Below are 230,686 nucleotides of genomic sequence, written 5' to 3'. Positions count from 1 at the left end.
ATGACTCACATTTTCAGGAAGAAATGGCCAGGATTCAAAATGCGCACGATTTACAGCATAAACCTTCTATTACATATAACAAAGATGGTGTAAAAGTTGTCTTTCCTACTACGTTCGAAAGTAATAAAATAAAAGGAAATATTTTATTGTATCGTCCTTCTAACAAGAAGTTTGATTTTAATACTCCAATAGCATTGACCAACTCAGTTTTAGTAATTCCTAAAGACAAATTGGTTAAAGGTCGTTGGGATGTTAATATAGAATGGCAATATAACGGAACAAAGTATTTAACTAAAGAGGTTATTTACGTAAATTAATTGCATATGTTGTATTCTGCTTTTATATTAGGTCTTATAAGTAGTTTGCATTGCATCGGAATGTGCGGTCCAATTGCTATGATGTTGCCGGTAGATCATCAGAATGAGGCTAAAAAGGTTACTCAAATTATTACTTATCACATAGGGCGATTAACAGCTTATGCCACAATAGGATTAATTTTTGGATTATTAGGAAGAGGTTTTTTCCTCGCTGGACTACAACAAAAAATGTCAATTTTTATTGGTGTAGCTATGATAATAACAGTTTTGATCCCGGAGAAAATGTTTGCGAAATACAATTTTTCAAAACCTGTTTACAAAATCATTTCAAAAACTAAATCACGTTTAGGTAGCCAATTTAAAAATAGAAGTTATAAATCCCTTTTTACAATTGGATTATTAAACGGATTTTTGCCATGCGGAATGGTTTATGTTGCTTTATTTGGGGCAATCGCGACGCAGAGCGCTGGTTTTGGTGTTTTGTATATGTTATTGTTCGGATTGGGGAATATGCCATTAATGACGATCGTTGTTTATATTCACTCTTTAATAAAGCTACCCTTTCGAAATAGAATTCAAAAAGCTATCCCTTACGTTGCCATCATTATTGGAGTTCTGTTTATTCTTAGAGGCCTTGGTTTAGGAATTCCTTATGTTTCTCCTTCTAATATGAGTTTGTTTGTGCAGGGAACTCCTAATTGCCGTTAAACAGTCATCGAGAACAAATTCGTTTCCGGTGATTTTCTTTTTAGATGTAAATCAAAAGCCATACAAATATTTCGAACAAATGGTCTTCCGGCTTCTGTAATTCTAATTTTATTTTCTTCGATTACAATTAATTGATCTTTTTCGATTTCCTTTAAATCTTTTAAGACACTAGGAAGTTCTTCAAAATAGAGCATTTCATTATCCCACGATGTTTCAAATTCACAGGTTAAATTCAAAATATGTTTTCTTATGATTAAATCTTCATCAGTTAAAATATGACCTTTTACAATAGGTAATTTGTCCCATTCTAACAGTTGGTAATAATCCTCCAGGTTTTTTGTGTTTTGAGCAAAACTGTACCAGCTATCACTTATAGACGATACACCTAAACCAATCATAAGCTGTGTTTTTGAAGCACTATATCCCATGAAATTTCTATGTAATTCTTTGTTTTCTGTTGCTTTATATAAACTATCTGATTGTAAAGCAAAATGATCCATTCCAATTTCGTGGTAACCATTTTTAGAAAGTAATTGTTTTCCGGTTTCGTATAATTTTCGTTTTTCAGCATCTTTTGGGAGATTCTCTTCATTGAATCCACGTTGTCCATTTCCTTTTATCCAGGGCACGTGCGCATAGCTGTAAAAGGCTAACCGGTCTGGTTTTAATGAATTTGTTTTTTCAACTGTGTCTATTACATCATCAATTGTTTGAAAAGGTAAACCAAAAATGATATCATGACCAATAGAGGTATATCCAATTTCTTTAGCCCAAAAAGTTACTTTTGCCACATTATGAAATGGTTGAATTCTGTGAATCGCTTTTTGCACTTTTTCGGCGTAATCCTGAACGCCAAAACTTACTCGGCGAAAGCCTAAACCATATAACTTTTGAAGTTGTTCGTAAGTTGTATTATTTGGATGTCCTTCAAAACTAAATTCATATTTATCAGCTTTATTGGCAAAAGTAAAAATACCATTGATAAGATGTTCTAAGTTATTTTTTGAGAAAAATGTTGGAGTCCCGCCACCTAAATGAATTTCTTTGATAAAAGGTTTTTCAGGTAATAATCTACAATACAAACTCCATTCTTTTAGGAGTGCTTTTATATAAATTTCTTCAACTGAATGATTTTTTGTTATTCGTTTATTACAACCACAAAAAGTGCACATACTTTCGCAAAATGGCAGATGAATATATAAACTAATTCCGTTTTGAGAATTACTTTCTGAGAAGGCTTTTTGAAATGATTCGACCCATTCTTCTTGTGAAAATCCAGCTTCATTCCAGTATGGAACTGTTGGGTAACTGGTATACCTTGGACCTGGAACATTGTATTTCTGAATCAATGAGATTTTCATAAAAAAGTATTTTGGATTTATCAAAAGTACTTCTTCATACTAAGGCATAAAATGATAAATGTCATGCTTAAAACATAAAAAAAGAGACTCATTATGAGCCTCTTCCCTGAATTAAATAACTAACACTAAATAGAATCCTGAATGATTTTAAGCCATTTTTTTGCAAACATATGATCTTGGTAAGCACTAATTTGTTTGATGCGGTCATCATCAAAATCATAGAATGGAATTCTATTTTTTTTAGAAGTTGCTCTATCCTGGAATTCAAAATCAATTTTTAGAATGGTGTCTGAATTTCCATCAGTGGTCAAAATTAATTTACAGGATGAAACGGTTTTTAAATCGACAAATGCTGCTTCTTGTTGATTTGGATTGAAATTCATCAAAATGAATTTTCTATATTTTTGGTCAATGGTAAACGTTTTATTGTTTTGAGATTCAGTTAAATCAAAATCTTCCGGATGAGTTGGATTGAATTTCTTTTTAATGTTTAGAATTTTTGATTTGTTTGCAGCGCTCGTTCGTGCAGAAAAATATATTGGAATGGCTACTATGATTGCAATCACAATGCCAATAATGGTTACACTTGTTTCCATGTTTTTGAATTTGATAAATAATTATGAAATTATAAACCGTTTTTCAGAAAGAAAACGGTTCAATTGTTTATGAAGAAATAAATTCTTCGGACTAAAATTTCATTTATTTAACTACCAAAAAAAATGGAAAGGATAGAGCATTAGTAAGATTTTCTTGCTCTGAGTCGAGAATTGATTTGCAAAGTTTGAGGTTGCTTTAGCAACCTGATGTTGCGGAATAACAATTAACAAAGAATCAAACCATTTAATTATGCCAGGATGATTTGTTTTGATGTTTGCAGCAAATTGATAACTTGCCTGAGGCTGTATAAAAGCCAGGGAATCTGTATAATCTTTAGAGAAATTGGTTTCCGTCTTTTGGCTTTCATTTTTTTGCATAGCAACATCACTTTCTTGAGATGCAAAAAAGGCAAGGATCAAAAGTGATACAAAAATAACGGTTTTACGAATCCAATTCATGGTTGCGAATTTAATTCATAAAAAACAATTAAAGAAATTTAGAATGCTAATTACTTCTTAAAAGTGGTTTTATTATTTTATCCTCAACTTTTAGTGAGTTAGTTGAGGATGAAAATATATATTATTGCTGCATTTTGAAGTAATAATCAGCGGAGTGTTTGCCTCCTCCATAAAATAAAAAGAAGATACAAAGTAACAATACAATTATAGCTAAAATTAAACTTTCAGAATGCATGTGTCCCATAAAATTTACAAGTATAGCACCAAAAAGAATAGGTAATTGGGCTGCAATTGCCCAGCGGGTGAGTAGCCCAAAAACAATCATAATTCCTCCAATCATGTGGGCTGGAGCGATATAATGTAAAAGAAACATTCCGCCACCATATTGATCAATGGGAGAAATTAAATCATGCAAATATTGAGCATTAGTTACAAATGAAACTCCTTTCATAAATAAAAAAACACCCAATACAATACGTACTAAATCTACTGGTAAATAAGTGTGCGAATTTGCCCATTTATTCAAACTTTTTACATTTTCCATGATATTACGTGATTAAAAATAATATACTAAGTTACTAATTTTTAATGATATATTTATTTTTAAGTAGCTGGAAATAAGTTTTTTACTTTTTATTTAACGTATTCTAAGAATTCTATAAATGAATTAAACCTGTATAACACCTAAATTAAATGTTTTTTGGATTGGAGCATGGTTAGCAGCTTCAATTCCCATAGAAATCCAGGTACGGGTATCTAAAGGATCAATAATTGCATCTGTCCATAATCTTGAAGCAGCGTAGTAAGGTGACGTCTGTTCGTCGTAACGAGCTTTTATCTTGTTGAATAGCTCCGTTTCCTTTGCTTCATCTATGATTTCTCCTTTTGCTTTAAGTGACGACGCTTCAATTTGTGCCAATACTTTTGCAGCCTGTGTTCCGCCCATAACGGCAAGTTCCGCACTCGGCCATGCAAAAATCAATCTTGGGTCATAGGCTTTTCCGCACATCGCATAATTTCCTGCGCCATATGAGTTACCAACTATAACAGTAAATTTTGGTACAACTGAATTACTAACCGCATTTACCATTTTAGCCCCATCTTTTATGATTCCGCCATGTTCAGATTTTGACCCCACCATAAAACCGGTAACATCTTGCAAAAAGACTAAAGGAATTTTTTTTTGATTGCAATTTGCAATAAAACGTGTTGCTTTATCGGCACTATCTGAGTAAATAACGCCTCCGAATTGCATTTCGCCTTTCTTTGTTTTTACTACTTTTCTTTGATTGGCCACGATTCCAACTGCCCAGCCATCAATTCTGGCATATCCCGTAATTATGGTTTGACCATAACCATCTTTATAAGCTTCAAATTCAGAATTATCAACCAACCGATTGATGATTTCCATCATGTCGTATTGTTCGTTTCTGGCTTTTGGCAAGATTCCGTAAATATCTTTTGGTTCTAAAGCTGGTTTTTCAGCTTTGATTCTGCTATAGCCAGCTTTATCATATTCGCCTATTTTGTCGACTATGTTTTTTATTTTATCTAAAGCATCTTTGTCATCTTTTGCTTTATAATCGGTCACGCCTGAAATTTCGCAATGTGTTGTGGCTCCACCTAAAGTTTCATTATCTATAGTTTCTCCAATTGCAGCTTTGACCAAATAACTTCCCGCAAGGAAAATACTTCCGGTTTTATCTACAATCAAAGCTTCGTCGCTCATTATTGGTAAATAAGCTCCTCCTGCAACACAACTTCCCATAACAGCAGCAATTTGAGTAATTCCCATGCTGCTCATTTGCGCATTGTTTCTGAAGATTCTGCCAAAATGTTCCTTGTCCGGAAAAATTTCATCCTGAAGTGGTAAATAAACACCGGCACTGTCTACCAAATAGATAATAGGAAGTCTGTTTTCCATGGCAATTTCTTGTGCGCGAAGGTTTTTCTTTCCAGTAATAGGAAACCATGCACCTGCTTTAACAGTAGCATCATTAGCAACAACAATACATTGTTTACCTCTTATATATCCTATTTTTATCACAACTCCTCCGGAAGGACATCCACCGTGCTCGGCATACATTCCTTCACCAACAAAACCACCAATTTCTATGCTTTTAGAATTTTCATCTAATAAATAAGCAATACGTTCACGCGCCGTCATTTTGCCTTCAGCATGTAGTTTTTCAATGCGTTTTTCGCCACCGCCTAGTTTTACTTTGGCAAATTTTTGTTTTAATTCTGAAAGTAAGAGTTTATTGTGATCTTCGTTTTTATTGAAGTTTAAATCCATAAGATATTGATGTTTTTACAAAATACTGTTGGCTAATTTACAAAATCAATTGAAAATAAACATGATTCGTTATTTTATAAATTAAAACTTTTCGCATGATTGTAATAGGAGCAATCTAAAAAATCGAAATTGCTATAAGTCATTTTTTTTATCTTAATTTGTAGTTTCATACTAATTAGTATTTTTTATGTCAAAAGCAGCAAATACAAGGCTCACAATTCTTCAAAAAGCATTTGAGTTGATTTATACAAAAGGATATCAAACCACAAGTATTGATGATATTATTGCGACAACTCAAGTTACGAAAGGTGCTTTTTATTATCATTTTAAAACTAAAGATGAAATGGGAGTTGCTATTATTGAGGAGATTTTGAAACCCACAATGTTGGAAAGCTTTATAAAACCAATTGAAAATTCACAAAATCCAGTTACCGATTTATACAATATGATTTCTTATTTATTGCTTGAAGATCCTTTTTTACACGTAAAATATGGTTGCCCTGTTGGGAATTTGACTCAGGAAATGACGCCTTGGAACAATCAGTTCAGTCAGGCTTTATCTCAACTTGTGGATCAATGGATGACCACAATTGAAAAGGCAATTTTAAACGGTCAGACTTCTGGCCTAATCAGAAAAGATATAAACGGCAAACAAGTTGGTTTTTTTATTATGTCTGGATATTGGGGAATACGAAATTTCGGAAAACTTCAGAATGATAAATCCTGTTATGTTGCTTATTTAAAAGAGTTTAAAAACTACTTAAACAGTTTGAGATAAATTCGTATTTCAAAAACATACTAATTAGTATGTTTTTGAATATATTTGCATTGTCTTAATCAAAAAACAATGTATCAATCACTTTTATTCAGCCATTCTATTTTGCGGTGGTTTGTGTTAGCAAGCTTATTTTACTCCTTGTATAAAGCTTACAAAGGATATTCATCAAAACTTCCTTTTACCAAAACAGACAATGCTGTTCGGCATTGGACAGCAACAATTGCACATATTCAGCTCATTTTTGGAATTCTTATTTATGTACAAAGTCCGATAGTGAAATACTTTTGGAAAAATTTTAAAGCAGGAATTGAAAATCCGGAAATTGCCTTTTTCGGAATACTCCATATTCTCTTAATGTTGATTGCCATTGTTTTAATCACTATTGGCTCGGCTTTAGCCAAAAGAAAACTTAATGACAGCGATAAATTTAAAACGATGTTATTATGGTTTTCTCTTGCCTTAATTATCATTTTTATTGCCATTCCGTGGCCTTTTTCACCTTTAGCAAACAGACCTTATTTTAGATAATATTCTTATGAAAAACTTACTACAAACGAATACCGGAAGATTACGAATCATAGGATTTTTAGAAGGAACCTCTTTATTAGTATTGTTATTTATTGCCATGCCATTAAAATATATTTTTGGAATGCCATTTTTAACAAGACCAGTAGGAACACTTCATGGCGCTTTATTTTTACTTTTTATTTTTAATACTTTAAGTGTAGGAGTAGAGCAAAACTGGAAATTTAAAGACACGACATGGAAAGTGCTTTTAGCATGTGTAATTCCTTTCGGAACCTTTTATATTGATACCAGAATTTTAAGTAAAATAAAGGCATAGTCTCAAATATTAAATCAATTCAAAAAGAAATCAAAAATGGTTTTAGTGTTTAAAACAAATGTGGATTCTCTTTCAAAAGTAAAGCGAATTACTCCAAAATTGAACAGTTTATTTCCGAAAGCAAAGTGGAATTTTGATCTTGAAGATTGTGATCGTATTTTACGTTTTGAATCTGATAATGATGTTATGAAGGAAATCCTTCTTCTGATGAAAGTGTTAGGCTTTAAATGTGAAGCTTTATAATAGCCTTTGTAATTGTTGGGAGATGAGCATAAAAAAACCAGAAGTTAACTTCTGGTTTTTTTATAAATATGTTTTTCGATTATTTTTTAGAATCACAAACCATTCGTTTTAAAATGGCCCATTGTTTTAAAGCATCTCGTGCTTCAACTGCAGGATAACCTAACATTGTTTTCCCGGCAGGAACATCTCCTGTTACACCTGAACCAGCTCCAATAACAGCACCATCTCCAATAGAGGTATGATCTTTTATAGAAGCACTTCCGCCAATGATTACGCCATTTCCTAAAGTTACAGAACCAGCCAAACCACTATTTCCGGCCATAATACAAAATTTACCTAATTTACTATTATGTCCAATTTGAACTAAATTATCAATTTTGCACCCATCTCCAAGAATAGTTGAGCTGAATTTTCCACGGTCAACACAAGTATTTGCTCCAATTTCAACTCCGTTTCCAATAATTACGTTTCCGATTTGTGGAATTTTTACTAGTCCTTTTTCTTTGCAAGGACGAAATCCAAAACCATCTGCTCCAATTGTTGCATTTGGATGAATAATACAATCACTACCAATATGACAACGCTCACGAACAACTGTTCCTGACCAGATAATTGTATTTTTTCCGATAGTGCATTCATCTAAAATAGTCACATTTGGATATAATGTAGTATTGGCACCAATTTCAACATTTGGACCAATATAACAACCTGCACCAATTCTGGCTCCTTCACCAATTATTGCGGTTTCATCGATTGTGGCAGTTCTATGAATATTTGTATGAAAGATTGGAGTAGGCGGGGCAAAAAGCGCTAAAATTTGAGACATCGCTAAATCGGCATTTTTTACTTTAATAAAGGCGCGATTTTCTCCAGGCTCTATAGAAATATCTTCGTTAACAACTGCAATAGATGCATTTGAAGTCGACCAATATTTTTCATATTTTTTGTTCCCTATAAATGAAATTTCTGAAGTAGTGGCTTTTTCTAGTTGCTCTGTTGCGGTTACGCTTTGCGAAGTAGTGCCGTAAATTACGCCATTTATAACTTCATTGATTTCGTGAATTGAATAGGATTTCATTGAATAAATTTAATTGACTTGGGGGTTTATTTTTGCCAAATAAAATCAATTACATTTGAATTACCTAATCTTATTTTGAAGTTTTTTATGTACTGTTTAAAATAATAGTTTAAATATTACAATTTTAACATTAAATCTATTAAAAATTTAACAGTTTTTGAATTTACAATGGATTGTTCTTTTTTTAATAACAACGAATTTAAAGCCATAAGATTCTGATTTTCAGGAAATAAATATTCTAAAAATAGCGTCTATTAAATATGGAAATAGCACTTTTTATTCTAAGGAAACGAATATAAAGGTCTGAAATCGAAATTATAACTATGGATATCTTAAAAAAACAACTCGAACGTGTTGGAAAAATGATGCTACATAATTGTGAAATTTTGCAGATTGAAATTTTTATATATTGGCAATCAGGTAGTTTTGTGTGAAATTATCAGGCTAATTTTGAAATTGGATAGTATTAGTAAGATAATATTTAAAATTAGAAATATTCAGCTCTGAAAATAATCAGTTAATTTGCTTTAAATTAATGAATTAAGTAAAAAAGCGATTCGCTTTTAATTAAAAGGAATCGCTTTTTTAAAATAAATAAAATTAATTTATTCTTTTATTTTAGATAATGAAATAGCATTAATACAATATCGCAAACCACTTGGCTCCGGGCCATCAGGGAAGACATGCCCGAGATGCGCATCACAGGTATTACAAACTACTTCAACACGAATCATTCCGTATGATTTGTCAGCATTATAAGCAATTGCATTTTCTTTGATTGGTTGCGTAAAAGAAGGCCAGCCAGTTCCTGATTCAAATTTTTCAGAAGCATCAAAAAGCAATGTGCCACAGCATTTACATTCGTAAATTCCCGGATCAAATAAACTACATAACTCAGAACTAAAAGATCTTTCAGTACCTTTTAAACGTGTTACCTGATATTCTTCCGGAGTTAAGATCTGTTTCCATTCTTCTTCCGTTTTCTCCACTTTTTTTTCTGGAGTTGGATTTCCTTTATTTGTATATCGAATAATATCTGCCCATTTTATCATAACTTCTTTATTTAGTTTTCAGTCGCAGTCTCAGTTTTCAGTCTCTATAAAACTGAGACTGCGACTGAAAACTGCGACTAAAAAAATTATTCTTCTTCCTTCTGTCCCATCATCATTAAAAATGCTTTTAAGAATGGATCAATATTTCCGTTCATTACGCCATCAACATCGCTGGTTTCGTAACCGGTACGAACATCTTTAACCAATTTATAAGGCTGCATTACATAATTACGTATTTGCGATCCCCATTCGATTTTCATTTTTCCGGCTTCGATATCGGCACGTTGTGCTTGTTGTTTCTTCAATTCAATTTCATACAATTGAGAACGTAACATTTGCATGGCACGTTGTCTGTTGTCCTGTTGAGATCTTGTTTCGGAACACTGAATCTGAATTCCGGTTGGTTTGTGTACCAGTTGTACTTTGGTCTCCACTTTATTTACGTTTTGTCCTCCGGCACCACTAGAGCGGGAAGTTGTAATTTCGATATCGGCAGGATTAATGTCAATTTCAATACTGTCATCAACAAGCGGATACACATAAACTGATACAAACGAAGTATGACGTTTTGCATTACTGTCAAAAGGCGAAATTCGGACTAAACGATGTACGCCATTTTCTCCTTTTAAATAACCAAAAGAATAATCTCCTTCAAACTCTAACGTTACGGTTTTAATACCGGCAACCTCACCTTCCTGAAAGTTCAGTTCTTTTATTTTATAGCCATAGCTTTCGCCCCACATCATGTACATGCGCATTAGCATTCCGGCCCAGTCGCAACTTTCAGTTCCACCTGCTCCGGCAGTAATTTGAACAACGGCACTTAAACTGTCTCCTTCATCAGAAAGCATGTTTTTGAACTCGATGTTTTCAATATGCTCCTGAGTTGTTTTGTAATGCATGTCTAATTCTTCTGCAGAAAGCTCTCCTTCTTTATAAAAGTCATAAGCAAGCTGTAGTTCATCAGTAAGTTCGATGGCTTTGTTGTAATCTTCGATCCATTTTTTCTTGTTTCTAAGATTTTTTACAATGACTTCGGCTTCTTTTGCATTGTTCCAAAAGTCGGGTGCGAAGGTTTTTTCTTCTTCGTTGGCAATTTCGATTAGTTTGGCATCAACGTCAAAGATACCTCCTCAACGCACCAAGGCGCTCCACAATACCTTTTATTTGTTCGGTAGTTGTCATAAATTAATAGTAGTTTTATATGTTTTTTATAAATATTACGTTAATTTGGTTGTATGATAATTTGCTAGTTAAAATTTACTAAAACTTGCCGAGAATAACAAACAGTAATACGTAATTTTGTTGCACAAAAATAAGATATAGTTTTTAGAATATGGAAATAAATTTAATTAGCGATACCATTACCAAGCCAACACACGAAATGTTGCAGTATATGTTTAATGCTCAGGTTGGAGATGACGTATACAAGCAAGATCCGACAGTTATTGAGTTGGAGACTAGAGTAGCTGAATTTTTTGGTATGGAAGCCGGACTTTTTTTTCCATCTGGAACTATGGCAAACCAAACCGCAATTAAATTACATACACAGCCTGGAGAGCAATTGATTGCTGATAAATATGCACATGTTTATCATTATGAAGGAGGAGGCGTTTCTTTTAATAGCGGCGTATCTTGTTGTTTGTTGGATGGAGACAGAGGAATGATAAATGCGGCTCAGGTCGCTGCAGCAATTAATGATCCTGAATTTTATCATAGTCCGCTTACAAGTTTGGTTTGTGTAGAAAACACAACTAATAAAGGTGGTGGCGCCTGTTATGAATTAGAAGATTTAAGAGAAATAAAAAAAATTTGTGACACTCATAATTTGAAATTCCATTTGGATGGTGCCAGAATTTGGAATGCCTTAGTGGCTAAAAGACAAAATCCGAAGGAATTTGGAGCTATTTTCGATACCATTTCCGTTTGCTTATCAAAAGGATTGGGCGCTCCAATTGGTTCTATTTTATTGGGGAGCAAAGCTGATATTCACAGAGCGTTGAGAATCAGGAAGATATTGGGAGGAGGAATGCGTCAGGTTGGTTATTTGGCGGCAGCAGGATTGTATGCTTTAGCACATAATATTGAAAGGTTAGCCGAGGACCACAGAAGGGCTAAAGAAATTGCAGTAGTTTTAAGTACAAAACCATGGATCGCAGCAATTGAGCCTGTAGAAACTAATATTTTGATTTTTTCATTAGCCGAAGGTTACAGCGACCAACTTTTAATCGAAAAATTAAAACAGAAAAATATTTTAATTAGCGCACTTGGACACAACAAACTTCGAATTGTAACGCATTTAGATTACAAAGAAGTAATGCATACGTATGTGATAGAAACGCTTCAAAAGTTTTAGAAGAGGTGCAAAGAAGCAAAGGTTCAAAGGGAGAAAGATTTTTATTCGCATTAGAAAAACCTTTGTCCCTTTGAGCCTTTTTTTAAACCTTTGAACCTTACTTAAAAAGATTATCCATTCCCGGAATCATAGGCATATCCATTTTGGCAACGGCATCCAGTTCTCTTTCGTTTACGTTTGTTGCTTTTTCAATAGCTTTATTTAAGGTTACAATTAAGTAGTCTTCCAGTTGTTCTTTGTCTTCTAATAAAGAATCATCAATAGAGATTGATGTAACTTTTCTATTAGCAGTTAATGTCACTTTCAATAATCCGTCAGCGCTTTGTTCATCGATTAAAACAGTATCTAAACGCTTTTTTGTATCTTCAATTTTTTGTTGGGTTTCTTTAAGTTTACCCATCATTCCCATTAAATCCATTTTGTTGATTTTTAAATTATTTCAGACAAAATTAGTATATTGCTGTATTAAATCAATATAATATTTTATGAAAATATTAATTCTGTTCTGTTGTGTTTATAGTATTTTTGCCTCGTCTTATATAAAAATTAATGCTTAATCAATGCAAAACGATATAACGGCTCCACAGGCCAAAGTAATTCCAAAATCCTTAAAAAAACATAAAGAAACCCGAATCGATAATTATTTTTGGCTCAACGACAGAGAAAACCCCGAAGTTATTGATTATCTAAATCAGGAGAATGCTTATTATGAAAACATGACTTCGCATACAAAAGAGCTACAGGCATCTTTGTACGAAGAAATGAAGGGCAGAATCAAAGAAGATGATTCATCTGTGCCTTATTTTTATAATGGCTACTATTATATTACCCGATTTGAAACTGGACAGGATTATCCGATTTTTTCAAGAAAAAAAGGAAGCCTTTCTACTGATGAGGAAATTATGTTCAACTGCAATGAAATGGCAGAAGGACATGCTTACTTTAAATTAGGAGGTTTAAGTATTAGTCCGGACAACAAATTTGCAAGTTTTGGACTTGATCTTGTTGGGAGAAGAATTTATACCATTCAGATTAAAAATTTAGAAACAAACGAAATTCTGTCCGATAAAATTGAAAATGCAACCGGAGGATCTGTTTGGGCAAATGACAATAAAACTATTTTTTATGTCAGACAAGATGAAGTTACTCTGCGATCTGATAAAGTTTTCAGACATAAAATAAATAGCGATTCTGCAACTGATGTTTTGGTTTTTGATGAAACCGACGATACTTTTAATGTTTCTATCAGTAAAGAAAAATCAAGAAAATATATTGTAATTGGTTCAGGAAGCACTTTAACAACCGAATACAGAATTTTGAATTCAGATAACCCGGATGGAGAATTCGAAGTATTCCAGAAGCGTGTACGTGGTTTAGAATACAGTATCTCTCATTTTGAAGATTCGTTTTATATTTTAACGAATAAAGATAAGGCAACCAATTTTAAGTTGATGAAAACGCCTGAAAACAAAACTGCAAAAAAATATTGGACAGATCTTATTCCGCATCGTGAAGATGTTTTGCTGGAAGATATCGAAATCTTTAAAAATTATTTAGTTGTAGAGGAGCGTTCCAACGGATTGAATCATATTCGAATCATGCCCTGGAATGGCGAACCTGATTATTATTTACCTTTCGGGAGCGAAACTTACAACGCTTATACCACAACTAATATTGATTTTGACACTGATGTTTTGCGTTACAGCTACCAATCGCTTGCAACGCCTTCATCTGTTATTGATTTTAATATGAAAACTAAAACCAAGGAAATTTTAAAAGAACAACAGGTTTTAGGAGGAAAATTTGATAAAGAAAATTACGTTGAAGAACGTGTTTGGGCAACCGCAAGAGATGGAGTTAAGGTGCCAATTTCGATGATTTATAGAAAAGGATTAGAGAAAAATGGAAAGAATCCGTTGTTGCTTTATGCATATGGTTCGTACGGAATCACAATGGATACTTATTTTTCGTCGACAAGACTTTCGTTGTTAGACCGCGGATTTGTTTACGCCATCGCGCATATTAGAGGAGGAGAAGACTTAGGAAGACAATGGTATGAAGACGGAAAACTGTTAAAAAAGAAAAATACCTTTACAGATTTCATCGATTGCTCTAAATTTGTAATTAACGAAAAATTTACTTCTTCTGAACATTTATATGCAGAAGGAGGTTCTGCAGGAGGACTTTTGATGGGAGTTATCATAAATGAAGCCCCTCAATTGTATAACGGAGTGATCGCTCAGGTACCTTTTGTAGATGTAATAACAACAATGCTTGACGATAGTATTCCGTTGACAACCGGAGAATATGATGAATGGGGAAACCCAAACAATAAGAAATATTATGATTACATGTTATCATATTCACCATATGATAATGTAAAAGCACAAAAATATCCTAACATGTATGTTTCCACCGGATTACATGATTCACAAGTACAGTATTGGGAACCTGCAAAATGGGTTGCCAAGTTGAGAAATATGAAAACAAATGACAACCTTTTGTTTTTAGATACCAATATGGATGCTGGACATGGTGGTGCTTCAGGAAGATTTGAAGCTTTAAAAGACTTAGCAAAAGAATTTAGTTTTTTATTAGATTTAGAGAAAATTAAAAGCTAATTAGAAATTTTTTGTTAAATTTGCAACCTATCAGGGGTTATTTTGAAATGCCTTTGATTAACTATTTTTTTATGAAAGAAGAAATAAATGCTTATAATAATGTTTTAGAATTAATAGGTAACACCCCACTTATTAAGCTAAATAAAATCACCGAAGAGTTAGAAGGAAATTTCTACGCAAAGGTAGAAGCTTTTAATCCGGGACATTCCTCAAAAGATAGAATAGCGTTATATATTATTGAAGAAGCCGAGAAAAAAGGAATTCTTTCTCCAGGAGACACCATCATCGAAACTACATCTGGTAATACTGGTTTTAGTTTGGCAATGGTAAGCATTATTAAGGGCTACAACTGTATTTTGGCAGTAAGCTCTAAATCATCAAAAGACAAAATTGACATGTTGAGAAGTTTAGGTGCAAAAGTTTATGTTTGCCCGGCTCACGTTTCTGCTGATGATGAGAGGTCTTATTACAATGTAGCGAAACGTTTACACGAAGAAACTAAAGGTTCTGTTTATATCAATCAATATTTTAATCAGTTGAATATTGATGCACATTATAACTCTACAGGTCCTGAAATTTGGGAACAGACAAAAGGACAAATTACACATCTTATAGCATGCAGCGGAACAGGGGGAACTATCTCAGGAACTGCCAAATTCTTAAAAGAACAAAATCCAAATATTAGAATTTTAGGTGTTGATGCTTTTGGATCCGTATTAAAAAAATACCATGAAACAAGAGAATTTGACAACAAAGAGATTTATCCTTATCGTATTGAAGGTTTAGGGAAAAACTTAATTCCATCTGCTACGGATTTTGATATTATTGATAAATTCATGAAAGTAACCGACGAAGAGAGTGCACATTCTGCTAGAGAAATCACTCGTAAAGAAGGTTTATTTGTGGGATATACTTCAGGAGCAGTAATGCAGGCTATTAAACAATATGCTGAAGAAGGTGAGTTTACGAAGGATAGTAATATAGTTGCTATTTTTCCTGACCATGGATCTCGTTATATGAGTAAAGTGTTTAGCGATGACTGGATGAATGAACAAGGATTCTTTGATAGTATTAATGAAGAAGAAGTTCAAAAAATTGAATTTGTAAAATAAAAAGAATTATTCTTATAAATATAAAACTCCGGATATTCAATTATCCGGAGTTTTTTTTGATATAAGAATTAGGGAAATGTCTGATATTTACAAAGGGGGTATTTTGAAAATACCGTATTTATACGTAAGAAATTTTTATTTTTATTGCAGTAAATCTATTATTTTAATAGTATGTCTGAGAGTAAAATAAATATTATTAAGAGTTTGAATTAGTAGTTTTGGTTATTTCAACGGTTTTTTAGGTTCGTTGTCGGAAAAATTTCTGCTCAAATTCATTATAATATAGATTAGCAGTATTAAAAGGACGCATGTTTTTTTAATCCTAAATCTACTATTATGAAAAAGGTATTACTCGCAATGCTGTTTGTAAGTTTTTTGAATATTAATGCTCAAAATCCCATTCAGGAATTTACTTTTAACGGAACTTTAATTAATACAATGAATACAACTTCATTCTTGGGAGCAAATAATTTTGTTGCAGATAGAAACGGAGTTGCAAATAGTGCGCAGCGATTAGTTAATAAAGGTATGGAAGCGGTTCTACCAGACCTTCCTCAGGATAATAAAGCCAGAACTGTTACAATCTGGGTAAAACTGAATGATATTGCAAAAGCAAACTACATTTGGGGCTACGGAACAGCTTTTAATGCTCAATATTGTGGTTTATTACAGCAAGGTACTGCCTCTTCTGATTCTGATTTAAGTTTAGCAGGCTGGGGTGCTTCTAATGATGTTATTGTTTCTACCTCTTTATTGAAAAATACATGGTATCAATATAGTATTACTTTTGATGGTACAGTTTCTAAAATTTACCGGGATGGACAATTATTAAAATCAGTGAGTGGAATTAATCGTTCTACAAAAGGGACTATTTTTAGATTGGGTGAAATTAATACAACAGTAGGGATTAATGCTGATATCGACGATTTAAAGATCTATAATATTGCTATGACTGAGGAGCAAATTTTAGAAGATTACAACAGTTCTAAGACGGCAATTCTTACTGCAGAATCAGTAGCCTCAAAACCTGAAAAAAGTACAGAAAAGATAAAAGTTGCTTTAAAAACACCAGCTAATACAATTATTGCAGCAAGTGATATAAATGGAGTGACTAAAAATGTTGAGGTATATTCTCAAGGACAAAAGGTAGTGGGAGGCAATGCAACGAGTATTGGTGATCTGCCGGAAGGGACTTATTTATTGAAAATAACAAATAAGCCTTCAAATAAAATTACTTCAAAATAGAAACAAGAATTCGGTAGATAAAAATAGTTAGTTTTTTGTATTAGTAGAATTAATTTTGAATTAGTGAAGAAAGCCTTTTAACGTTAGATTTAAAAGGCTTTTTTTGTTTTTACTAGTGTTTTTTCTGTTGTCCAGGTGCGTAGGCTTTAGCACTTTTACTTCCTGACATTTTTTTTGCTTGTCCCGGTGGAACTTTGCCCGGTCCACTGCTATGTGTATGAACACTGCAGCTTACTACACTAATTACTACAAACAGAATAACCATAATTATTACTGCAACTTTTGTGTATTTTGATGTTTTCATGTTTTTTTTATTTTTTTTGAGGTGCTGCAAATATAATAGGAAATATGAGTTTTAAGAAGCTTTCTATTAGTTTAAAATCATTACAAACAAAGTGTGTTACAAGTATTTTTTTAGGATTTACCTTGTGGAGTTAAATTAATCAAACAATTGTTTTTTTTGTAAAAATGCTTTTACAAATGTATAGACACGGATATTATAAAAGTGTTAATATTATTATTTGAATAGGAATGCTGTAATAAAGTATTGTAATTGTTTGTCAAATTGAATTAAATTTATAGTTTTAACAAAATTTATAAAAGTATAAATAAATCTAATGGAAGGTTTTAAGTCATCAATTTTGATTATTTAAAATTTGATATAATCGAATGTTATTTATTCTTTTTTTAAACGCCTCAAAAATCCATAAAATATGAAGAGATTATTACTCGCTTTAATGTTTGTAAGTTTTTTAAATACAAATGCCCAAAATCCGGTTCAGGAATTCAATTTCAATGGGACTTTGAGTAATACCGCTAATACGATTTCCCTATTAGGTACACCGAACTTTGTACATGACAGAATGGGAATTGTTAAAGGAGCTCAAAGACTTACGAACAAAGTTTTGCAAGGAGTAATAGGAGATCTTCCACAAGATAATAAACCAAGATCAATATCTGTCTGGATAAAATTTAATACTACTGGTTCGATAAATTATATTTTAGGCTATGGCAGTACGGTTAATACGCAGTATTTTGGCTTATTACAGCAAGCTGCAGCTGCAGGAAATTCCGACGTAAGTTTACTGGGTTGGGGAGATGCTAATAATGTTGTAGTTTCAGCTCCTCTTCAAAAAGAAGTTTGGTATCAGTATAGTATTACTTATGACGGTACTGGTTCAAAAATATACCGTAATGGTGAATTATTAAAATCAGCTGACGGAATTCCACGCGCCACTAAAGGCTATATCCTGCGACTGGGACAATTAAATAATGCAATTGGCATCAATGCTGACATTGACGATCTAAAGATATATAACGTTGCCATGACGGGCGAGCAGGTTATGGAATCTTACAACAGTTCGAAACCAACCGGTGTAGCTGTAACTGAAACTGCTCAGGCTTCTGGGGCAGTAAAAAAAGTATCTGCGACACCAATTACAAAGGGTGCAGTTACGGCAAAAACTTCTACTTCTGCAACTGTACCAACAAATAATACACATGTTATTAAAACTGTTGAGGTTTTCTCGCAAGGGAGACAAATAATGGGAAGTAACGCTTCTAATATTGGCGATTTGCCAGAAGGAACTTATTTGATTAAAGTAACAAATAAGAAATAGTTTCAAATTTGGATAAGAATTTCTGTTGAAAACCGATGGATTAAAAAAGTTTAGAAATAAATCTAAGTTGTTCCCAACCTTTCTAAGCAAAACATACTCTATATAAGTAGTAATCATTTTGAATGATTTTAACTTAAAAAGATATAGTATGAAAAAGAAATTCACCTTAGAAATAGCTAATCCTTGTACTGAAAATTTTGATGAAATGATTCCTAATGCTAAAGGCTCGTTTTGTGATTCTTGTGCTAAAAATGTAATAGATTTTAGTAATAAAACGAATTCAGAAATAGCAAGAATCATACTAGAAAGCAAAGGAAAAAATATCTGTGCACGTCTAAAAACAACACAGTTGGAAGAAGAATTCGAATACAATGAATCTTCTAAAATCAATAACTTTAAATATGCTGCAATTGCTGCGTCGGTTTTATTAACCTCCACTGTGATAGGACAGGAAAAAACGCCAGTTGAAACTGAAATTAGTGTGCCAAAACTTGCCAATCATATTGTTGGTAAGATTGCCTTTAATGCAGAGCCTGAAGAAAAAATTTCGATTACGGTAAAAGGGAAAATATTAGATTCAAAAACAAATAGACCTTTAAATAATAAAACATATCCCAACTTAATGTTAACTATTAATGATTCTGCAACTCTATTTAAAGTAAATGCAAAAACAGGTAAATTTTCTGTTCCAATATTTGTTTTGAAAAGCACCAAATCTCTAATTATTGCTATTAAAAGCAATGATTATTATTTATCCAAAACAATCCCTTTCGATGTGAAATTAGTGAGAGAAAATGTTTTTTTGCAAGATATAAGTGTTGATACAGAGCAGGGCACTAAAGTTTATATGTTAGGCGGATTAGGAATTAATTATATCGATAGAAAAGGCATTAAAGAAATTTGATAAAAACAAAAAAAGCCCTGAAATTCCAGGGCTTTAGATATTAAAAAAAATATTACTCTTCTTTCATCGTATGATAAACGTTCATAACGTCATCATCTTCTTCAATTTTCTCGATTAATTTTTCAACGTCAGCGATTTGAGCTTCTGTTAATTCTTTGGTGATTTGTGGAATACGCTCAAAACCAGAAGATAAAATTTCTAAACCTCTGTTTTCTAGTTCTTTTTGTAAAGCTCCAAAGCTTCCAAAAGGAGCGTAGATTAAGATTCCGTCTTCGTCTTCGAAAACTTCTTCAGCACCAAAATCAATAAGTTCTAATTCTAATTCTTCCGGATCAAGATTACCTTTTGCAATTCTGAAGTTACAGGTATGGTCAAACATAAATTCAACAGAACCCTGAGTTCCCATTGTTCCGTTGCATTTGTTGAAATAACTACGGATATTTGCTACTGTTCTGTTATTATTGTCAGATGCTGTTTCAATCAAAATCGCAATTCCGTGAGGAGCATATCCTTCAAACAAAATTTCCTTATAGTTGGCAGTATCTTTATTACTTGCATTTTTTATCGCGCGCTCCACATTGTCCTTTGGCATGTTGGCGGCTTTTGCATTTTGTATTACAGCTCTTAATCTAGAATTGGCATCTGGGTTAGGTCCGCCTTCTTTAACAGCCATAACGATGTCTTTACCAATTCTGGTAAATGTTTTGGCCATTGCTGACCAACGTTTCATTTTTCTTCCTTTTCTAAATTCGAACGCTCTTCCCATTTCTAATTTTTAGTTTTGTGATGCAAAAATACGGTTATTCCTTATTTTTCCAAAATCAATCGTATTCTTTTTTAAATTATGTTCTTATGAAAATTTAACTGTGAATTTTAAAGACATCAGGCTGAATTTAACCGCAAGGTTCGCAAGGTTTTTACGCAAAGTCCGCAAAGGTCTGACTTGATAATTAATTGTGGAGCTCACAATATACTTTTTTAAAGTTGAAAACTTTGAAAAAGTATAAAATCTAAAATCTAAAATCTAAAATCTAAAATCTAAAATCTAAAATCTAAAATCTAAAATCTAAAATCTAAAATCTAAAATCTAAAATCTAAAATCTATTTAGAAGCATTAAACTCCGTAATAATATTCACGGCTTCATTCAGGTATGGATTTGTTTTAAGATTATTGATCTGGTACTGATTTATTGTTTTTTCAGTGGGGTAAACGCCTAGTAAAAATTGATTTACAGTAGAATTATAAACGTCCAGTGGATTGTTTTCATCATTAAAGGTGTTAATCTCCTTCCAAAGCGAATTCACTATTTTTTTCTGATTAAAAACGGCATCGATTGTCATCGGAATTTCTGATTTTGGAGTGTTTACCAATTGATCAATTTTTAGATTTATTTTTTTTACGTCGTTAAAAAAATAGTTATCAGCCAAACGAGCCGTACTATTTTCAGCAAGTTTATCAATTAAAGGACGTTTTACAAAAGGTTTGTATTTTAAAAAAGGCTGGATACTGTCGTTTTTAATAGCAGTCGGAAAATCACTTTCTTTTTGGTAAACACCCTCATAAAATTCAGGTACTATAACATCTGGAATAACTCCCACGTATTGATGACTTTTTCCCGTTACCCGATAAAATTTATTAATGGTGATTTTCAGGAAATCAGTATTTTTTTCTTCGTCAAGCGAAAGAATAGTTTGCATTGTGGCTTTACCAAGCGTAGTACTGCCCAATATTAAAGCGCGATTATAATCTTGTAATATTGAAGAAAAAAACTCGCTTGCCGAAGCTGTATTACTATTCACCAGCACTACGATTGGTCCCTTATAAATCATTCCTCTGTAAGGATCATTAATGACAGATGTACCTTGTTTATTGTCGACCACAATCGAAAGTGGCCCATAATCAACAAACATTCCGGCCAATTTAATGGCTTCTTCCATAGATCCGCCGCCATTATCAATTAAATCAATTACAAGACCTTTTATATTGTCGCGATCTAGTTTTATCACTTCTCGTGCAACATCATCGGCACAACCTTTTCGGCTGTTGCCATCCAGATCCGCATAAAAACTCGGAATTTTGATATAGCCAATTTTGCTCTCCTTGCCAACAATAAAACTAAAAACAGAGTTTTCTTCATCTTTCATGACTTGTTTTTCAATATAAACATCGAAACTTTTGCCCGAATTCCTTTTTAGCGTAAGGGTAATACTCTTATTTGATTCCGATAAAATCATGGTCGAAATAGATTCTAAAGAGGAGCAAGAGACTTGTAATGTATCTTTATGGTTGGAGATCGAAACAATCTGATCGCCTTTTTTTATTTGTCCTGTTTTAAAAGCCGGCCCGTTCGGATCTATTTCATCAATTATAATTTCGTTTTTCTCGTTCAAATTAACCGTCATTCCAAGTGATAAATGTTCCTTTGATAATGAAGCTACGAAGCTCGATTTAGAATCATTGCTAAAATAGGCCGTATGCGGGTCAAAATAGGTGCAAAATAAGTTGTATACTTTCTCCTCCAGATTTGTATTCGTCTCTAAAAGAGTATTGAACCGACAAATTTCATTGCTTAAAATAGTGGTTCTGGAAGCCAGTTCAATCGATTTGAAATTAGCTTTAATAGAATCCAAATTATCACTCCTTTCAGCCATATCATCTAAAATCTGATAGCGTAATTTCTTAAGCCAGACTTTTTCCAAATCTTCTTTTTTAAGATAAAAAGGAAATGATTTTTTATAAAACCGGATTGTATCTTTTTTTGTATAATCAATAGTTTCGGCCTGAATTTTTTCTAAAACGGCTTTAGTTCTGCGTAGTCCGTCTTTGTATTTATTAGAAATATCATCTGTAAAATTACAATCACCTTCCATAATCATATCATCTAAACTCACACGATATTTTTTGGATAATTCATCGTATTCCGTCTTAAAAAAAATATTTCTTGAAGGATCAAGTTCATTAATCAGATTATCAAATACAAAAATAGATAAGCTGTCATCAACTGGTTTTGGTCTAATATGTTCAGTTTGAATAAGTCGATTTATTTTGCTTAGAATTTCGCATGTGTTTGCGCTATTTTGACTAAATAGTGCGTTTGTAGTCATCAAAAAAAATAATAGTATTTTTTTCATAAATCGAAGATCTTCGTTTTAGTTTAAAATTACGCTTATTATTTTGATTAAAAGTTATATTTTTTCTAAAATCTCTTACATTTAAACGATTTGTTTTCGATGAAATGCACAATGAATTGTAACAAAAAATGCATCACTTTTCAGTAATGCATTTTCTTAATTATTAGGTCTTTAAAACTATTTCTTGTAAAAAGGCAATTTTACCACTTTCGCAGGAACATCATTTTTTCTGATTCTTATAAAAATAGCACTATCAACAGCGCTATTGCTTACCGTAACATATCCTAAACCAATACCTTTATTCATAGAAGGAGACATGGTTCCAGACGTTACAACACCAATTACAGCGCCAGAAGCATCAACAATTTCATAGTCATGTCTTGGTACTGCACGTTCCTGCATTTCAAAAGCAACTAATTTTTTAGTAACACCTTCTTCTTTTTGTTTTTTCAGATTTTCAGAATTCGTGAAATCTTTATTGAATTTTGTAATCCATCCTAAACCAGCTTCAAGAGGTGAAGTCGTATCATTAATATCATTTCCATACAAACAGAACCCCATTTCTAAACGTAAAGTATCACGAGCTGCAAGTCCAATTGGCTTAATTCCAAATGCTGCACCAGCTTCAAAAACTTTGTTCCAAATTTGCTCAACTTCACTGTTTTTACAATATATTTCAAATCCCCCAGAACCAGTATATCCTGTAGCTGAAATAATTACATGTTCAATTCCTGCAAAATCAGCTACTTCAAAATGATAATAAGCAATTGCTGATAAATCTATTGAAGATAGAGATTGCATGGCTTCAACCGCTTTTGGTCCCTGAATCGCCAGTAAAGAATAATCATCAGAAAGGTTTTTCATTTCAACACCCAAATCATTGTGCGATGAAATCCAGTTCCAGTCTTTTTCAATATTCGAGGCATTTACAACAAGCAAATATTGCTCTTCTTTCATTTTATACACAATCAAATCATCAACGATTCCGCCGTCATTGTTTGGCAAACACGAATATTGCGCTCTTCCAATAGTCAAAGTCGAAGCATCATTCGAAGTCACTTTCTGAATTAAAGCCAAAGCATTTGGTCCTGTCAGTAAAAATTCTCCCATATGCGAAACGTCAAAAACGCCCACGCTGTTACGAACTGTTTCGTGTTCAGCATTTATACCTTCATAAGTAATAGGCATATTATAACCGGCAAAAGGCAGCATTTTCGCTCCCAAACTCTCATGTATGTGCGTAAGCGCAGTATTTTTCATTGTGTAGTTTTATAAAAGTGAGTCGCAAATTTATTCAAAAAATATCGGAAATTAATAGTCTAAATTATAAATTTCGCAATATTTAGGAGCTATTCCAGCTTTCCATTAACATCCCGATAGCTATCGGGACATAAAAAAAGCAAAGTTTCTAATGTTCTAAAAAGAGCTTCTCCCGAAGCTTCGGGAGTCGCTTTTTTAAAACAAGAAACTTTTGCTTTTTTTACTCTGGGCTTTTCACTATAATCTGGGCTAGGGGACTCAGGTAATAAGAAAGGACTTTGTTCTTCAAAATTTTATGTAACTTTAAATAATAAAGGGAAACAATTTGATAGTATACGATTCTTTATTTTCACAGGCAGCTAATGTGTTTTAAAAAAAGTGAAATGCCTTTCTGCGAAAAGTAAAGCTATGATTCTATGTGTTTAAAAATAATTACCCTAACTAAGACTGTCACATGAAAACGCCATTTTTAATCACAAAAGAAGAAATTCTAAAATGCTATAAACCTGTAAATCCTCATACCCATAAAGGACTTCAAGGCCACGCTGTGATTATTGCCGGAAGTTATGGCAAAATAGGAGCAGCAGTTTTAGCCTCAAAATCCTGCCTAAAATCAGGTTGCGGACTCGTAACGACTTTTACACCAAAATGCGGTTATCCAATTCTGCAAATCTCCATTCCTGAAGTTATGGTTGTCACTGATGAAAATTCGAATTTTATCACCAATATTCATCTTCCATTAATTCCACAAGCAATCGGAATTGGCCCGGGAATCGGGCAGGAGCTGGCAACTCAAAAAGCATTATTTGAGTTTTTAAGAAGCAATAAAGTTCCTTTAGTTTTAGATGCAGATGCTCTAAATATTTTGGCAGAAAACCAATCCTGGCTGGAACTAGTTCCAGAAAATACCATCCTGACACCTCATCCAAAAGAATTAGAACGTTTGATTGGCAAGTGGAATTCGGAATCAGAAAAATTTCAAAAAACAATCGCTTTCTCAGAAAAGCATAAAGTGATTATCGTAATGAAAGGCGCACCAACGTACATCATCAACAAACAAGAAATCTACGAAAACACAACCGGAAACGCCGCCCTCGCCACCGCAGGAAGTGGCGATACCCTAACCGGAATCATCACAAGTTTTCTGGCGCAAGGCTACGAACCCAAACATGCCGCAAAACTTGGCGTCTTCCTTCATGGCCTAACTGCTGATATTGCTTTACCAGAAACGGCTTATCAATCTTTTATAGCCTCTGATATTATTGAAAATCTTGGGCGAGCTTTTTTGGAATTAGATAATTAGAAAATGTGCCAATTAGATAATTAGATAATTTTCATGATCACGAGAAGTCTTTTTTCTTTATTCTAGCTTCTTTTTTCTAAAATCTAAAAATCTAAGAAGTCTAAAGATCTAACAATCTAAATTAGTAAGTTTGTATATATGAAAAACAATTTCGATCTCAGAACGGTAAATGTCACTCGTTACATCACGCCTTTGCGCGAAGGCGGTTCTTTACCCGCTTTGGCAGAAGCCGATGACGATTTTAAATACGTCCTAAAATTCAAAGGAGCCGGTCACGGTGTAAAAGCTTTGATTGCCGAGTTACTTGGCGGACAAATTGCAAAAGCCTTAAAAATGCAGCTTCCGGAATTGGTTTTTGCCAATCTCGATGAAGCATTTGGAAGATCCGAAGGCGACGAAGAAATTCAGGATTTACTACAAGGAAGTCAGGGATTGAATTTAGCACTTCATTTTTTGTCAGGTTCGATCACTTTTGATCCTGTTGTAACGACTGTAGATGATAAATTAGCTTCACAAATTGTTTGGCTGGACGCATATATCACTAATGTAGACAGAACGTTTAGAAATACCAATATGTTGATTTGGCATAAAGAATTATGGCTGATCGACCACGGTGCCTGTTTGTATTTTCATCATTCCTGGAACAATTGGGAACAGCATGCCACAAGTCCGTTTGCTTTGATCAAAGATCACGTTTTACTGCCACAGGCTTCACTTTTGAAAGAAGTTGATGCCGAGTTCAAAACGCTTTTAACAAACGAAAAATTAGAAGAAATTGTCAATACAATTCCAGAAGAATGGCTGATTTGGGAGGATACCGATGAAACCCCGGAAGCGTTGCGAAATGTATACTTACAGTTTTTGCAAACCCGATTAAATAATTCCGAAATCTTTGTAAATCAAGCTCAAAATGCAAGATAGTCACTTATATGAGTATGCCGTAATTCGCGTGGTACCCAGAGTGGAGCGCGAAGAATTCCTGAATATCGGAATCATTTTGTTTTGCAAAAAAGCCAAATTTATAAAAGTATTATCCCATATTAATGATGCCAAAATTGAAGCACTGTCCAATGATTTTGATATAGAGCAATTGCATTGTAATATAACCGCCCTTAAAAAAATAGCAGCCGGAGATAAAGATGGAGGCCCAATTGGACAAATGGATATTCCCGAGCGTTTTCGATGGCTAACCGCAATCCGAAGCTCAGCCATTCAAACGTCAAGACCACATTCGGGACTATGTGAAGATTTGGAGAAAACAATTCAGAGATTATTTGAAGAACTTGTGCTTTAAAAAGGTTTAAAGGGGCAAAGAAACAAAGGTTCAAAGGTTTTTCTGTAGAGGCGCACAGTAGTGCGTCTAACATCTGATTTAAATAACCTTAGCGGATCTCTGTGCAAAACCTCTGTGAATTTCTGTGGTAATTAATACAAAATAAAAAGTCAACCCCTGTAAGGATTTACACTTGCAGGGGTTGACAAAACTAAAACTAACTAACTCAGATTTTTAAAACCATAGTTTCAAACAATGAATTCGAAACTATGGAATTCTAAAAAAGAGGTTTAATTAAAATGATCCACAGATATTTCCGCCTAAAGTTGGACCTGCATTAGCAGAAACATCAGCTTTAACGGCAGTTTTATCAAGTTTTACAATGGTGTACGGAGGCGTAAAGGCAGTATTGCTTCCTGCCTGGTTTCCTGAGGTATTCGTAAAAACGTTGTCAACTGCAGTAACAGCTGTAAAACCAGTCATTAAATCGATAGGTGTTTTTACTCCTTCAAAAACGTTTGTTTCTACGCGAATATCAGCTTCAAAACCAGCAGCGATACATTTATTGCTCACAGTGCTGTTAAAGAAACTATTTACGATATGTACCTTTCCAAAACGAACTCTCGGCATTCTTTCTTTACATCCAGGAGCCCACCAGCAACGAGCAAATGTAATTCTTAGTTTTCCACGATCAGCAGTTGCACCATCGCTTGAACCAATTAAGTTTGAATATCTGTGATCGTCTGATCCTCCGGAACCTCCTGCTTTTGGTGGTTTTAGATAATGGAATTTAGAATAAGTAACCGAAATATAATCTGATTTGTTTTTGATATCAAAGTTTCCGTCAACACCGTCTCTAAACTCGCAGTGATCCACCCATACATTTTGGCAGTCGTCTAAAATAGCATTGTCCCAACCATCAGTATCGTAAGCACCAGGCCCTTCAAAAATTAAGTTTCTAATGATTAAATTCTTACATCTTTTAATGTTGATAATTCCAGACCCATCTTTAGTTTGATTCGTCGAAACCAATTTTGCACCACTTGCTCCATAAATGGTTTTACCGGTTTGATCCTGAAATGACAGTCTTGTCGTAATGGTAATTGTACCCGTAACCTTTACTACTTTAACAGCAGTGTTTTCAAGAGCTGATTTCAGCTGTGCGTAAGTCGTAACAACTGTTTCTGCGGCAGATCCTCCACCGGTTGTTCCTCCGTTTTGTGATGCCCATCCCGGGACCTGAGCGCAGTTTCCAACCTTTGCAGTTAAATTACTTGCTTTCGTTGTGGTTGTTTCAATAGCAGCATTCTCGTCACCTTGAGGAGAAGTAATTTCTTCAGTATTACACGCTGTAAAACCGAAAACCAGTGTTAAAAGAAACACTGAAAATGTTGATTTAAATTTCATAATAATTAAGTTTGGTTAAATAGTTAAGACTGCAAATCTGCTTATTATTTGTATGAAAAAAGTTGAACAAGTTCAATGTTTTGAAAATAAATTACTATTAATTATACTTTAACAGCAATTACATTACAAAAAAGTATATTTTTGCGTAATCGATTACATTATTTTTCATTCATTCACCTACTTACGCCCCTGAGTAAGAATAAAAATAAAGTCACATGTATAAAAACCTACGATTAAGCATTGAACGCAAAATTTCCCTAACAGATGATGAATGGAATTTTGTAGTTGAAAAAACAGAATTTATTAAACTTAAGAAGAATGAATTTCTTCAAATTCAAAATTCAAACAGTTCCTATGAATGCTTTATTTTAAAAGGAGCTTTTAAAACCTATATTTTGAATGATAATGGAAATGAAACTGTTATTTTCTTCTCTTTCGAAAACGAGTGGATGTGCGATCTGGAAAATTTTTACCATCAAAAGCCAACAACTTACAACATCAAGGCACTAGAAGACAGTGAAATTTTGGTCATTAGCAAAGCCAATAAAACGCTCTTATTTGAGCAGGTTCCAAAACTGATCCAGTTTCATATTATAATGGTTGAAAAAGCCAATATCGCCATTCAACAAAGACTTTTAGATGTTTTAAACAAAAATTCCAAACAACGTTATCTGGAATTTATAGAACGATATCCGAACAAGTTTAAAGTGATAAGCAATAAAAACTTATCCTCCTATCTTGGCGTTTCCCATGAATTTTTGTCGAAGATTAAGAGAAGGGTTTAAGGATTGTTGTTCCGTATGAGAGAAGGTTCAAAGGGGCAAAGCAACAAAGGGTCAAAGGTTTAAAAAAAATAATCTCGCAAAGTCGCAGAGCCGCAAAGTTTTCTCTTTTATATTTCTTTGCGACTCTGCGACTTTGCGAGATTAAAAAAACTTCGTGTCTTAGCGCCTTCGTGGCAAAATATGATTAAAAATCCAATACTCCAAAGAGGCATTCATTAGAAAAATGAAGCATTATATTTTCCTTTTTTATATTTTCAATCACTAATACATCATAAGGTTTGAGATGGTATGGATTCTCATTAATTTTAATAACTGTTGTATGTAAAGAAAATAAAATCATTATTTGAGCATTACAATTCTGATTATTATTTGTTATTTTCAGTTTGTGATGACGTATTTTTTCAGAAACCATCCAGTTAAAATCAATACCTTTTGAATAAGAAGTCACCTCATCATTTGAATTAAATTCCATGATTTCATATTTCTCATATACTTTTTTTTCTTTGTTTACCACAATATGCAAGCCGTTATTTAGCATAACCAAATACCGATAATAGCCCTTAAATTTGGTAAATTCAGAAGGCTCTTGCTCTATTGTAGCACTGCTTATTCTGAATACAAAATCTCTGTCGGCATAGCTTGCTGTTTCCGGATATATCATATATTCATATGTCAATCCACCACTCCAAATAGAGGCTTTATTATCTTCTTTAGGTAAAAGATGTATGTTCATTTTTTATTATTTAAAAAAGGTTCAAAGTTGCAAAGTTACAAAGAGGCATAGGTTTTTTTGTAGAGACGCACAGCAGTGCGTCTAACGTAAGAATTGAAAATCTCTCAATCCCGATAGCTATCGGGAACGAAGTAGTAAAGAAATATGAAAAAAGAAAACTTTGCGACTCTGCTCCCGATAGCTATCAGGATTGCGAGATTAAAAAAACTTCGTGCCTTAGCGCCTTCGTGGCAAGAGAAACTTAAATCCTTTTCTCCAAATAAATAAACTCCAAAGGCACCTCAGAAACCGTGATATGAATTCCGCTCTCAGGAAAAGCTTCCCTTTCGCCTGTATCAACATAACCGTGGCGTTTATACCACGCAATAAGCTCTTCACGTACCGAAATAACGGTCATAATAATACTCGACAAACCCAAAGATTTAGCGTGATTTTCGGCTTCAGCCAATAGCTTTTTCCCGATTCCGCTGTTTTGTAATTCTGGCGAAACGGTTAACATTCCCAAATACAATTGATGTTCTTTTTCGACCAATAAAACAGAACCAATAATTTTATCGTTCTCCGTGTATTTCAAAATCGTATTCTTCGGATTCAGAATCGTTTCCATTAATTCTTCTTCATTTGTTCTTTTTCCTTCTAATAAATTGGCTTCGGTAGTCCAGCCTTTTTTAGAAGTTTCGCCTCTGTAAGCAGAGTTAATTAAAATGTTTAATGCGGGAATATCTTGTAAGGTTGCTTTTGTAATCATGATACTATTTATGCGGGTAATAATTTTTTAAATTTTTGAATTGCCTCCAGCTTTAGCTGGAAGAACAAAATTACAATATTGAAGAATGGCTTTAGCCCAATTTGTTATTTAAGTTTTTTTGATTTCTTATTTAATAAAAAGTAATAGGTAAAATGAGTTAATAAAACTATTGAAATTCCAATATTCCAATATTCTTTGAAATAGGCAAAAGGGTTATAGCATTCACAACAGCTTTGAAACTTAGTTTCTGGTAAACGAAAATAAATCGGAAGCAATATTAAAAAAAGGAATAGGAAAATTGACAAAATTATGAAACGACCATATTTGATTTTAAAATGATCAACTAAGCCATAACATAGCATTTGAATAATCAATAGTATTAGAAATGACTTTTCCATAATTCTATTTTCAATTATTTGTTTTTAAAGAATTCATTAAGTCCAATCGATTCTTAATTCGTTTAATAATGTCTAGATCATTGTCCCCATGAATATCTCTAATATTATAATTTGGATTTCTGGGATCGGTAGTTTTCTGAAATTCATTAATATTAAGATTGAAAAGTGCCTGGCCAAATCTCTGACTTGGATTCTTTTCTAGATAAGATTCTAATAACTCAAGTATGAGTTTATGTTCTTGTTTCATCTGAACTATTTTTACTTAAGTTTTCTAAATATTTTACAGGATCGCTTAAGAAAGTATATGCATTTGAAACTTTTATACTTTCAATAAGAGTTTCTATTATTGGTTTTAAAATATTTCCTTTTAAATCCATCAATAGAAGGTTATTTTTTTCGCACAGGCTCAAAATCGATTGAAAGACATTAGTAATATTTGAGGCTTTTCTTAAATCAATTCTAAAATGAAACTCTTCAATTTTAGTTTTATCATCATTTAAGCAAATACAAGCATCATTATCTTCTTCCTTTTTTTCATTTCCTTTCCAATTTAAACAAGTTTCATCGCCCCAACCAGCTTTTGGAATAATATTATCAAGTTCAGAAATAATTGAAGAAATATTTCCATCAAAATTTTTCCAAAAAGAATCTGTGTCAGGTAAAAAATCTGATTTATTATTTTTGAAAATACATTCGTAGTTATCGTTAATAGAATTTTCAGGTACTACGATCAAAAGATATTGCCAAATTGCCATTTTAATTAATTTTTAACTACTAGTCGAAGTTCCTTTTTTTGAACGTGTTTACAAATGCGATTAAGAAAAGACATATCAAACATAATATTAATACTTATGAAAAGCTAGTCAAATTATACATAAAAAAGCCACAAATCACACTTCTATTAAATTGGTGTAATCCGTGGCTTCAAAATTTATTAAAGAGATAAAAATTATTACCCCAAAAACGCCTTCAATCCCTCATAAGTCTTAATCTTCACACTCACTTTATCTTCATTCATAACACTTTCAATCTGCTCTGGAATTGGAAGTGTAATGCTTAAAGCAGGTTCAACCACATCCAAAAATTTAATAGGATGTGCGGTTTCTAAGAAAACACCAATCGCGTTATCGTGTTTTTGTAATTCTTTTTTCAAACCTAAATAACCCACAGCGCCGTGTGGTTCTGCGATATAACCGTTGGTATTGTAAATTTGTTTTAGGGCTGCGAGTGTTTCTTCATCGGTATAACTGTACGATGAGAAATCTTTTTCGAAAGCTTTTAAATCATTGTTGTACAATTCCTGAATTCTAATAAAGTTACTTGGGTTTCCAACGTCCATAGCGTTCGAAATAGTTGCTTTAGAAGGTTTTGGATCGTATTTTCCGCTTTCCAGGAATCTAGGTACGGTATCGTTGACGTTGGTAGACGCTACAAAATGCTCAATTGGCAAACCTAATTTCTTTGCCATAATTCCGGCGCAGATATTCCCAAAATTGCCACTTGGGCAAGAGAAAATCAACGGTTTGTTTTGGCTTTTCAATGCTTTGTAAGCAAAGAAGAAATAGAACATTTGTGGCAGCCATCGCGCAATATTAATAGAATTCGCCGAAGTCAGGTTTTTATGCGCTAAAGTTTCATCTAAAAACGCTTTTTTAACCATATCCTGGCAATCATCAAAAACGCCATCTACTTCAAGTGCTTTAATGTTTTTTCCTAAAGTGGTCAATTGTTTTTCCTGAATGTCGCTCACTTTTCCTGAAGGATATAAAATCACAACATCAACGCCGTCAACACCCAAAAATCCGCTCGCAACCGCACCGCCCGTATCTCCGGAAGTCGCTACTAAAACGGTATTTTTACTGTCTTTTTTATCTTTATTAAAATACGCCAGACAACGTGACATAAATCGCGCTCCAACGTCTTTAAAAGCCATTGTTGGCCCGTGAAATAATTCTAACGAATAAATCCCGTTCTCCACTTCCACAACCGGAAAATCAAAAGATAAGGTATCCTTAATAATTTCTCTTAAATTTTCCTCGGGAATGTCATCGCCCACAAACTGCTGAATCACATCAAAAGCAATGTCGTTATGGCTTAAATTTTCGATTACATTAAAAAACGCAGGATTTAAAGGCGTAATGATCTGCGGAAAATACAATCCTTTATCACTCGCTAATCCTTGTATTACAGCTTCCTTAAACGAAACTTCTGGTGCATTATGGTTTAAACTATAGTATTTCATGGTTTAATTTTAGATTTTAGATTTTAGATTTTAGAAAAAGAGAATAGAGTATAGAGTATAGAAAATAGACTTTCTTTCTGTCAAATTCCAATTTTTAAAATTCCAAATCCCAATATTTATATTATTTAAGTCTCGTTTTGTCATTTCGAGGAACGAGAAATCACATCCAGAGAGCAACGTACTGTGTGGTTACGTTATGTGATTTCTCGTTCCTCGAAATGACAAACTGTGTGTTATTCTTTGTGTGCTATACTTTTTGTTTCATACTTTGCGGACTTTGACTCCGCTCAGTCTGACAAACGTCCACAAATTTTTAATTCTAATTTTTTTTAATTCTTTTAAAGAATCCTCACGCCATCAGGATTAATTTTTGATACGTGAATTTCATAAGGCAAATTCATGTTTTCGTAAACATCGCTCATGGCTTTGGCGATTTGGTCGGCGGTATTTTTTCCTCTGCTTAGAGCAAAAATCGACGGGCCGGAACCTGAAATTCCGGAACCTAAAGCACCGTTTTCTAGAGCCGTTTGTTTGATTAAATCAAAACCCGGAATCAAAACGCTTCTTAAAGGCTCAACGATTTCGTCATGAAGCGATCTTCCAATCAAATCATAATCTTTGGTGTATAAACCGGCAATTAATCCGCCCACATTTCCCCATTGCATGATCGCACTTTTAAGGGAAACCGTTTGTTTCAATACCGAACGAGCATCTGAAGTTTTCAATTCAATTTGAGGATGAACAACCGTTGCGTACAATTCCTCTGGACTGTCAATTCGGATAATATCAAGTGGAGCATAACTTCTTACTAAAGTAAATCCGCCTAAAAGGGCAGGAGCAACGTTGTCTGCATGCGCGTTTCCGCTGGCTAATTTTTCGCCCTGCATCGCAAACTGCACCAAATCTTTACGGGAATATGGTCTTCCTAATAATTCATTAATCCCAAAAACCGCTCCGGCAGAACTTGCAGCACTGCTTCCAATTCCGCTTCCGGCTTTAATGTTTTTGTAGATTTCGATTTCAAAACCAAAATCTATAGAATTAAAATGGCCTTCATAAGCTTCTAACATTGCCAAAGCTGCAACACCTGAAACGTTTTTCTCGGTTTCCAATGGTAAATCAGCACCTACAATTTTAGTAATACGAACGCCTTTCTGATCTGTTTTTCGAACAATCATTTCGTCACCCGCAGTGTCTAAGCAAAGTCCAAGTACGTCAAATCCACACGAAAGATTCGCGATAGTTGCCGGGCAAAATAGTTTAATTTCTTCCATGTTAATAGGTTCAAAGTGGCAAAGGTTCAAAGGAACAAAGGCTTGCCTCTAGATTTTTATATTTAGGTTCAAAGGTTCAGAGAGGCAAAGCGACAAAGTAAAAACCTTTGAACCTTTGCACCTCTGTGCCTTTGTACCTTACTAAACGTTTCCAATGCGAATTACATCTGCAAAAATCCCTGATGCCGTAACCGCAGCTCCGGCTCCGGCGCCTTTGATCAATAACGGCTGATCTACGTAACGATCTGTGTAGAACAATACGATATTGTCTTTTCCTTCTAAATTATAGAAAGGATGATCTTTTGTGATGAATTGCAGACCAACGCTTGCTTTTCCGTTTTCGAATTGCGCTACGTATTTCAATCTTGAATCTTTTGCTAATGCTTCTTCGTATATTTTTTCAAAATGTGGAGCGTGTTTTATTAGCGATGCAAAAAAATCATTGTTATTTGTTGTTTCCAAACATTCGGCTGGCAGGAATGATTCGTTTGCGATGGCGTCAATATCCATTTCGTAACCGCTTTCGCGAATTAAAATCAGAATTTTACGAGCAACGTCGATTCCGCTTAAGTCTATTTTTGGATCTGGTTCTGTGAAACCCTGAACTCCGGCCTCTTTTACAACATCATGAAAAGAGTTATTCTTGTCAAAATTGTTGAAAATGAAATTCAGACTTCCGGATAAAACCGCCTGAATTTTATGCACTTTATCGCCAGAAGCAATTAAGTTTTTTACGGTGTCAATAATTGGCAATCCCGCACCCACATTCGTTTCAAACAAAAATGGAGCGTTGTATTGGCGAGATAAACTTTTTAATTTTTTATAATTGTCATACGCAGAGGAACAGGCAATTTTATTGCAGGTTACAACGGCAATACTTTCTTTTAAGAATTTCTCATACATTTCAGAAACGCTTGCATTTGCTGTAATATCCACAAAAATACTGTTACGTAAATTCATTTCTTTGGCACGTGCGATAAATTCTGTTGGAATAGCATGTTCGCCTTTGTCTAAAGTCGATTTCCAGTCTTTTAATGAAATTCCGTCTTCGTCAAAAACCATTTTTCTTGAATTTGATAAAGCGATAACGCGAACGTTGATTTTTAAATTATCTTTTAAGAATTTCTTTTGAGAGTGAATCTGCTCAATGAATTTTTCACCCACATTTCCAACACCCATTACGAATAAATTCAGCTGTTTGGTGTTTTCTTCAAAGAAATTTTCGTGCAAAGTATTCAACGCTTTTTTAACGTCTCTTTCGTTGATCACAGTCGAAATATTACGTTCAGAAGCACCTTGCGCAATCGCACGGATATTTACGTTGTTTTTTCCTAAGGTACTGAACATTCTACCGCTCAAACCCTGGTGGTTTTTCATGTTTTCTCCAACCAAAGCAATGATGCAAAGGTCTTTTTCTACAATTGCAGGATCGATTTTGTTCTGCAAAATCTCTACTTCAAAAGCTCTGTTGATCGCAGCTTCTGCATTTTCAGCATCCGAATTCAAAATTCCGATACAAATGGAATGTTCAGAAGAAGCCTGAGTAATGAAAATAACATTGATTTTTTCCTGAGATAATACTTCGAACAAACGTCTTGATGAACCTGAAACTCCAATCATTCCCGGACCTTCAAGTGTTACAAGCGAAATATTATCGATATGGCTGATTCCTTTTACAACCGAATCTTTAGACGAAACCTGATCAGAAATCAAAGTTCCCACCGCTTCCGGTTCAAAAGTATTTTTAATTAAAATTGGAATATTTTTTCTTAAAACAGGCTGAATTGTTGGCGGATACAACACTTTGGCTCCAAAATGCGACAATTCCATCGCTTCCTGATATGAAATGTTGGCAATTGGCTGTGCCTGTTTTACGATTTTCGGATTGGCAGTAAACATTCCGTTCACGTCTGTCCAAATTTCTAATTGTGATGCATCAAGTGCTCCGGCAATAATAGCAGCAGTATAATCAGAACCACCACGGCCTAAAGTTGTAGTGATTCCGTCAAGAGTCAAAGCGATAAATCCCGGTAAAATATTGATTTGCGATTTATTTTCTGCAAAATATTCCTGAATCAATTGGTTTGAAATCTCAAAATTCACAACTGCTTTTCCGAAGTCAGCATTTGTTTTGATTATTTCGCGGCTGTCTTTATAAACCACATTTTTATCAATTTGCTGATACGCCTGCGCAATGATATAAGACGAAAGTAATTCTCCGAAACTTAAAATAGTATCAGCCGTTCTTGGAGATAATTCGCCTAATAAGAAACATCCATCCAATAAAGTTTCTAAATGGTTGATGATTCTTTTGATATGACTCAACAAGCTGCTTTGTTCGCTAACCGGAATAAGTTCTTTTAAAGTATCAAGGTGTTTTTTCTCGATTTCAGCAACAATTTCTCTAAAGCTTTCGTCATTAGCTGCCGCTTTTGCTGCTGCCAATTGCAATAAATCGGTCACTTTGCTTAAAGCTGAAACCACAATAACTAATTGATCTTGCTTTGATTTTTGGTTAACAATTTCGAGAACGAGTTTTATATTTTGAGCATTGGCAACCGAAGTTCCGCCAAATTTTAATACTTTCATTTTGATGATTTTTTTCTTTTTATGCAAATATTTTTATGTATCCAATGACTTTCTTCTTTCACGAAAAAAGTATAGATAACCAGGATTATATGTAAAATGTATACCCCTAAGGGGTAGTAGTTGTTGTAGAAATTGTTGTAGCAGCAATTGCAACTCCAGTTTGAGTTGTCATTGTAGATTGATATTTTGCGCTGTTACTTTTCATTTTTGATGTTTCAAAAGTACAGATTTTTATAAAAGCTAAAAACCTTTATTTTCTTTTTGCGAATATTTTAATAATTCAAATCTCATTCATTTAATATTGAGGTTTTGTTAAGATTGAATATCATAAATTGATGTATTCGTATATTTGAAGCTGTATTTGTTGGGAATACATGAGGTTAAAAGGTTGGTTTTAATCAAAATATTGGATAAAAACAGTCATTAGTCTATAAATTAAGTAGGAAATTAATTTTTATAATTAAGTTTTTGCGTTTGATTTTGCAGAAGAAAATAAAGCCTTGATTTTGTATGATTAGTAATGTGAAATAGATAAATACATAGAATTTGTTCGGTTCAATTTTTAATTATTATGAACAAATGTTGCTTTTTAATATTGATTTGTTGAATTTTGATGCCTTAAATTAAAAATGACATGAGAGAAGTCCATTATATAAGTACTGAAACGGTAAGTTTAGAAGATCTGCAAGAGATTATTGTGAATCAGAAAATGCTTGAATTATCTGAAGAAGCAAAAGTAAACGTTCAGAAGTGCCGTGATTATTTAGATAAAAAAATGGCATCGCATTCAGAACCTATTTACGGAATCAACACCGGTTTTGGGTCACTTTGTAATGTGAAAATCTCGAATGAAAATTTATCAAAACTTCAGGAAAACCTGGTAAAGTCGCACGCTTGCGGTACCGGAGAAGAAGTCCCTGCGGAAATTGTAAAATTGATGCTGTTACTTAAAATTCAATCTTTAAGTTATGGGCATTCAGGGATTCAATTGCAAACGGTAAGTCGCTTGGTTGATTTCTATAATAATGATATTCTTCCTATTATATATACACAAGGTTCACTTGGTGCATCAGGAGATTTGGCACCATTGGCGCATTTATCTTTGCCTTTATTAGGAGAAGGCGAAGTGCTTTTTGAAGGAAAGAAAGTGGCTTCCGCAGAAGTTTTAAAACATTTTAATTGGGAGCCAATTGTTTTGCAGTCAAAAGAAGGTTTGGCTTTGCTTAACGGAACTCAGTTTATGAGTGCTTATGGAGCCTATATTTTATTAAAAGCCTATAAATATTCGTATTTGGCTGATTTAATCGGAACTATTTCTTTGGAAGGTTTTGATGGAAGAAGCGAACCTTTTAACGAATTGATTCATTTTATTCGTCCTCACAAAGGTCAAATTGTAACGGCTCGAAGAATAAATGAGTTTTTAGAAGGAAGCGAAATTATTGCTCAGGAGAAAAAGCACGTTCAGGATCCGTATTCTTTCCGCTGTATGCCTCAGGTTCATGGAGCTTCAAAAGATGCGATCGATTATGTTCGAAAAGTATTCAAAACCGAAATCAATTCGGTTACCGATAATCCAAATATATTTATTGAAGCCGATCAGATTATCTCTGGAGGAAATTTCCACGGACAGCCTTTAGCTTTAGCCTTAGATTTTATGGCAATCGCTTTAGCTGAATTAGGAAGTATTTCTGAAAGAAGAACGTATCAGTTGATTTCGGGTTTAAGAAATCTTCCGGCATTTTTGGTTGATAATCCGGGATTAAATTCAGGATTTATGATTCCACAATATACTGCAGCAAGTATCGCAAGTCAGAACAAACAATTGGCAACTCCTTCAAGTGTTGACAGTATTGTTTCGAGCAACGGACAGGAAGATCACGTGAGCATGGGAGCAAACGGAGCAACAAAGGCGTTGCGCGTTATGGATAATCTAGAACGTATTTTGGCGATTGAATTAATGAATGCTTCTCAGGCAATTGCTTATAGAGAGCCTTTAAAATCAAGTGATTTCATCGAAATGTTCTTAAGCAGTTACAGAGAAGTTGTGCCTTTGGTGAAAGAAGATCGAATCTTGCATTATGATATTGAAAAGACAGTTGCATTCCTGAATAGTTTCCAAATTGAAAACGATTTGTTAACAATGGCTTAACATTATAGAACATTAATGAAGTAATTTTGCACTATCAAAAATATAAAAATGTCAATAAACAGTATTTTCCAATTTTTAGTGCCGAAAGACAAGAAATTCTTTCCACTTTTTGAAGAGGCTTCAAGCAATTTAATTGAATTAGCTTCTAACTTACACGAAGCTGTAAACCTTCCATTAAAAGAAAGAGAAGTTCTTTTTCAAAAAATTGATGAATTAGAGCAAAAAGGAGAAGACATTACACGTCAAACCAATCTTGAATTGAGCAGAAACTTTATTACTCCATTTGATAGAGAGGATATTCACACCTTAATTACTTCTATTGATAACGTTGCAGATTACCTTCATGGTGCCGCAAGCAGAATGAGATTGTATCAGGTTGATAAGATCACAAAATCAATCAGAAAAATGACAGAAATCAATCTTGAAGCTTGTCAGAACATTGATAGTGCCGTAAAAGAATTGAGAAATTTAAAGAATTTCAAAGTCATAAAAGATGCTTGTGCCAGAATTAATAAATTGGAAAACAAGTCGGATAACGTTTATAACAAAGCAGTTTTTGAAATTTTTGAAAACGAAACAGACGCTAAAAATATCATTAAATATAAAGAGGTGTTATCTGTTTTAGAATCAGCAACAGATAAATGTAAGAGTGTTGCAAACATACTGGAATCTATTTCTGTAAAACATTCTTAAATTCAATTTATTTCATTCTGAAGTTATAATTTTATGACGCTACTTATAATTATTATAGTATTAGCTTTAATTTTTGATTACATCAATGGTTTTCATGATGCGGCAAATGCTATAGCTACCGTTGTTGCTACAAAGGTACTAACGCCTTTTCAGGCCGTTCTTTGGGCAGCATTTTTTAACTTTTTAGCCTATTGGGTTTTCGGATTTGGTGTTGCAGATACTGTTGCCAAAACAGCGCACACCATGGAGATTAACCTGGTTGTAATTCTGGCCGGTGTTATTGCAGCGATTTGCTGGAATTTATTAACCTGGTGGCTGGGAATTCCTTCAAGTTCATCACATACTTTAATTGGTGGTTTCGCCGGAGCAGCAATAGCTCATGCGATCGCTGTACACGGTTTTTCAGGTTACGCCGGAGAAGATGGAAGTACTCATTATTGGTACGAAATCGTAAGCTGGTACAAAGCTGGAAAAGATGGCGGAATGCCTTCGGGAGTCCTTATCATTATTGCATTTATTGTTTTAGCACCATTGTTAGGAGCATTAGCTTCGTATTTAATTTCAATTTGGTTGTTAAACGCTTCTCGTAAAAGTATTTTTCCTAAAATATTCACCGTAGGTTTAATGATTGCCACAGTTTGGATTGTGAGTAATTTAATGGTTCCTTATGAAGAGATTCTTAAGAATGGCAAACCTCGTTTTGATTCTCATTTTTGGAGCGTAGCTTTTGATCCGCATAATATTAAATGGTTTTTAGTTGCTTTCATTGTCTTAACAGTAAGTGCTTTTTGTTTAATATTCAGTAGTTTGAATCTTCATCAGGCAGATGCTGCTTTGAAAAAAATGCAACTACTATCTTCTGCTGCTTTTAGTTTAGGACACGGAGGAAATGATTCTCAAAAAGTAATGGGTATTATTGCTGCAGCTGTAGCGGTATATATCAATACAAATCCCGGAGTTCATATGGCATCCTGGTTAGACGTTGTTTTGCCAAATGATGATTTAGGAATAAAAGGAGTAATGCCGGGCTGGATTCCATTAGCGTGTTATTCTGCTATTGCTGCGGGAACTTTGAGTGGTGGATGGAAAATTGTGAAAACAATGGGTTCTAAAATTACAAAAGTAACATCATTCGAAGGTGTTGCAGCTGAAACTGCCGGAGCTTTAACATTGTATTTTACAGAACACTTAAAAATTCCGGTAAGTACAACGCATACTATTACAGGTTCTATCATCGGGGTTGGATTAACAAAACGTGTATCTGCGGTTCGTTGGGGTGTCACTGTAAGTTTGATTTGGGCTTGGATATTAACGATTCCTATTTCGGCTATTTTAGCAGGATTGGTTTACTTTGTATTGAGCGTATTTATTTCTTAGTAAAATGATTTTTGTAAAATGTGAGAAGTTTTGATCGCATTTTATCGACATAAAAAAAACTGGTTTCATGATTTGAAACCAGTTTTTTTTATATAGAAATTCCAATAATTTAAAATTCCAAATTCCAATGTTTGATCTGATTTCAAATTTGGAATTTGGAATTTTTATTTATAATTTTTTTATTGGAGTTTTTCTTTTCTTAATTGGAATTTGGAATTTGCTGTTTGGAATTTTTTAAATCTTATTTCCTAAAATTCTTATGATTGTGTTTTCTTTTGTAATGTGTCTGTTTGAGATGTTTTTGATCTTCAGAAATCACACTGATTGTACCATCAATTTCTAACATACAAAGCTTTACATCGGTAAAATGCTCTAAACCATGCTCACGCATCGCTTCTTTTAATTCGTCGTTAGAAATGTCTAATTTGCTTAACGCTTTAAAATCAAGTTTTCCGTCGTGAATTAAGATTTCCGGTTTATCCAAAAGAAAATCATTCAGTATTTTGTATTTGTGTGTTAGTTTTTTAATGATAAAATTAATCACAAACAAGGCTAAAGCCGCAACTAAACCTCCCCATAGGCTGGTGTCAGGACCAACCATGGCATTTTGAACTGAATTACTGATCAATAAAATCAGAATAATATCAGCGGTATTTAATTGCGAAAGCTCTTTTTTGCCGAAAATCCGCAATGCAATCGTCATAAAAAAATAAACGGCAAGACTTCTTAAAATAATATCTAAATACGAGTATAGCATCATTTTTTAGGATTTAAATTTAAAAAAAGCTTTGTCAAAGTTTTAAACTTTGACAAAGCTGCTAAAATAAATATTGAATATTAAGTTAGGGTGAACTAACTAATTATTTTAAAGTTTTTCTCAATTGCTTTAATCATTTCTCCGGCAACATCTTTGTTCGTTGCGCCTTCAATTCCTTCAAGTCCTGGCGAAGAGTTTACTTCCAATAATAATGGACCTTTTGAAGAACGAATAATATCGACACCTGCCACTTTTAAATCCATTGCTTTTGCGGCTTTTATAGCGATCTTTTTCTCTTCGGCCGTAACTTTTATTACTGATGCGGTTCCGCCAAGGTGAATGTTTGCTCTGAATTCTCCAGGCATCGCTTCACGCTGAATTGCTGCAACCACTTTTCCGTCAATTACAAAACAGCGAATGTCTTTTCCATTAGCTTCCTTGATAAATTCCTGAACCAGGATGTTTGCGTTTAAACTTTTAAAAGCATTGATTACACTTTCCGCCGCTTTTTTTGTTTCTGCTAAAACAACACCTTTTCCTTGTGTTCCTTCTAATAATTTTACGATTAAAGGCGAACCTCCAACCATCTTAATTAAATTGTCTGTATCCAGAGGAGAATTGGCAAAACCGGTTGTCGGAATATCAATTCCGCTGTTTAAAAGCAATTGCAATGAATATAATTTATCACGTGATTGTGTGATGGCTGTAGCTGAATTTAAAACGAAAACCTTTAAAGCTTCAAATTGACGCGTCAGAGCACAACCGTAAAAAGTGATGCTAGGTCGGATTCTCGGAATAATAGCATCAAACTGATTTAATATTTTTCCGCCTCTATAATGAATCTCAGGTGTTTTTGCATCCAGCTTCATATAACATTCTTTGATGTTCAAAAAATGCATTTCATGACCGCGCATTTCGCCGGCTTCCATGATTCTTTTGTTGCTGTATAATTCGGGATTACTTGCCAATAGTCCAATTCGTAAACCAGAAGTTGCTTTCTCTGAATTTTGATAAAGTTCTTTTAATGCTTCGGTTGTAGGTTGTCCTAATAGATATTTTTCTTCCGGATCAACTAACACACGTCCGCTCATAGCTTCACGACCTAAAAGCATTCGGAAACCCATGGAGTCACGATTGGTCAAGGTCATTTCGATAGGCCATTTTACTTCACCTATTTTCAGATTGGTTTGAATTACATATCGATGTTCCCTGAAACCGCTTGAGCTTTTTACAATTCTTTTGTCAACTAACGGAGCTTCACAATGAATGATGGTTTTAATATTATTCTGAATTGGATTAATATCAAATTTCACCCAATTGGCATCATTTTTTATAAAAGGAGCGATGTTGATGGCGTGCATTGCCGAAGTTTTGGCACCAGAATCAACACGAGCCTTGATTGTCGGGATTCCAAGTTCTGGAAATGAGCACCATTCTTCACTGCCTAAAATGACTTTGTTTTGAAGCATACGTTGTATTTTATTAATAGAATTTTAAATTCAAAAGTAGCTATTTGCTTTTATTAAAGATAGCAAATTATCTAAAAAAAATACCCGTTATGTTATGAAAACGTAACGGGTATTTTATTTTTGTTATAAAATTAAACTAATTTATTGATTAGTCGGCTCTTCTGCTTTGTGTATTTCTACTGAAAGTTCTTGAGAGTCATCTTTCAAATCCATTAGAATTTCATCTCCTGAATGTATTTTTGAAGTAATGATTTCCTCGGCCAACAAATCTTCAACATATTTCTGAATTGCTCTTTTTAGTGGTCTTGCACCAAATTGTCTGTCAAAACCTTTCTCAGCGATAAAGGCTTTTGCTTTATCAGTCAAGCTTAAAGTGTATCCTAATTCAGCAATACGAGAATATAGTTTTTTAAGTTCAATTTCGATGATCAAATCGATATCGGCTTTTTCTAAAGCATTGAATACAATTACATCATCAATTCTGTTTAAGAATTCAGGAGCAAAGGTTTTTTTCAATGCATTTTCGATAATGCTTTTTGAGTTTTCATCGGCCTGAGCGACTTTCGCAGCAGTTCCGAAACCAACACCTTGTCCAAAATCTTTCAATTGTCGTGCTCCAACATTAGAAGTCATAATGATAATAGTATTTTTAAAGTCGATTTTGCGACCTAAACTATCTGTCAAATAACCGTCATCTAGAACCTGAAGCATCATATTAAACACATCTGGGTGTGCTTTTTCGATTTCATCCAAAAGAACAACACAATATGGTTTTCTACGAACTTTTTCAGTCAATTGACCACCTTCTTCGTATCCTACGTATCCCGGAGGCGCTCCTACTAAACGAGAGATAGCAAATTTTTCCATGTATTCACTCATGTCGATACGAACCAATGCATCTTCAGAATCGAATAATTCTTTTGCTAAAACTTTTGCTAATTGCGTTTTACCAACTCCGGTCTGACCTAAGAAAATGAACGAACCAATCGGTTTGTTTGGATCTTTAAGTCCGGCTCTGTTACGTTGAATAGAACGGGCAATTTTCAATACAGCTTCATTTTGGCCAATTACTTTATTCTGAATCAATTCAGGTAATTTAGCTAATTTGTTGCTTTCTGTTTGTGCAATTCGGTTCACTGGAATTCCGGTCATCATCGAAACAACATCAGCTACATTATCTTCTGTAACTTCAATTCTGTTGTTTTTAGAATCTTCTTCCCATTGCTCTTGTGCAACAGCCAGATCTTTTTCAATACGTTTTTCATCATCACGAAGTTTGGCAGCCTCTTCATATTTTTGTTTTTTGACTACCATGTTTTTGTTTTCACGCACTTCTTCCAATTGACGTTCTAAATCAAGAATTTGTTTAGGAACATCAATATTGGTAATGTGTACGCGAGAACCAGCTTCGTCAAGAGCATCAATCGCTTTGTCCGGTAAAAAACGCTCAGACATATATCTGTTTGTTAATTTAACGCAAGCTTCGATTGCTTCCTGAGTATAGGTGACATTGTGGTGATCTTCGTATTTGTCTTTTACATTATTCAAAATCGCAATCGTTTCTTCAACAGAAGTTGGCTCCACAATTACTTTTTGGAAACGTCTTTCTAATGCACCATCTTTTTCAATATATTGTCTGTACTCATCAAGAGTGGTAGCACCAATACATTGGATTTCGCCTCTTGCTAAAGCAGGTTTGAACATGTTTGAAGCATCAAGTGAACCTGTTGCTCCGCCAGCACCTACAATAGTATGAATCTCATCAATAAAAAGAATGATATCATCATTTTTCTCCAGCTCGTTCATTACGGCTTTCATTCTTTCCTCAAACTGACCGCGGTATTTTGTTCCGGCTACTAAACTAGCCAAATCAAGCGTTACTACACGTTTGTGGAAAAGAATACGGGATACTTTCTTTTGGATGATACGCAAAGCAAGTCCTTCTGCAATAGCAGACTTACCAACTCCTGGTTCTCCAATAAGAAGCGGGTTGTTCTTTTTTCTACGGCTTAAAATTTGAGAAACACGTTCAATTTCTTTTTCGCGTCCCACTACCGGATCTAGTTTTCCTTCTTCCGCCATTTCTGTTAAATCTCTCCCAAAATTATCTAAAACCGGAGTTTTGGATTTTTTGTTTGACTTATTGGCCGGATTGTTAAAACTACTTTCTTTAAGACTGTCATCTTGTCCTGAATCGTCATTGTACGATTCGTTTCTTGGCAAGTTTTCTAAGAATTCTTCTTCGTTTGGCGTCATGTTTAAATATTGTTCTTTAGCTATGTCATAATCTATTTTTAGTTTATTCAACAGCTTGGTTGTTGGATCGTTTTCGTTTCGTAAGATGCATAAAAGCAAGTGTGCCGTGCTAATCGACGAGCTTTGAAATACTTTAGCTTCAAGAAAGGTTGTCTTCAGGGCTCTTTCTGCCTGTCGGGTAAGGTGAAGATTTTTCTTTTCAGCATTTACTTCAACGCTCTGGTTGGCTGGACTCAGTATTTCTACCTTCCTGCGTAAATGGTCTAAATCGACTGCTAGGTTATTAAGTATATGAATAGCTTTTCCGTTACCATCTCTTAAAATGCCTAGCATTAGATGTTCAGTACCAATAAAGTCGTGTCCTAAACGAAGGGCTTCTTCCTTACTGTATGTAATAACATCTTTTACTCTTGGTGAAAAATTATCATCCATAATATATAATTGGTATTGTAAATTTAGTGAATTACAGTTTGAAAAACAAAAACCATACCCTTCAAGAACTACTGTCAGCTAATTGACAAAAAAAATAACAATAAAAGCGTTAAAAAACGCTTAATTTATTAACTAAAAGTAGAAATAAAGTTGTTAATAAATCATTGAAATAAGTGTAAGTAAATAGCTGAAAAAATTCCAAAAAACCGTATCTTGGCACGCTTTGAAACTAATATAATTATTTAATATAACAACTTATGTCTGAAGGAGAAAAGTTAATTCCTATTAACATAGAAGATGAAATGAAATCAGCTTACATCGATTATTCGATGTCAGTAATCGTATCTAGAGCACTTCCTGATGTTAGAGATGGCTTGAAACCAGTGCATCGAAGAGTTCTTTACGGAATGTATGACTTAGGAGTAACATCAAGATCTGCCCACAAAAAATCTGCGAGAATCGTAGGAGAGGTTCTGGGTAAGTACCACCCGCACGGAGATACCTCTGTTTATGATGCGATGGTGCGTATGGCTCAGGAATGGAGTATGCGATATTTATTAGTAGATGGTCAGGGTAACTTTGGATCTGTTGATGGTGACAGTCCGGCAGCAATGCGTTATACTGAGGCCAGAATGCGCAAAATCTCTGAAGATATTATGGCAGATATCGAAAAAGAAACAGTTGACTTTCAATTGAACTTTGACGATACTTTATATGAGCCAAAAGTAATGCCAACAAGAGTTCCTACTTTATTAGTAAACGGAGCAACAGGTATTGCAGTTGGTATGGCTACTAATATGCCTCCACACAATTTAACTGAAGTGATCAATGGTACATTAGCGTATCTTGATAATAATGATATTGAAATAGACGAGTTAATGACTCATATTAAAGCTCCGGATTTTCCTACCGGGGGTGTAATATATGGTTATGAAGGCGTTCGTGAAGCTTTTAAAACAGGTAGAGGGCGTATTGTTATGCGTGCCAAAGTTGGTTTTGAAGAAGTTGACGGAAGAGAATGTATTATTGTTACTGAAATTCCATATCAGGTTAACAAGGCCGAAATGATCAAACGTACGGCTGATTTGGTTAACGATAAAAAAATTGAAGGTATTGCGAATATTCGTGACGAGTCGGATAGAAATGGTATGCGTATCGTTTATATCCTGAAACGTGACGCTACGCCAAACGTAGTTTTGAATACCTTATATAAGTTTACCTCATTACAATCTTCTTTTAGTGTAAATAATATTGCATTAGTAAAAGGGCGCCCACAAATGTTGAATCTAAAAGATATGATTCATTATTTTATTGAACACCGTCATGATGTAGTAGTTCGTAGAACGCAGTTTGAATTGCGTAAAGCAGAGGAAAGAGCGCATATATTAGAAGGTTTAATTATTGCATCTGATAATATTGATGAAGTAATTGCTATCATCAGAGGTTCTAAGAATACAGAAGAAGCTCGTGAGAAGTTAATCGAAAGATTCAGTTTGTCAGATATTCAGGCCCGTGCTATTGTTGAGATGCGTTTACGTCAGTTAACAGGTCTGGAACAAGACAAGTTAAGAGCGGAGTTTGAAGAATTGATGAAATTAATCGAACACTTAAAAGCATTATTAGCTGATGTTAATTTAAGAACGAATTTAATTAAGGAAGAGCTTGAAGAAATTCGTGAGAAATACGGCGATGAGCGTCGTTCTGTAATTGAATATTCTGGTGGAGATGTGAGTATTGAAGATTTAATTGCAGATGAGAATGTAGTAATAACCATTTCTCATGCAGGTTACATCAAACGAACAAACCTTACAGAATACAAAACTCAAAATAGAGGTGGAGTTGGACAAAAAAGCGCCGGAACAAGAGATCAGGATTTCCTTGAACATATGTTCGTTGCAACCAATCACCAATATATGATGTTTTTTACACAAAAAGGAAAATGTTTCTGGATGCGTGTTTATGAAATTCCGGAAGGAAGTAAAACAGCAAAAGGTAGAGCAATTCAAAACTTGGTAAACATTGAAAGTGATGATAAAGTGAAAGCTTTCATTTGTACGCAAGATCTAAAAGATAAAGATTACATCAACAGTCATAATCTTGTAATGGTTACTAAAAAAGGTCAGGTTAAGAAAACTTCTTTAGAGAAATATTCTAAACCAAGAGTAAATGGTGTTGCTGCTATTACAATTAAAGAAGGTGATGAATTAATGGGGGCACAATTAACTAACGGAGAAAGCCAAATTATCTTAGCCGTTAAGTCTGGTAAATTGGTTCGTTTTGAAGAAACCAAAACACGTCCGATGGGAAGAACGGCTTCGGGAGTTCGTGGAATTACTTTAAAAGATGATACGGATGAAGTAATTGGTATGGTTACTGTTGATAAAAATGATATTAATGATTCACAAATTTTAGTTGTAACTGAAAATGGATACGGAAAACGTACCAAGTTAGTTGACGAAGATGGTGAAGATGTTTATAGAATCACGAATCGTGGAGGTAAAGGTGTTAAAACGCTTAATATCACAGAGAAAACAGGAAAACTGATTTCGATTAATGCTGTAACAGATGCTGATGATTTAATGATTATCAATAAATCCGGATTAACTATCAGAATGGCTATTGAAGATTTACGAGTTATGGGTCGTGCTACTCAAGGTGTGCGATTAATTAACCTAAAAGGAAAAGATTCTATTGCTGCTGTAACGAAAGTTATGAAAGACGATGTCGAAGAAGTTATTGTTGATGAAGAAGGAAATGTAGTAGGGCCAGTTATTGAAAGGGTGAAGCCAGATTTAGAGGTTCTTGAAGATGATGGAACAGCAGAAGATGACGATGATGACGATTCTGATGAAGAAATAGTAGACGAGGATGATTCTGAGGAAGAAGAGTCAGAGGAATAATAAAAACCACGTAAATTAAAATTAAATACACAAATTGAATATTATGAAAAGTAAATATGTAATACTTGCATCAGCATTATTGATTTCAGTAGCTACTTTTGCTCAAAAAGATCAGATTAAAAGTGCTGAAAAAGCATTAAAAAGCGGAGATGCTCAGGGAGCAATTGCGATATTAAAAGATGCAGAAAATTTGGTGGTTAACGCCAAAGATGTAGAACAAGCACAATACTACTCTGTACAAGGAAATGCTTATTTAGATTTAGCAAATAAAAAAGTAGAAGAGAGTAAAAACTTATCACTTGCTGCTGAAAGCTATAAAAAATTAATTGATATTGAAAAAGCGTCAGGAAAATTAAAATATTCAACTCAGGCTGCAACTTCAATCACTGAAATTAAAGGAAAATTGATTAATTCTGCTATTGCAGATAGTCAGGCAAACAAAAATACTGAGGGGGCAAAAAAATTGTATGATGCTTATTTGTTAGATAAAAAAGATACAATCAATTTATACTATGCAGCTTCTACAGCGGTAAATGCTCAGGATTATAAAGCTGCTTTGCCAATGTATGAAGAATTGAAAAAATTAAATTATTCTGGTAAAGGAACTAGTTATACTGCTTTAAATAAAGCTTCTGGTAACGAAGATGGTTTTAATACTGCTAATGAAAGAGATTTAGCTGTAAAATTAGGAACTCATGAAAAGCCTAAAACTGAAGCTATCCCTTCTAAAAGAGGAGAAATCTACAAAAACTTAGCTTTAATTATGGTTCAGGAAGGCCGTACTGAAGATGCTAAAAAAGCAATCTCTGATGCAAGAAAAACGAATCCTGACGATTCTTCTTTGATTCTTACAGAAGCTAATTTATATCTTGAAACGAAAGATTTTGATACTTACAAAAAATTAGTTGGTGAGGCTTTGCAAAAAGATCCAAACAATGCTGATTTAATTTTCAATTTAGGAGTTATCAGTGGTAACGCTGGTAACAAAGCTGATGCTGAAAAATATTATTTGAAAGCGATTGAAATCAATCCAAGTTATACTAATGCCTATCTTAATCTTGCAGCTTTAAAGTTAGAAGCTGAGAAACCAATTATCGATGAAATGAATAAATTGGGTACTTCTGATAAAGATACAAAACGTTATAATGTTTTAAAAGCACAAAGAGAAGATGTTTTTAAAGGTGTTATTCCTTACCTTAAAAAAGCACATGAATTAGATCCTAAAAACGAAGATGTATCTAAAACATTATTAGGTGTTTACAAAGCGTTAGAAATGACTGCTGAAGCAAAAGCATTAAAAGCTACAATGAACTAATAATTCATTTGGTTTTATTATAAAAAAATCCCGTTTTAAACGGGATTTTTTATGCTTAAATTTTTTTCATTGTCTAAACTAAAGTTGCAGATAATGTAATTGTTGTATTTAAAAGTTTAGAAATCGGGCAGATTTCTTTTGCTTTTGCAGCTGTTTTTTCAAATTCTTCAGCAGAAATCGAAGGCACTTTTCCTTTTAAGTCTAAATGAATTAGCGTAATGGTTCCGTCTTCAAAAGTTACTGTCGCTTCTGTAGATAAGTCATCTGCAGTAAAACCTCCTTCATTCAGTAAAAAACTTAATTGCATTGTAAAACAGCCTGAATGTGCCGCTGCAACAAGTTCTTCCGGATTTGTACCAATGCCATCTGCAAATCTTGTTTTAAAGGATAATTGTGCATTATTTAATGTTGTACTTTGAGTACTGATTGTTCCGGTTCCTTCCATGCCTGTTCCTTTCCAGTTGGCATTTGCTTTTCTAGTAAATTTCATTTTATAAAATATTAAGGTTTATAATCTTTTGATACTCAAATATAATCAATATTTTACAGAATAGTTTTATCAAATTGTATTGCAATGTTAAGTTTGGTTGGGATGAAAGTTTAAACGCAAAGAGCGCAAAGGTTTACGCAAAGTTCGCAAAGCTAATCTTAGTGTGCTTTTTGGTAAAATTATTTAGTATAAAAAAAAGGTGCAATGATTACTTTCATTACACCTCATTTATTTTTGATATTTAAATCTTATTCCTGACCTAAATTACGTAATTGTTTCAATTTATCTTTCCAAACATCTAAACTCTCTTTATGGATAGCAATGTTTTTTCGAACTTCAAGAACAATTGAATTTTCTTTTTTCGCGTTTTTAGTATTCGTGAAAAATTGAATATTGTTCTCTAATTGAAAGATTTCATTTTGAACTTCTTCAATTTTACGCATTAAGAATATTTTTTCGTTATCTAATTTGCGAATATCATTACTTTCAGATAAAGAATCAATTCTGTTAGAAAAACGCATCATCTCCGTTTCTTTTTTACTCAAACTTAGTTTTTCAAAAAGGGCATCTAAAATTTTATTGAATTTCCCTTCAATGTGGCGTCTTGAAAAAGGTACTTTTCCAAATCCTTTCCAGGTTTCAATATGTAATTTTATAGCATCCAGATCTGTTTTATGATCTCCGGTTAACTGATAAGCTCTTAAGGTATCCAAATACGCTTTTTTGTTATCAAAAGCAGCTACTTCATCACCATTTTCTTCAGATTTGTGCTCTTTTAACTTGTTGAAATAATGATTACAGGCATCTTTAAATTCTTTCCAGATTTTATCTGAATATTTTTTAGGAACGTGACCAATTTGTTTCCACTCTTCCTGAATTTGTTTCATTATTGGAGTTGTAGCAGCAAAATCAACACTTTCCTGTAGTTCTTTTGCTTTGGCAACAAGAGCCATTTTTTTATTTAAATTATCGTTTTGATCTTTTTTAATGTCTTTATAAAATGAATTTTTAAAAGAATTAAAGTTTCTAACGGCAGTTTTAAAAGCAGCCCAGGTTTCTTCGTTTACGTCAGACGGAACTTTTCCGGCAGCAAAGAATTCATTTCTTAGCGCTTCTACTTTTTGTATTTGTACCAGCCATTGCGAATGAGATCCCACTTTTTCAGTGGCTAAAACCTCTATCGTCGCAATAATACCTTTTTTAACTTCAAGATTCTGTTGTTCGTTTGCTCTTTGGCTTTCAAATAAAAGTTCTCTTTTATCGTGAATTTTTTTAGTTAGTTCACTGAACTTATTCCAGATTGTATCACGGTGTTCTTTAGAAACAGGTCCGATATCTTCTTTCCAGATTCTGTGTAAATCCTGCAATTCACGAAATGCTTTGCTGATATCAGTTTCATTTACCAATTCTTCAACACGGGCAATTATTTTTTGCTTTTGATCAAGGTTGTATTTGAAATCTAAATCCCTGGCTTCACGATCTAAATGTAGATAGTCATAGAAATTTTCTACATGAAAATGGTAATTATTCCAGACGTGATTGTATTTATCTTTAGGGATTGCTCCGGCATTTTTCCATCTTTCTCTTAAATCATTAAAATGCTTAAGAGTGTCTTTAATATTTTCCTGTGGATTTATAAGTTCTTTTAGTTCTTCAACAATGGCAAGTCGATTCTCTAAATTTGATTTTAAATTGGTTTGCAAATGTTTAAAATGGGCATTCCTTTTTTCTCTGAAAACATTATAATATTCATCAAATTTAGATTTTAGTGGAGAATGATATTCGAATTCTTCGTTGGGATCTTGTTTAGAGGCATTAAATTCCTCTTTTTTCTCCTCTATAAGATGATTGTATTGTAATAAAAATGATTTTTTGATTTCTTCAATATGATCTTTTACAGACATTACCTTATCTGTATTGACAAGCTTTTTTAATTCATCAACAAGGGCATCTAATGAAAAAGTATCGTAATCCTGCATAGGAATATCATGACGCTCTTTTAGCGTCTCATCTTCGCTTTCTTCAGCATTAGAATTTGTTATAGCGTCAAGTGCTGTTTGATGATTGGTTTCTGTAACCTCAGCAGCATTTTCAGTTTCATTTTCGGTTATCGAAGTTTCATTTTCTGTTGTTGCTTCAGAATCCAATGTTTCAATTGCATCATTTTGTATAGAATCGCTAGTTTCGATTCCTAATTTTCCATCTGCTTCTTGCAGGTTATCATTCTTTTCTTCTAACATTTTAAATGTAATAAGGTTTTTATTTTAAACATTGCGAAAGATAGTAAAGGTGTTTCTAAATACAAAATAAATCGTTTGTTTATACGCTATTTTACGATTAAATTCCTATTTATTAAACTAAATTACAATTGCGTTGCAGTTTTTTTATTGATTTTTTTAAAGTTAATTTAAATTAAAAATAAATACTGTTTTAAGAAAAAGAATTGGAAATCTATATTTTAAGAATAGAGTAGTTGCTTTTTCCTAAATATTGAGAAATTATTATATAATACAACCTTTTGGTTGATCTAATAGAAAATCAAAACAAAATCAGCATGCCAACTTCAATACCGAAATTATACGTTTTATGATTTCCAAAAGCTCCACTTGGATGAATATAGGCCATGTCATTTTTTGTTATTCTTCTTCCAAACTCTACAAATGCATTATTAGGAAAACCTTTATTTGTAGCATTATATCGGAACGCAGCATCTGCGGCAATCCAGTTTTTTCCTAAGATATACATGAAGTAATTTTCGAATGCGGTTACATTTACATCACTTCGATTATCAGAACCTGCAAAACTAATTTGATTTTCTAAAGAAGTAATCCACAGGAGTTTCTCTTTTTTTAAATATTTACCATAAAAAACCGCCGGAGAGAAGACCCATTTACCAGATCCAAGTGCCGGATCAACAGCTGAATTTGATATTACTCTGGCACGAAAAGCAATTCCACCATTTTTTCTTCTAAATAAGGGATATAACTAATACCCGCGCCAATATCTCCAACTCCCGTTTTGTTTATAGAGTTTGTATTGGTTGATATTAACGGAAGATCAATCCTAAGATTCCAGGCTTTATTAACGATAGGATATAAAAAACGAAGTTGAGTAGTATTAAATGAACCTGAGTCAGTATCTAAATATTCATTAAAAAGTAGAATCGTTTTTAAATAGTAATGATATCGTGCTTCTGTATAAGGATCTTTTGCATGTACAATGGTATCCTGCCCTGCAACAGAAAAAGTATATAAAAAACTTAACAGGAGAAAAAGTAAAGTTTTATCCATAACCATCTATTAATGAATAGACTAAGTTACAAAAATTACGTTAAGATTTAATTTCTCCGGATTTTTTATTTATTCCATATTTTCCAGGCTTTCTCCGCTTGAAAAATAAGCATATCATAACCATTTTTAGTAATCGCTCCGTATTTTTTTGCGTTTTTCATAAACTGAGTTTCTGCCGGATTATATATTAAATCGTATGCAATATGTTTATCAGTAAAGAATTCGTACGGCAAATCTGGACAAGCCTCAATATTTGGACTTGTTCCAACAGGTGTGCAATTGATTATGATTTGGAAATTGTCAAAAGTTGTGGCATTAATTAAGTCATAATCAATGATATTTTCTTTTGCCTCTCTCGATACAAAAGTATAAGGAATATCAAGTTCATCAAGGGCAAACGCAACGCCTTTTGATGCTCCGCCAGTCCCTAAAATAAGTGCCTTTTTATGATGTGGTTGTAATAATGGTTTTAATGATTTTTTAAAGCCATAATAATCTGTATTATAACCTTTCAGTTTTCCGTTTTTGGTAAACTTAATGGTATTAACAGCACCTATTAATTTTGCTTTTGTTGATAGCTTATCTAAATAAGGAATTATTTGTTCTTTGTACGGAATTGTAACATTAAGACCTTTTAAATCCGGGTTGTTTTTTAATAATCCAGTGAAATGATTAATTTCAGAAATATCGAAATTTTCATAGCTATTGCCGGCAAAAACTTCATCACTAAATTTTTCTGTAAAATATCCCTTTGAAAATGAGTAACTAATATTACGCCCTAATAAGCCAAAACGTCTTTTTAAAATATCAATCATTATTGTTTTCTATGTTTTTCAATGTAATTTTTAACCATTTTTTTTGTCCAAACCACAGGAAATAAATCTTCGATCAAAATATAATTGTCAAAGTTTAAACGTAATCCGTTGCTTAAATGAAATTTCGCTTTTGTGTTATCCTGAACCATGAAATACAATCCTGCTAAACGATATTCGATTTCGTTTTCTTCAGGAAAATATTCTGAAGCTTGCAATAAGGTTTGAATTGCACTTTCGAATTCACCTAAAAACTGCAAAATGTCAACCCAGAATAACCAGGTATCTAAAGCGTAATCACCAAATTCAACCGCTTTTCTGTATCCAAATTCAGCTTCCTCAAAAAAGTTCATTTGTTTGTTAATTGTTGCATAACGTTTCCAATACAAACGATTTTGATTGTCAATTGCCAAGGCTTTATTCACAAAAAATAATGCTTTTTGAAAGTTTTTCTGGCGAACATAAAAGTCAGTAATCGCAATCCATCCTTTGTCTAAAAGAGGATCTTCATGAACGGTTTGGTTATAATATTGAAGCGCTTTTACGGCATTCCCCAATTTTTCATAACATTTTCCGATACGTAATAAGGCATATGAAGTTGCATCATCCAATTCGATGGTTCTGTTATAACTTTCAATCGCTTCATGGTATTTTTTCAAACGCTCATGCGCTTTTGCTTTTTCCATGAAAGCACCTAAAAATTCGTCATCAATTAAAGTTGCATAATCAAATGCACGAATGGCATTTTCATATTCTTTTACACCATAATGCAAACGTCCAAGCTGGTGCCAGGCGATTTCACTATATGGATTTTTGTTGATATAATCGTTCAGATAAACGATAGCTTCCTGGTTTTGATCTAAAAATTCAAAACAATAAACCACATTATACAAAGCAGATTGATCTTCTAAATCTTCTTCAAGACATTTGATAAAGCTGTCTTTTGCCATTTCAAGGTTATCCATAAAAAGATATTCCATTCCAATTAAGTTGTACACGTCAGCGTAGTCGTCAGTATATTGCAAGGCAATTTTAAGCAATTCTACTGCTTTTTCGTGTTGATCTCTTTTAGAACAGATATTGGCTTTCTGGATGTAAATTTCCTCGTTGTTAGGTTCGATTGCATACAACTCATTCAAGAGCTTTTCGGCGATCTCGAGTTTGTCGTCGTAAACCAACATTTCTACTTGTACTAATTTTAAGCCCGTAGATTTTGGGTGTTGGTCTAATGCAAGTTTTAAGGCCTTTTTTGCTAAATTAGCCTTACCTATGTCTAAATAATGAAGAATAATTTCTTCAAACTCTTCAGAATCAAAAAAGAGTACCTTGTTAGTTTTTAACATTGACTCAAATTTGGATAGGGATAGGTTATAATCTTCTTCTTCGTTGCTTAATTGCATACTGTCTTTATTTGAAATTAGCCTGTTATAAATTTAGGCAACCATATTATTGTTGTGGGGAAAGGGAATTAATTGTTTTGAACAATTTAATTAACAATATGGACAGAATTTTTATTCTGTTTTTAGTCATAATCTTCTGATATATAAAAGATTATTTTGTTATTATTCTAATTTTATTTTTAATGGAAACTTGTTCCAATAGCTTTAAATTAAGCTTTTACTCTTTTTCATGATTTCATCCATAACTTTTAATAGTATGGCACAACCTTCTTTTATTTCTTCTTCAGAAATGGTTAATGGCGGTGTTATTCGTATAGCGCATCCTTCAAACAACAGCCAGAACAAAATCAAACCTTTATCCTGACAATTTAAAATAACCTGATTGGTTATCTCAGCTGTTTCAGTCATCGCGGCAAGCATTAATCCTTTTCCTCTAACTTCCTTTATCAAAGGATGTACCAAAAGCGATCTAAAGAGTTTTTCTTTCTCCAAGGCCTCTTGCATTAAATTAGTCTCAGTTAATTCCTGCAAAGTCGCTAAACAAGCTGACGCAATGACAGGGTGACCTCCAAAAGTAGTGATATGCCCTAACTTCGGATTTTCTGTCAAAAGATCCATTTTTTCTGCAGAAGCTGTAAAAGCCCCAACTGGCATTCCGCCTCCCATTCCTTTTCCCATGACCACAATATCCGGAACGACATCATAGTTTTGAAAGCCGAAAAGTTTTCCGGTTCTGCCAAAACCTGGCTGAATTTCATCTACAATCATCAAAGCGCCAACTTCATCACAACGTTTACGGACTTTCTGCAAAAAGTTGTTTTCAGGCTGAATAAATCCGGCACCGCCCTGAATGGTTTCCAACAGAATTGCTGCGGTTCGGGTTGTTATTTTCTTTAAATCTTCTTCATTGTTGAAGGTAATAAAATCTACATCCGGAAGTAATGGGCGAAAAGCTTGTTTGCGTTCTTCAAATCCCATAACACTCATTGAGCCCATCGTGTTTCCGTGATATGCATTATGACACGAAATAAGCTGACTACGGCCAGTTGTTCGTTTGGCCAATTTAAGCGCTCCTTCAATTGCTTCTGTCCCTGAATTGACTAAATAGGTTTTATTTAGAGATTCGGGCAGGAGAGAAGCTAATAATTTACAATATTGAACTGCCGGACTTTGTGAATATTCACCATAAACCATTACATGTGAATATTTGTCCAACTGATCTTTTATGGCCTGATTAATTCTTGGATGTTGATGCCCAAGTGTACACGCAGAAACGCCGGCAACAAAATCTAAATATTTTTTATCATTTGTGTCGTAAATATAGGAACCAATGGCATGCGAAACCTCCATTCCGAGTGGATATGGAGAGGTTTGTGCCTGGTATTTTATAAAATCTGAATTCATTTTTTTAAGGTTCTAAGTTGCTAAGCTACTAAGATTCTAAGTTTTTATTTAGGTTTGGATTAAAAAACAGGACGTGAAACTTTGACTGATTTTTAACCGCAAAGATTCGCAAAGTTTTGTACACTATAACTTAAGCTTGGTTTTTAGTAAGTTCGCAAAGCTGTACGCTGAAAACTGTGACTGTGACTGAAAACTACTTCGTGGCCTTAGTTACTGTTTTTGTTGTATCCTTCTTGGCAGTACTTGTTTTTACTACAGGTTTCTTTTTGTCGTAGTCACGGGTTTCTTTCCTGACTTTCATCGGGACGTCTTTGTCTTTTGCTTCCTGATCTTTTCCTTCCTGAATTAATTTGTCGTTCATTTCATTATCCTCGGCGGTAAAAATATCATCTTTCGATTTTATTCTTTCATCACCGCGCCAGACAAAGCCTCGTAATTTTCGGGCATTTTCAGGTAAATCGGTTTCGGGATAAATATCGCCGTCAACATTCTTAAAAAAAGTAATGGTTTCAATAGCATTATTTTCTAAAATAAGATTGATTTTACTACTTACGCTTTTGTTAATTCCGACAAGTTCATTGGCGTCATTTCGCGAATAATATATAACTTCGGTATTTTTGATAACATCAACATCATGGAGTTTTCCGTCCCTGAATTTTCCAAATAAATTGAGTCCTTTTACCTGATTAAATCCTGCTCCAAGTGTGTCCTTCGAGATCAGAAAAGTGTTATTGAGGACTTTTAAGGAATCTAATTTTTTAGTGGTATTGTCTCCAATTAAATGCATGACATCACCGGTAATCTGATTATCACCATTCCATAGAATTGGATTTCCTATCAATTTTGTTAAGGCAGTTTTAGAATTAGAATGTATTGAATCACATTTACCACTCATGTCTACTTTAAAGAAACGAACATTATTATAAGCTCTTAAAATTCGTTCGCCTTCTTTTCCTGTAACCATTAATTTTTTTCCGTGAATATAAACCGAATCATTTTCTACAAAATTAATAGCCACTGCTCTTTTGGTTACAAACATGGAATCTTTTAGCTTGTAAACCTCAGCATAATGTCCTTTTACGACTCCGCGATTAATAGAATCTGTAATTTTTACATTTCGTGTCGCCGATGCAAATTCCGTATTCCGATTGTAATATAAACTGTCGCCTTCAATAAGTCGGTCATCATATTTTATATAAGATTTTCTGAGGAAATGCGCCAGGTTTTTCTTGGTGTCGTAAAAGCCTTTCTCAGTATAAATATAATTAGCTTTACTGGTAATAGTTGACGGGCCAAGTAAATAGGTGTGCCCTGAATTACTGTAATAATCTAAATGATTGGATTTTACAACGTATTTAGGATTCGTTAGTGTTACTTCTGTCAAAAACTGAAACTTTTTTTCGGCTACATAATATCTCCCAGACTTACTAACCAGAGTGTTATCCTTATTAATAATGGTACCTTTTGTGTTATAAAAAACCTCCTGAACATTTCGGTCAAAATTGATGGTATCGGTTGCTAAAGTTGCGTCTGGAGAGGTCATAACGGCATTTCCGGTAGCAAATGCTTTTTTTAGATTTCCGTTATATTCGGCATATTTACTGTTTAGATATAAAGTATCACCCTGAACCAATTGTACATTACCAAAGGCTTTCAGATAATTTTCTTTCTGAAAAAAATAAGCTTTATTACAAGTTAGTACAACACCGTCATGATTTACCTTTACATTTCCTGTAAGTAAAAGTGCGTCGGGCATTAATTCCTGATTGACATCAGAAAAATCGGCATTTTCTACAATAATTTTTTTAGGTGCCTGTGCAAAAATGCTCTGAACACTTAAAAGAAGTAAACAATAAGATATGAAAAACAGTGATTTCTTCAATTGATTAATTTTTTGTCAAATTTATGAAAAAGGATACAACCTTAATGGATATTAGGATTAATTTATAATTGTTTCTTTTTAGGTGGAAAGGTTCATAGTAGCAAAGGTTCAAAGGTTTTTTTAGTTTAAACATTTTAAAGGATCTTTGAATCTGTGTGGCTTTGCCACTTTGTATCTTTTTTAAATTTATCAACAAAAGACAGAACTCTCACGTTGTAGTACGTCTTTTCTAAATCATTTTGAACCAAATTGAATTGAATTTCATTTGAACTTTAAAAATTAAACTAAATTTAGAAAATGGTTTTAGAGGAAATAATTTAATTACGAAGCCTCAAAAAAGGTCAGATTATAAAAAAAATATGATAAATAAACGATTTATAGTTGCAGGAATGGCTGCAACCATGCTGTTTTCGGCATGTAAAACAAAAGATTTAAAAATGAATACGGCTAAAGAAGAAAGTACTGCAGAAAAGAAAATTGTAGTGTATCAGGTTTTTACACGCTTATTTGGAAATAAAAATACAACAAACAAACCGTGGGGAACTATTGAAGAGAACGGAGTCGGAAAATTTAATGATTTTACAGATACAGCGCTTCGTGAAATTAAAGATTTGGGAATAACCTATATTTGGTATACTGGTATTCCTCATCATGCTTTAGTTCGGGATTATACAGCTTACGGAATTTCAAATGATGATCCTGAAGTAGTAAAAGGCCGTGCCGGATCTCCGTATGCAGTTAAGGATTATTATAATGTAAATCCTGATTTGGCTGTAAATCCAGCCAATAGATTACAAGAATTTGAAGCACTGATTGCTCGGACGCATAAAGCTGGTTTAAAGTTGATTATTGATATTGTGCCAAACCATATTGCCCGAAAATATGAAGGGAAGAATAATCCGGAAGGTGTAAGAGATTTTGGTGCAGATGATGATGTAAATGCGGAGTATAAAAGAGATAATAATTTCTATTATATCCCTAAAAATCATTTTGAAATCCCAGATGGTGATATTCCATTAAATGGAGAAAAAAATCCAATGATTGATGGTGTATTTGATGAAAACCCTGCAAAATGGACAGGTAATGGTTCCAGAAAGGTGAAGCCTGATCAAAACGATTGGTACGAAACAGTTAAAGTTAATTACGGAATTCGCCCGGATGGTTCTAAAGATTTTCCTGAACTTCCGGCTGGATTTGATCAAAAGTCTTATGAGGAACATTTTGCTTTTTGGCAGGATAAGGACGTTCCGGATTCATGGAAGAAATTCAAGTCTATTGCTTTATACTGGACGGCAAAAGGTGTTGACGGTTTCCGTTATGATATGGCCGAAATGGTTCCGTACGAATTTTGGAGCTATATGAACTCGGCAATTAAAATGAAAAATGCAAAAGCTTTTTTATTGGCAGAAGTTTACAATCCGAATGAATACCGCAATTATATTCGTTTAGGAAAAATGGATTACCTATATGATAAAGTAGAAACTTACGATAAGTTGAAAGATGTAATTAGAGGTAAATCAACCCCAGATGGTTTATCAGATATTCAAAAAGGAATGTCGGATATCGAAGATCATATGCTTCATTTCTTGGATAATCATGATGAACAACGTTTGGCAAGTCCTGAATTCGCAGGAACGCCCGAGCGTGGCAAACCTTTGATGGTTGTTTCTGCTACAATAAGCACATCGCCAACAATGATTTATTTTGGGCAGGAAGTAGGAGAGGCCGGGAATGAAAATGCGGGTTTCGGAACGCGTTCCAGAACTTCTATTTTTGATTATATAGGCGTTCCAAATCATCAACGCTGGATGAATGAGGGTAAATTTGATGGAGGAAAACTTTCTGAATCTGAAAAAAACCTTCGCGATTTTTATAAAAGATTATTGAATTTTTCCATTAATAGTTCAGCCTTGATGGGAAGTTATCAGGAAATTCAATCTGTCAATCGTCAGAATAACGCTGGTTATGATGAATTACTTTATTCTTATGTTCGTTGGTCTGAAAATCAAAAATTAATAGTCGTCGCCAATTTTTCTTCTGAAAAAACAAGTGAGTTTGATTTGAAAATTCCATCTGATGTTATTTCAAAATGGAATTTAAAAGATGGGGAATATCAATTAACAGATCAGTTATATGAGAAGAATTCAGTTCAATTAATAGTAAATAAAGGAGAAGGAATAGCCAAAGTAAAAATTGCTCCTTCAGAATCGTTTATTTTTGAGTTAAAATAAAAAGGAATAAAAAAAAAGCTGATACACATCGTATCAGCTTTTTGGGTTTATACTTTTTTGACTTTCTTCAAAGCCTCTTTATAATTTTCGTTTACTTTTTCCCAATTAATATGTTTGTAAAAAGCATCAATATAAGTTCCTTTTCTGTTTTGATAATCTAAATAATAAGCATGCTCCCATAAATCAATTCCCATTATTGGAGTTCCCGGAATTAAGGCATTTTTCATTAATGGATTATCCTGGTCTCCTGTAAGGGTTACTTGAAGCTTTCCATATCTGTCAACAACTAACCAAACCCATCCCGAACCGAATTGTTTGGTGGCCATAGCTTTAAATTGGTTCGTTAAATTATTAAAAGAACCAAATTCTTTATTTATAGAACCAGCTAAAGTATCTTTAGGAGTTTGCTCTTTTGGTGTCAAAAGATTAAAATACATGGTATGATTGTAATATCCTCCTGCATTTTGACGAAGTTTAGCATTACTAAGATCCATTTTTTTTAGGATATCTTCAATAGGCATGTTTTCAAATTCTGTCGAAACAATTTCTTTATTTAAATTATTCGTATAGGATAAATAATGTTTTGAATAATGTGTTTCTAAAGTAAGAGAACGTATATCAGGCGCTAATCCATCATAAGTAAATGTCAATTTGGTAAGTTCAAACGAACCGGGATCAGCTTTTACTTCATCAGGTGAACCAATCGTTATTTTTTCTTCTTTTGTTGGTAGAGGAACTTCAACAACTTCGGTTAGTTTATTACTGTCATTACAAGAAAATAATACGAAGAATGAAGTTAAAATACCAAAACGAATAAAGTTTTTCTTCATAATGTAATTTATTTTGATGTTAGAGAATCTATAATTTCGATGTAATTTTCTTTTGCCTCGTCAATTGATATATGACTAATTTGCATCCAAGCATTTGTTTTAAATGCATCGCGTAAATCAAAATTCTCAGATTGATTGTATACAGCCGTTCCAAAAGTAGCCTGTTTGTAATAAGCATACAGTCTTAGCTGCACATCTTGTGGCAGTGAGGACTGAGTCATTTTTAAAGCGATTTCTACAGCCTCTGAAAAACGAGTATCTAAATCTTTTTTGGTCATTTAAGCTTTTGTAGCAATGATGGTTTTTCCGCCAATTGCTTTTTGATTCAACTCTACGTTAATTTCGGTACCTAAAGGTAAAAATAAATCTACTCTTGAACCAAATTTTATGAAACCTGCATCGGTACCCTGAACAACCTGCATTCCTTCTTGTGCATAGTTGACAATTCTGCGAGCTAAGGCACCGGCAATTTGTCTGTATAATATCTGACCAAAGGTCTCGTTTTCAATGACAACAGTAGTTCTTTCGTTTTCTTCACTCGCTTTTGGATGCCAGGCTACTAAAAACTTGCCAGGATGATATTTACTGAATTTGATAATTCCGTCCATCGCATAACGAGTTACGTGTACGTTTATCGGTGACATAAAAATAGAAACCTGTAAACGTTTGTCTTTAAAAAATTCACCTTCGTAAACTTCTTCGATAACCACAACTTTTCCGTCAACCGGAGCAAGAATGTGATCGCTGTTTCTGATTGCAATTCTTTTTGGATTTCTGAAAAATTGCAGAATTATAATCAAAATTACTACACCAGCAATTTGTACCAGAATTCTTAACCAACTAATATCAATGAATTTGTCAGCAATTAAAAGCACAGCAACTGCAAAAACAGTACCTAATAAAATGGATGGGCCTCCCTCTTTATGAAACATAATATAAAATTTGATAAAATAAAAATATAATTGGTGCTACAAATATAACACTATCTAATCGATCTAGAATGCCTCCGTGACCAGGCATTATGGAACCACTGTCTTTTACGCCGGCAATTCTTTTAAATTTGGATTCTATTAAATCTCCAATGGTTCCAAAAACACTAACAATCAAAGCGATTATTGTCCAAATCAGGATAGATTTACCGCTGAATTCTGGTTTTGGCTGAATGTATAATTTTGAAATTAAAAATCCGGCAAAAGCAGCAAAAACAACCCCGCCAAGAAATCCTTCAATAGTTTTTTTAGGAGAAACACGTTCAAATAATTTGTGTTTTCCTATTGATTTTCCAACCAAATAGGCAAAAGTATCATTGGTCCAAATTAAGATGAATAATCCAAGAATAATTTTTGGATTGTAATCATTGGTCCCAAAAGAAATTTTAACAATAAATATAAATGGAAGAGTGATATATCCCAATAAGTATAAGTATTTTGAGGATGTACTGACACTTTGAACTTTGTCATAGAACAAAAATAAAATACATTTAATAGAAATAACGATTGTTACAGCAAGTAATACAATATCCAGTTGCTGAATGTTGGTCGTTAAATTTAAGTTTAAATTAAATTGCTCATTCAAAAACAGAATAGTCTGTTTGTTGTAATGACTAATTAACAAAATAGTGCTATACAACAGGGTTCCAAAAAGAATGGAAAATACTTTGTTAAGGTTAACTAAATTGCAAAATTCGTAAATTGTAATTATTAAGAAAAGACCAAAAAGGATAATAAAGCTTTCAGTAGAAAACAGAATAGCAGTTAATAATAAAGCGATATAAACAGCACCAGAAATGGTTCTCTTGAGTGTTTCGTTCATCTTAAAGGTCTTCTAAAAGCAATAAATAGAGATTTTTTGCAACGCTTCCGTATTGTGTAAAATCTTCCTCTTTTGCTTTTTCGAAATATTTTATAGTGGTAATGTTAGTTGGATAGTCTCTTTCGTATTTTCGTTTAATAGCGCTCAAACCATCACTTTTCATTGGTAGAATCTGACTCGTTGTAGCTATTATAACAATATTTGCAGGTAACTCGTTTGGTTTGTCTTGTCTGATTTGTTTTGAGGAAAATAAAATAGAACCTTCATCAGCAATAAGGTTTTCGCAGGAAGCTAATAAAAATTTAGGAGCTTTTGGTGCAATATAAATAAGTTTGTTTTCTTCTAATAAATGAAAAAGACCTGGTTCATAGCATAAAACTTCATTTTCAAACCAGTCGTTTTCTTCTAAAATATTTTCAAATTGTTCTGCAACTTCTTGCTTGTTCTCACAATACAAAAATTTACCGCCATTTTTCTTAAAATTGAAAATGAATTGTTCGTCAAGAGATAAATGACTATTCGGAATTGGATTTCCTCCTCCATATTCGCTTTCATGTTCTTCGTCAGATGCGGCGTCGCTAGAACCAAATATTTTTTTGAAAAAATTCATTTTATATGAAATACTTTACATGTTAATTGAAAACGTTCAAAGATAAAAAAATCTTAATTCAAAAGCCTGTTTTGAATTAAGATTTTAAAAAATATTACATATTTCTGAATAATTTACGAAACTACTTCTTCCAGATTTTTGTCAAAAGTACGTTTTCCGAAAATTGTTTCTAAGTCATCTTTAAAAATAACTTCTTTTTCTATCAATATATCAGCAAGCTGATTAAGTTTGTCTTTGTTCTCTTGCAAGATTTGAATAGCTCTTTGATATTGTCCTTCAATTAATTCTGAAATTTCTTTATCAATAACTTTTGCAGTCTCATCAGAATATGGTTTAGAAAAGTTGTATTCGCTTTGTCCTGTTGAATCGTAATAAGTAACGTTTCCGATTTTTTCATTCAAACCGTAAATTGTTACCATAGCACGAGCCTGACGCGTTACTTTTTCTAAATCGCTTAATGCACCAGTCGAAATTCTGTCAAAAGTTACTTTTTCAGCAGCTCTTCCACCCATAGTGGCACACATTTCGTCTAACATTTGATCTGTTCTAACGATTTGTCTTTCTTCTGGCAGGTACCAGGCAGCTCCTAAACTTTGTCCACGAGGAACAATTGTTACTTTAATAAGTGGTGCGGCATGTTCTAACATCCAGCTTACAGTTGCGTGTCCGGCTTCGTGAATTGCAATTGCTCTTTTCTCTTCCGGAGTAATGATTTTGTTTTTCTTTTCAAGACCTCCAATGATTCTGTCAACGGCATCAAGAAAATCTTGTCTGTCAACTGCCGTTTTATTGTTACGGGCAGCAATTAGTGCAGCTTCGTTACAAACGTTTGCAATATCAGCACCAGAGAATCCCGGAGTTTGTTTTGCCAAGAAATCTAAATCAAGACCTTCGATTTTTTTGATAGGAGCTAAGTGAACTTTAAAGATTTCAGCTCTTTCGCGAATGTCCGGTAAGTCAACAAAAATTTGTCTGTCAAAACGCCCGGCACGCATTAAAGCTTTGTCAAGAACATCAGCTCTGTTTGTTGCAGCCAAAACAATTACGTTTGAGTTAGTGCCAAAACCATCCATTTCGGTCAATAATTGGTTCAAAGTATTTTCTCTCTCGTCGTTTCCGCCTGACATATTGCTTTTTCCTCTTGCTCTACCAACAGCATCAATCTCATCGATGAAAATGATAGCAGGAGATTTTTCTTTAGCTTGTTTGAATAAATCACGTACACGTGAAGCACCAACTCCAACGAACATCTCCACAAAATCAGAACCTGATAATGAGAAGAAAGGTACTTGGGCTTCGCCGGCAACAGCTTTAGCTAATAAAGTTTTACCGGTTCCCGGGGGTCCTACAAGTAAAGCTCCTTTTGGGATTTTACCTCCAAGATTGGTGTATTTTTCAGGGTTTTTCAGGAATTCTACAATTTCTTGTATTTCTTCTTTTGCACCTTCTAAACCAGCAACATCTTTAAATGTTGTTTTGATATCTGTTTTTTCATCAAACAATTTAGCTTTCGATTTTCCGATGTTGAAAATTTGTCCGCCACCGCCACCAGCGCCGCCTGACATTTTACGCATAATGAAAATCCATACACCAATAATGATGATGATTGGAAGCAGACTGATTAAAATGTCGCTCCAATTGTTTTTCTGTAAGAAATTAAAATCTTTCAGTTTGCCTTCGCCAACTGCTTTTTCTAATTTAGTTTGAAAAATTTGATCGTTACCAATTTCTAAAGTATAGTGAGGACCTTTGTTTGCTCTGTCAAAAATATCTTTAGCTACTTTTTTATTGGCAGCATCTTTAAGGGCTGCAGCAGTTAAATAAACTTCAGCTTCAGCTTTATTATAAACGATTACCTTTTCAATTTGTCCTTTTTCTAATAAAACATTGAATTTAGAAGAAGTTAATTGAGCTGGTTCGCTTAAGTTAGATCCTCCGGTTGCAAAACTTATAAATAAAAAAACTAAAAGTATTGCAGTATATATTAACCAGGGACTTATTTTAAATTTACTCGGATTTGGATTATTATCTTTAGCCATTAGAAAAAATTTTCTTTAGTATTTGTTTTCGATTGTAGTTATTTTGGCGTCACCCCAAAGGCTTTCGATATTATAGTATTCACGAATGTGTTTTTGGAAAACATGTACCACGATGTGCACATAATCCATAAGAACCCATTCCGCGTTATCGGTTCCTTCTACGTGCCATGGTTTATCTTTTAAATCTTTTGATACTGTTTTTTGGATTGAGTTCACAATGGCGTTAACTTGGGTGTTAGAACTTCCGTTGCAAATAACAAAATAGTCACAAACAGCCGTGTCTATTTCTCTTAAGTCAAGAATATCAATATCATTTCCTTTTACTTCTTCAATTCCCTTTATTATGTTCGCCAGTAGAACATCATTATTAATAGTCTTTTTCGCCATGAATTATTTTATATGAATTTGTAAAGTTATCAAAATTTGTGATTATTTTTGAACCTTAACAAAATATTAAATTAAGTTATTTAAATTACTTGAATGAAACTAATCAAACTCGATGCCATAGATTCGACAAACGACTTTCTTAAGGCATTATCAAGTCAGGATGAACTTGATAATTTTACTGTGGTAACAGCTGAAAATCAGACAAAAGGCAAGGGGCAAATGGGGGCGAAGTGGGAATCAGAATCGGGTAAAAACTTAATTATGAGTGCCTTGGTAAAGGATTTTCTATATGATAATGAACAAGTTTTTAATTTGAGCTTAATCGTTTCCTTGTCTGTAATTGAGGCTTTAAAATCGTTAAATATTCCTGATTTAAGTATAAAATGGCCAAACGACATTATGTCATACAATAAAAAGATTGGTGGCATACTAATCGAAAATACCATCAAAAGCGATGGCAGAATCATGTCAGTAGTCGGTTTAGGATTAAATGTCAATCAAACAAATTTTGAAGAATTGCCAAATGCTTCTTCTCTGGCAATCATTTCAGGTCAAACTTTTGATAAAGAGTTTTTACCAGCTTTAATTATCAAAAAAATACAACAAAAAATAGTAGCATGGGAATCAAACTCGGCTATTTTCTGGAAAGAATATTTTAATACCTTATTCCGTAAAGGAGTTCCAATGCCTTTTAAAAACCTTAATCCCGGAGCGTTTGGACAAAACTTCATGGGAATAATTCAAGGCGTTTCTTCAGTCGGAAAAATTCAAATTATGCTTGAAGACGATTCTGTTTCGGAGTTTGATATTAAGGAAGTTCAGATGCTTTATTGAAAAAGGTGCTGAGATTCTGAGGTACTAAGGTTCTGAGGTTTTGCTTTATAGTCGCTAATAAAAAGAATAAATTTTGTGCGTTAGCGCCTTTGTGGCAGTTTACGCTTTTACTAAATTTTCTTTTTTCGGTACTATTTTTCTGTTCCAATAAACAATATAAATTGTTCCTAAAATAGAAGGCATCATCCAGGAAATTATATTACCTATTCCTATTCCGGCAACTATAAAAGCTGTAATTGAAGCTATTAATGCGCCAACCATTTTTCCGATATGCTTGGAAAGCCACTTCTTATTAAATTCTGAAGCATTCTTGTAAAAAATAAAATCTTTTGTGGTCATAAAGAGGCCAAATCCGCCGAAAAAGGTAAATAAAATGCCATTTTCAATTGCGTTTAACTGGCAATATAGTCCGATAGAAATCATTACTACAGAAAAGAACAACATACTTCCGGAAATTAATTTATCTATAAAATCAGCTTTCGATTTGTATTTGAAGGATGAAGCCCTGTTTCCGGAAATCACAAGATAGATGGTAAATAATCCGATCAAAAATAAAAAGATATTCTGATGATTAGGTAACCAACAAATTGGCAAAGAAATAAGACAGCTGGTCAACATGCCAATGGTGAATAATTTTCCCATTTTTTTATGTAATGAACTTCCTTTCTTTACTAAAACGCTTCCTATTCCCGTCATTAAACCGACTCCTCCAAAAAAAGCATGAATGTAAATTAAAATCTTAATCGTTGTTTCCATTTTAGTTTGTGTTAGTTTTATGGATCAAACTTCGATTAATTATTTTTTCTGCTATAATTTATAATTCCCAACTGTTGTTTTTTGAGGATGGAGTGTGGGTTTTGCCGCAAAGTCGCTAAGCCACAAAGAAAATTAAACTTTGCTCCCGAAGCCTCGGGATCGAGACTCTACGAGATTATTCTAAATAAAAACTTTGTGTCTTAGTGTCTTCGTGGCTATAAAAAAGCCCAATCATAAGATCAGGCTTTTAAAATTTTATGTAAATCGTGAATTAACAATTAACAATTTATAATTCACAATTATAATTTAGTCATATTGTTGGCTAAAGTTTCAATGAATTTACTGATTGGTCCTTTGATCATCATCGCCATCATAGCATTGAATTCTCCTTCAAAGAATAATTGTACAGCACTTTCTGAATCAGAAATACTATCAATATTAGAAGTCAAAGTAAAAGGAAGTTTATCACTTGCAGCTCCTAAGACAATTTGACTTGGTGCTGTTTTTTCCTTCATTTTTAGTTTTATTTCCGGCATACCTTTCAATCCAAAAATGAAAGCATCTTCGCCAATTACTTCAAATTTAGCGATATTATCCGGCATTAATTTTTCAAAATTCTTTACATCAGATAATTGATCAAACAGATCTTGAGCTGATTTCTGAACAGTAACTTTTGGACTTTCTAAGTTCATATTTTATTTTTTATTTTTTTTACCGCAAAGTGCGCAAAGGTTTTTTTTATATTGTAACTAAAATAAATTCCAATTTTTAAATTCCAAATTCCAATTCTTTTTGAAAGTCAATCTAAAATCTACAATCAAAAATCTAAAATTACTCCTGTCCCCAGGTTGATGGAATTGCGTTCCATTCCTGCAAAGTAGACTGTTGCTCTTCTGTAATATATTGTTTCTGAACCGCTAATTCCAATAAATTTTCGTAGTTGCTCAACGTATATAAATCAATGTTTGCGTTTTTGAAATTTTCTTCGGCAACACCAAAACCGTAGGTAAAAATCGCTGCCATTCCTTTAATATTGGCACCTTCATTACGTAAAGCTTCAACAGCCATCAAACTGCTGTTTCCGGTACTAATTAAATCTTCAACAACAACCACATTCTGGCCTTTTTGTAAAAAACCTTCAACCTGATTTTGTCTTCCGTGTTTTTTAGCTTCCGGGCGCACATATACAAATGGCAATCCAAGGCTTTCAGCAACCAGAATTCCAATTCCAATAGCTCCAGTGGCCACTCCGGCAATTACATCTGGTTTCCCAAATTGTTTTTCAATGTTTTTCGCAAATTCATCACGAACATAATTTCGGATGATCGGAAATGAAAGAATTAACCTATTATCACAATAAATAGGCGATTTCCATCCAGAAGCCCATGTAAAAGGATTTTCTGGATTCAATTTAATTGCATTTATTTGCAAAAGCAATTCGGCTGTTTTTTCGGCAGTATCTTTATTAAAAATCATAATACAAATGTATAAAGTTTTTGTGAACGACAAACCACTTTTTTTGACAAATGAAATCTCGAGAGAGACTAATTTTCAATTGTTTCTGTTGGAGAGTATTGATATTGAGCAGCTTATAGTGAAAATATTTCAAAATAAAATTCAAAAGGCTTATTTATATCATCCCGACGAAAGAGAGATTATGAAGACTCTAAAAGCTAAAATACCAGTTAGTAAAGCGGGAGGAGGCTTTGTGTACAATAAAAAAGGCGAAGTTTTATTCATTTTTAGAAACGGAAAATGGGATTTACCAAAAGGCGGAATCGAAAAAGGTGAAGAAATTGAAAACACGGCAATGCGCGAAGTCGAAGAAGAAACCGGCGTAGGCAAACTCCGAATCGTAAATAAACTCCAAAAAACATATCACGTTTTTAAACGAAACGGTAAATACAAACTCAAAATTACCCATTGGTTCGAAATGTTTTCTGATTTCGAAGGAACTCCACAAGGTCAAATCGAAGAAGGAATTGAAAAAGTAGCCTGGCTAAATCCCGATCAAATCAAAGAAGCTTTGAAAAACTCCTACGAAAACATTAAACTGCTTTTTGAAGAAGAGAGTAAGATTTCTATTGAAGAGTAGTGTAGAAATTAGAGGCAAGAAACAAGAAATAAGAGGCAAGATAAACTTTGTTTCGATACTTTGTGGTTGATATTAGTTGGTTATATGATCTAAAAATTTAATTTGTACTTTCGTGTATTAGAGTAATCACCTAAATAGATTGTTATGTCATTTCAAGGATATTTAAAAACAATTAAAGAAAAGACGGGAAATGGTCCGGCCGAATTTAGAGCTTTAGCAGAACAAAAAAGTTTCACACAAGACCGAAAACTCAAACCAGAAGTAAAAGCAGGAGACATTGTTAACTGGCTTAAAGAAGAATTTGATTTAGGCCAAGGACATGCAATGGCAATTTATGCACTGCTTAAAGGTATAAAAGACGAGAATAGCCAGTGATTAATTGAGTTAATTATTACCTGAAAGTACAAGATAATTTGTGCCTGCCACCACTTAAAAAAAGCCATAATCAACTTTACATTCATTAGGCCTTTTTTTAAATGCTGTCGGGCTATCCGCTCCGCCGTGGCGGATTGCTTCTATCTCTCATGCGGAGCTACACTTTATTGTTACTTACTGTTTTAAGTTCGTGAGAATTTCTCACAGTTAGAGTTTACTTTCGCAATAAATACATCGACATCATCGACGAATAATAATAACATTTTTGGATTTTTTACGATTCCAAAAGGTAAACTAACTGATATACTGTTTTTACATTCAATAGCGACATTATGAGGTTCTAATTTGCCTAATAGTGCAAACTTTACAAGAGTTCATTACTTTTCTCATAATCTCCTTCAAATTTGCTTATTTTTTTCTATGGAGCTAATAGGAATTTCTAACGAATTGAAAAGACCGTACCTGATTAAAATTTTATCTGATGAAATAAGATGTCTTCTAAAAATTATTGCTTTTAAATGTCCTGTTAAATTAATTAATAGATAAATATGTAATATCAAAAATACATCGGCAATTGAAGCGAGCATTAATCCAATATAAACGGCACTGACACCACTATTTTTATATCCTGAATATTGATTCTCAGAAGTTTTATTGCCTGACCATTTAATAAAACAGTAATAGAAAGAACATATCTCGAAAGCGATTATTGTATTTAACTTTTTAAACTTAAATGATTCTTGCAAAGAATTAATGATGACAGAATAATCATCCTGATTTTCAATATCGATATGTTTTATATTTCTTTTAAAGTTCATTATTAAATGAACAACAGTCCAGATTAGAAACAAGAGAAACGCAATGTTGAAATAAATTTTCCAGTCAAAAATTATCTTGAAAAAGTTTCCATTCATCGGAAACAAGTAAGGCGTCGTTTTGAATGCCAGATAAAAAACAAACCAAAACGTAAATTCTGTTTGTTCTCTTGTACTCAAAAAATAATATATGATGGAGCTACAATAAAGAAGAGAGCTGTTAAAATTGAAAAAATGAAAGAGGGCTGTTTTTTGGTGTAAAACAGAAGTCTATTACTAACAGCATAGTTTCTATCATTCCAAAAATAAGAAGAGAGTTGTATTTTTTTACCATATTTTAATTTAACGATTTGACTGTTTTGCTATTTAAATTGTACAAGAGTTTCATCGATCAAATGTTCGATTGTAAGAAAGTTATTCGCCAGTTCTAAAATGTCCTTTTTAATATTTTCTAAATCCAGTTTTATCCAGCCTTCCATTAAAGTTAATGGACCGTGATTTACACTCACATTTGACCAATCATTCTGATAAACTTTAAAACCTGTTCTAAAAGTTTCAGCAAATTTTCTGCTTTGTATGGAGTAACCTTTTAAATTTCGCAATTTCAAAGCGTGGGTATTGTACATTATTTTTTGTTTCTGTATCGTGCTGTCGTTAATCCAAACCGAAAAAAAGATTCTTGATTCGGCTGTTAAAGGATTTTTAATATCATTTGTCCACGATTTTTTGTACAATTTTAAGCAAGCAGAATCCAGAAAAATGTCAACCGAAACTTTAATTTGTTTTTCATCTAAAAGCTTTAGATCAAGTTGATCTGCTACTTTTTGAAAATGGTTTAGAAAGAAAGAAATATCCATTTTGTTTTAGCTTTTTTATATTTACCACCTAATTAGATTTCCTATCAAATATAAAGTATTGTAATTGAATATTTTTATGGGAAGACATACTTAAGTGATTTTTTGAAATTAATTTTCCGATACAGATTTGGGCGTGCCACCATCCCGATAAGAGGGCAAATTACCATGCGCGTATACGCCCTCTTATCGGGATGCTGTCGGGCTATGCGCGCTACTTCGGTAGCCAGCTTCTATCCCTCACGCGATTGTCGCTTTCAAAATTTCGTTTTGGTTTTTACATTACTTTTCATTATCCACTTATTCAAAGCTAATGAAGATAAAAATCCACATAAAGCGAGCAGAATTAAAAATAAACTTCTTAAAGGTCTGACATCAAATGCTTGCAAGGGAAAAGTACTAGTTAGAATTAAAAGAGAAAATGCGATCCAATAAATATTTCTTTTGAAAAATTCCAGATAAAAATTAAACGAAAGAATAGAGAATATAAAAACAATTCCAGTGCAAAAAATGGTCAATCCAAATCCAACTGATCTATGTTGTATTGGATAAAAATGATTAAAACTATAGTGAATAATTGCTAATCCAATAATTTGAATTATTGAAATCAGTAATGCTCTTAGAATCTTTTTAATCATTTTCTTTATCTTTCATCATTTTTTTTAAACTATTCAAATGTTTAATATAGTTATCAAGTAAACTTTGGATTTGTTGACTTGCAACAGGATTTGCTGAATGAACATTGAATTTTAGATTTTGTAAATCGAGCCCAGACTTGTAAACTAACCATTTTGCTGCGGCATAACCATCTTCTGCAACAATATCATTCTCATCAAGCCAGCCCTAAATCATTATCAAAACTAATCAATTCCGGAAGCCCATTTTTAAGTATAACTTTTTTAAAATCATGAAAATTCCGAACAATAACAAAATCTTCATCTGTTAGGTTTTTGTAAACCATTTTTACATCTCTAATGTCATCAAGAAAAAGTTTATATGTCATTATTTATTGGTTTGTTTAAAAAAAAGCATTTTTTTTAATTTCATTTATCTTTCAAATTCAAAACTTTGACAAAGATTACACGAACAGCTTTGTGATCTTAACATTTTCTCAACACTTTCAAAGTAATAAAATCTTTGCGCCAATTGCGGTAAAAAAAAATCTACAACACACGATAAACAGGATACTGCATATGAGCCTTTTCATAATAAACAGAATGCTTGTAAATCCAATCCAATTGCGCTTCGGAGTTTTTAGCAAATGCTGTATCAGATTGTTTTTTGGTTTCGAATTCGGCTTTTAAAGCTGGATTATCTTTTAGTAATTTTGCCGCAGTATCTTCAAAAATATATTCTGAGTAATGCTCCTTTTGCTGTAAAATTGGATCAAAGAAATTCCAGTTAAAGAACGAATCAACACCTTCCGGTTCAAAAGCTTCTATTAAGTATTTTACTCCTTTTTGTTTTGTAGAAATGAGATAATCGCCTTTGTCGAAAGCCATTTTCACCATTTTAGAAGTTACGTTCGTATTGTAGTGCATATAATGACCTTCATAGGCATTTGAAAATGTTTTAAAATCCGCAATTTTATAACTTTCGACTTCTATAATGGTATCGTTTTTAAGTTGTGTAAATGAGATATTGTTGTTCTTCAAAAGATCAATTATATTCCAATAACCACGCGGAATGATATAAGCAGACGGTACAACAACGTCTTTTAGTGATTTGAATTCTTTTATATAAGGCACGTCTTTTTTGTACGGTTTACTACGATCGTAATACAAACGATCTCCTGTTGTAGCGTCACTTTTTTTGTATCCGGCTTCATATCCTAAAAACGAAAAAGTAGTGGCTTTTGTGCTATCAAGTTCCCATTTTAAAGTATACGATTTTTTAGGTTGATATTGTTCCAGATTTTTGACACGCAATTCCTTGATTTTTTGATAATTGGCATCAGTAAAATCCATAGTTGATTTCATGTATTCGTAAGTCATTTTTACGCGCTCTGCATACTTTTTTAGCATATGAGTTTCAACCACAAATCCAATCGTGTTGAACAAAGAAGTATAACCCGTTGTATATCGCGGACTATCAACAAACTGTCCAAAACCTTTGTCTGGTGTATCTTTAAAAGAATCTACATAAGGTGTTGTTTCAATTTTCTTTTGTTGTAAATCTTTTACCAAAGCAGGCATCATTACATCATTCATGTAATCACCCAAAACAGTTCCTAATTTATTATGTTGTGTCATAATATAAGTTAGTTTGTATTGATAATCTGAGCCATTGCTGACATGATTATCAATAAAAACATCAGCATTTATTTTCTGAAAAACGGCTACAAAACTCTTCGTATTTCGCGTATCCGATTTCATTAAATCACGGTTTAAATCATAGTTTCTTGCATTTCCTCTAAAGCCATAAATTTCCGGACCATCCTGATTCGCTCTTGTAGTTGAATTGCGGTTTAAAGCCCCTCCAATATTATAAACCGGAATACAAACCAAAACGGTGTTCTTTGGTGCTTTCATTTTGCCAATTGCTAAATCTCTGTAGAATTGCATAGTCGCATCGATTCCGTCAGGTTCGCCGGCATGGATCCCGTTATTGATAAAAAGAACGGCTTTAGTTTTCTGAATTTTATCAAAATCAAATTTCTTATCCGGATTAAAAGTCACCATATGCAAAGGTTCTCCAGAATCCGTCAAACCCATTTCTTTAATCTGAATCGTCGGAAAATCATTGGCTAAAAGTTTAAAATAAGCAATAGTTTCCTGATAAGATGCCGATTGATTTCCATTTCCTTTTTCAAAAAAAGTATCATATTTTTTATTGTTTTGAGCGAAAGTCGTTATGGTGAAAAGTAAAATGGAAAATGTGAAAAGTTTCATGAATTTGGGTTTTTAATAGGAATCAAATATAAAGAAATTAGTTTAAGGTTTTCTTTGTTTCAGGTTTCAAGTTTTTCAAACTTTGTCTATAATTTTACCGCAAAGTTCACAATCCCGAAGCCTCGGGATACGCAAAGTTCACAAAGCTATTCCTATTTAATCTCGCAAGCCACAAGGTCGCAAAGTTGTATTCACAAAGCTTTGCGATCTTAATAAAGCCAATTATTAACGCTCCGGAAAAAAACTTTGCGAACTTTGCGGTAAAATGTCAAAGTGGCTCTATCCTTATTTCAACTTGAAACCTGAAACAAAGAAAACCTGAAACAACTTTTTTTACCTACTTTTGCAAAATGAATAAAAAACACCATTCCAACAACATACTTTCGAATTTAGGAATTGAGAGCCTAAACGAAATGCAAGAAGTTGCTCAAGACGCAATTTTAAACGATAACAATGTTTTACTGCTTTCTCCAACAGGATCCGGAAAAACATTGGCTTTTTTGCTTCCGGTTTTAGAATTATTACAGCCTGAAATTCTTTCGGTTCAATGTTTAATTTTAGTGCCTTCGCGTGAATTAGGGTTACAAATTGAGCAGGTTTGGAAAAAAATGGGAACGCAATACAAAGTCAATATCTGCTACGGTGGACATTCAATTGATACTGAAATCAAGAATTTAAGTAATCCGCCGGCAGTTTTAATTGGAACTCCAGGTAGAATTGCAGATCATATTGACAGAGATACTTTTCGCACCGATAAAATCCAGACTTTAATTTTAGATGAATTTGACAAATCATTGCAATTGGGTTTTCATGAACAAATGTCATATATCATTGGAAAATTAACGAAACTGAATAAACGAGTTTTGGTTTCGGCTACTTCAGATATTGAAATTCCGAGATATACCAGGGTGGTCAATCCAACGGTTTTAGATTTTATTCCGGAAGAAGAAGAAAAAGCAAATCTATCGATGAAAATGGTAGTTTCGCCAGCAAAAGATAAATTAGAAAGTTTGTTCAATTTGATTTGTTCACTGAAATCACAATCGGCTATTATATTTTGTAACCATCGTGATGCAGCAGAACGTATTAGTGATACTTTAAACGAAAAAGGAATCTACGCAACGTATTATCATGGCGGAATGGATCAGGACGAGCGTGAGCGCGCTTTGATTCAGTTCAGAAATGGAAGCATGAGTTATTTAATTACTACCGATTTAGCGGCCCGCGGCTTAGATATTCCTGAAATGAAACACGTAATTCATTATCATTTGCCTTTGAAAGAAGATGAATTCACACACCGTAATGGTCGAACCGCACGTATGCAGGCTTCTGGAACGGCATACATTATCATCCACGAAAGTGAAAAAAAACTGGATTATATCGACTACGGAATGGATGTTTTGAAAGTAGAAAACACTACAACATTGCCAAAACCACCAGAATACCAAACCATTTATATTAGTGGCGGAAAAAAGACAAAACTAAATAAAATTGATATTGTTGGATTCTTTTCTCAAAAGGGAAAATTGGAAAAAAGTGACTTGGGATTGATTGAAGTGAAAGATTTTATTTCATTTGCAGCAGTACGATACAATAAAGTAAATGACTTGCTGAAAAACATTAAGGATGAAAAAATGAAAGGCAAGAAATTTAAAATTGAAGTTGCCAGAAAGGTAGTGAAGAAGGAAGAAGAAAGATAGTTTTTTGTTTCAAGTATCCGTTTTCAGGCTTTTTTGAAGTTAATTTGATATAAATTTCAGAACCTAATCACCCATTTTTAGTGATTTTTGTAGTAAAATTTTTTCTTTTTTTTAACTTTTCGATGCCTTTAAAATCAAGATTTTAAAGAGTTTTCTTTGCTCTTTTAGACGATTGTGTGTGCGTTAGTTTGTTGATTTTCAATATTTTAATTTGTTATTGTACTCGTGTTAAACCAATTTCAAACAACAATCTTAATCTTTTGTTAATAAATTAACCGGTAACGCTTTATTTTATCATAATTTCTGCGTTTATTGTGCTAGTAAATAATAAACCCCAAATTAATTATGAAAAGAATTATTACGATTGCCGTTTTATTGTTGAGTGTTGTCTCTTTTGCACAAATTAAAGTTCTTGAAACTGTTCCGGTTGAGAAGTTAGGAAAAGTAAATAACAACTACATTCAGAAAATTGGAGATGAATACACAGTATATTACACGAGTATTCAAAACGATGATGAAGAAGGTTCAACTTTGAGAAAATTTACGTTTAAAAACGTTAATAACGATTACGCAAGTCTTTACAGTATTATCATGAATGGTTTTGGTGCAAATCCATTATACGATATCAAATTAGAATTGCCAAACAATTATATTTGGTTGCATTACACAGGAAGTGTTATTCCTGAAAAAGCTACAGTTCAGTTTATGGTTTCAAGCAAAGAAGCTTCTTCAGCAACAAGTAGTGTTTCTGAGCCGTTCGTAAAAGATCAGATTAGTAAATTATTTCAAAAATAATTTCCCTTAAGCATAAAAAAAGCTGTTCGATCGAACAGCTTTTTTTATGCTTAAAAAGTTATGGGTTAAGGGCAAAAAGTTATGAGGCAAAACCTTTGAACCTTTGTTGCTCTGTACCTTTGAATCTTCAAAGATTAAATTTTCTTCACGTACTGTGTGATAATCACAATTTGCTGACCATCTACTTTTCCTTCGATGTATTCGGCATTTTCATGGTCTAAGCGGATGTTTCTAACAGCTGTTCCCTGTTTGGCAACCATACTTGAACCTTTTACTTTCAAATCTTTAATTAAAACTACAGAATCTCCATGTTCTAAAATGACTCCGTTGCTGTCACGGTGAATCAGTTTGTTTTCATCGTCTTCACCTTCTCCTGTTGCTTGCGCCCACGCCAACGTATCTTCGTCTAAATACATCATGTCTAATAGTTCCTGAGGCCATCCTGCAGCGCACATACGGTTTAACATTCTCCACGCAACCACTTGCACGGCAATATTCTCGTTCCACATACTATCGTTTAGACATCTCCAGTGATTTAGATCTACATTATCCGGATTTTCAATCTGGTCAATACAAGTATTACAAGCTAATATACTTTCGTCAAGTCCGCCTTTTTTAGTTGGCAATACCTGATATACTTTTAAGTTTTCTTCTGCTCCACAAAGTTCACATTTAGATCCGCTTCGTTTGTTCAATTCTCTTTCGATACTCATTATATTTTATTTTTTTGCCGAAAGTACCGTTAAATACTACCTTTTGCAAATTATACCCTGATGATTAAGTTTATTTGTCTCGTTTTACTTCAAAAATTTTCTTTTCATTATAAAGATTTAGCATGTTTTTTCTGGAAATGCTATATGTTTTTTTATAATTTTCGGCTAAATCAATCTTATAGACATCTGTTTTTAAATCTATTTCCATTTCATTTAAGAAAATAATCAGACTATCTTTTGAAACTTTATCAATTTTTATAGTTGTGTAATGTCCTTCAGCGACTGAATTTAGAAAATAGATATCTCCGACTTTTGGATCTTTAATAAAAGTTGCTGTATCTAAGTCAGTTTGGTGTGAACTGTAGAAAGCCATTCCAATAATAGCAGCAATTACAAACAATCCTGAAAACATCCAGATAGGTGTCTTCGCTTTGTTTTTTTCTTTTTCTCTTTCTAATTTTTGCTGAATTAGTGATGGCAATTCTACTTGTTCGAATGTTTTTTTGCAAGACTTACATTCAGCAAAAGTTAATTTTTTGATTGGAAAAAAAGGTATCAAATACAGGTGTGCATATTTTCCAAATACACTGTAAATCATTGACACATTTGTGTTGCAATTTGGACAATCTACATTAATTATTTGTCCATTTTTTAGATTGGTAGCTTTGGTTCCGTAATAAAATATCATATTTAGTTTTTTGGTTAGTTATGCAAAAATAGAGATATAGGTTACTTTTCCAAATTTATGTTATTAAATTACTTCTTCACTCGAACCGCATCAGGAACCAGCATTTCATATTCACCGCCATTACGTAATACATCACGAACAATACTTGAACTTATATAAGAAGTTTTTGCTGCAGTTAATAAAAAAACTGTTTCAATTTTAGAAAGGCGTCTGTTGGTGTGGGCGATGGCTTTTTCGAATTCGAAATCAGCTGGGTTGCGCAAACCTCTTAATATGAAATGCGCTTTTTCCTTGTGTGCCAAATCTATTGTCAATCCTTCGTAAGTGATAACCGAAATTTTCGGCTCATCTTTGAAAGTTTCTTCGATAAAACGTTTTCTTTCTTCAAGTGAAAACATGTATTTTTTTTCAGCATTGACACCAATGGCAATTACAATTTCGTCAAAAAGAGAAATTCCTCTTTTGATAATATCTTCATGACCGAGTGTAATAGGGTCAAATGATCCCGGGAATATGGCTTTTCGCATTTTTTTTCTTTTAAGGTTCAAAGCTACAAAGGTGCAAAGGCACAAAGGCTTTTATTTTGTTATTGGAATTTGGATTTTTTTTTATGTTATTCTCAATGTTTTTATAGCCGGAACCCATTCGTCTTTTTGACAAACTTTGCATTTTGCAGTTCCTTCTTTTTGTTCTTCGGTATGACCGCAAAAAGTGCAGGCATGAATACCATCAGTTATGATTTGTTTGCTTTTGTCGTTAAATAAGGCAGGTAAAATAGGTAAGCCGTACTTTACATCTTTATCTTCGTAAAAAAATACGCTAACTTCTCCGCTTGTTTCCAGAAACGCATGTTTTACCTGACCCAAATGTTCAATTGATCTTATTCGAAGTTCTGAGAAAAATTCGTCTTGTGCTAAACTTTCTTTTTTAAAAGTCGCTATAGAAAATTTACCATCCTGAATAAGACATTCGGTTTTACCTTCAATAAATTCTTCAAATTTTTTGCTTTTTCCTGTCAACCAGGTTACAGAACGATAAAGAATAATTATTACTAAAAATACAATTGCTGCAGGTAAAATACCCACATCTTCATAAAACATAGGATCTCCGGCCGCAGAGCCTAAAGCTATGATAATCACAGTTTCAAAAATGGATAATTGTTTTACACCTCTTTTCCCTGCTAATTTTAATGTCAGCAATAAAATGATGAACATGACAGTGGAACGAAATACAACTTCTAAGGCAAAATTTGCCGGTAAGTCATTGTAAAATAATCTATTCCATTCGAAGATTTGTTTCATTTTTTTGAGGTGCTAAGGTTCTGAGATACTAAGATTCTAAGGTTTTTTCCATTTCAAGGAAGGAAATATCTGTCGGTTACTCACTTTGCGAGACTTCGACTTCGCTCAGTCTGACAATACTTTTGTACTTAAAAAATTAAGGTTCTGAAGTCTTAGAACCTCAGAACCTTAGTGTCTTAGTAGCTTATAAAAGTGCTAGCTCTATTGCATTGGTGAATAAATCTTCAAGTGAAATTCCGGCTGCTTTTGCTTGTTGTGGAATCAAACTTTCGGTGGTTAAACCAGGAATTGTATTCATTTCAAGCATGTAGGGTTCGTTGTTTACGATGATGAATTCGCTTCTTGAGAAACCTTTCATTTTTAAGACTTCATAGGCACGTTTTGCAGTTTCCCCCACTTTTTGTGTCAATTCGTCCGAAATTCTGGCTGGTGTAATTTCCTGTGACTTTCCTTCGTATTTCGCTTCATAATCGAAGAAATCATTATCAGAAACAATTTCGGTAATTGGCAATACTTTAATTTCTCCTTTGTAATTAATTACGCCGACAGAAACTTCTGTTCCGTCAAGAAAACTTTCGATAATGATTTCGTTATCTTCTTTATAGGCAACTTCAATGGCGATTGGCAATTCGGCTTCTGATTTTACTTTTGAAATTCCGAAACTTGAACCGGCTTTATTTGGTTTTACGAAGCATGGCAAACCTACTTTTTTAACGATTTCTGCCGTATTGATTGCGTCACCTTTGTTTAAATAATATGAAATTGCCGTTTTGATTCCGTATGGTTTTAAAACCGATAATAAATCACGTTTATTGAAAGTTAATGCCGATTGGTAATAATCGCAGGAAGATTGTGGAATTCCTAATAATTCGAAATAAGCCTGCATTAATCCGTCTTCGCCCGGAGTTCCGTGAATGGCGTTGAAAACACAGTCAAAAGTGATTTTTTGATCGTTTACAGTAACAGAAAAATCATTTTTATCAATAGCGTATTCGGCGTTGTTTTCATCTACATAAACCCATTTTTCTTTAAAAATATGAATACGGAATCCGTTGTATTTTGTTTTGTCAAGATATTGATGAACGACGTTTCCTGAGATTAGAGAAATTTTATATTCGCTTGAATACCCGCCCATGATAATGGCAATATTTTTCATGTTTTACTGTTTATTTGTTTAATCGAAATGTTGTTTTTATTGTTTAATTGTTTAGTCGGGATCTTCTTTTGAAAGAGAGTGCCCTAGCCCCGATAGAGGCGGTATCCTTTTTTGAGGCGATTTTTCATCGCCGATAAAAAGATATAGCCGAAAGCGAGAAATAGCTCCTAATAATTGAAATTCCAATTTTTGAAATTCCAAATTCCAAAAATCTACATTTTCAATAGGGATGCCAATTTGATACTTTCTTGTCTAAAACAAAATTATCATTTTTTTTGAAACGAAATAGCTTTATCTTTGCGACTAATAAAAATAAATTTATGAGTTTACGTCAGTATTTAACAAGCCGGGTTTTTTTCGTGCAAATTTTAATAGCGTTTGCTATTATTGCTGTTTTAGGTTATTTGTTTATGCATTGGTTGACTTTTACGACTGATCACGGACATGAAATTGAGGTACCGAATTTAGCAAAATTGACTGAAGAACAAGTTGAAGAGAAATTGGACGAATTAGATTTAGATTACGTGCTTTTGGATAGTGTTGATTATAGAAGTCAATTCCCAAAATACAGTGTTGTTGAGCAAGATCCATTGCCGGGAACGAAAGTAAAAGTGGGAAGAAAAATATATATTAAAATTAATTCTTCAGGATTTTCATCTGTTAAAATCCCTGATTTAATTGAGAAAACGTATCGTGAAGCGGTTCCGACTTTGAAAGCACTAGGGCTTGAAGCAGGAACAATTACTTATATTCCGAACCTTGGAAAAGACATGGTTCTGGAGATGCGTTATAAAGGAAGAAACTTAAAAGTAGGAGACCGTGTGCTGAAAGCTTCTAAAATCGACTTGGTTTTAGGAGACGGAAAAGCAACGTATGTAGATGACAGTCAGGCAACAGATAGTTTAGCAGTGCCGGCGACAGAAACCCCAAAAGATGAATAATACTATTGAAAATTTAGATCTGGAAGACGAATTATTCGAACATTTTAGATTTGAAGTCCCTAAAGGTCAGGCGTTTTTGCGTATTGACAAATATTTAATGAATTTGATTCAGAATGCGACACGAAATAAGATTCAGAACGCCGCAACTGAAGGAAACATTTTTGTAAATGATATTCCGGTAAAATCAAATTATAAAGTAAAACCGTTTGATGTTGTAACTGTTATGTTATCGCATCCGCCGTTTGAAAACCATATTCTTCCGGAAGATCTTCCGTTGAATATTGTTTATGAAGATGATGCTTTGTTGTTGATTAACAAAGAGCCGGGAATGGTGGTGCATCCGGGTCATGGAAATTATACCGGAACTTTGGTAAATGCTTTGGCGCATCATTTTGATAATTTGCCAATGAACAGCAGTGAACGTCCGGGATTGGTACACCGAATTGACAAAGATACATCCGGACTTTTGGTTGTTGCCAAAACGGAAGCGGCCATGACCCATTTGGCTAAACAATTTGAAGCTAAAACATCTGAACGTGAATATATTGCCCTTGTTTGGGGGAATGTAGCCGAAGAGGAAGGAACGATTGAAGGAAATCTTGCGAGGCACTTAAAAGACCGTATGCAAATGGCTGTTTTTGCTGATCCTGAAATAGGGAAACCTGCGATTACACATTATAAAGTTTTGGAGCGTTTTGGTTACGTAACTTTGATTTCGTGCAGATTAGAAACCGGAAGAACACACCAGATTCGTGCACACATGAAACATATTGGACATCCGTTGTTTAATGACGAACGTTACGGAGGTCATTTGATTTTGAAAGGAACTACGTTTACCAAATACAAACAGTTTATTGAAAATTGTTTCAAAGCGTTGCCACGTCAGGCTTTGCATGCAAAAACACTTGGTTTTGTACACCCGAATACAGGCGAAATGATGCGTTTTGATACAGAGTTACCTCAGGATTTTCAGGATTGTATTGAGAAATGGCGTAATTATGGAAAGACACATAGTATTGAAGACGAGGAAAATTAATTAGATAATTTGTCAATTAGAAAATTAGATAATTTCTTAAACACAAATTCCACTAATTTACACGAAATTAATCTGTGTAAATTAGTGGAATTTGTGTTTTACTTATTATTTATTCAATCGTTTTAATGGTCAAATCTATTATTTTGGCTTCGCCGTTGGTTAAGAAACCTAGTTTTCCTTGTTGGCTCAGCTTGCTTTTTTCGATGGAACATTCTAAGAAAGTTTCATTATTAACTGAAAAATACAGTTGCTTATTGGCGACTCTAATTTTAACCGAATACCATTTGTTATTTTCTAACTTCATTGGTTTTTTGAATAAAGTCGGGCCGCCGCGTTTGCCATATTCATCACTGTTTTTATTGTAAGACCCTTTTCCTATCACGATATTTTGATCGATTTTATAGAGATACGTTCTGATGTATTGCTCTTTATCAATGTTTAGCATTATCTCAAACAAAGATTCTTTGGTCATGTTGACTTTAAAATCGATTTCATAATTTTCAGGAAGCTCCTTTTTACTTTCTATAACGCCCCAATGCATTGATCCTCCTGTTCCGATTAAGGTATCCTTTTGCAACAACCACTCTTTTGGATTAAAATCCCAATCTGATTTGAATTTAGAAATTTTGGAGATTTTGTATGCTTTATTTGCTGTCGAAATTGTCGTAGAACACGAAATAGTTAATAATACTATTATTAATATAGCTATTGATTTAATTTTCATCGTTTTTAGTTCAATTCCGAATGATATTTTATTTTACCAATCGATCCTGTTTCCATTGGTAATAATTCAAAAACAGAAGTAGGAGCGAGGCCGGATTCGATTCGGTGCGACACATATAAAATACTCACGTTTGTTTCTTGTTTTATTGTATTGATCAACTGGATTACCATATCTACATTTTCGTCGTCCAGACCTTCTACAGGTTCATCCAGAATCAATAAAGGCGGATGTTTTAAAACGGCACGAACAATTAATCCGACTCTTTGCTGACCGATAGAAAGATCAATGAAACGTTTTTTTCTTAAATGCGTCATTTCGATTACCTCAAGCCATTGCGAAACAATTTGTTTTTGATGCGTGGTTGGCTCAATATAAAGTCCGATGGAGTCGAAGAAACCGGAAAGAATCATTTCTTCTAAAGTGTGGCCTTTCTGGAATAAATCGGTCATTGAAGTGGTGAAGATTCCGATTTGTTTTTTGATGTCCCAAACGCTTTCTCCGGTTCCTTTTTTTCTTCCGAATAAAAATAAATTCTGACCAAATCCTTTTGGATTATCTCCGGTAATTAAAGATAAAATCGTGCTTTTTCCAGAACCATTTGGACCAATTAACTGCCAGAACTCACCTTGTTTTATCGTCCATGAAATGTTGTCTACAATTTTTCTGTCATCGTAACTTACAGAGACATTTTCCATTTTGATTAATACGCTTTCATGGAAAGAATGCGGTTCAATCGCTTTTGGAATCGCAGCTGTATTTAAGGTTTTAAAATGATGGTCTTCTACTTTTGGAATGGGATGTAATTCAAATGAATTGTCTATAATTTGTGCTTTATTAGGAACAAATTGAAGCACATCAACAACACGATTTACAATTTGAATGATCGCAATTATGTTAGCTAAATCCTTTAAAGATTCGGCTAAAACAACTCGTGAAGCCTGATCTAAATGATCAAAAGGATTATCAAAAATGATAAAACCAGGTTTTTGGTTGATGCAGTATTTTAAAAATTCTTTTTTTCGTTCTCCCGATGAAAAAGTTCGGAGTTGTCTGTGTGATTCCGGAGAAGCTTCTACCGAATCATATTGATATTCTTTTTCAATGAATTTTTCAATGGCAATGTCTGAAAACAGAATTCCTTTTTGGTTGTTAAAAACGGCTAATTCTCCTTTGGCATTGCCGGAAAGTAATTGATCTATAAACGCTTTTTTATTTACTAAGTTTGATAAAAGGATATCCCAATGTTGCATTTTTGTATTTTAAAAATAATTATTCTTTTTCTCGTGTAAACATTTCGCGATCGTTTCGCGACCACTCGCTCCAGGATCCCACATAAAGTTTCGGAATTTCAATTCCGGCATAATCCATTGCTAATAAGGTATGACAGGCTGTAACACCCGAACCGCAATGTACAATTACATTCTCAGGTTTTGTATCGCCTAAAAGGGCAGTGTATTTTTTATTTAAATCTTCATTTGATTTATAAAATCCATCTTCCTTTAGATTTTCACTAAACGGAACATTGATTGCGCCCGGAATATGTCCGGCAATCAAATCCAGCGGTTCTGTGAGACCATCAAAACGATTTTTATCCCTAACATCAATTACTATGTTTTTGCTGTTATTTCGGGCCTTTTCAACCTCTTCAATATCAGCTACAGCCAATTTCCACTCTGAAACTTTATAGTCAGTTGGAGTGAAATCTTCTAGTTCTGAGCTTAAAGGAAAACCAGCATTTATCGCTTCCTGCAAACCGCCATTTAAAACCTGAACTTTTTCATGTCCGATTGCTCTCAACATCCACCAAAATCGTGCTGCAGCGTTTGAGCCGTTTTTATCATCATAAATGACAACGTGACTTTTGGGAGAAATTCCGAGATTAGAAAGGACCTCAGAGAATTTTTCTAAAGAAGGAAGTGGATGCCTGCCACCATTTGAAGGATTATCAACAGTTGCTAAATCACGATTTAAATCTACATAACGAGCATCTTTTAAATGTTCTTTTTTATAGTTTTCTTTGGCAGTGGCTCCGGCTCTGGCATCAATTAATACAATTTCAGATGAATGCTGTAATTGTGTTAATTCTTCGGGATTTAGTATAGGAGAAAGTTTATCTGACATTTTTTGAATAATTTATTTTTTTGAATTTCCGAACAATTGCAATGCATTCAGAATTAATTTGTTTTGATTCTCATTTTGAAAAGTATATGAAAGCGTTTTATTCGTTCCGTGTTCGTAGTCAATATCATTATGTCCCATGTTGACGTAGAGCATTTTATATTTCTTATTGGTCCAAACAACAGGATAATAGCCACTATGCCAAATTTCGTGCGCTTTTGGCCCGGTGCCGAGCGGAAAACTGCTTTCATCAATCGCTAATAGAATTTTGATATCCGGATTTTTCATCAAATCGTTGCTCCATCGGTACCATTCGTTAGGTTGTGATGAAAAAGTTTTAGGAAGTCCTTTTGTTATCGGATCTTGATTTTCAACTCTTAAAATTGCCGATGTTGGTCGCCAGGTATTGCTTCCGTATTCGCCTGAACCAAGAAAAGTGTTGTGATACCAATCCCAGTTTTGAGGATAAGAAGAATCGTTTAAGGCAAAAGCAGAAAAGTGAAAGCCGATGAAAGCACCGCCGTTTTCCATATATTTCTGAAAAGTTTCTCTTTGACTTGGTGTTTCCGGTCTTGTGTCTAAAAATAAAATGACTTTATATTGGGACAAAAACTTAGCATTCAGATTGTCCCAATTGCTGGTTGAATCGTATTCAAAATGATTTTCTTCAGCGATCTTTGGAAACCACGTATTAGCTTCGTGAACAAAGCTGATGTGTGCCTGATCATTTTTTGCTGTGTAAAAAGCAATCACCTTAAATTTTGGATTCCCTTTTTTAGACTGTGAGAATCCTAAAAAGCAGATCGAAAAAAGAACAATCAGAATATATTTTTTAGACATAAGATCTATTTTTGTCAGACTAGCCTGGAATTTTTTCGATTAATATTTCATTTCCTGCCAGATCAAAATAAGTACAAGTCATTTCGATAATATCAACTCTCCATTTTGCAATTCCGCATTGTCCGCAATGATTGCAAAAAGTCATATAATCGGTTTCGCCATGTTGGTGTTTTACTAATAATTCAATAAATAACTCTTTATTTACATTGGTTGAAATTCCTATTATAGCATACTTTTCTTCAGAGGCAACGGTATAATTATTAACACCATAATATTCTGTATGTCCATCAGTTACAAAGGTGTCGTAACCTTTCACGCCCAGAATAATCAGATCCTGTATATAATTTGGAAAATCGGCTCCACTTTTTACTTTAGCATGTGCTTCTTTTATTTGTTCTATTGTAAACATATTATTTTAGTTTTAGATTAGTAAAGTTTTCGCCACGAATTCACAAATTTTATTACTAATCTAATTCAATATAATTCGTGAATTCGTGGCGAAAAAAAATAAATTATTGTTTCAAAAATACAATTAATGGTTTTATAAATTGATCGAAAGATTCAATATGAGGTAAATGTCCTGTGTTTGGTACTTCGACTAATTTTGAATTCGGAATCGCTTTTTGTGTTTTCTTACCTAATTCGGCATAGTTTCCCATTGTTTTTTTGACTTCTTCAGAAACTAGATTTTTGCCTAAAGCCGTTTTATCTCTTGTTCCGATGATTAAAAGTGTCGGGCTTTTTATGTTTTTAAATTCGTATACAACAGGCTGTGTAAAAATCATATCATATAAGAGTGCCGAATTCCATGCAACGCGATTATAATCCGGAGCTGAAGTCCAACCGGCGCTAAGCTCGGCCCACTTTTGGAAATCGGCATTCCATTTGCCATCATAATAGTTTTCCATTTGGTATTTTTTGATAGCCTGATAATTTTGTTTTAATTCTGATTCATACCACCAGTCGACAGGTTTGTAAGGTACAACCAATTTCCAGTCTTCTAAACCAATTGGGTTTTCCAAAACTAATTTTTCAGTAGTTTCAGGATACATCAAAGCAAATCTAGATGCGAGCATTCCGCCCATCGAATGCCCAAGAATAGTTGTTTTTTCAACTCCTAAATGATCTAATAATTTCTTGGTATTCTCGGCTAATTGCTGAAAAGTATATTGAAAATTATCTGGTTTGGTTGATTTCCCAAAACCAATCTGATCCGGAACAATAACACGGAAACCTTCTTTAGTTAAGGCTCTAATAGTAGTTTCCCAATAAGCTCCGTTGAAGTTTTTGCCGTGAAGCAAAACAATATTTTTCTTATTATATTTTTCAGGAATTATATCCATATAGGCCATTTTTAAAGATTGGCGTTGATTGCTTATTTCTATAAATTTTACCGGAAACGGATATTCATAATTCGTTAAGTTGATATCTAATGACTTAATATTTCCTTCTTGAGAAAAACAGAAAACAGGAAAAAACAATAAAAGAAGTTTTATAATTTTCATTTTTCAGACTGATTTAGGATTAAGAACTATAAAATTACCGTTAACCATTTTGAAATGCAAAAATTAAAGTCTTAAAGTTATCAGAAAATTACATGAAAAATGATTCTATAGTTTGACTATTTATTTGGAATTTTAATTGAATGTAAGAAGTTGATTGCTAAAATATTACACTTAATCGAGTAATGTGGTAATTTGCAGAACTTCTTTTATTAACAAGAAAAATAGATGTAAATTAGAGTAAGAATGTTTGTCAGCTAAATTTGGTATTATGAAAAAAACAATACTATTACTCTTGCTTACAGTCCCCACATTTGCCCAGGAAATCAACACATTTGATTTCGCCGTTATAAACTCTACATTAATATCTGCAAACATCGACCTCGATAAAGGCCGGAGCGTTGTTGCGGCCAATGAAAATCAATATTCAGCCTATTTTCAGTATGCATTTAATATGTGTGATGACGATATTATTTTTGGTGCCGGAATCGATAAATCGGAAATTGACCGAACCTATATTGGTTATATTGGGAAAATTTGCGGCAAGTTCAGAGCTACGATTGGTATTGGTTATCTCGAATCGAGAAGCGGTTATGACGGAACTTTTACCGGTTTTAGTGTTTCCTGGCATTTTTCTGAAAACACTTATATTGGAGGAAATTTGGAGAACCTGCATTCGACAAGTGTCGATTATGAAACGGATGAAAGCTTTGATTACTATAAAAAACTAGTGCCGAAGGTTTTTGGAAGTTATGAAGTTATCCCCAACGTTATTGTTTTTGGACAGTTAAGCAGCAGGGTAAATGATATTGCTTTAAAATATCAGGTTCATCGTTTTTCAGCTGGTGGATTTTATTCCGGACATGGGGTAGAAGGCATTTTTGGTACTGTTAACCTGGGGCGTTTTGCGATTTCCTGCAGTACGACTTTTGATAAAGTAAATTTTGGATTGAAGTTTCAGTAATCTAAATGGCACACGGATTTAACAGATTAAACGGATTGACACAGATTTTTTAATGGCGAAATATTTTAGAGATACCTAAATGTATTGAGTAATTCTTTTTATCTAATTTGTTAAATAAAATGTAAGAAAATGGTTGATTCATTGATTTTAATTTTCTGAAGCAGATAAACATTTTTGTTTTATTCCGAAATATATAATGTATTGATATTTAGGTCTCTGAATGCAGGATAGGGCAGGACAGAGTCTCGTTTTCATATAAGTAAATTGGTTATAACCAATCTATAACCTCGTTTATTATGAAAAAAAGTACTTTGACATTTAACCATGTGTTTAAAATTTTTATGATTTGTTGCTTATTTGCCCATCTTGGTAATTTAAATGCACAAACATTAGCGTTTCCGGAAGCAACCGGTTTTGGACGATACACTACAGGCGCAAGAGGCTCCACAAATCCTCAAATTTATTTAGTTACCAATTTAAATGACAGTGGCCCGGGTTCCTTTCGGGATGCCGTTAGTCAGGAAGGAAGATTTGTAATATTTCGGGTAGGAGGTATTGTTAATTTACTTTCCCAAGTTGCTGTAGCAAGTAATACTACTATTGCCGGACAAACGGCAACCGGAGAAGGAATCGTATTTCTAGGGCCACGAGTAACATTTACAGGATCAAACAATACTATAGCGCGATATCTCCGCATTCGTTATGGTGGTACGGTTCAAAATCAGGATGCATCCGGACTTGCCAATGGAGCCAATATGATTTTTGATCACATGACTTTTACCTGGGGTACAGATGAAGTTTTTTCCATTAACTGGGATAGTAAAGGAATAAGTCCCGATAATATAACCATTCAGAATTCTATTATTGGTCAGGGTATGCATCGTCATAATCATTCTGCCGGCGGGTTAATTCAGCCTTCGGGTGGGAAGATTAGTTTAATTGGAAATTTATATATCTGTAATAAAACGCGTAATAATAAGATAAAAGGTATTAATGAGTTTGTAAACAATGTTGTTTATAATTGGGGGAATTATGGTAATACGTATGGACATACTGAATCTGGAGATGCTTATATTATGGGTGGAGATTCTGCCGGAAGTTCTGATGTAAATATTATCAATAATTATTTTATTGGAGGCCCAAATACAAGCACTTCAATTACGACACCTTTTAATAGAGGAAACGATAATTTTTCTCTTTATGGCGCTGGGAATTATTTTGATAATAATAAAGATGGAATATTAAATGGTACTTTAGTTCCTGCTGATTTAACCGGATACCCTACCGGAGATGCAGCAACAATTCTGTCAACTCCGTATGATTACCCAATGAAAACTCCAACTTTATCTGCTCAAAACGCCTTTGATGAAATCGTTTCCAGCGTTGGGGCTTCTTATCCAAGAAGAGATCAGGTAGATAATTTAATGATTTCAGACCTGAAGTCTAAAGGAACAACAGCCACATATGTTTATGTTCAAACCGATTTAACGACACAGTTTGGTTTTATTAATGGAGGTGCGGGACATGTTTACGGTGCTCCGGCTCCATTAGATACAGATAGTGATGGTATGCCAGATAGCTGGGAAGATGCCAATGGCTTAAATAAAAATAGTGCCGATGCTTTAACATTTAGTACATCGCATGCACCATATCTAAACATTGAAGTATATATTAATGGATTAACAAATGAACCCCCGCCAAATTTCATTATTCCACCATCAAATATAAATTTTACTAATGTAGCTTCAATAGAGACTCCGCCATCCAGCTCTTTAACAATTAACTGGATTGATAGCGCAACAAATGAAAACAACTATATAATTGAGCGTTCTGCAAATGGTACAGATTTTACGGTAATTAGTACACAGGCAGCCAATACTACAAGTTATAATGATACAGGTTTACTTGCAAATACGCTTTATTATTATCGTATTAAAGCAATAAATAGTACAGGGTCTTCGGTATATGAAACGGCAACGATAACTACGCCACCTATTCCATTGCCACCTACGAAAGCGGGTAGTCCGGTTCCGGCTTCAGGATTTAATAATGCAGAACTGACAAGTGGTAACTTAACTTTAAAATGGAGTGGGAGTTCAAATACGGTAACTTATGCTGTATATTTTGGTACATCTTCTTCAAACTTAACCAAATTAGGAGATGTTACTTACTCAGCAAGCCCAACTTATCAGGTTACTGGTTTAAATCCGGAAATAAATTACTACTGGCGAATTGATGCTGTAAATGATAAAGGGACAGCAACGGGCGATGTATGGGCTTTTCGTGCCTTGACACCGGCTCTTGTAGGTCATTGGCCATTTAAAGAAGCTCCACTAGCAGGAGAACAAATTACTGATTTAACAAGTTATGCAAATCATGGCGTATTAGATCCGGCTTTTGACAATGCCACTGTAAGAGTTACCGGAAAGGCTAACAAAGCAATAGATTTTTCAACTTCACCCAATAATACACCGATGGTTAGTATTCCAAATCAGGATCATTTATTATTTGACAGAAACTCGTTTACAGTATCGTTCTGGATGAAAGCCGCACCTGAATTATTGCCAAGCTCTTCTTCGACGAGTATTTATGTTTTATGTAAAGGCTCGTTTACAAAAAATACGACAACAGGTGCAACTGGTAAAAGATACAACATAGAGATCAAAGGTGGTCTTTTGCGTTTTGCCATAGATGATGATATCACTAAAAAAGAAGTAACCACCGCAGCAGCCAAATATTTTACAGGAGAATGGGTAAATGTTGTGATTATGAGAGATATAATTGCTCATAAAATGAGAATATATACAAATGGTGTTTTTTCAGCAGAACTTGATGAAACTGCTGTTACAGGTATCGCCGAAACAAGTGATTTAATAATTGGAAATATTGGAGAAATTGAATTGTCTTCCGGTACAGCACCTGCAGCTTATAAGGGGCAATTTGATGAACTTCAGATCTTTAATTACCCATTAAATGCTACTGAAGTTGCAGCATTATTTACTCAGGAGTTTTTGGATACGGATAAATTCAGCCAAAATAAAAGTACTACGGTTATATATCCAAATCCTGTAAAAGATCAAATATTTATTCAAATTCAGGATTATAATTTATATGATGTGACAGCGACTTTGGTAGACATAAGTGGGAAAATCATCCTAAAAGAAAAAATTGTTTCAAATGGAAATGGAATTTTTGCAGTAAGTGTTGCAAATAAAAATATATCGGGAGTTTATATTTTAAATGTTTCTGGAGAAAATTTAAACAGCAATTTTAAGATTGTAGCAGAATAATATCTTTAATCTATGTAAAAAGCAAAGCAGCTAAAAAAGTATTTAGCTGCTTTTGGTTTTTTATGAAACAAATGAGATTCAATTTTAAAGTCCGACAAAGTCATCACTTTTTGGGAAAATGCTTAAAGCCTCAATAGCAATTTCCGGAGTTGGAGAAGCTAATTTACGAAGCTTGGTATCCATCCAGGCGCCATCAACCGTAATGACAGCACAAAGCGTATCATCTTCTCTTCTGAATTCGTGAATGATTGACCAGCGAGAGGCATCAGCTTTCATTTTTGATGTTTTGGTATGAACGAATATTTTGTCTGAAAGTTTTAATTCTTTTCTGAAAACGCATTCTTCTCTAAATAAAACTGGTCCAAAACCTTGTGTTTGCATCACTCTTAAAGTTAAACCCAGTTCTTCCAGGATTTCGATACGGTGTTGTGCGCCAAAATCGTAATAAGCACTGTGACGAACGTGAAAATTAGGGTCAAGATCTGACCAGCGAAAAGAAATCTCTTTTATAAATGAAGCCATTTTATTGGAATTTAATTTTTATTGTGACTGTTTTTCAGAGCTTAGCCTTTAAAGTACCAGTCATTTTTTAGAAAATCGAAATTACAAATAAAAAATAAAAGAAATTATAAAACTGTAATAATATGAGTGCATATAAAATTAGCTTCTAAAAAAACAGCGTTATTTAATCAAACTAATATTTTTAAGTATAGTTGTCTTATCAGCCGGAGAATTAGTGATTTTTAGCGCTTTTTCGAAATTTTGAATGGCTTTTGTATTGTCAATATCGGTATAAAGATTTCCTAATAAAGAATAATAAAAAGGATTTTCAGTAAGATTTAGTTTTTCAGCTTCTATAATAGCTGCCTGTTTGCCATTTGTTTTGGCTAAAGCAAAAGTTCTGTTTAAAGCAGCAATAGGCGAATATTCTAAAATGAGCAAATGATTGTAAAGTTGCAGAATATTTTGCCATTTTTCAGGAGTATCTTCTTTCTGCGTGTGCCAATAGGCTATACTGGCTTCAAGATGGTATTTTGAAAGTTTGTTTCCGGTTGATGCCTGTACTAAATAAAATTGTCCTTTTTCAATTAATTCCTGATTCCATAATGATTCATCCTGATCCTGATATAAGATCGTTTCGCCATTTTCGTTTGTTCTGGCATCAAATCTGGAACTATGAAAACACATTAAGGAAAGTAATGCGTTTACGGCCGGAAGATTAGTTGTTGGATTTTCGATTAATAAAAAAGTCAATCTCATGGCTTCGGCACAAAGATCTTTACGGAGAATGGTATTTTGCGAAGTCGAATAATAACCTTCAGAAAACAATAAATATAAAGTTGTTAAAACAGTTTCTAATCTATTGTTAATTTCAGAAATGGTGGGCTGTTCAATTTTTATATTGGCTTCTTTGAGTTTTTCTTTGGCTCTATTGATTCTTTTGTAAATGACTTCTTTATTGGTTAAAAAAGCATCTGATATTTCCTGAATTCCAAATCCGCACAATAAATTTAAAGCGAGTGCAATTTGGGCTTCGCCTGAATTTACAGGATTACAAACGGTAAATATCATAGCCAATTGACTATCATTAATATTTTTGTTTGATAAATCAATATCAATTTCTTCTGATTTATTTGCTGTATGTTTTATCTCAACAGAAAGCTTTTGTTCGAAAAGAGCATTTCGTTTCAGGTAATTTTTGGTTTTGTTTTTAGCCACTGTATAGAGCCAGGCCGTTGGGTTTTCGGGAATTCCTTTTATGCTCCATGTTTCGGTTGCCGCCAGAAAGGTATCACTTGTAATGTCTTCGGCAATCTCGATATTTTCGATTCCAAATAAATAACAGAGCACCGAAACTATTTTTCGATACTCTGTTCTGAATAAATTGGGTAAAAGCTGACTTTGCTCCATAATTTTAGTAAAGTGCGATCAGTAATAAAAGTTGATTTAAAAATTAGTGCGTTCCTGTAACAGCCATACGTATTTCGACATTACCGCCTAAATCTAATATTGGGCACCCGTTTGCAATAGCTACAGCTTCATCATAATCTGCTGCTTTTATCATAATTAATCCGCCAATTGACTCTTTGATCTCGGCATAAGGGCCATTGATGACGCTTTTATTTGTAGTTACAATTTTCCCTGCTCCATCCCAGCGTTGCAAAGGTTTTGCCAGTTTGTCCTGCGCTGCAATTCCGCCCAGCCAGTCCTGCCACAATTTTAATGAATCTTGCAATTCCTGTGGTGAAGGTTGCGTTTCTTTGGTGCTAAAATCTCTGCGAAATATTAATACAAATTCGTTCATGATGTTGTTTTTTGATGTTATAAAACTTTGTTTTAATTTTTACTACAGATTTCCCAAATTGAGAATTTATCAACTGAAAAATCTGTAATAAACTATTTTAATTAACCAAATTGACCTACTTTGTAAGTTCCGGGTTCGTTAGGAAAAGCAAGATTAATGCGGTTCCAGGTATTAATGCTTGCGATTGCTAAAGTTAAATCAATTAATTCTTGTTCTGAAAATTCTTTTGCTGCTTCGTTATACACTGAATCTGTCACATCACATTTTGTTAAAGCTTCTGCCCATGCAAATGCAGCTCTTTCGCGATTGGTGTAATAAGAAGTTTCTCTCCAGGCACTTAAACCGTATAATCTTTGTTCTGTCTCGCCTTTGTGTCGTGCATCTTTATAATGCATGTCAAGGCAGTAAGCGCATTTATTGATTTGTGAAACTCTAAAAAGAACTAATTCGATAAGTGATTGCTCTAGTGGAGATTTTTTTAAATACCCGTTAATTGGGTATAGTGTTTTGATTGCTTCTTGTCCTTTTTCGTGAATGTTAATTCGATTTTCCATTTTGTTTAAATTTAATGTTTATAAATGTTGTTATAATGGAATAACAATCGAACTTTCAGAATTGGACAAATTATTTTATTTTTTTTAAAAAATTATTTTTCTTCCTCTTTTATATTTAATTTTTTGACAATCCACGGAAGTGAAAGTCCTTGTCCTACAATGGTTAAAAGCACAACAGCAACAGAAATAAATACTATTGCATTTCGTTCCGGAAAAGGGGTTCCGTCCGGAAGTAATTTTGGCAAACCTAAAGCAATCGCCAAAGAAACGATGCCGCGCATTCCGGACCAGCTGATAATAAAGCTATTTTTGGAATCAAGTAAAGCATGTTCACTGACTTTTCGTTTCTTTTTATCATTCTTTTGAAAAGCTTTTTGCAGGTTTACTTTTTGAAAAAACACCCTTACCATTCTCGTTAATAACGCTACAATAGTAATAATAGCGGCATAACCAATATATGGCAGAATCATATTGTCGTCAATGTCTTTTAAAATGTATCGAAAATTAAGTCCGATGAGAATAAAAATTAATCCGTTTAGAATAAAAATAATGACGTCCCAAAGGTTTTTAGAATTGTTCTTTAAGCTTTCTGGAAAGATTTTATTACTGAAACGTGATATAGCCAAACCTAAGCAGACCACTGCAATTACTCCGGAAACATGTAGATGTTCTGCAATTAAGTAAGTAACAAAAGGCATGAGAAGCATAAAACTAACTGTAACATTTATGTTTTTGCGAACTTTGGTAAGGATGAAAGCCAGAATTTTAGCCATTATAAAACCAACCAGGAATCCACCGCCTAATAAGAGCACAAATTCCAATGTTGCTTTCCAGATTATAAAAGCAGAACCCATAGCGGTTGCTACTGCAAAACGATAAGCAACTAATGCTGAAGCATCATTAATTAAACTTTCGCCTTCTAGTATTGTGATCGTTTTTTCGGGTATAGCGAGGCCTTTTGTTACGTTCACGGCGGCCACGGCATCAGTAGCAGAAAGTATGGCTCCTAGTACAAAGGATAACGGCCAGGTCATACCGGGAATCATATAATGGGAAACTACGGCAATCCAAAAAGTCGTTAGAAAAACGAGCGGTATTGCCAATGTACTTATCGTACTAAGATTAGTTTTAAAATGTTTTGGAGAAATATTAAATGAAGCATCATACAATAAAGGAGGCAGAAATATTAGAAAGATAATCTCCGGATTGATTTCGATTTCGGCCATTGTTGGAATAAAACCAATTCCGATTCCGACAATAACCAACAGAATGGGATAAGGGATTTTTGATTTGTCAGCAAAAGCAGAAAGTCCGATTACAATGGCCAGAATAAAAATGATGATGGTGTAGTTTTCCATTTTTTTTTATCGAATGATATTATAGTTAGTCAAAGTCATACCATCTAGGGAGTTCTTCGTCTTCTGGATCATCTGTTGGAAATATTTTACTAAGTCTGTAAATCATTTCTACTTTAACAATAGGATCTTCTGAGTTTTCAGCTAAATCTTTTATTGCTTCTATAGCTTCTTCAGTTCCAATGCTTTTTAATGCATGTCCGCATTGATTTATAAATTGCCCTGTTCCGGTGCTGTAAGCTTCCAGAAAAGGATATTTCTGCTGAATTGCGATTTTAATTGTAGGCACGCTGGATGGGTGCTGTCTCCATTGTAGGTTATGAATAATATCATCGTATTTTCTATGCCAAGGTTCTAATAGTATTTCGTGAAGCAGATCTATACAGTCATCATCTTCGTCTACTACCCAAAGTAATAAAAGACAAAACTCCATGTCATCGCTATTTTTAGAAGCGATAATTTCTTTTATAATTTTTCTCCCAATTTCATTTTTGGATTCTATTGGAAAAGGGAGGCTTTCTACTATTTCTAATTTTGAGCGTCTGCTTTTTTTTAGGTGTTCTGCGAAATCTTGTCTTAATTTTTCTATCATGGCATATAAGTATGAATTTTGTTTGGCTAAATATAATTATTTTAATATTATTCATACATAAATCTCTAATGAAAATAGGTGCCCCAGCCCCGATAGAGGCGGTATCCTTTTTTGAGGCAATTTTTCTTTGCCTTAAAAAAGATATAGCCGAAAGCGGGAAATAGCTCCTTAAAAAATAAGAAGAACTCCTGATAATGACACCTAACATACTGATATGCCACTCCTGTCAGGTTTTAAAAATGTCATGTTGTCAGATGATTTTTAGTGTGCCGACATGAAAACTGACAATTTACTTTGGTTTTTTATATTGGCACAAAGATTGACTTATGCCACCTGAGTTATAAAATGTATATCAAAATTAAATATATAAAAAATGGGTAAAATAATCGGAATTGACTTAGGTACGACGAACTCTTGTGTTTCTGTAATGGAAGGTAACGAAGCAGTTGTTATTCCTAACGCAGAAGGAAAAAGAACAACTCCATCTATCATCGCTTTTGTTGAAGGTGGCGAAATTAAAGTAGGTGATCCTGCAAAAAGACAAGCAGTAACTAATCCAACAAAGACTATTGCTTCTATCAAACGTTTTATGGGACATTCTTTTGCTGAAATCACTGAGGAAGCAAAAAGAGTTCCTTATTCAGTAGTAAAAGGGGATAACAATACACCACGTGTGGATATTGACGGTCGTTTGTACACTGCACAAGAATTGTCTGCAATGACTCTTCAAAAAATGAAAAAAACTGCTGAAGACTATTTAGGTCAAACAGTTACTGAAGCGGTTATCACTGTTCCTGCTTACTTTAACGATGCACAACGTCAGGCTACTAAAGAAGCTGGTGAAATTGCTGGTCTTAAAGTTATGCGTATCATCAACGAGCCAACTGCTGCTGCACTTGCTTACGGATTAGATAAAAAAGGAACGGATCAAAAAATTGCTGTTTACGATTTAGGTGGAGGTACTTTTGATATTTCTGTTCTTGAATTAGGAGACGGAGTTTTCGAAGTATTGTCTACTGATGGAGACACTCACTTAGGAGGAGATGATTTTGACCATACAATTATTGACTGGTTAGCTGACGAATTTAAAGCTGAAGAAGGTATCGATTTGCGTCTTGATCCAATGTCATTGCAACGTATAAAAGAAGCTGCTGAGAAAGCTAAAATTGAATTGTCATCTTCTGCAGAAACTGAAATCAACTTACCTTATGTAACTGCTACAGCTTCTGGACCAAAACACTTAGTTAAAAAATTAACTAGAGCTCAATTTGAAAAATTAACTGATTCATTAGTAAAACGTTCTATGGCACCAGTTGCTAAAGCGTTGAAAAATGCAGGTTTATCTGTTTCTGATATTGACGAAGTTATCTTGGTTGGTGGTTCTACCCGTATCCCAAGAATTGTTGAAGAAGTTGAAAAATTCTTTGGTAAAAAAGCGTCTAAAGGAGTTAACCCTGATGAAGTTGTTGCAATTGGAGCAGCTATTCAAGGTGGAGTTCTTTCTGGAGATGTAAAAGATGTATTGTTGCTTGACGTTACGCCTTTATCTTTAGGTATCGAAACTATGGGTGGTGTTATGACTATATTAATTGAGGCTAACACAACTATCCCAACTAAAAAATCTCAAGTTTTCTCTACTGCTTCTGATTCTCAACCATCTGTTGAACTACACGTTCTTCAAGGTGCCAGAGCTATGGCTGTAGATAATAAAACTATCGGTCGCTTCCACTTAGACGGTATTCCGCCAGCACCAAGAGGGGTTCCTCAAATCGAAGTTGCTTTTGATATCGATGCTAATGGTATCATCAAAGTAACTGCTACTGATAAAGGAACTGGTAAATCTCACGATATTCGTATCGAAGCTTCTTCTGGATTAACTTCTGAAGAAATCGAAAGAATGAAACAAGATGCTGAAGCTAACGCTGAGTCTGATAAAGTTTTAAGAGCTAAAGCTGAAAAAATAAATGAAGCTGACAGTACTATCTTCCAAACTGAAACTCAGTTGAAAGAGTTAGGGGATAAGCTTACTGACGATCACAAAACTGCTATCGAGTTTGCTTTGACTGAATTAAGATTTGCTCACCAATCTCAAGATCTTGAGGCTATCCAAAAAGGATTAGACAATGTGAACGCTGCATGGAAAACTGCAACTGAAGCTATGTATGCTCAAGGTGATCAAGGTCAACAAGCAGCTCCACAACAAGAGCAATCGCAAGGTGACAATGTTGAAGACGTTGAATTCGAAGAAGTAAAATAATTCTTCTTTTAACAATAATGAAAAACCGGACTAGAAATAGTCCGGTTTTTTTATGCAAAATAATGACCCAGACTATCTCGTAAAGTGTTAGTTAGAATTATTTACAAGGAATGAGGTTTTCCGTACCTTTTTTACAAGTTTTAGTGTTTAATTTGGAAAAAAACAAACTAAAACTTAACCTAAAAACTATGAAGAAAATTCTTGGAGGATTATTGTTATTATCTATTTTGTTTACAAGCTGCAGTAGTGATGAAAACGATGAAAATAGCTCGGTTTCAGCAACTATAAATGAAGTAGAATGGAAGCCAACTAAAATTAATAGTGTTACCTTAATTAAAGTGAAAAGTGCAAAAGCGCAACGTTTTGATATTAGTATTCAGGATAACTCTCAAATGTTGTCTTTAGCATGCGGAAGCGACTTAACCACGGCTGATGCCATGCCATTAAAAGACTATATTCTTGATGAGGAAAATGACGATATTGACGCGTTATTTGTAAACACTTATTTAATTGATGGAAATACTTATACAGAGCATTTTGCCCAAAGCGGAAAATTAACAATTACAGCCATGGATCCTGTGAAAAAAACGGTTTCCGGAACTTTTAGTTTTATAGCAAAAAAAGAAGGAGTGTTACAAACTAAAATAGTTACTCCTGATGTTTTTGACGTAAAAAATGGAGTTTTTACCAATTTATCTTATACTGTATTGTCTGAATAAAACTTTGTATTATATAATTGATGAAACCGGACTAGAAAATAGTTCGGTTTTTTTATGGATTTATGTTTGAACCCGACAGGTTTTTAAAACCTGTCGGGTTTTCTGTGCGGTTAAAAAGGTTTATTTATAAATTAAGAAACTCTTCCAGCGAATCGAAATTTTCATTTTTAGTATGGAAAGTTTTTAATTCTTCAATATTTTTAAATAAGGAAATAACTTTTTCACGTTTTAATTTAGTTGGTTTTTCAGAAAGACAAGTTAGATAAGAACTCCATGGGTATTCTATAGGGTGTTCACAAAAGCCATGATTTACTGGATTATAATGGATGTATTTTATGACAGATTGTAAATAAGTGTTATTGTCAATTAATTTTCTTTTAAAAGGTCGTTCAAATAAGGCACCATGTCTATTATATCCTTTATTTATTGCTTTTGTGTAAGCATTAAATAAATTACCAAAGGATTGATGAACTGGGACTGTTTTATTGACTTCGCCCCCTTTTTGATTTTGAGTAATCTCGTCAAAAGTTTTAATCCTAACCAATAAATGAAAATGCTTTTTAAGCAAACACCACGCGAGCATATCTGCAATTGGATCAATATATTTAGTATATAGAGTTAAGAAATATTCATGGTTTCTGTTCTCCTTAAAAATATTTTCACTGTTAATGCCTCTATTGTAAATATGATAGTATTTTCCAAATTCAAGTGGTTCAATTATTTGCATGTTCTTATTATCGTTATCCAACCCGACAGGTTTTAAAAACCTGTCGGGTTTATTTTTAATAAGTAGTAAAAATATTACAAATAAAAGCAATTCTTTTAAAATTTATCTCTATCAAAATGACATTTGTCATTTCGGGTTCAAAATCTTTTTTGTAATATTACTATATAAATCATTTTGAATGAGAAAGATAAAATACAAAAAAGGACGTAAACTGCAACATACTAGTTTAGAGTATACTGGGATTCATAAAGATCATGAATCAGAAATGCAGCTTTTTGTATATGATGATGCTGATGTTATCGAATATGAAAAATTTACCGTTTTTGCCTTAAATACCTGCATTGATTACACTAAAAATAATTGGCTGAATATTCACGGCTTAAATAATATCGACTTAATTAAGACAATTGGGGAACATTTTAAGTTGGATGACTTTTTATTGGCCGATATTTTAAACACTACCAAAAGAACGAAATTAGAAGAACAACGGGATGTTTTATTTTTTAATATAAAATCACTTTTGCCGTCTGAGTATTCTGATGGCCTTAAAGTAGAGCAGTTGAGCTTTATTTTAAAAGACGGAATTCTGATTTCATTTCAGGAGAAAAGAAGTGATTTTTTTACTCATATACGTGAGCGTCTGCGCATGCATGCCGGAATTGTAAGAACTAAAAAAGTGGACTATTTGCTCTATTTATTATTGGATGCAGTAATGGAAAATTTTTACATTACAATTGAAGACGAAGAAGAGAATATTGAGGAACTGATTGATTTAACCAAAAAGGGAGCAGATCCTGTTATTTTGGAAAAAATTGAGAATCACCGAGATAATTTTAATTTTTTAAAACGTTCTATTATACCGCTTCGCGATTCATTGTATTATCTGAAAACTATTAAGGATGACGATACAAATGAGCTGATTCAAAAAGAAACGTTTAATTTCTTTATCAGACTGCATCAAAAAAGTTTAGAGCTTCTGGAGCAAATTGATTCGGATATGAGTTCATTAGAAAGCGCTTCTAACTTTTATTTTTCGGAACAAAGCCGAAAAATGAACGAAATAATGAAAACGCTAACGATTATATCGGCCATTTTTATTCCGCTTACTTTTATAGTGGGAGTATATGGTATGAATTTCGAGTATATGCCGGAACTTAAGGAAAGAAATGGCTATTTTATGGTCATGGGAGCGATGTTTTTATTGGTAATAGCCTTGATTATCTATTTCAAGAAAAGACGCTGGTTTTAGTGCTTTCCTGGTTAAAAATTACAATTACAGGATTAGTTTCAAAATAATAAATTATGAGTAAAGCAATATATATAGCAACAAGTGATCAGAATAGCGGAAAATCGATTGTTACACTCGGTTTGATGAGTATTTTGATTGGCAAAACAGCTAAAGTGGGTTATTTTAGACCTATTGTAGAAGATTTTGTAGACGGAGAATTAGACAATCATATTGAGACGGTACTCTCTCATTTTAATTTGGATATAAAGTTTGAAGAGGCGTACGCCATTACCAAAAGCAAATTAATCAAGAAAAAAAATAAGGGTAAAATAGGCGAAGTTTTAGATTTAATTATCGAAAAATATAAAAAGCTTGAAGAACGTTTTGATTTTGTTTTAGTTGAAGGTACAAGTTTTACAGGCGAAGGAACTTCTATCGAATTAGATACAAATGTTTTAATTGCAAAAAACCTCGGAATTCCAACTATAATCATTGGTTCCGGTGTTGGTAAAACCTTAGATGAATTAGTTGATAGTTTATACCTTGTTTATGATTCTTTCAAAGTAAAAGAAGTTGAGGTATTGTCGGTTTTTGCGAATAAGGTTCAGCCTGAAAATATCGAATTGGTAACAAAAGGGTTACAGAAAAGTTTGCCTGCCAATGTTTTGGTAAACACAATTCCGTTAATTTCAAGTCTGAATAATCCAACAATGCAGGAAATTGTCAATGAACTTGACGCCAAAGTAATGTTTGGTGAAAATTACCTAAACAACGAAATTGGGCATTTTAGTGTTGGTGCTATGCAGTTGCACAATTATTTAGTTCATTTACATGATAACGCTTTGGTAATTACACCGGGAGATCGTTCTGATATTATTCTGGGCGCCTTACAAGCCAATGAATCAATTAATTATCCAACTATTTCCGGAATTATCTTGACGGGAAATATTATTCCCGAGCGAAGTATTTTAAAGCTAATTGAAGGACTTTCTTCTATTGTTCCGATTATTGCAGTTGAGGGAGGAACATATAATGTGACCAATAAAATAGGTTCAATAAAATCAAAAATCTACGCGAATAACACCCATAAAATAGAAACCTCAATAAATACATTTGAAAAATACGTAGAAATTGAAGCGCTATCCGAGAGATTGATCACTTTTGAAGCGGAAGGAATGACGCCAAAAATGTTTCAATACAATATGGTGAAACGGGCTAAACAACACCGCAAACATATCGTTTTGCCTGAAGGAAATGATGAACGAATTCTTATTGCGGCTTCAAGATTATTAGCAATGGATGTGGTTGATATTTCGATTATTGGCGATAAAAAACAAATAGAGGGTAAAATTACAGAACTCGGAATTGCCTTTGATTTCTCGAAAATAAATATCATCAATCCAAAAGAATCTGATCTTTATGAAGATTATGCCAATACGTATTATGAGCTTCGAAAAGCCAAAAATGTAAGTATAACAATGGCAAGAGATTTAATGGAAGATGTTTCGTATTTTGGAACTATGATGGTCTATAAAGGCCATGCTGACGGAATGGTTTCAGGAGCGGCACATACGACGCAACATACCATTTTACCGGCACTGCAATTCATCAAAACCAAACCAAACTCCTCTGTAGTTTCTTCTGTGTTTTTTATGTGTTTAGAAGACAGGGTTTCGGTTTTTGGAGATTGTGCCATTAATCCAAATCCAACTGCAGAGCAATTGGCAGAAATCGCGATTTCATCAGCAGATTCAAGTTCTGCTTTCGGAATTGAACCTAAAATTGCTATGCTTTCCTATTCTTCCGGTACTTCCGGAAAAGGAGATGAAGTAGAGAAAGTGAGAACTGCAACAGAAATAGTAAAGCAAAAACGCCCGGATTTAAAAATAGAAGGGCCAATTCAGTATGATGCGGCAGTGGATCGCGCCGTAGGAAAAAGCAAAATGCCGGATTCTGAAGTAGCAGGGCAGGCAAGTGTACTAATTTTCCCCGATTTAAATACAGGAAATAATACGTATAAAGCCGTTCAGCGAGAAACCGGAGCATTAGCAATCGGGCCAATGTTACAAGGCTTAAACAAACCCGTAAACGATCTGAGCCGTGGCTGTACCGTAGATGATATTATTAATACAGTAGTAATTACAGCGATTCAGGCACAAGGACTTTAATTAATTATTAATTACTAATTGTGAATTATAAATTATTAACCTTTTGAGTTGTATTTAAAAAATCCGTTTTTATCCGCGTTTTTGCTTTAGCAAATCTGTTTCATCCGCGTTCAAATTCGCATTCCAATAAATAAATTAAAAAGCTTAAGACTTATAGTAAAAGCCTCAGCAACTTAGGGTCTTAGTATCTTAGAAACTAAAAAAAAATGAAAATACTAATAATAAACTCAGGAAGTTCATCAATAAAATATCAATTAATGGTTATGCCGGAAAACGAAGTAATTTGTTCCGGTATGATTGACAGAATTGGTTTAGAAACTTCAAATATTACCTTTAAAACAGCATCTGATTCGACAGAAGAAACATCGCCAATTTCCAATCATAAAGTAGGTTTGCAAAAAGTTGCCAATATGCTTTTGGATGTTGAAAAAGGAGTTATTAAATCAACTTCTGAAATTGCGGCAGTAGGTCATCGCGTAGTGCATGGAGGTAGTGACTTTAGCGATACGGTAAAAATTGATGAAAAGGTAAAAGCAAAAATCAAACAGCTTTTTGAACTGGCTCCCTTGCATAATCCTGCCAATTTAGAAGGAATTAATGTTGCCGAAGAAATCTTTAGTTCAGCGGAGCAAATTGCGGTTTTCGATACTGCCTTTCATCAAACAATGCCAGAAGTGGCGTATAAATATGCGATTCCAAATTATCTTTTGACAGAAAATAAAGTTCGAGTATATGGTTTTCATGGAACGAGTCATAAATATGTTTCTGAAAAAGCAATTGAGTATTTAGAGAACAATTCTAAGATCATTACCATTCATTTAGGAAATGGCTGTAGTATGGCCGCTGTTAAAAACGGAAAATGTATCGACACTACAATGGGTTTTTCTCCTTCAAATGGTCTGATAATGGGGACACGTTCAGGCGACATTGACCAGTCGATCGTTTTTTATATGATTAAAAATCTTGGTTATACACCAGATGAAGTAAATGCAGTTTTACTGAAGCAAAGTGGTATGCTTGGACTTACAGGCTACAGTGATTTACGTGATATTGAAGCCGAGGCTGAAAAAGGAAATAAAGAATGCCAATTGGCTTTGCTGATGAATGCTTACCGTATTAAAAAGTTTATTGGTGCATATGCTGCAGCATTAAACGGGTTAGATGCCATTGTCTTTACAGCTGGAATTGGCGAAAACTCTTCCCATATGCGTAAATTAGTTTGTACGGATATGAATTATTTTGGAATTGAATTAGACGATGAAAAGAATCAAATTCGTTCAAAAGCTATTAGAGAAATCAACAAAACAAGTTCAAAAGCTAAAGTTTTGGTAATACCAACAGATGAAGAATATGAGATTGCGAATCAGGTTTATCATTTGCTTCAAAATTAAATAACATACGAACTGTAATAAAAAAAGCTTCTCAATTGAGAGGCTTTTTAACTTATTAAATATTTGTCAGTATCTTTGACTATAAAACTGAATATTTTGAAATCGATACTTCTAAAATCACTTTTCTTCTTTTTCATCGCTTCTCAAATTCACGCACAAGAATTACTTCCTTTCGTTGAAAATTATAATAAATCAAATTATCAGGGCGACAACCAAATTTGGAATGTTGTTCAGGGAAAAGATAATACGATGTATTTTGCTAATAATCATTATTTATTGAGATACGATGGCGTAAAGTGGGAAAAATACACACTGCCCAATAAAACTATTATTCGTTCGATTCTGATTGAAGGTGATAAAATTTACTCTGGTTCTTATAAAGAGTTTGGTTACTGGTACAGAAAGGAAGGTAAAATGCATTATGTTTCAGTGACTAAAAATCTCCGCTTGTTCGATGAAAAGGATAATGAGGAAATCTGGAAAATTTTTAGATTCAATGGTTCCTTATATTTCCAGTCATTCAATGATGTTTTTATTTATAACGGAAAACACATTCAGAAAATTAAATTTCCATTTTTAATTTCCTATTGTTTTGTTGTCGATCAAAATCTTTATGTTGCTTCTGTAGCGAAGGGCACTTTTAAAATGAACGGATCACGAATTGCAAATCCAAAAGGATGGAATGTCCTTAAAAACTGTGTCGTTCACGCGATTGAAAAATACAAAAACAAGACTTATATATTTACGCAAAAAAAAGGAATTTTCACGGTAGGAAAAGAAGGTTTAAGATCTTGGAATAATCCATTAAATGAAGTTTTAAAAAGTTCTACTATTAATGTAGGTAAGTTCACTAAAAATAATAAACTTATTGTAGGTACTGGAAACAAAGGTGTTTTTATTTATGATTTTAAATCAGATACCTATAAAAATATTGATAGAAAAAACGTTTTAATGAATAACTCGATTTTGAGTATTGGGTTTGACAAAGAAAATGATTTGTGGCTTGGTTTAGATAATGGAATTGCACATGTTGAAATCAATTCTCCGATTTCAATTTTTTATGATAATTCGGGTATTTTAGGTTCAGTTTACTCGGTTGCTACAACAAATAAAGGTTATTTAATTGCCACAAACCACGGTGTTTTTGAATTTGATTCAGGTAAGTTCAAAATGATGCCCAATACACAGGGTCAGGCATGGAATATTACCGAAATCAATAACAAATATATTATTGGCCATAACGATGGAACATTTTCCTATGAGAATGGTTCTCTTTCTAAAATAAATAATATTAGTGGTGGTTGGAATTTATCTAAAAGCAGTATTAATAATACTTATTTTCAATCGACTTATAGTGGAGTTGTAGTCTATGATAATCTTTCAGATTTCACTCAAAAGAAAGTTATTAATGAGCTTTCTAAACCTATAAAATATGTAGCCCAGAACAAAAAGAATGAAATTTGGGCAGCCGATAATTATCGCGGTTTATATCGTGTTGTATATGATGACAATTTTAAAACCAGGAAAGTTGAAAATATCACACAACAAAGCAAGATTAAAAACGATTTTGGGGTTAAGATATTTGAATTTAGAAATGAAATCCTATTTCTAATCAATAACTCCTGGTACACTTACAATTCGATAACTAACAAACTGGAGGAAAATGAACTATTTAATCAGAATTTCAAAAAAGTTTCTGATGTAATAAGCATAGATGAAGATCATTTTATGGTACTTCAGGATGGAATTTTGTATCATATTAAAGCGACCGGAAATAAATTTCTCTGGAATATTATTCAGGCGAAATATTATAAAGGAAAATTAATCAATGATAATTTAAGAATTTTTAAACATGCCAATCATTATTTGCTAAATCTTGATGATGGCTTTATTTCATTGCAATTGAAATATGAGAACAAACAAAATTCTGCTGTTAAGATCGAATCTTTTAATGAAGAAAATTTAATGCCAAATGATTCTAAAATTAAATATAATACTGAATTACAAATAAATGTCATCTCTGGAATTTATGGAGCCAGTAAACCTAATTTGTTTTATAAAATTGATAATGGCAAGGAATTTATTTCAGTTGCAAACGGATTGATTGTTTTAAATAACTTAAGCAGTGGAGACCATTCTGTAAATGTTTTTAAACATGATGGCGCAAATTATGATAATGTTGCAAGTTTTGAATTTAGTGTTGCAAAACCCTGGTATTTTTCATTTTGGATGATTTTATTATACTTACTAATAATAGGGGCAGTACTATTTTTCTATTATAAATGGAATAAACTTCGCTATATGCAAAAATTAAGATTGCAGGCAGAAGAATTAAAACATCAGAGAGAGATTCTTGAAATGGAATTAAAAGCAGAAAATGAATTGAATATGCAGGAATACCAAAAACATATTTTGGAACTCGAATTGCAAACGAAATCATCTGAAGTAGCCGGAAAATCATTGTCAATTGCCAAACAAAGCGAAATGATTGAAAACATTCAGAACATTCTGGATTCTGAAAAAGACTTTAACAAACTTAAAAGCGAAATCAAAAAGGCAATTAAGATAAATGAAGTGAATAAACACGAATGGGAAATCTTTGAAACCAATCTGAATCAGATTCACAACGAGTTTATTATAAACCTTTCAAAAAAATATCCTAATCTTACTCCTAAGGATATAAAACTTTGCGTCTATCTTAAAATGAATCTTTCTTCGAAGGAAATTGCACCCATGATGAATATATCATTTAGAGGTGTAGAATTACACAGATATCGCCTTCGAAAAAAATTAAATCTCTCTCAGGAAGAAAATCTGTCCAAGTTTTTATTAAGTGTGTAAGATTCATATTTATATTTTGCATATTTTATATTTTTTAGCACTGTTTTTTATATAATTCTAATACATCATTACTACATCATAACGTAGTGTTAATGAAATTTATTTAACATTTATAATCTTGATTTTCAGTGGCATATATTTGTTTTTTAACATAATGATGTAGCTATGTAGTAGTGCTGTTTGATGTACTACAACGTTGTAATTGTTTAATTTGGCTCTACTAACTTAAACGATTACGAACTGTATGAAAAATTTTATTTTTAGCTTTTTAGCGCTCTTATTGCTTCCGGCATATATGTCTGGACAGGCAATCAAAGGAAAAGTTGTAGACGGCAGTGGAATGGGAATTCCCGGAGCAGTCATTAGTGCTCCACAATCCCGAACATCTGCTGATGCTGATTTCGATGGGAATTTTACAATTAATGCAAAAGCGGGTGAACTTATAAAAGTTTCAATGCTTGGGTTTGATGCGGTTTCTGTGCCAGCTACTGCAACTCCAATGACAATAACTTTAAAAGAATCAGGTGATACTGCATTAAAAGAAGTAGTGGTTATAGGGTATGGTACAAGAAAAAGAATCGACAATACAACTGCAATTTCTTCTATAAAAGCAGAAGACATTACAAGAGCCAAAGTATTGAATGCTTCTCAGGCTATTCAGGGTAAAGCGGCCGGTGTACAAGTAACTTCTTCAGATTTGCCGGGAAGTACACCTTCTGTAGTCATTAGAGGTTTAGGTACTGCATTAGGAGGCAGAACACCGTTGTATATTGTCGATGGTATGGCAACTGAAAATATTAATAATATCAATACTAATGATATTGTGACTTATGATATTTTAAAGGACGCCTCTGCATTAGCAATTTATGGAACAAGGGCTGCAAATGGGGTAATTATCATTACAACTAAAAAAGGAAAAGGAGATAAAGTATCTGTTGAAATTGAAAGCTTTGGAGGGATAAGAACACCTCTTAAAAAAGTGAAAATGGCAGGTAGTAATAAATATGCTTATTATACTAATACAGCTTTACAATCAACTACATATTCTCAGGATCAACCTGTTAATACAGATTGGTTTGATGAAATTACCAGAACAGGGTCTTATACTCAAAACAATATCTCAGTTTCAGGAGCTAATGAAAACATAAAATACTTTTTTAGTTTAGGAAACTATGAAGAAAAAGCTGTTTTAAATGGTTTGGATTATGGTCGAACAACTTTTAGAAATAACAATGAATATAAAATTTCTAAAAAATTAACTCTAACTCAAAATTTTAGTTTAACCTCTACAAAATCAACTCCAAAGCCATTGTCAGCTTTTACAAATGCATATAAGCAGTCTCCTGTAGTACCTGTGTATTTTCCAGATGGCAAATATGGTGTTGCTCGTGTTGGAGACAATGGTTTTGCAAGCGAAACCGGAAATTCAATTAATAATGGTGGAAACCCAGTTGCACAATTAGATTTCTTTGACGAACAACAGCGTAGTATCAATTTACAGGGCGGGTTAAGATTAGACTATGAAATTTTTAAATCCTTAAAATTTACCTCACAATATAATGGTGAATATTATACCTGGAAACAATACAATTTTGATGACACAAAAAATATTTGGTTAGCTGCAAATCCTAATAAAGTAGCAAGTGACTACGAGAAGGAATTTCCAACTGCTAACATAAATGCATTGACAAAAGGCAGAGAAGAATATTACAATTGGAGTTTATCTAATTATTTGACTTATAACAAGGTATTTAATGAGATTCACGATATTGAGGTAACTGCAGGTATTGAAACTTACGTTAAGGGAGCAAGACAAAAATTAACTATTGTAAGAAAAAATGTAAATACAGATTCTAACTATTGGTCTCTAAAAGATGTGGAATATGCTACAAATGTAACAAGCTATAAAGATGAAGTTTTTAATGAAACTAAATTGGCGTCATATTTAGGTCGTTTCCAATATAAATTGATGGACAGGTATCTGGTTACAGGAACAGTTAGACGTGACGGATCTTCAAATTTTGGTAAAGATTATCGTTGGGGAACTTTTCCGGCATTTGGCGCAGGATGGATTATCACCAAGGAAAACTTTATGGCTGATGCTAAAATGATTAATTTACTAAAATTAAGAGGAAGCTGGGGTAAATTAGGAAATCAAAATGTACCGCTAAATAGCCAGGGATATACTTCTAATTTAAATGCATATTTAGGAGGTTCTATTCTGAATGAAGGAACAACGATTAACTCTCAAATTGATCCAAGTTTATCTTGGGAAGTTACAGAAGAATCTTCTGTAGGTTTAGATATTGAACTTTTAGATAGCAGATTAAAAGGAACTTTTGATGTATATGATAAAAATACAAACAATGTAATTTTAAATACAAAACCTTATATGTCATCTGGAATTACGACTGCATCACCAGCACACGTTGGAGAAGTATCAAACAAAGGATATGAAATCTCTTTACGTTGGGATGATAAGATTGGCGAAAATTTCAGCTATTATATTGGCGGTAACTTTTCTAATAACAAAAATGAACTTACAGGTTTAAAAAATGTTGTTTTATCTCCAGTAATCGGAGGAGGTTTAGGTAATGGTCAGGATACAAAATTACTTGATAATTCTACAATTGGTCAACCATTGGGAAGTTTTTATATCTACGACTATGCTGGCTTTGATGCCACAAATGGGAAAATGTTGTATTATAATGCTGCGGGAGACAAAGTAACTCAGGATGCATTAAGTGCCCTTGTTGATAAAAAATATGTAGGCTCAAGTTTACCAAAATCTAATTACGGAGTTTCTTTAGGTTTCAATTACAAAAACTTTGATTTTTCAGTTGATGGATATGGTACATCTGGTGCAAAAGTTTACAACGGTAAAAAAGCACAGCGTTTTTATGGAGAAAATATTGAAAATTCAATTGCGACTGATTTCTGGACACCAAATAATTTAACAGCTTCAAATCCTGCACCTTTTAATCAGGTACCGGTAGCTTCTACTTATTATTTAGAATCAGGTGATTTTTTCAGAGTCAATAATATCACACTAGGATATAAACTGCCTTTGCAAGAGAATAGTTTTATAAGCGCATGCAGAATTTATGTAAATGCGATTAATCCATTTATTACACAAAAATTCTCAGGATTTTCTCCGGAATTAAATGGAGATGGAAATCCTTATGGAACTCAGGGTGTTGAACTTGATGCTTACCCAACATTAAGATCATTTGTAATTGGTGCTAATTTAAAATTTTAATATTATGAAAAAGATATATATAGCAACGTTTGTATTATCAGCATTCTTTTTTACAGGATGTGCAGACGATTATTTAGACGTAGACCAAACGGAATCTATTTCAACAAACGATGTGGAATTATTTAATAACGATGCTGGGGCAGCTCAGTTTGTGACAGCAATTTATAACAAGTTTTTAAATTGGGATATGACCTCTTTTGGTTGGATAGGCTTGTCAAGTATAACTTCTGATGATGCTGATAAAGGATCTTCAGCCGGCGATACTGGAACAGATAAGGATGTTTTAGACGCTTTGACTTATAATGCTTCTAATCCTTCTGCGGAAAGTACCTTTATAGCTAATTATGATGGTATAAACAGATGTAATCAAGCATTAAATATCCTTCCGAAATTAGATAAAGTGGATGTTAATTTAAGAAACAGACTAGCGGGTGAAGCTAAGTTTTTAAGGGCTTTTATGTATTTTACTTTAGTAAAATGTTATGGAGGTGTTCCTATTGTTGATCATTTGCCAGTTCCAGGTTCAGATGCTGATAGAATTATGCAGTTGACTCGTAAATCATCTGCTGAAGTGTACGCTTTTATTGAAGCAGATTTAAATGATGCAATTGCTGCATTACCTGAAAAAACAGCTTATTCTGCTAATGAAAAATCAAGAGCTTCAAAAGGGGCTGCGTATGCATTGTTAGCAAAGGTAAGTTTATATCAAAAAAAATGGCAACAGGTAATTGATAATTGTAACAAAGTTACCGGCTATTCTATAGTTGCTGATTATGCATCGATGTACAGAGCTGGTGGGAAATTTGATTCAGAATCTATTTTTGAAATTTACGCACAGGGAGCGGTACCTGCTAAGGGAATCGAAGGTTATTCTAATACACAAGGTGCTCGCGGTACCGGTGGTTGGGGTTGGGGCTTTAACACGCCATCTCAGAGTTTAGTAAACGCTTATGAGCCTGGAGATGTTAGAAAAGCTGCAACTATCATTTTTAGAAATTCAGTTTTATATGATGGAAGAGTAATACCAGAAACAGTTGAAAACGAAAGATACAATTACAAGGCCTATTCATCATTATACACTAGTGCCTGGGAAACGGATGTTGATATTAAATATCTAAGATATGCCGAAGTTGTATTGATGAAAGCCGAAGCTTTGAATGAATTAGGTCAAACATCTGAAGCCATTCCGTTGCTGAATCAAATCAGAAACAGAGCTGGTTTGGCAAGTACAACTTACTCTTCACAGGGAGATATCAGAACTGCAATCTGGAGAGAAAGAAGAGTAGAAATGGCTTTTGAACACGATAGGTTTTTTGATTTAGTTCGTACAGGTCAGGCCAAAGCAGCTTTTGCTGTAGATGGAAAAACTTTTACAGAAGGAAAAAATGAATTATTCCCTATTCCGGCATCATTCATTAAACAGGCTGAAGGTTTGTCACAGCAAAATCCTGGTTATTAATTCTAAAAGACATTAAAAATGAAAAAAAATAAATCTATTTTTTTACTTTCTTTTGCTTTAGCTTCAGCATTGTTTGTGAGCTGCGAGGATAGTATTGATAAAGTAAACAGCCCAATTCCTTATGAGTCAATTGGAGGGTATAATAATTCTGATGATGTTGCAGCTAATCACTTAGTATCAAAATTTAGTTTTGATGGTAATATTGCCGATTCAAAAAGCAACATTACAGGAGGTATGGGAACAAATGTAAATTATGAAACAGGTATGAAAGGCGAAGCTTATAAAGGGTCTTCAAGTTCTTTTATTGCCTATAATACTGTTGGTAATCCAGTAGTGAATTTAAAAAATATCACAGTTTCAATGTGGATTAAAACAGATCCGCATACTGGTGGTGCACAATCGTTATTTATGCTTCCTAAAAAGACAGATTTTTGGGGAAATATTTTTACACTTATAGAAGGAACCGGACCAGCAACAACAATGTTGCTGAAAAATCATATCCAAAAAGATGTTACACCAAGTATTCCTTGGGCTGGGCAATTTATTGAGCATGGGGGAGCAAATGTTTTGAATAATATGTTTGGAGCATGGAAACATATAGTGTGGACTTATAATGGAACAAGTTCTACATATAGTATTTATATTGATGGCCAAAAGCTTGATTTACCAGCTTCTATTTCTAAGAGATATGCAAGTGACCCTCTAACAGGAGGAGCAGGCTTTGGAGAATTGGCTAATTCTGAAGTTTCTAAATTTATTATTGGAGGTTATCAGCAACACTTGGGCGCTCCATGGGGAAATCCTGATGGTTGGATGCTTAATTATACAGGTTTAATGGATGAATTCAGAATTTACGATTCAGCACTTACTGATAATGAAGTTGTGGCTCTTTACAAATTAGAAAAAGATAAAAGATAAATTTTCTTCAAAATACGCCTGGAGTTTACTCCAGGTGTATTTTTAGTTATTAATATTACAAAATTTATAAAAATGAGAATTGGCTTATATATCATATTAGTTGTGGGTGCTTTTTGCTCTTGTTCGTCATCTTCACCCGATGAAGGAAAAAGTGGAGGAACCCCATTACCAACAAACCCGACCACTCCAACAAAGCCACTAACAGACGCTGAAGCTATGGATCAGGTTCAAAAAGATGCAATCAAATATTTTTGGGATTACTCTGATCCAAATTCAAAATTAGCAAGAGAAAGATATCTTACGGAAGATCCTAGTTTTGAGTCAAACATTATCACAACAGGTGGTTCAGGTTTTGGATTAATGAGTATTGTTGTAGGTGTAGAAAGAGGTTTTTTGCCAAGAGCTGAAGCTGTTTCTAGACTTACGACCGCATTAACTTTTCTTGAAAAAGCAGACCGTTTTCACGGTGCGTGGCCGCACTGGATGGATAATAAAGAAGGAAAAGTAATTCCGTTTGGTACAAAAGATAATGGAGGAGATTTAGTGGAAACTTCTTTCGTTTGCCAGGCTCTAATTACCATCAGAGAATATTTTAAAAATGGAAGTGCGGCTGAAAAAGCATTGGCTGTGAAAGCCGATGAACTTTGGAAAGGCGTAGAATGGGATTGGTATACGCAGGGACAAGACGCCTTATACTGGCACTGGTCTCCAAATTATGGATGGGAAATGAATTTTAAACTGGAAGGATATAATGAATGTTTAATTACCTATGTAATGGCAGCTTCATCACCAACACATCCAATTTCAGCAGAAGCCTATCATCAGGCATGGGCCAGAAATGGAGCTATTGTAAACGGTGGTTCTCAATATGGAATTCCGGTTGTTTTAAATTATAACGGAGCAACAGGAAATGTAGGACCGATGTTTTGGTCACATTATTCTTATTTAGGTTTAGATCCAAATAACATAAAAGATAAATATGCTGATTATTGGGCATTAACACAAAATCACGCTAAGATAATGGTTCAGTATAGTGTTGCTAATCCAAAAGGATTTAAAGACTATTCAGATAAATGTTGGGGGTTGACAGCAAGTTATACCCGCAATCCTGATGGAACAACTGGTTACACAGCGCATCAGCCTAATAATGATAATGGTGTTATTTCGCCAACGGCTGCCTTATCATCTTTCCCATATACACCAGTAGAATCTATGAAGTTTTTGCATTATTTGTATGATGATAATAAAGCAAAATATGTTGGAATTGCAGGGCCGTATGATGCTTTTTCACCACAATACAATTGGGTAACGCCTCGTTATTTGGCAATCGATCAGGGAACAATTGCTCCTATGATCGAAAACTATAGAAGTGGCTTATTGTGGAAATTGTTTATGAATGCATCAGATACAAAACAAGGTTTAATAAAACTAGGATTTAGTTCAGGTAAATACGGATTCTAATCATTCAGTAAATGAAATACAAAATAACGTTATTGATCCTGCTGTTTTCTATATTTGGTTTTGCCCAAAGTGAGACTACAGGAACAATAAAAACAATTGTTGTTACAAAACATGAATTAGGTTACGCATTACATAAACCCGCCAACACAAAGGGAAAAAAGCCATTAATCGTTTTTATTTCAGGTGATGGAGAAAAAGGAACAGACATTGAAAAAGTAAAGATTCATGGCCCTTTAAAATATTTAAAAACACATCAATTAGATGCTTATGTTTTGGCTCCGCAATGTAAGGAAGACGAAAACTGGGACATTGAATCTATTAACGAATTGATTCTGAAAATTCAAAAAGAGAACAAAATAGATGATGACAGAATATATGTTACAGGCTTGAGTTCAGGAGGTTGGACAGCATGGAATTTAGCACTGTCATATCCGGATAAGTTTGCGGCAATTGTCCCGATTTCAGGTTTTGTCGATTTAATTCAGTTAGAAAGTGCTTGTAAAATTGCGGTTATTCCAACCAGAATTTTTCATGGATTATTAGATGATGTAGTAAAGGTTGATTATGCAATAACCATTTACAAAGAATTAAAAAAATGCAATGCCAAAGATGCTCAATTGACCATTTTTGATGATGCAGGCCACGACAGCTGGTCGAGAGTTTATGACAATCCGGAAATTTATGATTGGATGTTTAAACAGATTAAAACGAATACGAATAAATAAATATACTAGAATGAAAAACAAATTAGTCTTACTTTTTTTAGGATGTGCTGTTTTGGGTTATGCTCAAAAAAAGAACACTAAAAATGCAGTAACAATTAAACCAAAATCAGAGTTTGTAACTGAGTTATTATCTAAAATGACTTTAGATGAGAAATTAGGTCAGCTTAATTTACCAACTTCTGGAGATATTACGACAGGACAGGCAAACAGTTCTGATGTGGCTAAAAAAATTGCTGAAGGTAAAGTAGGTGGTTTATTCAATATTAAATCTGTTCAAAAAATTAAAGAAGTACAAAAAATTGCTGTTGAAAAAAGCCGTTTAAAAATCCCATTGATTTTTGGTATGGATGTTATTCACGGTTACGAAACAACGTTTCCAATTCCGTTAGGATTATCTTGTACATGGGATATGAATTTGATTGAAAGAAGTGCCCAGATTGCTGCTCAGGAAGCAAGTGCTGACGGGATCAACTGGACATTTTCGCCAATGGTAGATATTTCTCGCGATCCGCGTTGGGGAAGAATTTCTGAAGGTTCCGGTGAGGATCCTTATTTAGGAAGCCAAATTGCAAAAGCAATGGTAAACGGGTATCAGCAACATGATCTTTCGAAAAATAATTCGATTATGGCCTGTGTAAAGCACTTCGCGTTATACGGTGCACCAGAAGCAGGTCGTGATTACAATACTGTTGATATGAGTCATATCAGAATGTTCAATGATTATTTTCCTCCGTACAAAGCAGCAGTTGATGCTGGTGTAGGTTCTGTAATGGCTTCTTTCAATGAAGTTGACGGAATTCCCGCAACTGGAAACAAATGGTTAATGACTGATGTTTTAAGAAAACAATGGGGTTTTAAAGGTTTTGTAGTAACTGACTTTACTGGAATCAACGAAATGATCGAGCACGGAATGGGAGATTTACAGGCAGTTTCGGCTTTATCTCTTAATGCCGGTGTTGAAATGGATATGGTTGGAGAAGGTTTCTTAACAACATTGAAAAAATCTTTAGACGAGAAAAAAGTAACTATCGAGCAAATTGACAATGCTGTTAAACTTATTTTGGAAGCAAAATACGATTTAGGGCTATTCCACGATCCGTATAAATATTGTGATGAAAAAAGAGCTAAAACGGAGATTTTTACATCAGCAAGCAGAAAAGAAGCACGCCGGATTGCTGCACAGTCCTTGGTTTTATTAAAAAATCAAAATCAGGTGTTACCGCTTAAAAAATCAGGAACGATTGCACTTATCGGACCATTGGCAGATGCTAAAGAAAACATGCCCGGAACGTGGAGTGTGGCTACAAGAATGGAAAGCGCTATATCATTATTGGCAGGAATTAAAGAAGTAGCGGGACCGTCTACGAAAGTATTATATGCAAAAGGGAGTAATCTGGATTACGATGAAACTTTTGAAACTAACGCCACAATGTTTGGCAAAACCTTACACCGCGATGCTCGTTCCAAAGAAGAATTATTAGCAGAAGCTTTAAAAGTAGCCAACCAATCAGATGTAATTGTGGCAGCTCTTGGAGAATCGGCAGAAATGAGCGGAGAATCCAGCAGCCGTACGAATTTAGAAATTCCACAAGCACAAAAAGATTTATTAAATGCCTTATTAAAAACAGGAAAACCAGTTGTCTTAGTTTTATTTGACGGCCGCCCATTAGTACTAAAAGAAGAAAGCGAAACCGTTCCTGCTATTTTAAATGTATGGTTTGCCGGTACAGAAGCGGGTTATGCTATTGCAGATGTTTTATTTGGTGATGTAAATCCTTCGGGGAAATTAACTACAACTTTCCCAAGGAGCGTTGGACAAGTGCCAATTTATTATGCACACAAAAATACAGGAAGACCATTAGCAAATACAGAAGGTAAATTTGAAAAATTCAGATCTAATTATTTAGATGAAAGAAACGAGCCATTATTCCCATTTGGTTTCGGATTGAGCTATACCAACTTTGACTATTCCAACTTGAAAATTTCATCTGATAAAATGAATTTCAACGGAAAATTGAAAGTAACTGTTGATGTAACAAATACAGGAAATTATGATGGAAAAGAAACTGTTCAATTGTATATAAGAGATTTAGTTGGCACAGTAACAAGACCCGTTAGAGAATTGAAAAATTTCCAAAAAATAACACTTAAAAAAGGTGAGAAACAAACTGTGAGTTTTGATATTACGGTTGAAGATTTAAAATTTTATAATTCTGATCTACAATTCGTAGCAGAACCTGGACAGTTTGATGTTTTCGTTGGAGGAAACTCAATTGCCGACAAGAAAGTTAGTTTTGAATTAACTAAATAGTTGGTTTGTTAGATTTGTAATTAGCCCTTCGTCTGGTTAACGAAGGGCTTTTTTATAAAAAAGACTTTTATAAAAAATGATAAATTTTGAAATGATGAAAATTTCTAACGCAATTCGAGTATTTCTTTTATTACAAATGGCGATTATTTTTCATTCTTGTGGAGTGGAAAAGAACGCTATTGTTGCACATCGTGGAGCATGGAAAAAAAACAATCTGCCAGAAAACTCTATTGCTTCTTTGAGGCATGCGATCGACTTAAAACTTCCCGGTTCGGAATTTGACGTTTGGAGAAGAGCTGATGATTCGCTTGTAATCAATCATGACGCACTATAATAAACTACTTATTGAGAAAACAAATTATGCCGACTTAATTCAGCTTAAACTTTCAAATGGAGAGAATTTGCCAACGCTGCGTGAGTATATTATAGAAGGTAAAAAAAATAACAAGAATACTCTTTTGGTTTGCGAAATAAAACCTTCAGAAATAAGTAAAGAAAGAGGAAAGACAACGGCTTTAAAAACTGTTGAAACAATAAAAAAGCTAAATGCTGATAAAATTACCTGCTATATAAGTTTTGATTACGAAATCTTAAAACAAATTAGAGAAGTCGATCAGAAAACAGTTTTACAATATCTGGAAGGTAATAAATCTCCAAAAGAAGTAAAAGCAGATAAAATTTCAGGAGTTGATTATCATTATTCTGTTTTTAAAAAACATCCGGAATGGATTAAAGAAGCAAAAGAAAATAATATTATCCTAAATGCCTGGACAGTTAATGAAGCTTCTGATATGGATTGGATTATTGACCATAAATTCAATTACATAACCACAAATGAACCTGAACTATTAAAAGAAAGATTAAAGGTAAAAAAATAATCTTTTAAGCTTTCCAAATAAAATGAAACATGAAAAAAGTATATCAATTTACATTGCCAATTCTATTGTTTTTGATGATTTTCAATAGCAATGTTTTTGCACAAAAAACAAATATCCCGGGGAAAACAGAATGGTTTGATCCAAATAAACCGGCAACCACTTATTGCAATCCAATCAATATTGGTTACAATTATACCACACAAAATCACAACGGAATTCCGGAATCACGTCGTTCAAGTGCGGATCCTGTTATCATTACTTTCAAAGGCGAATATTATTTATTCGCTACAAATCAGGCTGGATTTTTCTGGAGTAAAGACATGTCTGACTGGAAATTTGTTTACGGAAGTTTTCAAAGAAAACCCGGAGATGATGATCAATGTGCACCAGCGGCATGGGTTGTAAATGATACTTTGTTTTATGTTGGTTCAACGTGGAAAAGAGATCATCCGATTTGGAAAACCGCTGATCCGAAATCAGGACAATGGTTAAGACATGTTGATAAAGCAATGTTACCCACCTGGGATCCTGCAATCTTTCAGGATGATGATAAAAAAGTATATATGTATTACGGTTCAAGTGGAAAATTACCTCTTGTTGGAGTAGAAGTTGATTATAACACCTGGCTTCCAAAAGGAAATCAGGCCGATTATGAAAAACTATATAAAGCGACAGAAGTCGAGGATATTCAACGCCCGTATGGTCAGATAAAAGAAGTGGCCATTCTGGATCCATCAAAGCATGGTTGGGAGCGTTTTGGTCCAAATAATGACATGGAACCTGCACCTTGGGGAAATTTTATTGAAGGTGCATGGATGACGAAACACAATGGTAAATATTATATGCAATATGGTGCGCCGGCGACGGAATTTAAAGGTTATGCTAACGGTGTTCATGTTGGCGATAATCCTTTAGGTCCTTTTACGTATCAAAAACACAATCCGATGTCATATAAGCCAGGCGGATTTGTAATTGGAGCCGGACACGGAAATACGTTTGCAGATAACTACGGAAATTATTGGAATACAGGAACGTGTAAAATCTCCATAAAAGACCGTTTTGAGCGTCGTATAGATATGTTTCCTGCCGGCTTTGATAAAGATGATGTTATGTATTCTATTACCGCTTACGGTGATTTTCCGATCGTATTACCAACAAGTCAAAGAAATCAGGAAAAAGGAGCTTCTTCAGGATGGATGCTACTGTCCTATAAAAAGCCAGTTACGGTTTCTTCTTTTGAAGATTGCATGGAAGTAGAAACACATCGGGTAGATAATGGCGAAAAAAAAGTATATGAGAAATTCTGTTATGGTGCTGAAAATTTAACTGATGAAAACATTCAAACCTATTGGTCAGCAAAAACAGATACGCCTGGCGAATGGTTGCAGCTTGATTTGGGCAGAACAATGGAAATAAAGGCACTGCAAATCAATTATGCCGATCATAAAGCGACGCAGTACAATAAGGCAATGGACATTTATTATCAATATAAAATCTTCATGTCTGATGATGCTGTAAACTGGACATTAGTGGTAGATAAATCTCAAAATGCAAAAGATATTCCGCATGATTATGTTGAATTATCAAAGTCAATTAAGGCACGTTACATTAAAATGGTAAATATTCATAATGCTTCAGGATTGTTTGCAGTTTCAGATTTCAGGGTTTTCGGAAATGGATTAGCAACAAAACCAAAAGCAGTTTCTGGTTTTAAAGTTGCCAGAAATGCTAAGGATTCAAGAAATGCAATGATTAGCTGGAAAAAGCAGCCAGATGCAGTAGGGTACAATATTTATTACGGAATTTCTCCGGATAAATTGTACAACAGTATTATGGTCTACGGAGAAGATTCATATGACTTTAGAGGTTTGGATAAAGGCACAAAATATTATTTTACGATCGAGGCTTTTAATGAAAATGGAATTGGCACACAAAACAAGTTAATCGAGGTAAAATAATTAAGAAAAGTTGTAATTAAATCTGTGGCAGGTCTAAAGAATTTTGTTCCTTTGTACAACAACCCAAAAACGCAATTAGACCTATGAAAAAAACGATTCTTTTAACTGTTTTAGTTTTAAACGGATTGACATCTTTTGCACAGTCAAATGATGAAAAAAACATTAAATTATTCTATAAAAAAGCTTTAACCGAGGCAAAATGTTACACTTGGTTAGAGTATTTATCTAATGATATCGGAAGCCGTTTATCAGGCTCCCCAAGTGCTGAAGCGGCAGTAAAATACACAAAATCACAATTAGAAACTTTAGGACTTGATAAAGTATACCTTCAGGAAGTTATGGTACCTCATTGGGTTCGAGGTGAAAAAGAAACAGCTTTTATTTTAGATAATAAAGTAAAAACAGTAGTGCCAATTTGCGCATTAGGCGGATCAGTTGCAACTCCAAAAACCGGAATTACTGCTGAGGTTATTGAAGTACAAGGTATCGATGAATTAAAGACTTTAGGTGATAAAGTAAAAGGTAAAATTGTGTTTTTCAACAGACCAATGAATCCTGAAAATATCGGAACTTTTGAGGCTTATTCAGGTGCAGGAGATCAAAGACGCAGTGGAGCACAAGAAGCTGCTAAGTTAGGAGCAGTTGGAACTATCGTTCGTTCATTGAATTTACGTTTAGATGATTTTCCTCATACCGGAGCTCAATCTTATGGGGATTTGCCAAAAGCACAATACATTCCGGCTGCGGCAATCAGTACAAATGGAGCTGAGCTGTTGAGTAAATTATTAAAAAATAATCCGGGTCTTAAGCTCTACTTCAAACAATCTTGCGAGACATTACCAGATGTATTATCTTATAATGTAATTGGAGAATTGACAGGAACTGTAACTCCGGAAAACATTATGGTAGTTGGTGGTCACTTAGATTCCTGGGATTTGGCTGATGGTTCTCACGACGATGGAGCAGGAGTAGTGCAAAGTATGGAAGTAGTTCGTATACTTAAAAACTTAAACTACAGGCCAAAAAATACAATCCGTGTAGTTTTGTTTATGAATGAAGAAAATGGTGGAAAAGGTGGCGCTAAATATGAAGAAGTTTCGAAACAAAAGAACGAGAATCATATTTTTGCGCTAGAAAGTGATTCTGGTGGATTTACACCAAGAGGATTTTCTATCGAAGCTGATGATGCAAATCTGAAAAAAATTCAAGGATTTGCACCTCTTTTTGAGCCATATTACATACACAGTTTTATAAAAGGCCATGCAGGATCAGATATTGAACATTTAACTTCAAAAACGATCGTGAAAGCAGGTTTACAACCAGATTCACAACGTTATTTTGATTACCACCACGCAGCAAACGATAAATTTGACGCTATCAATAAAAGAGAGTTAGAGCTTGGAGCAGCAACTATGACATCATTAATTTATTTAATTGATCAAACCGGAATTGTTCTGCCAACAGCGAATTAAGATTCAAAAAAATAGAATAATAAAAAAGCGATGAGTAATCATCGCTTTTTTTATAGAAAAACACCTGTGTAAATCCGTTTTATCCGTAGAATCCGCGGGCTAGATATTCAGTTTTTAATACGTATCAATTACAGTTTTCAACAAATTAGAATCAACAAGATCAGAAGGAGCAACCACTTTTTCTTCAAGCGGAACTTCATTTCCATACCTTTCCTTCAATATCTTTTGAACTCTTTCATCAGTCAAATTAAATTCCTTCAATTGTTTTAATTTTGATAATTCTATTCCCGCTCCATTTTTATAAATCTTCCAGACTAATTCAGAACAATAAATTCGATTATCCGTCCATTCAAAGTAAGCATCATATTCTTTACCTAAAAATTGTTTGCCATACGTTTTCATTTTGTCAAGAGTATCTTCGGTTAAAATAGTATCGGCATTTTTTAGTCTCTTAACTAAATATTTATGATCTTTTCCGTGGGCAATCCATTCTTCAAGAGGCGTTATTCTTACTGGTTGTACCGCTTCTAAAACAAATTCTCCACCATTCACAAATAAAATGATTCCGCAATGCGAAAATTTAGAATTTGTTGCAATTCGAACCGCTTCACATTGTTTTGATTCTGAAGTTTGAAAAATAAGGTCTCCATCATGGATTTTATTAACAACACTGTTTTCTGTTTTCGTTCCTGAAAAAGGATTGTTTGGAAAAACCTTCATAGCCACAAATAAAGCGCAGCCAAAACTGATTAAAAAGGTAATGATGGGAAATAGATATTTTTTCATTTTTAGGTATGTTTTATAATAACAAATATGGCAAAAAAAAATAGTTATCAAAATGATAACTATTTTTATATTTACAAAAGACTACTCTTTAGATTCTAAAAATTCCTCCTACAGCAACGATTCTCTGCAAGAATAGAAAATGTTGCGTCGCTTTATCTTCATTACTAGTTGTTGTTCTAATATCTTTCATGTCGATGTAACCACCTTTTAACTCACCCTGAAGATAAAAGTATTTAAAGAAAGTAAAGTTGATCCCTGCTTTTGCAGAAACTCCAAAACCGGAAATATGAAAATCATCATGACGTTCTTTTCCTAAAAGTGTTGTATTAGTTTTAGGATATAAAACTCCGGCACCTAAACCTTCCGTTAAGTTAATCTGAACTTTATCTGTATTTGGTAAACCAAACCATTTCGAAATATCGTCATGTCTGGAAACCTCAGTATTAACATAGTTCAAACCATCTGTATGTTCGTACATTAAAAAAGCGGTACCATTTTGCTGAGTACCACCTTTCTCAAAACCACCTTCCTGAGCACCACCTTGAGACATATCTACTGGTGTATTGTTATAATCTCCATTGTAAATAGATCCAGCCTGATCAGCAGGTAAATTAATAGTACCAGTAACATTAGCTGTCTGATTTTGTGTCATCACATATTTCATGTGATCCCAACCAATAGAAACGCTGTAATGATCGTTAAAGAAATATCCCATTCTAAAATTAGTCTGTGGGATAGTCATGTTTGCCGGATTTACATAATCAATATGATATCCTTTTGGTTTATCATGAGCTTTCATATCAGCAACCGTAAAATCGTAATCTTTCCCTCTGAAATTCACATCAGATTTAGTATAACTATCTCTGTTTCCTCCCCATGAAACGAAAAATTTACCTTTATTATGTGCTGTGTATCTTTCTACTGCGATTTCTTCCTGAGCAAAAGTGTTTAATGAAAAACACACCAAGAAGAAAAATAAAATATTTGTTTTCAATGAACGTGTATTAAAAAATTAGAATGAATTAACTGTTTTTCTGATAGCCACTAATTTGGTCATTAAACCTTCGAAATAGTCTAAATGAAGCATATTGGCACCATCACTTTTTGCGTTAGCCGGGTCAAAGTGAGTTTCGATAAAAATACCGTCAACACCCACAGCAATACCCGCTTTGGCAACAGTTTCAATCATATCAGGTCTTCCGCCCGTAACACCGGCAGTTTGGTTTGGTTGTTGCAGCGAGTGTGTAACATCCAAAACTGTAGAAGCATATTGTTGCATAGTAGGAATTCCTCTAAAATCAACAATCATGTCCTGGTATCCAAACATAGTACCACGATCTGTAACCATAACATTCTCGTTATGACAGTCTAATACTTTTTGTACAGCATGTTTCATGCTTTCCGGACTCATAAACTGTCCTTTTTTCAGGTTGACCACTTTTCCAGTGTTTGCCGCAGCAACAACAAGATCAGTCTGGCGTACTAAGAAAGCAGGAATTTGCAATACATCTACATACTGCGCCGCCATTTCGGCATCTTCATTGGTATGTATATCAGTTACAGTTGGAACGTGAAAAGTCTCTGAAACTTTTCTTAAAATTTTTAATGCTTTTTCATCACCAATGCCTGAAAAACTATCAATTCTCGAACGATTGGCTTTTTTAAATGATCCCTTAAAAACATAAGGTATCTGAAGTTTGTCGGTAATACCAACTAATTTTTCAGCAATTCTGAGCGCCATTTCTTCTCCTTCGATGGCGCAAGGCCCCGCCAATAAAAAGAAATTACCACTATCAGTATGCTTAATTTGTGGAATATGTTGTATGTTCATAATATGATTTTTTGACAGTGCAAAGGTAGTTATGATTTATGAATAGCAGATGAAGATTTAAGTTTTTTTTAAGAAGCTAATCCTGCTATACATTCCAATCTTTTTCTCCAAATCCTTTTTTTATTGGTCTTTGCAGGAGCTTCCGCTGGTCGCTCTGCAAATACCATAAAAAATAGGCTTTCTCAAAAAAAGATTTCCACTTCTATCAGGGCTAGGACTTTAGTGAAATTAAGAGTTTTCAAGAAGTTTTGAATTTTTAAGTATTAAGATTTTTCAAGTTTCAAATTGAATTCTGATTCCAAAATACTTTCTAATTGATCGTCTTCAAAAGAAACAATTTCAGTTGCACCGTTTGTCACAGATTTTAAAGCATTTTTAAATACTATTTTCTTTCCCAACGGATTTTGTAAAACCACAATTAAGTTTTGTACAAAAACGGAATCAGGATGCGAATAATTGTAATGATTGGCTGGTTTAAAATCGATCCATCTTTGAGGCGTCAAACCAAACGAATATAAATTTGCCCATTCTTTTCCAATTAGAATTTGCAATAAAAATTCATTTTCTTCTGTTTTGACCAAAGTGAAAGTATCAGAATCATGCTGAATCTCGGTTCCAGTATCGCGTAGCTTCAAAGGTTTTCTGATGCTATTTCCACCAAATCCTAAATCAATCAGATATTCTTCGTTTTCAATTGTGGCAATGATTCCTAAATGTGTTTTCGGATTTTGACCCGGATTCACCATTGGTCGCGCCGCAACATAATAATGCGGAATCCCAATTTCCTGCAAAGCCAAAGAAAATAAACCGTTGATCTGATAGCAATACCCACCTCGCTTTTTATTCACAATTTGATCTACAATGTCATCACCATTTAACGAGATAACTTTCCCGGCCTGTACATCAATATTTTCAAAAGGAACACTGAATAATTGGGAGCGCATTAATTTTGTAATGGCTTCAAGATTCAATTCAATTTCTCCTGAAAATTTAATTCTGTCTAAATATTGCTGTAAATCGAAGCTCGGAGCTTCAATTTTATTGTTGTTTTTTGATTGTTCCATTTAATTTTTTCTATACAATCAAAATTAAAGCATTTATATAATTACAAGGAAGAGTTTAACTTATTTTTGGGGGATTTCTAAAAGGAAACACGATTAGCTATAATACCAAGAAATTATAAATGCTGTTTTTGTTTTTATCATGATATATTTTAAAAACTTTTTTAGTTTTTAATAATAATAGATTTTAATGTATTTCTTTTTCAAATCAAATATTTTGTGTGAGCTAATTATTTTATTTGAGTTTTTTCGTAATATCTTTTTACAAAATATTGTATTATCATAACTAATAAAAGTATAGTAAAACAAAGAATGGTAAACCCAAAAAGAGCTAAAGAGCCCATTCCACATCTGGTTGTATTTGGATGTTCCTCGAAGTATTTATTATAGTTATATGAAGCAACTGAATATGCGATAATAGTTAATACAATTTGTAAAATAATACTGATCAAAGAGACAGTTCCAAATTCTAGTGTAGTAGATTTAACGATAGCTTTTCTGCCAAATATAAGTTGGAAGATAAGAGGTGAAAGAATTAAAACTAAAGGTATTATTCCGAACATTTTTGGATCGTTATTTATTAAATATTATTCTTAGAAATAGTAAAAAAAGAACTATTCCTTCTTTAAACTCAATCCCATTGGAACCATCAAAATTCCTTTTTCGTAAACATTCAAATAAAGCGTGATAGGTTTCTTTTGTCCTTGCCAGGTTAATTCGTAAACGTTCAGGAACCCTGCGCCCATATCGCTTCTTTTGGTTGGAAAAGGGCAACAGGTTTCTAATCTTTTATAAGTGATTTTTTCACCATTTGGGCCAGCAAGAGCGTTTAAAAAACGGGTTTCATTTAAAGTTTCATTTCTAGTATTTTGATAAAAAATATTCACTGGATAATCAGGGTCGTAACCGTATTTTTTGTTTTTGCTAAAAAGAGTAATAGCAAATGTATTGTCTTTCTTCAAAATTAAATCGGGAGCGTTGTCATCTACATTTTTCAATGTCGACCTTGTGCTCACGCAAGAAGTTGCAGTAATAATTATAATGATAAAAAGAGCTATTTTTTTCATGGTTTAAAGTGTTGGTCGTACAAATGTAAAAGTAAAATAGTTTTTGCCACTCAGGAGCTATTAGGATAAAGAATTAAAAAAGATTAAAATAAACCAGCTAAAATCCGTTTTAACCGTGTCATTCGCATTCCATTGCAAGCTATTCGGTTTTTTTAGGATTCAGTTTTAATATACCAACCACAATCAGATATTGTGCCACAAGATAAGTCAGCATAATTAAAAATGAATTTCTTTCGATTGGTGCATAAAATTTATTCATTGCTAAAATACTATCTGAAAGAACAAAAGCAATTGCGCCAATAAAAATGTATTTATTTCCGGGGTTTTTCCAAACGAAAAAACCATTAAAAGCAAATAAAACCATAATCGAAATAACGCTTGCATATACAGTAACAGGTATTTTTAAATCGCCCAAAAAAGGTAATAAAACAGAAAGCATTCCAATTAAATAAAGTGCAATTATGAAACTTCCAATTCCGAAAGCAATACTGTTTTTTCGAGCTTTAGTTTTTATTTGATTATTAAAAACAACACAAAATACAACATGTGAGATTAAAAATGATATAAGGCCCAGAATAAAATAAATTTCGGCAATATCTGCAAAAAGCAAAATAACGTCTCCAATCCATGAGAACAATAAAGCCAATAAGAGTGCATTTTTAGTGGGAAACTTTCGATATAGATATACTCCAAAGCCTAAAATTGGAATTAGTACAGGTTTTAAAAATAAATCCAGAGTTTCATATCCTAAAAGTAAAATAAGCAGATAAAGCAAGCTAAATGCGACGTAGATGTTAAAAATAGTGAAGTTTCTCATAATTTGGGGTTATGAATTGAATATTTGGTTTTGAATAATTTTAAAGTCTTTTGCAATAAAATAAGCAGAAGCTAAAAACGACAAGCTTAAATAGCTTAAAATGATGTAATTTGAGGCAGGAATAACCTGGTTTAAGCCAAACCAATCGCGATAATAAGCTATAATAGCAATGGCTGTGATAAAGCGTAATGCTTCCCAAAAAATGGCATATTTACTTTTATCCATTAATTCACTGTAACTGTAAATAGTTATCAAAATAAAAAAGCCATAAACAAAGATATTTGGTAAACCGATTTTAGCAATATTATCAAATAAATAGCTCACAAATAAAAGAGTTATTAATACTTGAGCGACCGACCAATAAATAAGCTTTTTAGAGTTTTGTGTTCCATATTTTTCAAAATTGTAAACATTCTCAATTTTGTGAACAGGATATTTTTCTTCAAAATTTTCAGGACGCCAGCCAGTTGGTTTAAACCAGATCGTAAGTTTGTCTTTCCAGTTTTCTGAACGCCATGCATCTTTAATTAATAAAGTGAGATGTTGAAAATTAATCTTGATTGGATTCCAGGTGTGTGCGGGTCTCGTGATTCCAAAAACTGGCGGAACATCATCTAATTCGGCCTGAAAAGTACCAAAAAGTTTATCCCAAAAAATAAATATCTGTGAGTGATTTTTGTCTAAATATTCAGGATTTATGGCATGATGTACGCGATGATGCGAAGGAGTTACCAAAATATTTTCAAGAAAGCCCATTTTTTTGATGTGTTTGGTATGGTACCAAAACTGCATAAATAAATGCAGTGGCAGAGTAATCGCAATTACAGAAGCCGGAACGCCTAATAGTGCTGCAGGAATCAATAAAAAAGTAAACAGATTAGCTAAACTCGCAATAGGCTGACGTAAGGCACAGGCTAAATTAAATTCTTCACTACTGTGATGAATCGCATGTTTGTTCCAAAAAAAATTAATTTGATGTGCCAGTCGATGACTCCAATAGCCGTAAAAATCGATGACAAAAAAAGCAATGCAGTAAGAGAGAACATTAGCTTCAAGATGATAAATGGCAATGTTAGAAACCAGCCATTCGTAAGAAATAAAAGTTAGGCTTAAACCCAAGACATCCTTTACAGAATTGGTAATTCCGGAGCTAATACTAGATACGCTGTCTATTAAAGGTGCAGTATCTTCTTTTTTATAGATGCCGTAAATTTTTTCAATTATAATTAAAATCAAAAAAATAGGCGTGGCAATAATTAATATTTTCCCGTATTCTTCCATAAAAAAAACATTCTATTTTATTTCAAATATAGAATAAAATAGAATGTTTTTTAAATTATTTGCTATTAAACAATTTCGGCGCTAAGTCCAGCTTCCAAAAGTTGTGTGCATTGAGGTTTTAACTTGTCGATTGGCCCGGTTTTTACCGTGCATTTTCCATTGTAATGTACAATTAAGGAGCATTGTTCTGCTTGTTCAGCGGTGTGACTGCAAACACGCATTAAAGTGTCAATTACGTGATCAAAAGTGTTTACATCGTCATTATAAACAATGATTTCATTATCGAAACCAACTGCTTCTTTTTCACGAACTCTTTCTCTTACTTTCTCTTTAGTACTCATGTTTTTAGGTTTTTGTACTGTTGTAATTACTATAACTAATTTACGTATTTTAATGAAACCCAGTTGTTTCTTTGAAGTTTTTTAACATAAGTCAATCCTTTTTCGGTGCAGGAAGCATCGATAAACGGAATGTCTTCTTCATAAAAACCGCTAAAAAGAATAATTCCTTTTGGATTCAGACAATCAACATAACTTTGCATATCATTCAGCAAGATATTTCTGTTGATGTTAGCAATAATCAAATCGTATTTTTTACCGGCTAATAAAGCAGCGTCGCCTTCATAAACGGTAATATATTTGCAGTTATTGCGTTCTGCATTTTCAATTGAATTCAAGTAACACCAATTGTCGATATCAATTGCATCGATCGGCTGAGCGCCTTTCATTTCAGCCAGAATTGCTAAAATTGCAGTGCCGCAGCCCATGTCTAAAGTTTTTAAACCAGCGACATCCATTTCTAATAAATGCTGAATCATCATGTGCGTTGTTTCGTGATGACCTGTTCCAAAACTCATTTTGGGCTCAATTACAATATCAAATTCAGCATCCGTCTTTGGATGAAAAGGAGCACGAACATGACATTTTCCGTCCACATCAATCGCTTCAAAATTCTTTTCCCATTCTTCGTTCCAGTTTACCTGATCGATTTCTTCAACCGTATATTCAATTTTAAATTCTTCTGAGTCTAAAATATAAATGTCATCCAGAATGTTTTCATCCCATAAATCTTTCTTCACATAAGCCGAAATTCCAGTTTCTGTTTCTGTAAAAGTTTCAAAAGCTTTTTCGCCTAATTCAGCAATTAAAATTTCTGATCCCGGTTCTTTTGGCTCAATCGTAAAATGATATCCTAAATATATATTTGACATAAATAATTTTTTTTGCAAAGGTAACAATAGAATGCAGAAGTTGCTTATAAATCTAAAAGAACATTATTAATTTAAGAATTATTTAAACCACAAAAAAAGCGTTCGCACAGCGAACGCTTTTTTATATAATAAGATAAATCTAAAATCTAAAATCTAAAATCTAAAATCTAAAATCTAAAATCTAAAATCTAAAATCTAAAATCTAAAATCTAAAATCTAAAATCTAAAATTAGATTGCCGTAACAATTGCTAAGAAATCATCGGCTTTTAAAGCAGCACCACCAATTAGACCACCGTCTACGTCTGGTTTTCCAAAGATTTCTTTTGCGTTATCTGGTTTTACAGAACCACCGTATAAAATAGAAACTTCGTCAGCGATCTCAGCTCCAAAAGCTTTACGGATAGTTTCTCTGATAAATTCGTGCATTTCCTGAGCTTGTTCTGGCGAAGCAGTTTCTCCGGTTCCAATTGCCCAAACTGGCTCGTAAGCTAAAACAACTTTTGACCATGATTCTTTAGCAATATGGAAGATACCGTCACGTAATTGATTTTCAACGATATTGAAATGATTTCCTGATTGACGATCTTTTAATTCTTCTCCAAAACAGAAAATTACAGTCATATCATGTTTAAGGGCAGTATCTACTTTGTTTGCGATTAATGCATCAGTTTCATGGAAAATAGCACGACGCTCAGAGTGACCAAGAATTACTGTGTTTACACCAATGCTAGTTAACATATCAGCAGAAATTTCTCCCGTAAAAGCACCACCTTCAGCCTGGTGAACGTTTTGTGCAGCAACTCCAATGGTTGTGTTTTTAACTTTAGCAACTGCTGCTTGTAAGTTTACAAATGTTGGAGCAACAATTACCTGAGCAGTTGTTTGTGCAGGTATTTTTGTAATTAATTCACTTAATAATTCTTGAGTTTGTTCTGCGTTTTTATGCATTTTCCAGTTTCCTGCAACAATCTTTTTTCTCATTTTGGTAGTTTTTATTATTCTTTTTAATTTTTGTTTTTTGTGGTAATTTGTAAAGCTGTTTAAGCTTGTTTTAAATTCTTCAGGGTTTCATTGATTTTATCAAAGTCAGTTTCAATAGCGCGGTATAAAACGATTTTTCCTGTTTTGTCAATGATGATGTATCTCGGAATCCAGTCTAAATCAATAGCTTTTCCGAAAACACCTTTCATACCATCATTCATCATAAAATGATCGCCTTTTAATTCGTGTTTTTCAATTCCGATTTTCCATTTTTCAGCTGTTTTATCAGCAGAAAGAAATAAATAAGAAACATCAGGATTGTTGGCTTGTAAGTCTTTTACTTTTGGCATTGCTTTTACGCAATCGCCACACCATGAAGCCCAAACTTCGATTACCAAAGTTTTTCCTTTATATTTTTTTAAAATGTTTTTGAAAGAAGTCTGACCTCCATCAACAGTCAATAATTTTTCAGATAACGCTTCTTTAGAAAAGCTTGTTTTTTCCGTTTTCTGAGCTTGAGAACAAGAAAAAGTAATAAATGCAATTACAATCAGGACTATTTGTTTCATAGATAGATAAATTTGTTTTAATAAATAGAATATCCTGTTCTTTCTTAGATTCGGATATGGATATTTCATGCCGAACAAAGTTAAACAAACAATTTGAATGCCAAATGGAGATTAACAAAATTTGAAGAGTCGTTTATTTTGTAACAAAACAGAGATTCTGGGTTAGAAAAAACCGTTTGAAATCGTAATAGTTCACCTTAAAATTGAAAAATCTCGGTAGTCATTTTTTAAGGAAGTAAAATTTGGAACTATTTTTTTATTTTTTGCAGCATTTTGAGATCAAAAAAACGTCAGATTTCAACAAAAAAGCCTTCAATAAAATTTTAATTATTGAAGACTTTTAGAATATTTTTTTATGAAATTATTAATTCAAATCATAATTGCCATTTGCCCATTTTTTACAAGGAAGAATCCATAAGTCTAATGCTTTGTACAAAAAGCCATGCTTCAGATTAGTATTCAATTCGACTTCTTTAAAATGATTTATTTTAAGTTTCGAAGTTTTTTTTCTTTTGATTGCAGAAACGCCGTAAATATCTGATTTTTCATAAATAGTCAGAATGTTTCCACAGTAATTGATATCTGGAATTTGTTCTATATCGGTTTCCATAAAAGAGCCTATAAAAACAAAATTCATATCTGGATTGGCCACAAAAGTCGAGACATATTGTGCAATATAACCGCCTTTAGAAGTTCCAATTACAGTTATTTTATTTGGAGGGACGCCTTTTTTAAGCAGTTTATTAACCTGTTTTGCTATTTTTTCAGCGTAGTCATATGCATTCGTATTCTTCTTTCTGATTTCACTATAAACTATAAAGTTATCTTTTCTGAAGGAAGCTAGGATCTCGTTGTATTCTGCTTTTCCATATTCGGGATGTGGAGCACTCAAATCATTTTCTTCAATAAATTTATTGTGTAAAAAGAATATGTACCGTTGGTCTTGTTTTGGTGTTTTTTCCTGGCTTAAAGATGTAAAAATACAAAATGCCGTAAATAGAGAAGTAAATAAGAACCTTAGTGATGGTTTCATAGATTGTTTTGTTTTTCCTGGAATAATTGTACCAAAAATATAAAACAAAAAACATAATTTAATATTTTTCGTACGAAATGTTTTGACAAAGAAAAACGCCAATTTAACTAAATAAATAGAAAAATTGGTGTTATTATATTGGTTTGAAAATATTACAATTTCAAATCATCAACATCGTTATAATGTACTTTCTGAATCACAGTTCCGCTATGTAAAACTACAATACTCGGATTTGCTCTTTCAATCGTTTTTAAAGCTGTTGCATCGCAGAAATAAAAATCAACATTTAAGCCGTATTCTTTTTTTGCTTTTGCGATTTCATCAGCTCCAGAAGCGGTTAGAGCAACAACTTTATATCCTTTTGCTTGTGCTTCTTTGTTTAGTGCTTCTAATTTTTTCATTCCAGCTGGCTCAGATAAAGCCAGATCGTAAGTAACAAAAAGTAATAATTTTGGCTCTTTTAAAAGTTCTTCTTTATAATCAGAATCGTCTTTTGTCATCGTAAAATCATGAATTGGCGGAACATAACCCTCTGTAATCACTTTGTCTTTTCTGTCAACAAAAGTCGCTCCTGCAGGAATATTCATTAAATCTTTTTCACCAAATTCTTTATCAACACCGTTTACTTTGTAGATGAAAATCATTTCAACTACAGACTTTGGAGCACCTTCCGGAATTTCCATTCCTTTTTCGATATTAGTTCCTACTTTGTAAGGACGGAAATCTTTAATCGGATTGTGATTCAAAACCCAAAACGCCATAAATGCACATAAAGCAACGCTTACATAAACGGCAAAATTGGTTTGTGGAGTTGAAAATAATGGTTTTACTAATTTCTGATTAAAGAATAAAATCAAAATAAAGAAAAGCAATACTACGTCTTTTGTGAAGGATTGCCAAGGCGTCAAATGCAAAGCATCTCCAAAACATCCGCAATCTTTTACCACATCAAAATAAGCCGAATAAAAGGTAAGGAAGGTGAAGAAAACGATTAAAAGCAATAAAGCCCAAATCGTAGTTCTTGATTTATAGCCAACCAATAACATGACACCCAAAACTACTTCTAAAATCACTAAAAAGATCGCTAATCCTAAAGCTAATGGCTCTAAAAAAGGCATGTTGAAAACCGGCTCACTAAAATATTCGGCTAATTTATAAGAGAAACCAACGGGATCATTTAGTTTTATTAATCCGGAAATGATGAATAATGCGCCGACGAATATTCGGGAGAATTGAGTAATGATGTTTTTCATAAAATTTTAATTTTAAATCCCAATTTTTTTAAATTCCAAATTCCAAAATCTTTTACGAAAATTGGAATTTGGAATTTTATTTTTTGGAATTTTATTTAGTTATTGGTTCAAGAATTAGTGCAAAAACCGCATAATTAATCATATCCTGATAATTAGCATCGATGCCCTCAGAAACTAAAGTTTTACCTTTGTTATCTTCAATTTGTTTTACGCGAAGTATTTTTTGCAGAATCAAATCCGTCAATGAGCTTACACGCATATCACGCCAGGCCTCTCCGTAATCGTGATTTTTGGCTTCCATTAACTCTTTAGTTAATTTAATTTTAGCGTCGTATAATTCGGTTGCTTTTTCCACATCAAGATCTGGTTGATCTGCAACGCCCAATTCTAATTGAATCAAAGCCATAATCGAATAATTGATGATTCCGATGAATTCTCCTTTTTCATCTTCATCTACTTTACGGATTTCGTTTTCCTGTAAACTTCTGATTCTTTGTGCTTTTATGAATATTTGATCAGTTAGCGAAGGCAGTCTTAAAATTCTCCATGCGCTACCATAATCTTTCATTTTATTGATATATAACGTACGACAAACTGTAATTACATTATCAAATTCAAGGGAAGTATTCTTCATTTATTGCTGTATATTTGCTAAAATTTCTTCAAAAATAAGGAATTTTTCAAGAGTTTCAAGTTTCAGGTTTTCTTTGTTTCAAGTTTTTTGTAAACAAAGTGTTAACGCCACTAACTTGAAACCTGAAACAAATAAAAACTTGAAACAAAATGTTTATTAACTGCAAAGGCCAACTTATTGATTTGTCAATTCCTAAAGTAATGGGGATTTTGAATGTGACGCCGAATTCCTTTTTTGATGGGGGAAAGTATAAAAATGAAGAGGAAATTATTTCTCAAGTTGATAAAATGCTTTCTGAAGGAGCGACATTTATAGATATTGGGGCTTATTCGAGTAAACCAAGTGCTGAATTTGTAACAGAAGCCGAAGAAATCGAACGTATTGTTCCGGTAATTGAATTGATTTTAAAACATTTTCCGAATGCTTTATTGTCAATAGACACTTTTAGGGCTGAAGTAGCAAAAGCAAGTTTAGAAAGCGGTGCAGTAATTATAAATGATATTGCTGCGGGAGAATTAGACGATAAAATGTTTGATGTAATTGCAAAGTACAATGTTCCGTATATAATGATGCACATGCGTGGAAATCCGCAAACCATGCAGAGTTTAACGCAATACGATGATATTGTAAAAGAAATGCTTTTTTATTTTTCTGAAAAGGTAAGAAAGGTGAGAAGCTTCGGAATTAATGATTTAATTCTCGATCCCGGTTTCGGATTTGCGAAAACAACCGATCAAAATTATGAAGTTTTACAAAAAATGGAACTTTTTAATTTGTTAGAATTGCCAGTTTTAGCTGGGGTTTCAAGAAAATCTATGATTTATAAAACTTTGCATAATACAGCGCAGGAAGCTTTAAACGGAACAACTGTTTTGAATACAATTGCATTGTCAAAAGGAGCTAAAATATTACGTGTTCACGATGTAAAAGAGGCGATGGAATGTGTGACTTTGTTTAACAAAATGAATTCATAGTGGGTAAGCATTTCAATTAAAAGAAATCCCTGTGCAGTATTAACACATAGGAACATAGATCAATATGTGTTAAAAAAAGAATACAAAAAGAAACAGGTTTCTCACACATAGCTTATGTGTTTTAAAGCAAATGAAAATGCCTTTTTAAGTTTACAAAATCTATGTTTCTATGTGTTTAAAATTTAAAAATTTTAGTTTATGAAATACTTCAGTTTTCTATTTATAGTTTTCCTTTTTTCTTGTGAAGAAAAAAAAGACGTTCTACTCCCAAAAGCAAATGTTTCAATTGTAAAAAACGTTGAAGATCACTCGCCAATTTATATCTTCTTCAAAACAGAAGGCAAAGACACAATCGTCGAAGTAAACAGAAAAAACAGCATTATCTCAACCAATTGGATTTTCAATATTGACAAGCGTTTGCCTTTGAGATTAGTGATTCCGGAAGTAATGAAACTACAGGAAAAAAAGCGGGGAGAGAAAGCTCACAAAAACGAAAAAGCTGAAAATTATTATTCCTATGCAGATTCTATTGGAAAGAATTTAGCTTTTTTGCCTTTCACGAAAGTGTATTACAAAATGGAAAATGTCAGCAAAAATACCAGTCAATTGTATTTCAGGAAAAATGGAATGATAGAATATAGAGGTAGAAAAACTTATGATTTTCCTAAAAAGAATCTTGAACCATTTTTGGACAGTCTGGTTATAAATCCAAAAGCTCAAATTATATTTTCATACGATAAAAACATGCATTATGAAGATTATATTCAATGTAAAATTCTGGTACAAACTATCATTGATAAAAAGATTCCATTTGTTTTTATAAGTGAAGATGAAGAATTCATTTTCTAAAACTTGAAACCTGAAACAAAGAAAACCTGAAACAAATGCCTATTGATGATGATAAGGTTCATTCCTTAAAATAGTAAAGCCACGATACAATTGTTCAATAAAAAACAAACGAACCATTTGATGTGAAAATGTCATCAGCGAAAGCGAAATTTTCCCCTGTGCTTTGCTGTAAACCGTATCTGAAAATCCGTATGGACCGCCAATTACGAAAACCAAAGTTTTAATTCCCGAGTTCATTTTCTTTTGTAATTCTTCAGAAAAACCAACGCTGGAGAAGTTTTTTCCATTTTCATCCAACAAAATCAACTGATCGGTTGGCGTTAATTTCGAAAGAATCAATTCGCCTTCTTTTTCCTTTTGCTGACTTTCAGATAAATTCTTCACATTTTTGATATCCGGAATAATCTCCAAATCAAATTTGATATAAAACGACAAACGTTTAGTATAATCGTCGATTAAAGTCTGCAACGATTTATTGTCGGTTTTGCCAATGGCGATAAGTTTGATGTTCATCTTATAAATTATTTTTTGTCACTACCCGAGGGTTAGCGAACAGGCGAAGCAATTTCACGAATAAGCACGAATTAAATCTGTGTGAATCTGTTCAATCCGTGGGCTACTTTTTATTCTCAAAAACGGTTTCAAAATGTTCTACAGCTGGAAAAGGCTCATAATAATGATGCAGAATCTTTTTCCATTCTAAATATGCTTCTGAAGTTCTAAAACCTACTGTATGATCTTCTAATGTGTTCCAATCAACCAATAACAGATATTTATTTTCAACTTCAATACATTTTTCCAGTCGATGTCCTAAATAACCATCAATTGATGAAATATATTGGCTTGCTTTAGCAAAATCAGTTTGAAATTGATTTGCTAAATCAGATTTTATAAATAGAAAAACGGCTTCTAGAATCATAGTTTTATATGTGGTGTAAATTCATTTGTATCTGCTAAATCTGCGAGAAAAAATTATCTCTCGCAGATTTGTCAGATTTAGCAGATTTTACTTTGTTCAATGTTTTAGTAATTAAAAAATCTGCGCTAATCAGCTTTAATCTGCGTAAATCTGCGTGAAATCTTTGGGCTAATTTTTAGAAAATTTATCTTCAAAAGTTTTAAATCTCGCATCCAAATCTTTTAATAATTGCTTTTTTACCGATGTATCCTGAATAAAACTATAATTTATACTGTTGTAAACATATTGCTTTATTGTCGCATACGAAACATCAGGGTATCTTTTGGCCAATAAAACATATTGTTCCGTCATATTAGTTCTCAGAATTCCGGCATCGTCTGTACTGATCACAATTGGAACATTAAATTCTTTGTAAAGTGTAAACGGATGACGACCGTCTTTTACTTTTAAAATGAATTCGTTACTTGCCAGATTAATCTCAATCGGAATATTATTTTTTGCCATATAACGCAATAAATCATATGAATTTGCTTCGTAGGCGATATCAACTCCGTGACCAATTCTGTTGGCACCTGCGATGTGAATTGCATCGTTAATATGCCATGTTAAATCTTCCGGCTGAACCAAACCTAAAGTCAGTTCGCCTGCATGAAGCGTATATTTTACGTCAGGAAATTTAGAATGACAGTATTTAAACATAACCATGTGCAACCAATAATCTTTCATAGAATTTTCGCCGTGTTCCGGAGAAACGATGTTGACACCCGCAACTAATTTACTGTCGTTTGCTGAGATAAAAGCAATCGTCAGGTTTTTGAATAAATCAACCGGATCCATAAAACGAAGTACAAAATTTTGATAACGCATTGTAAATTTATCGTCTTCAATTTTTAGGTCTTTGTGTAGTTTTGCTATGAAATTAGTGTTGAAATCTGTTGCATATTTTTTAGCATCTTTCTGCTGAATTTCTTTATACAATTCATCTAAAAGTTTCATTATCGTTTTTTCATCTTTTTGAGCAGAAGCCTCACGAAGTTTTGAATTGAAATCAGTTAAATCCGATACATTCATATCACACGGAATCGTAGACAATTGTGTTTCGATATAACTTACATTTTCTGCAATGGCACGCTTTTTTAATTCGAGCATTCCCTCTGCAAAATGACCTTTGATAGTAGGTTCAAATTTTTGAAAAGAATCAAAAAACAAGTCATCAGAAGGTACAGAAACACCGTTGTAATCCTTAGCCGACCAGGTTTGCATTACTTGTTGCTGATAAAAAGATAATTTTCCTTCATTTTTAAGAGAGGAGAAAGTTTGCCAATTGCCGTTTGAAGGTTTTGTTTTAGCGACTGCCATCGTTTCTAAATTCAAATAAAAATCTTCTGCAATAGCTCTTTCCAAAAGAGGTTCTGCATAAATTGATCCTGAAAAATGATGGTGTAAATCGCCTCCTTTAGGCATTTGTTGAAAAAAAGCTGTTAAGAGAGCTTCATTGTTTCTGATTTTTTCTAAATAGTCGCCAGCCGTTTGAGAAAAGCCGATTTGCGCTATAAAAAAACAGAAAAGTGTAATTATCCTCGTCATACTCTAAGTTTAAATTACATGCAAATGTAAGGCTTTTCGAGGAGATTTGAAAATGTGTTTTGGAATTGATGTTTTGGGGCGTGGATTTAACCGCAAAGGTCGCAACGGTTTTACGCAATGTTCACTAAGGTTTTGCGCATTTTTGTCATCTCGACGCAGGAGAGATCACAATAGAAACTCCACAATCTAAATCGCCAATCTTTGTAGAGCTACTAGTGTGATCTCTCCTGCGTCGAGATGACAAACTAGACAAAAAAAGACGCACAGTAGTGCGTCCCTTAAAAACCTTAGAACCTTAGCCTCTCAGCATCTCAGAACCTTTAAAAAAAACCTCTGAACCTTTGTTCCTTTGCAACTTTGAACCTCAAGAAAAAAGTACATCACGAATTTCTTCCGTCTTATCAAAAACACTTTTAGCAAAAGGACAAAGTGGGATAATTTTCAGGTTATTATTTCTGGCATAATCAACAGCTGCCATGACTAGTTTTTTACCAACGCCTTTTCCGTTGAATTCTTCGTTAACTTCAGTGTGGTCGATGATGAATTTTGAATCTCCAGCCCAGGTGTACGTCATTTTTCCAGCTTCTTTTCCGTCTTCTACAGCTTCAAAATAGCCTTTTTTTATATCGTTAATTTGTTTTATTTCCATGATAAATTATATTAATGTGGTTTTAATTTCTATTGAATGTGTAAGTACCTTATGAATTGGACAACTGTTGGCAATGGTTTCTAATCTTTGTTTTTGTATATCATCAACTTCTCCAATTACTTCTATTTTTCTTGTGAATAAGGATACATTTCGATCAGAATCTCTCTCAAAATCAATTTTCACCTTTATTTCTGAAACGTTCCATTGTTTGCGATTGATGTACATTCGCAAAGTAATTACAGTACAGGACGCTAAGGAGGATGCTAAAAGCTCCGTCGGATTTAGTCCTAAATTTTTGCCTCCCATTACCTGGGGTTCATCGGCAATTAAAATATTTCCACTGGCAGATGTTATTTCCGTTCGATACAAACGTGTATCAATTTGTGCTGATATTGTATCCATAATTTATTTGATTCTTGGTTCAGGTAAAGGGACAAATTCTGTTTCACCCGGAACCTTTGGGAATGTTTGCTCCGTCCAGTCTTTTTTTGCTTTTTCCAGCAATTCTTTGTCTGAAGAAACAAAATTCCAAAAGATAAAATGTTCTTCAGGGAAGGGTTGTCCTCCAAAAATATAAACGGTACTGTTTTCGCTAATTTCAAATTCGCATAAAGTACTGTCATTAGTAATCAGAATCTGTTTTGGATCGTAAACATGTTCGCCGCTTTTGATGCTTCCTTCCAAAATATACAAACCGCTTTCGCCGAATAAATGGTTCCCGATATTGATTTTTTTAGCCTCTTTACTTTTAATTTCAATAAAATAAAGCGGACTATAAACCGGAACGGGCGATTTTTTACCGAAAGCTTCTCCGGCAATTAGTTTATACGAAACGCCATCTTCTTCCCATTTCGGAATATCATCTGCTTCAACATGTGCAAAGTTTGGATCCATTTGTTCCAATTCCTTAGGAAGCGCCACCCAAATTTGCAATCCGTGAAGCATTTTATCAGAATGTCTTAAATACTCCGGTGTTCTTTCAGAATGTACGATTCCTTTTCCGGCAGTCATCCAGTTTACGGCACCTGGTTTTATTTCTAATTCTGTTCCCAAACTATCGCGGTGCATAATGCTTCCTTCAAACAAAAATGTCAATGTTGAAAGTCCGATATGCGGATGAGGTGGGACATCCATATTTTCATGATCACTTAAATGCGCCGGTCCCATATGATCAATAAATACAAATGGACCAACGGCTCTTTTTTCACGGAAAGGTAATAATCTGCCTACCATAAAATTGCCAATATTGGCAGAACGTTCTTCGATAATTAAACTGATATTTGACATGGTTATATTTGATTTGAAAACAAAATTACAGAGGTAACCGCGATCTGTAACTTAATTTAGATTAAGAAAAATTGTTTTGTATTTATAAAAGTAGGGAAAATGGTTGGGTTTGTTTTTATAGTGTTGACTAAATTTTAATTTATCCACGAAAGTCTCGGAGAGACGAAATGTTTATAGAAAATTTAGACACCAAATTACATAAATCCCAACGGGGTTATATAATTGTAACAAGATATCGCTCCTCTGGAGCTTTCTGTTGGTACGTTTTCTCTTTGCTATAAATATTATACTCCTGTGGAGTATAATAGCTTATTGAAATTATGTAACTAACTCAAATTCCAAAGCCTCACTTTCTGTTCCATTAATAATAATCGATAATTGATGCATTCCGGTATGAAAAACTCGAGTTGTAATCAATTTAAAAGATTGATTTCTTTCGACTTTTGTCAATTGATGTGGCTGATAAATTTTCTCGCTGATTTTAAAGACTTTTTTAGCCAGATGTCCTTTTGATTTTTTGTAATGAACAGCGTATTCTAAACGAACGATTTTAGCTTCGGCATTCTTATTATTTAAGTGAAATTGAAACTGCAGATACTCTCCAATTTTGACTTTAGGTGTTTTAATTTCAAAATTAGAAAGTTGAATATTAGTGCTTTCTAAGCCATAATGACTCAGGATCTCAGGATGACCTTGTTTTAATAAAGTACGACAGCCGTGTTTGATAATTGTGTCAGTTTCTTTACTGATGCCTTTCCATTTTTGAGCAATTTCTAATACAATTTCCGGATTATCTTTTACGATATCATTTAAGTTATTGGCCACGCTTCGACGAACATATTCTGAAGGGTCATTTTTTAGATTCTCTAAAATAGGCAGAATTGAAGTTGGATCTTTCTTTAAAAATGGAATCGCCATTGCCCACGGTAATCTCGGACGAGAACCTTCGCTGGCTAATCTTCGTACATGGTGATTCTCATGCAACGACCATTTTGTCATTTCGTCAATCATTTTTTCTTTGTATTTTAAAATGAAAGGACGAACAGCAAATTCACAACTAATAAATTGAGTAATGGAAACAAAGGCTTTTGCTGAGGTTTTAAAATCATCTAAACCATACTTTTCAATATAATCGGCAAAGAAAATGAAGGCCAGATTACCATCTGTAAAACTATTCTTCTTCAGATTTTTAATGATTTTATCCATTACAGCAACGGCTTCTGGAAAATTTTCAGGCATAAATTGATGCAAAACAACTGTGGTGTGTTTCATACGATCTTTCCATTCCTTTTGTGCAAAATCGCCTTCGTAAATCGTTTCAATAAATTTTTGTTTATTGAAGGTTGGATGCACTTCGGCGACAGTCTGACCAAATTTTTCGTAAAAAGTTACTGAGTAAATATCTTTAATTAATCCCATGATTTTGTTTGAATGAACTTCAAAGATATTTAATGTTCTTTAATTTTTGAACCATTAAGAGATTAAGTTTGATTAAGCATAAAAGCTAAATTTTTCTGAATATTTTAATGGTAAAAAAAAGAGATATTAAGTATAATATATAACTTTTCATGTTAATGAAACTTTCAAATCCCCAAAATAAGTCCTACTTTAGCATCTTATAAAATTTAAGAAAAATGATTAGCGAAGCACAATTTCAAACTGAATTACAACTATTGATCAGTAATGCAATTCGAGAAGATGTAGGTCCGGGAGATTATAGTTCATTGGCTTGTATTCCTGATACAGCACACGGACAAGCTAAATTATTAGTAAAAGATCAGGGAATTATTGCTGGTGTTGCATTGGCAAAAATGATTTTTGAATTTGTTGATCCAAAATTAAAAGTGAAAACTTTTATAGAGGATGGAACACATGTAGAGTATGGAGATGTGGTTTTTGAAGTTTCAGGAAGTTCACAGTCTATTTTAAAGTCGGAGAGAGTTGTTTTGAATACGATGCAGCGTATGTCTGCGATTGCAACAAAAACCAGTCAGTTAATGCAACTTTTAGAAGGAACTGGTGCTAAAATATTAGATACGCGTAAAACGACGCCAAATTTCAGGATTGCTGAAAAATGGGCCGTGAAAATAGGAGGGGGCGAAAATCATCGTTATGCTTTGTATGATATGATCATGTTAAAAGACAATCATATCGATTTTGCTGGTGGAATTACACTTGCCATAAAAAAAACAAAAGAGTTTTTAAAAGCCAATAATCTGGATTTAAAGATTATTGTGGAAGCCAGAAATCTGGATGAAATTCGTGAAATTCTATTAAGTGAGGGCGTTCACAGAATTTTGATCGATAACTTTAATTATGAAGATACTAAAACGGCCGTAGCATTAATCGGTAAAAAATGCCAAACCGAATCATCGGGAAATATCAACGAAAAAACCATTCGCGAATACGGTCTTTGTGGTGTAAATTATATTTCATCAGGAGCATTGACGCATTCGATTTACAATATGGATTTGAGCTTAAAAGCTTTTTAAGTTATGAGTTTTGAGTTATAAATTATGAGTTGAGATAATAAAAATCTAAACTCTCAATATCCAATAATCTAAGAAGTCTAAAATCTAAGAAGTCTAAAAATCTAAAATATATGTCTCAAGAGATAGAAGATCGGATTGAAAAAGTACCCGTTGTACGTTCGTTAGCCCGGCTTTTAAAGAAAATAAAATTGCCTTGGCTAGAAGGCTTTTCATTATATGATTTACTCGAAATGTATACGCTGGGAATTCTCGAAGGAGCATTTTCGTATCACGCGAGCGCTATTTCGTTTAGCTTTTTTATGGCATTGTTTCCTTTTGCATTATTTATTTTAAATTTGATTCCCTATATTCCAATTGAAGGTTTTCAGGACGATTTTCTTCAGTTTGTTCAACAGGGAGTTCCGCCAAATACTTACGATGCAATTAGTAAAATTATCAGTGATATTTTAAATAATAGTCACTCTGGATTACTTTCTTCGGGGTTTTTGCTTTCTATTTTTTTGATGTCAAATGGTATTAATGGAATTTTAAGTGGTTTTGAATCTTCGAAACATGTTTTTGATAAACGTGGCTTCTTTAGTCAATATGTAGTGGCTTTGGCAATATCACTTGTAATGACGATTATTTTATTTGTAACGGTTGCTACCATTGTTGTTTTTGAGGTGTTTATTCAAAAAACAATTATTCAGGATGTGTTGAGCGATCGTATTCCCCTCATTATTTTAGGACGATATTTATTCGTTATTTTAATGATTTTGATAACGGCCTCAATATTATTGCGTTATGGTACAAAACAGTACAGTAAAGTGCCTTTTATTAGTATTGGATCTGTATTTACAACAATCTTAATTGTTATATCTTCGTTCTTTTTTGGGATTTGGGTTATAAAATTCTCAAAATATAACGAACTTTATGGTTCAATTGGGACATTATTAATTCTAATGTTCTACATTTGGATTAACTGTATGATTCTGCTTTTAGGGTTCGAATTGAATGCTTCTATCAGAAAATTAAAACAAAAAAAAAATAAATAATATGAAAAATTGGATGTTAGCAATTGGTGTTTTTTTTCTAACAATCAGCACCATTCAGGCGCAAAGTGTCATTGGCAAATGGAAAACGATTGATGACGCAACTGGAGAAGCAAAATCGGTAGTAGAGATTTACGAGAAATCAGGAAAAATATACGGAAAAGTGGTAGAAATACTTCGTGCCGATCATAAAAAGGATGTATGCATTAAATGTGAAGGTGCAGAAAAAAACAAACCAATTTTAGGTATGGTCATCATTAACGGACTTAAAAAAGATGGTTCTGAGTATAACGGAGGAACAATTTTAGATCCTACAAATGGTAAAAAATACAAATGTTATATCGAACTAGAATCGGCTGATAAATTAAAACTTCGTGGCTATGTTGGGATTTCTATTATGGGAAGAACACAATACTGGACACGAGTGAAATAAAAACAAATATGCAAAAATTAGCTTCGATAATTTTCTTCTTAGTAATACTATCCAATAGTTTTGGACAATCTAAGAATTCGCCATTACAAATAAGTCATCTTACGGGTGACTTTTATGTTTATAAAACATTTCATGATTATAAAGGAACTTTGATTTCTGCCAATGCCATGTATCTTGTTACAAATAAGGGTGTTGTTTTGTTTGATGCACCTTGGGATCAAACGCAGTTTCAGCCTTTGCTGGATACAATTAGAGCAAGGCATAATAAAGATGTTATTATGTGTTTTGCAACGCATTCTCATGAAGACCGTGCAGGAGGTTTGGGTTTTTACGAACAAAAAGGAATTAAAACTTATACCATAAAAGCAACGGATCAAATTCTTAAAGAGAAGAACGAAAAACGAGCCAAATTTGTTATTCCGAATGATACTACATTTACAGTTGGCCAACATTCCTTCGAGGTATATTACCCAGGAAAAGGGCATGCGCCGGATAATATTATAGTTTGGTTTAATAAAGAAAAAGTACTTTATGGAGGTTGTTTTATTAAGAGCGCTGATGCAAAAGATTTAGGATATTTGGGTGATGCAGATGTGAAAGAATGGGAAAAGTCGATTAAAAAAGTACAGTCTAAATGTAGAAATTCTAAATACATCATAACCGGTCATGATGATTGGAAAGACCTGACCTCTTTAAAACATACTTTGAAATTAGTTCAGGAATATAATGCTGAAAAACTTTCGAATAAAAAATAATTCTCTCAATCCCATAAAAAAAGCACATGTTTTTTGTCGAAGTTATTTTACCACTTTCCTTAGCTAAAACCTTTACTTATCGTGTTTCTGAGGCTGAATTCCATTTTATTAAAAAAGGAATGCGGGTGGCGGTACCTTTTGGTAAAAGCAAAATTTATACGGCATTAATAATCGATACGCATCAAAATGCGCCGACTTTATATGATGCGAAAGAAATTCATCAAATCTTAGACGAAAAACCTATTGCAACTGAAATTCAGATTAAACACTGGCTTTGGGTTGCGAATTATTATATGTGTGGTATTGGTGATGTATATCGTGGTGCTTTTCCGAGTGGATTATTGCTGGAAAGTGAAACTATTATCTCGCATAAAGTCGATGTTATTGTCAATCAAAATGAACTTTCTGATGAAGAATATCTGGTTTACGAAGCTTTACAACAACAGAGTTCTCTTAAAGTTCAGGAGATTATTTCAATTTTAAACAAAAAGAATATTCTTCCGGTTCTTCAAAAATTAATGGAAAAGGATATCATTGTCTTAGAAGAAGAAATAAAAGAGAATTACAAGCCGAAATTGATTCGATATGTAAAATTGCATTCAAAATATGAATCAGATAACGGTTTAAGTGAATTATTAGAAGAACTGAAAAGTGCCAGGAAACAAAAAGAAATTGTTTTGGCTTATTTTCAAATTAGTGCTTCGGAAAAGAAGCCAATTACAGTTAAGAAATTGATTGAAGTTTCAAATTCGACTTCGACAATTGTAAAAACATTAATCGAAAAAGAGATTTTTGAAGAATATTATTTGCAACACGACAGAGTTTCCTTTGATGGGAAAGCTTCAGAAAAAGAATTAGTATTAAGCGATGCCCAAGAAACGGCTTTTAATGAAATTAAAAATAGTTTAGTAGAAAAAGAAGTTTGTTTATTGCACGGTGTTACATCAAGCGGAAAAACAGAAATATATATTAAGTTAATTGAGGAATATTTAGAAACAGGAAAACAGGTTTTGTATCTGTTGCCTGAAATTGCATTGACAACACAATTGGTTTCTCGTTTACGACTTCATTTCGGGGATAAGGTTGCTGTCTTTCATTCGAAGTACAGCAATAATGAAAGAGTAGAAGTTTGGAGACAAACGCTGGAAAATTCAGATAAAGCACAAATTGTAATAGGAGCGAGGTCTGCTTTGTTTTTACCTTTTAATAACCTCGGACTATTGATTGTTGATGAAGAACACGAGCAGACTTTTAAACAAACAGATCCGGCGCCGAGGTATCACGCCCGGGATTCGGCAATTGTTTTGGCTAATTTTCATAATGCCAAAGTGCTTTTAGGATCTGCAACTCCAAGTATTGAAACCTATTTTAATACCCAAATTGAGAAGTTTGGTTTAGTTACAATTACGGAACGCTATAATAATGTTCGAATGCCGGAAGTTCTTTTGGTTGATTTAAAAGATAAGCATTTTAGAAAAAGAATGACAGGGCATTTTAGCGATCTTTTAATCGAAGAAATAGCTGAAGCTTTGTCTTTGGGCGAACAGGTTATTTTATTCCAAAATAGAAGAGGATATTCTCCTATAATAGAATGTCTCACTTGTGGTCACGTACCACATTGTCAGCAATGCGATGTAAGCTTGACTTTTCATAAACATAAAAATCAATTACGCTGCCATTATTGCGGATATTCAATAGCAAAACCAACACACTGCCATAGCTGTTCAAGTATTGATTTGACTACAAAAGGTTTTGGAACAGAACAAATCGAACAAGAATTGATTTCTCTATTTCCGAAGGCTAAAACCGGAAGAATGGATCAGGATACAACGCGTGGAAAATTTGGTTTTGAAAAGATTATCGATACTTTTAAAAACAGGGAAATTGATGTTTTAGTCGGAACTCAAATGTTGGCTAAAGGATTGGATTTTGATAACGTAAGTCTGGTCGGAATTATGAATGCTGATAATATGTTGCATCATCCTGATTTTAGGGCTTTCGAACGCAGTTTTCAGATGATGACGCAAGTTGCCGGAAGAGCCGGAAGGTCAGAAAAACAAGGAAAAGTTGTGATTCAAACTTACAATCCAAATCACAATACAATTCAGCAGGTTACGACACATAATTATATAGGTATGTATAAGGAGCAATTATACGACCGACAAATCTATAAATACCCGCCTTATTTCAGGATTATAAAGCTAACGTTAAAGCACAAAGATTTTGATAAGTTAAAAGAAGGATCGATGTGGCTGTATCAGGTTTTGAGTCAGAATTTAAATATGCCGGTTTTAGGTCCGGAAGAGCCACTGATCAGCAGAATCAGAAATGAATATATCCGAACTATTTTGATTAAGATTCCGCAGAACCAGAATTTAGCAGGCACAAAAAAAACTATTCAGAAAATGTTGAATAGTTTTGAAGCTGTCGCTCAATACAGAGCTATAAAAGTGATTGCCAACGTCGATTTTTATTAAATTACGACGATGTTGACAATGCTTTAACTAAATCTTCTTTTTTGTTTCGGCTTAATGGGATTTTTGTGATTCCAATTTCGGCAAATTTGCTGTTAAAGCGTTCTACCTTATCAATATTGATAATATACGATTTGTGTACGCGAATAAATTTGTCTTTTGATAAATCATTCTCAAAAGATTTCATTGTCGAAAGGACTAAGTTGCTGTCGTCTTCTGTAACTACTCTTACATAATCTCCAAAAGCTTCAATCCATTTAATTTTAGAAGTGAAAATTTTAAGTTTTTTAAGATTGCTTTTGATAAAGATATGCTCGCCTTCTTCTTCTTTTACCTCTTTTTTGAGTAGATGCATGTCGATTGCTCTTTTTACAGAAGCATTAAAACGGTCAACGGCAATAGGCTTCTGAAGATAATCAGTGGCATCATAGTCAAAGGCTTTTAAGGCATACTCGGCTTTAGAGGTAATAAATATAATTTGAGGCTTCGTTTTTAATCCGTCAAGGAAGTCAAAACCATTGATAACAGGCATTTCAATATCAAGGAATATTAGATCGATATTATTTAAAGAGATACAACTTTTTGCTTCTATTGCATTAGAAAAGTCCCCGATTAAGTGCAAACCTGGGTGATTATTAACTAATTTTGCAATAATTGTCCTCTGTATAGAACTATCATCTACAACAACACAGTTTAGTTTCATAACATTTAAAATTTAGAATAAATTCAGGATAGCAGTAGTAAATGTATTATTTTTCTAGGAAAAAAACTAAACTTAAACTTTATTTTTTACATTACAACGAATAAAGCTAAAAAAGTGTTGTATATATAAAAATAATGGTTACTTTTGCACCCAATTTTAACAAATAAATATTGTATTTATGAATCATTATGAAACTGTTTTCATTTTAAATCCCGTTTTATCTGAGGTTCAGGTGAAGGAAACAGTAACGAAATTTGAAGAATTTCTTACTAGTAGAGGAGCTGAAATGGTATCGAAAGAGGATTGGGGTCTGAAAAAAATGGCTTACGAAATCCAAAACAAAAAAAGTGGTTTTTACCATTTATTCGAATTCAAAGTAGCAGGAGAAATTCTAATTGCTTTTGAAACTGAATTTAGACGTGACGAAAGAGTTATGCGTTTCTTAACTGTAAGTTTAGATAAACATGCTATTTCATGGGCTGAAAGAAGAAGAGCCAAATTAAAATCTACTAAAGCTTAATTATTATGTCTACAATAGAGCAATCTGCAAAAGGAAAAAAAGACGGAGATATCAGATATTTAACGCCTTTAAACATTGAAACTAACAAAACTAAAAAGTACTGTCGTTTCAAAAAATCAGGAATCAAATATATCGATTATAAAGATGCTGATTTCTTATTGAAATTCGTTAATGAGCAAGGAAAAATTCTTCCTCGTCGTTTAACTGGAACTTCATTGAAATACCAAAGAAAAGTTTCTGTAGCTGTAAAAAGAGCTCGTCACTTAGCTTTAATGCCATACGTGGCCGATTTATTAAAATAATATTAAAAGAATAGTTGTTGGTTTCCGGTAAGATGGAACCTAACTTCTCAAATAAAGGACAACAACATGGAACTTATTTTAAAACAAGACGTACAAAACCTGGGATTTAAAGATGATGTAGTATCTGTAAAACCTGGTTACGGTCGTAACTTTTTAATTCCTCAAGGTTTTGCTGCATTAGCAACTCCTTCTGCTAAAAAAGTTTTAGCTGAAAACCTAAAACAAAGAGCACACAAAGAAGCTAAAGTTGTTGCTGATGCAAAAGCATTAGCTGAAACTTTAAAAGCTCTTGAAATTAAACTTACTGCAAAAGCTGGTGGAGAGAAACTTTTTGGTTCTATCACAAACATCGACATTGCTGAAGCTTTAGAGAAATCAGGTAACGCTATTGATAGAAAATTCATCACTAGCGGTATCGTAAAACGTACTGGAAAATATTCTGCTAGCATCCGTTTACACAGAGATGTTATCGTTGATTTACCATACGAGATTATCGCTGAAAAATAACATTTTGTTAACTTCTTGTTAATAAAATATAAAAACCACTCTTAGGAGTGGTTTTTTTTTGCCTAATTTTGAAAGTAATAACTCACTCAAAATCAGGAAAATGAAAAAAATCTTTGCATTATTGCTATGTTTGCTAGCCTTAACCGTGGCTAAAGGGCAAACGACGACTTCGAGTATTAAGGGTATTGTAAAAAGTTCTACGAATGAACTATTGCCTGGTGCTACTATTTTAGCAATTCATACTCCAACAGGAGGTAAATATTCAGCTGTTTCTAATGAAGACGGAAGGTTTAATATTTTGAATATGAGAATTGGAGGCCCTTACAAAATCACAGTCACTTTTGTGGGCTTTCAGGATCAGGAATATAATGACATCTATCTTGATCTGGGAAAACCTTTTAATATTGATGTAGTTTTAGCAGATGCCAGTCAGGCATTAGAAGAAGTTAAAATTGTATCTAAAGATAAGGTCTTTAAAAGTGGAAAAACAGGTGCTGAAACTACAATTGGCCGAAGGGAATTAACATCTTTACCGACAATTTCAAGATCGGCTGAAGACTTTACCCGTTTAGAACCAACAGCGAGTGGCGGTTCTTTTGGGGGAAGAAATGATCAGTACAATAATTACTCTTTAAATGGAGCTGTATTTAATAATCCATTTGGATTAGATGCAGCGACTCCGGGTGGACAAACAGGTGCTCAGCCTATTTCACTGGATGCGATCGAACAAATTCAGGTTGCAACTGCTCCTTATGATGTGACATTATCTGGTTTTACAGGGGCTTCTGTTAATGCGGTTACAAAATCCGGAACAAATGAATTTCATGGTACTGCTTATGCATTTTACAGAAATCAGGATTTAACTGGGAGTAAAATTAAAGGTGAAAAAATATTTGTACCAACATTGGAGCAAACTCAGGCAGGTTTTAGTTTAGGTGCCCCAATTATTAAAGACAAATTATTCATTTTTGGAAATTTCGAAATTGATAAACGAAGTGATTTAGGATCAAACTTCGTAGCGAATAATAATGATGGTGTAACCGGAATTAATGAATCACGAGTTTTAGAATCTGATTTAATTGCGGTTTCAAATGCATTGGCCACTTTAGGATATGATACCGGTGCTTATCAGGGTTTCATACATGAATCAAACTCCAATAAAGGAATCATTAAAGTAGACTGGAATATAAATGATAATCATAAATTAGCGGTAATTTATAATTTCTTAGATGCATCAAAAGATAAACCGGCTCACCCAACAGCTTTAGGTTTTAGAGGTCCAAATGCTTCAATATTGCAATTTAGAAACTCAGGATACCAAATAAATAATAATTTAAGTTCATTTTTAGTGGAGCTTAATTCAAAATTCAGTGAAAAAATTTCAAATAAATTACAGGCAGGTTATTCTCACTTTAATGATTACAGAGTGCCATTTTCAGTTCCGGCTCCTGTAATTAATATTCAGGATGGAGCAGGTTCTAATTATATTATTGCCGGGCATGAACCATTTTCCATCAACAATACTTTAGATCAAAAAGTAATTCAGATTACTAATAATTTAACTTATACAGTGGGGAAACATGTGTTTACTTTTGGGGCTTCTTTTGAAAAATTTGGATTTAAAAACTCTTTCAATTTAGCTGGATACGACAATTTTGGAAATCCAAATGGTTATGCAGGAACTTTTTTCACGCCTTATTTCACCACTCAGGATTTTTTAGATGACGCTGCTAAACCTTATGCAACAAGTATTATTGCGCAAAATCTTCAATATGCACAAGATACATTTAACACAAAAAGTCAATTTGAAGTTGGAGCTGATGGTGGGTGGAAATTGGCTGAATTAAATGTAGGCCAATTAGCATTTTATGCGCAGGATGATATTAGCTTAAATGATGATTTTAAATTGTCTTTAGGTTTAAGAATTGACAAACCATTGTATTTTAATACAGCTGATTTGATTCAGAAATATATAGATACAGAAAACGGAGGCGCCGGTAGAGACAACAGTATAGATTATTATGATCCACAAACTGGTCAGGCAGTAAAACTAGTATCTACAGATTTACCAAGTGATCGAATATTATGGTCACCAAGAATTGGTTTCAATTGGGATGTTAAAGGCGACGCAACGTCACAACTCCGAGGAGGTTCTGGAGTTTTTACCGGAAGAATCCCTTTTGTATGGTTAGGAAATCAGGTAAGTGGTGCTGATGATAGTTTCTTGCAGATTATGGATCCTGATTACAAATGGCCACAGGTTTGGAGAACAAGCTTAGGATTTGATCATAGATTTGAAAGCAATTATATAGTAACATTAGATTTGTCTTATAATAAGGATATAAATGCGGTACATGTTCAGAATTGGGGATTAAAAGACCCAACAGGGACATTAGCTGGTGTTGATAACAGATTAATTTATACTGCAGCAGATAAAGGGGCAAATAATGCTTATGTAATGACTAATTCAGATAAAGGAAGTGCTTTTAATGCAACGGTTAAATTACAGAAGACATTTGAAAATGGTTTGTATGCCAGTGTTGCTTATAATTATTTGAAATCAAAAGATGTTAACTCTATCGAGGCAGAAATAACGGGGGATGCTTTTGCTTTTAATCCGGCACTTGGAAATGTAAATAATGATGTATTGTCCAATTCTAAATATGGAGACAATCATCGTTTTATTGGGGTTGCTTCTAAAAAATGGAAATATGGAAATGACAAATGGGCAACAACAGTTTCGACTTTCTTAGAATATGCTCAGGGAGGACGTTTTAATTATACGTATGGAGGAGATATTAATGGAGACGGGTCTTCTGTAAATGATTTAATATATATCCCTACGACTGCAGAAATTTCTCAAATGACCTTTAGTGGGGCTGGTCAGGCTGACGCATTTGATAAATTCATTGCTCAGGATAAATATATGAAAGACAGAAGAGGGCAATATGCAGAACGTTATGGGGCTATATCTCCATGGAGAGGAAGATGTGATTTAAAGTTATTGCAGGACTATAATTTTAAAGTTTCATCGGCTTCTGAGAAAAAGAATACCATTCAATTTAGTATTGATATTTTGAATTTTGGAAATTTGATAAATTCAGATTGGGGAGTTGTTCAGGTTCCGACCAGCGTTCAGCCAATAGGAGTGACTGTTGCAGGAAATACACCAACTTATACTTTTAATAATACACCAACTAAAACCTTTAGTTATGATGCTAGTTTAACCTCAAGATGGCAAATGCAATTTGGTATCAGATACATTTTCTAGTAAAGGAAAAAAAGTTATAAATTTGCCCTCGCATTTGCGAGGGCTTTTTTTTGATCAATAATAAAGATTTAAAATATTTGACCTCTTTTTTTAAAGATGTTTAAACAAAGAAAATAAATGAAATACGCAAGACTTACAAAAGAGCAATTTGATGAATTACATGCAGAATTCGCAAGCTTTTTAGCCACTCAGGCTATTGATAAAGCGGAATGGGATTCTCTTAAAATAAATAAACCTGAAGTGGCAGAACAAGAACTGGATGTTTTCTCTGATTTGATTTGGGAAGGTGTTTTGTCCAGAGCAGAATTTTTAGAACATTTTTCTAAAAACCATATTTTCCTGTTTCAGTGTTTTGAAACACATGTTCAGTCAATAGTATTAAAATCATTGGTTCCTGAAACAGATTTTTTAACTAAGGAGGGTTTGCAATGGTTAAGTGATAATATGTTTACAGAAACGATTGAAATGAAAGTTGGAAAGAAAGTATTTACCGAAGATAGAAATGCATCTATTTTTGAATTGATTCAGCAGGGAGCTTTTTTAAGCGATGGACAATTATTTAAACAAATTAATACTATTTTAGAATCTTAATTCAAAAAATAAATCGGACAAAATAGGCAAGCAATAAATTCAATTGTTTGTCTATTTTTTTTGTTTTTAACTTTTGTTTAATCTTTTATGTTTTTTTTACCCCGTATTTCTACTTGTTTTTTTAGAATAATGATAGAAATTTTACTTTTGTTGTTGTTTTATAAATCCAGACGGTTAAAATGCTTTGTTTAAGTAAATTACGATTGATGGTAATTATTTTTTATAGGTTTTTTCTTTCATTTTTATGATATTCGTAATGATGTTTATTTTTTTTTGTGATATTTATAACACTTGTTTTTTGTTGTAAATCCTTTATTTTTATGGTGTTACAGAGCTTTGTTTAACATTTTTTCATTTTTTCCATTTAAAAAAATAAGAATTTTATTCTTGTTTTATATTTTCATTTTAACTAATTTTAGTAAAAGAAAGATTAAACAAAAATATTTATCAGATATATAAAAAATTTAGTTTTGATCTTCCTTAAATGAAATATACTTAAAGATTTTTATTGCCTTAGAGTTTAAATTTTTTTTAAACAATTTAATTAATTTGCTTATGGAATTAACATTTACTCTACCCATCAAATTTAGATTTGGTCTTCAAATTATTTTAGCCTTATTTTTTACTCTTATAGATAAAATTAAGGTTATTCAAAAAGCAAATTTTAATTTAATTATTAACGTTTTTCAAAAAAGCCAATATTACGTCAGCTTTTTATTTACAAACCCCAATTGGCGGCTTTGTTTATAAAAGGTATTGTCGTAATTTTTTTATTGATAATCCTTCGTATTAATTAAATAGTGTTTCAGCTTTAGAATTGCATAAATTTCTAAGTAAAAAATAAATTATCTAATCAACATTTTATAGAAATTGAAACATGCTTTTTTATTTAATAGAATTCCCCAAATTCTACTTCTAAACAAATTTTCTTTCCGAAAATTAACTTCCTAACAAGTCATTCTATTTATTTGGAAAATTGATTTATATCAGTATTCCGCCAAAGTTTTTGAGACATTTTTTATTCAAAAGAATAAGAAGTGGTCTTTGTGTACTTCTGTATACGCAATGTTTTTTTATGAAATGAAGTTAAAATAACAGTCGACTAGTATTTTAAACTTCATTTTAAGTAACTGATTATTAACGTTTTTTAAAATTGCCTAAGCATATGTGCTTATCGCAACAGGTATTTTATTGTCCATTTTCTAATCTTCCAAATTATGAAAAAAAAATTTACTTTTTGTAATCTCGACTATCAGAAGAGATTATTCGGGCTATTATTTTTATTCCTTTTATGTAGTAATGCCTTTTCTCAGACTGTTTGTAGACCAATATCTCAAACAAATAGTCAAACGGGTGTATTATGTTTCGGTTTAGATGTAGATAATCCGACAAGAGCCTTCGACAATGATCCAGGCTTAACTACTTTTGCGACTCTCCAAAATGCGATCGGATTAAGTTGTATGGTCCAGGAGACCATGACACTTAATCAGACTGTTAAAGCTGGAGATCAAATTGTACTGTATTTAGGTACAGGAAATGGTTTGTTGAATGTTGGATTGTTGTCCAATGTCTCTATTCAAACTAAACTTTCGGGAACAGACGTAGGTCCAAGAGTGGCACTAAATAGTCCACTTTTGAATCTAAATTTGCTTTCAGGAAACGCCATTGGAGAAGCCAGATACACTGTACCGGGTGATGCCAATGAAGTTCAAATTCAGGTAGGAGGTCTTTTGAGTCTCCTTGTAAACTTAAGAATTTATGATGTTCGTTTGGATTTTGCAAAACCAACTGTGACAGGAGGTTTAAATCAAACAATTTGCTCAGGAGCATCAGCAACATTAACAGCTACGCCAGTGGCGGGAACATCTTTAGCCTGGTATAGTTCAACGAGTGCTACAACGGCTTTAGCAACAGGGAATTCTTATACTACTCCAAACTTAACTGCAGGAACTACATATTATATAGGCGTAGAACGAGCAGGAGGATGTGAGGGTAATGATCGTGTACCTGTTGTTGTTAATGTTTCAAACCCAGTTGCACCTGCGATTAGTTCTTCTGGAACTGCAGTATGTTCTAATGGTGCTACACAACAAACAACTTTATCCTTAATTAACCCAATTCCGGGAACTACTTATAATTGGTATAATGTAGGAGCGGGAGGTACAGTTTTAGCTTCAGGAACAACTTATTCACCGACAGTGCCTTTAGGAACAACTAGTTTTTATGTTGAGGCTGTAATAGGAAGCTGTTTAAGTCCTACACGAACTCAGGTCGATGTAACTTCGAATGCTGTTCCAGCTGCACCAACGGTTTTAACGCAAAGTGTTACTATTCAATCCGGGCAAAATGCCATATTAAGTGCCGAAACTTCTCAGGCAGGAGTTACATTAAACTGGTATGATGTTGCAACAGGAGGAACAGCACTTGCTACAAATACATCAACTTATACAACTCCGATTTTAACAGCTACAAAAACTTATTATATTGAGGCTAAGAGTGCAGTAGGAAACTGTGTAAGTGCAACGAGAGCTCCTGTCACCGTAACAGTTATACCAACGGTTTTAGGAGGTTGTTTAGAAGCAGGCAGTCAACAAACAGTTCAAAATGGTTTATGCTTATTATGTAGTAGTACAAACCCTAATAACTCCGTTGACGGAAACCCTGCAACAGCAGCAAGACTAACCATTCCTGTTGGCTTAATAAATGGATGGATTCAACAAACCTTACAATTTAATAATCCTGGCAAAGCAGGTGATATTGTTGATGTAGAATTAGAATTACCAGGAGGACTTGCAGATGTTCAATTATTAGGTGCCCTTAGTTTGGCAACTTATAATGGAGCAACTTATAATAATGACAGAATATCGGTTAATAATCCGCTAATAACTTTGCAATTATTATCGGGTAATCGTTTTAGAGCGAGCGTGGTTGCAGGAGCAAATTTTGATCGTGTCGAAATTCGATTAGGAGGCTTAGCAACACTTTTGACAACTGTAGATATTTTTCAGGCAACTTACAGATATAAAGCCCCTACTATAACAGGTAACACAACTATTTGTGGAGGGCTTACAACAATATTAACGGCCGATACCTCTTTAGGAGAAACTATAAAATGGTATGATGCATTAACAGGAGGAAATTTATTAGCTAGTACGGCAGCTTACACAACTCCAGCGTTGACTGCTAACACAACTTATTATGTAGAAGTTACTCGTAATGGTTGTGTGAATAGCGAAAGAAATCCAGTCCTTGTTACCGTCAACAATCCGGTAGCCCCAGCATCAGTTGTCGCTTCTCCTTTAAATATATGTGATGGAGATGCAACAACGATAACTATACAGTCCCCAGTTGTAGGTACCAATTATAATTGGTATGACGCTGCTTCAGGCGGAAACTTAGTGTTTACAGGTACCTCTTTTTCAACACCAACGCTAACTGCTTCTACAACTTATCATGTTGAGGCTGTAATTGGAAGTTGTCTTAGTGCGTCGCGTACACCGGTAAGTGTAAATGTAAATCCACGACCTGCGGCACCTGTTCCTGTATCTTCAAATGTAATTATTCAGTCAGGTCAGAGTGTGATGTTGGCAGTTGTAAGTAATTCTGGATTAGCCTATACATGGTATGATGCTCCAACAGGAGGAACTATTTTGCAGGCTACTGGCAGTAGTACTTATACACCAACACCTGTATTAACTGCAAATAAAACTTTTTATGTTGAAGCAACAGATTTAGTATCAAATTGCGCAAGTAGTTCAAGAGCTGTAATTAATGTAACAGTAATTAATACGGTTAGTGCTTGTTTACAACCAAATTTTCAGGCAACATCTACTAATGGTTTGTTATGTGTGGGTTGTACCTCTACCAATGATGGTGATTCTGTTGATGGAAATATAAATACAGCCGCAACCCTTTTTACTCCTGTTGCATTAGCTGGCGCATTTATACAGCAGCAATTAACTTTTCCAACTCCAGGTCAGGCAGGAGATATTATAGATGTTGAATTAGAATTACCAGGAGGACTTGCTGATGTTTCTTTATTAGGAGGAGGAATTAGTTTCGCAACCTATAATGGAGTAACTTATAATAATGACAGATTTTTGCTAACTAATAATTTGTTAAGCTTACAGTTATTATCAGGAAATAAATTTAGAGCTAGTTTTACTGCGACAGCGGCATTTAACAAACTTGAAATTCGTATAGGAGGAGGACTCGCTACTTTAGTGACGACTTTAAATATTTATGGAGCTTCTTATAGATTTCCAAATGCAACAATAACGGGAGCAGGTACACCAATTTGTGCAGGACAAACGGCAACATTAGCCGCTTCTTCAACAGGAACAGAAACATTTACATGGTATGATGCTCCAACTGGGGGAAGCTTAGTAGCTGTTAGTCCAACTCTTCCATTAAATGCAACTACAACTTATTATTTAGAGGCAACACGCGGAGGGACTTGTGTTAATAGTATTCGTCAGCCAGTTACGGTTAATGTATTATCTATTCCAACAGCTACGGATATTACAATTGCAAGTCCTTTGACAGCTTCTTGTGCCGGAGGCATTGTATTGACTCCAACCTCTGCTTTAGCTGGGGCTACTTTTAAATATTATACAGATCAAAATAAAACACAAGAAATTACTACAGGAACTATAGCTGGCGTAACTTATGTTAAAGACGGTACAACAGGAGCACTAACTATTAGCGGACTTAATGCTTTGAATGCTCCTTATGCTTATTATGTTTCAGTACTTAACGGAGGTACCTGTGAAAACATAAACGGAACATTAAAAGAAGTAATAGTTAATTTTCCAACAGTTACACCTTTAGTCGTAATCGGTACACCTTTAGTAGGTTGTGGAAGTGCTAATTTAGCAGATGCTATTACAGGTTTTGATACTGCCGCGAATACATATACTTTCTTTAATCCGTCAAATGCGGTAATTACGGCAGAAGCAGCGGCCAATATAACGACTAGTGGTCTTTATTCAGTTCAGGCTCAGGCTACAGGATCGAATTGTCCATCAGCAATAGCGACCATAAATGTGACTATTAATCAATTACCAACTTTGACCGTAGATCCCGCACAATCAGTGCCAGTTGGAACTGATGTAACACTAAATGCGACATCAAATGGTACTATAGTATGGTATGACCCTCAGGGAAATGCACTTACAGGTTCACCATCATTTACTACCGGGGCACTTAATACCCCTGGTATCTACACATACACAGTAGTAGCTACTTTAGGAACTTGTTCCAGAACCGGAACACTTTCTATAAATGTTAGAAATCCTAATGATTGTCAATCCTTAACTGAACGCGTTTATGCTAATGGCCAATCATCTGGTTCAATTATTACAGGTAGTGTAATTAATGCAACCAACGCGATTGATGGAAATCCACAAACCTATTCGACTATTGCAACAGGTATTGGACTTTTAGGAATTGGTACAACATGGCAGAATTTAACATGGCCAGCGAATATTGTAAAAGGAACTCCGGTAACTATTAAGCTGGGATCTGAAAACAGTGGAGTAGCTGTAGGACAAAATTTATCAGTAATTGGTACTAAGGCCGGTATTGATATTGGAACTATGCAATCTGTTTCAGGATCATTATTAAATTTATTATCAGGAGATAATACATATGAATTCACTTTTGTTCCGGCAAATGCTGCAGGACCACAAGATTATGATGGAATCAGAATTCAATCAGCATCCCTTGTAAGTGTGGCACAAAATACCAAAGTGTTTGATGCTTATTATGAGAGATCAGTTGCAACTGTAGCTTGTACACCTGGTGATATTCAGGATATATTTTATGGAGCTACCGATTTAGGACTTCCTATAGGAGCACTAACCGCAACCGTAGGAGTAAGTGATGCATGGAATATTGCTGATAATGATCTAACAACTTTCGCAACAATGTACAGTGGTGTAGGTGCACTTGCAGCAGCAGATTTAATGGTAGATTTCAAAACCCCATCTATTGTAAGTGATACTCTAAGAATTGTTATTTCTAAACCAGCTGTACTTTTAAATGTTAATTTACTTACTGGTTTCACTATTCAACGTTATTTGGGTAACGTTGCTGTTGGAGCACCAATTCAAAATACAAGTACATCCTTGAGTTTAAGATTATTGCCAGGAAATACCATGGCAGTGGCTCTGGTATCTTCGCCAACAGAATCATACGATCGCGTTAGAATTCGTTTTGGTGGAGTTGCAGGTGTATTAGAGTTTTTAAGAGTTCATACTATTGAGCGAGTAGCAAATACCTCAGTTATAGGTGGAGATCCTGATAACAAAGTTACGGTTTGTCCGGGAACAGATGTTACGCTTCAAATACCAGAAGAGGCTTGCTCGACATATCTTTGGTACAATGCGCCTACAGGAGGAACAGTCGTGGCAAGTGGTATTACTTATACTGTTCCGTCTACATTACCAGCAGGAATCTATAAATATTATGTACAGCCAGTACGTTACGGTTGTGAATCATTTGCAAGAGGAGAAGTAACTATTGAAGTAAGATCTTCAAGCCCTGTTAGTGCTTTAGCTAATATTACTTTAAATGGAGGTACAACAACTACAATTTGTACACCAACAGGTACCGTTACTTTAGCGACAGTTTTAACCGGAACTCCTGCCATAACGAACCCTGTTTATCACTGGTATAGTTTTAATGGAACAACTAGTCAATTAATTGCAGGTGAAATTACCAATCAATTAATTGTAAATGGTTTAATTCCGGGGACCTATACTTATTTTGTAGGTGTTAGTGGAGATAATTATTGTGAAACTGCAGAAGCAGATAGAAAACAAATTACATTCACCATATTAAGACCTTCAGATCAAAACGATCTTTCAGTTTCTGATGTATCTATTTGTCATGATCTCCCTGTAATCTTAACACCAACAGCAAGTTTATTAACAAATACAATATTCTATTGGTATCTGGATGCTAATAAAACACAACCTATTACAAATGGATCAACTATTGGTGGGGTAACTTATACAATTAGTCCTTTAGGGGTTTTAACAGCAACAGGTATAACACTTGCAATGAGCCCTATTTCGTATTATGTTGGGGTTTCAAGTGATACAACTTGTGAAAATATTGCAGGTACACTTCAAACTGCTACAGTAATTATAACTGATCCCGGAACACCGGTAATTACAGATACTGCTCAGGAATTCTGTTTGGTAAATGCGCCAACTTTTGCAACTATTAATGTAAGTCCAGCGGTTGCTGCCAATATCGTTTGGTATGATGCTTTGATCGGAGGAAACTTGATTGCCTCTACAACAGCACTTACAACAGGCACTTATTATGCCGCAATAAAAGATCCAATTACAAATTGTGAAAGCGCAGTAAGACTAGCTATTGCTATTAGCGTAACTGATCCTGGTACACCAGTGATTACAGATACTGCTCAGGAATTCTGTTTGGTAAATGCGCCAACTTTTGCAACTATCAATGTAAGTCCGGCGGTTGCTGCCAATATCGTTTGGTATGATGCCTTGACCGGAGGAAATTTGATTCCATCCACAACAGCACTTACTACAGGTACTTATTATGCAGCGATAAAAGATCCAGCAACTACTTGTGAGAGTAATGTAAGATTAGCCATTGCGATTAGCGTAACTGATCCTGGAACACCAGTAATTACAGATACTGCACAGGAATTCTGTTTGGTAAATGCACCAACTTTTGCAACTATCAATGTGAGTCCAGCTACAAATATCGTTTGGTACGATGCATTAACTGGTGGAAATTTAATTCCATCCACAACAGCACTTACTACAGGTACTTATTATGCTGCGATAAAAGATCCGACAACTACTTGTGAGAGTAATGTTAGATTGGCTATTGCGATTAGTGTGACTGATCCTGGAACACCAGTAATTGCAGACACAACTCAGGAATTCTGTTTGATTAACACACCAACTTTTGCAACGATCAATGTAAGTCCTGCGATTGCTGCCAATATTGTTTGGTATGATGCTTTGACAGGAGGGAACCTAATCTCTTCAACAACAGCACTTACAACCGGCACATATTATGCAGCTATAAAAGATCCAACAACTACTTGTGAGAGTAATGTTAGATTAGCTATTGCGATTAGTGTAACTGATCCGGGAACGCCAACGACAGCAGATAATACACAAAATTTCTGTTTGGTAAATGCGCCAACAGTTGCTAATATTCAGGTTAATGAAGCAAATGTAGTTTGGTACAGCACTCAAACAGGGGGAACAGTAATTCCAGTAACTACAGCTTTAGTAAATGGTATTTATTATGGTGCTATTTTAGATCCGGTAACCGGTTGTCAAAGCACTACAAGATTGCAGGTAACAATTACTATCAGTGATCCATTGACACCAACTACAGCAGATAATACACAAGATTTCTGTTTGGTAAATGCGCGAACAGTTGCTAATATTCAGGTGAATGAAGCAAATGTAGTTTGGTACAGCACTCAAACAGGTGGAACTGCATTAGCTGCAACAACTCCTTTAACAACTGGAGTTTATTATGGAGCTATAAAAGATCCTGTAACAGGTTGTGAAAGCACTATTCGTCTACAAGTTACAATCAATGTAACTGATCCGGGAACGCCAACTACAGCAGATAATACACAAGATTTCTGTTTAATTAATACGCAAACAATTGCTAATATCCAAGTGAATGAAGCAAATGTAATTTGGTTTAGCACTCAAACAGGAGGAACGGCAATTCCGGTAACAACAGCTTTAGCAAATGGTATTTATTACGGGGCTATTTTAGATCCGGTAACAAATTGTGAAAGTGCCATCAGATTACAAGTTACTATTAACTTAACTAATCCGGCAACACCTACAACAACAAATGCTTCTCAAAGTTTCTGTATTACTAGTGTACCAACAGTTGCAAGTATTCAGGTAAATGAGGCAAATGTAGTTTGGTATAGCACATTAACTGGCGGAACAGCGCTTGCATCAACAACAGCCTTAACAAACGGAATTTATTACGGAGCTATTAAAGATCCTGTAACAGGTTGTGAAAGCACTGTTCGTTTACAAGTAACAGTGAACATAAACAATCCTGCTGCAACTCCAACTACAAATAATGCAACTCAAAACTTCTGTTCGGTAAATGCACCAACAGTTGCTAATGTTCAGGTTAATCAAACAAATGTAGTTTGGTATAGCACAGCAACAGGCGGAACAGCATTACCAGCAACAACAGCTTTGGTTACAGGAACGTACTACGGAGCTGTCTCAAGTACAATTGGTTGTGAGAACCCAGTAAGATTGGCAGTTTTAGTGAATGTGAATACTCCGGGTGTTATAACAACACCAAGAACAACACAAACATTCTGCTTGTCAAAATTACCAACTCTTGCTAATATATTGGTAAATGAAACAAATGTAGTATGGTATTCTTCAGCAACTGGCGGAACACCATTAGCAGCAAATACGCAGCTTACAGCGGGAACTTATTATGCAGGTGCTCTTAACAATACTACAAATGGCTGCGAAAGTGCTACAAGATTAGGAATAACAATTAATTTCGAAAACGATGCTTTGGTACAACTTGCGACTACAGATGATACTCCATGTGTTTTTCAGGGAGTAACTTATTCGATCGCAAACGGAAAATCAAACTATGTATGGTCAGTTACAAACGGAACAATTACTTCTGGCGGAGGAACCGCCGATGGTTCTGCGACTATTTCATGGTCTGATATCGGACCAGGTAAAGTTACAGTTACTTACATAAATAATTGTGACGAAACTACCACTAAAACATTGAACGTTATAGTTGCTACTTGTTCTGATTTAACAATTACCAATACAGTGAGTAATCCGACTCCAAATTTTGGAGAACAGATAACATTTACAGTAACGGTTAATAATGTCGGACAAGGTAATTTTATAAACACAGTAGTTAGTGATTTACTACCGAGCGGTTATAATTTGGTAAGTACCAATACAACTGCAGGGACCTATGATCCGGCAACGTCACTTTGGACAATTCCAACTTTAAATGCTGGTCAAAGTGTTACGCTTACTATTGTTGCAGAAGTATTACCAGGTGGTGATTACCTAAGTGTTGCAACTGTTGAAATTTCAACTCCTTTAGATGTTGATGCAGCAAACAATTCAGCTTCAGTTTCTGTAGTTCCAATTTGTTTGACAGTTTATAATGAGTTTACTCCAAATAATGACGGAGCAAATGATCTTTTCAGAATTGACTGTATAGAATCGTATCCAAATAATGAGTTAAAAGTTTATAACAGATATGGATCATTAGTTTACAGCAAACAACATTATGAAAATGATTGGAACGGAACTGCCAATGTATCTGGAGTTATAAATAGAGGAGATATGTTGCCAACAGGTACTTATTTTTATGTGATAGACATTGGAGACGGAACGGTTAAAAAAGGATGGTTATCTGTAATGAGATAAGCAAACTGTATTAATCATCTAATTAATTAAACTAAATAAGTATCGCTATGAAACTATATATAAAATCATTAGAAACATATTTCATCTTAATATGTTCTTTTATCTCGGTTTGTGTCAGTGCACAACAAGATCCGGAGTACACGCAATATATGTACAACACTATGGCGGTAAATCCAGCTTATGCTGGGTCTACCGGCAATTTAGAAGCAGCACTTTTGTATCGCTCTCAATGGATAGGAATTGATGGAGCGCCAGAAACACAATCGTTTTCTATTCATTCACCACTTCGTAATGAGAACGTGGGTTTGGGACTTAGTGTTGTCAATGACAAAATTGGTCCTTCAAATGAACTGTATCTTGACGGAAACTTTTCTTATTCAATTCCTTTAGGATATGAAAAAAGGTTAGCTTTTGGTCTAAAAGCAGGTATGAGAATGCTAAATGTGGATTGGTCAAAAGGGAGATATTACGATCCCAATGATGTTTTGTTAAATCAGAACATAGATAATCAGGCAAAATTAGCCGTTGGAGCAGGGATTTATTATTATACTGATAAATGGTATTTAGGGCTTTCAGTTCCGAGTTTTATTCAAAGTACTTATTACGATGATGTTCAGGAATCGATTGACTACGACCGTTTGCATTATTATTTAATGGGAGGTTATGTTTTTGATTTGAATCCAAATTTAAAATTCAAACCCGCATTTTTAGTAAAAGCAGTAACCGGAGCTCCAATTACTGCTGATATTTCTGCGAATTTTATGATTGCCGAGAAATTTGTGATAGGTGGTTCTTACAGAACCGATGATTCTATAAGCATCCTTGCAGGTTTTCAAATATCTAAAAGTTTTTATATCGGGTACGCTTTTGATTATACCGTTAGCGATCTGAATAAATACAACGATGGCTCGCACGAAATCATCTTGCGATATCAGTTTAACAAAAGCGAAAGTAAAATTAAATCTCCTCGATTCTTTTAAAAGTAAAACCTATGAAAAAATTATATATCCTAAGTTTAGTTCTGAGTTTTACATTTAGTTTTGCTCAGACTAATTTGAAAAAGGCTGATGCTCTGTTTAAAAATTATGCTTACGCTGATGCTTCAAAAGCATACGAAGAAATTTTACAGAATATCAAAAGTCCAACAGCTCAAACATTAAAAAACGCTGCCGATTCGTATTATTTTATTTCTGATGCCAGAAATGCTTTAAAATGGTACAAAAAACTATACGAAGTTCAGGGCAATAACTTAACTGATATTTACTATCTACGCTATATCCAGTCACTAAAAGGTGTAATGGATTATGATGAAGCAGATAAAATGACAAAAGAGTATCTGACGAAAAAAGGAGATCAAAAAGAAGTGAATCGCTATGTTGCTCAAAAAGCGAAAATAGACAGTTTATCTAAAGCGAAATCGCTGTACACAGTTAAAAATCTTGATATTAATACGAGTAAATCTGATTTTGGAGCTACTTTTTTTCAAGATAGAATTGTGTTTACTTCAGCAAGAGATACTACCAAGTTCAGCGAAAAGTTGTACACCTGGAACAATCAGCCTTTTTTAAATTTGTATGTTGCTGAAAGAAATCCTGCAGATGGAAGTTTATTTAACGAAACAGTATTCCTTCCCAATGTAATGACCAAATATCACGAAGCAACGGCTTCTTTTGATGCTGCCGGTAAAACAATTTATTATTCGACAAACATCGTTAAGAAGAACAAATTAATTATCGATGAGACCAAAACGAATAACTTTCAAATCGTTAAAGGTGATATTGTGAATAATAAATTAGAAAATCCACAAAAGGTTTTCTTTGACAGCAATGATTATTCCGTTGGGCATCCTTCTTTGAGTGAAGACGGACAATGGCTTTTCTTCGCTTCAGACATGCCTAATGGTATAGGTGAAACTGATTTGTATTATGTGAAAATCGCAGCTGACGGAACAATGAGTTCTCCCGTGAATCTGGGACCAAAAATTAACACTATCGGAAATGATCTTTTCCCATTTTTTCACAACGGAAATCTTTATTTTTCTTCTGATGGGCATTATGGTTATGGAGATTTAGATGTTTACGAAAGTAAATTATTAGCTGATGGAACTTTCTCAGATCCTGTAAATTTAGGAGCTCCAATAAATAGCAACAAAGATGATTTTTCTTTTATAATTGATAGCGCCGATAATTATGGGTATGTTTCTTCGAATAGAGAAGGGGGTAAAGGTGATGATGATATTTATTTTTTCACTAAAGGAAAACCTGTTTGTAATCAGACTATTTCTGGTATGGCAACAGATCGTAAAACAAAATTACCTCTTGCTGATGTAACGATTATGGGATATAATTCCTATAGTGATGTTCTTGGTGAAACAAAAACGAATTATGAAGGTAAATATGCGATAATAGTTCCATGCGGAAAAGTTGTTAAAATGATTGCTGCGAAACCAAATTATAGCAATGATGAGAAAACCGTTGAAACTACCAACGAAAATGAAGGTGAAATTAAAGATGTTAACTTCGAATTGAGTAATTATGATGATTTAGTAGTGAAGAAGAAAGGGGTTGAAAAAGTTGATGTTAACCCAATTTACTTTGATTACGATAAATACGATATTACACCTCTTGCAATCGAAGAGTTAACAAAAGTGGTTTTTATTATGAAGAAATTTCCAAACATCAGAATTAAAATAGAGTCACATACGGATTCCCGTGGAAAAGATTCTTACAATCTGAAACTTTCAGATAATAGAGCAAAGTCAACAAGAGATTATATTGTTTCACAGGATATTGATGCGTCCCGAATTGAAAGCGCAATTGGTTATGGGGAAAGCCGATTGATTAATAAATGTAAAAACGGAGTGAAATGCACTGAAAATGAACATTTGTTAAATAGACGTTCTGACTTTATCATTATTCAAAAATAGTTTTATGTTTTAACTCTAATTATTTGATAATCAAAGTGAAAGTATAGAACGAAAAAACCATTTGGAAGTTGGTTTTGTTTAATTCTTTTTTAAGAATAGTGGACAAGAAGAAAATCAAGTTGCATCGTTTTGCAACTTGATTTTTGATTTTTTAAAACTTTTGTTTTTTGATGTTTTTCAGCAAAATAATTCTAATTTTGATATTCAGTTATTCAACATTACAATCCGCATCATTTTAATATTTTATGAGTATTCAAGAAACAATTCAGGCTTTACGAGACGAACTTAATCAGCACAATTACAATTATTATGTGCTGGATAACGCCACAATTTCAGATTACGATTTTGACATTAAATTAAAACAGCTTCAGGATCTTGAAGAAAAAAATCCTGAATTTTTTGATGAACATTCGCCAACGCAACGTGTCGGCGGAACTGTTACCAAGAATTTTAAAACTATTGCGCATCAATTTCGTATGTATTCTTTAGATAATTCTTATTCCAAAGAAGATTTGCTGGATTGGGAAAACCGACTTCAAAGAGGTTTAGGAAATGTAAAATTAGAATATACCTGCGAATTAAAGTATGACGGAGCTTCTATTAGTATTACGTATGAAAACGGAAAATTAGTTCAGGCCCTAACTCGTGGAGATGGTTTTCAGGGAGATGAGGTTACAAATAACATTAAAACAATAAAATCGGTTCCTTTACGACTTAAAGGAAATTATCCGGATAAATTCGATATCCGCGGTGAAATTATTCTGCCTTTAAAAGGTTTCGAAAAAATGAATCAGGAATTAATTGAGATTGGAGAAACGCCATACTCAAATCCAAGAAATACAGCTTCGGGAAGTTTAAAATTACAAGATAGTGCTGAGGTTGCTAAACGTCCGTTAGAATGTTTATTATATTCTGTGACAAGTAATAGTTTGCCTTTTTCTTCTCAGATTGAAGGATTAGAATCTGCCAGAAATTGGGGTTTTAAAGTGCCAAGCGAGGCAAAGTTAGTCAATAGTATGCATGATGTTTTCGAATTTATTGATTATTGGGATGTTCATCGTCATAAATTACCATATGAAACAGATGGTGTCGTTATAAAAGTAAACAGTATTCAACATCAGCAAGAATTGGGTTATACAGCAAAATCCCCTCGTTGGGCTATTGCTTACAAATTTAAATCAGAACAGGTTTCGACTAAATTAAAATCGATATCTTATCAGGTAGGACGTACGGGCGCAATTACTCCTGTTGCAAATTTAGAACCCGTGCAGTTGGCCGGAACGATTGTAAAAAGAGCTTCTTTGCATAATGCTGATCAAATTGAGAAATTGGATATCAGAATTAATGATACCGTTTTTGTTGAAAAAGGAGGAGAAATTATTCCGAAGATTATCGCTGTTGATTTAGAGCAGCGCCCTGAAAATTCAGAAAAAACAGCATATATTACGCATTGTCCGGAATGCCAGACAGAATTAGTTCGTACAGAAGGTGAGGCAAATCATTATTGTCCAAATTTCTACGGATGTCCACCGCAGATTATTGGCCGAATTCAACATTACATTTCAAGAAAAGCAATGGATATTGAAGGTCTTGGCGGAGAAACCGTCGCATTACTTTTCAAAAATAGTTTAGTTCATAATTATGCTGATTTATACGAATTGAAAGTTGCCGATATATTGCATTTAGAAAGGATGGCTCAAAAATCAGCTGAGAACCTGGTAAATGGTGTTGAGAAATCAAAAGAAATACCATTTGAAAGTGTTTTGTTTGCGCTCGGAATTCGTTTTGTTGGCGAAACGGTCGCTAAAAAATTGGCGAAACATTATAAAAATATTGATGCACTAAGCAAGGCTTCTTTAATGGAATTAATTTTAGTTGATGAAATTGGAGAGCGAATTGCAAAAAGTGTAATCGAGTTTTTTGAAAATGAAGAAAATAAAAGAATAATTGAGCGATTAAAAAGTTATGGAGTTCAATTTGAAATAGTAGAAAAAATCAACCCAAATGCTACAGAAAAATTCATTGGAAAAACTTTTGTTGTTTCAGGAGTTTTTACTCAGTTTTCGAGAGATGAACTAAAGAAAACAATCGAAGATAATGGCGGAAAAGTAGGAAGTTCCATTTCTGCAAAAACAGATTTTGTTGTTGCAGGAGATAATATGGGACCAGCCAAATTAGAAAAAGCGAACAAATTAAATATTCCGATATTATCTGAGGAAGATTTTATAACCAAACTGAATGAAAGCGAATAAACCGTCGTTGATTTTGTATTTTCTGGCATTACTGTTTACGATCATTTTTGATTGGACAGAGCAGGAAAATATAGCAATTTATGCCAAGGCTATTGTCTTGCCTGCAATATTTTTCTATTTTTATGTTAGCAGTGAATTTAAAATAGGAAAAACAGAAGCCTTTATTTTTTTATTTTGTTTTATCGGCCAGGTATTTGACTTAATGGATGTTGAGGTATCAGAAATTGGCGGAGTTTTAAGTTTTTTAGTGGTTTATCTGCTTCTTTTAAAAATTTTTATTGCAGAGCGAGAAAAAATTATACTAAACAAGAAAGACATCTTGCCAGTATCAATAGTGGTAATCTTTATCGTTTATTTATTGGTTTCTGTTCTAAGTCTGCAATCAGACAATATGAAAAAATTCAATGCACTTTATACTTTTTACGGTATTGTTCTTAGTGTCTTAAGTTATTGCTGCTTTGTACGATATATTACAAAAGGTACGCACATTGCCTTGATAATGTCTTTAATGGCAGTCTGCTATATATTTTCAGATATATTTTATATTTTCAATGAATATTTTTCACACTCTGTTGTCCTTGTTTTAATTCGCGATGTAACACAAATATTAGGCTACTATTTTATGGTCGAATATTTTCTCGAAAGATCAAAAGCACAGAAAAAAATATTACACAATAATTGATTTCCCTTGGTTTGTATGTGCTTTGTCTTTATCGAAATAAAAATCAATTCGGCCTAAATTAATTCCATAACAACCTACCTGATTTACCAGCACATTTTCACCAGCTTTATTCTTAACAATAGTTGGTTTATCCAAAAAAGTATGTGTGTGTCCACCAATAATCAAATCTATATCCTGCGTCAGTTCGGCTAATTTCAAATCACAAATTTTAGATTGGTCATCTTTGTAATTATAACCTAAGTGAGAAAGACAAATAACCAAGTCGCATTTTTCTTCTTTTTTCAGTAATTGTGTCATGTCTTGTGCAATTTCTACCGGATCATTGTAAACGGTTTCTTTGTACATTTTTTTATCGACTAAACCGTCAAGTTCAATTCCTAATCCAAAAACACCAACTTTAATTCCGTTTTTATTGAAGATTTTATATGGTTTTACAAGACCATTCATTACGGTATTTTTAAAATCATAATTAGAATTGATAAATTCAAAAGTTGCGTGAGGCATTTGTGCATACAAACCGTCAAGACCATTATCGAAATCGTGGTTTCCTATAGTTGATGCATCATATTTCATCATACTCATCAGCTTAAATTCAAGCTCGCCTCCATAATAATTAAAATAAGGAGTTCCCTGAAAAATATCACCAGCATCTAATAATAGTACATTTGGGTTTTCTTTACGAATAGCTTCAATCAAAGTTGCTCTTCGAGAAACACCACCTTTATTTGCATTACGTGGATCATCAGCCGGAAAAGGATCTATATGGCTGTGAACATCATTGGTATGCAAAATAGTTAAGTGCCTAATATCGTTCGTTTCAAAACTACTTAATGACAAACCTAAACTTAGTAGGGCAGTACTTGCAGCTGTTTTCTCGATAAATTCTCTTCTTTTCATTGTATATATTTTTTGCCTGAACGCAGTAATTTAATTTTTGTATAGTAATGTGATTTATTCGACTGTAATTCGAACATCGGTTTTAACAGGGATAGTATCAACTTCTTTGAAATAATCAATCAATACGTTTCTGATTTTATAATTCAGATCAAACTTTTGAGTTGCTTTTAGAAAAAAGTTCATATTGTCGCCTCCGTTAGCTAAATAATCATTAGTAACTACGTAATACGTCTTACTAACGTCAATAGGTTTTCCCTGAATCAGGATGTTTTTGGCAGTATTGTCTTTTGATATCGTAAAAGTCATACCAGATAATGGTTGCGGCTTTTTCTCCTTAATAATATAGCTGGCAATTTCAAGAATTTGATTACCGCTTAATGCAACAACAATCAAGCTGTTTTCAAAAGGCATAATTTCATACGCTGTTCTTGTTGTTACATTTCCTTTTGGTAAAATAGCACGAATTCCACCATGGTTTAACAAGCACAAATCGATATCTTTTTTCTCACGCGTTTTAAAAACTAAATTTCCTCTTTGTAAACAAACATCGGCCATTAAATTTCCAATTGTGGTTTGCCATTTTCCCGTGCTTTTATCAAGAGTTTCCGGAGAATAAGCCAAAATACTATCTAAATCTCTATTAATATGATCGCGATAAGGTTTGATAAAATTTTCAATTTCGGGAGTTTCGCTGCCTCTTTCTGTTATCGGAAGCTGTTTTCCTTCTATCTTCGTCAGATTATAATTTTTCTGACTACAGGAGAATATAAAAAAAAGTGTTAAGAATATAACAAAAAGTTTTAAAAATCCGTTATACTTTTTTAGTTTTACCATCTTAAATGCGACTTAAATAATTAATTTTGTAATTGGTAAAAGTACTATGTTTTTAAATTATATAAAGGAATTTTTTGTAAAAAAATCATTAAAAAATAACCTGCGTATTGTCAAAAACGAAGTCTTTACAAGCAATATACAAACAATTGGTTTATTGATAGATGAAAGTGAATTTCGCCATTCAAAGGAGTTAGCTAATGAGCTCGTTCTTCAGGGAATTGCTCCTGAAAACATAAAAATTGTTGCGTACAGAGATAAAATTGAGAAGAAAAAAGAGTACTCAAGGCTTACTTTTGGTAAAAAACATATCAACTGGAGAGCAGAGCCAACTGAAGAATTTTTGACTGAATTTATTGAAACAGAATTTGATCTTTTGATTAGCTATTATGAAATCGAAAAACCGATTTTAATGATGACAACAAGTAAGTCAAAAGCGAAGTTTAAGGTAGGGTTTTCTTCGGTCGATAAAAGATTAAATCGATGGATGATTGATACCGAAATGGGAAATTATAAACTATTCGTTTCCGAATTGTTTAAGTATTTAAAAAGTATAAAATAAATTATAAACTAGAATATGCAATCATTAATAGGAACTGGTGTTGCGCTTGTAACTCCATTTAAAAAAGACTTTTCAGTTGATATCGAAGCTTTACAACGCATCGTTAATTTTTCGATTGATGGAGGAGTTGAATATCTTGTGATTATGGGAACAACTGCAGAAAATGCTACTTTGACACAAGCCGAAAAAGAATTAGTTATAAAAACAGTAATTGATACCAACAAGGGAAGATTGCCTTTGGTGCTTGGTGTTGGTGGTAATAATACAGTGCAGATTGTTGAGGAATTAAAGACAGGTGATTTTTCTGCTTTTGAAGCGATTCTATCTGTTTCTCCTTATTATAATAAGCCAACTCAGGAAGGAATTTATCAGCATTTTAAAGCGATTGCAGAAGCATCTCCAATTCCGGTAATTTTGTACAATGTTCCGGGAAGAACATCTAGTAATATGTTACCTGCTACTGTAATTCGTCTGGCGAATGATTTCGTTAATGTTGTTGCTATAAAAGAAGCGGCAGGCGATATGGCTCAGGCTTTACAATTGCTAAAAAATGCACCAAAAGATTTTCTTATTATTTCTGGTGATGATATGATTGCTTTGCCAATTGTTTTGGCTGGTGGAGCAGGTGTGATATCAGTTATCGGGCAGGGATTTCCTAAAGAATTTTCAGAAATGATACGTTTAGGTCTGAACAGAAAAGTAAATGAAGCTTTTAAAACACAATACTTTTTGTCAGATTGTATAGATATGATTTTTGAGCAGGGAAATCCAGCCGGAATCAAACAAGTGTTTCAAGCCCTTGGTATTGCTGACAACACAGTACGTCTGCCTTTAGTAGCTGTTGATGATTCATTGGCAGAAAGATTGAATAAATTTGTTAAAAACAGCATTAAATTAGAGTAAAATTATCGGTATTTTATTATACCAAAAAATATTTTGTAGTAGCTAAATTAATAACTAAATTTGCCACCGGAACTTCGGTGTGATTTTGCTTTGGCATAATTGTCTAAGAAATCATAATAAAAGTAAGAAAATGAAAAAAATAGTATCTCTATTAATTGTTGTTGTCCTTTTTTGTTCTTGTAGTGATTACCAAAAGGTATTGAAAAATGAAGATGTTGCGGCAAAATTTGAAATGGCAACAAAGATGTATGATGCAGGAAAATATTCAAAAGCAATTCGTCTTTTTGAGCAATTGGCACCGGCATATAGAGGTAAACCTCAGGCTGAAAAGCTTTTTTATATGTTTTCACAATCTTATTACAAAACACAACAGTATTATTTAGCTGGTTATCAGTTTGAAAGTTTTGTTTCAGGTTACCCACGTAGTGAAAAAGTACAGGAAGCTGCATTTTTAGGAGCTTACAGTTATTCAAAATTAGCGCCGGTTTATAGCTTAGACCAGGCTGATACGGTAAAAGCTTTGGAGAAATTACAAGCATTTATTGATAACTACCCAAATTCAGAATACATTGCTCAGGCTAATGAGACTGTCAAAGTACTGAATGGTAAATTAGAGAAAAAAGCATACGAAAATGCTAAAGGATATAATACTATTTCAGATTATAAATCTGCATTAGTGGCTTTTGATAATTTTATTGCTGATTTTCCGGGAACACCTTTAAAAGAAGATGCGTTGTTCTACAAATACGATTCGGCATATCAATTGGCAATAAACAGTATTCCTGCAAAAATGGAAGAGCGTTTAAATATTGCTAAAGTTGCTTATAATAACTTATTAAAGTACAAAAGCGACACAAAATATAAAAAACAAGCTGACGAAATGTACGCCAGAGTTGAAACAGATTTACAAAAATTTACTAAATAAATAAAGTCATGGATTTAAAAAAGACGAATGCTCCTGTAAATACAATAACATACAATAAAACTGTTATTGAAGAGCCAACAGGAAATGTGTATGAAGCAATTACCATTATGGCTAAAAGAGCAAACCAAATTAATTCTGAAATCAAAAAAGAATTAACTGAGAAATTAGAAGAGTTTGCTACTTATAATGACAGTCTTGAAGAAGTTTTTGAAAATAAAGAACAAATCGAAGTTTCTAAATTTTACGAAAAATTACCAAAACCACACGCTTTAGCTGTTCAGGAATGGTTAGACGGTAAAACTTACCACAGAGGTTCAAACAAATAATATAGTATAATGTCAGTTTTAAACGGGAAAAAAATTTTACTGGGAGTTTCTGGTGGAATTGCAGCCTATAAAACAGCCTCATTAGTACGACTCTTTATAAAAGCAGGTGCACATGTCCAAGTGATAATGACACCTGCTTCTAAGGATTTTGTAACTCCACTTACGTTATCTACGTTATCAAAAAATCCTGTACATTCTACTTTCTTTAATCAGGATGATGAAGATGCGGTTTGGAACAATCACGTTGAATTAGGTCTTTGGGCCGATTTGATGTTAATTGCTCCGGCAACTGCCAATACACTATCTAAGATGGCTACAGGAAACTGTGACAATCTTCTTATTGCAACTTATTTATCGGCTAAATGTCCTGTTTATTTTGCTCCGGCAATGGATTTGGATATGTACAAACATCCTTCCACTTTATCTAGTTTCGCTGCTTTAAAACAATTTGGGAATACTATGATTCCTGCTGAAAATGGTGAACTTGCCAGTGGTTTGTCGGGAGAAGGAAGAATGGCGGAACCAGAAAATATTATTTCTTTTTTAGAGGCTGATTTAGAAAGCAAATTACCTTTAAAAGGAAAAAAAATACTAATTACCGCCGGACCAACATACGAAGCGATAGATCCTGTACGTTTTATTGGAAACCATTCTTCAGGAAAAATGGGTTTTGATATTGCCAATGAAGCTGCAAAATTAGGTGCGCAAGTGATTTTGGTTGCGGGCCCAACTCATTTTAAAGCTAAAAACAGTTTAGTTGAAGTTGTAAATGTGGTTTCCGCACAAGAAATGTATGATGCATGTCATTTACATTATAATCAGGTTGATGTTGCTATTGCAGCTGCTGCAGTTGCTGATTACAAACCGAAAGTCGTTGCTTTGCAGAAAATAAAAAAAGCCGCAGACGAGTTTTCAATTGAACTTGAAAAAACAAAAGATATTTTAGCATCATTGGGAGCGATTAAAAAAGAGCAGTTTTTAATTGGATTTGCTTTAGAAACTCAAAATGAAATTGAAAATGCTAAGTTGAAAATTCAGAAAAAAAACTTAGATTTGATTGTTCTTAATTCTTTACAGGATGAAGGCGCAGGTTTTAAAAAAGAAACCAATAAAGTTACTTTTATTGATAAAGATTTTAAAATTGAGCCAATGGAATTAAAACCAAAAGAATCAGTAGCAGTTGATATTTTAAACAAAGTGATTTTGCATTTTGCAAAATCATAAGTTATTTAAAGGTTCAGAATAAGTACCAGTATTTTTATATTTACGCCAAGGCAAATAGTATCTTTCTATGAAAAAAATAGTTACTCTTTTAGTATTTTTAATTTTTGGCTTTACACAAGCACAACAGCTAAATTGCACTGTAACTATTAATACTGAAAGGCTGCCAAATCCTAATCAGCAAGTATTTAAAACACTTCAAACTTCCTTATCTGAATTTGTAAACAAAACAGATTGGACAGGATCAGTATTAAAACAAAACGAACGTATCAATTGTTCCATGTATATCACTTTGTCATCAAATAATTCTGATCAGTTTTCTGGAACAATCCAGATACAATCATCCAGATTGATTTTTAATTCAACATACTCTTCTCCTATATTCAATTTTAACGACAAAGATTTTAGTTTTCGTTATACAGAATACGAACCGTTGTTATTCAATCCTACCACTTTTGAATCAAATTTGGTATCTGTAGTTTCTTTTTACAGCTATTTAATTTTGGGCATGGATGCAGATTCGTTTCAAATGGGTGCAGGAAATCAATATCTGGAAACTGCTCAAAATATAGCAAACGTGGCGCAACAGGGCGGTTATAAAGGTTGGAGCCAGGCTGACGGAATTCAGAATCGTTATTATTTAATAACAGATATGATTTCACCAATGTATAGTGATTTACGTCAGGTTACTTTTTTGTATCATAGTGGTTTGGATAAAATGAGTGATGATTTAAAAGGTTCTAAAGAAAGAATTAAATCCTCAATACTGCTTATCGGAAAATTTAATTCGGTTAAACCGAATGCGTTTTTGACCCGGGCATTTTTTGACGCAAAATCAGATGAAATTGTTTCTATTTTTTCAGGTGGCCCAAGTATTACAGTAAGCGATCTCTCTGATGTTTTGAATAAAGTGTCTCCTCTTAATTCTACCAAATGGTCGCAAATTAAGTATTAATTGACTTTCGATTTTACTATCTCATTAATTTCTATTATTTACATTTTATCTTATGATTACTTCACTGTCAATTAAAAACTATGCTCTGATTGAAAAATTATCAATTGATTTTTCAAAAGGCTTCTCTATAATTACAGGTGAGACAGGTGCAGGGAAATCTATTATTCTAGGTGCTTTAGGATTAGTTTTAGGAAAAAGAGCCGATTTGACTTCCTTAAAAAATAAAGAAGAGAAATGTATTATAGAGGCACAGTTTGAAATCTCTAAATACAATTTAAAAGATTTTTTTGAAGCAAATGATCTCGATTATGAAGATGACACAATTATAAGACGTGAAATTTTGCCTTCAGGAAAATCGCGCGCTTTTATTAATGATAGTCCGGTTAATCTTCAGGAACTACAGGATTTAAGCTTGTTTTTGATTGATATTCATTCACAACAACAAACTCAGGAATTATCAGACGAAACTGTTCAGTTTAAAATAATTGATGCTATTGCCAATAATATTGAAACTATTTTAGAGTATCAAAAGCTGCTTAAAGCATATAAATCGGATAAATCAAAATTAAATGCTTTGTTGAAAAAACAAAGTGATTCAGGGAAAGAGCACGAATACAATACTTTTTTATTGAATGAATTGATTGCTGCTAAGTTAAAATCCGGCGAACAGGAAGAACTGGAAGCTGAATTTGAAAAACTAAATAATGTTGAAGTTATAAAAGAGTCTATAGATAAGTCTCTGGTTATTGCGAATGAAGAACAATTTGGAGTTTTTCATAATCTGAATGAAATAAAAGCGTCTCTTCAAAAAATTGCACCATTTTCGACAGAATATCAAAATTTGTTTGAAAGAATAACAAGTGTGGCAATTGAATTTGATGATGTTTCAAGAGAGTTGCAAAACGCTTCGGAGAAATTATTAAATGATCCGGAAAGATTAGAACTTACAAATCAAAAATTGCAATTGATTTATAATTTGCAAAAGAAGCATCAGGTTATTTCTGTGGATGAATTACTTCAAATTCAGGCTAATTTGGAAAACGCTGTTATCGAATTAGGTAATATCGAAGAAGAAATCACTTTATTAACAAATTCAATAGCGCAAAAAGTACAAGAATTAGATGATTTTTCAGCTACAATTCACCAAAATAGATCGAATGCAATTCCGGTTTTATCAAATAAATTAATTTCGATTTTAGAAACTTTAGGAATGCCAAATGTTCGTTTCAATATTGAACTTTTACCATCAGAAACCTATTTTCAAAATGGAAAAGACGAATTACAATTTTTATTCTCCGCTAATAAAGGAACCGATTTTGGATTACTGAAAAAAGTAGCCTCAGGAGGAGAAATGTCACGTATTATGCTGGCTGTGAAAGCAATTTTGGCTCAATATTCAAAATTACCTACTTTAATCTTTGACGAAATTGACACAGGTGTTTCCGGAGAAGTTGCCATCAGAATAGGGGAAATCATGAAAGAAATGAGTAGGAATATGCAAATTTTTGCTATTACACATTTACCTCAAATTGCGGCAAAAGGAGATTCTCATTTCAAAGTTTTTAAGTCAACGGTTGACAACGATACACAGTCAGAATTAAAGCTTCTGTCTCAGGACGAAAGAGTTATCGAAATAGCCCAGATGTTATCTGGTGCAGTTGTCTCTGATTCGGCTTTAAATCATGCCAAAGCCTTGTTGAACTAAAGAAATACTTTATATTTGTCATCTTAAAATTAATTCAATAAACGTAAATAAGCGGGTCATTTACCTCACTTTAATGATTAGTAAATGAACGAATAAACAGTAAAAATATGATCATAGAACCTAGAATGAGAGGATTTATTTGCTTGACAGCCCACCCAAAAGGAGCCGAGCAAAATGTTAAAAATCAAATTGAATATATAAAATCAAAAGGAGCAATTGCAGGTGCTAAAAAGGTATTAGTGATTGGTGCTTCAACCGGTTTCGGATTGGCTTCAAGAATTACAAGTGCTTTTGGATCTGATGCAGCTACAATCGGAGTGTTTTTTGAAAAACCACCAGTTGAAGGAAAAACTGCTTCTCCGGGATGGTATAATTCTGCAGCTTTTGAAGCTGAAGCTCATAAAGCAGGTTTATATGCAAAAAGTATCAATGGAGATGCTTTTTCAAACGAAATAAAAAGACAAACACTGGATTTAATTAAAGCTGATTTAGGTCAGGTAGATTTAATTATTTACAGTTTGGCTTCACCAGTGCGAACAAACCCTAATACAGGAGTACTGCATCGTTCTGTTTTAAAACCAATTGGACAAACTTTTACAAATAAAACTGTAGATTTTCACACAGGAAATGTTACTGAAGTTTCTATTGCTCCTGCAAATGAGGAAGATATTGAAAATACTGTTGCTGTAATGGGCGGTGAAGACTGGGCTATGTGGATGGATGCTTTAAAAAATGAAAATTTGCTAGCTGAAGGAGCTACAACAGTTGCTTATTCTTATATTGGACCATCATTAACTGAAGCGGTTTACCGTAAAGGTACAATCGGGCGTGCTAAAGACCATTTAGAGGCTACTGCTTTCTCTATTACTGATAGTTTGAAATCTATCGGTGGGCAAGCTTATGTTTCTGTAAACAAAGCTTTGGTTACTCAGGCTAGTTCTGCAATTCCTGTAATTCCTTTATATATTTCTCTTTTATATAAAATTATGAAAGAAGAAGGAATTCACGAAGGTTGTATTGAGCAAATTCAACGTTTATTCCAGGACAGATTATACACAGGATCTGAAGTACCTGTAGATGACAAAGGAAGAATCAGAATCGATGATTGGGAAATGCGTGATGATGTTCAGGCAAAAGTGGCTAAACTTTGGGAAGAAGCTACAACAGAAACGTTGCCGGCAATTGGAGACTTAGCAGGATACAGAAATGATTTCTTAAATTTATTTGGATTCGAATTTGCCGGAGTTGATTATAAAGCTGAAGCAAATGAGCTTGTAAACATTGAAAGTATCAAATAATAACTTACTATTATAAATGAAACCATCAACCAAAAGTTGGTGGTTTTTTTATGAATAAAACATATCTTTGTTAAAATTTTGAAATTAAAAAAATTGCCACTTTAATACCGCACATTCCATTATGATTTTTTCTTTAATTATACCCGTGTATAATCGTCCAGATGAAGTTGATGAGCTTTTAGAAAGTCTCTCAAAATCTGATTATAATGAACCTTTTGAAATTGTTCTTGTTGAAGATGGTTCGTCGATTCCATGCAAAGATGTGGTGATGACCTATCAGGGAAAATTGAATATCTCTTATTATTTTAAAGAAAATTCAGGACCGGGAGATTCAAGAAACTTTGGAATGCAAAAAGCCAGAGGTGATTATTTTATCATTTTTGATTCAGATTGTATTATTCCATCTAATTATTTATCAGAAGTTCGCAAAGCTTTAAACGAAGAGTATGTGGATTGTTTTGGTGGCCCCGATAAAGCTTTAGATAGTTTTTCTAATATTCAGAAAGCGATTAATTTTGCAATGACTTCATTTTTGACTACCGGTGGAATTCGAGGCGGATCTGAAAAAATCAATAAATTTCAGCCTAGAAGTTTCAATATGGGGATTTCTAAAAAAGCTTTTGAAGCATCAAAGGGATTTGGTAATATTCACCCTGGCGAAGATCCGGATTTATCAATTCGTTTATGGAATTTAGGTTTCGAAACAAGGTTATTTTCAGAAGCATATGTTTATCACAAACGCAGAATTGATTGGGGGAAATTTTCTGTTCAGGTACATAAGTTTGGAATTGCAAGACCTATATTAAACAGTTGGTATCCGGAACATAATAAATTAACTTTTTTCTTTCCTACATTTTTCATACTCGGGTTATTATTAGCTTTTTTACTGTTAATTTTCAATATTGATATTTTATTACAATTATATTTCGTATATTTCGTTATAATATTTCTTGCAGCAAGTATACAGAATAAAAGCATTAAAATTGGATACTTGTCAGTAATTGCAGTGTGGAAGCAATTTTATGGGTACGGAACCGGATTTTTAGAATCATTTGTAAAAATTATTCTTTTAAAGAAAAAACCGCAAGAAGCTTTCCCTCGTATGTTTTTTAAAATATAATATGACAAAAGTTATCGGTTTAACAGGAGGTATTGGCAGTGGAAAAACAACTATAGCCAATTATTTTGCAGAAATGGGTGTTCCTGTTTATATAGCTGATAATGGTTCAAGAGCTGTAATGCAATTAGATCATGTTATAAAAGAAGTAAAAAATGTATTTGGAGAAATTGTTTTTGAAAATGATATTTTAAACAGAGCCAAATTAGCTGAAATTGTCTTTAATGATAAAGAAAAGTTGGCAAAATTAAATGCGATAGTACACCCAGCTGTAAAAAGAGATTTTGAGGTATGGTTATTGCAGCACAAAAATTACGAATATGTAATTTATGAGGCTGCTATTTTGTTTGAAAGCGGGCGATATAAAGAATGTGACTTCATCATAACAGTTACCGCACCTGAAGAAATTAGAATTGATAGGGTCTTAAACCGCGATAATACTACTCGATCTCAAGTTTTAAGCAGAATGCAAATGCAATGGAAAGATGAAGATCGAATTTCTAAGAGCAATTTTGTTATTAATAACGTAAATCTTAAAATTGCTAAAGAAGAAGTTGTTAAAATTCTTAAAATTTTAGATATTAAACAAAATCAGTCTTAAATGTTAATATTTGGTTAATGTATTATTTAGTATATTGTTAAAATATTAATTTTGTTTCGATGAATAAATTATTTTTTAGAATACTTGTTTTGCTTATGAGCTTATCCTTAATAGGGATTATTCTGGTTCAGGTATTTTGGTTCAACTCTTCGTTCAAAAATAATGATGAACAATTTAAATATCACGTTACTCAGGTAATTGGTAATGTTGCTGATAAACTTGAGCAGCAAGAAGAATACAGTTTTTATGATAAATATAATCGTATAAAAGATAGTACTGGTAAAATCCCTAAAAAAGAAGATTTATTGGAAGTTCTTTATGTACAGAGAAATACCAAAACAAACAAAACAATTGTATATTCTAATACACTTACCTCTGAAGATTATGATATAAGTGGTTCATTGTTTAACAAGAAATTCAGCAGTGAAAGGTTTAAGAATTTTAGTTCGAAACGCGTAACTGAGGTTTATAATAACAATAACGGTATTGATAATAATGTTTTAGGGCAAAGTATTATCCCGGATTTAAAAATTGAAAAATCAGGTAGTTTAGATATTTTAAATAAAGTACAACAACAAATTCAATATAAAGATATTGCCTCGTTAACGCCAATTGAAGGAAGAATTACAAAGGACAAACTTTATAAATTATTGAAGAAAGAATTAGAAGAATATGGTGTAAAAACCAAATTTGAATTCGGTGTTCTTAATAGCGGTTTGCCGACAAAAGTAAAGTCGGATGGATTTCATTTTGATAAGGATGCAAGTTATCATATTCCGATATATACGGATAATGAAGGAAATAGTAAATATGAATTATACATAACATTTCCATATAAAAAGAAATTTTTATTATCAGAATTATTAAGTATTACAATATTATCAATCGTATTTACGCTTATTATTATAATCGCTTATACCAGTGCATTAAACCAATTGTTACGTCAAAAACATATTTCTGAAATTAAAACAGATTTTATAAATAACATGACGCATGAGTTTAAAACTCCAATTGCAACAATAAATTTGGCGTTAGATGCAATTAAAAATCCGAAGATTATTGAAGATAAAGAAAAGGTTTTTAGATATCTTCAAATGATCAGAGATGAAAATAAAAGAATGCATGCTCAGGTTGAAAACGTTCTTCGTATTTCTAAATTAGAAAAAAGAGAGCTGGATATTACAAAAGAACCAACTGCAATTCATGATATTATTGATGATGCAATCGAACATGTAAATTTAATTTTAGAAGATAGACATGGTACAGTTGTAAAACATCTAAATGCTTCAAGAACGACATGTTTAGTAAATGAAGTGCATTTTACAAACGTATTGGTAAACATATTAGAGAATGCCATAAAATATTCTCCCGATGTTCCTGAAATTGAAATTTTTACAGAAAACATCAAGGATATGATTCTGATAAAAGTAAAAGATAATGGATTGGGAATGAGTAAAGTCGCTCAAAAAAGAGTTTTTGAGAAATTTTACAGAGAGCATACAGGAGATTTACATAACGTAAAAGGACATGGTCTAGGTCTGGCTTATGTAAAAAGAATAGTTGAAGATCACAATGGTCAAGTATATGTTGAAAGCGAAAAAGGAAAAGGTAGCACCTTTATAATAAAAATACCATTAATAAATTAAAATATGGAAAATAATAACAAAAGAATACTTTTAGTAGAAGATGACCTTAATTTTGGGGCAGTTCTTAAAGATTATCTAATGTTAAATGACTTTGAAGTTACTTTAGCTAAAAACGGTATGGAAGGTTTCGAAAAATTCAAGAAAGATGTATACGATCTATGCATTCTGGATGTAATGATGCCTTATAAAGATGGTTATACTTTAGCCAAAGAAATTAGAGAAAAGAATAGTGAAGTGCCTATCATCTTCCTGACAGCAAAGTCTATGAAAGAAGATGTATTAAAAGGTTATAAAGCAGGAGCTGATGATTATTTGAATAAACCTTTTGATTCTGAAGTTTTATTGATGAAAATTAAAGCTATTATTCAAAGAAAATCTGCTGATACAAAAGCGGAACAAGTACAGTTTGAGTTTAACATTGGTAAATTCCACTTAAATTCTAAACTTAGATTTTTGACTTTCGAAAACGACGAGCCAATTAAACTATCTCCAAAAGAGAATGAATTACTTAAAATGTTAATTCTTCATGAAAATGATTTAATGCCAAGAGAATTAGCCTTAACAAAAATCTGGAGAGACGACAACTACTTTACTTCAAGAAGTATGGACGTTTACATTGCTAAACTTAGAAAATATCTAAAAGCAGATGAAGATGTTGAAATCCTAAACATTCATGGAGAAGGTTTCAGATTAGTTGTTAAAAGCAAAGTAACTGAATAATAATTCACCCAAAAGAATATAAAGCTCTGAGTAATCAGGGCTTTTTTTGTGCCAGTTTGTAATGTTTTTTTTTTTTTTTTAATGTTATATTGTTTATGATCAGTTGTTTAGCTTATGTTTTTGCCGCTCGTTTATTTTATCGTCACGAATTTTCTGTAAATTAATTTGGAAAATAAAAAAACAATTCGGAATATTTGCAAACGAAAAAATAATAACCTTTTAAAAACGAAGAAAAATGTTTGTACATACATCATCATCTCAAAGCTTCACACCAAACGGATTTGGTGCAGCGCTTCTTCGTGGCTTATTTCAATCTTAGAAATACATTTTTAGATATATAAAAAAGCCCGAAGACATTTAGTTTCGGGCTTTTTTTATTCTAGACACTTCAAATTTTCCCGAAAAACAGTTTTAGTATTTACCTGAGAAGGTAAAAGATTCCGCACGTTTATGTTTATTCAAATTCAATTTTGAAAACATTCGTTTGCAAAACAAATAAGATTTAATAAAAATTTATGGGAAATAAATTATCCGGAAAAGACCTGATTAAATTAGGCTTTCCGAAAAACAATTCAATAAATATTGCCTTAGGGCAAATAAACAGATATAGAAAAAGAGAAAAAAAAGAATCTATCCTAACAGAAGCCAAAGAAGTTTTGCTTCATCCTGAAAAGTTCGAAGGCAATGGAACCTGGGGAAAGGTTGCCGAAGGTTTGATAAATCCGGTTCAGGTAAGAATGCATCAGCTGAAAAACACACGTGCACCTTTCACCATTTTTGGAGAAAATGAAATCGATCAACAAGCTAAATTTCAATTGTATGATTCGTTAAAATTACCAATTTCAATTGCCGGAGCTTTAATGCCAGATGCACATTCGGGTTACGGATTACCAATTGGCGGAGTTTTAGCAACAGATAATGCTGTTATTCCGTACGGAGTTGGGGTTGATATTGGCTGCCGAATGAGCTTGTCAATTTTCGATTTACCGGGGTCGCATTTCAAAGGAAAGGAGCATCAATTAGAAGCGATTCTGAAAGATAATACCAAATTTGGAATGAATGAAGTTCACACTTCAAGAGTAGATCATGAAGTTTTTTACAAAAGTGAATTTCAGGATATTCCATTGTTAAAGAATCTTTTACCAAAGGCCTATAAGCAGTTGGGAAGTTCTGGTGGAGGAAACCATTTTGTTGAATTTGGAATTGCGAAAATTGAGAATCCTGAGAACGAATGGAAGTTAGGACCAGGAGAATATTTTGCCGTTCTTTCACATAGCGGATCACGTGGTTTAGGAGCTAATATTGCCAAACATTATACCTATTTGGCAACAAAGCAATGTCCGTTGCCTAAAAATGTACAGCACTTGGCTTGGTTAGATTTAAATACGCATGACGGTCAGGAGTACTGGCTGGCAATGAATTTAGCCGGGGAATATGCAAAAGCCTGTCATAATGATATTCATAGAAGAATAGCTAAAGCGATTGGAAAAAGGGTAGTGGTTACAATTGAAAACCATCACAATTTTGCGTGGAAAGAAGTAATCAATGGTCAGGAATGTATCGTACATAGAAAAGGAGCGACTCCTGCGGCGGAAGGTCAATTGGGAATTATTCCAGGTTCGATGACTGCACCAGGCTATATTGTGAAAGGGAAAGGGAATGCAGAGAGTTTAAATTCAGCTTCGCACGGTGCGGGGCGTTTATTTTCGAGGGCAAAATGTAAAAGTACTTTCACGCAAAGCGAAATTAAAAAAGTTTTAAAAGCGCATGATGTCACTTTAATTGGAGGAAATATTGATGAAGCTCCAATGGCATACAAAGACATTACAAAAGTGATGGGAAATCAAACAGATTTGGTTGAAGTTCTGGGAACTTTCACTCCAAAAATCGTTAGGATGGACCGATAAAAGAAATTAAAATGGAGAAAATAATTCAGATAACAGCGGGTCGAGGACCTGCAGAATGCACTTGGGTTGTCGCCCAAGTACTTAAAAAAGTTTTGGAAGAAGCTCAGGAACAACAACTGGAAACTATTTTACTTCAAAGAGAAGTTGGTCCGGAAAATGGAACTGTTGAAACAGCTTCCATTTCTTTAAAAGGAAAAAATGCAGATCAGTTTGTAAGTTCATGGGTTGGAACAATTCAATGGATTGGGCAGAGTCAGTTTAGGAAAATGCATAAACGTAAAAACTGGTTTATTGGCATTTTTGAAATTGAACCTCAAAATAAAGGATCAGTTTCAGACAATGACATTCACTATCAGGCCATGCGAAGTTCCGGTGTCGGAGGGCAACATGTGAATAAAGTGAGTTCGGCAATTAGGGCAACACATCTTCCAACCGGAATTGCAGTTGTTTCTATGGATAGCCGTTCACAACACCAAAACAAAAAACTGGCAACAGAAAGATTATTAAAAAAACTAGAAGACGAAGCGTTGCAACAACTTAAAAATCATGTTGGAAAACAATGGGAGAACCAGCTGAATATTCAGCGTGGAAATCCTGTTAGAGTTTTTACCGGAACTGATTTTAAAAAGAATAAAGTTGAGAAAAGTTACAAAGGCATTCGTCAGAAATTAAAAAACGATTTACGAAATGAAAACAATTGATAAATACCTTTTTCAGGCTTTGGATAATTATCCGTATTCGCTTGAAGAAACGATTGAATCTTTAGATTATGCTTTTTCCTATGATGCGAAAAATACAATGGTTTTGTGTTTGTATGGAAGAATTCAGGCAGAGCAATTATGGAATTATGAAGAAGCAAAAAACTATTTTCAGGAAGCTTTAGCGATTAATATTCATGCACTTGAAGTTTATCCACATTATTTGCAGGTTTTAATTTTGAATGAAGATTACGAAGAAGCTCAAAAACTGATCGATTTTGCTTTGACTATTAAAGGAATAAACAAATCTGAAATCTATGTAAAGAAAGCTATTCTTTTAGAAGCCCAACAACAATTTAAAGAGGCATTAAAAGAGATTAAAAATGCAAAACTTACAACATTACAGTTTGCTTTTGATTCTGATATTACGGAAGTAGAAAAAAGGATTAAAGGAAAAACAGAGTTGCTTGAAAAGAAAAACAAGCCTAAGAAAGCAAAAAAAGATTCAAAAAAGAAATCAAAGTAATTTTGATTTAAAAACAGAAAAACGATGCTCTAATTTGAAATGCATCGTTTTTTTTATTTATTTCCAATGCAATTCTAGTGCAAAGCAAGTTTTTTCACCTTTTGTAATACTGAATGTTGCAGTTGTGTGATCATCATCTTCACTTTCATGAATTATAACATTATCTTTAAGGGAAAGCTCCTTCATGAAATTCATTTCAAAGCTTTTTACTTCTTGCTTTAAAATTCTTTTTGGGTCAACATGATCCAGGCACCATTCCAGATACTTCACGTTATTTACGTGATTTACAATATCTAAATCTGATAAATAAACTGTTTTTTCGAAAACTGCTTCTTTATCGTGATTGATATTTATTTTTGAGAATCCTTGATTCGTAGCTCTGTTTTCAGGAAATAATTCAAAATGCTCATATGGTAACGCCAAAGCTTCCGGACGACGTAATTTTGTATTAAAAACTGCCCAATACGTTTCGCAGCCCACAATTTTCTTACCGTTAACATACATTTCAAGGGCACGAACGGAACGAGAATTTTCCAAACTGTTAATCCATGTTTTTACAGTTACAACATCTTGCCATTTTGGCAATGCTGAAATCTCAACTCTCATCCTGCTTAGGACCCATGCTTGATGAAATTCCTGCATATCATAAAAGCTGATGCCTCCAATTTCAGAATGTGCTGCCGCAGTTAATTGTAAAATATTACATAAATCGGTATATTTTAGAAATCCGGCTGGCGTGCATTGTGTAAAATTGATTTCCCAGTCTTTGCTTAAAACTGATGTGAAATTTGGAGATATAGGCATTTTAAAATTATGGTTTTTATTTTTTATTTTGAATAATTAATTGATTTTTAGACCAATATTAATTTGCAGCATTTTTGAATTATCATAAAAAGAGATAAGCTCAGGTGTTGTATTTATATCTAATTTACTCTGTAAATAGCAAAGTCCAACAAATGCCGACAATTTACGATTTAATTTATAATCAGTATTGAAACCAACTCTAAAATCATTTCCGGTTTGATGCCCAAAATTTCTATTGTCTGATGTGAAATTAATTTTTGTAGAACCTAAACCAAAATAGGGCTCAATCTGGAGTTTGTCAAGAATTTTTATTTCATAAGCAATGTCTCCATAGACTGTGTTATATCTTGAGTTATCTACATTTCCCGCTCTTGTAATATCAGTTGTTGAATAATAAATATAGTCGTAGCCAATACCAAGTTTAAAATCATAAATTTTTAGAAAACTAAAATTTATTCCCACTCCGATATTTGCTTTATTTGATTTAGCTAAAAAATTATCACCATAATTTACAGGAAATATTGCATTCAATCGAATGTCATGATTGAACTTTATTATTTTTTTATTTTCTGTCTCTTGACAATAGCATAATTGAAGAGACAAGAGAAAGAATAATATACTATATTTCATAATTAATAAGTTATGATATGGGTTACTTTTTCGGTATTGATTGTGATATTTTCATTGTATTTAGTGATGACAGCTGTAGAACCTGAATAATCTATAACAGTATAACTTAAAGTTATATTTTGGTTTTTTAATACGTCAAATACGGTCTGAGGTGGGGGAGTATAGTTGCCTGTAGCTATAATTGGATTTAAATCTGTATAATAATTAGCGTGAAGTCCTTCTATTTTGATGTCTGTCAATTGCTTGCTTGTAGTAGTGTTTTTTAAAATTAACTGTAGTTGCGTAATCGCAGTTTCCTGATATAAAATAACCTGATTTAGATTTAGTTTATAGTTCTTGAAATTTTTCTTTAAAGCAATTATTTGCTTGTATTGAAGTTCGTTTTTTTCGTTTTCATTAATTGAAATCATCAATAAATTATCAGTCTTTGGAGAGGGAAAAGCCAAAGAAAACTTCCCGTTTTGGTCCGTATTGGTATAACTAATTAAATCAGTGGCAATATATCCATCTCCGAGTGCATTTATTTCAATTTTTTTATTAGAAAGAGAATTACCGTCTTTATCAATAAGCTGGCCTTCTACAACAATTCGGGTTTCACCATCGTACTGAATTTCACAAGATGAAAAGGTAAGAACAAGACAAATAAGAATTATGATTTTTTTCATTGACACATCGTTTTAGAAAACTAAAGATAGAAGATAGTTCAGGAAAATTATACTTTTAATTTTAAATTAATGTAATCAAATATTAGTTTGATGTTGGAATTATAATCAAACCATTTTGTGCTTTCATTTCTTTTGAACCACGTTAATTGTCTTTTGGAGAATCTTCGGGTATTTTTTTTGATTTCTTCGATGGCAAATGGTAACGAAAATTCCCCGTCAAAATAACTAAATAATTCTCTATAACCGACTGTTTGGAGCGCATTCAATGACTTATTAGGATACAAGGTTTTTGCTTCATCCAATAGACCTTCGTTCATCATAATGTCAACGCGCTGGTTGATACGATTGTAAATTATTTGTCTGTCAGCTTCCAGACCAATTAAAACAGGAGTGAAGTTTCGGTTGTTTTTCTTTTGATTTAAGAATGAAGAATATGGTTTTTGGGTTCCGATGCAAACTTCTACAAAGCGCATCATTCGTTGCGGATTTTGAAGTGTTTGCGGGTTTTCTAAAGTTATTCTTTGAAAATAATCAGGATCGAATTTTTTTAATTGTTCCTGTAAATAAGAAATTCCCAGTTTTTCATAATTTAAATTTACTTCAGTACGTATTTCAGGATCAATGTCCGGGAACTCGTCAAAGCCTTTTAAAACGGCGTCTACATATAAACCTGAACCACCAATTAAGATAGCAAAATCATTTTTGCTAAATAATTCTTCTAATTTTAAAAGTGCTTCTTTTTCGTAATCACCAACAGTATAATTTTCAAAAATGGATTTATTTTGAATAAAATGATGTGTTGCTGATTTTAATTCCTCCTGATTGGGAACTGCTGTACCAATGGTCATTTCTTTGAAGAATTGTCGGCTATCACAGGAGATTATCTCACAGTTGAAATGTTGTGCCAAAGCAATACTTAAGGCTGTTTTGCCTATAGCTGTTGGTCCGACAATAGTAATTAAGTATTTCATAGTTCTTCTAGCCCAGATGGAAATGGAAACCCCGGACTTATCTTTGTTAGTTTTTTTTGGGATAAAAGAGCGACCAGCGGAAACTCCTTTTATGCCTTAAAAAAACAACAAAGATAAGGAGGAGTTGGAGTGTACAGCTGGAAATAGCTCCATAAATTAAGTATTAGGTAATTCTGTTCCGCATTCATAACAATATTTTGCATTATCAAAGTGCACTTGTGAATTACAATTTGTGCATGCTTTTTTTCCACTTACTGTATTATTATTTTTTAAACTGTTTTTTGCAAACTCTGCAGTTACGATTCCAGTTGGTACGGCTATAATTCCGTAACCTAAAATCATGACCAATGAAGCAACAAATTGACCTAAAGGTGTTATAGGCGAAATGTCGCCATAACCAACTGTTGTTAAGGTTACTATAGTCCAATATATACTGATTGGAATACTTGTGAAACCACTTTCTTTGCCTTCAATAGCATACATAACAGAACCGATTATAACGGTACTTATTAATACAAAATAAATGAAAACCAGAATTTTTTCTTTACTGGCTTCAATCGCATCACGCAGTTGCACGGACTGATGTGAAATTTGAGGAATGTGAAGTATTTTAAATAACCGGAAGAAACGTAATGCCCGTACAATAGACAAGATACTTGCACCAGGAAAAAATAGGGATAAATACATTGGTAATACGGCTAACAGATCAATAATTCCGTAAAAACTAAAAATATATTTAACTGGTTTTTGAATCGAAATGATGCGTAAAATATACTCGATGGTAAAAAAGACTGTGATTATCCATTCACAAATAATGAGTTGAGAATGGTATTTTTGATTGATTCCCTGAACGGTCTCCATCATGACCAAAAGAACACTCAGTAAAATTAATCCAAGTAATACCAGGTCGAAAAGTCTTCCTAAAACGGTATCAGTTCCGTAAAGAATTACTTTAATTTTTTCTCTAAAATTTTCGTATTTGGATTTCACTTTTGTCATATTGACTAAGATAATGAAAAATTAGGGTATTTTAAAAATGAAGAATTTTAAGGGATTTGCTTTTGCGCATGTAATTCTGAATTATGTTTTTTACATCGCGATTGTTTTGCATCGGAATTAAAATGTTTTTTAAGATTTCGATGTTGGTAATTTGATAATTCAAATCATAAAACGCATAACCTTTATAAATACCATTTTCAATTAAAACGGCACTGCGTTCGTTTATATTTCGACCTCTGTCAAGAAGAATCATGCTTTTGTTTTCAAAACTGTGCTCAGAAATGAATTGTTGTACTCTTAGGTTATAAGTTTCAGGTGCAATTTCACCAATACAAGCACCATCACATTCTTTGATTTTATATTGGAAACACTCTTTCTTACTTTGATATAAACCCGTTAATTTTTGGCACAAATGATATTTGGCAGTGAATTTGAAAAGCATATTTTTACCTTCCTGTAGAGAAGCAAATGAAGTAATTTCTTTTTTACGTCCGTCGGCTTTTTGAAGTTTTATATTCAAATAACCATCTGAATCTTTTTCTGCATATAAAGCAAATGGAAAAACAGTTTTCTTCTGCGAGCGATTGTGTCTCGGACGGTTTATTTTTACTTCTTCACTTTCTTTTAAAAGCGCAATTAATTCGCTTCCGGTTTCATCATAAGTTATGGTGAAAACTTCGGCCTGGATTTTTTTACTTTTTGTTGTGATTCCGGTGAAATGTTGATTTACCCTTTTTCTGATATTCTGACTTTTTCCTATATATATTAAGATTCCACCTTCGTTATGAATGTAGTACACACCCGTTTTAGTTGGCATTTGACCAACCAGATCTAATAATTTTGGCGCAATACCTTTTTCAACTTCCAGTTTTATAAAATCTTTTACAATTGTTTTTTCAAGATCTTTTTCTAAAAGCATTTTAAATAGCTTGGTCGTTGCCATGGCGTCGCCACTAGCTCGATGACGGTCTGCCATCGGGATTCCGAGTGCGCGAACCAATTTTCCTAAACTATAGGAAGGCTGTTCCGGAATTAGCTTTTTAGCCAATTCAACGGTACAAAGCGTTTTGGCTTCAAAATCGTAGCCTAAACGTCTGAATTCGGTACGTAAAATTCGGTAATCAAAAGAGGCGTTGTGTGCTACAATAATACAATCTGACGTAATTTCGATGATTCGTTTCGCAACTTCAAAGAATTTAGGAGCAGAACGCAACATAGCATTATTGATTCCGGTTAATTTCACCACAAAAGGCTGAATCGGAATTTCAGGATTAACCAAACTAATGAATTGATCAACTACTTCATGACCATCAAATTTATAAATGGCGATTTCGGTAATTCCTTCCTCATTAAACTGGCCTCCAGTGGTTTCTATGTCTAGTATTGCGTACAAATTAGTATTCAGTCTCAGTTTTTAGTAATCAGTTTTAAATCTACAATCTACAATTAGCTTATCTTCCTCCAAAGATACTGCTTCCAATTCTTACCATTGTGCTTCCACATTCTATGGCTAGCTGATAATCTCCGGACATGCCCATTGAAATTGTAGAAACGAACTGCAGTGCGTCTTTACCATATCCGTCAATATATTTTATCGAATCAAAAATTGACTTTAAATGTGTGAATTCTTTTTTAATTTGGTTTTGGTTTTCTGTGAATGTTGCCATTCCCATTAACCCTAAGATACGAATGTTTTTCATCTTTTTGAACTCAAATGATGATAAAAGTTGATTTAATTCGTTTTCATCCAAACCAAATTTAGTTTCTTCTTCTGCAATATGTATTTGAAGCAGGCAATCAATAATTCGATTATTCTTTAAAGCTTGTTTGTTTATTTCCTGTAATAATTTCAAACTATCAACACCATGAATCAAACTCACAAATGGTGCCATAAATTTGACTTTATTCGACTGAACATGACCGATCATATGCCATTGAATATCTTTTGGCATTTCTTCCCATTTTTCAGTCATTTCCTGGATTTTGTTTTCTCCAAAAATACGCTGGCCGGCTTCGTATGCCTGCATTAAGTCAGAAACAGGTTTGGTTTTAGAAACTGCGACGAGAGTTACATGCTCTGGTAAACTTTCTTTAATGCTATTTAAATTCGATTGAATTGACATGGTATTTCTTTTTTATGAAAGAATAAATTGCTTAGAGATTTTCTCTGCCTTTTTACTTTCACTATAATCATAAAAACCTTCACCAGATTTCACTCCAAGTTTTCCCGCTCTTACCATATTAACTAATAAAGGGCAAGGAGCATATTTAGGGTTTTTAAAACCTTCATACATTACATTCAAAATAGCCAAACAAACATCAAGACCAATAAAATCAGCTAATTGAAGTGGTCCCATAGGGTGTCCCATTCCTAGTTTCATTACTGTATCAATCTCATAAACGCCGGCAACTTTATTATATAACGTTTCGATTGCTTCGTTTAGCATTGGCATCAAAATTCTGTTGGCTACAAAACCAGGATAATCGTTTACTTCAACTGGAGTTTTTCCTAGTTTAACCGATAAATCCATGATAATTTTAGTCACTTCGTCGCTGGTATTGTATCCGCGAATGATTTCGACTAATTTCATAATTGGCACCGGATTCATAAAATGCATTCCGATAACACGTTCAGGATGTGCTACAACAGCTCCGATTTGTGTAATGGATATAGAAGAAGTATTTGTTGCTAAAATGGTATTGTGAGAACAAGCTTCATTTAATTGTTTGAAAATATTCAGTTTTAGTTCCACATTTTCTGTGGCGGCTTCAACAACTAAATCAACACCAACAATGCCGTCTTTAATATCAGTATAGGTAATAATGTTTGTAATCGTTTTGGCAACATCTTCCTGAGTAATCGTTCCCTTAGACAGCATTCTGTCCAAATTAGCGGCAATAGTCGCCATTCCTTTGTCTAATGATTTTTCTGAAACATCAATTAGTTTTACGGTAAAACCACTTTGTGCAAAAGTATGGGCAATTCCGTTACCCATTGTTCCAGCACCAATTACAGCTATAGTTTTCATTTAAATTGAGGTATTATATTTATGATTTTAGCCACGAATTCACCAAATAATTCGTGAATTCGTGGCTAATTTTATTTTTTGAAATTAAATTATTTATCGAAACAATCAATAATTTGATAGGCTACACGCAAAGCATCTGTAGCTTGTTCTAAAGTTACTACTGGAGTAGTATCTGTGTTTATTGCATTTGCAAAAGACTCTAATTCATCCAAAATTGCATTGTTTTGCTCAACATCAGGATTTGTAAAATAGATTTGCTTTTTTACGCCTTCAGCATTTTGTAGAATCATATCAAAATCGCCAGGAACTTCTGGTGCATCTTTCATACGAACTACTTCACATTTTTTCTCTAAAAAGTCAACTGAAATGTAGGCGTCTTTTTGAAAGAAACGTGTTTTACGCATGTTTTTCATCGAAATTCTGCTGGCTGTTAAGTTTGCTACACAACCATTTTCGAATTCAATTCGGGCATTGGCAATATCTGGTGTGTCACTGATAACGGAAACACCACTTGCATGAATATCTTTTACTTTTGAATGAACAACACTCAAAATTGCATCAATATCATGAATCATTAAATCTAAAACTACGGGAACATCAGTACCACGAGGATTGAATTCGGCCAAACGATGCGTTTCAATAAACATCGGGTTTTCGATCATATTTTTTGTTGCAATGAAAGCAGGATTAAAACGCTCTACATGACCAACCTGACCTTTTACGTTGTATTCTTTGGCTAAAGCAATAATTTCTTCAGCTTCTTCTACAGTATTGGCGATAGGTTTCTCTATAAAGATATGTTTTCCTGATTTTATAGCTACCTTAGCACATTTATAATGCGAAAGTGTTGGTGTTACAATATTGATTACATCCACGGCGTGGATTAATTTTGCAATAGTGTTGAAGTTTTTATAGCCAAATTCTTTTGAAATTCTTTCGGCATTTTCCTGATTTTCGTCGTAAAATCCAACTAATTCGTATTTATCAGATTGTTGTAATAAGCGTAAATGTATCTTACCTAAGTGACCAGCACCTAAAACTCCTACTTTTAACATGAGAATGTATTTTAAACAAAAATATAATTTATTTGTTGAAAGTAAAAGTTAATGCAATAAAGATTTAGCGATTTAATAATTAAAAATCAATATTTGATTTCTTTTTTACTTTCTTATTTTTGCCAAAATAAAACCTACCCATTTTGAAAGACACTGCCAAACATCAAGGACTTCGTAATCAATTAGTAAGCACTTTAGAACAAAAGGGAATTACTGATAAAGCAGTTTTGGATGCGATAAAAAAAATCCCAAGACATCTTTTTCTAAATTCAAGTTTTGAAGATTATGCTTATCAGGACAAGGCATTTCCTATAGGAGCCGGACAAACTATTTCACAGCCCTATACTGTTGCTTTTCAATCGCAGTTGTTAGAAGTTAAAAAAGACCACAAAATATTAGAAATTGGAACGGGCTCAGGTTATCAAACTGCTGTTTTGTTTATGCTTGGTGCTAAAGTTTATAGTGTAGAAAGACAAAATGAATTGTTTAAAGCAACTTCAAATTTGTTTCCAAAGTTAAATATCCGTCCAAAACATCTTTCTTTTGGAGATGGTTATAAAGGTTTGCCGAATCATGCTCCGTTTGATAGTATTATTGTTACGGCCGGCGCTCCGTTTATCCCTCAGCCTTTAATGGCACAGTTAAAAATAGGAGGAAGGCTGGTTATTCCGCTTGGTGATGATGTTCAAATTATGACTTTATTAATTCGTAAAAATGAAACGCAATTTGAGAAACATGAGTTTGGAGAATTTCGATTTGTTCCTTTATTAGAAGATAAAAATTAGAAAAGCCCTTAATGGGCTTTCTATTTTGAAACCAATTCAATGGCGCGAAGTAAATTTTCTTTTTCGATTCGAAGAATAAAATTTACAAAAAGAGACGGATCACTTTTATTTTGACATTCTTTCAATATAGATAAATATTCATTTATTTGATTTTCGTTTCCTTGTATTGTAGCAAAAACAAAACCATTTTGAAGTAATATCCAATTCATTATCAAATTAGCAATTTGAATATTTGCATTTTCAAAAGGACTAATTTTCAAAATTTTTAAGTGTGCTTCTGATGCTAAAAGTATTGGATGTATATTGTTTTTATTAGTTTCATACCAATTAAAAAATAAATTCATTTCTCGAATAATTAGAGGGTCATTTTTGTATTTTCCTGAATTTTCGGGTTTGATTCCTCTTACTATTAAATTGTGAATTGTAAGTAATTCTTTTTCTGATAAGGAAACTTTTTTTTGATTTAAATCTTTAATATAGCCTAGAGTTTCCTGAAGATTTACAGTTTCTAAGTGCTCGTGCATGCTTTTTCCAGAAATCGTCAATCCTTCATTAATGACTGATTTAGTTTCTTGAAATGTTAATGAATTTCCATTTAAGCGATTACTCTCTGAAATAAATTCCAGTTCCAAAATTTTTGAAATTCGATGTAAATCGAAATGTTGAAAAGATTGTATCTGTTTTTTTAAAATTTCAATTTCATCTAAAACTGATTGTATAGAAGATAAAACTCCAGAACTGATGATTTTTTTATTGTTTTGAATTTCTTGCTCAACCAGAAATAATGCTTTTAATGCAAATTCTTCATCACCAATTTCATATAAGATTTTTTCTTTCAGCCAAGCTATCATCAACGTTTCAAAGTCGATTTCTAACAGCTGTGAAAGTTTAGAGATTTGTTCTTTTGTGGGTTTTCGGGTACCAGATTCAAACTTGCTTATCAATGCCTGGTCAATTTCAAGAAGCTGAGCGACCTCACGAGTTTTTAATCCTTTTTGTTCTCTTGCATTTTTAAGGAGTGCTTTCATTTGAAAATGATTTAAAATGTCTTGACAAAATTAGTCATTTTAATAGATGTAAAAAAAGCAATATATAGATATTGCTTTTCATGATTTATTTAGGTAAAGATCCGTCTTTTTTCATTTCGCCAACAACTGCTTGCATAATTGCGTCTACAGTTTGTCCCAAATCCGTAACGTATTCAGATTTTGTTGTTCCTGTCCAGATTAATTTATTTTGTTTTAATGAAAAAATATTAGTTTCTACCATATAAGATGTCGTTTCCTGATAATAGCCTGGATCGTAGAAATTTGGAGAATACATTCCGTACCAGTTTCCAAACCCGTATCCATACATTCCTGTATATACACCATCAAATCCTCCATAATACATACCAGTATAAGTTCCGGGAACGTAGTTCGTTTCTCTATCAGTACTTACTAAACGCATCGTAACAACGCCATCAAAATTTTCATCTTGCAAAATTTTTAATTTTTGTTCCTGGGTAAGTTGTTTAGTGCCTTCGTTTAAATATTGATAAGAAGTTTTAAATATTTGATTACTGGCTGCAATCCTATTTTCTGTAATTCTTCTGGAAGCTTCATCTTTTACTAAAGCAACAACTAAAACTTTTTTGAAGTGCTCTTGTGCAACAGTTACATCAGGATCTCTCCAGCTACTTACAATTGATGTATTACTTCCACAACTTGAAAGTGTCAGTACGGAGATTAACAAAACTAAGTGCTTTTTCATATTTTACAGTTAAATTGTTTATATAAAATTAACGATAAAATGTTAATAAACACCATTTTAGGGTGAGTTAAAGTGACTTAATTGAAAGCTTTTTTAATTCGGTCTAAGTCACGTTTTGTATCTTGTTCTTTCAAAGATTCACGTTTGTCGTAGTTTTTCTTTCCTTTGCAAAGGCCTATTTGCAATTTTGCAAGACCTTTTTCATTTGTAAATAACTTTAGCGGGACAATAGTAAGTCCTTTTGCCTGTACACTTTTGTGAAGACTTTTTAGCTCTTTTTTATTCAAAAGTAATTTTCTTTCACTTCTTGACTTATGATTGAATTGATTTCCAAAAGAATATTCTTCAACATAAGTATTGATTGCAAAAAGCTCAAGATTATTAAATTCACAAAAGCTTTCGGTAATATTAGCTTTCCCTAAACGTATAGATTTGATTTCTGTTCCGGATAAAACAATTCCGGCAGTATAGGTATCGATTATCTCATAATCGAAACGAGCTCTTTTATTAAGTATATTGACTGTTTTTAACATAGTTGCAAATGTAAAACAAAATTGAAAAACTTTAATGCAATCTAAGATAATTAAAGAATTTTTTTAATCAATGATTTTGATCATGTTTAAAGAAAAAACTTACAGATAAGTTTGTTGAATAATTTAAAACAAACTCAAACATGAAAAAAAAATTATCATTAGTTGGTATTGTGTTGATTGGTTTAACCGCAAAAGCACAAGATGCAAATCAAGGTTTAAAAGGAGCATGGTTTGCTACTTCACAAATTGGTTATCAGCAAACTAAAACAGGAGATTTTAAAAATACAAATGTAAGTGTATTGCCTGTTGTTGGTACATTTGTAACACCGTCAGTAGCAGTTGGGGCTGGGTTGGGATTTATTAATATGAAATCAGAATCAAATACAGGAACCACTGCAAAGACTGACTTAATTGTTATTGAGCCATTAGCAAGAAAATATTGGAATGTTGCCGGTTCTTTATATTTCTTCGGACAGTTGGCTGCTCCAATTATTACTGGAAAAGAAAAAGAAAATGACTTAAAAGTAAGTCAGGTTGGTTTAGCTTTATCAGGTGGATTTGATTATTTCGTAACTAAAAGTTTCTCTGTTGAGTTTTCTTATGATTTAGCAAATTTTACTTCTACGACTTTGGATCCAAAAGTTGGAGAAAAAACTACTGTTACTAATTTTGGATTAGCACACGTTGCAAATGTTGACTCAGCTTATTTGGTAGGTAATCCAAATTTAACTACACCACTTTCTTTCGGATTTAAATTTATATTCTAATAGTAGTCGATTTGATTTAAATTTAATTTCAATTCGTTAATTTTGTAAAAAAGGAAGACCGTACTTTTAGAATACGGTCTTTTACTATTATTTTAAAAATATAAAATGCAAAATCAATCAAAAGATCCTTTACACGGAATTACGCTTCAATCAATATTAGAAAAGCTTGTCGCTTATTATGGTTTTGATACATTATCGGAATTAATTCCGATAAAATGTTTTACCTCAAATCCGAGTATAAAATCCAGCTTGACCTTCTTACGCAAAACAGATTGGGCTCGTAAAAAAGTAGAGGAACTATATGTAAAATCCCTTCCTAAATTCTAGTTTAATTTATAAGAAAGCATCACGCCACCACGATAGGGTAACCATTCACCGCTTTTATTCCAATTGGCAGCCTTTTCATATCTTCCCGGAGTTCCATCATTGTAATAGCCGTGGTAAAAACCTTGGTGCCAGCCACCTCCTGCAAAAATATCTAATAAAAATTTGTCGTTTAATTTAATGTTGTAACCAACAGTAACTCCTAAACGATAACCAAAACCATGTTCGTATTTGTTAGTGTCCCAATAATTCCATTTTTGTATTTCATAAATGTCAGGACCAGCATGACCACCTACATAAAAACCATTATATTTTTCTTTAAAATGATAACGAACTTCTGGAGTCAAAGTATAAAATTTCATTGGATTATGACCATTGAATGATTCCCAGAAAGAAGCCATAACATCAACGCTAAAAGTAGTTTTTTCTCCGATACTTGTTTCGATTCCTACATTTGGAATTGCAAACAGAGCAGTAGCAGCGTTAAATTTTACATAAGTTTGACTTTGACTTTGAACAGAAGAGAAGAGAACAAAAAGGATAAGTATTTTTTTCATAAAAATAAGTTTTCGGAATCGAAATAAAGCTTAGTCATTTATTTCGCGTGCAAATATAACGCAATAGGCTGGTTTGCTATTGTAGAAAAAGTATATTTAACAAGATTTATTTTTATAAGAAATTAGTAGTTTTTTATTTGTCTAGTAATGAGTAAATTACCTTATCGAGAAAACGGCCTTCATAAAATTCAGATTCTTTAAAATGCGCTTCTTTAACAAAACCACATTTTTGTAATACTTTTTCTGAAGCGAAATTTTCAGGATCAATTACCGCTTCGATGGAATGTAATTTTAGATCATCAAAACCATATCTTATTAATCTATTTACAGCTTCAGGAATAATTCCTTTTCCATGAAATTCGAGTAAAAGCATGTAGCCAATTTCAGCGCGGTAATTTTCAGGCTGCATCCTGTAATAGCCTATGATTCCTAGCAATTTTGAGCTACCTTTTAAAGTGATACCCCAATTGATTCCAACATTAGTAACGATTTTATCTTCTATCATAGCTATATGTTCTAATGCATCTTCAGTGTTTTTCACTAAAGGTCTTGGAATATATTTCATGGTTTCAGGATTTGAACGCAATTCAAAAACCTCGTTTACATCATCATTGATAATTCTTCTTAAAAGTAAACGTTCCGTTTCTATAATTGGAAATGGAGAAAAATTGAATTCTAACATTTTTTAGATTTTATAATATTTGTATACTGAATTTTGAAGTGAATGTCTGATTGGCATCCAAAATTAAAACACCTTTTTTTTCGAATAAATCTCCTGAATTAACAGCTGTATCAGAATATCCTAACCAAGGCTCAATACATATAAATGAAGCTTGTTCTTTTGTCCATATTCCTAAACTTGGAAAATCTTCAAAATCAATTTTTATATAAGGTTTTGAATTTTCAAGAATTGTTAGTGAATTTGATTCTAACGTTTTAAAAATTAACGCATCATTCTCAAACAATTTATAATTTAATGGGACTAAACCATTCTTTGTTTCCAGAACTTTAGTTTTATCTGATATTAAATCATTTTCAAGAAGATAATATTTCAGAACTTCTTCTCTTTCAAATTTTAATGCATAACTCTCAAAATTTTCAGGTAAAGCAATGGCCGGATGGGCACCTATAGAAAAAGGCATTTTACTTTCACTTTTATTAGTTACTTTATATTGAATATCTAAAGCGCTTTCATGAAGTGTATAGATGAGTTGTAATTCAAATTCAAAAGGATACTTTTTCAGCGTTTCCGCATTTGACTGCAAAGAAAAAGTAACACTGTTTTCTGTTTTATCAATCAATTGAAATTCCATATCACGTGCAAAACCATGTCTTGGCAGTTGATATTTTTTTTCGTTTACTGTATATGTATTGTTTTTTAGAGTTCCTACAATCGGAAAAAGAACAGGAGAATGCTTTCCCCAAAAATCAGGATTGCCTTCCCAGATAAATTCCTTGTTCTGGTTGCTCCTTAATGATGATAATTCTGCTCCTACATGTTTGATAGAAGCTTTAAGTGTTGAATTTGAAATAGTTGTATTCAAAATGATATAATTAAAAGGAATTAGTTTTTATCTAGCTGTAAATATATTTTATAAATTTCAGTTTTTGAAGGAAATAGCTTAATTTTTTTTTGATAAAATTTTGCTAAAAATCAAATTTAACCTTAAACTTCTCTCTTTAAATAGCTTTTTTTTTCATTAATTTGCTACATAAACAGCTAAAAAATATGAAAAAACAATCTTCTAAAGCCATATTAGCCATGGCTTTGTTTATAGGGATTACTTCTGTTTGGGCACAACAAACCCCAGCTCCAACAGCAGCAAACCCGGTAAATAACTATAATTATCATGATGCTTTTGCACCGCATTTTTATACAAAAAACGGTACATCAACCCGTTCTGCAAGTGGTCAGCCTGGAGCTGAGTATTGGCAAAACAGAGCTGATTATCAAATTACAGCAAAATTAAATGCAGTAAAAAATGAAATTATTGGTACCGATGAAATTACTTATACTAATAATAGTCCTGATAAATTATCATTTGTTTGGTTAAACTTAGATCAAAACTTATTCAAAGAAGATTCACGAGGAAACGCTGTTGTGCCTTTAACGGGGAGCCGAAATGGCGCTCAAGGTCAGGTTTTTGAAGGAGGAAATAAAATAAAATCAGTAAAAGTAATTTCTGGTGGAAAAACTAAGGTTGAAACTGATGCAAAATTCATCGTTACGGATACCAGAATGCAAATTTTTCTTCCACAAGAATTGGCTTCAAAGGGAGGATCTGTAAAAATTAAAATTGAATTCTCATTTATAGCGCCTTTTGAAGGATCTGACAGAATGGGGGTTTTAGAAACTAAAAATGGAAAAATCTTCACGATTGCACAATGGTATCCACGTATGTGTGTGTATGACGATGTAAGAGGATGGAATACGGCACCCTATTTAGGAGCTTCTGAGTTTTATTTAGAGTATGGTAATTTTGACGTAAAAATTACGGTGCCTGCAAATCACTATGTTGTAGGTTCAGGAGAATTGTTAAACGCTGCTGAAGTTTTACCTACAGAACAGTTTAAGCGTTACAAAGAAGCATCTCAGAGTGATAAAACTGTAATGATTCGTACTGCAGAAGAAGTGGCAGCTACAGCAAATACAAATGCAACAGGGGAGAAAACCTGGCATTATCAAATAAAAAATGCACGTGATTTTTCCTGGGCATCATCGCCAGCTTTTATCTTAGACGGAGCAAAAATAAACTTACCAAGTGGTAAAAAATCATTGGCTTTATCAGCTTATCCTGTTGAAAGTGCTGGAAATGATGCTTATGGACGTTCTACAGAATATGTAAAATCTTCAATTGAAAATTATTCGAAAAGATGGTTTGAATATCCTTATCCGGCTGCGACAAACGTAGCAGGAAATGAAGGAGGAATGGAATATCCCGGTATAGTTTTCTGCGGATGGAAATCTAAAGGAGATGATTTATGGGGAGTTACAGATCACGAATTTGGACATATCTGGTTTCCAATGATTGTTGGTTCAAACGAACGTTTATTTGCCTGGATGGATGAAGGTTTTAATACTTTTATTAACTCGGTAAGTTCTTTTGATTTTAATAACGGAGAATACAAGCAAAAACCTTCAGATCTTCATGAAGATGTAGAGTATTTAACTAGTCCAAAATTAGAGACCATTATGAGTTCTCCTGATAATATGAAGGAAGCTAATATTGGGGTTTTATGTTATGTAAAACCAAGTGCAGGTTTGACAATTCTAAGAGAGCAAGTTTTAGGACAAGAGCGCTTTGACAAAGCATTGCGTACTTATGTAGAGCGTTGGGCTTATAAACATCCTACTCCTGATGATTTTTTCAGAACAATTGAAAATGTTGCCGGAGAAGATTTAAGTTGGTTCTGGAGAAGCTGGTTTGTAAACAACTGGCGATTTGATCAGGGAATTAATTCGATCAAATACGTGAAAAACGATCCATCAAAAGGAGTTGTAATTACGGTGGAAAATTTTGATAAGATGCCTATGCCAATTATTTTGGATGTAAAAACAAAAAGCGGAAAAGTAACCAGAGTTAAATTGCCTGTTGAAATTTGGCAGCGTAACAATGAATGGTCTTTCAAACATAATTCTACAGAAGAGATTGAAAGTGTGACATTAGATCCCGATCATGTTTTTCCAGATTATAACGAAAGTAATAATGTTTGGACAGCAACAAAAGGAGTAATAGAGAAAGATATTATTTTAGATGCTTATGTTGGGACTTATTCGACCGCAAAAGCGCCTTTGAAAATTGAATTTACAGAGAAAAGCAGTGTTCTTAATGTAGAGATAACAAATTATCCAATGTTTTCTGTTGAGCCGGTTGACGGAGAAAAAGATACTTTTCAGTCAAAAAGTGCAGGTCTAAAATTCAAATTTAATGAAGCTAAAACAGGATTTGATATGATTATTTTAGGAAATGGACAAGTAATTCCGTTTATTAAGAATAAAGAATAAAGAATAAAGAATATAAATTTATAAAAACCCGATAGTTATTAGTAGCTATCGGGTTTTTTAGTTTCTCTTGTTTCAGGTTTCAGTTTTCAATTGTTAATCAGTGATCAACCTAAGGTTGTTGAATCATGTTATAGTTTGTGTTTTTTGTAAAAAAATAAAAGTTTCAGAAATCTTAGAGCCTTAGCATCTTAGAATCTTAGTGCCTTACAAAAATAACATTACGCTAAAAAAATGTTAGAATTTTACTTTTTTGTTTTGTAAATAAAAAAATAGTGTACTTTTGCATCGATGAATAAAATAAGTTTACATATAACTTCTTTGTCACGGACAAACTCTCCTGTAACTTCTCCCGAAGTACGGATGCTATCTCTATAGTATTCACAGAGTTTTTCGCCGCGTATTTATTTATATTCATTTTTCATTTTGAAATCATCTAATTTGTCCACTGGACAAACATATCCTAAAAGTATATATCATTTTGTGAATTTTCTAAATCAAGTTTTTGATTTTGAGAATGTTACTTCTATTTTGTCTAATTTTATTGGATTGATTTTTAGATTTCAAACTAAACAGTACGTTTTAATTTTTAACTCTAACTTCAACTATTGAAATGAAAATCTCTATTGTTGTAACTCAAGAAGAACACTTCAAATTCGCACAGGAAATTTGCGATACAATAGAATCATCTGCCTTGTTAAGAGGTACGGGGATTGCTAAAAGAACTCCTGAGTACATTCAGAAAAAAATGTCGAACGGTGATGCGATGATTGCTCTGGCAGATGGAAAATTTGCAGGTTTTTGTTATATCGAAAGTTGGCAACACGGAAAATTCGTCGCGCATTCTGGTTTAATTGTGCATCCGGATTACAGAAGTTTAGGTTTGGCTAAAAAGATCAAATCAAAAGTTTTTGATTATTCTCTAAAAAGATATCCCGATGCTAAAATATTTGGAATCACCACTGGTTTAGCCGTGATGAAAATCAATTCTGATTTAGGTTATAAACCGGTGCCTTTCTCTGAATTAACAACCGATCCAAGTTTTTGGTCAGGCTGTAAAACCTGTACCAATTACGAAATTCTAAAAAGCAAAGAAAACAAAATGTGCCTTTGTACCGGAATGTTGTACGACCCAAAAGAAAAGCAAAAAGATCCGCCAAGACACCCTTTTAATGAGGCTGTTTTGAACAGATTAAAAAAAATAAAACAAGCCTTATTCTTAAATAAGATTCTGTCATTTATTTTTTTTCCATAAGAATACCAATAGAAAGAAATCTCAAACTTGCTAAATACGAAAGTATTAGCCTAAATTATATAAAATGAAAAAAGTTGTATTAGCTTATAGTGGAGGATTAGATACCTCGTATTGTTTGAAATATTTAAAAAATGAAAAAGGATACGAAGTTCATACCGTACTTGTAGATACAGGAGGATTTGATGCTGAAGAATTATCAGCAATTGAAAAAAGAGCTTACGAATTAGGAAGTGCACGACACGCAAATCTTACCATTGTAGATAAATATTATGATAAAGCTATAAAATATTTGATTTTCGGAAATGTATTAAAAAATAATACATATCCGTTGTCAGTAAGTGCAGAACGTGTTTTTCAGGCTATTGAAGCCATAAAATATGCTAAAAAAGTGGGAGCAAGCGCTATCGCACACGGAAGTACAGGTGCAGGAAATGACCAAATTCGTTTTGATTTAATTTTCCAGACTATTGCTCCTGAAATTGAAATTATCACACCAATTAGAGATTTAAAACTTTCAAGACAAGAAGAAGTTGATTATTTGGCTCAAAATGGCGTTCATTATTCTTGGGAAAAAGCGCAATATTCGATCAATAAAGGACTTTGGGGAACTAGTGTTGGAGGGAAAGAAACACTAACTTCAAGCCAGCCACTGCCAAGTGACGCTTATCCTTCTCAATTGCAAAAAGATGGTGAAGAGAAAGTAAGATTACATTTTGAACAAGGAGAATTAGTTGGATTAAACGGTATAATGGATAAACCATCTAATAATATTGTTGCTCTTGAAAAACTGGCAAATGCATTTGCAATCGGTAGAGATATTCACGTTGGAGATACTATTATCGGAATTAAAGGAAGAGTTGGTTTCGAAGCTGCTGCTCCATTAATTATCATCAAATCACATCATTTATTAGAAAAACATACGCTTGGAAAATGGCAACAATACTGGAAAGAGCAATTAGGAAACTGGTATGGAATGTTATTTCATGAAGGACAGTTTTTAGATCCGGTAATGCGTAACATCGAAACGTTTTTACAAGACACGCAAAAAACAGTTAATGGAGTTGTAACTGTTTCTTTAAAACCATATCATTTTTCGCTTGACGGAATTGAATCTGATAATGATTTGATGAATACAGGTTTCGGTCAATATGGAGAAATGAACAATGCCTGGACGTCTGATGATGCAAAAGGATTTATTAAGATTTTAGGAAATGCTCAAAACATATTTTCATCCGTAAACCATTTAGATCATGATTAATGTCGGAATAATTGGTGGTTCGGGCTACACAGCCGGTGAATTGATCAGAATATTAATGTATCACCCCAATGTAAACATTGATTTTGTTTACAGTACAACCAATTCGGGTAAACCACTTTCTGTGGCGCACCATGACTTGATGGGAGATATTGAAATGAATTTTACTGACACCATCAATCCAGATGTAAATGTTGTGTTTTTATGTTTGGGACACGGAAAATCGATTTCATTTTTGAAGGAAAATCAATTTGCGAGCCACACTAAAATCATCGATTTAGGAAATGATTTCAGATTGAATAAAGACGCTCATTTTGAAGGAAAAGATTTCATTTACGGCTTGCCGGAACTGAATAAAGCGGATATCAAAAAAGCAAATTATATTGCAAATCCGGGTTGTTTTGCTACAACAATTCAATTGGCTTTGTTACCATTGGCTAAAAACAATCTGTTGAATAACGACGTTCATATTAATGCCACAACCGGAAGTACCGGCGCTGGAGTTGGTCTTTCAGAAACTTCGCATTTCAGTTGGAGAAACAATAATATGTCACATTATAAAGCTTTTGAACACCAGCATTTAGGAGAAATTGGAGAAAGTTTGGTTCAATTGCAGGATGATTTTGAAAGTGAATTGCTTTTTATTCCGAACAGAGGAGATTTTCCAAGAGGAATTTTTGCAACATTATATACACTATCCGACGATAGTTTGGAACAATTGGTTGCTAAATACCAAGATTTTTATAAAAATGAACCGTTTGTAACCGTTACAACGACAAATATCAATATGAAGCAAGTCGTTCAAACCAACAAATGTATCATCAGTTTATTGAAAAAAGGAAACCGGATTTTGATTACCTCAATCATTGACAACTTAACCAAAGGTGCTTCAGGCCAAGCCATTCAAAACATGAATTTAATGTTTGGATTAGAAGAAACCACCGGTTTACATTTGAAACCAAGCGGATTTTAAGAATAGTTTCAAATTTCAGGTTTCAAGTTTCACGTTCTGTGCCAACTTGAAACCTGAAACCTGAAACAAAATAAACAAAAAACAAGATGAATTTATTTAACGTATACCCACTTTACGATATAACTCCTGTAAAAGCGATAGACTGTACAATTACAGACAATAACGGAGTGGAATATTTAGACTTATATAGCGGACATGGTGTAATTTCGATTGGCCACACGCAACCAGATTATGTAGCCAAATTGAAAGATCAATTGGATCATTTAGGATTTTATTCGAATGCTATTCAGAATCCTTTGCAGGTAGAATTAGCTCAGAAATTAGGAAAACTTTCAGGATTAGAAGATTACGAATTGTTTTTATGCAGTTCCGGAGCTGAAGCAAACGAAAACGCTTTGAAATTAGCTTCTTTCCATAACGGAAAATCAAGAGTGGTAGCTTTTGATAACTCTTTCCACGGAAGAACTTCTGCAGCAGTTGCCGTTACAGACAACAAAAAAATCGTTGCACCAATTAATGCGCAGCAAATCGTTACATTTTTGCCATTAAATCAAATCGAATTAGTTGAAGCAGAATTGGCTAAAGGTGATGTTACGGCTGTAATTATTGAAGGAATTCAGGGTGTTGGAGGTTTAGACCAGGGAACGACAGAATTTTTTCAGGCATTGGAAAAAGCATGTAAAAAACACGATGCGGTTTTGATTTTGGATGAAGTTCAATCCGGATACGGAAGAAGTGGGAAGTTCTTCGCTTTCCAGCATCATGGAATCAATGCTGATATTATTTCGGTGGCGAAAGGAATGGGAAATGGATTTCCGGTTGGAGCCATTTTGATTTCTCCAAAATTTAAAGCAAGTTACGGATTGTTAGGTACCACTTTCGGCGGAAGCCATTTATCTTGTGCGGCTGGAATTGCAGTTTTAGATGTAATGGAAAAATTGAAATTGCAGGATAATGTAAACGAAGTTTCGGCTTATTTCGCTGAGCAAATCAAACAAGTTCCTGGAATCAAACAAGTAAAAGGAAAGGGTTTGATGCTTGGAATTGAATTTGATTTTGATGTTTCTGCTTTGAGAAAGAAATTAATTATCGAGAAACATATTTTTACAGGAAGTGCAAACAACAAAAATCTGTTAAGAATTTTGCCACCATTGACAGTAAAAAAAGCAGACATTGATACGTTTATTGTAGCTTTAAAAGAGAGTTTAGAAGAGCTTCAAAACTAAGTTTACTAAATACTGTTGATTATTCGTTTAATCGTTTAACTGGTTAATCGATTAAACGAATTAAGGATTAACCAATTAAACCAAAAAAAATGAATCCATTATCAATTGAAAAACGCAATCTGGTTTTGCGCTCTATGGCAAAGCTGGTCGAGCAGGAACGGAATCAAATAATTCTCACCAATCAAGAAGATTTGTTGGCTTATGTCGGCTCAGATCTGGCGATGGAAGAACGCTTGAAAGTAGATGATAAAAAAGTTGACGAGATGATTTTATCATTAAACCAATTGGCTTCTCAGGAAGATCCTGTTGGAGTAGAGCGTTTTCATTTTGTTCATGATAATGGAATTAAGGTTATTAATAAAACAGCAGCTTTTGGTACAATTTTAATTATTTACGAATCGCGTCCGGACGTTACAATTGAGGCTGGTGGAATAGCTTTTAAATCCGGAAATAAGATTTTATTGAAAGGTGGAAAAGAGTCTTTACGATCGAATTTGAAAATTGTTGCTTTATGGCATCAGGCTTTGGAAGAAAATGGAGTTTCGAAAGACTGGGTTGAATACCTGAATTACAATCGTACAGAAACGCAGGTATTTTTAGAGAAACCAACTCAAAAAGTTGATTTAATTGTTCCGAGAGGAGGAGAAAAATTAATTGAGTTTGTCAAACAACATGCCACTTGCCCTGTAATTGTTAGCGGTCGCGGAAACAATTTTGTTTATGTTCATGAAAATGCTGATACCGATTTGGCTTTAAAAGTGATTTTGAATGCTAAAACTTCTAAAATATCAGCTTGTAATGCTTTAGATAAAGTTTTAATCGATTCGAGATTACCTAATTTCGAAGGTTTTACCGCCATGTTAATTGAGGCCTTAACTGAATCTAAAGTCGAAATTATAGTTGATAAATCATTGGAAAATTTCGAAAATACTGAAACACTTCAAAATGAAGATATCTGGTACGAAGAATTTCTGGATTATAAAATTGTTATCGGAACAATTGATTCTGAAGAACATGCAATTGAAAAGATCAACAAATATTGTGGAGGGCATTCGGCAGCTATTATTACAAGAGAAGAAAAAAAGGCAAAGCAATTCATGGAGTCTATTGACGCCGCTGCAGTGTATCATAATGCGTCAACGCGATTTACAGATGGAGGACAATTTGGTTTAGGAGGAGAATTAGCGATAAGCACAGATAAATTGCATCAGAGAGGCCCAATTGGTTTACAACATTTGGTCACAAATAAATGGTACGTGTACGGAGAAGGGCAAATTAGATAATTGAGATAATTTGATAATTAGATAATGAGATAATTTTGATTCGAATTTTAAAAAAACCTTAGAATCTTAGTGCCTCAGAACCTTAGAATCTAAAAAAAATGAGCAAAAAACGGATTTTATTAAAAATAGGAAGTAATACTTTAACCAAGGAAACCAACCATATTTCACGGGGAAAGATTGAGGATATTGGTATGCAGATTGCCGCTTTAAACAAAGATTACGAATTTGTAATTGTAAGTTCGGGAGCAATCGCAGCCGCAAAACAATTTGTAAAACTCGAAAGTAAAGGTAAAGAAATTGCATTGAAACAAGCTTTGGCTTCGATCGGTCAACCCCATTTAATGCGGATTTTCCATGAAAATTTCAGCGATTTAGGTTTGTTGACATCACAATGTTTATTGTCTTATTCTGATTTTGAAAAACAACAATCGAAAGTAAACATTGTCAATACGATTAATGTTTTGGTGGAGAACAATTACATTCCGATTATCAATGAAAATGATACCGTTGCCACAGATGAGATTCGGTTTGGAGATAACGATAAATTAGCAGCGTTAACGGCAGTTCTTTTAAATGTTGATATTCTGATTATTGCAACCAATACAAACGGTATTTACACCAAGAATTCTATTCACGATGAAAATCCGGAAACAATTAAATTAGTCAATGATTTAAAGATTTTAGAAAAAGAAATTGGCGAATCAAAATCATCACACGGGACAGGTGGCATGCAATCCAAAATTGAAGCTGCCGGAATAGCAAAAGCAGCAAACATCGAAACCTGGATCGTCAATGGCTTAAACGATAATTTTATTTTAAAAGCATTAAAGGATGAAATTCCTTTTACAAAGATTGTGTAAAGTTGAACGCTGATGAAACGGATTCGCTATCGCGAAGACGCTGATAAAAACGGATTTCTATACCTACTTTTAATTTTTATGTAGTATATTTCATTCAAATTTTTAAATATGAAATTATTACACCAAAATTTAACTGATGCTATCATAAAAACTTTTTACGAAGTATATAATGAATTAGGACATGGATTTTTAGAGAGAGTTTATCAGAATTCATTATACTTAGAATTAAAAAATAAAGGTTTTAAAGTTGAAGCTCAGAAGAAGATAGAAGTTTATTATAAAGGAATCGAAGTTGGTCAATATTATGCCGACTTGATTGTGGATGATTTAGTTATATTAGAATTAAAGGCAGCAGATTGTATAGTGAAAGAGTTTGAAAATCAAATTTTAAATTATTTAAAAGGAACAAATTGTGAAGTAGGTTTGCTTTTAAATTTTGGAGCAAAACCAGAATTTAAGCGGAAAATATTTGAGAACAGTAGAAAAGTAAGAATATAAAAAATCCGCGTAAATCTGCGTCTTCGCGATAGCGAATCAGTTTAATCAGCGTCTAAACCACGCAACAATAAAAAACAAAAAAGTTATGAATTATATTTCAATTCAGGATATCAACTCATTATCAAAATGGGTAAAAAGCGCATTAAAAATAAAAAAAAATCCGCTTAAAAATCAAAGTTTAGGAAAGAATAAAACATTGGGAATGTTATTCTTTAACCCAAGTTTAAGAACGCGTTTGAGTACTCAAAAAGCAGCCTTGAATTTAGGAATGAACGTTATGGTAATGAACTTTACCAATGAAGGCTGGACATTAGAGTTTGAAGACGGAGCTGTAATGAATTCCGGCGCTTCAGAACATATTAAAGAAGCTGCTGAAGTAGTTTCACAATATTGTGATATTATCGCAATTCGTGCCTTTGCAGGTCTGGCTGATAAAGAAAAAGATTATGCTGAAACCGTAATTTCTGGATTTTTGAAGCATGCGACAGTACCAATCGTCAATATGGAAAGTGCTGTTCGTCATCCGTTACAATCTCTGGCTGATGCCATTACAATGGAAGAATATAAAACAAAACATAAACCAAAAGTGGTGCTTTCGTGGGCACCGCATCCAAAAGCTTTGCCTCAGGCAGTTGCGAATTCATTTGTAGAAATGATGCAGATGCAAAAAGACATGGATTTTGTAATTACACACCCGGAAGGTTACGAATTGAGCCCTGAAATTACAAAAGACTGTAAAATCGAATATGATCAAAACAAAGCCTTCGAAAATGCGGACTTCGTTTATGTGAAAAACTGGAGTAACTTCAATGATTATGGAAAAGTAACCAATATTGACCCTAGTTGGACCGTGACTGCTGAAAAAATGGCTTTAACAAACAACGGAAAATTCATGCACTGTCTTCCGGTTCGTCGTAATGTAATTGTAAGTGACGAGGTGATCGACAGCGAGAATTCAATCGTTATTCAGCAAGCGAACAACAGAACGTATTCTGCACAATTAGTTTTACAGAAGATTTTGAAGAAATTGTAAATAAAGGTGTTAAGGTTCTGAGCAGCTAAGTTTCTTAGAACCTCAGAACCTTAGTGTCTTAGAACCTTAAAAAAATGGAAGTTACAGTAATAAAAATTGGTGGCAATATCATCGACAACCCATCAGAATTAGAACAATTCTTAACTGATTTTTCTAAAATTGAGGGCTACAAAGTTTTAGTTCATGGTGGCGGAAAATCGGCTACAAAAATGGCACAAAGTATTGGTTTAGTGCCTCAAATGATTGATGGACGCAGAATTACCGATGCTGCAATGCTTGATGTTGTCGTGATGATTTATGCAGGACAAATTAATAAAGATATTGTAGCTCAATTGCAGGCCAAAGACAACAATGCAATGGGATTTTCAGGAGCTGACGGAAATTTAATTCAGTCAACAAAAAGAAATCACCCAACAATTGATTACGGATTTGTAGGTGATGTAAAAAAAGTCAATACGGCTTTATTGAAAACGTTACTCGAAAACGGAATTGTTCCTGTTTTCTGTGCTATAACGCATGATAAAAACGGTCAATTATTAAACACAAATGCTGATACCATTGCAAGCGAATTATCAATTGCCTTGTCTGAAGTTTTTGATGTTACGCTAACATATTGTTTTGAAAAACAAGGAGTTTTACAAGATTCTGAAGATGATTCATCTGTAATTACAGAAATAAACGAAGCGTTATACAACAAACTAAAAGAAGAGAAAGTAATTCATTCCGGAATGATTCCAAAATTGGATAATTGCTTCAACAGCTTGTCAAGAGGTGTTCAGAAAATCAAAATCGGGCATCATAAAATGCTTCAAAATTCAAATATTCCGCATACGACGATAACATTATAGACTAAAAAGTTGCTAAGTTTCTAAGAAACCAAGACTTTTGCAGTCTTAGAACCCCAGAATCTTAGTACCTCAGTACCTAACAAAAATGAAGAATATAGAAACGCTTACCCAAGAAGCAATTAACTTATTAAAGAATCTGATTGAAACCCCTTCATTTTCAAGTGAAGAAGATCAAACAGCACTTTTAATAGAAAACTGGTTCAATCAAAACGAAATTCCTTTTAAAAGAGAAAACAATAATGTGTGGGCTTTCAATAAATATTTCAACGAAAATAAACCAACACTTTTACTAAATTCACATCATGATACAGTTAAGCCAAATCAGGCCTATACTAATGATCCGTTTAAAGCAATCGAAAAAGACAGTAAATTATTCGGTTTAGGAAGCAACGATGCCGGAGGATGTTTGGTTTCGCTTATGGCGACTTTTGTTCATTTTTATGAAAATCAAAACTTGTCACATAACTTGGTAATTGTGGCTTCCGCCGAAGAAGAAAGCAGCGGAAAAAACGGTTTAAACAGCGTTTTAAAACATTTACCAGAGTTAGATTGCGCTATTGTAGGCGAACCGACTTTGATGCAATTAGCTGTAGCTGAGAAAGGTTTATTGGTTTTGGATGTAAAAGTAAAAGGAACAGCAAGTCACGCTGCACACCAAAACGAAGATAATGCGTTATACAAATCAATTCCGGTAATGGAATGGTTTAAAAACTATAAATTCGATAAAATATCTGATGTTTTAGGTCCTGTAAAAATGACTGTGACGCAGATCAGCGCAGGAAAACAGCATAATGTTGTGCCGTCAGAATGCGATTTGGTAATAGACATTCGTGTAAACGATTGTTATTCAAATACTGAGATTCTAGAGGTTGTAAAAGCCAATGTAAATGCCGAGGTAACACCAAGATCTATGCATTTAAACGCTTCGTCTATTCCAATTGCACACGGTTTGGTTCAGGCTGGAATCGCTTTAGGAAGAACGACTTACGGCTCTCCGACACTTTCAGATCAATCGGTTTTAAGTTGTCAGTCCTTAAAATTAGGACCAGGAGAAACATTACGGTCACATTCAGCAGACGAATTTATTTTTGTAAACGAAATTGAAGAGGGAGTCGATTTGTATATTAAAATATTATCAGATTTCTTTAAATTATAATTGAATCGAAATTAAACCCGACAGGTTTTTAAAACCTGTCGGGTTTCTAAAAATATCACCTATGAAACTTTGGGAAAAAGGAATTGCAACAGACAAACAAATCGAACACTTTACCGTTGGAAACGATCGTGAATTAGATTTAGTTTTGGCAAAATATGACGCTTTAGGATCAATTGCACATGCCAAAATGTTGGGTCAAATTGGCTTATTGACTGCAGAAGAAACAACTTCTTTGGTTGATGCATTAAATGACATCATCGCTGATATTGTCGTTGGAAATTTCGAAATAGAAGATAGTTTTGAAGACGTACATTCTAAAATCGAATATTTGTTAACGGTAAAACTAGGCGATGCCGGAAAGAAAATCCATACCGCACGTTCTCGTAACGACCAGGTTTTGGTTGATGTTCATTTGTATTTAAAAGATGAATTAAAAGCTTTAAAAGAACAAGTAAAAACATTGTTTGACCTGTTAATGGAATCGGCAGAGAAACATCAGAATGTTTTATTGCCAGGTTATACGCATTTACAAATTGCAATGCCATCGTCATTCGGAATGTGGTTTTCTGCTTACGCTGAAAGCCTAATTGACGATGTTACGATGTTAAATGCGGCGTCGAAAGTTGTCGATCAAAATCCGTTAGGATCTGCTGCAGGTTACGGAAGTTCTTTCCCAATAAACAGAACTTTTACGACTCAGGAACTAGGTTTTGAAACATTAAAATTCAATGCCGTTGCAGCGCAAATGAGTCGTGGAAAAGCAGAGAAAACCGTTGCTTTTGCGATGAGTAGCGTAGCCGCAACTTTATCAAAATTTGCAATGGATGTTTGTTTGTATATGAGTCAGAATTTTGATTTCATCAGTCTGCCGGCACATCTTACAACGGGTTCAAGTATTATGCCTCACAAAAAGAATCCTGATGTATTCGAATTAATCAGAGGAAAATGTAATAAGATTCAGGCACTTCCATATGAAATCACATTAATTACAAATAATTTGCCTAGTGGTTACCACAGAGATTTACAGCTTTTAAAAGAAGGTTTATTTCCTGCGATTCAAAACTTAAAAGCGTGTTTGGATATTGCAATTTTCTCTGTAAAAGACATTACCGTAAAAGACAATATTTTAAAAGATAAAAAATACGATTATTTGTTTACAGTTGATACTTTAAACGAAATGGTTGTGGCCGGAATGCCGTTTAGAGATGCTTACAAAGCCGTTGCAGAACAATTGGAAGCCGGAACATATCAATCTCCAAAAGAAACAAAACACACGCATGAAGGCAGTATCAATAATTTGTGTTTAGATGCAATTAAGAATAAAATGAAAGCTGCTTTTTAAGAGCTTCTATTTATATAACTAAAAAAACCGATTTGTATCTTAAAATACAAACCGGTTTTTTTTGGGTTATTTAATTGAAATCTAGTTTTTTATAAACTTGAAAGTTTTGATTCTGTTATCAATTTGAATTTTACAGATATAGTTTCCTTTTGCCAAATTTCCCATATTTAATTCTATATTTTCATCAGAATTAATATTTTTCAAACTTGAATATACTTTGGAACCACTGGCAGAAAATATACTTATAATAGCTGTTCCATTTTCCTTATTTGAAAACTGCACATTTAATAAACTGTCTATAACTGTCGGGTAATATTTTAGGTCTAAATTGTTAGTGTTTTCTGTAACTCCTAAATTAGTAGTACAAGAAGTAGAAATAACTCCGGCAGCCGAAACCTGAAGTGTTGCTCCCGAACCACAAGAAGTGTTCGTAATATATCCGGCAAGGTCAGCTACAGGCAGGGTAGTGTAAGTATATGAAGGTTTAGTAACAGCTTCTCCGTAATCAGCCGGAGCTTTTAGAGAATTTAAAAATACTATACCAACAGTTCCTCCATCGGTACTAATATAATTTTTAAAAGCCGTTCCTATTTGTGCAAAGTCAGTTCCTTCAACATAACAAGTCGAATTTTTATCACCGCCACCTAAACCAATAGCCAGTGAACTTGTTACAGAAGTATTATAGTAACAGTTTAGGATATGAAGTTCTGCATTTCGAGCACGCGGCATACGTTCTCTGCAGCCATCTGCCCAATAACAGTTTTTAAAAGTAATGCTGTAATGACCATCAGACGGAAAATCACTTTTTCCTGAACCCACTAAATCTGTGAATCTATGATCATCTGCGCCACCAGATCCACCTGCTTTTGGAGTTTTTAGATAAGTAAATTTACACCATGAAATTGTAACATTATCTGCTGCTCCTTTATTATCAAAGTTGCCATCCATTCCGTCCTGAAATTCACAATGATCAACCCAAATATTGGTTGCTTCTGAAGTCAGATTATCGCGACCGTCGACATCATAGGCGCCCGGTCCTTCAAATATTAGATTTCGAATAATAATATTATTGGATCCTGGTTTTAAACTCAGAATTCCGGATCCGGCAGCAGTTTGATCGGTACTCACCAGTCTTGCGCCGGGCAATCCAATAATAGTTTTGTCATTAACTAATACACTTGCATAAGTACATGCAATAGTTCCCGAAACCAAAATAACCTGCGGAGTAGTTAATTTTAAATTCGCCGTTAAATCAGCATAAGTCGAAACGGTAACAGGAGTTGCATTTCCGCCTCCGGTTGCAGCAGCTCCAAAGCCCTCTGGTGCCGACATGAAATAATTTTGTGCAGAAAGGTTGGTCAGGCCCAGCACAAAAATAATTAAAAATAGTTTTTTCATTTTAAGTTTAATGTTTGATTTGTGATAAAGAAAACTGGTTTAATGTAATCGATTACACGAATGTAATAATAAAAATGAAAAGTTATTATTTTTTTTATAAAATATTATGCTTGGTAGTTTATACGCTCATTTATAGTAATTAAAACAGAAAGATTTTATTTACAATAATAAAGTTTTATTGAATTAAAAAAAGACTATTTTTGATTTGCTATTTATAAAACCAAAACATGAATAAATTTGATGACCACGCGACTAAATCGCTTCTGGATAAGGATCTAATTACCGAAAATCAATATAAAGAAATTACAGCTTATCGAAATTTGAATATATTTTCATTAAATGCAGAACTAAAACTTTTTCTGTATTTATCTGTTTTACTTTTTACTTCCGGAATCGGAATTTTGATTTATAAAAATATTGACAGCATTGGTCATGTTGCAATTCTTTCAATATTGCTTATCATTATTGGAGTTTGTTTTTATTATTGTTTTAAAAATTCGAAAGGATTTCAAAAAACAGAAACGGTTTTTGAGAGTCCAATTTTAGAATATTTGGTTTTAGCCGCCAATATTCTGACTTGTATCTTTATTGGTTATCTGCAATTTCAATACAAACCTTTTGGAACACATTACGGATTGGCAACTTTAATTCCGACGCTGGTCAGTTTCTTTTGTGCCTATTATTTCGATAATAAAAGTGTTTTGACTATAGCGATTACAGGTACGGCTGCTTATATCGGACTTTCGGTAACGCCTCAGGATTTATTACATAACGATTTTTATTCAAATCCAAACCTGAGTTATTCTGCCATTATATTAGGAGGTTTGTTTATTTTGTATACTATTTATAGTTTAAGAATAAATCTAAAAACTCATTTTAATATTATCTACCTAACATTTGCACTGCATTTAATAAGCATTGCGTCTATCAGCAATCTTGTAGATGATTATAATGATGATGGTATTTGGATGCTTTTTGGATTACTTTTGGCGGGTTCGTCTTATTACTTTTATAAAGTGAGTCATGAAACTAAGGCAATGTCATTGTATGTTTTTATGATTATTTACGCTTATATAGGCTTGAATATATTTTTATTCCGAATTTTCCAATTTATAGATTTCTCAGATATTTGGGAATTGTTTGTTTTTATATTACCAGCCTATTTCATCGGGTCAATAGTATTATTTATTAAACTGATTAAAAAATTCAATAAAGAAACAGCCGAATGATAGCACACGATAAACAATTATTAAACGATTTGGCTTTGTTGGAAGAAGCAAATTCTTTGCAACAAGCTGGCTTTATTAGTAAAGAGCAAAAAGATTTAATTAAAAAACAATTGCCGGATTTTAAAGGACAAAAGAATATTCTGGTGCGCTTGGGATTCTTTTTGTTAGGATCATTTTTGTACGGATCAATTTGCGGAGCAATTTCGATAGTTGGAATGGCGGGCGAAGAGTATTATTTCAAAATCTGTTGCTATATTTTTGCGGGAGTTGGTTTTGCCGGAGCAGAATTGCTAGCCAAACAAAAATATTATGGACACGGTTTAGATGACGCTTTTATTTTAGGCGCTATTTTAAACGTAGGTTTTGCTATCGGAATTTCAACAGACGGATATGAATTGATAATTGCTGTTTTGATGGCAATCGCAGCTTTTGTAATGTATAGACGCTATTTGCATTTACCTTCATTATTGGTGTTTTGCCTGGCGTCGTTAGCAGTTTTATTTTACGGATTGTTTGAATTTGGTGCAATCGGAAAAACAATATTGCCTTTTGTAGCAATGTTATTTGCGGCTGGTTTTTACTTCTTTACTAAAAAATCAATTCAAAGTCTTACTGAAAGTTATTATTACAATGGTCTTTTATTAGCCAATAGTTTCTGTTTAATTCTGTTTTATCTTTCGTGTAATTATTTGGTAGTAAGGGAACTTTCAATAATGCTTTTAGGAAATGAAATACTTCCTGGAACTGATATTCCGTTTGCGTATTTCTTTTACGCTTTTACACTTATTGTTCCGATTCTTTATTTGGTACAAGCTTTAAAAACAAAAGACAGAATAATGCTTTGGATCAGTTTTCTGGCTATTGCATTTTCAATTTATACCATCCGATTTTATTATTCGGTTTTACCAATAGAAGTGGCGCTGACACTTGGTGGAGTAGTTTTGTTTGCGATAGCTTACTTTTCAATTAAAAGATTGAAAGAGGAAGAAAGTGGTCTGACTTTTAAACCGGATAGAATTAATAATTCAAATGCTCTTTTAAATGCCGAGGCCTTAATTGTAGCATCAACTTTTGGAATGAAACCAGAAGCAAAACCAGAAAGTTCTCCGATGGAATTTGGAGGAGGAGGCTTTAGTGGAGGTGGATCTGACGGAAGTTTTTAAAAATAATTTGCCACAGATTAAAGGATTTTAAAGATTTAAAAATCATTTTTAATCAATTAATCTGTGGCAAAAAAATTAAATTTTACTTTTCAAAGCGTCAGCATTAATATCACTGTGCGAAACATCATAAACAGCTTTGCCATTCTTAATTAAAATAAGCTGTGGCGATTCATGATAAACGCCAAATTTACTAGCAATTTCATTTGAAACATCGCGATGTTCAATTAAATCTAAAAAGAAAGCATCAACGGTTTCTTCTAAATCATATTCTCTTTCGAATTGTTTTAAGGCAAAACGACTTATGCTGCATCTTGTGCTATGCTTAAAAATTACAATAGGCTTAACATTCGATATGTTTTCTATGTCGTTTAACTGTGCTAAATTTGTAAGAGGAATCCAGTTCACATTACTTTTTTGTGACTCAGAATTGTCTGAATTTCCGAAGATAGAATTTAAAAAACTCATATTTTGACTGTATTTATGACTTTTTGTCGTTAAAAATTAGCTAAGAAGCTGTTTTTGATGACTTTTTGTCTGTATTTTTAGAATGGAATATAATTTGAAAGTTCATCAGCAAAATTACACCATTTAAAATTAAAAAGTGGATTCAATAAATTCGAATTTTAATGGTATCGATTAATAATAGAAAAATCAAACCTAAATATTAGATCTATGAACATAAATAAATTTACAACCAAATCGCAGGAAGCTATTCAGCTTTCACAGCAATTGGCACAACGATACGAACAGCAACAAATAGAAAACGAACACATTTTTAAAGCCATTTTTGAGGTAGATGAAAATGTAGCACCATTTATTTTGAAAAAACTAAACATAAATGTGCCTTTGTTTTTGCAAATATTAGATTCAACAATTCAAAGTTTTCCAAAAGTTTCCGGAGGCGATATTATGCTTTCCAGAGATGCTAATAAAGCTTTGAATGAAGCTGAAATTATCGCACAAAAAATGAACGACGAATATGTTTCGATCGAACATTTAATTTTGGCCATTTTCGATTCAAAAAGTAAAGTAGCCCAAATTTTGAAAGATCAGGGCGTTACGGGAAAAGCCTTAAAAGCAACTATTGAAGAACTTAGAAAAGGCGAAAGAGTAACATCTGCTTCAGCAGAAGAAACTTATAATGCCCTAAATAAATATGCCAAAAATTTAAACGAATTGGCGCGTGAGGGAAAACTGGATCCGGTTATTGGGCGTGATGAAGAAATTCGTCGTGTACTGCAAATCCTTACACGAAGAACTAAAAACAACCCCATGTTAGTTGGGGAGCCGGGAGTTGGTAAGACTGCTATTGCAGAAGGTTTAGCGCACAGAATCGTGGACGGAGACGTACCTGAAAACCTAAAAGATAAAATAGTTTTCTCTTTAGATATGGGAGCATTGATTGCCGGTGCGAAATATAAAGGAGAATTTGAAGAAAGATTAAAATCGGTAGTAAAAGAAGTTACGGCTGCCGAAGGTGACATTGTTTTATTTATTGATGAAATTCACACACTTGTTGGTGCGGGTGGAGGAGAAGGCGCTATGGACGCGGCGAATATCCTGAAACCAGCTTTGGCTCGTGGAGAATTAAGAGCGATTGGAGCAACAACTTTAGATGAATATCAAAAATATTTTGAGAAAGATAAAGCGTTAGAGCGTCGTTTTCAAAAGGTTTTAGTGGATGAACCGGATACTGAAAGTGCAATTTCGATTTTACGTGGTATTAAAGAAAAATACGAAACACATCATAAAGTTCAAATTAAGGATGAGGCGATTATTGCAGCAGTTGAACTTTCGCAACGTTATATTACGAATCGTTTTTTACCGGATAAAGCTATCGATTTAATGGACGAAGCAGCCTCCAAATTGCGTATGGAAATCAATTCAAAACCAGAAGAATTAGATGTTTTGGATCGTAAAATCATGCAGTTGGAAATCGAAATAGAAGCCATCAAACGTGAAAAAGAAGAAAGCAAACTGAAGATTTTAGGAATGGATTTGGCGAATCTGAAAGAAGAACGCAACGAAATCTATACCAAATGGAAATCGGAAAAAGATGTTGTTGACGGAATTCAGTCTGTAAAACAAGAAATAGAAGACTTTAAATACGAAGCAGAACGTGCAGAACGTGACGGTGATTACGGAAAAGTAGCCGAAATCCGTTATGGAAAAATCAAGGAAGCACAAGAACGTCTGGATGTTTTATTGAAACAATTACAAGGATATCAATCCGGAACTTCATTGATTAAAGAAGAAGTTACTCGCGAAGATATTGCCGAAGTTGTAGCCAAATGGACCGGTATTCCGGTAATGAAAATGCTTCAGACCGAAAGAGAGAAACTGCTTCATCTGGAAGAAGAATTACACAGAAGAGTAGTTGGTCAGGAAGAAGCGATTGAAGCCGTAAGTGACGCCGTTCGCAGAAGCCGCGCTGGTTTGCAGGATATGAAAAAACCTGTTGGTACGTTCTTGTTTTTAGGAACAACCGGAGTTGGTAAAACGGAGCTGGCAAAAGCATTGGCCGAATATTTATTCGACGACGAAAATGCCATGACCCGTATTGATATGAGTGAGTACCAGGAACGCCACAGCGTGAGCCGTTTAGTTGGTGCGCCACCGGGATATGTAGGTTATGATGAAGGTGGGCAATTGACAGAAGCCGTTCGTAGAAAACCATATTCTGTAATTTTGTTAGACGAGATAGAAAAAGCGCATCCCGATACTTTCAATATTCTATTGCAGGTTTTAGACGAAGGTCGTTTAACAGACAACAAAGGACGTTTAGCCGATTTCAAAAATACCATTATCATCATGACATCCAACATGGGAAGTCAGATTATACAAGAGAAATTTGAGAATTTGAAAGGTGGTGTTGAAGCCGCAACTGAAGCCGCTAAAGTTGAAGTTTTAGGTTTATTGAAACAAACTGTTCGTCCGGAATTTATAAATCGTATCGATGAAATCGTAATGTTTACGCCATTAACAGTCGATAATATTTCAAGAATTGTGAGTTTACAATTGAAGAGTGTTAGCAAAATACTGGCCTTACAAGGTATTACAATGGATGCAACTCCAGAAGGAATAAAATATCTTTCAGATAAAGGTTACGATCCTGAATTTGGTGCAAGACCAGTAAAACGTGTTATCCAAAGAGAAGTTTTAAATCAATTGTCTAAAGAGATTTTGGCTGGAAATATTACAACAGACAGCATAATTTTAATAGATGCTTTCGACGGAAAATTGGTTTTCAGAAATCAAACACAGCCCGTAGCATAATTTTTATAAAAGAATAATTTTAAAACACCAGTTTTACAACTGGTGTTTTTTTTTGAAAAAACAAAAACCGTGAATAATGAAACTTTTTTTGAAAGTCTTATAAAGAAATGAATTCATTAAATTCTCAAATTTATATTATATAAAAATTATTATATTTAATCGAATAAATAACTAAAAACCAATAATATGAACAACATTTTTAGAGGATTAATCGCAGGTTACGGAGCAAAAAAATTAGGTGGAGGATGTTTTGGAACTATCTTAGTTTTTATAATTATCTGGGTACTTTTAGGGCAATGCAGCTAATTTTTTAGCTAAAAATTGAATCAAAAGTAGTAGATTCGCACTACCAAATTAAAGAGAATCACAAAATAAAACAATTATAATGGCATCAGGTTTTTTCGTACTATTAGATGATATTGCAGCAATTATGGATGATGTTGCGGTAATGAGTAAAGTTGCAGCAAAAAAAACTGCAGGCATTTTAGGTGACGATTTAGCTGTTAATGCCGAAAAAGCTTCCGGATTTGCTTCTTCGAGAGAACTTCCGGTATTATGGGCCATCAGTAAAGGATCATTGCTTAACAAAGTAATCATTTTACCAATTGCCTTTTTATTAAGTGCTTTTTTTCCAATTGCAATTATTGTAGTTTTAGTTCTTGGAGGCTTGTTTTTGGCTTATGAAGGAGCTGAAAAAATATACGAATTTATATTTCCTCATTCGCATGAAGAATCAGAGGGAATAACCGAAGAAACCTTTACCGAAGAAGAAATTTTGGTCATGGAAAAAGGAAAAATAAAATCAGCCATAGTAACTGATTTTATTCTTTCGGTCGAAATCGTAATCATAGCATTAGGAACCGTAATTGGCAAACCTATTTCACAGCAAATAATTGTCGTATCAATTATAGCAATAATCGCAACAATTGGCGTGTACGGTATTGTAGCATTAATTGTGCGTATGGACGAAGCGGGCTACAAGCTTATTAAATTTAGTAAAAGAGAGAAAAGTATATCAAAGTTTATTGGTAATATTTTGGTGAAAGCGCTTCCGTTAGTTATAAAAGCTTTGACCGTAATTGGGACAATTGCGTTACTATTAGTGGCCGGAGGTATCTTTGTGCATTATATTCCATTTTTTCATCATTTATCGCCTAAAATTAATCTGCCTTCCATTATAAAAGAATTTGTAGTTGGTTTAGCATTAGGACTTATAGTTTTAGCAATTGTAAATCTGATAAAAAAAATACTTCCTAAAAAAACTTCAGCAGAATAAATTAAATTCTAATAACCATATTCAAACACTAGTCGAAGGGCTGGTGTTTTTTTTTGAAGCAGAATAATTGTTTTCATAAAACGACTTGTCCCGCTATCCGCTTGTATCTTTTTATCCACAGAAAAAGCGGCTAAAAAGGATACCGCTGCTATCGGGGCTAGTCTAGAAGTTTTAATTTTTATAAGTTTTTTGAGTAACCAAAAATCTGAGGTACAATTGTTTAAGATCTTTTGGAAAACATTTAACATTTTAGCAAAGCAACCAATACAACGCATTAGCATCTTCATAGTAATTAACAATTAATTATTATTTTATATGAAAAGTTTTAAAATTAAATCAGTTTTAGTAGTATTATTTTTATCAACTGTATTATTTTCATGCAGCAATGACGATGACAAAGTTGTAGACAATGGAACCACCAAAAATGCTTTAGCAACAGAAGTAAAAGGTCCCGCAACAGGTAAGGTAAATGAAGAATTGAGCTACGAAGTGACTTTTACAGCAGACAACTCTTGTGGAGTATTCAACAAATTTACGGAAGCAACAATCGGAACAGAAAAAGGATTGCAAGTTGAAGTAAAATATCCATCTGAAGTTTGTACCATGCAAGTTCCAACACCTCAAAAAGCAGTGTACAAATTCAAATCAGCAGTAAAAGGAACTTTTGATATTAAATTCAAAAAATCCGAGACCGAATTTATTACTCAGAAAGTAGTTATTGACTAATGCCGTTTTAGAAATAAATTTTTGATTTAAACCATTTTACAAATATTAATTCTATTTTCAATGAATTACTATTTGTAAAATGGTTTTCTTTTTTGAAATAATTAACTTTAGTATAATGTAGATAAGCTTTGTGTTCTTACGCTCGATATAAAAATACAAGAAAATATAATCTTTGCGAACTTTGCGTAACTTTTTGCGTTCTTCGCGGTTAAACCGACTTTGTGATTCCTCTAAAAATTACTATTTTTGCACTCTAAATTTTATGTCATGTCGAAAAGAAAATATAAAATAGCCGTTGTTCAGTTGAACCTGAACGACGTTGCCGAAAATAATCTTAAAAAATGTATCAGTTGGGTAAAAGATGCTGCTAATAAAGGTGCAGAAGTAATCTTGTTACCGGAATTATATAGCAGTCATTATTTTTGCCAAAGTGAAGATGTAGATAATTTTGCTCTGGCAGAACCATTGTACAGCACTTCTTTTATTGCTTTTAGCGAATTGGCAAAAGAATTAGGAGTAGTAATTATTGTTCCTTTCTTCGAGAAAAGAATGGCTGGAATATACCATAACAGTGCTTATATTATTGATACAGACGGAACAGAAGCCGGTCTATACCGTAAAATGCACATTCCGGATGATCCTCATTTTTATGAAAAATTCTATTTCACTCCGGGTGATTTAGGTTTTCAGGCAATTGAAACTAAAAAAGGAAAAATAGGTACACTTATTTGTTGGGATCAATGGTATCCGGAAGCAGCACGTATCACAGCGTTAAAAGGTGCTGAAGTTTTGTTTTATCCAACAGCAATTGGATGGCATCCAAAAGAAAAAGAACAATACGGAGAAAATCAGTACGGAGCGTGGATGAACGTAATGAAAGGACATGCGGTTGCAAATGGCGTTTTCGTTGCAGCGGCTAATCGAATTGGTTTAGAACAATATATCGACGGAACTGACGGAATCCAATTTTGGGGTGCATCGTTTATCGCAGGGCCACAAGGTGAAATTTTAGCACAAGCTTCTCACGATCAGGAAGAAATCCTAATTGCCGAAGTTGATTTGGATTTGCAAGAAAATGTACGTCAAAACTGGCCATTCTTCAGAGACAGAAGAATCGATGCTTTTGGTGACATTACAAAAAGAGCAATCGACTAATTAAGTTTTAAAATATAAAAATAAAAAGGACAAATTTACATTTGTCCTTTTTTATGAAAAAAAGGCTGTTTCAAATATTTGAAACAGCCTTTTGCAAATTATATATATAGAAATTATTTCACTTGGAAAGTAACTCTTCTTACGATTTGACGAGCTTCTTTTGAGTTTTTGTTTACAGAAGCATCTTCTCCGTTAGCAATCACATTTAATCTTGAAGCATCTATTCCCGCATTTGTAGCCACTTTTTTCACAGCTTCAGCTCTTTTTCTTGATAATTCAGTATTGTAACTTGAACTTCCAATTTCGTCAGCATATCCTATGATGTCCGCAGTTTTTCCAGGATTGTTTTTCAAATATTTCACCAAGAAATCAACACCAGATAACGAAGCGTTTGTTGGTTTAGATGAGTTAAAGTCGAAATATACATTCACATATCCGCCATTAATTAATTCTTCTACAGTATTATTTGTTATACTATCGCTGCCGCTGCCTTTTTTAGAGTAAGTTTTGTCTAAATAGCTTTCTAATTCATCCGGAACACCGTTTTGATTAGTATCTATAGATTGTCCTTTTGTGTTTACAGCAACGCCTGTAATTGAATTCGGTTCTAAATCATATAAGTCAGCTACACCATCTTTGTCTGTATCTAAAAGTCCGGTTTCGATTAAACCAACTCTGTCTTCTAATTTATCCAGCCTGTCATTTTCTTCTGCGTACCAGTCAGCATGTTTCTCGTTTTTACCTAAATAAAACGTCAAACCAATTGAAGCGTTTAATAATCCACCGTCAAATGCACCACTTGTAGTTTGACTCATTCCATCAAAGTTCCAATTTTGTTTTCCATTTACAACTCCGGTAAGATCTCCTGTTAAAGCAACACTATTTCCTAGTCTTACCTGACCTGTAATACCAAGAATACCATTACCCATATAATCTTCTCCGTCAAATCCATTTTTCGAAGTTAGTTGAGAAACTCCAAAACCACCATGAACTAACAAACCAAAAGTTTTTGTCCATTGCTCAAAATTTAAAGCTCTACCCACATTAATTACCCCTTGAATATCAGTTCGTAAGTAAGTGCTTTCGAAAGGAGCTGTGTTGTCTTTCTCTTGAAATTTATCGTAACCAAAATCAAGTTTCAAACCAAATTTAGGATTGAACATATATCTTACACCTAAATCTGCATGAAACATATTAAGTGTTTCGGTAGTGTAACCTGCTGTCATTGTTCTGATAGGTTTATTTACCCCGCCATTTAATTCAATGGACCATTTATCATAAGCAGGTTTGTCAATTGAAGTCACAGTTGATGTTGACGTTGTTGTCATATCCTGCGCACTTGCTGCGAATGATAGCATTAAAAACGATAATGAAGCTAATTTTTTTTTCATGATATTTAAATTTAGTTGGTTTTTTATTTTAAACTCATGACAAAATTATACTTCGACTTTTAGATTGTGTTGTATACAGGCTTACATAATTCCCACGTTTTAGGTTTAATTTATGTGTATTTGTTAATGAAATGTGAATTTTGAGCATAAAAAAAGGACAAAACATTTTATTTTGCCCTTTTCTCAAATTGATGATTGAAACTATTTTAAATCTGGCTGATAGATCTTTACAGTTCCGTCACCTTCACTACTCACGACTAAAAGACTTCTTTTCGTTGGACTTTTAGAGGCTGGAATAAATAAAACTCCTTCTGGTGCATCTCCTGTTTTTACAATCTGTAAATATTGTGGTGATGTAGGATTTGTCACATCATAAGTCATGAAAGCATCAGATCTTTCTAAACCTACAAACAAAATATTCTGATTTCCCATTTTAACTACTTTTACTGCTTCCGGCTCAGAACCTTTGTCATCACTACGTTTGTCATCATAAGTACCAAGTTCCTGACTTTTTTTATCTGCATCATTTTTACTGTCATAAACAATTTTTCCAGTGTTTCCATTCCAAATAGAAAAAGAACGAGCTCCAAAACTTATCATTTCATCCAAATCTCCATCACCATCTGTATCTCCCATATCAGCGATAAGATTTAATCTTCCTAAATTTGGTTCTAATTTTAAAGTTGCAGCATCAGGAAAAACAGTTGGGTCTAATTTCATGTCTTTCATTCTCTTGATATCAGTATTAGCAGTATATTCTCTTGCATCACCTTCATTAGCCGTAACAAAATACGGAACATTATTTGAAGAGAAATGACTGATAGCATCTGGCATAAACATTCCTTTTACCTTCCATGGATTAAAAGCTACTTTATCATCTTTATCGCTTACATCAATCGCGTTGTCAGCTGTATTGAAATCTTTAAATCCTAAAGGATAAATGGCAGTAATAGTTTTAGAAGCCAAATCTACTTTTGCTACACCATTATTCTCTTGCAACGTTACCCAAGCCGTTTTAGAATCATCTGAAATTGTTACGTACTCTGGTTCAATATCCTGAGCGAAACTTTTTGCAAATTTTGAAATTCTGAATCCGTCTTTTTTCAATGTTTCTGCCTGAGAACTGAATGAAGCAAAATCTAATGTTGTAACAGTGTAAGTGCTTCTTTCAATAATAGAAATAGTTCCGTTTGGATCCTGAGAGTAATCCGT

General features: G+C 33.5%; 207 protein-coding genes (2 of these 207 running past the window's edge). 100 read left to right on the top strand and 107 right to left on the bottom strand.

The features are described 5' to 3' along the window. Together ASC72_RS01810 and ASC72_RS01805 are read left to right on the top strand one after the other, a co-directional pair. A protein-coding gene (locus ASC72_RS01810; protein ID WP_056185804.1) for a FixH family protein crosses the window boundary here: on the top strand, positions 1 to 317 show its 3' portion. 133 nt of this gene lie to the left of the window's left edge; the window shows 317 of its 450 coding nt (coding positions 134–450); its start codon lies off the left edge, out of view; it ends in the stop codon at positions 315 to 317. A gap of 6 nt (positions 318 to 323) precedes the next feature. Beyond that, complete coding sequence (locus tag ASC72_RS01805; protein ID WP_056185800.1) at positions 324 to 1,025, top strand: sulfite exporter TauE/SafE family protein; 702 nt, start codon at positions 324 to 326, stop codon at positions 1,023 to 1,025. Here ASC72_RS01805 and hemN read toward each other — a convergent pair. From hemN to ASC72_RS01780, 5 genes are all read right to left on the bottom strand, one after another. Beyond that, positions 1,022 to 2,386: an oxygen-independent coproporphyrinogen III oxidase gene (gene hemN, locus ASC72_RS01800; RefSeq protein WP_056185797.1), complete on the bottom strand. Its 1,365-nt coding sequence runs from the start codon at positions 2,384 to 2,386 to the stop codon at positions 1,022 to 1,024. The two genes, ASC72_RS01805 and hemN, sit on opposite strands and share 4 nt — an antisense overlap. Positions 2,387 to 2,511: 125 nt before the next feature. Further along, positions 2,512 to 2,982, bottom strand: coding sequence for a hypothetical protein (locus ASC72_RS01795; protein WP_056185794.1), 471 nt, complete (start codon positions 2,980 to 2,982; stop codon positions 2,512 to 2,514). A 111-nt stretch (positions 2,983 to 3,093) separates the two neighbouring features. Further along, positions 3,094 to 3,441 carry a hypothetical protein gene (locus tag ASC72_RS01790; protein WP_056185792.1) on the bottom strand — a complete coding sequence of 116 codons (348 nt, stop codon included), beginning with the start codon at positions 3,439 to 3,441 and terminating at the stop codon, positions 3,094 to 3,096. Positions 3,442 to 3,562: 121 nt separating this feature from the next. Then, a complete protein-coding gene (locus tag ASC72_RS01785) occupies positions 3,563 to 3,985 on the bottom strand; it encodes a DoxX family protein (RefSeq protein ID WP_056185789.1) in 423 nt (140 codons plus the stop codon). 123 nt (positions 3,986 to 4,108) lie between these two features. Then, positions 4,109 to 5,737, bottom strand: coding sequence for an acyl-CoA carboxylase subunit beta (locus ASC72_RS01780; RefSeq protein WP_056185786.1), 1,629 nt, complete (start codon positions 5,735 to 5,737; stop codon positions 4,109 to 4,111). 187 nt (positions 5,738 to 5,924) lie between these two features. On the opposite strand from ASC72_RS01780, the gene ASC72_RS01775 reads away from it, so the two are divergent. The 4 genes from ASC72_RS01775 (at position 5,925) to ASC72_RS01760 (ending at position 7,602) form a co-directional block, all read left to right on the top strand. Further along, positions 5,925 to 6,515: a TetR/AcrR family transcriptional regulator gene (locus tag ASC72_RS01775; protein WP_056185783.1), complete on the top strand. Its 591-nt coding sequence runs from the start codon at positions 5,925 to 5,927 to the stop codon at positions 6,513 to 6,515. A gap of 69 nt (positions 6,516 to 6,584) precedes the next feature. Further along, the gene (locus tag ASC72_RS01770; protein ID WP_056185780.1) at positions 6,585 to 7,043 is read left to right on the top strand and encodes a hypothetical protein; all 459 of its coding nucleotides are present in this window, start codon (positions 6,585 to 6,587) and stop codon (positions 7,041 to 7,043) included. A 7-nt stretch (positions 7,044 to 7,050) separates the two neighbouring features. Then, positions 7,051 to 7,359, top strand: a complete 309-nt coding sequence (locus tag ASC72_RS01765) for a DUF3817 domain-containing protein (protein ID WP_056185777.1) — start codon at positions 7,051 to 7,053, stop codon at positions 7,357 to 7,359. Between the two features lie 36 nt (positions 7,360 to 7,395). Next, complete coding sequence (locus ASC72_RS01760) at positions 7,396 to 7,602, top strand: hypothetical protein (protein ID WP_056185773.1); 207 nt, start codon at positions 7,396 to 7,398, stop codon at positions 7,600 to 7,602. 79 nt (positions 7,603 to 7,681) lie between these two features. Here ASC72_RS01760 and lpxD read toward each other — a convergent pair whose 3' ends face one another. From lpxD to prfB, 3 genes are all read right to left on the bottom strand, one after another. Beyond that, the gene (lpxD, locus tag ASC72_RS01755; RefSeq protein WP_056185770.1) at positions 7,682 to 8,680 is read right to left on the bottom strand and encodes a UDP-3-O-(3-hydroxymyristoyl)glucosamine N-acyltransferase; all 999 of its coding nucleotides are present in this window, start codon (positions 8,678 to 8,680) and stop codon (positions 7,682 to 7,684) included. A gap of 605 nt (positions 8,681 to 9,285) precedes the next feature. After that, complete coding sequence (gene msrB / locus ASC72_RS01750; RefSeq protein WP_056185767.1) at positions 9,286 to 9,732, bottom strand: peptide-methionine (R)-S-oxide reductase MsrB; 447 nt, start codon at positions 9,730 to 9,732, stop codon at positions 9,286 to 9,288. Positions 9,733 to 9,818: 86 nt separating this feature from the next. Beyond that, positions 9,819 to 10,917, bottom strand: a protein-coding gene (prfB, locus tag ASC72_RS01745; RefSeq protein WP_117595755.1) for a peptide chain release factor 2 whose coding sequence is annotated in 2 segments (ribosomal slippage) — positions 9,819 to 10,853 and positions 10,855 to 10,917 — 1,098 coding nt in all. Because the reading frame shifts where the segments join, the coding sequence is not laid out codon by codon here. Between the two features lie 151 nt (positions 10,918 to 11,068). On the opposite strand from prfB, the gene ASC72_RS01740 reads away from it, so the two are divergent. Next, positions 11,069 to 12,088, top strand: coding sequence for a low specificity L-threonine aldolase (locus ASC72_RS01740; protein WP_056185764.1), 1,020 nt, complete (start codon positions 11,069 to 11,071; stop codon positions 12,086 to 12,088). A gap of 97 nt (positions 12,089 to 12,185) precedes the next feature. Here the strand turns inward: ASC72_RS01740 and ASC72_RS01735 are convergent, their stop codons facing one another. Continuing rightward, positions 12,186 to 12,506, bottom strand: a complete 321-nt coding sequence (locus tag ASC72_RS01735; RefSeq protein ID WP_026982166.1) for a YbaB/EbfC family nucleoid-associated protein — start codon at positions 12,504 to 12,506, stop codon at positions 12,186 to 12,188. 142 nt (positions 12,507 to 12,648) lie between these two features. Between ASC72_RS01735 and ASC72_RS01730 the strand changes: the two genes are divergently transcribed. From ASC72_RS01730 to ASC72_RS01720, 3 genes are all read left to right on the top strand, one after another. Beyond that, complete coding sequence (locus tag ASC72_RS01730) at positions 12,649 to 14,709, top strand: S9 family peptidase (RefSeq protein WP_056185760.1); 2,061 nt, start codon at positions 12,649 to 12,651, stop codon at positions 14,707 to 14,709. Between the two features lie 71 nt (positions 14,710 to 14,780). Then, positions 14,781 to 15,821, top strand: a complete 1,041-nt coding sequence (locus ASC72_RS01725; RefSeq protein ID WP_056186848.1) for a PLP-dependent cysteine synthase family protein — start codon at positions 14,781 to 14,783, stop codon at positions 15,819 to 15,821. A 336-nt stretch (positions 15,822 to 16,157) separates the two neighbouring features. Beyond that, positions 16,158 to 17,066 (top strand): LamG domain-containing protein, encoded by a 909-nt coding sequence (locus ASC72_RS01720; RefSeq protein ID WP_056185757.1) that lies wholly within the window; start codon positions 16,158 to 16,160, stop codon positions 17,064 to 17,066. 112 nt (positions 17,067 to 17,178) lie between these two features. Here ASC72_RS01720 and ASC72_RS01715 read toward each other — a convergent pair whose 3' ends face one another. Next, the gene (locus ASC72_RS01715) at positions 17,179 to 17,370 is read right to left on the bottom strand and encodes a hypothetical protein (RefSeq protein WP_056185754.1); all 192 of its coding nucleotides are present in this window, start codon (positions 17,368 to 17,370) and stop codon (positions 17,179 to 17,181) included. A gap of 409 nt (positions 17,371 to 17,779) precedes the next feature. On the opposite strand from ASC72_RS01715, the gene ASC72_RS01710 reads away from it, so the two are divergent. Continuing rightward, positions 17,780 to 18,685, top strand: coding sequence for a LamG domain-containing protein (locus ASC72_RS01710; protein ID WP_056185752.1), 906 nt, complete (start codon positions 17,780 to 17,782; stop codon positions 18,683 to 18,685). Positions 18,686 to 18,833: 148 nt separating this feature from the next. Continuing rightward, the gene (locus ASC72_RS01705; protein WP_056185749.1) at positions 18,834 to 19,589 is read left to right on the top strand and encodes a hypothetical protein; all 756 of its coding nucleotides are present in this window, start codon (positions 18,834 to 18,836) and stop codon (positions 19,587 to 19,589) included. Between the two features lie 52 nt (positions 19,590 to 19,641). Here ASC72_RS01705 and ASC72_RS01700 read toward each other — a convergent pair whose 3' ends face one another. From ASC72_RS01700 to gcvT, 3 genes are all read right to left on the bottom strand, one after another. Next, a complete protein-coding gene (locus ASC72_RS01700) occupies positions 19,642 to 20,355 on the bottom strand; it encodes a YebC/PmpR family DNA-binding transcriptional regulator (RefSeq protein WP_007811539.1) in 714 nt (237 codons plus the stop codon). Positions 20,356 to 20,690: 335 nt separating this feature from the next. After that, positions 20,691 to 22,721 carry a S41 family peptidase gene (locus ASC72_RS01695; RefSeq protein ID WP_056185747.1) on the bottom strand — a complete coding sequence of 677 codons (2,031 nt, stop codon included), beginning with the start codon at positions 22,719 to 22,721 and terminating at the stop codon, positions 20,691 to 20,693. Between the two features lie 177 nt (positions 22,722 to 22,898). Next, positions 22,899 to 23,981: a glycine cleavage system aminomethyltransferase GcvT gene (gene gcvT, locus ASC72_RS01690; RefSeq protein WP_056185744.1), complete on the bottom strand. Its 1,083-nt coding sequence runs from the start codon at positions 23,979 to 23,981 to the stop codon at positions 22,899 to 22,901. 454 nt (positions 23,982 to 24,435) lie between these two features. Here gcvT and ASC72_RS01685 point away from each other — a divergent pair, with 454 nt between their 5' ends. The 3 genes from ASC72_RS01685 (at position 24,436) to ASC72_RS01675 (ending at position 26,578) form a co-directional block, all read left to right on the top strand. Further along, the gene (locus ASC72_RS01685) at positions 24,436 to 25,284 is read left to right on the top strand and encodes an NAD(P)H-hydrate dehydratase (protein WP_056185741.1); all 849 of its coding nucleotides are present in this window, start codon (positions 24,436 to 24,438) and stop codon (positions 25,282 to 25,284) included. Positions 25,285 to 25,422: 138 nt separating this feature from the next. After that, the gene (locus ASC72_RS01680) at positions 25,423 to 26,205 is read left to right on the top strand and encodes a HipA family kinase (RefSeq protein WP_056185738.1); all 783 of its coding nucleotides are present in this window, start codon (positions 25,423 to 25,425) and stop codon (positions 26,203 to 26,205) included. Then, positions 26,195 to 26,578 carry a DUF3037 domain-containing protein gene (locus tag ASC72_RS01675; protein ID WP_056185734.1) on the top strand — a complete coding sequence of 128 codons (384 nt, stop codon included), beginning with the start codon at positions 26,195 to 26,197 and terminating at the stop codon, positions 26,576 to 26,578. Before ASC72_RS01680 ends, ASC72_RS01675 begins: the two co-directional genes overlap by 11 nt. A 273-nt stretch (positions 26,579 to 26,851) precedes the next feature. Here ASC72_RS01675 and ASC72_RS01670 read toward each other — a convergent pair whose 3' ends face one another. Beyond that, positions 26,852 to 27,964 carry a polysaccharide lyase family 1 protein gene (locus ASC72_RS01670; RefSeq protein ID WP_056185730.1) on the bottom strand — a complete coding sequence of 371 codons (1,113 nt, stop codon included), beginning with the start codon at positions 27,962 to 27,964 and terminating at the stop codon, positions 26,852 to 26,854. A gap of 215 nt (positions 27,965 to 28,179) precedes the next feature. Here ASC72_RS01670 and ASC72_RS01665 point away from each other — a divergent pair, with 215 nt between their 5' ends. Further along, positions 28,180 to 28,749, top strand: a complete 570-nt coding sequence (locus ASC72_RS01665; protein ID WP_056185727.1) for a Crp/Fnr family transcriptional regulator — start codon at positions 28,180 to 28,182, stop codon at positions 28,747 to 28,749. A gap of 184 nt (positions 28,750 to 28,933) precedes the next feature. Here ASC72_RS01665 and ASC72_RS01660 read toward each other — a convergent pair whose 3' ends face one another. The 6 genes from ASC72_RS01660 to thrA form a co-directional block, all read right to left on the bottom strand. Next, on the bottom strand, positions 28,934 to 29,482 hold the full coding sequence (locus tag ASC72_RS01660) for a HutD family protein (RefSeq protein ID WP_056185723.1): 549 nt from the start codon (positions 29,480 to 29,482) through the stop codon (positions 28,934 to 28,936). Positions 29,483 to 29,723: 241 nt separating this feature from the next. Then, positions 29,724 to 30,230, bottom strand: coding sequence for a GNAT family N-acetyltransferase (locus tag ASC72_RS01655; protein WP_056185720.1), 507 nt, complete (start codon positions 30,228 to 30,230; stop codon positions 29,724 to 29,726). A 628-nt stretch (positions 30,231 to 30,858) separates the two neighbouring features. Continuing rightward, positions 30,859 to 31,383, bottom strand: coding sequence for a hypothetical protein (locus tag ASC72_RS01645; RefSeq protein ID WP_056185712.1), 525 nt, complete (start codon positions 31,381 to 31,383; stop codon positions 30,859 to 30,861). A gap of 197 nt (positions 31,384 to 31,580) precedes the next feature. Next, positions 31,581 to 32,870: a threonine synthase gene (gene thrC, locus ASC72_RS01640; protein WP_056185709.1), complete on the bottom strand. Its 1,290-nt coding sequence runs from the start codon at positions 32,868 to 32,870 to the stop codon at positions 31,581 to 31,583. Between the two features lie 338 nt (positions 32,871 to 33,208). Continuing rightward, the gene (locus tag ASC72_RS01635; protein WP_056185706.1) at positions 33,209 to 34,144 is read right to left on the bottom strand and encodes a homoserine kinase; all 936 of its coding nucleotides are present in this window, start codon (positions 34,142 to 34,144) and stop codon (positions 33,209 to 33,211) included. A gap of 141 nt (positions 34,145 to 34,285) precedes the next feature. Continuing rightward, on the bottom strand, positions 34,286 to 36,733 hold the full coding sequence (gene thrA / locus ASC72_RS01630) for a bifunctional aspartate kinase/homoserine dehydrogenase I (protein WP_056185703.1): 2,448 nt from the start codon (positions 36,731 to 36,733) through the stop codon (positions 34,286 to 34,288). A 634-nt stretch (positions 36,734 to 37,367) separates the two neighbouring features. On the opposite strand from thrA, the gene hutH reads away from it, so the two are divergent. From hutH to ASC72_RS01615, 3 genes are read left to right on the top strand one after another with little or no spacing between them, the layout of a single operon-like run. Further along, positions 37,368 to 38,882 carry a histidine ammonia-lyase gene (gene hutH, locus ASC72_RS01625; RefSeq protein ID WP_056185701.1) on the top strand — a complete coding sequence of 505 codons (1,515 nt, stop codon included), beginning with the start codon at positions 37,368 to 37,370 and terminating at the stop codon, positions 38,880 to 38,882. A 48-nt stretch (positions 38,883 to 38,930) separates the two neighbouring features. Next, positions 38,931 to 39,575 carry a DUF47 domain-containing protein gene (locus ASC72_RS01620; protein WP_007810732.1) on the top strand — a complete coding sequence of 215 codons (645 nt, stop codon included), beginning with the start codon at positions 38,931 to 38,933 and terminating at the stop codon, positions 39,573 to 39,575. Positions 39,576 to 39,608: 33 nt separating this feature from the next. Next, on the top strand, positions 39,609 to 40,952 hold the full coding sequence (locus ASC72_RS01615) for an inorganic phosphate transporter (RefSeq protein ID WP_056185698.1): 1,344 nt from the start codon (positions 39,609 to 39,611) through the stop codon (positions 40,950 to 40,952). A gap of 241 nt (positions 40,953 to 41,193) precedes the next feature. Here the strand turns inward: ASC72_RS01615 and ASC72_RS01610 are convergent, their stop codons facing one another. The 3 genes from ASC72_RS01610 to ASC72_RS01600 all read right to left on the bottom strand — a co-directional run bounded on the left by ASC72_RS01610 (position 41,194) and on the right by ASC72_RS01600 (position 45,866). Beyond that, positions 41,194 to 41,709, bottom strand: coding sequence for a DUF421 domain-containing protein (locus tag ASC72_RS01610; protein WP_082564225.1), 516 nt, complete (start codon positions 41,707 to 41,709; stop codon positions 41,194 to 41,196). Between the two features lie 95 nt (positions 41,710 to 41,804). After that, entirely contained in the window at positions 41,805 to 43,178 is a 1,374-nt protein-coding gene (gene rimK, locus ASC72_RS01605; RefSeq protein WP_056185692.1) for a 30S ribosomal protein S6--L-glutamate ligase, read from the bottom strand. A 141-nt stretch (positions 43,179 to 43,319) separates the two neighbouring features. Then, entirely contained in the window at positions 43,320 to 45,866 is a 2,547-nt protein-coding gene (locus ASC72_RS01600) for an ATP-dependent Clp protease ATP-binding subunit (protein WP_056185689.1), read from the bottom strand. A 257-nt stretch (positions 45,867 to 46,123) separates the two neighbouring features. Here ASC72_RS01600 and gyrA point away from each other — a divergent pair, with 257 nt between their 5' ends. Continuing rightward, positions 46,124 to 48,766, top strand: coding sequence for a DNA gyrase subunit A (gyrA, locus tag ASC72_RS01595; protein WP_056185688.1), 2,643 nt, complete (start codon positions 46,124 to 46,126; stop codon positions 48,764 to 48,766). Between the two features lie 43 nt (positions 48,767 to 48,809). Next, on the top strand, positions 48,810 to 50,081 hold the full coding sequence (locus ASC72_RS01590; protein WP_056185685.1) for a lipopolysaccharide assembly protein LapB: 1,272 nt from the start codon (positions 48,810 to 48,812) through the stop codon (positions 50,079 to 50,081). A 73-nt stretch (positions 50,082 to 50,154) separates the two neighbouring features. Here the strand turns inward: ASC72_RS01590 and ASC72_RS01585 are convergent, their stop codons facing one another. The 8 genes from ASC72_RS01585 to ASC72_RS01550 form a co-directional block, all read right to left on the bottom strand. Further along, complete coding sequence (locus ASC72_RS01585; RefSeq protein WP_056185683.1) at positions 50,155 to 50,571, bottom strand: OsmC family protein; 417 nt, start codon at positions 50,569 to 50,571, stop codon at positions 50,155 to 50,157. A gap of 248 nt (positions 50,572 to 50,819) precedes the next feature. Beyond that, a complete protein-coding gene (locus ASC72_RS01580) occupies positions 50,820 to 52,811 on the bottom strand; it encodes a DUF349 domain-containing protein (RefSeq protein ID WP_056185681.1) in 1,992 nt (663 codons plus the stop codon). 298 nt (positions 52,812 to 53,109) lie between these two features. After that, complete coding sequence (locus ASC72_RS24435) at positions 53,110 to 53,316, bottom strand: hypothetical protein (RefSeq protein WP_056185678.1); 207 nt, start codon at positions 53,314 to 53,316, stop codon at positions 53,110 to 53,112. A gap of 185 nt (positions 53,317 to 53,501) precedes the next feature. Continuing rightward, on the bottom strand, positions 53,502 to 53,861 hold the full coding sequence (locus tag ASC72_RS24430) for a hypothetical protein (protein ID WP_241775591.1): 360 nt from the start codon (positions 53,859 to 53,861) through the stop codon (positions 53,502 to 53,504). A gap of 65 nt (positions 53,862 to 53,926) precedes the next feature. Beyond that, on the bottom strand, positions 53,927 to 54,676 hold the full coding sequence (locus ASC72_RS01565) for a shikimate dehydrogenase (RefSeq protein ID WP_056185672.1): 750 nt from the start codon (positions 54,674 to 54,676) through the stop codon (positions 53,927 to 53,929). Then, positions 54,676 to 56,073: a tetratricopeptide repeat protein gene (locus ASC72_RS01560; RefSeq protein ID WP_056185668.1), complete on the bottom strand. Its 1,398-nt coding sequence runs from the start codon at positions 56,071 to 56,073 to the stop codon at positions 54,676 to 54,678. The genes ASC72_RS01565 and ASC72_RS01560 overlap by 1 nt, the downstream gene beginning before the upstream one ends. 204 nt (positions 56,074 to 56,277) lie before the next feature. Next, positions 56,278 to 57,477, bottom strand: coding sequence for an aspartate aminotransferase family protein (locus tag ASC72_RS01555; protein ID WP_056185666.1), 1,200 nt, complete (start codon positions 57,475 to 57,477; stop codon positions 56,278 to 56,280). A 193-nt stretch (positions 57,478 to 57,670) separates the two neighbouring features. After that, complete coding sequence (locus ASC72_RS01550; RefSeq protein ID WP_056185663.1) at positions 57,671 to 59,359, bottom strand: OstA-like protein; 1,689 nt, start codon at positions 59,357 to 59,359, stop codon at positions 57,671 to 57,673. 359 nt (positions 59,360 to 59,718) lie between these two features. Here ASC72_RS01550 and ASC72_RS01545 point away from each other — a divergent pair, with 359 nt between their 5' ends. Continuing rightward, a complete protein-coding gene (locus ASC72_RS01545; RefSeq protein WP_056185660.1) occupies positions 59,719 to 61,590 on the top strand; it encodes an alpha-amylase family glycosyl hydrolase in 1,872 nt (623 codons plus the stop codon). 47 nt (positions 61,591 to 61,637) lie between these two features. Here ASC72_RS01545 and ASC72_RS01540 read toward each other — a convergent pair whose 3' ends face one another. The 7 genes from ASC72_RS01540 to rsfS form a co-directional block, all read right to left on the bottom strand. After that, entirely contained in the window at positions 61,638 to 62,420 is a 783-nt protein-coding gene (locus tag ASC72_RS01540) for a superoxide dismutase (RefSeq protein WP_056185657.1), read from the bottom strand. Positions 62,421 to 62,428: 8 nt separating this feature from the next. Next, on the bottom strand, positions 62,429 to 62,698 hold the full coding sequence (locus tag ASC72_RS01535; RefSeq protein WP_056185655.1) for an acyl-CoA-binding protein: 270 nt from the start codon (positions 62,696 to 62,698) through the stop codon (positions 62,429 to 62,431). Beyond that, positions 62,699 to 63,352 (bottom strand): phosphatidylserine decarboxylase family protein, encoded by a 654-nt coding sequence (locus ASC72_RS01530; protein ID WP_056185652.1) that lies wholly within the window; start codon positions 63,350 to 63,352, stop codon positions 62,699 to 62,701. It abuts the gene before it with no gap. Next, a complete protein-coding gene (locus tag ASC72_RS01525; protein ID WP_056185649.1) occupies positions 63,342 to 64,232 on the bottom strand; it encodes a phosphatidate cytidylyltransferase in 891 nt (296 codons plus the stop codon). Before ASC72_RS01525 ends, ASC72_RS01530 begins: the two co-directional genes overlap by 11 nt. A gap of 1 nt (position 64,233) precedes the next feature. Next, positions 64,234 to 64,842, bottom strand: a complete 609-nt coding sequence (locus ASC72_RS01520; protein WP_056185645.1) for a lactate utilization protein B/C — start codon at positions 64,840 to 64,842, stop codon at positions 64,234 to 64,236. 113 nt (positions 64,843 to 64,955) lie between these two features. Then, positions 64,956 to 66,881 (bottom strand): ATP-dependent zinc metalloprotease FtsH, encoded by a 1,926-nt coding sequence (ftsH, locus tag ASC72_RS01515; RefSeq protein ID WP_056185642.1) that lies wholly within the window; start codon positions 66,879 to 66,881, stop codon positions 64,956 to 64,958. Between the two features lie 15 nt (positions 66,882 to 66,896). Further along, positions 66,897 to 67,268 (bottom strand): ribosome silencing factor, encoded by a 372-nt coding sequence (gene rsfS / locus ASC72_RS01510; protein WP_007809313.1) that lies wholly within the window; start codon positions 67,266 to 67,268, stop codon positions 66,897 to 66,899. A gap of 93 nt (positions 67,269 to 67,361) precedes the next feature. On the opposite strand from rsfS, the gene ASC72_RS01505 reads away from it, so the two are divergent. Beyond that, positions 67,362 to 68,102: a biotin--[acetyl-CoA-carboxylase] ligase gene (locus ASC72_RS01505; protein WP_056185639.1), complete on the top strand. Its 741-nt coding sequence runs from the start codon at positions 67,362 to 67,364 to the stop codon at positions 68,100 to 68,102. Positions 68,103 to 68,201: 99 nt separating this feature from the next. Here the strand turns inward: ASC72_RS01505 and ASC72_RS01500 are convergent, their stop codons facing one another. From ASC72_RS01500 to pyrE, 3 genes are all read right to left on the bottom strand, one after another. Further along, positions 68,202 to 68,858: a hypothetical protein gene (locus ASC72_RS01500; protein WP_056185636.1), complete on the bottom strand. Its 657-nt coding sequence runs from the start codon at positions 68,856 to 68,858 to the stop codon at positions 68,202 to 68,204. 299 nt (positions 68,859 to 69,157) lie between these two features. Beyond that, positions 69,158 to 69,550: a hypothetical protein gene (locus ASC72_RS01495; RefSeq protein ID WP_056185634.1), complete on the bottom strand. Its 393-nt coding sequence runs from the start codon at positions 69,548 to 69,550 to the stop codon at positions 69,158 to 69,160. 139 nt (positions 69,551 to 69,689) lie between these two features. Then, positions 69,690 to 70,334, bottom strand: a complete 645-nt coding sequence (gene pyrE / locus ASC72_RS01490) for an orotate phosphoribosyltransferase (RefSeq protein WP_056185630.1) — start codon at positions 70,332 to 70,334, stop codon at positions 69,690 to 69,692. A gap of 7 nt (positions 70,335 to 70,341) precedes the next feature. On the opposite strand from pyrE, the gene ASC72_RS01485 reads away from it, so the two are divergent. Next, the gene (locus ASC72_RS01485) at positions 70,342 to 70,953 is read left to right on the top strand and encodes an NUDIX hydrolase (RefSeq protein ID WP_056185627.1); all 612 of its coding nucleotides are present in this window, start codon (positions 70,342 to 70,344) and stop codon (positions 70,951 to 70,953) included. 144 nt (positions 70,954 to 71,097) lie between these two features. Next, positions 71,098 to 71,328: a DUF4287 domain-containing protein gene (locus tag ASC72_RS01480; RefSeq protein WP_056185626.1), complete on the top strand. Its 231-nt coding sequence runs from the start codon at positions 71,098 to 71,100 to the stop codon at positions 71,326 to 71,328. Positions 71,329 to 71,726: 398 nt separating this feature from the next. Here ASC72_RS01480 and ASC72_RS01475 read toward each other — a convergent pair whose 3' ends face one another. The 5 genes from ASC72_RS01475 to ASC72_RS01455 all read right to left on the bottom strand — a co-directional run bounded on the left by ASC72_RS01475 (position 71,727) and on the right by ASC72_RS01455 (position 75,888). Further along, entirely contained in the window at positions 71,727 to 72,323 is a 597-nt protein-coding gene (locus ASC72_RS01475) for a hypothetical protein (RefSeq protein ID WP_056185623.1), read from the bottom strand. Between the two features lie 182 nt (positions 72,324 to 72,505). Further along, positions 72,506 to 73,000: a hypothetical protein gene (locus ASC72_RS01470; protein WP_056185620.1), complete on the bottom strand. Its 495-nt coding sequence runs from the start codon at positions 72,998 to 73,000 to the stop codon at positions 72,506 to 72,508. Positions 73,001 to 73,627: 627 nt separating this feature from the next. Further along, positions 73,628 to 73,819, bottom strand: a complete 192-nt coding sequence (locus ASC72_RS24735; RefSeq protein ID WP_371258422.1) for a cyclic-phosphate processing receiver domain-containing protein — start codon at positions 73,817 to 73,819, stop codon at positions 73,628 to 73,630. Between the two features lie 10 nt (positions 73,820 to 73,829). Then, positions 73,830 to 74,000, bottom strand: a complete 171-nt coding sequence (locus ASC72_RS24425) for a cyclic-phosphate processing receiver domain-containing protein (protein ID WP_241775590.1) — start codon at positions 73,998 to 74,000, stop codon at positions 73,830 to 73,832. 160 nt (positions 74,001 to 74,160) lie between these two features. Further along, complete coding sequence (locus tag ASC72_RS01455; RefSeq protein WP_056185613.1) at positions 74,161 to 75,888, bottom strand: M14 family metallopeptidase; 1,728 nt, start codon at positions 75,886 to 75,888, stop codon at positions 74,161 to 74,163. 350 nt (positions 75,889 to 76,238) lie between these two features. Between ASC72_RS01455 and ASC72_RS01450 the strand changes: the two genes are divergently transcribed. Together ASC72_RS01450 and ASC72_RS01445 are read left to right on the top strand one after the other, a co-directional pair. Then, the gene (locus ASC72_RS01450; RefSeq protein ID WP_056185610.1) at positions 76,239 to 77,588 is read left to right on the top strand and encodes a DEAD/DEAH box helicase; all 1,350 of its coding nucleotides are present in this window, start codon (positions 76,239 to 76,241) and stop codon (positions 77,586 to 77,588) included. Positions 77,589 to 77,933: 345 nt separating this feature from the next. Further along, on the top strand, positions 77,934 to 78,383 hold the full coding sequence (locus ASC72_RS01445; protein WP_056185607.1) for a hypothetical protein: 450 nt from the start codon (positions 77,934 to 77,936) through the stop codon (positions 78,381 to 78,383). Between the two features lie 134 nt (positions 78,384 to 78,517). On the opposite strand, the gene ASC72_RS01440 is transcribed toward ASC72_RS01445, so the two are convergent. The 5 genes from ASC72_RS01440 to ASC72_RS01420 form a co-directional block, all read right to left on the bottom strand. After that, positions 78,518 to 79,096, bottom strand: coding sequence for an alkylphosphonate utilization protein (locus tag ASC72_RS01440; RefSeq protein WP_056185604.1), 579 nt, complete (start codon positions 79,094 to 79,096; stop codon positions 78,518 to 78,520). Between the two features lie 70 nt (positions 79,097 to 79,166). Next, positions 79,167 to 79,784: a zinc-ribbon domain-containing protein gene (locus ASC72_RS01435; RefSeq protein ID WP_056185600.1), complete on the bottom strand. Its 618-nt coding sequence runs from the start codon at positions 79,782 to 79,784 to the stop codon at positions 79,167 to 79,169. A gap of 68 nt (positions 79,785 to 79,852) precedes the next feature. Continuing rightward, the gene (gene coaD / locus ASC72_RS01430) at positions 79,853 to 80,311 is read right to left on the bottom strand and encodes a pantetheine-phosphate adenylyltransferase (protein ID WP_056185597.1); all 459 of its coding nucleotides are present in this window, start codon (positions 80,309 to 80,311) and stop codon (positions 79,853 to 79,855) included. 81 nt (positions 80,312 to 80,392) lie between these two features. Further along, positions 80,393 to 81,085 (bottom strand): DUF421 domain-containing protein, encoded by a 693-nt coding sequence (locus ASC72_RS01425; RefSeq protein WP_056185593.1) that lies wholly within the window; start codon positions 81,083 to 81,085, stop codon positions 80,393 to 80,395. 184 nt (positions 81,086 to 81,269) lie between these two features. After that, entirely contained in the window at positions 81,270 to 82,241 is a 972-nt protein-coding gene (locus tag ASC72_RS01420; RefSeq protein WP_056185591.1) for a D-alanine--D-alanine ligase, read from the bottom strand. A 320-nt stretch (positions 82,242 to 82,561) separates the two neighbouring features. On the opposite strand from ASC72_RS01420, the gene ASC72_RS01415 reads away from it, so the two are divergent. Further along, complete coding sequence (locus tag ASC72_RS01415; RefSeq protein ID WP_056185588.1) at positions 82,562 to 83,182, top strand: PASTA domain-containing protein; 621 nt, start codon at positions 82,562 to 82,564, stop codon at positions 83,180 to 83,182. Then, complete coding sequence (locus ASC72_RS01410) at positions 83,175 to 84,218, top strand: RluA family pseudouridine synthase (protein ID WP_056185585.1); 1,044 nt, start codon at positions 83,175 to 83,177, stop codon at positions 84,216 to 84,218. The genes ASC72_RS01415 and ASC72_RS01410 overlap by 8 nt, the downstream gene beginning before the upstream one ends. Positions 84,219 to 84,327: 109 nt before the next feature. Here ASC72_RS01410 and ASC72_RS01405 read toward each other — a convergent pair whose 3' ends face one another. The 6 genes from ASC72_RS01405 to ASC72_RS01380 form a co-directional block, all read right to left on the bottom strand. Next, the gene (locus ASC72_RS01405) at positions 84,328 to 84,942 is read right to left on the bottom strand and encodes a hypothetical protein (protein ID WP_056185582.1); all 615 of its coding nucleotides are present in this window, start codon (positions 84,940 to 84,942) and stop codon (positions 84,328 to 84,330) included. Positions 84,943 to 84,947: 5 nt separating this feature from the next. Next, on the bottom strand, positions 84,948 to 86,192 hold the full coding sequence (locus ASC72_RS01400) for an ATP-binding cassette domain-containing protein (RefSeq protein WP_056185580.1): 1,245 nt from the start codon (positions 86,190 to 86,192) through the stop codon (positions 84,948 to 84,950). Positions 86,193 to 86,211: 19 nt separating this feature from the next. After that, positions 86,212 to 87,063: a sulfurtransferase gene (locus ASC72_RS01395; RefSeq protein WP_056185576.1), complete on the bottom strand. Its 852-nt coding sequence runs from the start codon at positions 87,061 to 87,063 to the stop codon at positions 86,212 to 86,214. A gap of 12 nt (positions 87,064 to 87,075) precedes the next feature. Further along, the gene (locus ASC72_RS01390; RefSeq protein ID WP_056185571.1) at positions 87,076 to 87,900 is read right to left on the bottom strand and encodes a ThuA domain-containing protein; all 825 of its coding nucleotides are present in this window, start codon (positions 87,898 to 87,900) and stop codon (positions 87,076 to 87,078) included. A gap of 19 nt (positions 87,901 to 87,919) precedes the next feature. Then, a complete protein-coding gene (locus tag ASC72_RS01385) occupies positions 87,920 to 88,309 on the bottom strand; it encodes a DUF1398 domain-containing protein (protein ID WP_056185566.1) in 390 nt (129 codons plus the stop codon). 103 nt (positions 88,310 to 88,412) lie between these two features. Next, entirely contained in the window at positions 88,413 to 89,405 is a 993-nt protein-coding gene (locus tag ASC72_RS01380; RefSeq protein ID WP_056185563.1) for an alpha/beta fold hydrolase, read from the bottom strand. Positions 89,406 to 89,673: 268 nt separating this feature from the next. Here ASC72_RS01380 and ASC72_RS01375 point away from each other — a divergent pair, with 268 nt between their 5' ends. Both ASC72_RS01375 and ASC72_RS01370 read left to right on the top strand, forming a co-directional pair. Next, a complete protein-coding gene (locus tag ASC72_RS01375) occupies positions 89,674 to 90,366 on the top strand; it encodes a hypothetical protein (RefSeq protein ID WP_056185559.1) in 693 nt (230 codons plus the stop codon). 296 nt (positions 90,367 to 90,662) lie between these two features. Next, positions 90,663 to 93,656 carry a LamG-like jellyroll fold domain-containing protein gene (locus tag ASC72_RS01370; protein ID WP_056185557.1) on the top strand — a complete coding sequence of 998 codons (2,994 nt, stop codon included), beginning with the start codon at positions 90,663 to 90,665 and terminating at the stop codon, positions 93,654 to 93,656. Positions 93,657 to 93,740: 84 nt separating this feature from the next. Here ASC72_RS01370 and ASC72_RS01365 read toward each other — a convergent pair whose 3' ends face one another. The 6 genes from ASC72_RS01365 to ASC72_RS01340 form a co-directional block, all read right to left on the bottom strand. Further along, positions 93,741 to 94,178, bottom strand: coding sequence for a thioesterase family protein (locus ASC72_RS01365; RefSeq protein WP_056185554.1), 438 nt, complete (start codon positions 94,176 to 94,178; stop codon positions 93,741 to 93,743). A gap of 159 nt (positions 94,179 to 94,337) precedes the next feature. Then, positions 94,338 to 95,567, bottom strand: coding sequence for an RNA polymerase sigma factor (locus ASC72_RS01360; protein WP_056185551.1), 1,230 nt, complete (start codon positions 95,565 to 95,567; stop codon positions 94,338 to 94,340). 43 nt (positions 95,568 to 95,610) lie between these two features. Then, a complete protein-coding gene (locus ASC72_RS01355; protein WP_056185548.1) occupies positions 95,611 to 95,961 on the bottom strand; it encodes a YciI family protein in 351 nt (116 codons plus the stop codon). A 101-nt stretch (positions 95,962 to 96,062) separates the two neighbouring features. After that, positions 96,063 to 96,515 carry a carboxymuconolactone decarboxylase family protein gene (locus tag ASC72_RS01350; RefSeq protein ID WP_056185544.1) on the bottom strand — a complete coding sequence of 151 codons (453 nt, stop codon included), beginning with the start codon at positions 96,513 to 96,515 and terminating at the stop codon, positions 96,063 to 96,065. A 92-nt stretch (positions 96,516 to 96,607) separates the two neighbouring features. After that, on the bottom strand, positions 96,608 to 97,873 hold the full coding sequence (locus tag ASC72_RS01345) for a Na+/H+ antiporter (protein ID WP_056185540.1): 1,266 nt from the start codon (positions 97,871 to 97,873) through the stop codon (positions 96,608 to 96,610). Between the two features lie 25 nt (positions 97,874 to 97,898). Continuing rightward, the gene (locus ASC72_RS01340; protein WP_056185538.1) at positions 97,899 to 98,462 is read right to left on the bottom strand and encodes a hypothetical protein; all 564 of its coding nucleotides are present in this window, start codon (positions 98,460 to 98,462) and stop codon (positions 97,899 to 97,901) included. A 373-nt stretch (positions 98,463 to 98,835) separates the two neighbouring features. Here ASC72_RS01340 and dnaK point away from each other — a divergent pair, with 373 nt between their 5' ends. Further along, positions 98,836 to 100,719, top strand: coding sequence for a molecular chaperone DnaK (gene dnaK / locus ASC72_RS01335; RefSeq protein WP_056185535.1), 1,884 nt, complete (start codon positions 98,836 to 98,838; stop codon positions 100,717 to 100,719). Positions 100,720 to 100,907: 188 nt separating this feature from the next. Then, positions 100,908 to 101,438 carry a DUF6252 family protein gene (locus tag ASC72_RS01330; RefSeq protein WP_131725768.1) on the top strand — a complete coding sequence of 177 codons (531 nt, stop codon included), beginning with the start codon at positions 100,908 to 100,910 and terminating at the stop codon, positions 101,436 to 101,438. A 124-nt stretch (positions 101,439 to 101,562) separates the two neighbouring features. Here the strand turns inward: ASC72_RS01330 and ASC72_RS01325 are convergent, their stop codons facing one another. After that, a complete protein-coding gene (locus ASC72_RS01325; RefSeq protein WP_241775589.1) occupies positions 101,563 to 102,186 on the bottom strand; it encodes a hypothetical protein in 624 nt (207 codons plus the stop codon). Positions 102,187 to 102,343: 157 nt separating this feature from the next. On the opposite strand from ASC72_RS01325, the gene corA reads away from it, so the two are divergent. The 14 genes from corA to ASC72_RS01260 all read left to right on the top strand — a co-directional run bounded on the left by corA (position 102,344) and on the right by ASC72_RS01260 (position 124,234). Then, positions 102,344 to 103,414 carry a magnesium/cobalt transporter CorA gene (gene corA / locus ASC72_RS01320; RefSeq protein ID WP_056185529.1) on the top strand — a complete coding sequence of 357 codons (1,071 nt, stop codon included), beginning with the start codon at positions 102,344 to 102,346 and terminating at the stop codon, positions 103,412 to 103,414. Between the two features lie 53 nt (positions 103,415 to 103,467). Next, the gene (gene pta, locus ASC72_RS01315) at positions 103,468 to 105,561 is read left to right on the top strand and encodes a phosphate acetyltransferase (protein ID WP_056185526.1); all 2,094 of its coding nucleotides are present in this window, start codon (positions 103,468 to 103,470) and stop codon (positions 105,559 to 105,561) included. A gap of 206 nt (positions 105,562 to 105,767) precedes the next feature. Then, complete coding sequence (locus ASC72_RS01310; RefSeq protein ID WP_056185525.1) at positions 105,768 to 106,952, top strand: acetate/propionate family kinase; 1,185 nt, start codon at positions 105,768 to 105,770, stop codon at positions 106,950 to 106,952. Between the two features lie 96 nt (positions 106,953 to 107,048). After that, complete coding sequence (locus ASC72_RS01305; protein WP_056186840.1) at positions 107,049 to 109,793, top strand: LuxR C-terminal-related transcriptional regulator; 2,745 nt, start codon at positions 107,049 to 107,051, stop codon at positions 109,791 to 109,793. Positions 109,794 to 110,037: 244 nt separating this feature from the next. Then, complete coding sequence (locus ASC72_RS01300; RefSeq protein ID WP_056185522.1) at positions 110,038 to 113,052, top strand: SusC/RagA family TonB-linked outer membrane protein; 3,015 nt, start codon at positions 110,038 to 110,040, stop codon at positions 113,050 to 113,052. 4 nt (positions 113,053 to 113,056) lie between these two features. Next, complete coding sequence (locus ASC72_RS01295; RefSeq protein WP_056185519.1) at positions 113,057 to 114,511, top strand: RagB/SusD family nutrient uptake outer membrane protein; 1,455 nt, start codon at positions 113,057 to 113,059, stop codon at positions 114,509 to 114,511. An 18-nt stretch (positions 114,512 to 114,529) separates the two neighbouring features. Next, complete coding sequence (locus ASC72_RS01290) at positions 114,530 to 115,429, top strand: LamG domain-containing protein (RefSeq protein ID WP_056185516.1); 900 nt, start codon at positions 114,530 to 114,532, stop codon at positions 115,427 to 115,429. Between the two features lie 72 nt (positions 115,430 to 115,501). Then, complete coding sequence (locus ASC72_RS01285; RefSeq protein WP_056185513.1) at positions 115,502 to 116,890, top strand: glucoamylase family protein; 1,389 nt, start codon at positions 115,502 to 115,504, stop codon at positions 116,888 to 116,890. An 11-nt stretch (positions 116,891 to 116,901) separates the two neighbouring features. Beyond that, positions 116,902 to 117,615 carry a prolyl oligopeptidase family serine peptidase gene (locus tag ASC72_RS01280; RefSeq protein ID WP_056185510.1) on the top strand — a complete coding sequence of 238 codons (714 nt, stop codon included), beginning with the start codon at positions 116,902 to 116,904 and terminating at the stop codon, positions 117,613 to 117,615. A gap of 10 nt (positions 117,616 to 117,625) precedes the next feature. Continuing rightward, on the top strand, positions 117,626 to 119,926 hold the full coding sequence (bglX, locus tag ASC72_RS01275; protein ID WP_056186837.1) for a beta-glucosidase BglX: 2,301 nt from the start codon (positions 117,626 to 117,628) through the stop codon (positions 119,924 to 119,926). Between the two features lie 76 nt (positions 119,927 to 120,002). After that, positions 120,003 to 120,260 (top strand): glycerophosphodiester phosphodiesterase family protein, encoded by a 258-nt coding sequence (locus tag ASC72_RS24690; protein WP_256380459.1) that lies wholly within the window; start codon positions 120,003 to 120,005, stop codon positions 120,258 to 120,260. Beyond that, a complete protein-coding gene (locus ASC72_RS01270) occupies positions 120,247 to 120,804 on the top strand; it encodes a glycerophosphodiester phosphodiesterase family protein (protein WP_256380458.1) in 558 nt (185 codons plus the stop codon). Before ASC72_RS24690 ends, ASC72_RS01270 begins: the two co-directional genes overlap by 14 nt. A gap of 29 nt (positions 120,805 to 120,833) precedes the next feature. Continuing rightward, a complete protein-coding gene (locus tag ASC72_RS01265) occupies positions 120,834 to 122,762 on the top strand; it encodes a discoidin domain-containing protein (RefSeq protein WP_056185508.1) in 1,929 nt (642 codons plus the stop codon). 83 nt (positions 122,763 to 122,845) lie between these two features. Continuing rightward, positions 122,846 to 124,234 carry a M20/M25/M40 family metallo-hydrolase gene (locus ASC72_RS01260; RefSeq protein ID WP_056185505.1) on the top strand — a complete coding sequence of 463 codons (1,389 nt, stop codon included), beginning with the start codon at positions 122,846 to 122,848 and terminating at the stop codon, positions 124,232 to 124,234. A gap of 114 nt (positions 124,235 to 124,348) precedes the next feature. On the opposite strand, the gene ASC72_RS01255 is transcribed toward ASC72_RS01260, so the two are convergent. The 14 genes from ASC72_RS01255 to ASC72_RS01185 form a co-directional block, all read right to left on the bottom strand. Then, entirely contained in the window at positions 124,349 to 125,020 is a 672-nt protein-coding gene (locus tag ASC72_RS01255; RefSeq protein WP_056185502.1) for a YiiX family permuted papain-like enzyme, read from the bottom strand. 88 nt (positions 125,021 to 125,108) lie between these two features. Continuing rightward, positions 125,109 to 126,014 (bottom strand): hypothetical protein, encoded by a 906-nt coding sequence (locus ASC72_RS01250; RefSeq protein WP_056185499.1) that lies wholly within the window; start codon positions 126,012 to 126,014, stop codon positions 125,109 to 125,111. Between the two features lie 18 nt (positions 126,015 to 126,032). Further along, positions 126,033 to 126,851 (bottom strand): 3-deoxy-8-phosphooctulonate synthase, encoded by an 819-nt coding sequence (gene kdsA / locus ASC72_RS01245; RefSeq protein WP_026982277.1) that lies wholly within the window; start codon positions 126,849 to 126,851, stop codon positions 126,033 to 126,035. Positions 126,852 to 127,114: 263 nt separating this feature from the next. Continuing rightward, positions 127,115 to 127,915 (bottom strand): arylamine N-acetyltransferase, encoded by an 801-nt coding sequence (locus ASC72_RS01240; protein WP_056185497.1) that lies wholly within the window; start codon positions 127,913 to 127,915, stop codon positions 127,115 to 127,117. A gap of 611 nt (positions 127,916 to 128,526) precedes the next feature. Beyond that, positions 128,527 to 128,979, bottom strand: a complete 453-nt coding sequence (locus ASC72_RS01230; RefSeq protein WP_056185492.1) for a hypothetical protein — start codon at positions 128,977 to 128,979, stop codon at positions 128,527 to 128,529. A 139-nt stretch (positions 128,980 to 129,118) separates the two neighbouring features. Then, entirely contained in the window at positions 129,119 to 129,796 is a 678-nt protein-coding gene (locus ASC72_RS01225; RefSeq protein WP_056185489.1) for a lysoplasmalogenase, read from the bottom strand. 9 nt (positions 129,797 to 129,805) lie between these two features. Beyond that, complete coding sequence (locus ASC72_RS01220) at positions 129,806 to 131,077, bottom strand: sterol desaturase family protein (RefSeq protein ID WP_056185486.1); 1,272 nt, start codon at positions 131,075 to 131,077, stop codon at positions 129,806 to 129,808. Between the two features lie 65 nt (positions 131,078 to 131,142). Further along, positions 131,143 to 131,418 carry an ATP-dependent Clp protease adaptor ClpS gene (locus ASC72_RS01215; protein ID WP_056185481.1) on the bottom strand — a complete coding sequence of 92 codons (276 nt, stop codon included), beginning with the start codon at positions 131,416 to 131,418 and terminating at the stop codon, positions 131,143 to 131,145. A 35-nt stretch (positions 131,419 to 131,453) separates the two neighbouring features. Next, complete coding sequence (gene prmA / locus ASC72_RS01210; RefSeq protein WP_056185476.1) at positions 131,454 to 132,287, bottom strand: 50S ribosomal protein L11 methyltransferase; 834 nt, start codon at positions 132,285 to 132,287, stop codon at positions 131,454 to 131,456. A 229-nt stretch (positions 132,288 to 132,516) separates the two neighbouring features. Beyond that, on the bottom strand, positions 132,517 to 133,269 hold the full coding sequence (tpiA, locus tag ASC72_RS01205) for a triose-phosphate isomerase (RefSeq protein ID WP_056185474.1): 753 nt from the start codon (positions 133,267 to 133,269) through the stop codon (positions 132,517 to 132,519). 59 nt (positions 133,270 to 133,328) lie between these two features. Then, positions 133,329 to 133,838, bottom strand: a complete 510-nt coding sequence (locus ASC72_RS01200) for a TlpA disulfide reductase family protein (protein ID WP_056185471.1) — start codon at positions 133,836 to 133,838, stop codon at positions 133,329 to 133,331. A 364-nt stretch (positions 133,839 to 134,202) separates the two neighbouring features. Beyond that, positions 134,203 to 134,871 (bottom strand): Mbeg1-like protein, encoded by a 669-nt coding sequence (locus ASC72_RS01195; protein ID WP_056186833.1) that lies wholly within the window; start codon positions 134,869 to 134,871, stop codon positions 134,203 to 134,205. Between the two features lie 152 nt (positions 134,872 to 135,023). Continuing rightward, the gene (locus tag ASC72_RS01190) at positions 135,024 to 136,124 is read right to left on the bottom strand and encodes a BT_3928 family protein (protein WP_056185469.1); all 1,101 of its coding nucleotides are present in this window, start codon (positions 136,122 to 136,124) and stop codon (positions 135,024 to 135,026) included. Positions 136,125 to 136,215: 91 nt separating this feature from the next. Further along, positions 136,216 to 136,758: a DUF1599 domain-containing protein gene (locus ASC72_RS01185; protein ID WP_056185467.1), complete on the bottom strand. Its 543-nt coding sequence runs from the start codon at positions 136,756 to 136,758 to the stop codon at positions 136,216 to 136,218. Between the two features lie 149 nt (positions 136,759 to 136,907). Between ASC72_RS01185 and folP the strand changes: the two genes are divergently transcribed. After that, on the top strand, positions 136,908 to 137,732 hold the full coding sequence (gene folP / locus ASC72_RS01180; RefSeq protein ID WP_056185463.1) for a dihydropteroate synthase: 825 nt from the start codon (positions 136,908 to 136,910) through the stop codon (positions 137,730 to 137,732). Positions 137,733 to 137,930: 198 nt separating this feature from the next. Then, complete coding sequence (locus tag ASC72_RS01175; protein ID WP_056185458.1) at positions 137,931 to 138,581, top strand: hypothetical protein; 651 nt, start codon at positions 137,931 to 137,933, stop codon at positions 138,579 to 138,581. Between the two features lie 39 nt (positions 138,582 to 138,620). On the opposite strand, the gene rlmH is transcribed toward ASC72_RS01175, so the two are convergent. From rlmH to ASC72_RS01140, 7 genes are all read right to left on the bottom strand, one after another. After that, complete coding sequence (gene rlmH, locus ASC72_RS01170; RefSeq protein ID WP_029269532.1) at positions 138,621 to 139,094, bottom strand: 23S rRNA (pseudouridine(1915)-N(3))-methyltransferase RlmH; 474 nt, start codon at positions 139,092 to 139,094, stop codon at positions 138,621 to 138,623. A 103-nt stretch (positions 139,095 to 139,197) separates the two neighbouring features. Next, a complete protein-coding gene (locus ASC72_RS01165) occupies positions 139,198 to 139,500 on the bottom strand; it encodes an antibiotic biosynthesis monooxygenase (protein WP_056185455.1) in 303 nt (100 codons plus the stop codon). Positions 139,501 to 139,668: 168 nt separating this feature from the next. Beyond that, complete coding sequence (locus ASC72_RS01160) at positions 139,669 to 141,087, bottom strand: adenosine deaminase (protein WP_056185452.1); 1,419 nt, start codon at positions 141,085 to 141,087, stop codon at positions 139,669 to 139,671. 364 nt (positions 141,088 to 141,451) lie between these two features. Continuing rightward, complete coding sequence (locus ASC72_RS01155) at positions 141,452 to 141,736, bottom strand: GNAT family N-acetyltransferase (protein WP_056185449.1); 285 nt, start codon at positions 141,734 to 141,736, stop codon at positions 141,452 to 141,454. Between the two features lie 6 nt (positions 141,737 to 141,742). Then, positions 141,743 to 142,138: an OsmC family protein gene (locus ASC72_RS01150; RefSeq protein ID WP_056185446.1), complete on the bottom strand. Its 396-nt coding sequence runs from the start codon at positions 142,136 to 142,138 to the stop codon at positions 141,743 to 141,745. A 3-nt stretch (positions 142,139 to 142,141) separates the two neighbouring features. Continuing rightward, positions 142,142 to 143,023, bottom strand: coding sequence for a pirin family protein (locus tag ASC72_RS01145; RefSeq protein ID WP_056185443.1), 882 nt, complete (start codon positions 143,021 to 143,023; stop codon positions 142,142 to 142,144). Positions 143,024 to 143,341: 318 nt separating this feature from the next. Continuing rightward, positions 143,342 to 144,442, bottom strand: a complete 1,101-nt coding sequence (locus ASC72_RS01140; RefSeq protein WP_056185441.1) for a DNA alkylation repair protein — start codon at positions 144,440 to 144,442, stop codon at positions 143,342 to 143,344. A 215-nt stretch (positions 144,443 to 144,657) separates the two neighbouring features. Between ASC72_RS01140 and nadC the strand changes: the two genes are divergently transcribed. The 5 genes from nadC (at position 144,658) to priA (ending at position 150,211) form a co-directional block, all read left to right on the top strand. Further along, on the top strand, positions 144,658 to 145,515 hold the full coding sequence (gene nadC, locus ASC72_RS01135) for a carboxylating nicotinate-nucleotide diphosphorylase (RefSeq protein ID WP_056185439.1): 858 nt from the start codon (positions 144,658 to 144,660) through the stop codon (positions 145,513 to 145,515). A 110-nt stretch (positions 145,516 to 145,625) separates the two neighbouring features. Beyond that, positions 145,626 to 146,549, top strand: coding sequence for a YihY/virulence factor BrkB family protein (locus tag ASC72_RS01130; protein ID WP_056185436.1), 924 nt, complete (start codon positions 145,626 to 145,628; stop codon positions 146,547 to 146,549). Position 146,550: 1 nt separating this feature from the next. Then, positions 146,551 to 146,979 carry a DUF2147 domain-containing protein gene (locus ASC72_RS01125; RefSeq protein WP_056185431.1) on the top strand — a complete coding sequence of 143 codons (429 nt, stop codon included), beginning with the start codon at positions 146,551 to 146,553 and terminating at the stop codon, positions 146,977 to 146,979. An 8-nt stretch (positions 146,980 to 146,987) separates the two neighbouring features. Next, on the top strand, positions 146,988 to 147,734 hold the full coding sequence (gene bla-B1-FLAV / locus ASC72_RS01120; RefSeq protein WP_056185428.1) for a subclass B1 metallo-beta-lactamase: 747 nt from the start codon (positions 146,988 to 146,990) through the stop codon (positions 147,732 to 147,734). 26 nt (positions 147,735 to 147,760) lie between these two features. Then, a complete protein-coding gene (priA, locus tag ASC72_RS01115) occupies positions 147,761 to 150,211 on the top strand; it encodes a primosomal protein N' (RefSeq protein ID WP_056185425.1) in 2,451 nt (816 codons plus the stop codon). A 1-nt stretch (position 150,212) separates the two neighbouring features. On the opposite strand, the gene ASC72_RS01110 is transcribed toward priA, so the two are convergent. After that, positions 150,213 to 150,911 carry a LytTR family DNA-binding domain-containing protein gene (locus ASC72_RS01110; protein WP_056185422.1) on the bottom strand — a complete coding sequence of 233 codons (699 nt, stop codon included), beginning with the start codon at positions 150,909 to 150,911 and terminating at the stop codon, positions 150,213 to 150,215. 178 nt (positions 150,912 to 151,089) lie between these two features. Here ASC72_RS01110 and rpsF point away from each other — a divergent pair, with 178 nt between their 5' ends. From rpsF to ASC72_RS01060, 10 genes are all read left to right on the top strand, one after another. Further along, positions 151,090 to 151,431, top strand: a complete 342-nt coding sequence (rpsF, locus tag ASC72_RS01105) for a 30S ribosomal protein S6 (protein ID WP_056185419.1) — start codon at positions 151,090 to 151,092, stop codon at positions 151,429 to 151,431. Positions 151,432 to 151,436: 5 nt separating this feature from the next. After that, positions 151,437 to 151,733 carry a 30S ribosomal protein S18 gene (gene rpsR / locus ASC72_RS01100; protein WP_002987043.1) on the top strand — a complete coding sequence of 99 codons (297 nt, stop codon included), beginning with the start codon at positions 151,437 to 151,439 and terminating at the stop codon, positions 151,731 to 151,733. Between the two features lie 66 nt (positions 151,734 to 151,799). Next, a complete protein-coding gene (gene rplI / locus ASC72_RS01095) occupies positions 151,800 to 152,240 on the top strand; it encodes a 50S ribosomal protein L9 (protein ID WP_007810573.1) in 441 nt (146 codons plus the stop codon). A gap of 100 nt (positions 152,241 to 152,340) precedes the next feature. After that, the gene (locus tag ASC72_RS01090) at positions 152,341 to 155,511 is read left to right on the top strand and encodes a TonB-dependent receptor (RefSeq protein ID WP_056185416.1); all 3,171 of its coding nucleotides are present in this window, start codon (positions 152,341 to 152,343) and stop codon (positions 155,509 to 155,511) included. Positions 155,512 to 155,628: 117 nt separating this feature from the next. Then, positions 155,629 to 156,102: a DUF6495 family protein gene (locus ASC72_RS01085; protein WP_056185413.1), complete on the top strand. Its 474-nt coding sequence runs from the start codon at positions 155,629 to 155,631 to the stop codon at positions 156,100 to 156,102. Positions 156,103 to 157,319: 1,217 nt separating this feature from the next. Then, on the top strand, positions 157,320 to 166,559 hold the full coding sequence (locus ASC72_RS01080) for a gliding motility-associated C-terminal domain-containing protein (RefSeq protein ID WP_056185409.1): 9,240 nt from the start codon (positions 157,320 to 157,322) through the stop codon (positions 166,557 to 166,559). Between the two features lie 47 nt (positions 166,560 to 166,606). Next, the gene (locus ASC72_RS01075) at positions 166,607 to 167,539 is read left to right on the top strand and encodes a type IX secretion system membrane protein PorP/SprF (protein ID WP_056185406.1); all 933 of its coding nucleotides are present in this window, start codon (positions 166,607 to 166,609) and stop codon (positions 167,537 to 167,539) included. Positions 167,540 to 167,550: 11 nt separating this feature from the next. Beyond that, the gene (locus ASC72_RS01070) at positions 167,551 to 169,485 is read left to right on the top strand and encodes an OmpA family protein (RefSeq protein WP_056185405.1); all 1,935 of its coding nucleotides are present in this window, start codon (positions 167,551 to 167,553) and stop codon (positions 169,483 to 169,485) included. Positions 169,486 to 169,730: 245 nt separating this feature from the next. Beyond that, entirely contained in the window at positions 169,731 to 171,737 is a 2,007-nt protein-coding gene (ligA, locus tag ASC72_RS01065) for an NAD-dependent DNA ligase LigA (protein ID WP_056185402.1), read from the top strand. A 13-nt stretch (positions 171,738 to 171,750) separates the two neighbouring features. Beyond that, the gene (locus ASC72_RS01060) at positions 171,751 to 172,419 is read left to right on the top strand and encodes a lysoplasmalogenase family protein (protein ID WP_241775588.1); all 669 of its coding nucleotides are present in this window, start codon (positions 171,751 to 171,753) and stop codon (positions 172,417 to 172,419) included. On the opposite strand, the gene ASC72_RS01055 is transcribed toward ASC72_RS01060, so the two are convergent. Further along, positions 172,405 to 173,316, bottom strand: a complete 912-nt coding sequence (locus ASC72_RS01055; protein WP_056185393.1) for a bifunctional UDP-sugar hydrolase/5'-nucleotidase — start codon at positions 173,314 to 173,316, stop codon at positions 172,405 to 172,407. The genes ASC72_RS01060 and ASC72_RS01055 overlap by 15 nt on opposite strands. 54 nt (positions 173,317 to 173,370) lie before the next feature. Next, positions 173,371 to 174,150 carry a 5'-nucleotidase C-terminal domain-containing protein gene (locus ASC72_RS01050; protein ID WP_056185390.1) on the bottom strand — a complete coding sequence of 260 codons (780 nt, stop codon included), beginning with the start codon at positions 174,148 to 174,150 and terminating at the stop codon, positions 173,371 to 173,373. Between the two features lie 46 nt (positions 174,151 to 174,196). Here ASC72_RS01050 and ASC72_RS01045 point away from each other — a divergent pair, with 46 nt between their 5' ends. The 15 genes from ASC72_RS01045 to ASC72_RS00975 all read left to right on the top strand — a co-directional run bounded on the left by ASC72_RS01045 (position 174,197) and on the right by ASC72_RS00975 (position 189,257). Beyond that, the gene (locus ASC72_RS01045) at positions 174,197 to 174,709 is read left to right on the top strand and encodes a hypothetical protein (RefSeq protein WP_056185388.1); all 513 of its coding nucleotides are present in this window, start codon (positions 174,197 to 174,199) and stop codon (positions 174,707 to 174,709) included. A gap of 15 nt (positions 174,710 to 174,724) precedes the next feature. After that, positions 174,725 to 175,612, top strand: a complete 888-nt coding sequence (gene dapA / locus ASC72_RS01040) for a 4-hydroxy-tetrahydrodipicolinate synthase (protein ID WP_056185385.1) — start codon at positions 174,725 to 174,727, stop codon at positions 175,610 to 175,612. Between the two features lie 130 nt (positions 175,613 to 175,742). Next, positions 175,743 to 176,537: an outer membrane protein assembly factor BamD gene (locus ASC72_RS01035; protein WP_056185383.1), complete on the top strand. Its 795-nt coding sequence runs from the start codon at positions 175,743 to 175,745 to the stop codon at positions 176,535 to 176,537. 8 nt (positions 176,538 to 176,545) lie between these two features. Continuing rightward, on the top strand, positions 176,546 to 176,863 hold the full coding sequence (locus ASC72_RS01030) for a DNA-directed RNA polymerase subunit omega (RefSeq protein ID WP_007807938.1): 318 nt from the start codon (positions 176,546 to 176,548) through the stop codon (positions 176,861 to 176,863). Positions 176,864 to 176,872: 9 nt separating this feature from the next. After that, entirely contained in the window at positions 176,873 to 178,087 is a 1,215-nt protein-coding gene (coaBC, locus tag ASC72_RS01025; protein ID WP_056185379.1) for a bifunctional phosphopantothenoylcysteine decarboxylase/phosphopantothenate--cysteine ligase CoaBC, read from the top strand. A gap of 67 nt (positions 178,088 to 178,154) precedes the next feature. Continuing rightward, the gene (locus tag ASC72_RS01020; RefSeq protein ID WP_056185375.1) at positions 178,155 to 179,039 is read left to right on the top strand and encodes a DUF4835 family protein; all 885 of its coding nucleotides are present in this window, start codon (positions 178,155 to 178,157) and stop codon (positions 179,037 to 179,039) included. A gap of 52 nt (positions 179,040 to 179,091) precedes the next feature. Continuing rightward, positions 179,092 to 180,744 carry a DNA repair protein RecN gene (recN, locus tag ASC72_RS01015; RefSeq protein WP_056185372.1) on the top strand — a complete coding sequence of 551 codons (1,653 nt, stop codon included), beginning with the start codon at positions 179,092 to 179,094 and terminating at the stop codon, positions 180,742 to 180,744. Positions 180,745 to 180,851: 107 nt separating this feature from the next. Next, entirely contained in the window at positions 180,852 to 182,042 is a 1,191-nt protein-coding gene (fabV, locus tag ASC72_RS01010) for an enoyl-ACP reductase FabV (protein ID WP_056185371.1), read from the top strand. 121 nt (positions 182,043 to 182,163) lie between these two features. Beyond that, complete coding sequence (locus ASC72_RS01005; RefSeq protein ID WP_056185368.1) at positions 182,164 to 183,162, top strand: glycosyltransferase family 2 protein; 999 nt, start codon at positions 182,164 to 182,166, stop codon at positions 183,160 to 183,162. Position 183,163: 1 nt separating this feature from the next. Then, the gene (gene coaE / locus ASC72_RS01000) at positions 183,164 to 183,760 is read left to right on the top strand and encodes a dephospho-CoA kinase (RefSeq protein WP_056185365.1); all 597 of its coding nucleotides are present in this window, start codon (positions 183,164 to 183,166) and stop codon (positions 183,758 to 183,760) included. A 59-nt stretch (positions 183,761 to 183,819) separates the two neighbouring features. Then, the gene (locus ASC72_RS00995) at positions 183,820 to 185,406 is read left to right on the top strand and encodes a sensor histidine kinase KdpD (RefSeq protein WP_056185362.1); all 1,587 of its coding nucleotides are present in this window, start codon (positions 183,820 to 183,822) and stop codon (positions 185,404 to 185,406) included. Positions 185,407 to 185,409: 3 nt separating this feature from the next. Continuing rightward, positions 185,410 to 186,126 (top strand): response regulator transcription factor, encoded by a 717-nt coding sequence (locus tag ASC72_RS00990; protein WP_026985497.1) that lies wholly within the window; start codon positions 185,410 to 185,412, stop codon positions 186,124 to 186,126. A 515-nt stretch (positions 186,127 to 186,641) separates the two neighbouring features. Beyond that, entirely contained in the window at positions 186,642 to 188,033 is a 1,392-nt protein-coding gene (locus ASC72_RS00985; protein ID WP_056185359.1) for an RtcB family protein, read from the top strand. Positions 188,034 to 188,044: 11 nt separating this feature from the next. Beyond that, positions 188,045 to 188,734 (top strand): peptide chain release factor H, encoded by a 690-nt coding sequence (gene prfH / locus ASC72_RS00980; protein WP_056185356.1) that lies wholly within the window; start codon positions 188,045 to 188,047, stop codon positions 188,732 to 188,734. Further along, positions 188,721 to 189,257, top strand: coding sequence for a hypothetical protein (locus ASC72_RS00975; protein WP_056185354.1), 537 nt, complete (start codon positions 188,721 to 188,723; stop codon positions 189,255 to 189,257). Before prfH ends, ASC72_RS00975 begins: the two co-directional genes overlap by 14 nt. 57 nt (positions 189,258 to 189,314) lie before the next feature. Here ASC72_RS00975 and ASC72_RS00970 read toward each other — a convergent pair whose 3' ends face one another. From ASC72_RS00970 to ASC72_RS00930, 9 genes are all read right to left on the bottom strand, one after another. After that, the gene (locus ASC72_RS00970) at positions 189,315 to 190,061 is read right to left on the bottom strand and encodes an acyl-[acyl-carrier-protein] thioesterase (RefSeq protein ID WP_056185351.1); all 747 of its coding nucleotides are present in this window, start codon (positions 190,059 to 190,061) and stop codon (positions 189,315 to 189,317) included. 36 nt (positions 190,062 to 190,097) lie between these two features. Continuing rightward, positions 190,098 to 190,691 (bottom strand): outer membrane beta-barrel protein, encoded by a 594-nt coding sequence (locus tag ASC72_RS00965; RefSeq protein WP_082564214.1) that lies wholly within the window; start codon positions 190,689 to 190,691, stop codon positions 190,098 to 190,100. A gap of 2 nt (positions 190,692 to 190,693) precedes the next feature. After that, positions 190,694 to 191,356 (bottom strand): hypothetical protein, encoded by a 663-nt coding sequence (locus tag ASC72_RS00960; protein WP_056185346.1) that lies wholly within the window; start codon positions 191,354 to 191,356, stop codon positions 190,694 to 190,696. Between the two features lie 47 nt (positions 191,357 to 191,403). Beyond that, a complete protein-coding gene (gene miaA / locus ASC72_RS00955; protein ID WP_056185344.1) occupies positions 191,404 to 192,327 on the bottom strand; it encodes a tRNA (adenosine(37)-N6)-dimethylallyltransferase MiaA in 924 nt (307 codons plus the stop codon). Positions 192,328 to 192,483: 156 nt separating this feature from the next. Continuing rightward, positions 192,484 to 193,326: an ion transporter gene (locus ASC72_RS00950; RefSeq protein WP_056185341.1), complete on the bottom strand. Its 843-nt coding sequence runs from the start codon at positions 193,324 to 193,326 to the stop codon at positions 192,484 to 192,486. Positions 193,327 to 193,357: 31 nt separating this feature from the next. Continuing rightward, on the bottom strand, positions 193,358 to 194,719 hold the full coding sequence (locus ASC72_RS00945) for an exonuclease domain-containing protein (protein ID WP_056185338.1): 1,362 nt from the start codon (positions 194,717 to 194,719) through the stop codon (positions 193,358 to 193,360). Positions 194,720 to 194,777: 58 nt separating this feature from the next. After that, positions 194,778 to 195,449: a YggS family pyridoxal phosphate-dependent enzyme gene (locus ASC72_RS00940; RefSeq protein WP_056185336.1), complete on the bottom strand. Its 672-nt coding sequence runs from the start codon at positions 195,447 to 195,449 to the stop codon at positions 194,778 to 194,780. 12 nt (positions 195,450 to 195,461) lie between these two features. Continuing rightward, positions 195,462 to 196,355, bottom strand: a complete 894-nt coding sequence (locus ASC72_RS00935) for a 3-hydroxyacyl-CoA dehydrogenase family protein (RefSeq protein WP_056185334.1) — start codon at positions 196,353 to 196,355, stop codon at positions 195,462 to 195,464. Between the two features lie 89 nt (positions 196,356 to 196,444). Beyond that, on the bottom strand, positions 196,445 to 197,410 hold the full coding sequence (locus ASC72_RS00930) for a Gfo/Idh/MocA family protein (RefSeq protein WP_056185330.1): 966 nt from the start codon (positions 197,408 to 197,410) through the stop codon (positions 196,445 to 196,447). 143 nt (positions 197,411 to 197,553) lie between these two features. Here ASC72_RS00930 and ASC72_RS00925 point away from each other — a divergent pair, with 143 nt between their 5' ends. Beyond that, positions 197,554 to 198,195, top strand: a complete 642-nt coding sequence (locus ASC72_RS00925; RefSeq protein ID WP_056185327.1) for a protein-L-isoaspartate(D-aspartate) O-methyltransferase — start codon at positions 197,554 to 197,556, stop codon at positions 198,193 to 198,195. A gap of 20 nt (positions 198,196 to 198,215) precedes the next feature. Here the strand turns inward: ASC72_RS00925 and ASC72_RS00920 are convergent, their stop codons facing one another. The 3 genes from ASC72_RS00920 to smpB all read right to left on the bottom strand — a co-directional run bounded on the left by ASC72_RS00920 (position 198,216) and on the right by smpB (position 200,480). After that, a complete protein-coding gene (locus ASC72_RS00920) occupies positions 198,216 to 199,223 on the bottom strand; it encodes a helix-turn-helix domain-containing protein (protein WP_056185326.1) in 1,008 nt (335 codons plus the stop codon). An 85-nt stretch (positions 199,224 to 199,308) separates the two neighbouring features. After that, entirely contained in the window at positions 199,309 to 199,947 is a 639-nt protein-coding gene (locus ASC72_RS00915; protein WP_056185323.1) for a hypothetical protein, read from the bottom strand. Between the two features lie 77 nt (positions 199,948 to 200,024). Next, positions 200,025 to 200,480, bottom strand: a complete 456-nt coding sequence (gene smpB, locus ASC72_RS00910; protein WP_056185320.1) for an SsrA-binding protein SmpB — start codon at positions 200,478 to 200,480, stop codon at positions 200,025 to 200,027. Positions 200,481 to 200,620: 140 nt separating this feature from the next. On the opposite strand from smpB, the gene ASC72_RS00905 reads away from it, so the two are divergent. Both ASC72_RS00905 and ASC72_RS00900 read left to right on the top strand, forming a co-directional pair. Further along, on the top strand, positions 200,621 to 201,247 hold the full coding sequence (locus ASC72_RS00905; protein WP_056185317.1) for an outer membrane beta-barrel protein: 627 nt from the start codon (positions 200,621 to 200,623) through the stop codon (positions 201,245 to 201,247). A 105-nt stretch (positions 201,248 to 201,352) separates the two neighbouring features. Then, positions 201,353 to 201,574: a VF530 family DNA-binding protein gene (locus ASC72_RS00900; RefSeq protein ID WP_056185314.1), complete on the top strand. Its 222-nt coding sequence runs from the start codon at positions 201,353 to 201,355 to the stop codon at positions 201,572 to 201,574. Here the strand turns inward: ASC72_RS00900 and ASC72_RS00895 are convergent. The 3 genes from ASC72_RS00895 to ASC72_RS00885 all read right to left on the bottom strand — a co-directional run bounded on the left by ASC72_RS00895 (position 201,571) and on the right by ASC72_RS00885 (position 203,672). Continuing rightward, positions 201,571 to 202,128: a DUF3575 domain-containing protein gene (locus ASC72_RS00895; protein ID WP_056185311.1), complete on the bottom strand. Its 558-nt coding sequence runs from the start codon at positions 202,126 to 202,128 to the stop codon at positions 201,571 to 201,573. The genes ASC72_RS00900 and ASC72_RS00895 overlap by 4 nt on opposite strands. 133 nt (positions 202,129 to 202,261) lie before the next feature. Next, positions 202,262 to 202,810, bottom strand: a complete 549-nt coding sequence (locus ASC72_RS00890; RefSeq protein WP_056185308.1) for a GNAT family N-acetyltransferase — start codon at positions 202,808 to 202,810, stop codon at positions 202,262 to 202,264. A gap of 10 nt (positions 202,811 to 202,820) precedes the next feature. Beyond that, a complete protein-coding gene (locus ASC72_RS00885; RefSeq protein ID WP_056185305.1) occupies positions 202,821 to 203,672 on the bottom strand; it encodes an aldose 1-epimerase family protein in 852 nt (283 codons plus the stop codon). Between the two features lie 185 nt (positions 203,673 to 203,857). Here ASC72_RS00885 and ASC72_RS00880 point away from each other — a divergent pair, with 185 nt between their 5' ends. The 12 genes from ASC72_RS00880 to argH all read left to right on the top strand — a co-directional run bounded on the left by ASC72_RS00880 (position 203,858) and on the right by argH (position 217,860). After that, positions 203,858 to 206,134: a M1 family metallopeptidase gene (locus ASC72_RS00880; protein WP_056185302.1), complete on the top strand. Its 2,277-nt coding sequence runs from the start codon at positions 203,858 to 203,860 to the stop codon at positions 206,132 to 206,134. Positions 206,135 to 206,744: 610 nt separating this feature from the next. Continuing rightward, entirely contained in the window at positions 206,745 to 207,386 is a 642-nt protein-coding gene (locus ASC72_RS00875) for a GNAT family N-acetyltransferase (RefSeq protein WP_056185299.1), read from the top strand. 64 nt (positions 207,387 to 207,450) lie between these two features. Then, positions 207,451 to 208,644: an argininosuccinate synthase gene (locus ASC72_RS00870; RefSeq protein ID WP_056185296.1), complete on the top strand. Its 1,194-nt coding sequence runs from the start codon at positions 207,451 to 207,453 to the stop codon at positions 208,642 to 208,644. Next, on the top strand, positions 208,637 to 209,614 hold the full coding sequence (gene argC / locus ASC72_RS00865) for an N-acetyl-gamma-glutamyl-phosphate reductase (protein ID WP_056185293.1): 978 nt from the start codon (positions 208,637 to 208,639) through the stop codon (positions 209,612 to 209,614). The genes ASC72_RS00870 and argC overlap by 8 nt, the downstream gene beginning before the upstream one ends. Positions 209,615 to 209,700: 86 nt before the next feature. After that, complete coding sequence (locus ASC72_RS00860) at positions 209,701 to 210,840, top strand: aspartate aminotransferase family protein (protein WP_056185290.1); 1,140 nt, start codon at positions 209,701 to 209,703, stop codon at positions 210,838 to 210,840. An 89-nt stretch (positions 210,841 to 210,929) separates the two neighbouring features. Continuing rightward, positions 210,930 to 212,123, top strand: coding sequence for a glutamate-5-semialdehyde dehydrogenase (locus tag ASC72_RS00855; protein WP_056185284.1), 1,194 nt, complete (start codon positions 210,930 to 210,932; stop codon positions 212,121 to 212,123). Positions 212,124 to 212,221: 98 nt separating this feature from the next. Beyond that, positions 212,222 to 212,983, top strand: coding sequence for a glutamate 5-kinase (proB, locus tag ASC72_RS00850; protein WP_056185283.1), 762 nt, complete (start codon positions 212,222 to 212,224; stop codon positions 212,981 to 212,983). Between the two features lie 108 nt (positions 212,984 to 213,091). Next, positions 213,092 to 213,481 (top strand): GxxExxY protein, encoded by a 390-nt coding sequence (locus ASC72_RS00845; protein ID WP_056185281.1) that lies wholly within the window; start codon positions 213,092 to 213,094, stop codon positions 213,479 to 213,481. A gap of 85 nt (positions 213,482 to 213,566) precedes the next feature. Continuing rightward, positions 213,567 to 214,514, top strand: a complete 948-nt coding sequence (locus ASC72_RS00840; protein WP_056185276.1) for an N-acetylornithine carbamoyltransferase — start codon at positions 213,567 to 213,569, stop codon at positions 214,512 to 214,514. A 74-nt stretch (positions 214,515 to 214,588) separates the two neighbouring features. Continuing rightward, on the top strand, positions 214,589 to 215,362 hold the full coding sequence (gene argB / locus ASC72_RS00835) for an acetylglutamate kinase (RefSeq protein ID WP_056185274.1): 774 nt from the start codon (positions 214,589 to 214,591) through the stop codon (positions 215,360 to 215,362). An 85-nt stretch (positions 215,363 to 215,447) separates the two neighbouring features. Beyond that, entirely contained in the window at positions 215,448 to 216,518 is a 1,071-nt protein-coding gene (locus tag ASC72_RS00830) for a M20 family metallo-hydrolase (RefSeq protein WP_056185268.1), read from the top strand. A 61-nt stretch (positions 216,519 to 216,579) separates the two neighbouring features. Continuing rightward, entirely contained in the window at positions 216,580 to 217,860 is a 1,281-nt protein-coding gene (gene argH, locus ASC72_RS00825; protein WP_056185266.1) for an argininosuccinate lyase, read from the top strand. A gap of 81 nt (positions 217,861 to 217,941) precedes the next feature. Here argH and ASC72_RS00820 read toward each other — a convergent pair whose 3' ends face one another. Then, a complete protein-coding gene (locus ASC72_RS00820) occupies positions 217,942 to 219,258 on the bottom strand; it encodes a T9SS type A sorting domain-containing protein (protein ID WP_056185261.1) in 1,317 nt (438 codons plus the stop codon). A 227-nt stretch (positions 219,259 to 219,485) separates the two neighbouring features. Here ASC72_RS00820 and ASC72_RS00815 point away from each other — a divergent pair, with 227 nt between their 5' ends. Further along, positions 219,486 to 220,487 carry a DUF2157 domain-containing protein gene (locus tag ASC72_RS00815; protein WP_056185259.1) on the top strand — a complete coding sequence of 334 codons (1,002 nt, stop codon included), beginning with the start codon at positions 219,486 to 219,488 and terminating at the stop codon, positions 220,485 to 220,487. Beyond that, positions 220,484 to 221,650, top strand: a complete 1,167-nt coding sequence (locus tag ASC72_RS00810; RefSeq protein WP_056185256.1) for a hypothetical protein — start codon at positions 220,484 to 220,486, stop codon at positions 221,648 to 221,650. The genes ASC72_RS00815 and ASC72_RS00810 overlap by 4 nt, the downstream gene beginning before the upstream one ends. Positions 221,651 to 221,725: 75 nt before the next feature. On the opposite strand, the gene ytxJ is transcribed toward ASC72_RS00810, so the two are convergent. Continuing rightward, positions 221,726 to 222,115 (bottom strand): bacillithiol system redox-active protein YtxJ, encoded by a 390-nt coding sequence (gene ytxJ / locus ASC72_RS00805; RefSeq protein WP_056185255.1) that lies wholly within the window; start codon positions 222,113 to 222,115, stop codon positions 221,726 to 221,728. A gap of 207 nt (positions 222,116 to 222,322) precedes the next feature. On the opposite strand from ytxJ, the gene clpB reads away from it, so the two are divergent. From clpB to ASC72_RS00780, 4 genes are all read left to right on the top strand, one after another. Next, on the top strand, positions 222,323 to 224,926 hold the full coding sequence (gene clpB, locus ASC72_RS00800; RefSeq protein WP_056185253.1) for an ATP-dependent chaperone ClpB: 2,604 nt from the start codon (positions 222,323 to 222,325) through the stop codon (positions 224,924 to 224,926). 385 nt (positions 224,927 to 225,311) lie between these two features. Next, positions 225,312 to 226,202: a DUF808 domain-containing protein gene (locus ASC72_RS00795; RefSeq protein WP_056185251.1), complete on the top strand. Its 891-nt coding sequence runs from the start codon at positions 225,312 to 225,314 to the stop codon at positions 226,200 to 226,202. Between the two features lie 315 nt (positions 226,203 to 226,517). Next, entirely contained in the window at positions 226,518 to 226,928 is a 411-nt protein-coding gene (locus ASC72_RS00785; RefSeq protein ID WP_056185246.1) for a hypothetical protein, read from the top strand. 267 nt (positions 226,929 to 227,195) lie between these two features. Beyond that, positions 227,196 to 228,083 carry a carbon-nitrogen hydrolase gene (locus ASC72_RS00780; protein WP_056185243.1) on the top strand — a complete coding sequence of 296 codons (888 nt, stop codon included), beginning with the start codon at positions 227,196 to 227,198 and terminating at the stop codon, positions 228,081 to 228,083. 113 nt (positions 228,084 to 228,196) lie between these two features. Here the strand turns inward: ASC72_RS00780 and ASC72_RS00775 are convergent, their stop codons facing one another. After that, positions 228,197 to 229,474, bottom strand: coding sequence for an OmpA family protein (locus ASC72_RS00775; RefSeq protein WP_056185240.1), 1,278 nt, complete (start codon positions 229,472 to 229,474; stop codon positions 228,197 to 228,199). A 201-nt stretch (positions 229,475 to 229,675) separates the two neighbouring features. Further along, positions 229,676 to 230,686: the 3' portion of a choice-of-anchor I family protein gene (locus ASC72_RS00770; protein ID WP_056185238.1), read on the bottom strand. It continues 507 nt past the right edge of the window; only the last 1,011 of its 1,518 coding nucleotides appear in the window; its start codon lies beyond the right edge, outside the window — the gene reads right to left on this strand; it ends in the stop codon at positions 229,676 to 229,678.

Origin of the sequence: Flavobacterium sp. Root420 (assembly GCF_001427905.1) — a bacterium.
Classification (GTDB): domain Bacteria; phylum Bacteroidota; class Bacteroidia; order Flavobacteriales; family Flavobacteriaceae; genus Flavobacterium.
This window is presented reverse-complemented; position numbering and strand designations above follow the sequence as displayed.

Bases quoted from the DNA above. Each gene is read 5' to 3' on its own strand.
- ASC72_RS01805 (WP_056185800.1), top strand. From the start codon at position 324: ATGTTGTATTCTGCTTTTATATTAGGTCTTATAAGTAGTTTGCATTGC.
- hemN (WP_056185797.1), bottom strand. From the start codon at position 2,386: ATGAAAATCTCATTGATTCAGAAATACAATGTTCCAGGTCCAAGGTAT.
- ASC72_RS01795 (WP_056185794.1), bottom strand. From the start codon at position 2,982: ATGGAAACAAGTGTAACCATTATTGGCATTGTGATTGCAATCATAGTA.
- ASC72_RS01790 (WP_056185792.1), bottom strand. From the start codon at position 3,441: ATGAATTGGATTCGTAAAACCGTTATTTTTGTATCACTTTTGATCCTT.
- ASC72_RS01785 (WP_056185789.1), bottom strand. From the start codon at position 3,985: ATGGAAAATGTAAAAAGTTTGAATAAATGGGCAAATTCGCACACTTAT.
- ASC72_RS01780 (WP_056185786.1), bottom strand. From the start codon at position 5,737: ATGGATTTAAACTTCAATAAAAACGAAGATCACAATAAACTCTTACTT.
- ASC72_RS01775 (WP_056185783.1), top strand. From the start codon at position 5,925: ATGTCAAAAGCAGCAAATACAAGGCTCACAATTCTTCAAAAAGCATTT.
- ASC72_RS01770 (WP_056185780.1), top strand. From the start codon at position 6,585: ATGTATCAATCACTTTTATTCAGCCATTCTATTTTGCGGTGGTTTGTG.
- ASC72_RS01765 (WP_056185777.1), top strand. From the start codon at position 7,051: ATGAAAAACTTACTACAAACGAATACCGGAAGATTACGAATCATAGGA.
- ASC72_RS01760 (WP_056185773.1), top strand. From the start codon at position 7,396: ATGGTTTTAGTGTTTAAAACAAATGTGGATTCTCTTTCAAAAGTAAAG.
- lpxD (WP_056185770.1), bottom strand. From the start codon at position 8,680: ATGAAATCCTATTCAATTCACGAAATCAATGAAGTTATAAATGGCGTA.
- msrB (WP_056185767.1), bottom strand. From the start codon at position 9,732: ATGATAAAATGGGCAGATATTATTCGATATACAAATAAAGGAAATCCA.
- ASC72_RS01740 (WP_056185764.1), top strand. From the start codon at position 11,069: ATGGAAATAAATTTAATTAGCGATACCATTACCAAGCCAACACACGAA.
- ASC72_RS01735 (WP_026982166.1), bottom strand. From the start codon at position 12,506: ATGGATTTAATGGGAATGATGGGTAAACTTAAAGAAACCCAACAAAAA.
- ASC72_RS01730 (WP_056185760.1), top strand. From the start codon at position 12,649: ATGCAAAACGATATAACGGCTCCACAGGCCAAAGTAATTCCAAAATCC.
- ASC72_RS01725 (WP_056186848.1), top strand. From the start codon at position 14,781: ATGAAAGAAGAAATAAATGCTTATAATAATGTTTTAGAATTAATAGGT.
- ASC72_RS01720 (WP_056185757.1), top strand. From the start codon at position 16,158: ATGAAAAAGGTATTACTCGCAATGCTGTTTGTAAGTTTTTTGAATATT.
- ASC72_RS01715 (WP_056185754.1), bottom strand. From the start codon at position 17,370: ATGAAAACATCAAAATACACAAAAGTTGCAGTAATAATTATGGTTATT.
- ASC72_RS01710 (WP_056185752.1), top strand. From the start codon at position 17,780: ATGAAGAGATTATTACTCGCTTTAATGTTTGTAAGTTTTTTAAATACA.
- ASC72_RS01705 (WP_056185749.1), top strand. From the start codon at position 18,834: ATGAAAAAGAAATTCACCTTAGAAATAGCTAATCCTTGTACTGAAAAT.
- ASC72_RS01700 (WP_007811539.1), bottom strand. From the start codon at position 20,355: ATGGGAAGAGCGTTCGAATTTAGAAAAGGAAGAAAAATGAAACGTTGG.
- ASC72_RS01695 (WP_056185747.1), bottom strand. From the start codon at position 22,721: ATGAAAAAAATACTATTATTTTTTTTGATGACTACAAACGCACTATTT.
- gcvT (WP_056185744.1), bottom strand. From the start codon at position 23,981: ATGAAAAATACTGCGCTTACGCACATACATGAGAGTTTGGGAGCGAAA.
- ASC72_RS01685 (WP_056185741.1), top strand. From the start codon at position 24,436: ATGAAAACGCCATTTTTAATCACAAAAGAAGAAATTCTAAAATGCTAT.
- ASC72_RS01680 (WP_056185738.1), top strand. From the start codon at position 25,423: ATGAAAAACAATTTCGATCTCAGAACGGTAAATGTCACTCGTTACATC.
- ASC72_RS01675 (WP_056185734.1), top strand. From the start codon at position 26,195: ATGCAAGATAGTCACTTATATGAGTATGCCGTAATTCGCGTGGTACCC.
- ASC72_RS01670 (WP_056185730.1), bottom strand. From the start codon at position 27,964: ATGAAATTTAAATCAACATTTTCAGTGTTTCTTTTAACACTGGTTTTC.
- ASC72_RS01665 (WP_056185727.1), top strand. From the start codon at position 28,180: ATGTATAAAAACCTACGATTAAGCATTGAACGCAAAATTTCCCTAACA.
- ASC72_RS01660 (WP_056185723.1), bottom strand. From the start codon at position 29,482: ATGAACATACATCTTTTACCTAAAGAAGATAATAAAGCCTCTATTTGG.
- ASC72_RS01655 (WP_056185720.1), bottom strand. From the start codon at position 30,230: ATGATTACAAAAGCAACCTTACAAGATATTCCCGCATTAAACATTTTA.
- ASC72_RS01645 (WP_056185712.1), bottom strand. From the start codon at position 31,383: ATGGCAATTTGGCAATATCTTTTGATCGTAGTACCTGAAAATTCTATT.
- thrC (WP_056185709.1), bottom strand. From the start codon at position 32,870: ATGAAATACTATAGTTTAAACCATAATGCACCAGAAGTTTCGTTTAAG.
- ASC72_RS01635 (WP_056185706.1), bottom strand. From the start codon at position 34,144: ATGGAAGAAATTAAACTATTTTGCCCGGCAACTATCGCGAATCTTTCG.
- thrA (WP_056185703.1), bottom strand. From the start codon at position 36,733: ATGAAAGTATTAAAATTTGGCGGAACTTCGGTTGCCAATGCTCAAAAT.
- hutH (WP_056185701.1), top strand. From the start codon at position 37,368: ATGAGAGAAGTCCATTATATAAGTACTGAAACGGTAAGTTTAGAAGAT.
- ASC72_RS01620 (WP_007810732.1), top strand. From the start codon at position 38,931: ATGTCAATAAACAGTATTTTCCAATTTTTAGTGCCGAAAGACAAGAAA.
- ASC72_RS01615 (WP_056185698.1), top strand. From the start codon at position 39,609: ATGACGCTACTTATAATTATTATAGTATTAGCTTTAATTTTTGATTAC.
- ASC72_RS01610 (WP_082564225.1), bottom strand. From the start codon at position 41,709: ATGCTATACTCGTATTTAGATATTATTTTAAGAAGTCTTGCCGTTTAT.
- rimK (WP_056185692.1), bottom strand. From the start codon at position 43,178: ATGCTTCAAAACAAAGTCATTTTAGGCAGTGAAGAATGGTGCTCATTT.
- ASC72_RS01600 (WP_056185689.1), bottom strand. From the start codon at position 45,866: ATGGATGATAATTTTTCACCAAGAGTAAAAGATGTTATTACATACAGT.
- gyrA (WP_056185688.1), top strand. From the start codon at position 46,124: ATGTCTGAAGGAGAAAAGTTAATTCCTATTAACATAGAAGATGAAATG.
- ASC72_RS01590 (WP_056185685.1), top strand. From the start codon at position 48,810: ATGAAAAGTAAATATGTAATACTTGCATCAGCATTATTGATTTCAGTA.
- ASC72_RS01585 (WP_056185683.1), bottom strand. From the start codon at position 50,571: ATGAAATTTACTAGAAAAGCAAATGCCAACTGGAAAGGAACAGGCATG.
- ASC72_RS01580 (WP_056185681.1), bottom strand. From the start codon at position 52,811: ATGTTAGAAGAAAAGAATGATAACCTGCAAGAAGCAGATGGAAAATTA.
- ASC72_RS24435 (WP_056185678.1), bottom strand. From the start codon at position 53,316: ATGTATATCTTAGGAAAAAACTGGATTGCCGCAGATGCTGCGTTCCGA.
- ASC72_RS24430 (WP_241775591.1), bottom strand. From the start codon at position 53,861: ATGGATAAAACTTTACTTTTTCTCCTGTTAAGTTTTTTATATACTTTT.
- ASC72_RS01565 (WP_056185672.1), bottom strand. From the start codon at position 54,676: ATGATTGATATTTTAAAAAGACGTTTTGGCTTATTAGGGCGTAATATT.
- ASC72_RS01560 (WP_056185668.1), bottom strand. From the start codon at position 56,073: ATGCAATTAAGCAACGAAGAAGAAGATTATAACCTATCCCTATCCAAA.
- ASC72_RS01555 (WP_056185666.1), bottom strand. From the start codon at position 57,477: ATGAATTCAGATTTTATAAAATACCAGGCACAAACCTCTCCATATCCA.
- ASC72_RS01545 (WP_056185660.1), top strand. From the start codon at position 59,719: ATGATAAATAAACGATTTATAGTTGCAGGAATGGCTGCAACCATGCTG.
- ASC72_RS01540 (WP_056185657.1), bottom strand. From the start codon at position 62,420: ATGAAGAAAAACTTTATTCGTTTTGGTATTTTAACTTCATTCTTCGTA.
- ASC72_RS01535 (WP_056185655.1), bottom strand. From the start codon at position 62,698: ATGACCAAAAAAGATTTAGATACTCGTTTTTCAGAGGCTGTAGAAATC.
- ASC72_RS01530 (WP_056185652.1), bottom strand. From the start codon at position 63,352: ATGTTTCATAAAGAGGGAGGCCCATCCATTTTATTAGGTACTGTTTTT.
- ASC72_RS01525 (WP_056185649.1), bottom strand. From the start codon at position 64,232: ATGAACGAAACACTCAAGAGAACCATTTCTGGTGCTGTTTATATCGCT.
- ASC72_RS01520 (WP_056185645.1), bottom strand. From the start codon at position 64,842: ATGAATTTTTTCAAAAAAATATTTGGTTCTAGCGACGCCGCATCTGAC.
- ftsH (WP_056185642.1), bottom strand. From the start codon at position 66,881: ATGGCTAAAGATAATAATCCAAATCCGAGTAAATTTAAAATAAGTCCC.
- rsfS (WP_007809313.1), bottom strand. From the start codon at position 67,268: ATGGCGAAAAAGACTATTAATAATGATGTTCTACTGGCGAACATAATA.
- ASC72_RS01505 (WP_056185639.1), top strand. From the start codon at position 67,362: ATGAAACTAATCAAACTCGATGCCATAGATTCGACAAACGACTTTCTT.
- ASC72_RS01500 (WP_056185636.1), bottom strand. From the start codon at position 68,858: ATGGAAACAACGATTAAGATTTTAATTTACATTCATGCTTTTTTTGGA.
- ASC72_RS01495 (WP_056185634.1), bottom strand. From the start codon at position 69,550: ATGAACTTAGAAAGTCCAAAAGTTACTGTTCAGAAATCAGCTCAAGAT.
- pyrE (WP_056185630.1), bottom strand. From the start codon at position 70,334: ATGATTTTTAATAAAGATACTGCCGAAAAAACAGCCGAATTGCTTTTG.
- ASC72_RS01485 (WP_056185627.1), top strand. From the start codon at position 70,342: ATGTATAAAGTTTTTGTGAACGACAAACCACTTTTTTTGACAAATGAA.
- ASC72_RS01480 (WP_056185626.1), top strand. From the start codon at position 71,098: ATGTCATTTCAAGGATATTTAAAAACAATTAAAGAAAAGACGGGAAAT.
- ASC72_RS01470 (WP_056185620.1), bottom strand. From the start codon at position 73,000: ATGGATATTTCTTTCTTTCTAAACCATTTTCAAAAAGTAGCAGATCAA.
- ASC72_RS24425 (WP_241775590.1), bottom strand. From the start codon at position 74,000: ATGACATATAAACTTTTTCTTGATGACATTAGAGATGTAAAAATGGTT.
- ASC72_RS01455 (WP_056185613.1), bottom strand. From the start codon at position 75,888: ATGAAACTTTTCACATTTTCCATTTTACTTTTCACCATAACGACTTTC.
- ASC72_RS01450 (WP_056185610.1), top strand. From the start codon at position 76,239: ATGAATAAAAAACACCATTCCAACAACATACTTTCGAATTTAGGAATT.
- ASC72_RS01445 (WP_056185607.1), top strand. From the start codon at position 77,934: ATGAAAAGAATTATTACGATTGCCGTTTTATTGTTGAGTGTTGTCTCT.
- ASC72_RS01440 (WP_056185604.1), bottom strand. From the start codon at position 79,096: ATGAGTATCGAAAGAGAATTGAACAAACGAAGCGGATCTAAATGTGAA.
- ASC72_RS01435 (WP_056185600.1), bottom strand. From the start codon at position 79,784: ATGATATTTTATTACGGAACCAAAGCTACCAATCTAAAAAATGGACAA.
- coaD (WP_056185597.1), bottom strand. From the start codon at position 80,311: ATGCGAAAAGCCATATTCCCGGGATCATTTGACCCTATTACACTCGGT.
- ASC72_RS01425 (WP_056185593.1), bottom strand. From the start codon at position 81,085: ATGAAACAAATCTTCGAATGGAATAGATTATTTTACAATGACTTACCG.
- ASC72_RS01420 (WP_056185591.1), bottom strand. From the start codon at position 82,241: ATGAAAAATATTGCCATTATCATGGGCGGGTATTCAAGCGAATATAAA.
- ASC72_RS01415 (WP_056185588.1), top strand. From the start codon at position 82,562: ATGAGTTTACGTCAGTATTTAACAAGCCGGGTTTTTTTCGTGCAAATT.
- ASC72_RS01410 (WP_056185585.1), top strand. From the start codon at position 83,175: ATGAATAATACTATTGAAAATTTAGATCTGGAAGACGAATTATTCGAA.
- ASC72_RS01405 (WP_056185582.1), bottom strand. From the start codon at position 84,942: ATGAAAATTAAATCAATAGCTATATTAATAATAGTATTATTAACTATT.
- ASC72_RS01400 (WP_056185580.1), bottom strand. From the start codon at position 86,192: ATGCAACATTGGGATATCCTTTTATCAAACTTAGTAAATAAAAAAGCG.
- ASC72_RS01395 (WP_056185576.1), bottom strand. From the start codon at position 87,063: ATGTCAGATAAACTTTCTCCTATACTAAATCCCGAAGAATTAACACAA.
- ASC72_RS01390 (WP_056185571.1), bottom strand. From the start codon at position 87,900: ATGTCTAAAAAATATATTCTGATTGTTCTTTTTTCGATCTGCTTTTTA.
- ASC72_RS01385 (WP_056185566.1), bottom strand. From the start codon at position 88,309: ATGTTTACAATAGAACAAATAAAAGAAGCACATGCTAAAGTAAAAAGT.
- ASC72_RS01380 (WP_056185563.1), bottom strand. From the start codon at position 89,405: ATGAAAATTATAAAACTTCTTTTATTGTTTTTTCCTGTTTTCTGTTTT.
- ASC72_RS01375 (WP_056185559.1), top strand. From the start codon at position 89,674: ATGAAAAAAACAATACTATTACTCTTGCTTACAGTCCCCACATTTGCC.
- ASC72_RS01370 (WP_056185557.1), top strand. From the start codon at position 90,663: ATGAAAAAAAGTACTTTGACATTTAACCATGTGTTTAAAATTTTTATG.
- ASC72_RS01365 (WP_056185554.1), bottom strand. From the start codon at position 94,178: ATGGCTTCATTTATAAAAGAGATTTCTTTTCGCTGGTCAGATCTTGAC.
- ASC72_RS01360 (WP_056185551.1), bottom strand. From the start codon at position 95,567: ATGGAGCAAAGTCAGCTTTTACCCAATTTATTCAGAACAGAGTATCGA.
- ASC72_RS01355 (WP_056185548.1), bottom strand. From the start codon at position 95,961: ATGAACGAATTTGTATTAATATTTCGCAGAGATTTTAGCACCAAAGAA.
- ASC72_RS01350 (WP_056185544.1), bottom strand. From the start codon at position 96,515: ATGGAAAATCGAATTAACATTCACGAAAAAGGACAAGAAGCAATCAAA.
- ASC72_RS01345 (WP_056185540.1), bottom strand. From the start codon at position 97,873: ATGGAAAACTACACCATCATCATTTTTATTCTGGCCATTGTAATCGGA.
- ASC72_RS01340 (WP_056185538.1), bottom strand. From the start codon at position 98,462: ATGATAGAAAAATTAAGACAAGATTTCGCAGAACACCTAAAAAAAAGC.
- dnaK (WP_056185535.1), top strand. From the start codon at position 98,836: ATGGGTAAAATAATCGGAATTGACTTAGGTACGACGAACTCTTGTGTT.
- ASC72_RS01330 (WP_131725768.1), top strand. From the start codon at position 100,908: ATGAAGAAAATTCTTGGAGGATTATTGTTATTATCTATTTTGTTTACA.
- corA (WP_056185529.1), top strand. From the start codon at position 102,344: ATGAGAAAGATAAAATACAAAAAAGGACGTAAACTGCAACATACTAGT.
- pta (WP_056185526.1), top strand. From the start codon at position 103,468: ATGAGTAAAGCAATATATATAGCAACAAGTGATCAGAATAGCGGAAAA.
- ASC72_RS01310 (WP_056185525.1), top strand. From the start codon at position 105,768: ATGAAAATACTAATAATAAACTCAGGAAGTTCATCAATAAAATATCAA.
- ASC72_RS01300 (WP_056185522.1), top strand. From the start codon at position 110,038: ATGAAAAATTTTATTTTTAGCTTTTTAGCGCTCTTATTGCTTCCGGCA.
- ASC72_RS01295 (WP_056185519.1), top strand. From the start codon at position 113,057: ATGAAAAAGATATATATAGCAACGTTTGTATTATCAGCATTCTTTTTT.
- ASC72_RS01290 (WP_056185516.1), top strand. From the start codon at position 114,530: ATGAAAAAAAATAAATCTATTTTTTTACTTTCTTTTGCTTTAGCTTCA.
- ASC72_RS01285 (WP_056185513.1), top strand. From the start codon at position 115,502: ATGAGAATTGGCTTATATATCATATTAGTTGTGGGTGCTTTTTGCTCT.
- ASC72_RS01280 (WP_056185510.1), top strand. From the start codon at position 116,902: ATGAAATACAAAATAACGTTATTGATCCTGCTGTTTTCTATATTTGGT.
- bglX (WP_056186837.1), top strand. From the start codon at position 117,626: ATGAAAAACAAATTAGTCTTACTTTTTTTAGGATGTGCTGTTTTGGGT.
- ASC72_RS24690 (WP_256380459.1), top strand. From the start codon at position 120,003: ATGATAAATTTTGAAATGATGAAAATTTCTAACGCAATTCGAGTATTT.
- ASC72_RS01270 (WP_256380458.1), top strand. From the start codon at position 120,247: ATGACGCACTATAATAAACTACTTATTGAGAAAACAAATTATGCCGAC.
- ASC72_RS01265 (WP_056185508.1), top strand. From the start codon at position 120,834: ATGAAAAAAGTATATCAATTTACATTGCCAATTCTATTGTTTTTGATG.
- ASC72_RS01260 (WP_056185505.1), top strand. From the start codon at position 122,846: ATGAAAAAAACGATTCTTTTAACTGTTTTAGTTTTAAACGGATTGACA.
- ASC72_RS01255 (WP_056185502.1), bottom strand. From the start codon at position 125,020: ATGAAAAAATATCTATTTCCCATCATTACCTTTTTAATCAGTTTTGGC.
- kdsA (WP_026982277.1), bottom strand. From the start codon at position 126,851: ATGAACATACAACATATTCCACAAATTAAGCATACTGATAGTGGTAAT.
- ASC72_RS01240 (WP_056185497.1), bottom strand. From the start codon at position 127,915: ATGGAACAATCAAAAAACAACAATAAAATTGAAGCTCCGAGCTTCGAT.
- ASC72_RS01230 (WP_056185492.1), bottom strand. From the start codon at position 128,979: ATGAAAAAAATAGCTCTTTTTATCATTATAATTATTACTGCAACTTCT.
- ASC72_RS01225 (WP_056185489.1), bottom strand. From the start codon at position 129,796: ATGAGAAACTTCACTATTTTTAACATCTACGTCGCATTTAGCTTGCTT.
- ASC72_RS01220 (WP_056185486.1), bottom strand. From the start codon at position 131,077: ATGGAAGAATACGGGAAAATATTAATTATTGCCACGCCTATTTTTTTG.
- ASC72_RS01215 (WP_056185481.1), bottom strand. From the start codon at position 131,418: ATGAGTACTAAAGAGAAAGTAAGAGAAAGAGTTCGTGAAAAAGAAGCA.
- prmA (WP_056185476.1), bottom strand. From the start codon at position 132,287: ATGTCAAATATATATTTAGGATATCATTTTACGATTGAGCCAAAAGAA.
- tpiA (WP_056185474.1), bottom strand. From the start codon at position 133,269: ATGAGAAAAAAGATTGTTGCAGGAAACTGGAAAATGCATAAAAACGCA.
- ASC72_RS01200 (WP_056185471.1), bottom strand. From the start codon at position 133,838: ATGAAACAAATAGTCCTGATTGTAATTGCATTTATTACTTTTTCTTGT.
- ASC72_RS01195 (WP_056186833.1), bottom strand. From the start codon at position 134,871: ATGAAACCATCACTAAGGTTCTTATTTACTTCTCTATTTACGGCATTT.
- ASC72_RS01190 (WP_056185469.1), bottom strand. From the start codon at position 136,124: ATGAAAAACATCATTACTCAATTCTCCCGAATATTCGTCGGCGCATTA.
- ASC72_RS01185 (WP_056185467.1), bottom strand. From the start codon at position 136,758: ATGAAGAATACTTCCCTTGAATTTGATAATGTAATTACAGTTTGTCGT.
- folP (WP_056185463.1), top strand. From the start codon at position 136,908: ATGTTTATTAACTGCAAAGGCCAACTTATTGATTTGTCAATTCCTAAA.
- ASC72_RS01175 (WP_056185458.1), top strand. From the start codon at position 137,931: ATGAAATACTTCAGTTTTCTATTTATAGTTTTCCTTTTTTCTTGTGAA.
- rlmH (WP_029269532.1), bottom strand. From the start codon at position 139,094: ATGAACATCAAACTTATCGCCATTGGCAAAACCGACAATAAATCGTTG.
- ASC72_RS01165 (WP_056185455.1), bottom strand. From the start codon at position 139,500: ATGATTCTAGAAGCCGTTTTTCTATTTATAAAATCTGATTTAGCAAAT.
- ASC72_RS01160 (WP_056185452.1), bottom strand. From the start codon at position 141,087: ATGACGAGGATAATTACACTTTTCTGTTTTTTTATAGCGCAAATCGGC.
- ASC72_RS01155 (WP_056185449.1), bottom strand. From the start codon at position 141,736: ATGGAAATAAAACAAATTAACGATATAAAAAAAGGCTATTTTGAAGCT.
- ASC72_RS01150 (WP_056185446.1), bottom strand. From the start codon at position 142,138: ATGGATACAATATCAGCACAAATTGATACACGTTTGTATCGAACGGAA.
- ASC72_RS01145 (WP_056185443.1), bottom strand. From the start codon at position 143,023: ATGTCAAATATCAGTTTAATTATCGAAGAACGTTCTGCCAATATTGGC.
- ASC72_RS01140 (WP_056185441.1), bottom strand. From the start codon at position 144,442: ATGGGATTAATTAAAGATATTTACTCAGTAACTTTTTACGAAAAATTT.
- nadC (WP_056185439.1), top strand. From the start codon at position 144,658: ATGATTAGCGAAGCACAATTTCAAACTGAATTACAACTATTGATCAGT.
- ASC72_RS01130 (WP_056185436.1), top strand. From the start codon at position 145,626: ATGTCTCAAGAGATAGAAGATCGGATTGAAAAAGTACCCGTTGTACGT.
- ASC72_RS01125 (WP_056185431.1), top strand. From the start codon at position 146,551: ATGAAAAATTGGATGTTAGCAATTGGTGTTTTTTTTCTAACAATCAGC.
- bla-B1-FLAV (WP_056185428.1), top strand. From the start codon at position 146,988: ATGCAAAAATTAGCTTCGATAATTTTCTTCTTAGTAATACTATCCAAT.
- priA (WP_056185425.1), top strand. From the start codon at position 147,761: ATGTTTTTTGTCGAAGTTATTTTACCACTTTCCTTAGCTAAAACCTTT.
- ASC72_RS01110 (WP_056185422.1), bottom strand. From the start codon at position 150,911: ATGAAACTAAACTGTGTTGTTGTAGATGATAGTTCTATACAGAGGACA.
- rpsF (WP_056185419.1), top strand. From the start codon at position 151,090: ATGAATCATTATGAAACTGTTTTCATTTTAAATCCCGTTTTATCTGAG.
- rpsR (WP_002987043.1), top strand. From the start codon at position 151,437: ATGTCTACAATAGAGCAATCTGCAAAAGGAAAAAAAGACGGAGATATC.
- rplI (WP_007810573.1), top strand. From the start codon at position 151,800: ATGGAACTTATTTTAAAACAAGACGTACAAAACCTGGGATTTAAAGAT.
- ASC72_RS01090 (WP_056185416.1), top strand. From the start codon at position 152,341: ATGAAAAAAATCTTTGCATTATTGCTATGTTTGCTAGCCTTAACCGTG.
- ASC72_RS01085 (WP_056185413.1), top strand. From the start codon at position 155,629: ATGAAATACGCAAGACTTACAAAAGAGCAATTTGATGAATTACATGCA.
- ASC72_RS01080 (WP_056185409.1), top strand. From the start codon at position 157,320: ATGAAAAAAAAATTTACTTTTTGTAATCTCGACTATCAGAAGAGATTA.
- ASC72_RS01075 (WP_056185406.1), top strand. From the start codon at position 166,607: ATGAAACTATATATAAAATCATTAGAAACATATTTCATCTTAATATGT.
- ASC72_RS01070 (WP_056185405.1), top strand. From the start codon at position 167,551: ATGAAAAAATTATATATCCTAAGTTTAGTTCTGAGTTTTACATTTAGT.
- ligA (WP_056185402.1), top strand. From the start codon at position 169,731: ATGAGTATTCAAGAAACAATTCAGGCTTTACGAGACGAACTTAATCAG.
- ASC72_RS01055 (WP_056185393.1), bottom strand. From the start codon at position 173,316: ATGAAAAGAAGAGAATTTATCGAGAAAACAGCTGCAAGTACTGCCCTA.
- ASC72_RS01050 (WP_056185390.1), bottom strand. From the start codon at position 174,150: ATGGTAAAACTAAAAAAGTATAACGGATTTTTAAAACTTTTTGTTATA.
- ASC72_RS01045 (WP_056185388.1), top strand. From the start codon at position 174,197: ATGTTTTTAAATTATATAAAGGAATTTTTTGTAAAAAAATCATTAAAA.
- dapA (WP_056185385.1), top strand. From the start codon at position 174,725: ATGCAATCATTAATAGGAACTGGTGTTGCGCTTGTAACTCCATTTAAA.
- ASC72_RS01035 (WP_056185383.1), top strand. From the start codon at position 175,743: ATGAAAAAAATAGTATCTCTATTAATTGTTGTTGTCCTTTTTTGTTCT.
- ASC72_RS01030 (WP_007807938.1), top strand. From the start codon at position 176,546: ATGGATTTAAAAAAGACGAATGCTCCTGTAAATACAATAACATACAAT.
- coaBC (WP_056185379.1), top strand. From the start codon at position 176,873: ATGTCAGTTTTAAACGGGAAAAAAATTTTACTGGGAGTTTCTGGTGGA.
- ASC72_RS01020 (WP_056185375.1), top strand. From the start codon at position 178,155: ATGAAAAAAATAGTTACTCTTTTAGTATTTTTAATTTTTGGCTTTACA.
- recN (WP_056185372.1), top strand. From the start codon at position 179,092: ATGATTACTTCACTGTCAATTAAAAACTATGCTCTGATTGAAAAATTA.
- fabV (WP_056185371.1), top strand. From the start codon at position 180,852: ATGATCATAGAACCTAGAATGAGAGGATTTATTTGCTTGACAGCCCAC.
- ASC72_RS01005 (WP_056185368.1), top strand. From the start codon at position 182,164: ATGATTTTTTCTTTAATTATACCCGTGTATAATCGTCCAGATGAAGTT.
- coaE (WP_056185365.1), top strand. From the start codon at position 183,164: ATGACAAAAGTTATCGGTTTAACAGGAGGTATTGGCAGTGGAAAAACA.
- ASC72_RS00995 (WP_056185362.1), top strand. From the start codon at position 183,820: ATGAATAAATTATTTTTTAGAATACTTGTTTTGCTTATGAGCTTATCC.
- ASC72_RS00990 (WP_026985497.1), top strand. From the start codon at position 185,410: ATGGAAAATAATAACAAAAGAATACTTTTAGTAGAAGATGACCTTAAT.
- ASC72_RS00985 (WP_056185359.1), top strand. From the start codon at position 186,642: ATGGGAAATAAATTATCCGGAAAAGACCTGATTAAATTAGGCTTTCCG.
- prfH (WP_056185356.1), top strand. From the start codon at position 188,045: ATGGAGAAAATAATTCAGATAACAGCGGGTCGAGGACCTGCAGAATGC.
- ASC72_RS00975 (WP_056185354.1), top strand. From the start codon at position 188,721: ATGAAAACAATTGATAAATACCTTTTTCAGGCTTTGGATAATTATCCG.
- ASC72_RS00970 (WP_056185351.1), bottom strand. From the start codon at position 190,061: ATGCCTATATCTCCAAATTTCACATCAGTTTTAAGCAAAGACTGGGAA.
- ASC72_RS00965 (WP_082564214.1), bottom strand. From the start codon at position 190,691: ATGAAATATAGTATATTATTCTTTCTCTTGTCTCTTCAATTATGCTAT.
- ASC72_RS00960 (WP_056185346.1), bottom strand. From the start codon at position 191,356: ATGAAAAAAATCATAATTCTTATTTGTCTTGTTCTTACCTTTTCATCT.
- miaA (WP_056185344.1), bottom strand. From the start codon at position 192,327: ATGAAATACTTAATTACTATTGTCGGACCAACAGCTATAGGCAAAACA.
- ASC72_RS00950 (WP_056185341.1), bottom strand. From the start codon at position 193,326: ATGACAAAAGTGAAATCCAAATACGAAAATTTTAGAGAAAAAATTAAA.
- ASC72_RS00940 (WP_056185336.1), bottom strand. From the start codon at position 195,449: ATGTCAATTCAATCGAATTTAAATAGCATTAAAGAAAGTTTACCAGAG.
- ASC72_RS00935 (WP_056185334.1), bottom strand. From the start codon at position 196,355: ATGAAAACTATAGCTGTAATTGGTGCTGGAACAATGGGTAACGGAATT.
- ASC72_RS00930 (WP_056185330.1), bottom strand. From the start codon at position 197,410: ATGTTAAAAGTAGGAGTTTTAGGTGCTGGTCACTTAGGTAAGATACAT.
- ASC72_RS00920 (WP_056185326.1), bottom strand. From the start codon at position 199,223: ATGAAAGCACTCCTTAAAAATGCAAGAGAACAAAAAGGATTAAAAACT.
- ASC72_RS00915 (WP_056185323.1), bottom strand. From the start codon at position 199,947: ATGAAAAAGCACTTAGTTTTGTTAATCTCCGTACTGACACTTTCAAGT.
- smpB (WP_056185320.1), bottom strand. From the start codon at position 200,480: ATGTTAAAAACAGTCAATATACTTAATAAAAGAGCTCGTTTCGATTAT.
- ASC72_RS00905 (WP_056185317.1), top strand. From the start codon at position 200,621: ATGAAAAAAAAATTATCATTAGTTGGTATTGTGTTGATTGGTTTAACC.
- ASC72_RS00900 (WP_056185314.1), top strand. From the start codon at position 201,353: ATGCAAAATCAATCAAAAGATCCTTTACACGGAATTACGCTTCAATCA.
- ASC72_RS00895 (WP_056185311.1), bottom strand. From the start codon at position 202,128: ATGAAAAAAATACTTATCCTTTTTGTTCTCTTCTCTTCTGTTCAAAGT.
- ASC72_RS00890 (WP_056185308.1), bottom strand. From the start codon at position 202,810: ATGTTAGAATTCAATTTTTCTCCATTTCCAATTATAGAAACGGAACGT.
- ASC72_RS00880 (WP_056185302.1), top strand. From the start codon at position 203,858: ATGAAAAAACAATCTTCTAAAGCCATATTAGCCATGGCTTTGTTTATA.
- ASC72_RS00875 (WP_056185299.1), top strand. From the start codon at position 206,745: ATGAAAATCTCTATTGTTGTAACTCAAGAAGAACACTTCAAATTCGCA.
- ASC72_RS00870 (WP_056185296.1), top strand. From the start codon at position 207,451: ATGAAAAAAGTTGTATTAGCTTATAGTGGAGGATTAGATACCTCGTAT.
- argC (WP_056185293.1), top strand. From the start codon at position 208,637: ATGATTAATGTCGGAATAATTGGTGGTTCGGGCTACACAGCCGGTGAA.
- ASC72_RS00860 (WP_056185290.1), top strand. From the start codon at position 209,701: ATGAATTTATTTAACGTATACCCACTTTACGATATAACTCCTGTAAAA.
- ASC72_RS00855 (WP_056185284.1), top strand. From the start codon at position 210,930: ATGAATCCATTATCAATTGAAAAACGCAATCTGGTTTTGCGCTCTATG.
- proB (WP_056185283.1), top strand. From the start codon at position 212,222: ATGAGCAAAAAACGGATTTTATTAAAAATAGGAAGTAATACTTTAACC.
- ASC72_RS00845 (WP_056185281.1), top strand. From the start codon at position 213,092: ATGAAATTATTACACCAAAATTTAACTGATGCTATCATAAAAACTTTT.
- ASC72_RS00840 (WP_056185276.1), top strand. From the start codon at position 213,567: ATGAATTATATTTCAATTCAGGATATCAACTCATTATCAAAATGGGTA.
- argB (WP_056185274.1), top strand. From the start codon at position 214,589: ATGGAAGTTACAGTAATAAAAATTGGTGGCAATATCATCGACAACCCA.
- ASC72_RS00830 (WP_056185268.1), top strand. From the start codon at position 215,448: ATGAAGAATATAGAAACGCTTACCCAAGAAGCAATTAACTTATTAAAG.
- argH (WP_056185266.1), top strand. From the start codon at position 216,580: ATGAAACTTTGGGAAAAAGGAATTGCAACAGACAAACAAATCGAACAC.
- ASC72_RS00820 (WP_056185261.1), bottom strand. From the start codon at position 219,258: ATGAAAAAACTATTTTTAATTATTTTTGTGCTGGGCCTGACCAACCTT.
- ASC72_RS00815 (WP_056185259.1), top strand. From the start codon at position 219,486: ATGAATAAATTTGATGACCACGCGACTAAATCGCTTCTGGATAAGGAT.
- ASC72_RS00810 (WP_056185256.1), top strand. From the start codon at position 220,484: ATGATAGCACACGATAAACAATTATTAAACGATTTGGCTTTGTTGGAA.
- ytxJ (WP_056185255.1), bottom strand. From the start codon at position 222,115: ATGAGTTTTTTAAATTCTATCTTCGGAAATTCAGACAATTCTGAGTCA.
- clpB (WP_056185253.1), top strand. From the start codon at position 222,323: ATGAACATAAATAAATTTACAACCAAATCGCAGGAAGCTATTCAGCTT.
- ASC72_RS00795 (WP_056185251.1), top strand. From the start codon at position 225,312: ATGGCATCAGGTTTTTTCGTACTATTAGATGATATTGCAGCAATTATG.
- ASC72_RS00785 (WP_056185246.1), top strand. From the start codon at position 226,518: ATGAAAAGTTTTAAAATTAAATCAGTTTTAGTAGTATTATTTTTATCA.
- ASC72_RS00780 (WP_056185243.1), top strand. From the start codon at position 227,196: ATGTCGAAAAGAAAATATAAAATAGCCGTTGTTCAGTTGAACCTGAAC.
- ASC72_RS00775 (WP_056185240.1), bottom strand. From the start codon at position 229,474: ATGAAAAAAAAATTAGCTTCATTATCGTTTTTAATGCTATCATTCGCA.